At 71.4% G+C, this 230,021-nt stretch carries 201 protein-coding genes, 4 tRNA genes and 1 pseudogene (1 of these 206 running past the window's edge); 84 read left to right on the top strand and 122 right to left on the bottom strand.

The window, feature by feature from the left end; all coding sequences use genetic code 11:
- Window positions 1–204 (bottom strand): annotated as a pseudogene (locus GPA04_RS21180) (hypothetical protein); the annotation flags it as partial.
- A gap of 69 nt (window positions 205–273) precedes the next feature.
- Between GPA04_RS21180 and GPA04_RS05605 the strand changes: the two are divergent.
- Window positions 274–1,167: an HhH-GPD family protein gene (locus GPA04_RS05605; RefSeq protein WP_241680633.1), complete on the top strand. Its 894-nt coding sequence runs from the start codon at window positions 274–276 to the stop codon at window positions 1,165–1,167.
- Here GPA04_RS05605 and GPA04_RS05610 read toward each other — a convergent pair.
- Together GPA04_RS05610 and GPA04_RS05615 are read right to left on the bottom strand one after the other, a co-directional pair.
- Entirely contained in the window at window positions 1,130–2,371 is a 1,242-nt protein-coding gene (locus GPA04_RS05610; protein WP_156223110.1) for an MFS transporter, read from the bottom strand. The genes GPA04_RS05605 and GPA04_RS05610 overlap by 38 nt on opposite strands.
- On the bottom strand, window positions 2,368–2,982 hold the full coding sequence (locus tag GPA04_RS05615; RefSeq protein WP_156223111.1) for a winged helix-turn-helix domain-containing protein: 615 nt from the start codon (window positions 2,980–2,982) through the stop codon (window positions 2,368–2,370). Before GPA04_RS05615 ends, GPA04_RS05610 begins: the two co-directional genes overlap by 4 nt.
- Window positions 2,983–3,086: 104 nt before the next feature.
- Here GPA04_RS05615 and GPA04_RS05620 point away from each other — a divergent pair, with 104 nt between their 5' ends.
- On the top strand, window positions 3,087–3,584 hold the full coding sequence (locus tag GPA04_RS05620) for a hypothetical protein (protein WP_156223112.1): 498 nt from the start codon (window positions 3,087–3,089) through the stop codon (window positions 3,582–3,584).
- 84 nt (window positions 3,585–3,668) lie between these two features.
- On the opposite strand, the gene GPA04_RS05625 is transcribed toward GPA04_RS05620, so the two are convergent.
- Window positions 3,669–4,670 carry a sugar-binding transcriptional regulator gene (locus GPA04_RS05625; protein ID WP_241680634.1) on the bottom strand — a complete coding sequence of 334 codons (1,002 nt, stop codon included), beginning with the start codon at window positions 4,668–4,670 and terminating at the stop codon, window positions 3,669–3,671.
- Window positions 4,671–4,794: 124 nt separating this feature from the next.
- Here GPA04_RS05625 and GPA04_RS05630 point away from each other — a divergent pair, with 124 nt between their 5' ends.
- From GPA04_RS05630 to glpK, 3 genes are all read left to right on the top strand, one after another.
- Window positions 4,795–6,531, top strand: a complete 1,737-nt coding sequence (locus GPA04_RS05630; RefSeq protein WP_436277903.1) for a glycerol-3-phosphate dehydrogenase/oxidase — start codon at window positions 4,795–4,797, stop codon at window positions 6,529–6,531.
- A gap of 88 nt (window positions 6,532–6,619) precedes the next feature.
- Entirely contained in the window at window positions 6,620–7,354 is a 735-nt protein-coding gene (locus tag GPA04_RS05635; RefSeq protein ID WP_156223113.1) for an MIP/aquaporin family protein, read from the top strand.
- A gap of 107 nt (window positions 7,355–7,461) precedes the next feature.
- Complete coding sequence (gene glpK / locus GPA04_RS05640; protein ID WP_156223114.1) at window positions 7,462–8,982, top strand: glycerol kinase GlpK; 1,521 nt, start codon at window positions 7,462–7,464, stop codon at window positions 8,980–8,982.
- Window positions 8,983–9,086: 104 nt separating this feature from the next.
- On the opposite strand, the gene GPA04_RS21300 is transcribed toward glpK, so the two are convergent.
- Both GPA04_RS21300 and GPA04_RS05650 read right to left on the bottom strand, forming a co-directional pair.
- The gene (locus tag GPA04_RS21300; protein WP_156223115.1) at window positions 9,087–9,497 is read right to left on the bottom strand and encodes a TM2 domain-containing protein; all 411 of its coding nucleotides are present in this window, start codon (window positions 9,495–9,497) and stop codon (window positions 9,087–9,089) included.
- 279 nt (window positions 9,498–9,776) lie between these two features.
- On the bottom strand, window positions 9,777–11,123 hold the full coding sequence (locus GPA04_RS05650; RefSeq protein ID WP_156223116.1) for an alpha-hydroxy acid oxidase: 1,347 nt from the start codon (window positions 11,121–11,123) through the stop codon (window positions 9,777–9,779).
- Between the two features lie 208 nt (window positions 11,124–11,331).
- Here GPA04_RS05650 and GPA04_RS05655 point away from each other — a divergent pair, with 208 nt between their 5' ends.
- On the top strand, window positions 11,332–12,252 hold the full coding sequence (locus GPA04_RS05655; protein WP_156223117.1) for an AEC family transporter: 921 nt from the start codon (window positions 11,332–11,334) through the stop codon (window positions 12,250–12,252).
- A gap of 42 nt (window positions 12,253–12,294) precedes the next feature.
- Here GPA04_RS05655 and GPA04_RS05660 read toward each other — a convergent pair whose 3' ends face one another.
- The 5 genes from GPA04_RS05660 to GPA04_RS05680 all read right to left on the bottom strand — a co-directional run bounded on the left by GPA04_RS05660 (window position 12,295) and on the right by GPA04_RS05680 (window position 17,462).
- Entirely contained in the window at window positions 12,295–13,068 is a 774-nt protein-coding gene (locus GPA04_RS05660; protein ID WP_206674135.1) for a phosphotransferase enzyme family protein, read from the bottom strand.
- Complete coding sequence (locus GPA04_RS05665) at window positions 13,065–14,219, bottom strand: alpha/beta hydrolase family protein (protein WP_156223119.1); 1,155 nt, start codon at window positions 14,217–14,219, stop codon at window positions 13,065–13,067. The genes GPA04_RS05660 and GPA04_RS05665 overlap by 4 nt, the downstream gene beginning before the upstream one ends.
- A gap of 128 nt (window positions 14,220–14,347) precedes the next feature.
- Window positions 14,348–15,250, bottom strand: a complete 903-nt coding sequence (locus GPA04_RS05670; protein ID WP_156223120.1) for a carbohydrate ABC transporter permease — start codon at window positions 15,248–15,250, stop codon at window positions 14,348–14,350.
- Window positions 15,250–16,143, bottom strand: coding sequence for a carbohydrate ABC transporter permease (locus GPA04_RS05675; RefSeq protein ID WP_156223121.1), 894 nt, complete (start codon window positions 16,141–16,143; stop codon window positions 15,250–15,252). Before GPA04_RS05675 ends, GPA04_RS05670 begins: the two co-directional genes overlap by 1 nt.
- Window positions 16,140–17,462: an ABC transporter substrate-binding protein gene (locus tag GPA04_RS05680; RefSeq protein WP_156223122.1), complete on the bottom strand. Its 1,323-nt coding sequence runs from the start codon at window positions 17,460–17,462 to the stop codon at window positions 16,140–16,142. The genes GPA04_RS05675 and GPA04_RS05680 overlap by 4 nt, the downstream gene beginning before the upstream one ends.
- A 426-nt stretch (window positions 17,463–17,888) precedes the next feature.
- Between GPA04_RS05680 and GPA04_RS05685 the strand changes: the two genes are divergently transcribed.
- Window positions 17,889–19,775 carry a DUF6807 family protein gene (locus GPA04_RS05685; RefSeq protein ID WP_156223123.1) on the top strand — a complete coding sequence of 629 codons (1,887 nt, stop codon included), beginning with the start codon at window positions 17,889–17,891 and terminating at the stop codon, window positions 19,773–19,775.
- A gap of 50 nt (window positions 19,776–19,825) precedes the next feature.
- Here GPA04_RS05685 and GPA04_RS05690 read toward each other — a convergent pair whose 3' ends face one another.
- The 3 genes from GPA04_RS05690 to xylA are packed head-to-tail and all read right to left on the bottom strand — an operon-like array spanning window position 19,826 to window position 24,684.
- Window positions 19,826–22,054 (bottom strand): glycoside hydrolase family 95 protein, encoded by a 2,229-nt coding sequence (locus GPA04_RS05690; RefSeq protein ID WP_156223124.1) that lies wholly within the window; start codon window positions 22,052–22,054, stop codon window positions 19,826–19,828.
- Window positions 22,051–23,493 (bottom strand): xylulokinase, encoded by a 1,443-nt coding sequence (locus GPA04_RS05695; protein ID WP_156223125.1) that lies wholly within the window; start codon window positions 23,491–23,493, stop codon window positions 22,051–22,053. The genes GPA04_RS05690 and GPA04_RS05695 overlap by 4 nt, the downstream gene beginning before the upstream one ends.
- Before the next feature lie 9 nt (window positions 23,494–23,502).
- Window positions 23,503–24,684, bottom strand: a complete 1,182-nt coding sequence (gene xylA / locus GPA04_RS05700; RefSeq protein WP_156223126.1) for a xylose isomerase — start codon at window positions 24,682–24,684, stop codon at window positions 23,503–23,505.
- Window positions 24,685–24,884: 200 nt separating this feature from the next.
- Between xylA and GPA04_RS05705 the strand changes: the two genes are divergently transcribed.
- On the top strand, window positions 24,885–25,910 hold the full coding sequence (locus GPA04_RS05705; protein WP_156223127.1) for a LacI family DNA-binding transcriptional regulator: 1,026 nt from the start codon (window positions 24,885–24,887) through the stop codon (window positions 25,908–25,910).
- A 251-nt stretch (window positions 25,911–26,161) separates the two neighbouring features.
- Here the strand turns inward: GPA04_RS05705 and GPA04_RS05710 are convergent, their stop codons facing one another.
- From GPA04_RS05710 to GPA04_RS05730, 5 genes are all read right to left on the bottom strand, one after another.
- Window positions 26,162–26,881 carry a sirohydrochlorin chelatase gene (locus tag GPA04_RS05710; RefSeq protein WP_156223128.1) on the bottom strand — a complete coding sequence of 240 codons (720 nt, stop codon included), beginning with the start codon at window positions 26,879–26,881 and terminating at the stop codon, window positions 26,162–26,164.
- Complete coding sequence (locus GPA04_RS05715; RefSeq protein ID WP_156223495.1) at window positions 26,878–27,975, bottom strand: uroporphyrinogen-III synthase; 1,098 nt, start codon at window positions 27,973–27,975, stop codon at window positions 26,878–26,880. Before GPA04_RS05715 ends, GPA04_RS05710 begins: the two co-directional genes overlap by 4 nt.
- 208 nt (window positions 27,976–28,183) lie before the next feature.
- Entirely contained in the window at window positions 28,184–28,534 is a 351-nt protein-coding gene (nirD, locus tag GPA04_RS05720) for a nitrite reductase small subunit NirD (RefSeq protein ID WP_156223129.1), read from the bottom strand.
- A complete protein-coding gene (nirB, locus tag GPA04_RS05725) occupies window positions 28,531–31,065 on the bottom strand; it encodes a nitrite reductase large subunit NirB (RefSeq protein WP_241680661.1) in 2,535 nt (844 codons plus the stop codon). The genes nirD and nirB overlap by 4 nt, the downstream gene beginning before the upstream one ends.
- 34 nt (window positions 31,066–31,099) lie before the next feature.
- The gene (locus tag GPA04_RS05730; RefSeq protein WP_156223131.1) at window positions 31,100–31,960 is read right to left on the bottom strand and encodes a formate/nitrite transporter family protein; all 861 of its coding nucleotides are present in this window, start codon (window positions 31,958–31,960) and stop codon (window positions 31,100–31,102) included.
- Window positions 31,961–32,235: 275 nt separating this feature from the next.
- On the opposite strand from GPA04_RS05730, the gene GPA04_RS05735 reads away from it, so the two are divergent.
- The 3 genes from GPA04_RS05735 to GPA04_RS05745 are packed head-to-tail and all read left to right on the top strand — an operon-like array spanning window position 32,236 to window position 35,352.
- A complete protein-coding gene (locus tag GPA04_RS05735) occupies window positions 32,236–33,420 on the top strand; it encodes a type III polyketide synthase (RefSeq protein ID WP_156223132.1) in 1,185 nt (394 codons plus the stop codon).
- Window positions 33,421–33,470: 50 nt separating this feature from the next.
- Window positions 33,471–34,202 (top strand): class I SAM-dependent methyltransferase, encoded by a 732-nt coding sequence (locus GPA04_RS05740; protein ID WP_277754278.1) that lies wholly within the window; start codon window positions 33,471–33,473, stop codon window positions 34,200–34,202.
- Window positions 34,195–35,352 carry an FAD-dependent oxidoreductase gene (locus tag GPA04_RS05745; RefSeq protein ID WP_156223133.1) on the top strand — a complete coding sequence of 386 codons (1,158 nt, stop codon included), beginning with the start codon at window positions 34,195–34,197 and terminating at the stop codon, window positions 35,350–35,352. Before GPA04_RS05740 ends, GPA04_RS05745 begins: the two co-directional genes overlap by 8 nt.
- 15 nt (window positions 35,353–35,367) lie before the next feature.
- Here the strand turns inward: GPA04_RS05745 and GPA04_RS05750 are convergent, their stop codons facing one another.
- The gene (locus GPA04_RS05750; protein ID WP_156223134.1) at window positions 35,368–36,216 is read right to left on the bottom strand and encodes a UbiA family prenyltransferase; all 849 of its coding nucleotides are present in this window, start codon (window positions 36,214–36,216) and stop codon (window positions 35,368–35,370) included.
- A 32-nt stretch (window positions 36,217–36,248) separates the two neighbouring features.
- Complete coding sequence (locus GPA04_RS05755) at window positions 36,249–37,646, bottom strand: alpha-glucosidase/alpha-galactosidase (protein WP_156223135.1); 1,398 nt, start codon at window positions 37,644–37,646, stop codon at window positions 36,249–36,251.
- Between the two features lie 81 nt (window positions 37,647–37,727).
- Between GPA04_RS05755 and GPA04_RS05760 the strand changes: the two genes are divergently transcribed.
- From GPA04_RS05760 to GPA04_RS05780, 5 genes are all read left to right on the top strand, one after another.
- Window positions 37,728–38,564 carry a helix-turn-helix domain-containing protein gene (locus GPA04_RS05760; protein WP_156223136.1) on the top strand — a complete coding sequence of 279 codons (837 nt, stop codon included), beginning with the start codon at window positions 37,728–37,730 and terminating at the stop codon, window positions 38,562–38,564.
- Window positions 38,565–38,682: 118 nt separating this feature from the next.
- Window positions 38,683–39,846 (top strand): Gfo/Idh/MocA family protein, encoded by a 1,164-nt coding sequence (locus GPA04_RS05765; protein ID WP_156223137.1) that lies wholly within the window; start codon window positions 38,683–38,685, stop codon window positions 39,844–39,846.
- A complete protein-coding gene (locus GPA04_RS05770; RefSeq protein WP_156223138.1) occupies window positions 39,843–40,721 on the top strand; it encodes a sugar phosphate isomerase/epimerase family protein in 879 nt (292 codons plus the stop codon). The genes GPA04_RS05765 and GPA04_RS05770 overlap by 4 nt, the downstream gene beginning before the upstream one ends.
- Before the next feature lie 18 nt (window positions 40,722–40,739).
- On the top strand, window positions 40,740–41,309 hold the full coding sequence (locus GPA04_RS05775; protein ID WP_156223139.1) for a hypothetical protein: 570 nt from the start codon (window positions 40,740–40,742) through the stop codon (window positions 41,307–41,309).
- Entirely contained in the window at window positions 41,306–42,604 is a 1,299-nt protein-coding gene (locus tag GPA04_RS05780; RefSeq protein WP_156223140.1) for a hypothetical protein, read from the top strand. The genes GPA04_RS05775 and GPA04_RS05780 overlap by 4 nt, the downstream gene beginning before the upstream one ends.
- A 22-nt stretch (window positions 42,605–42,626) precedes the next feature.
- Here the strand turns inward: GPA04_RS05780 and GPA04_RS05785 are convergent, their stop codons facing one another.
- Window positions 42,627–43,538, bottom strand: a complete 912-nt coding sequence (locus GPA04_RS05785) for a DMT family transporter (protein ID WP_156223141.1) — start codon at window positions 43,536–43,538, stop codon at window positions 42,627–42,629.
- Window positions 43,539–43,665: 127 nt separating this feature from the next.
- Here GPA04_RS05785 and GPA04_RS05790 point away from each other — a divergent pair, with 127 nt between their 5' ends.
- Together GPA04_RS05790 and GPA04_RS05795 are read left to right on the top strand one after the other, a co-directional pair.
- Complete coding sequence (locus tag GPA04_RS05790) at window positions 43,666–44,982, top strand: outer membrane protein assembly factor BamB family protein (RefSeq protein WP_162458531.1); 1,317 nt, start codon at window positions 43,666–43,668, stop codon at window positions 44,980–44,982.
- A gap of 69 nt (window positions 44,983–45,051) precedes the next feature.
- Entirely contained in the window at window positions 45,052–46,329 is a 1,278-nt protein-coding gene (locus tag GPA04_RS05795) for a PQQ-binding-like beta-propeller repeat protein (RefSeq protein WP_156223143.1), read from the top strand.
- Window position 46,330: 1 nt separating this feature from the next.
- Here GPA04_RS05795 and GPA04_RS05800 read toward each other — a convergent pair whose 3' ends face one another.
- Together GPA04_RS05800 and GPA04_RS05805 are read right to left on the bottom strand one after the other, a co-directional pair.
- Window positions 46,331–48,472 carry an FAD-binding protein gene (locus tag GPA04_RS05800; protein WP_156223144.1) on the bottom strand — a complete coding sequence of 714 codons (2,142 nt, stop codon included), beginning with the start codon at window positions 48,470–48,472 and terminating at the stop codon, window positions 46,331–46,333.
- Window positions 48,473–48,545: 73 nt separating this feature from the next.
- Window positions 48,546–49,328, bottom strand: coding sequence for a 3-ketoacyl-ACP reductase (locus tag GPA04_RS05805; protein WP_156223145.1), 783 nt, complete (start codon window positions 49,326–49,328; stop codon window positions 48,546–48,548).
- 127 nt (window positions 49,329–49,455) lie between these two features.
- On the opposite strand from GPA04_RS05805, the gene GPA04_RS05810 reads away from it, so the two are divergent.
- A complete protein-coding gene (locus GPA04_RS05810; protein ID WP_156223146.1) occupies window positions 49,456–50,454 on the top strand; it encodes a LacI family DNA-binding transcriptional regulator in 999 nt (332 codons plus the stop codon).
- Between the two features lie 3 nt (window positions 50,455–50,457).
- On the opposite strand, the gene GPA04_RS05815 is transcribed toward GPA04_RS05810, so the two are convergent.
- The 6 genes from GPA04_RS05815 to GPA04_RS05840 form a co-directional block, all read right to left on the bottom strand.
- Complete coding sequence (locus tag GPA04_RS05815) at window positions 50,458–51,387, bottom strand: carbohydrate ABC transporter permease (protein ID WP_241680635.1); 930 nt, start codon at window positions 51,385–51,387, stop codon at window positions 50,458–50,460.
- Window positions 51,384–52,337 (bottom strand): carbohydrate ABC transporter permease, encoded by a 954-nt coding sequence (locus tag GPA04_RS05820; RefSeq protein WP_156223147.1) that lies wholly within the window; start codon window positions 52,335–52,337, stop codon window positions 51,384–51,386. Before GPA04_RS05820 ends, GPA04_RS05815 begins: the two co-directional genes overlap by 4 nt.
- A 70-nt stretch (window positions 52,338–52,407) precedes the next feature.
- Entirely contained in the window at window positions 52,408–53,790 is a 1,383-nt protein-coding gene (locus GPA04_RS05825) for an ABC transporter substrate-binding protein (protein ID WP_156223148.1), read from the bottom strand.
- Between the two features lie 77 nt (window positions 53,791–53,867).
- Window positions 53,868–55,124, bottom strand: coding sequence for an enolase C-terminal domain-like protein (locus GPA04_RS05830; protein WP_156223149.1), 1,257 nt, complete (start codon window positions 55,122–55,124; stop codon window positions 53,868–53,870).
- Complete coding sequence (locus GPA04_RS05835; RefSeq protein ID WP_156223150.1) at window positions 55,121–55,984, bottom strand: NAD-dependent epimerase/dehydratase family protein; 864 nt, start codon at window positions 55,982–55,984, stop codon at window positions 55,121–55,123. Before GPA04_RS05835 ends, GPA04_RS05830 begins: the two co-directional genes overlap by 4 nt.
- A 243-nt stretch (window positions 55,985–56,227) precedes the next feature.
- The gene (locus GPA04_RS05840; protein WP_156223151.1) at window positions 56,228–56,953 is read right to left on the bottom strand and encodes a GntR family transcriptional regulator; all 726 of its coding nucleotides are present in this window, start codon (window positions 56,951–56,953) and stop codon (window positions 56,228–56,230) included.
- A gap of 168 nt (window positions 56,954–57,121) precedes the next feature.
- Here GPA04_RS05840 and iolC point away from each other — a divergent pair, with 168 nt between their 5' ends.
- From iolC to GPA04_RS05895, 11 genes are all read left to right on the top strand, one after another.
- Window positions 57,122–58,093, top strand: a complete 972-nt coding sequence (gene iolC, locus GPA04_RS05845) for a 5-dehydro-2-deoxygluconokinase (RefSeq protein ID WP_156223152.1) — start codon at window positions 57,122–57,124, stop codon at window positions 58,091–58,093.
- A complete protein-coding gene (locus GPA04_RS05850; RefSeq protein WP_156223153.1) occupies window positions 58,090–58,965 on the top strand; it encodes a Cgl0159 family (beta/alpha)8-fold protein in 876 nt (291 codons plus the stop codon). The genes iolC and GPA04_RS05850 overlap by 4 nt, the downstream gene beginning before the upstream one ends.
- Before the next feature lie 164 nt (window positions 58,966–59,129).
- Window positions 59,130–60,029: a 5-deoxy-glucuronate isomerase gene (gene iolB / locus GPA04_RS05855; protein ID WP_241680636.1), complete on the top strand. Its 900-nt coding sequence runs from the start codon at window positions 59,130–59,132 to the stop codon at window positions 60,027–60,029.
- Window positions 60,026–61,939, top strand: coding sequence for a 3D-(3,5/4)-trihydroxycyclohexane-1,2-dione acylhydrolase (decyclizing) (iolD, locus tag GPA04_RS05860; RefSeq protein ID WP_156223154.1), 1,914 nt, complete (start codon window positions 60,026–60,028; stop codon window positions 61,937–61,939). Before iolB ends, iolD begins: the two co-directional genes overlap by 4 nt.
- On the top strand, window positions 61,936–63,465 hold the full coding sequence (locus tag GPA04_RS05865) for a CoA-acylating methylmalonate-semialdehyde dehydrogenase (protein ID WP_156223155.1): 1,530 nt from the start codon (window positions 61,936–61,938) through the stop codon (window positions 63,463–63,465). The genes iolD and GPA04_RS05865 overlap by 4 nt, the downstream gene beginning before the upstream one ends.
- Window positions 63,466–63,471: 6 nt before the next feature.
- Entirely contained in the window at window positions 63,472–64,473 is a 1,002-nt protein-coding gene (iolG, locus tag GPA04_RS05870) for an inositol 2-dehydrogenase (RefSeq protein ID WP_156223156.1), read from the top strand.
- Complete coding sequence (locus GPA04_RS05875) at window positions 64,470–65,324, top strand: TIM barrel protein (RefSeq protein WP_156223157.1); 855 nt, start codon at window positions 64,470–64,472, stop codon at window positions 65,322–65,324. Before iolG ends, GPA04_RS05875 begins: the two co-directional genes overlap by 4 nt.
- Window positions 65,325–65,435: 111 nt before the next feature.
- A complete protein-coding gene (locus tag GPA04_RS05880; protein WP_156223158.1) occupies window positions 65,436–66,353 on the top strand; it encodes an ABC transporter ATP-binding protein in 918 nt (305 codons plus the stop codon).
- Window position 66,354: 1 nt separating this feature from the next.
- Window positions 66,355–67,095 carry an ABC transporter permease gene (locus GPA04_RS05885; protein WP_156223159.1) on the top strand — a complete coding sequence of 247 codons (741 nt, stop codon included), beginning with the start codon at window positions 66,355–66,357 and terminating at the stop codon, window positions 67,093–67,095.
- A 58-nt stretch (window positions 67,096–67,153) separates the two neighbouring features.
- Entirely contained in the window at window positions 67,154–68,455 is a 1,302-nt protein-coding gene (locus GPA04_RS05890) for a sensor histidine kinase (protein WP_156223160.1), read from the top strand.
- The gene (locus GPA04_RS05895) at window positions 68,452–69,084 is read left to right on the top strand and encodes a response regulator (RefSeq protein ID WP_156223161.1); all 633 of its coding nucleotides are present in this window, start codon (window positions 68,452–68,454) and stop codon (window positions 69,082–69,084) included. The genes GPA04_RS05890 and GPA04_RS05895 overlap by 4 nt, the downstream gene beginning before the upstream one ends.
- A 30-nt stretch (window positions 69,085–69,114) precedes the next feature.
- On the opposite strand, the gene GPA04_RS05900 is transcribed toward GPA04_RS05895, so the two are convergent.
- The 4 genes from GPA04_RS05900 to GPA04_RS05915 all read right to left on the bottom strand — a co-directional run bounded on the left by GPA04_RS05900 (window position 69,115) and on the right by GPA04_RS05915 (window position 73,872).
- Window positions 69,115–70,740: a hypothetical protein gene (locus GPA04_RS05900; RefSeq protein WP_156223162.1), complete on the bottom strand. Its 1,626-nt coding sequence runs from the start codon at window positions 70,738–70,740 to the stop codon at window positions 69,115–69,117.
- 23 nt (window positions 70,741–70,763) lie between these two features.
- Entirely contained in the window at window positions 70,764–71,585 is an 822-nt protein-coding gene (locus GPA04_RS05905; protein WP_241680637.1) for a carbohydrate ABC transporter permease, read from the bottom strand.
- Window positions 71,582–72,511 (bottom strand): carbohydrate ABC transporter permease, encoded by a 930-nt coding sequence (locus tag GPA04_RS05910; protein ID WP_156223163.1) that lies wholly within the window; start codon window positions 72,509–72,511, stop codon window positions 71,582–71,584. The genes GPA04_RS05905 and GPA04_RS05910 overlap by 4 nt, the downstream gene beginning before the upstream one ends.
- A gap of 65 nt (window positions 72,512–72,576) precedes the next feature.
- Window positions 72,577–73,872 (bottom strand): ABC transporter substrate-binding protein, encoded by a 1,296-nt coding sequence (locus GPA04_RS05915; RefSeq protein WP_162458532.1) that lies wholly within the window; start codon window positions 73,870–73,872, stop codon window positions 72,577–72,579.
- Window positions 73,873–74,136: 264 nt separating this feature from the next.
- On the opposite strand from GPA04_RS05915, the gene GPA04_RS05920 reads away from it, so the two are divergent.
- From GPA04_RS05920 to GPA04_RS05930, 3 genes are all read left to right on the top strand, one after another.
- Entirely contained in the window at window positions 74,137–76,353 is a 2,217-nt protein-coding gene (locus GPA04_RS05920) for a glycoside hydrolase domain-containing protein (protein WP_156223165.1), read from the top strand.
- Window positions 76,350–77,636 carry a glycosyltransferase gene (locus GPA04_RS05925; protein WP_156223166.1) on the top strand — a complete coding sequence of 429 codons (1,287 nt, stop codon included), beginning with the start codon at window positions 76,350–76,352 and terminating at the stop codon, window positions 77,634–77,636. The genes GPA04_RS05920 and GPA04_RS05925 overlap by 4 nt, the downstream gene beginning before the upstream one ends.
- A 160-nt stretch (window positions 77,637–77,796) precedes the next feature.
- Window positions 77,797–78,243, top strand: coding sequence for a hypothetical protein (locus GPA04_RS05930; RefSeq protein ID WP_156223167.1), 447 nt, complete (start codon window positions 77,797–77,799; stop codon window positions 78,241–78,243).
- 16 nt (window positions 78,244–78,259) lie between these two features.
- Here GPA04_RS05930 and GPA04_RS05935 read toward each other — a convergent pair whose 3' ends face one another.
- Complete coding sequence (locus GPA04_RS05935; RefSeq protein WP_156223168.1) at window positions 78,260–78,607, bottom strand: L-rhamnose mutarotase; 348 nt, start codon at window positions 78,605–78,607, stop codon at window positions 78,260–78,262.
- A complete protein-coding gene (locus GPA04_RS05940) occupies window positions 78,604–79,935 on the bottom strand; it encodes a Gfo/Idh/MocA family protein (RefSeq protein ID WP_156223169.1) in 1,332 nt (443 codons plus the stop codon). The genes GPA04_RS05935 and GPA04_RS05940 overlap by 4 nt, the downstream gene beginning before the upstream one ends.
- Window positions 79,936–80,061: 126 nt before the next feature.
- Here GPA04_RS05940 and GPA04_RS05945 point away from each other — a divergent pair, with 126 nt between their 5' ends.
- A complete protein-coding gene (locus GPA04_RS05945) occupies window positions 80,062–80,595 on the top strand; it encodes a hypothetical protein (protein WP_156223170.1) in 534 nt (177 codons plus the stop codon).
- Here GPA04_RS05945 and GPA04_RS05950 read toward each other — a convergent pair.
- From GPA04_RS05950 to rhaI, 3 genes are all read right to left on the bottom strand, one after another.
- Window positions 80,592–82,100, bottom strand: coding sequence for a rhamnulokinase (locus tag GPA04_RS05950; protein ID WP_156223171.1), 1,509 nt, complete (start codon window positions 82,098–82,100; stop codon window positions 80,592–80,594). The genes GPA04_RS05945 and GPA04_RS05950 overlap by 4 nt on opposite strands.
- Window positions 82,101–82,104: 4 nt before the next feature.
- Window positions 82,105–84,141, bottom strand: coding sequence for a bifunctional aldolase/short-chain dehydrogenase (locus GPA04_RS05955; RefSeq protein ID WP_156223172.1), 2,037 nt, complete (start codon window positions 84,139–84,141; stop codon window positions 82,105–82,107).
- Window positions 84,142–84,207: 66 nt separating this feature from the next.
- Entirely contained in the window at window positions 84,208–85,380 is a 1,173-nt protein-coding gene (gene rhaI, locus GPA04_RS05960; RefSeq protein ID WP_156223173.1) for an L-rhamnose isomerase, read from the bottom strand.
- Between the two features lie 175 nt (window positions 85,381–85,555).
- On the opposite strand from rhaI, the gene GPA04_RS05965 reads away from it, so the two are divergent.
- Together GPA04_RS05965 and GPA04_RS05970 are read left to right on the top strand one after the other, a co-directional pair.
- Complete coding sequence (locus GPA04_RS05965) at window positions 85,556–86,608, top strand: LacI family DNA-binding transcriptional regulator (RefSeq protein ID WP_156223174.1); 1,053 nt, start codon at window positions 85,556–85,558, stop codon at window positions 86,606–86,608.
- 80 nt (window positions 86,609–86,688) lie between these two features.
- Window positions 86,689–87,726, top strand: coding sequence for a LacI family DNA-binding transcriptional regulator (locus GPA04_RS05970; RefSeq protein WP_156223175.1), 1,038 nt, complete (start codon window positions 86,689–86,691; stop codon window positions 87,724–87,726).
- 9 nt (window positions 87,727–87,735) lie between these two features.
- Here GPA04_RS05970 and GPA04_RS05975 read toward each other — a convergent pair whose 3' ends face one another.
- Window positions 87,736–89,064, bottom strand: a complete 1,329-nt coding sequence (locus GPA04_RS05975) for a multidrug effflux MFS transporter (protein ID WP_156223176.1) — start codon at window positions 89,062–89,064, stop codon at window positions 87,736–87,738.
- Between the two features lie 118 nt (window positions 89,065–89,182).
- Between GPA04_RS05975 and GPA04_RS05980 the strand changes: the two genes are divergently transcribed.
- Window positions 89,183–90,010 carry a pyruvate, water dikinase regulatory protein gene (locus tag GPA04_RS05980; RefSeq protein ID WP_156223177.1) on the top strand — a complete coding sequence of 276 codons (828 nt, stop codon included), beginning with the start codon at window positions 89,183–89,185 and terminating at the stop codon, window positions 90,008–90,010.
- 147 nt (window positions 90,011–90,157) lie between these two features.
- Window positions 90,158–92,797, top strand: a complete 2,640-nt coding sequence (gene ppdK / locus GPA04_RS05985; RefSeq protein ID WP_156223178.1) for a pyruvate, phosphate dikinase — start codon at window positions 90,158–90,160, stop codon at window positions 92,795–92,797.
- A gap of 1 nt (window position 92,798) precedes the next feature.
- On the opposite strand, the gene GPA04_RS05990 is transcribed toward ppdK, so the two are convergent.
- From GPA04_RS05990 to GPA04_RS06015, 6 genes are all read right to left on the bottom strand, one after another.
- Window positions 92,799–93,188: a DUF2185 domain-containing protein gene (locus GPA04_RS05990; RefSeq protein ID WP_156223179.1), complete on the bottom strand. Its 390-nt coding sequence runs from the start codon at window positions 93,186–93,188 to the stop codon at window positions 92,799–92,801.
- Window positions 93,188–93,736 carry a hypothetical protein gene (locus GPA04_RS05995; protein ID WP_156223180.1) on the bottom strand — a complete coding sequence of 183 codons (549 nt, stop codon included), beginning with the start codon at window positions 93,734–93,736 and terminating at the stop codon, window positions 93,188–93,190. The genes GPA04_RS05990 and GPA04_RS05995 overlap by 1 nt, the downstream gene beginning before the upstream one ends.
- A 64-nt stretch (window positions 93,737–93,800) precedes the next feature.
- Window positions 93,801–96,326 carry a GH-E family nuclease gene (locus tag GPA04_RS06000; protein ID WP_156223181.1) on the bottom strand — a complete coding sequence of 842 codons (2,526 nt, stop codon included), beginning with the start codon at window positions 96,324–96,326 and terminating at the stop codon, window positions 93,801–93,803.
- A complete protein-coding gene (locus GPA04_RS06005) occupies window positions 96,326–96,691 on the bottom strand; it encodes a DUF6507 family protein (protein ID WP_156223182.1) in 366 nt (121 codons plus the stop codon). The genes GPA04_RS06000 and GPA04_RS06005 overlap by 1 nt, the downstream gene beginning before the upstream one ends.
- A gap of 10 nt (window positions 96,692–96,701) precedes the next feature.
- Window positions 96,702–97,037, bottom strand: coding sequence for a hypothetical protein (locus GPA04_RS06010; RefSeq protein ID WP_156223183.1), 336 nt, complete (start codon window positions 97,035–97,037; stop codon window positions 96,702–96,704).
- Window positions 97,037–98,065, bottom strand: a complete 1,029-nt coding sequence (locus GPA04_RS06015) for a DUF6177 family protein (RefSeq protein ID WP_156223184.1) — start codon at window positions 98,063–98,065, stop codon at window positions 97,037–97,039. Before GPA04_RS06015 ends, GPA04_RS06010 begins: the two co-directional genes overlap by 1 nt.
- 150 nt (window positions 98,066–98,215) lie before the next feature.
- Between GPA04_RS06015 and GPA04_RS06020 the strand changes: the two genes are divergently transcribed.
- Window positions 98,216–98,878, top strand: coding sequence for a uridine kinase family protein (locus GPA04_RS06020; RefSeq protein ID WP_156223185.1), 663 nt, complete (start codon window positions 98,216–98,218; stop codon window positions 98,876–98,878).
- A 113-nt stretch (window positions 98,879–98,991) separates the two neighbouring features.
- On the opposite strand, the gene arfA is transcribed toward GPA04_RS06020, so the two are convergent.
- Genes arfA through GPA04_RS06040 form a run of 4 tightly spaced genes read right to left on the bottom strand, consistent with a single transcriptional unit; the run spans window position 98,992 to window position 103,478 of the window.
- Window positions 98,992–100,500: an arabinosylfuranosidase ArfA gene (gene arfA, locus GPA04_RS06025; RefSeq protein ID WP_156223186.1), complete on the bottom strand. Its 1,509-nt coding sequence runs from the start codon at window positions 100,498–100,500 to the stop codon at window positions 98,992–98,994.
- A 29-nt stretch (window positions 100,501–100,529) separates the two neighbouring features.
- Window positions 100,530–101,789: a glycoside hydrolase family 27 protein gene (locus GPA04_RS06030; protein ID WP_436277904.1), complete on the bottom strand. Its 1,260-nt coding sequence runs from the start codon at window positions 101,787–101,789 to the stop codon at window positions 100,530–100,532.
- Entirely contained in the window at window positions 101,786–102,790 is a 1,005-nt protein-coding gene (locus GPA04_RS06035; protein WP_156223187.1) for a zinc-dependent alcohol dehydrogenase, read from the bottom strand. Before GPA04_RS06035 ends, GPA04_RS06030 begins: the two co-directional genes overlap by 4 nt.
- A gap of 31 nt (window positions 102,791–102,821) precedes the next feature.
- The gene (locus tag GPA04_RS06040; protein WP_156223188.1) at window positions 102,822–103,478 is read right to left on the bottom strand and encodes a TetR family transcriptional regulator; all 657 of its coding nucleotides are present in this window, start codon (window positions 103,476–103,478) and stop codon (window positions 102,822–102,824) included.
- A gap of 179 nt (window positions 103,479–103,657) precedes the next feature.
- Here GPA04_RS06040 and GPA04_RS06045 point away from each other — a divergent pair, with 179 nt between their 5' ends.
- Complete coding sequence (locus tag GPA04_RS06045; protein WP_241680638.1) at window positions 103,658–106,459, top strand: alpha-L-rhamnosidase; 2,802 nt, start codon at window positions 103,658–103,660, stop codon at window positions 106,457–106,459.
- A gap of 12 nt (window positions 106,460–106,471) precedes the next feature.
- On the opposite strand, the gene GPA04_RS06050 is transcribed toward GPA04_RS06045, so the two are convergent.
- The 19 genes from GPA04_RS06050 to GPA04_RS06140 all read right to left on the bottom strand — a co-directional run bounded on the left by GPA04_RS06050 (window position 106,472) and on the right by GPA04_RS06140 (window position 126,833).
- The gene (locus tag GPA04_RS06050; protein ID WP_156223190.1) at window positions 106,472–107,419 is read right to left on the bottom strand and encodes a sugar-binding transcriptional regulator; all 948 of its coding nucleotides are present in this window, start codon (window positions 107,417–107,419) and stop codon (window positions 106,472–106,474) included.
- A gap of 119 nt (window positions 107,420–107,538) precedes the next feature.
- Complete coding sequence (locus tag GPA04_RS06055; protein ID WP_156223191.1) at window positions 107,539–108,018, bottom strand: hypothetical protein; 480 nt, start codon at window positions 108,016–108,018, stop codon at window positions 107,539–107,541.
- A gap of 553 nt (window positions 108,019–108,571) precedes the next feature.
- Window positions 108,572–109,408: a carbohydrate ABC transporter permease gene (locus GPA04_RS06060; RefSeq protein ID WP_156223192.1), complete on the bottom strand. Its 837-nt coding sequence runs from the start codon at window positions 109,406–109,408 to the stop codon at window positions 108,572–108,574.
- Window positions 109,405–110,307 (bottom strand): carbohydrate ABC transporter permease, encoded by a 903-nt coding sequence (locus GPA04_RS06065; RefSeq protein ID WP_156223193.1) that lies wholly within the window; start codon window positions 110,305–110,307, stop codon window positions 109,405–109,407. The genes GPA04_RS06060 and GPA04_RS06065 overlap by 4 nt, the downstream gene beginning before the upstream one ends.
- 81 nt (window positions 110,308–110,388) lie before the next feature.
- Window positions 110,389–111,699, bottom strand: coding sequence for an ABC transporter substrate-binding protein (locus tag GPA04_RS06070; RefSeq protein ID WP_156223194.1), 1,311 nt, complete (start codon window positions 111,697–111,699; stop codon window positions 110,389–110,391).
- A gap of 131 nt (window positions 111,700–111,830) precedes the next feature.
- Window positions 111,831–112,649, bottom strand: coding sequence for an SDR family NAD(P)-dependent oxidoreductase (locus tag GPA04_RS06075; protein WP_206674138.1), 819 nt, complete (start codon window positions 112,647–112,649; stop codon window positions 111,831–111,833).
- Complete coding sequence (locus GPA04_RS06080; protein WP_156223195.1) at window positions 112,646–113,635, bottom strand: sugar phosphate isomerase/epimerase family protein; 990 nt, start codon at window positions 113,633–113,635, stop codon at window positions 112,646–112,648. The genes GPA04_RS06075 and GPA04_RS06080 overlap by 4 nt, the downstream gene beginning before the upstream one ends.
- Complete coding sequence (locus tag GPA04_RS06085; protein WP_156223196.1) at window positions 113,635–115,101, bottom strand: FGGY-family carbohydrate kinase; 1,467 nt, start codon at window positions 115,099–115,101, stop codon at window positions 113,635–113,637. Before GPA04_RS06085 ends, GPA04_RS06080 begins: the two co-directional genes overlap by 1 nt.
- A complete protein-coding gene (locus GPA04_RS06090; RefSeq protein WP_156223197.1) occupies window positions 115,098–116,051 on the bottom strand; it encodes a transketolase family protein in 954 nt (317 codons plus the stop codon). Before GPA04_RS06090 ends, GPA04_RS06085 begins: the two co-directional genes overlap by 4 nt.
- Window positions 116,048–116,938, bottom strand: a complete 891-nt coding sequence (locus GPA04_RS06095) for a transketolase (RefSeq protein WP_156223198.1) — start codon at window positions 116,936–116,938, stop codon at window positions 116,048–116,050. Before GPA04_RS06095 ends, GPA04_RS06090 begins: the two co-directional genes overlap by 4 nt.
- Window positions 116,939–117,055: 117 nt before the next feature.
- Complete coding sequence (locus GPA04_RS06100; protein WP_156223199.1) at window positions 117,056–120,007, bottom strand: glycoside hydrolase family 2 TIM barrel-domain containing protein; 2,952 nt, start codon at window positions 120,005–120,007, stop codon at window positions 117,056–117,058.
- Between the two features lie 18 nt (window positions 120,008–120,025).
- Window positions 120,026–120,964, bottom strand: coding sequence for an aldo/keto reductase (locus tag GPA04_RS06105; RefSeq protein ID WP_156223200.1), 939 nt, complete (start codon window positions 120,962–120,964; stop codon window positions 120,026–120,028).
- Window positions 120,961–121,794 carry a carbohydrate ABC transporter permease gene (locus tag GPA04_RS06110; protein WP_156223201.1) on the bottom strand — a complete coding sequence of 278 codons (834 nt, stop codon included), beginning with the start codon at window positions 121,792–121,794 and terminating at the stop codon, window positions 120,961–120,963. The genes GPA04_RS06105 and GPA04_RS06110 overlap by 4 nt, the downstream gene beginning before the upstream one ends.
- Before the next feature lie 41 nt (window positions 121,795–121,835).
- Window positions 121,836–122,735, bottom strand: a complete 900-nt coding sequence (locus GPA04_RS06115) for a carbohydrate ABC transporter permease (RefSeq protein WP_156223202.1) — start codon at window positions 122,733–122,735, stop codon at window positions 121,836–121,838.
- 113 nt (window positions 122,736–122,848) lie between these two features.
- Window positions 122,849–124,189 carry an ABC transporter substrate-binding protein gene (locus GPA04_RS06120; protein WP_156223203.1) on the bottom strand — a complete coding sequence of 447 codons (1,341 nt, stop codon included), beginning with the start codon at window positions 124,187–124,189 and terminating at the stop codon, window positions 122,849–122,851.
- Between the two features lie 147 nt (window positions 124,190–124,336).
- On the bottom strand, window positions 124,337–125,320 hold the full coding sequence (locus GPA04_RS06125) for a nucleoside hydrolase (RefSeq protein ID WP_156223204.1): 984 nt from the start codon (window positions 125,318–125,320) through the stop codon (window positions 124,337–124,339).
- A 70-nt stretch (window positions 125,321–125,390) separates the two neighbouring features.
- Window positions 125,391–125,834, bottom strand: coding sequence for a hypothetical protein (locus tag GPA04_RS06130; protein ID WP_156223205.1), 444 nt, complete (start codon window positions 125,832–125,834; stop codon window positions 125,391–125,393).
- 284 nt (window positions 125,835–126,118) lie between these two features.
- Window positions 126,119–126,445 (bottom strand): hypothetical protein, encoded by a 327-nt coding sequence (locus tag GPA04_RS06135; protein WP_241680639.1) that lies wholly within the window; start codon window positions 126,443–126,445, stop codon window positions 126,119–126,121.
- A 34-nt stretch (window positions 126,446–126,479) separates the two neighbouring features.
- On the bottom strand, window positions 126,480–126,833 hold the full coding sequence (locus GPA04_RS06140) for a hypothetical protein (protein WP_206674139.1): 354 nt from the start codon (window positions 126,831–126,833) through the stop codon (window positions 126,480–126,482).
- 159 nt (window positions 126,834–126,992) lie between these two features.
- Here GPA04_RS06140 and GPA04_RS21190 point away from each other — a divergent pair, with 159 nt between their 5' ends.
- From GPA04_RS21190 to GPA04_RS06170, 6 genes are read left to right on the top strand one after another with little or no spacing between them, the layout of a single operon-like run.
- Window positions 126,993–127,835 (top strand): FHA domain-containing protein, encoded by an 843-nt coding sequence (locus tag GPA04_RS21190; RefSeq protein WP_206674140.1) that lies wholly within the window; start codon window positions 126,993–126,995, stop codon window positions 127,833–127,835.
- Window positions 127,835–128,341, top strand: coding sequence for a hypothetical protein (locus GPA04_RS06150; protein ID WP_156223206.1), 507 nt, complete (start codon window positions 127,835–127,837; stop codon window positions 128,339–128,341). Before GPA04_RS21190 ends, GPA04_RS06150 begins: the two co-directional genes overlap by 1 nt.
- Window positions 128,338–129,651 (top strand): EsaB/YukD family protein, encoded by a 1,314-nt coding sequence (locus tag GPA04_RS06155; protein WP_156223207.1) that lies wholly within the window; start codon window positions 128,338–128,340, stop codon window positions 129,649–129,651. Before GPA04_RS06150 ends, GPA04_RS06155 begins: the two co-directional genes overlap by 4 nt.
- Window positions 129,648–130,499 carry a P-loop NTPase family protein gene (locus tag GPA04_RS06160; RefSeq protein ID WP_156223208.1) on the top strand — a complete coding sequence of 284 codons (852 nt, stop codon included), beginning with the start codon at window positions 129,648–129,650 and terminating at the stop codon, window positions 130,497–130,499. The genes GPA04_RS06155 and GPA04_RS06160 overlap by 4 nt, the downstream gene beginning before the upstream one ends.
- Complete coding sequence (gene eccCa, locus GPA04_RS06165) at window positions 130,496–134,503, top strand: type VII secretion protein EccCa (protein WP_156223209.1); 4,008 nt, start codon at window positions 130,496–130,498, stop codon at window positions 134,501–134,503. The genes GPA04_RS06160 and eccCa overlap by 4 nt, the downstream gene beginning before the upstream one ends.
- The gene (locus tag GPA04_RS06170) at window positions 134,500–135,048 is read left to right on the top strand and encodes a hypothetical protein (RefSeq protein ID WP_156223210.1); all 549 of its coding nucleotides are present in this window, start codon (window positions 134,500–134,502) and stop codon (window positions 135,046–135,048) included. The genes eccCa and GPA04_RS06170 overlap by 4 nt, the downstream gene beginning before the upstream one ends.
- A 25-nt stretch (window positions 135,049–135,073) precedes the next feature.
- Here GPA04_RS06170 and GPA04_RS06175 read toward each other — a convergent pair whose 3' ends face one another.
- A complete protein-coding gene (locus tag GPA04_RS06175) occupies window positions 135,074–135,955 on the bottom strand; it encodes a sigma-70 family RNA polymerase sigma factor (protein ID WP_156223211.1) in 882 nt (293 codons plus the stop codon).
- Window positions 135,956–136,032: 77 nt separating this feature from the next.
- On the opposite strand from GPA04_RS06175, the gene GPA04_RS06180 reads away from it, so the two are divergent.
- Window positions 136,033–136,818: an SDR family oxidoreductase gene (locus GPA04_RS06180; RefSeq protein ID WP_156223212.1), complete on the top strand. Its 786-nt coding sequence runs from the start codon at window positions 136,033–136,035 to the stop codon at window positions 136,816–136,818.
- Window positions 136,819–136,845: 27 nt separating this feature from the next.
- Here the strand turns inward: GPA04_RS06180 and araA are convergent, their stop codons facing one another.
- The 4 genes from araA to GPA04_RS06200 all read right to left on the bottom strand — a co-directional run bounded on the left by araA (window position 136,846) and on the right by GPA04_RS06200 (window position 141,581).
- Window positions 136,846–138,366, bottom strand: a complete 1,521-nt coding sequence (gene araA, locus GPA04_RS06185; protein ID WP_156223213.1) for an L-arabinose isomerase — start codon at window positions 138,364–138,366, stop codon at window positions 136,846–136,848.
- On the bottom strand, window positions 138,363–139,115 hold the full coding sequence (locus tag GPA04_RS06190; RefSeq protein WP_156223214.1) for an L-ribulose-5-phosphate 4-epimerase: 753 nt from the start codon (window positions 139,113–139,115) through the stop codon (window positions 138,363–138,365). The genes araA and GPA04_RS06190 overlap by 4 nt, the downstream gene beginning before the upstream one ends.
- Entirely contained in the window at window positions 139,115–140,836 is a 1,722-nt protein-coding gene (araB, locus tag GPA04_RS06195) for a ribulokinase (RefSeq protein WP_156223215.1), read from the bottom strand. Before araB ends, GPA04_RS06190 begins: the two co-directional genes overlap by 1 nt.
- A 70-nt stretch (window positions 140,837–140,906) precedes the next feature.
- Window positions 140,907–141,581: a winged helix-turn-helix transcriptional regulator gene (locus GPA04_RS06200; protein WP_156223216.1), complete on the bottom strand. Its 675-nt coding sequence runs from the start codon at window positions 141,579–141,581 to the stop codon at window positions 140,907–140,909.
- A 144-nt stretch (window positions 141,582–141,725) separates the two neighbouring features.
- Between GPA04_RS06200 and GPA04_RS06205 the strand changes: the two genes are divergently transcribed.
- Both GPA04_RS06205 and GPA04_RS06210 read left to right on the top strand, forming a co-directional pair.
- On the top strand, window positions 141,726–142,562 hold the full coding sequence (locus GPA04_RS06205; RefSeq protein ID WP_156223217.1) for a class I SAM-dependent methyltransferase: 837 nt from the start codon (window positions 141,726–141,728) through the stop codon (window positions 142,560–142,562).
- A 53-nt stretch (window positions 142,563–142,615) separates the two neighbouring features.
- Entirely contained in the window at window positions 142,616–142,906 is a 291-nt protein-coding gene (locus GPA04_RS06210) for a DUF4287 domain-containing protein (RefSeq protein WP_156223218.1), read from the top strand.
- Here the strand turns inward: GPA04_RS06210 and GPA04_RS06215 are convergent.
- On the bottom strand, window positions 142,903–143,577 hold the full coding sequence (locus GPA04_RS06215) for a pyridoxamine 5'-phosphate oxidase family protein (RefSeq protein WP_156223219.1): 675 nt from the start codon (window positions 143,575–143,577) through the stop codon (window positions 142,903–142,905). The genes GPA04_RS06210 and GPA04_RS06215 overlap by 4 nt on opposite strands.
- Window positions 143,578–143,654: 77 nt before the next feature.
- Between GPA04_RS06215 and pdxR the strand changes: the two genes are divergently transcribed.
- Window positions 143,655–144,995 carry a MocR-like pyridoxine biosynthesis transcription factor PdxR gene (pdxR, locus tag GPA04_RS06220; RefSeq protein WP_156223220.1) on the top strand — a complete coding sequence of 447 codons (1,341 nt, stop codon included), beginning with the start codon at window positions 143,655–143,657 and terminating at the stop codon, window positions 144,993–144,995.
- Here the strand turns inward: pdxR and GPA04_RS06225 are convergent.
- From GPA04_RS06225 to GPA04_RS21195, 4 genes are all read right to left on the bottom strand, one after another.
- Window positions 144,982–145,506: a DinB family protein gene (locus GPA04_RS06225; RefSeq protein ID WP_156223221.1), complete on the bottom strand. Its 525-nt coding sequence runs from the start codon at window positions 145,504–145,506 to the stop codon at window positions 144,982–144,984. The genes pdxR and GPA04_RS06225 overlap by 14 nt on opposite strands.
- Window positions 145,503–146,531, bottom strand: a complete 1,029-nt coding sequence (locus GPA04_RS06230) for a LacI family DNA-binding transcriptional regulator (RefSeq protein ID WP_241680640.1) — start codon at window positions 146,529–146,531, stop codon at window positions 145,503–145,505. Before GPA04_RS06230 ends, GPA04_RS06225 begins: the two co-directional genes overlap by 4 nt.
- A gap of 84 nt (window positions 146,532–146,615) precedes the next feature.
- Window positions 146,616–148,286, bottom strand: coding sequence for an ATP-binding cassette domain-containing protein (locus GPA04_RS06235; protein WP_156223222.1), 1,671 nt, complete (start codon window positions 148,284–148,286; stop codon window positions 146,616–146,618).
- A 135-nt stretch (window positions 148,287–148,421) separates the two neighbouring features.
- On the bottom strand, window positions 148,422–149,048 hold the full coding sequence (locus GPA04_RS21195) for a TetR/AcrR family transcriptional regulator (protein WP_156223223.1): 627 nt from the start codon (window positions 149,046–149,048) through the stop codon (window positions 148,422–148,424).
- A 103-nt stretch (window positions 149,049–149,151) separates the two neighbouring features.
- Between GPA04_RS21195 and GPA04_RS06245 the strand changes: the two genes are divergently transcribed.
- Window positions 149,152–150,399: an FAD-dependent oxidoreductase gene (locus GPA04_RS06245; protein ID WP_156223224.1), complete on the top strand. Its 1,248-nt coding sequence runs from the start codon at window positions 149,152–149,154 to the stop codon at window positions 150,397–150,399.
- 117 nt (window positions 150,400–150,516) lie between these two features.
- Here GPA04_RS06245 and GPA04_RS06250 read toward each other — a convergent pair whose 3' ends face one another.
- A complete protein-coding gene (locus GPA04_RS06250; RefSeq protein ID WP_194238936.1) occupies window positions 150,517–152,052 on the bottom strand; it encodes a DEAD/DEAH box helicase in 1,536 nt (511 codons plus the stop codon).
- Between the two features lie 172 nt (window positions 152,053–152,224).
- Entirely contained in the window at window positions 152,225–153,643 is a 1,419-nt protein-coding gene (locus GPA04_RS06255; RefSeq protein ID WP_162458533.1) for an outer membrane protein assembly factor BamB family protein, read from the bottom strand.
- A 112-nt stretch (window positions 153,644–153,755) separates the two neighbouring features.
- Between GPA04_RS06255 and GPA04_RS06260 the strand changes: the two genes are divergently transcribed.
- From GPA04_RS06260 to GPA04_RS06275, 4 genes are all read left to right on the top strand, one after another.
- A complete protein-coding gene (locus GPA04_RS06260) occupies window positions 153,756–154,346 on the top strand; it encodes an SGNH/GDSL hydrolase family protein (RefSeq protein ID WP_156223227.1) in 591 nt (196 codons plus the stop codon).
- Between the two features lie 113 nt (window positions 154,347–154,459).
- The gene (locus GPA04_RS06265) at window positions 154,460–155,365 is read left to right on the top strand and encodes a MurR/RpiR family transcriptional regulator (protein WP_156223228.1); all 906 of its coding nucleotides are present in this window, start codon (window positions 154,460–154,462) and stop codon (window positions 155,363–155,365) included.
- 16 nt (window positions 155,366–155,381) lie between these two features.
- Window positions 155,382–157,259: a hypothetical protein gene (locus GPA04_RS06270; RefSeq protein ID WP_156223229.1), complete on the top strand. Its 1,878-nt coding sequence runs from the start codon at window positions 155,382–155,384 to the stop codon at window positions 157,257–157,259.
- A 1-nt stretch (window position 157,260) separates the two neighbouring features.
- Entirely contained in the window at window positions 157,261–158,691 is a 1,431-nt protein-coding gene (locus GPA04_RS06275; protein WP_156223230.1) for an L-fucose/L-arabinose isomerase family protein, read from the top strand.
- A 69-nt stretch (window positions 158,692–158,760) separates the two neighbouring features.
- On the opposite strand, the gene GPA04_RS06280 is transcribed toward GPA04_RS06275, so the two are convergent.
- From GPA04_RS06280 to GPA04_RS06290, 3 genes are all read right to left on the bottom strand, one after another.
- Window positions 158,761–161,334 (bottom strand): ATP-dependent Clp protease ATP-binding subunit, encoded by a 2,574-nt coding sequence (locus GPA04_RS06280; RefSeq protein ID WP_156223231.1) that lies wholly within the window; start codon window positions 161,332–161,334, stop codon window positions 158,761–158,763.
- Between the two features lie 146 nt (window positions 161,335–161,480).
- Window positions 161,481–162,008 carry an O-acetyl-ADP-ribose deacetylase gene (locus GPA04_RS06285; protein WP_156223232.1) on the bottom strand — a complete coding sequence of 176 codons (528 nt, stop codon included), beginning with the start codon at window positions 162,006–162,008 and terminating at the stop codon, window positions 161,481–161,483.
- Window positions 162,005–162,523, bottom strand: a complete 519-nt coding sequence (locus tag GPA04_RS06290; protein ID WP_156223233.1) for a gamma carbonic anhydrase family protein — start codon at window positions 162,521–162,523, stop codon at window positions 162,005–162,007. Before GPA04_RS06290 ends, GPA04_RS06285 begins: the two co-directional genes overlap by 4 nt.
- 73 nt (window positions 162,524–162,596) lie before the next feature.
- Between GPA04_RS06290 and GPA04_RS06295 the strand changes: the two genes are divergently transcribed.
- On the top strand, window positions 162,597–163,595 hold the full coding sequence (locus GPA04_RS06295; RefSeq protein ID WP_156223234.1) for a phosphotransferase enzyme family protein: 999 nt from the start codon (window positions 162,597–162,599) through the stop codon (window positions 163,593–163,595).
- 77 nt (window positions 163,596–163,672) lie between these two features.
- On the opposite strand, the gene dtd is transcribed toward GPA04_RS06295, so the two are convergent.
- From dtd to GPA04_RS06325, 7 genes are all read right to left on the bottom strand, one after another.
- Window positions 163,673–164,098 carry a D-aminoacyl-tRNA deacylase gene (dtd, locus tag GPA04_RS06300; protein WP_156223235.1) on the bottom strand — a complete coding sequence of 142 codons (426 nt, stop codon included), beginning with the start codon at window positions 164,096–164,098 and terminating at the stop codon, window positions 163,673–163,675.
- A complete protein-coding gene (locus GPA04_RS21200; RefSeq protein WP_206674141.1) occupies window positions 164,098–164,994 on the bottom strand; it encodes a nucleoside hydrolase in 897 nt (298 codons plus the stop codon). The genes dtd and GPA04_RS21200 overlap by 1 nt, the downstream gene beginning before the upstream one ends.
- Window positions 164,991–165,989: an asparaginase gene (locus GPA04_RS21205; RefSeq protein WP_241680641.1), complete on the bottom strand. Its 999-nt coding sequence runs from the start codon at window positions 165,987–165,989 to the stop codon at window positions 164,991–164,993. Before GPA04_RS21205 ends, GPA04_RS21200 begins: the two co-directional genes overlap by 4 nt.
- Window positions 165,986–166,315, bottom strand: coding sequence for a DUF2516 family protein (locus tag GPA04_RS06310; protein ID WP_156223236.1), 330 nt, complete (start codon window positions 166,313–166,315; stop codon window positions 165,986–165,988). The genes GPA04_RS21205 and GPA04_RS06310 overlap by 4 nt, the downstream gene beginning before the upstream one ends.
- Window positions 166,316–166,425: 110 nt before the next feature.
- A complete protein-coding gene (gene ygfZ, locus GPA04_RS06315) occupies window positions 166,426–167,520 on the bottom strand; it encodes a CAF17-like 4Fe-4S cluster assembly/insertion protein YgfZ (RefSeq protein ID WP_156223237.1) in 1,095 nt (364 codons plus the stop codon).
- A gap of 48 nt (window positions 167,521–167,568) precedes the next feature.
- Entirely contained in the window at window positions 167,569–168,159 is a 591-nt protein-coding gene (locus tag GPA04_RS06320) for a nitrobindin family protein (RefSeq protein ID WP_156223238.1), read from the bottom strand.
- A gap of 24 nt (window positions 168,160–168,183) precedes the next feature.
- Window positions 168,184–168,888 (bottom strand): hypothetical protein, encoded by a 705-nt coding sequence (locus GPA04_RS06325; protein ID WP_156223239.1) that lies wholly within the window; start codon window positions 168,886–168,888, stop codon window positions 168,184–168,186.
- Between the two features lie 180 nt (window positions 168,889–169,068).
- On the opposite strand from GPA04_RS06325, the gene GPA04_RS06330 reads away from it, so the two are divergent.
- The 6 genes from GPA04_RS06330 (at window position 169,069) to GPA04_RS06355 (ending at window position 173,927) form a co-directional block, all read left to right on the top strand.
- On the top strand, window positions 169,069–169,812 hold the full coding sequence (locus GPA04_RS06330; protein WP_162458534.1) for a winged helix-turn-helix transcriptional regulator: 744 nt from the start codon (window positions 169,069–169,071) through the stop codon (window positions 169,810–169,812).
- A 238-nt stretch (window positions 169,813–170,050) separates the two neighbouring features.
- The gene (locus GPA04_RS06335; protein WP_156223240.1) at window positions 170,051–170,689 is read left to right on the top strand and encodes a DUF47 domain-containing protein; all 639 of its coding nucleotides are present in this window, start codon (window positions 170,051–170,053) and stop codon (window positions 170,687–170,689) included.
- 6 nt (window positions 170,690–170,695) lie between these two features.
- Window positions 170,696–171,694 (top strand): inorganic phosphate transporter, encoded by a 999-nt coding sequence (locus GPA04_RS06340; RefSeq protein WP_156223241.1) that lies wholly within the window; start codon window positions 170,696–170,698, stop codon window positions 171,692–171,694.
- 126 nt (window positions 171,695–171,820) lie between these two features.
- Window positions 171,821–172,258 carry a septum formation family protein gene (locus GPA04_RS06345; protein ID WP_156223242.1) on the top strand — a complete coding sequence of 146 codons (438 nt, stop codon included), beginning with the start codon at window positions 171,821–171,823 and terminating at the stop codon, window positions 172,256–172,258.
- Between the two features lie 150 nt (window positions 172,259–172,408).
- Entirely contained in the window at window positions 172,409–173,020 is a 612-nt protein-coding gene (locus GPA04_RS06350; RefSeq protein ID WP_206674142.1) for a septum formation family protein, read from the top strand.
- Between the two features lie 112 nt (window positions 173,021–173,132).
- Complete coding sequence (locus GPA04_RS06355) at window positions 173,133–173,927, top strand: MerR family transcriptional regulator (protein ID WP_156223244.1); 795 nt, start codon at window positions 173,133–173,135, stop codon at window positions 173,925–173,927.
- A gap of 39 nt (window positions 173,928–173,966) precedes the next feature.
- On the opposite strand, the gene pstB is transcribed toward GPA04_RS06355, so the two are convergent.
- The 10 genes from pstB to GPA04_RS06405 all read right to left on the bottom strand — a co-directional run bounded on the left by pstB (window position 173,967) and on the right by GPA04_RS06405 (window position 184,693).
- On the bottom strand, window positions 173,967–174,746 hold the full coding sequence (gene pstB / locus GPA04_RS06360; RefSeq protein WP_156223245.1) for a phosphate ABC transporter ATP-binding protein PstB: 780 nt from the start codon (window positions 174,744–174,746) through the stop codon (window positions 173,967–173,969).
- A gap of 31 nt (window positions 174,747–174,777) precedes the next feature.
- Window positions 174,778–175,833, bottom strand: a complete 1,056-nt coding sequence (pstA, locus tag GPA04_RS06365) for a phosphate ABC transporter permease PstA (protein WP_156223246.1) — start codon at window positions 175,831–175,833, stop codon at window positions 174,778–174,780.
- The gene (gene pstC / locus GPA04_RS06370; protein WP_156223247.1) at window positions 175,833–176,795 is read right to left on the bottom strand and encodes a phosphate ABC transporter permease subunit PstC; all 963 of its coding nucleotides are present in this window, start codon (window positions 176,793–176,795) and stop codon (window positions 175,833–175,835) included. The genes pstA and pstC overlap by 1 nt, the downstream gene beginning before the upstream one ends.
- Window positions 176,796–176,879: 84 nt before the next feature.
- A complete protein-coding gene (locus GPA04_RS06375) occupies window positions 176,880–178,010 on the bottom strand; it encodes a phosphate ABC transporter substrate-binding protein PstS (RefSeq protein ID WP_366464383.1) in 1,131 nt (376 codons plus the stop codon).
- A gap of 235 nt (window positions 178,011–178,245) precedes the next feature.
- Window positions 178,246–179,211: an NUDIX hydrolase gene (locus GPA04_RS06380; RefSeq protein ID WP_156223248.1), complete on the bottom strand. Its 966-nt coding sequence runs from the start codon at window positions 179,209–179,211 to the stop codon at window positions 178,246–178,248.
- Between the two features lie 5 nt (window positions 179,212–179,216).
- Complete coding sequence (locus GPA04_RS06385; protein ID WP_156223249.1) at window positions 179,217–181,448, bottom strand: RNA degradosome polyphosphate kinase; 2,232 nt, start codon at window positions 181,446–181,448, stop codon at window positions 179,217–179,219.
- Window positions 181,449–181,512: 64 nt separating this feature from the next.
- A complete protein-coding gene (locus GPA04_RS06390) occupies window positions 181,513–181,917 on the bottom strand; it encodes a VOC family protein (RefSeq protein WP_156223250.1) in 405 nt (134 codons plus the stop codon).
- A gap of 27 nt (window positions 181,918–181,944) precedes the next feature.
- Window positions 181,945–182,799 (bottom strand): mycothiol synthase, encoded by an 855-nt coding sequence (gene mshD / locus GPA04_RS06395; protein WP_156223251.1) that lies wholly within the window; start codon window positions 182,797–182,799, stop codon window positions 181,945–181,947.
- Entirely contained in the window at window positions 182,799–183,401 is a 603-nt protein-coding gene (locus tag GPA04_RS06400) for a hypothetical protein (protein ID WP_156223509.1), read from the bottom strand. Before GPA04_RS06400 ends, mshD begins: the two co-directional genes overlap by 1 nt.
- A 104-nt stretch (window positions 183,402–183,505) precedes the next feature.
- Complete coding sequence (locus tag GPA04_RS06405; protein WP_156223252.1) at window positions 183,506–184,693, bottom strand: alanine racemase; 1,188 nt, start codon at window positions 184,691–184,693, stop codon at window positions 183,506–183,508.
- 62 nt (window positions 184,694–184,755) lie between these two features.
- Here GPA04_RS06405 and GPA04_RS06410 point away from each other — a divergent pair, with 62 nt between their 5' ends.
- Window positions 184,756–186,102: an outer membrane protein assembly factor BamB family protein gene (locus GPA04_RS06410; protein ID WP_156223253.1), complete on the top strand. Its 1,347-nt coding sequence runs from the start codon at window positions 184,756–184,758 to the stop codon at window positions 186,100–186,102.
- An 11-nt stretch (window positions 186,103–186,113) separates the two neighbouring features.
- Here GPA04_RS06410 and GPA04_RS06415 read toward each other — a convergent pair whose 3' ends face one another.
- Both GPA04_RS06415 and GPA04_RS06420 read right to left on the bottom strand, forming a co-directional pair.
- Window positions 186,114–187,343 (bottom strand): RNA polymerase sigma factor, encoded by a 1,230-nt coding sequence (locus GPA04_RS06415; RefSeq protein ID WP_156223254.1) that lies wholly within the window; start codon window positions 187,341–187,343, stop codon window positions 186,114–186,116.
- Between the two features lie 13 nt (window positions 187,344–187,356).
- Entirely contained in the window at window positions 187,357–187,788 is a 432-nt protein-coding gene (locus GPA04_RS06420; protein ID WP_156223255.1) for a YciI family protein, read from the bottom strand.
- A 125-nt stretch (window positions 187,789–187,913) separates the two neighbouring features.
- On the opposite strand from GPA04_RS06420, the gene GPA04_RS06425 reads away from it, so the two are divergent.
- The 4 genes from GPA04_RS06425 to GPA04_RS06440 all read left to right on the top strand — a co-directional run bounded on the left by GPA04_RS06425 (window position 187,914) and on the right by GPA04_RS06440 (window position 190,646).
- Window positions 187,914–189,227 (top strand): D-arabinono-1,4-lactone oxidase, encoded by a 1,314-nt coding sequence (locus GPA04_RS06425; protein ID WP_156223256.1) that lies wholly within the window; start codon window positions 187,914–187,916, stop codon window positions 189,225–189,227.
- A gap of 50 nt (window positions 189,228–189,277) precedes the next feature.
- Window positions 189,278–190,105 (top strand): transglutaminase-like domain-containing protein, encoded by an 828-nt coding sequence (locus tag GPA04_RS06430; protein WP_156223257.1) that lies wholly within the window; start codon window positions 189,278–189,280, stop codon window positions 190,103–190,105.
- 61 nt (window positions 190,106–190,166) lie between these two features.
- Window positions 190,167–190,239, top strand: a tRNA-Lys gene (locus GPA04_RS06435).
- Between the two features lie 113 nt (window positions 190,240–190,352).
- Window positions 190,353–190,646, top strand: coding sequence for a DUF1330 domain-containing protein (locus tag GPA04_RS06440; RefSeq protein ID WP_156223258.1), 294 nt, complete (start codon window positions 190,353–190,355; stop codon window positions 190,644–190,646).
- A 479-nt stretch (window positions 190,647–191,125) separates the two neighbouring features.
- On the opposite strand, the gene GPA04_RS06445 is transcribed toward GPA04_RS06440, so the two are convergent.
- Window positions 191,126–192,823, bottom strand: a complete 1,698-nt coding sequence (locus GPA04_RS06445) for a glycoside hydrolase family 13 protein (RefSeq protein WP_156223259.1) — start codon at window positions 192,821–192,823, stop codon at window positions 191,126–191,128.
- Between the two features lie 105 nt (window positions 192,824–192,928).
- Here GPA04_RS06445 and GPA04_RS06450 point away from each other — a divergent pair, with 105 nt between their 5' ends.
- On the top strand, window positions 192,929–193,768 hold the full coding sequence (locus tag GPA04_RS06450; protein ID WP_156223260.1) for a fumarylacetoacetate hydrolase family protein: 840 nt from the start codon (window positions 192,929–192,931) through the stop codon (window positions 193,766–193,768).
- A gap of 6 nt (window positions 193,769–193,774) precedes the next feature.
- Here the strand turns inward: GPA04_RS06450 and nagB are convergent, their stop codons facing one another.
- Complete coding sequence (gene nagB / locus GPA04_RS06455) at window positions 193,775–194,560, bottom strand: glucosamine-6-phosphate deaminase (protein ID WP_156223261.1); 786 nt, start codon at window positions 194,558–194,560, stop codon at window positions 193,775–193,777.
- Window positions 194,561–194,644: 84 nt separating this feature from the next.
- The gene (locus tag GPA04_RS06460; RefSeq protein WP_156223262.1) at window positions 194,645–194,935 is read right to left on the bottom strand and encodes a GlsB/YeaQ/YmgE family stress response membrane protein; all 291 of its coding nucleotides are present in this window, start codon (window positions 194,933–194,935) and stop codon (window positions 194,645–194,647) included.
- A 115-nt stretch (window positions 194,936–195,050) separates the two neighbouring features.
- Here GPA04_RS06460 and GPA04_RS06465 point away from each other — a divergent pair, with 115 nt between their 5' ends.
- On the top strand, window positions 195,051–195,527 hold the full coding sequence (locus GPA04_RS06465) for a GNAT family N-acetyltransferase (protein WP_156223263.1): 477 nt from the start codon (window positions 195,051–195,053) through the stop codon (window positions 195,525–195,527).
- A gap of 3 nt (window positions 195,528–195,530) precedes the next feature.
- On the opposite strand, the gene GPA04_RS06470 is transcribed toward GPA04_RS06465, so the two are convergent.
- The 6 genes from GPA04_RS06470 to GPA04_RS06495 form a co-directional block, all read right to left on the bottom strand.
- Window positions 195,531–196,448 carry an EamA family transporter gene (locus GPA04_RS06470; protein ID WP_241680643.1) on the bottom strand — a complete coding sequence of 306 codons (918 nt, stop codon included), beginning with the start codon at window positions 196,446–196,448 and terminating at the stop codon, window positions 195,531–195,533.
- Window positions 196,445–197,209 carry an endonuclease/exonuclease/phosphatase family protein gene (locus GPA04_RS06475; RefSeq protein WP_156223264.1) on the bottom strand — a complete coding sequence of 255 codons (765 nt, stop codon included), beginning with the start codon at window positions 197,207–197,209 and terminating at the stop codon, window positions 196,445–196,447. Before GPA04_RS06475 ends, GPA04_RS06470 begins: the two co-directional genes overlap by 4 nt.
- Entirely contained in the window at window positions 197,206–197,604 is a 399-nt protein-coding gene (gene msrB, locus GPA04_RS06480; protein ID WP_156223265.1) for a peptide-methionine (R)-S-oxide reductase MsrB, read from the bottom strand. The genes GPA04_RS06475 and msrB overlap by 4 nt, the downstream gene beginning before the upstream one ends.
- A gap of 68 nt (window positions 197,605–197,672) precedes the next feature.
- Window positions 197,673–198,512, bottom strand: coding sequence for an SDR family oxidoreductase (locus GPA04_RS06485; RefSeq protein WP_156223266.1), 840 nt, complete (start codon window positions 198,510–198,512; stop codon window positions 197,673–197,675).
- A gap of 87 nt (window positions 198,513–198,599) precedes the next feature.
- Entirely contained in the window at window positions 198,600–200,291 is a 1,692-nt protein-coding gene (locus GPA04_RS21485; RefSeq protein ID WP_156223267.1) for an MFS transporter, read from the bottom strand.
- 134 nt (window positions 200,292–200,425) lie between these two features.
- Window positions 200,426–200,776, bottom strand: coding sequence for a metallopeptidase family protein (locus GPA04_RS06495; RefSeq protein WP_156223511.1), 351 nt, complete (start codon window positions 200,774–200,776; stop codon window positions 200,426–200,428).
- A gap of 182 nt (window positions 200,777–200,958) precedes the next feature.
- On the opposite strand from GPA04_RS06495, the gene GPA04_RS06500 reads away from it, so the two are divergent.
- The 7 genes from GPA04_RS06500 to GPA04_RS06530 all read left to right on the top strand — a co-directional run bounded on the left by GPA04_RS06500 (window position 200,959) and on the right by GPA04_RS06530 (window position 209,744).
- Window positions 200,959–205,152: a DUF7507 domain-containing protein gene (locus tag GPA04_RS06500; RefSeq protein ID WP_156223268.1), complete on the top strand. Its 4,194-nt coding sequence runs from the start codon at window positions 200,959–200,961 to the stop codon at window positions 205,150–205,152.
- A 117-nt stretch (window positions 205,153–205,269) separates the two neighbouring features.
- Complete coding sequence (locus GPA04_RS06505; protein ID WP_156223269.1) at window positions 205,270–206,883, top strand: helix-turn-helix transcriptional regulator; 1,614 nt, start codon at window positions 205,270–205,272, stop codon at window positions 206,881–206,883.
- 141 nt (window positions 206,884–207,024) lie between these two features.
- A tRNA-Glu gene (locus tag GPA04_RS06510) sits at window positions 207,025–207,100 on the top strand.
- Between the two features lie 22 nt (window positions 207,101–207,122).
- Window positions 207,123–207,196 (top strand) — tRNA-Asp (locus tag GPA04_RS06515).
- A 49-nt stretch (window positions 207,197–207,245) separates the two neighbouring features.
- A tRNA-Phe gene (locus tag GPA04_RS06520) sits at window positions 207,246–207,321 on the top strand.
- Between the two features lie 283 nt (window positions 207,322–207,604).
- Window positions 207,605–208,249 (top strand): DUF5701 family protein, encoded by a 645-nt coding sequence (locus GPA04_RS06525; protein ID WP_156223270.1) that lies wholly within the window; start codon window positions 207,605–207,607, stop codon window positions 208,247–208,249.
- A 25-nt stretch (window positions 208,250–208,274) separates the two neighbouring features.
- Window positions 208,275–209,744: a UDP-N-acetylmuramoyl-L-alanyl-D-glutamate--2,6-diaminopimelate ligase gene (locus tag GPA04_RS06530; RefSeq protein WP_156223271.1), complete on the top strand. Its 1,470-nt coding sequence runs from the start codon at window positions 208,275–208,277 to the stop codon at window positions 209,742–209,744.
- A gap of 91 nt (window positions 209,745–209,835) precedes the next feature.
- On the opposite strand, the gene GPA04_RS06535 is transcribed toward GPA04_RS06530, so the two are convergent.
- The 4 genes from GPA04_RS06535 to GPA04_RS06550 all read right to left on the bottom strand — a co-directional run bounded on the left by GPA04_RS06535 (window position 209,836) and on the right by GPA04_RS06550 (window position 213,478).
- Window positions 209,836–210,291, bottom strand: coding sequence for a VOC family protein (locus tag GPA04_RS06535; protein ID WP_156223272.1), 456 nt, complete (start codon window positions 210,289–210,291; stop codon window positions 209,836–209,838).
- Between the two features lie 10 nt (window positions 210,292–210,301).
- Entirely contained in the window at window positions 210,302–210,793 is a 492-nt protein-coding gene (locus GPA04_RS06540) for a helix-turn-helix transcriptional regulator (protein ID WP_156223273.1), read from the bottom strand.
- Window positions 210,794–210,812: 19 nt separating this feature from the next.
- Window positions 210,813–212,345, bottom strand: coding sequence for a DUF4153 domain-containing protein (locus tag GPA04_RS06545; protein ID WP_156223274.1), 1,533 nt, complete (start codon window positions 212,343–212,345; stop codon window positions 210,813–210,815).
- A gap of 77 nt (window positions 212,346–212,422) precedes the next feature.
- Window positions 212,423–213,478, bottom strand: coding sequence for an acyltransferase (locus tag GPA04_RS06550; protein WP_156223275.1), 1,056 nt, complete (start codon window positions 213,476–213,478; stop codon window positions 212,423–212,425).
- A 183-nt stretch (window positions 213,479–213,661) separates the two neighbouring features.
- On the opposite strand from GPA04_RS06550, the gene GPA04_RS06555 reads away from it, so the two are divergent.
- The 6 genes from GPA04_RS06555 (at window position 213,662) to GPA04_RS06580 (ending at window position 217,933) form a co-directional block, all read left to right on the top strand.
- Window positions 213,662–214,954: an ABC transporter substrate-binding protein gene (locus tag GPA04_RS06555; protein WP_170299345.1), complete on the top strand. Its 1,293-nt coding sequence runs from the start codon at window positions 213,662–213,664 to the stop codon at window positions 214,952–214,954.
- Window positions 214,955–215,014: 60 nt separating this feature from the next.
- A complete protein-coding gene (locus GPA04_RS06560; protein WP_156223276.1) occupies window positions 215,015–215,917 on the top strand; it encodes a carbohydrate ABC transporter permease in 903 nt (300 codons plus the stop codon).
- A complete protein-coding gene (locus tag GPA04_RS06565; protein ID WP_156223277.1) occupies window positions 215,914–216,807 on the top strand; it encodes a carbohydrate ABC transporter permease in 894 nt (297 codons plus the stop codon). Before GPA04_RS06560 ends, GPA04_RS06565 begins: the two co-directional genes overlap by 4 nt.
- An 83-nt stretch (window positions 216,808–216,890) precedes the next feature.
- A complete protein-coding gene (locus tag GPA04_RS06570; protein ID WP_241680644.1) occupies window positions 216,891–217,292 on the top strand; it encodes a phage holin family protein in 402 nt (133 codons plus the stop codon).
- The gene (locus GPA04_RS06575; protein WP_156223278.1) at window positions 217,289–217,555 is read left to right on the top strand and encodes a DUF3618 domain-containing protein; all 267 of its coding nucleotides are present in this window, start codon (window positions 217,289–217,291) and stop codon (window positions 217,553–217,555) included. The genes GPA04_RS06570 and GPA04_RS06575 overlap by 4 nt, the downstream gene beginning before the upstream one ends.
- Before the next feature lie 195 nt (window positions 217,556–217,750).
- Window positions 217,751–217,933: a DUF3073 domain-containing protein gene (locus GPA04_RS06580; RefSeq protein WP_156223279.1), complete on the top strand. Its 183-nt coding sequence runs from the start codon at window positions 217,751–217,753 to the stop codon at window positions 217,931–217,933.
- A 29-nt stretch (window positions 217,934–217,962) separates the two neighbouring features.
- Here the strand turns inward: GPA04_RS06580 and purM are convergent, their stop codons facing one another.
- The 5 genes from purM to GPA04_RS06605 form a co-directional block, all read right to left on the bottom strand.
- Window positions 217,963–219,081 (bottom strand): phosphoribosylformylglycinamidine cyclo-ligase, encoded by a 1,119-nt coding sequence (gene purM, locus GPA04_RS06585; RefSeq protein ID WP_156223280.1) that lies wholly within the window; start codon window positions 219,079–219,081, stop codon window positions 217,963–217,965.
- 86 nt (window positions 219,082–219,167) lie between these two features.
- Complete coding sequence (purF, locus tag GPA04_RS06590; protein WP_156223281.1) at window positions 219,168–220,703, bottom strand: amidophosphoribosyltransferase; 1,536 nt, start codon at window positions 220,701–220,703, stop codon at window positions 219,168–219,170.
- Between the two features lie 89 nt (window positions 220,704–220,792).
- Window positions 220,793–222,262, bottom strand: coding sequence for an RNB domain-containing ribonuclease (locus GPA04_RS06595; RefSeq protein ID WP_156223282.1), 1,470 nt, complete (start codon window positions 222,260–222,262; stop codon window positions 220,793–220,795).
- A 7-nt stretch (window positions 222,263–222,269) separates the two neighbouring features.
- Window positions 222,270–222,701, bottom strand: a complete 432-nt coding sequence (locus GPA04_RS06600) for a hypothetical protein (protein ID WP_156223283.1) — start codon at window positions 222,699–222,701, stop codon at window positions 222,270–222,272.
- A 10-nt stretch (window positions 222,702–222,711) separates the two neighbouring features.
- Window positions 222,712–223,068, bottom strand: coding sequence for a sterol carrier family protein (locus GPA04_RS06605; protein ID WP_156223284.1), 357 nt, complete (start codon window positions 223,066–223,068; stop codon window positions 222,712–222,714).
- Between the two features lie 63 nt (window positions 223,069–223,131).
- Here GPA04_RS06605 and treS point away from each other — a divergent pair, with 63 nt between their 5' ends.
- Both treS and GPA04_RS06615 read left to right on the top strand, forming a co-directional pair.
- Window positions 223,132–224,871: a maltose alpha-D-glucosyltransferase gene (gene treS / locus GPA04_RS06610; protein ID WP_156223285.1), complete on the top strand. Its 1,740-nt coding sequence runs from the start codon at window positions 223,132–223,134 to the stop codon at window positions 224,869–224,871.
- Window positions 224,868–226,355: a maltokinase N-terminal cap-like domain-containing protein gene (locus GPA04_RS06615; protein ID WP_162458536.1), complete on the top strand. Its 1,488-nt coding sequence runs from the start codon at window positions 224,868–224,870 to the stop codon at window positions 226,353–226,355. The genes treS and GPA04_RS06615 overlap by 4 nt, the downstream gene beginning before the upstream one ends.
- A 412-nt stretch (window positions 226,356–226,767) precedes the next feature.
- Here GPA04_RS06615 and GPA04_RS06625 read toward each other — a convergent pair whose 3' ends face one another.
- Window positions 226,768–230,021: the 3' portion of an ExeM/NucH family extracellular endonuclease gene (locus GPA04_RS06625; protein ID WP_156223286.1), read on the bottom strand. The gene runs 1,705 nt beyond the window's last position; 3,254 of the gene's 4,959 nt are visible here — the last part of the coding sequence; the start codon falls outside the window, past its right edge; its stop codon occupies window positions 226,768–226,770.

A 230,021-nucleotide genomic window follows, 5' to 3' on the forward strand; every position in this document is an offset into this window, starting at 1 on the left:
CGTGCGAGCGCCGCTCCGGGCCGGCGTGCTGGTGCGGGCGCCCCGTGAGGGCGCGTCCGAGCGAGCACCGGGTCGGGCGGACGTGCCGTCGCGAGCGCCGGTCCGGGTGCGCGCCGCGGCGCCGGCCGGACGCGGGCCGGCGGACCTGTCGGCCTTCTTCGGGGAGGAGCCACCCCGGGCGGGCGGGGTCGCGGTGCTCCTCATGGCGGTGACGGTAACCCAGCTCGCGCCCCGAGCCCGGCAGACATTCCGCCGGCAGGCGAGACTGTGCAGGTGACGACGAGCAGCGAGCACCCGGAGCGGCTGTTGCCGCTCGTGCTCGACTGGTACGCCAGGCACCGGCGCGACCTCCCGTGGCGGGTCCCGGGCACCTCGGCGTGGGCGGTCCTGGTGTCGGAGGTGATGCTGCAGCAGACCCCGGTGGTGCGCGTGGAGCCCGCCTGGCGGGAGTGGATGCAGCGCTGGCCCGACCCTGCGGCGCTGGCCGCTGCGACGCCCGCCGAGGTGCTGCGGGCCTGGGACCGCCTCGGGTACCCGCGCCGGGCGCTACGGCTGCGCGACGCCGCGATCGCGATCCGTGACCGGCACGGCGGCACCGTCCCCCGCACCACCGCGGAGCTGCGCGCGCTCCCGGGCGTCGGCAGCTACACGGCCGCGGCGATCCGGTCGTTCGCCTACGGCGAGCGCGACGTGGTGCTCGACACCAACGTCCGACGCGTCCTCGCGCGGGCGCTCGACGGCGCCGCGCTGCCCGCTCCGTCGCTGACCCGCGCCGAGGAGCGCCGCGCCGAGGCCGTGGTGCCGGCGGACCCGGCCACCAGCGCCCGGTGGAACATCGGGCTGATGGAGCTGGGAGCCCTGGTCTGCACCGCGCGGGCGCCGCGGTGCGGTTCGTGCCCGCTGGCGCACACGTGCGCGTGGCGCCGTGCGGGCGCACCCGGCGACGTCCACGCGGCCCGACGGCGTACCCAGCCCTGGCAGGGCACCGACCGCCAGGCCAGGGGGCGCCTCATGGCGGCCCTGAGGGACGCCGTCGAGCCGCTCGCCGTGACCGAGCTGCCCGACTGGGGCGACGAGACCCAGCGGGACCGCGCGCTCGCGGGACTGGTCGCCGACGGGCTCGTCGAGGTCACGCCACAGGCTCGATACCGGCTGCCGGAGGGGTAGGCAGCGGGGCGCGGCCGAGCACGAACCCCGCGGCCATGGCGCCGAGCACCCCCAGCAGCGTCCCGACCAGCAGCAGCCGGTAGTCCAGGACGGCGACCAGCCCGGCGCCGACCAGGGTCAGCAGCGCCTGCGGTGCGTTGATGCTCATCATCGTGGCCGCAGCGGTGCGGCCCTGCATGCGCGGCGTCGTCACCTTCTGGCGCACGGTCACGAAGGCGACCACGGTCCAGGTGACGCCGAAGCCCAGCACCGCCATGCCGCCCGCGACCACGACCACGCTCGAGGTGAGCATCGTCGCCGTCCCGAGCGCCAGCAGGGCCAGCCCGATCGAGAACGTGCGGACCTCGCCGAGGCGGCCGATCGCCGTCGCCGACGACGCGCCGCCGAGCACGGCGCCGATGCCCTGCACGCTGACCAGCACACCGAGCGCCGAGGTCTGCAGGCCCAGACCCTGCTCGATCACCGGGAACGCCGCGACGTTGAGCAGTGCCGTCGCGCTGAACGCGATCGTCACGAGCAGCGTCAGCGGGCCCAGCACCGGGGTGGCGACCACGTGGCGGAAACCTGCCCAGACCTGCCGGGAGAAGGACTCCGTGCTCGGTTCGCTCGGCGACTCCGCGACCTTGACCGCGAGCAGCAGCACAGCGGTCAGGAGGAAGCAGGCGATCGTCAGCAGCACGACCGAGTGCGGACCCAGGGCCACGTACATGGCGGTCCCGATCAGCGGCGAGATCAGCCTGAGCGCCTGGTCGATCGTGGACAGCATGCCGTTGCCGGAGGCGAGGTCGGCGTCGGGGAGCATGTCGCGCAGCAGCGCCGACTGCGCCGCACCGGTGAGCACGCCGAGGGTGCCGTAGCCGAAGATCACGAGGTAGATCAGCCAGATCTGCTCCGGCCCCCGCACCAGCAGCATCGAGGCGACCACCACCGCGCCGATCAGGTTCCCCGTGACCATCAGCCGGCGCCGCGCGAACGTGTCGACGAGGTGCCCCATCAGCGGCCCGGTGAGGGTCGCGAGCCCGAGCGCGGCGAACACGATCGCCGCCGCGGCGTCCGAGCCGGAGAGATCCTTCACCCAGACGGCGACCGAGAGGTAGAGGGCGCTGTCACCCACGTTGGTCGCGAACCACGCGACCGAGAGCCGCCGGAAGGACCGGTGCCTCCAGGCCGCCGGTCGACGGCGGAGCGCTGCCGCGATGCTCATCGCTCGTCGCCTTCCTGGGCGGGCGGCTCGGGGTTCAGCACGGCGAACAGGTGGCTGCGCCGCGCCCCCGGGGGCCGCAGCGACGGGTCGGCGTCGCGTCCCCCGAACCACTCCGCGGCGACCGTCTGCAGGTGCTCGCTCAGCCGCGCGAGCTCGGCGGCGTCGGCCCAGAACACGCTGGAGGTGACCGTGCTCGCCTGCGCCCACTCCTCCTGCTCCTGCGGGTAGCCGGCGAGATAGGTGCGGATCCGCTCCGCCTGCCGCAGCACCTGCAGCCCGGCGAGCTCGGCGACCGCGCGCCGCGACCCGGGCGCCTCCGCTGCCTCGGAGCTGGGCCTGACGTCCAGGCCGCCGCGCACGGTCGAGCGCCACGGCCGTTCGCGACCACGCCGGGGGGCCGGCTCGATGAACCCGTACTTCGCGAGCGTGTGCAGGTGGAAGGAGCACGAGGCGACCGACTCGTCGACCGCGTCCGCACACTGCGTCGCGGTGGCGTCCTCGACGTTCTCGAGGTAGTCGAGCAGGGCCAGGCGGACCGGGTGCGCCAGCGCGCGGATCCTCTCGGGACTGCTGATCGAGGTCTGCGTGCGGCCGGGGTGCTCGGTGCTCATGCGCTCACGCTAGATCATCAAGAAATCTTTATCAAGTGTTATTGATCAAGAACTCTTGAGCGAGTCGATCGGCTGCGTGGCCACCAGGGCCTATCGTCATCGCTGTGGAGACCGTGCCCGCCGACGTGCTGATCGCACGCGCCGTCCGCGCCCACACGCGTGCGCTGGTGACGCTCGCCGCCGCGTGCGTCGTGCTGGCCGGCATCGGGACCGCGGCGCTCTCGCTCGCGGGCGAGGACCTCCGCACCCCTCCCATCACGGCCGGGCTGTCGGTGCTGGGGGTCGCCCAGGTGTGCGCGCTGGTCGCGGCCGGCATCGCCGGTCTTGGCCTGCTGCGCGTGCTGCGCGAGGTCGGCGAGCCCGGCAGCCACGACTCCGCGGCCGCCGTGCGCTCCCACGTGCCCGTCGACGCCATCCGCAGGACGGCGGCGCGGTTCGCGATCCTGATGCGCGTCATCGTCGGCGCCTGCGTGCTCGTCATCGCGGTCTGGGCCGTCGCCGACGCGGCCGGCATCATCGGCGCCGTCATCGGTGCCGTGGTGACGTTGCAGCTCGTCGTCGCGCTCGCGGTGCTGCGGGTCCACCTGCTCCGCTCGCTCTGACCGAGAGCACCGCCCTTCCCCGATTTCAACGCACTTTCGACGTGTCGAAAGTGCGTTGAAAGCGGGGAAAAGGGGCGGCGCCGGTCAGGAGGGGCGGGCGGTGGCCCGCTCCAGCAGGTTGCCGGCGGTCGTCTCGTCGAGGACGAGGTCGGTGGCCACCCGGGCGCGCAGCGCGCCGAGGAGTGCCGGCACCTTCCGGTCGCCGACCACGACGCACACGCGTCGCGCGATCCGGCGCAGCTCGCGCGGGGTCGGGCCGGTGGCTCGGCTGTTGATCTCGATGTCGCGGTAGCTGCCGTCCTCACGATGGAACACGGTGCAGACGTCACCGACGACGCCGTCGGCGGTCAACGCCGTCATCTCCTGGTCGGTGAGGTACCCGGCCGAGTAGACGTGCGAGGGGACCTCCGCCGTCAGGGCGCCGACGCCGAACAGGGCGATGTCGACCCGGCGCTGCATGTCCAGCACCCGCGAGACGCTGCGCTCGCGCCACATCAGCGTCTTGGTCTCGGGGTGGTCGAAGAAGGCCGGCACAGGGAAGTGCTGACTGGTGGCGTCGAAGTTCTCCGCGATCGCGCCGATCAGGTCGCTCGCGTAGGTGATGCCGCTGGCGTAGGTGTTGGCCGCCCCGTTGAGCTGGACCACGGTCGAGCCGGTCGTGGGCATGCGGCGCAGGTGGCCGGCGATCGCCGAGACCGTGGTCCCCCACGCCACCCCCAGCACCATCCGGGAGGTGAACCACTGCCCGAGCAGGTTCGCCGCCACGGCCGCCACCTGGTCCAGCCGCTGCAGCTCGGTGGATCGCGGCCGTACCGGAACCACGTGCGCACGGATGCCGAACGTGGCCGCCAGCCGGTGACCCAGGTTCTGCCCGCTCCGGCTGGTGGGCTGCTCGACGGCGATCCGCACCATCCCCACCTCACGTGCGTGGGCGATCATCCGCGACACGGTCGAGCGCGAGACCTGCAGGGTCGTGGCGATGACGTCCATCGTCTGGTTCTGCAGGTAGTACATCGTGGCGGCGCGGAAGGCGTCCTCGTCCTGCACGGTTTCACGGCCTCCCAGCGCGGTCTGCGGGTCCTGCACGTATGTGCAGGATGCTTGCGCGAATGTGCGCGACCCGCAAGTCTGTGACCCGTGCGGCGTCGCAGCCGCACCCGGGTCCCGTTCTCGGGACGTCGGTCAGACCTAGAAGGGAGCGGTGTCCATCGTGACAGCAACGGCCCTCACCGCGCAGACCCGCACCGAAGCCCTGGCAGCCATGAGCGATGACGCCGGGCTCGACGTCCTCGTCGTCGGTGGCGGCGTCACCGGCGCCGGCATCGCCCTGGATGCCGCCACCCGCGGCTTGCGGACCGGCATCGTCGAGGCGCAGGACTGGGCGAGCGGCACCTCCTCCCGCTCCAGCAAGCTCGTGCACGGCGGCCTGCGCTACCTGCAGATGCTCGACTTCCACCTGGTGCACGAGGCGCTCAACGAGCGCGACCTGCTGCTGTCCGAGCTCGCACCGCACCTGGTGCGCGCCGTGCCGTTCTTGTACCCGCTGGAGCACCGCGTCTGGCAGCGTTTCTACGTCGGGTCCGGGGTGGGCCTGTACGACGCGCTGGCCTCGCTGTCCTCCCGCCGTCGTGCGACCCCGTTCCACAAGCACCTCTCCCACACCCAGCTCCACAAGGTCTTCCCCGACCTGCGCTCCGACGCCGCGATCGGGGCGATCCAGTACTGGGACGCCCAGGTCGACGACGCCCGCCTGGTCGTCACCCTGGTCCGCACCGCCGCCGCCTACGGCGCGCTCGCCGCGTCCCGCACCCAGGTCGTCGAGCTCACCAAGCAGGGCGAGCAGGTCACCGGTGCCGTCGTCGTCGACCTCGAGACCGGTGAGCAGCGCACCATCAAGGCCACGACGGTCATCAACGCGACCGGGGTCTGGACCGAGAAGACCGAGGCCCTGGCCGGCACCGAGGGCGGCCTGCGCGTGCTGGCGAGCAAGGGCATCCACATCGTGGTCCCCCGCGAGCGCATCCGGGGCGAGCGAGGCCTGATCCTGCAGACCGAGAAGAGCGTCCTGTTCGTGATCCCGTGGTCGCGGTACTGGGTGATCGGCACCACCGACACCGCCTACACCGAGGACCCGGTGCACCCGGTCGCCACCGCCGAGGACATCGACTACGTGCTCGACCACGCCAACGCGGTCCTGCGCGACCCGCTCACGCGCGACGACGTGATCGGCACCTGGGCAGGGCTCCGCCCGCTGCTGCAGCCCGGCACCAAGGAGGGCACCTCCTCCGCCAAGGTCTCGCGCGAGCACACCACCGCCTCCCCCACCCCCGGGCTGGTGGTCATCGCCGGCGGCAAGCTCACGACCTACCGCGTGATGGCCAAGGACGCCGTGGACTTCGCCCTGGGCGAGCAGGCCAGGACGACGCCCTCGATCACCGACCGTGTGCCGCTGGCCGGCGCCGTCGGGTTCGCGACCGCCCGGCGCAAGGCGCGCGGCTGGGCCGACACCTATGGCTGGACCAAGCAGATCACCGACCACCTGCTGCACCGCTACGGCGGTCAGCTGCGCGACATCGTGGCGGCGATCGAGACCCAGCCCGACCTCGCGAAGCCTCTCGAGGGCGCCCCCGACTACCTCCGTGCCGAGATCGCGTTCGCGGCGACGCACGAGCAGGTGGTCCACCTCGAGGACGTGATGCTCCACCGCACCCGCCTCACCTACGAGCAGCGCGACGGCGGAGCCGCGGCTCTCGACGAGATCGTCGAGATCCTCACGCCGATCCTCGGGTGGGACGCCGAGCGGGCGGCGGCTGAGAAGCAGTCCTACCTCGACCGACGGGCGGCCGAGGAGGCCGCCGCACAGACCACCAGCGATGCCGAAGGCGCGCTGGCCAGGGCTCGGGCGCGCGACATCGTCCCGATGCGTCCCCTCGACGCGCCTACCTGAGCCCGGTGCCGCGCAGCGGCATGCTGTCGGTGTGGCGCATCGGGGCGCTCACACCCTTCACCCCCTCGATGACGAGAAAGAGAGTCTGATGGACATCATCATCCCGGAGGCAGTGGGCACGTTCCTGCTGATCCTCCTCGGCTGCGGCGTCGTCGCGAACGTCGTGCTGGCCGGCACCAAGGGCAACGGCGGGGGCTGGCTGCTCATCAACTTCGGATGGGGACTCGGCGTGTTCGCCGGTGTCTACGCCGCCGTCGACACCGGTGCTCACATCAACCCGGCCGTCACGTTCGGGCTGTGGGCCGCGGGCGGGGACCTCGCACCGGAGATCCCGGCCACCGTCTCGAACGTGCTGATGTACCTGGTCGGCCAGTTCATCGGTGCGATCCTGGGTGCGGTGTTCTGCTGGCTCGCCTACAAGCAGCACTTCGACGACGAGCCGGACCCCGCGAACAAGCTCGCGGTGTTCTCGACCGGCCCGGCGAAGCGCTCCTACGGCTGGAACACCGTCACCGAGGTGATCGCCACCTTCGTGCTGGTGTTCGTCGTGATCTCGTTCGCGGGAACCCCCAGTGAGCTCGGCCCGCTGGCCGTGGCGCTGCTGGTGGTCGGTATCGGCGCCAGCCTCGGTGGTCCCACCGGCTACGCGATCAACCCCGCACGTGACCTCGGACCGCGCATCGCGCACGCGATCCTGCCGATCAAGGGCAAGGGCTCCTCGGACTGGGGGTACTCCTGGGTCCCGGTGCTCGGTCCGGTCATCGGAGGCGTGCTGGCGGGGCTGCTCGCCGACCCGCTACTCAGCTTCCTGCCGCTGGACTGATCTCGCTACGGGGTGCCGTCGCTGATCTCGACGGCACCCCGCGCACCGCCCCGAACCACTGCGCCGTCATCTCGGCGCGCCACACGATGAAGTGAAGGGAACCCCTCATGGCTGACGAGAAGTTTGTCCTCGCGATCGACCAGGGCACCACCAGCACCCGCGCGATCGTCTTCAACCACTCCGGCGAGATCGTCGAGAGCGGCCAGCTCGAGCACGAGCAGATCTTCCCGAAGGCGGGCTGGGTCGAGCACGACCCGGTCGAGATCTGGCGCAACACGCGCGAGGTGGTCGCGCTGGCGCTGACCCGCGCCAACATCACCAAGGACAGCCTGGCCGCGGTGGGCATCACCAACCAGCGCGAGACCGCCGTCGTCTGGGACAAGAACACCGGCGAGCCCGTCTACAACGCGATCGTCTGGCAGGACACCCGCACCCAGAAGATCGTCGACGAGCTCGGCGGCGGTGACGGCGACAAGTACAAGGCGAAGGTCGGTCTCCCGCTCGCGACCTACTTCTCCGGCCCCAAGGTCAAGTGGATCCTCGACAACGTCGAGGGCGCGCGTGAGAAGGCCGAGGCCGGCGACCTCCTTTTCGGCAACACCGACACCTGGGTGCTCTGGAACCTCACCGGCGGCACCTCGGGCGGCGTCCACGTCACCGACGTGACCAACGCCAGCCGCACCATGCTGATGGACCTGTCGACGCTCGACTGGGACGCCGACATCGCCTCCGACATGGGCATCCCGCTCTCGATGCTGCCCGAGATCAGGTCCTCCTCCGAGGTCTACGGCGAGGGTCGGCCCAACGGCCACCTCGCCGGCATCCCGATCGCGGGGATCCTGGGAGACCAGCAGGCTGCGACCTTCGGGCAGGCGTGCTTCGAGGTCGGCATGGCCAAGAACACCTACGGCACCGGCAACTTCATGCTCATCAACACCGGCACCGAGCAGGTGCCGAGCGAGAACGGGCTGCTGACGACCGTCTGCTACAAGATCGGCGACCAGCCGGCCGTGTACGCGCTCGAGGGCTCGATCGCCGTCACCGGCTCGCTCGTGCAGTGGCTGCGCGACAACCTCGGCATCATCTCCTCCGCACCGGAGATCGAGGACCTCGCGAAGGGCGTCGAGGACAACGGCGGCGCCTACTTCGTGCCGGCGTTCTCGGGGCTGTTCGCCCCGCACTGGCGCTCCGACGCCCGCGGCGCCCTGGTCGGTCTGACCCGGTACGTCAACAAGGGCCACATCGCGCGGGCCGCGCTGGAGGCCACGGCCTTCCAGACCCGCGAGGTGCTCGATGCCATGAACGCGGACTCGGGTGTGGACCTGACCGAGCTCAAGGTCGACGGCGGCATGATCGCCAACGAGACGCTCATGCAGTTCCAGGCGGACATCCTGGGCGTGCCGGTGGTGCGTCCGAAGGTCGCGGAGACCACGGCGCTCGGTGCGGCCTACGCGGCCGGCATCGCCGTGGGGTTCTGGAACGGCGAGCAGGACGTCATCGACAACTGGGCCGAGGACAAGCGCTGGGAGCCCTCGATGGAGGACGCCGAGCGCGACAGGCTCTACCGCAACTGGAAGAAGGCCGTCACGAAGACCTTCGACTGGGTCGACGAGGACACCGAGGCCTGACGCCCTCGACGGCGTCGCTCACCACCCACGACACGCCCCCGTCGGCCATCGGCCGGCGGGGGCGTCTCGCCGTGTCGGCGCTGCTGCGACGGTAGCCGCGCCGGCTACTCCCAGCTGCGGACGCGGGCGCCCTGACCGTCGTGCGCGCTCCCCGCGACGATCACGATGAAGTCGATCAGCGGCCAGATGCCGAGCGTCGCCCAGCCCAGCAGCAGCTTGGCGACCCCCATCCCGATGTTGCCCAGGTAGAACCGGTCCACGCCGAGCCCGCCGAGGAAGAAGCTGAGCAACGAGGCGACCGTGCGGCTCTTGGCCGAGATGAGCTCACCTGGCGTGCCGTAGGGATACGGGCTCATCACGCCGTCCTGGACCGGCGAGTGGTACGGGCCGGAAGCGTAGGGCTGCCCGTAGGCCGGCGGGTGCTGGCTGGCCGCGTAGTGCTGCCCGTACGCCGGCGGCGGATACGACACCGGCGGCGGGTACGAGACCGGCGTCGGGCCGTAGCCGGGCGTCATGGGCTGCTGCTGAACCGGCGGCTGACCCGGGTACGGGGCGGTCTGCGGGATCCAGCCGAACGATCCGTCGTCATGCGTGGGTTGACCTGGTGCCGACATCGAGTACCCCGAGCTCTGTGCCGGAACCGCTCCGGTGGCGCGGGAGAGGTGACCTCTCCTTCAGGCCGCATGCTAGCCGAGCACCAGGCGCGCCTGCAGGGGATCCGAGGCGACCCCGTCCATGCCGATGTCGGCATCCGGTCCGGGGGTCGTCCGGAGAACTGGAGGAGCTTCGTGACCTCAGTCCGTGGTCGTCCCGGCTCGCTTGCGGCTGCCGGTCCGTGCAGGCCTGGTCGTCGCCCGGGCCGGCGCGGCGGCGTCGACGCTCGCCTCGGCCGCCGCGGCGGTCGCCGGGCTGATCTGCCGGGGCGCCAGCCGCACCAGCTGGGTGACGTGCTGCGGACCCAGCTCCTCGAGGCTGGCGACCCCGATGAGCCTCATCACGCGCTCGATCTCGCCCGTGATGATCTGGAGCATCCGCTCGACCCCGGGCTTGCCACCGGCCATGAGCCCGTACAGGTACGCGCGGCCGACCATCGTGAAGCGTGCGCCGAGGGCGACCGAGGCCACGACGTCGGCGCCGCTCATGATGCCGGTGTCCACGTGCACCTCGAGGTCCTTGCCGACCTCGCGGACGACCTCGGGCAGCAGCAGGAACGGCACCGGCGCGCGGTCGAGCTGACGCCCGCCGTGGTTGGAGAGCGTGATGCCGTCGACCCCGAGGTCGGCGAGCCTGCGGGCGTCCTCGACGCTCTGCACACCCTTGATCACGACCTTGCCGTCCCAGTGCGAGCGGATCTCGGCCAGGGCGTCGTAGTCGATGCTCGGGTCGAACATCGCGTCCAGGATGTCGGCGACCGACCCGTCGAACTTGGTGATCGAGGCGAACTCCAACGGCTCGGTGGTGAGGTAGTTGATCCACCACTCGGGCCGCGGCAGCGCGTCCAGGATCGTCATCGGCGTCAGCTGCGGCGGGAAGGACATGCCGTTGCGCTTGTCACGATGGCGGGCCCCCGCGACCGGGGTGTCGACCGTGATGAGGAGGGTGTCGTAGCCGGCCGCCTTGGCGCGCTCGACCAGATCGAGGGAGCGCTGCCGCTCCTTCATCATGTACAGCTGGAACCACAGCCGCCCGCGCGGGGCCGCCTTGCGGACCTCCTCGATCGAGGTGGTCCCGAGCGTGGAGAGCGTGAACGGGACGTCGAACTGCTGGGCGACCGCAGCACCGGCCCGCTCACCGGCGGCATGCATCAGCCGGGTGAAGCCGGTCGGTGCGATGCCCACCGGGTACGCCGACGGCTTGCCCAGGACGTCCCACGACGTCGAGACGTTCGTGACGTCGCGCAAGATGCTGGGGTGGAACTCGACGTCCTCGAAGGCCCGCCGCGCTCGCGCCAGCCCGACCTCGTTCTCAGCGGCACCGTCGGTGTAGTCGAACGGGCCCTTCGGGGTGCGGCGCTTGGCGATCCGCCGCAGGTCCCAGATCGTCTGGGCCTTGGCGAGCCGCGCACCAGCGAAGTCCAGGCTCGGGGCGCGGAAGTTGAGCTGCTCGCGCAGCACGGAGAGGTTCGGGAGTCGTCGTTCCATGGCCTGTTCTCGTGTGGTGGTCGACGGCGGCAGTGCAGTCTCGCCGACCTCAGCCTAGTTCCGAGGTTTTACCGATTCAATCCAGGAGACCGCGGAGGGCGCGAACGACGCCGCCGATCCCCTTCGTTGTGCATTCGTACCAGTATGTGGGCTTTCCATCCCGGCATGCGATACGGTCGGTGATCGTGACGTCCGGGGTGAGCCGCCGATGATCGCCGTCTTGACGTCCCTGGGCACGATGGCAGCCATCGTCGCCGTGGGATGGCTGCTCGGCCACCTCAAGGTCCTCGGCGACGGCGCGCAGCTGGTCATCGCCAAGCTCGTGTTCGTGGTCGCGACCCCGTCGCTGCTGTTCGCCACGATCGCCGAGTCCGACCTGCACCTGCTGCTCACCCGGACCGCGCTCGTCACCGTGGTGACGACGAGCGCGATGGCCGTGATCGCCGCGCTCGTGCTGCGCCTCGTGCTGCGCCGGGACGCCGGACAGACGACGATCGGCGCGCTCTCGGCCTCCTATCTCAACGCCGGCAACCTCGGGCTGCCGCTGTCGGTCTACATGCTCGGCAACCCGGTCGCGATCGTCCCGACGCTGCTGTTCCAGCTGCTGGTGCTGGCACCTGCGGCGTTCGTGGTGATGGAGTCGCGCGGCAGCGGCCGGGGTGGCCGAGCGGTGCTGATCGGGCTCGGTCGGTCGCTGCGCAACCCGATCATCATCGCGGCCCTGGCCGGGGTGGCGCTGGCGCTGCTGCCGGACGCCCCGACGTGGCTGCTCAACCCGTTCCACCTGGTCGGCGCCGCCGCGGCGCCGCTGGCCCTGATCATGCTCGGCATGACGTTGTCCGGGCCGCAGGCCAGCGGCAGCCGCGCCCCGGCCCCGGACCTCGCGCTCGCCGTGGTGCTGCGCACGATCGGCCACCCGGTCGCCGCATGGGCGCTGGGCACCTGGCTCGGCCTCGAGGGTGCGGCGCTGTTCGGCGTGGTGGCGATGGCTGCGCTGCCCACGGCGCAGAACGTCCTCGTCTACGCGATGCGCTACGGCAGTGGTCAGCCGATCGCCCGCGACTCCCAGCTGGTCACCACCGTGCTCGCGGTCCCGGTCCTGATCGTCGTGGCGCTGCTGTTCGGCTGAGCCGCGGAGACCCGCCGACCCTGCGGCGCCGGTCAGCACCGGTCAGCTCAGCATCCGCTCGAGGTTGCTCTCGAACCACGCGAGGTGCTCGACGGCCTCCCGGAGGAACCCGTCGGCCACCCAGGTGCGCTGCGGCTCGATCCCGCGCGCGGCAAGGTCGGCGACCTCCTCGCAGGTGCGCCGCTTGCGGGCCAGGATCGCGGCGGCGATCTCCGCGACGTCGATGTCCTTCTCGTAGCCGTAGCCGTCGAGGAAGACGCGCAGCCGTGCGCTGCGGTCGGGCACCTCGGTGAAGCCGTGCCAGCGCAGGCAGTCCTCGTCGCTGCGCAGCGGCAGCAGGTAGTCGAGCGCGTAGGCGATGTCGTCCATCGCGGGCCCGGGGCGCGCGAAGTCCCAGTCGAAGAGGCCGACCGCCAGCCCGTCGCGCCACGCCATGTTCCACGGACCGGGATCGCCGTGCAGCACGGTGAGCGACTCGCCCGCGACCCCCGGAAAGGCCCAGACCGCTCCCGGCGGCGGATCGAAGCTGCGGGCGGCATCGTGCATGCGCCGCAGCAGCGCGGCGGCGGACCGCAGGCCGCGGTCGGTCGCCTGCAGGGCCCACGCGTCCTTCCCGGCGACGCCCGCCACGAACCGGACGACCTCGACCCCCGTGGCGCCGCCGTCACCGGTGGCCGCCGGCTGGTACGAGAGCGGCTCGGGTACCTCGAGGCCCTGCCCGTGCAGGTGGCGCAGCAGTGCGTGCACGGTCGGTGTCCAGGCGTGGGCCGGGCGCCGCACGAGGTCGCCGTCGACCTCGACCCGGCGCTCGCTCACGCGCGCATCACCGTCTCGAGCCAGGCGAACGCCTCGGTCCGTATCTCACCGGCGAGGCAGTGGGGCAGATCGGCGAGGACGCCGCGGTAGGCGTCCGGAGCGCCGGCCTCGACGTAGAGCCGGCCGATGCGGTCGTGCGCGGCACGCATGCCCGCCTCGGAGAACAGCCTGTCCCGGAGGCCGTAGCCCACGAAGAGCGGCAGCGGCCGGGCGGAGGCCGCGATGTCCGGCCAGTCGGCCACGCGCCCGAGGCCGGGGTTGTTCATCATCCAGGTGTGGCTGTGCAGGTAGCCGTCGAGCAGGTGCTCGTAGGTCGACATCATCGAGGCGATCACGGCCGCCCGGAGCTGTCCCGGCGCCGCGAGCGCCGCAAGGGTCGCCGCTCGCGCCCCTCCCCCGGACATGCCGATGACGGCGACGCCACCCGGCGCCACGCCGCCGAGCCTGGTGAGGAGGTCCACGGCGATCAGGTCCTCCCGGCCGACGACACCACCCCACGACGTCCCCAGCACGCCCAAGGTCTTGGCCATCGCGTCCTCGTGCGCGGCGGCGTGCACGTCGTAGGTCCGGCTCTCGCTCAGCGCCTGCCCGTCGTGAGCCATCGCTGCCAGCTGCAGCGCCGCCACGCTCTCGCTGCGCCACGGCATGTCCTCCAGGGGCGCTCGACGCGAGCCCCAGCCGAACACGTCGTGCACGAGGACCGAGAAGCCGCGGCGGGCGAGATCATTGGCGTACGGCCGGCCGTCGTAGTACTCCTCGCGGCACGCCAGCACCTCGGGCGTGGGCCCGTCCGGTCCGTCGGCGATCTTCTCCTTGCCGACGTACTTCATCCCACCGTGGCAGTGCAGCGCCACGACGCCGGGAAGCGCACCGGTCGCGCCCGCGGGACGCAGCAGCCACCCCTGTGCGGGCGCCCCGAAGCCGACGTCCCAGGTGAGCTCGACGCCGTCGACGCCGTCAACCTGCCAGGTACGCCCGCGCTCGGGGGTCACCGGGGACCACGGCGGCGGGTTGAGGACGTCCCGGAACCGTGCGCGGACGGCAGCACCGTCGGCGTCCGCGGCCAGGACCGGGCCGGCTGACCGCAGCAGCGGCAGCAGACCTGAGATCGAGCCGAGGTCGGCGAGCACGGGTGGTGAGAGCTCCGGCACTGGTCATCGCTTTCGTCGGGGTTGCTGGTGGCGCAGCGAGGACAACCCTGCCACTCGACGGCGGCGACGTCGCGTCAGGTCGTCCGGGCCGCCGACGACCGGGGCCCAGCAGGCGGGTGGCGGACCGATCAGCCCTTGACGGCGCCCTGGGTGACGCCTTCCATCACCCAGCGCTGGGCGAGCAGGTAGGCGATGATCGCGGGCGCCATGGCCATCAGGTAGGACGCGAAGGCGATGTTGTAGTTGCTGCTGAACTGGCTCTGGAACAGGTTCTGCCGCACCGGAAGGGTCTGCATCGCCGGATCGGAGATGATGAGCGACGGCATCATGAAGTCGTTCCACGCGTAGAGGAACGCGAAGATGCCGACCGTCGCGCTCATCGGCGCCAGCAGCGGGAAGATCAGCTTCCAGAAGGTCTGCCAGGTCGTCGCCCCGTCGATCCGCGCGCTCTCCTCCAGCTCGATGGGGATCGAGCGCAGGAACGCGCTGAACAGCAGCACGCTGAAGCTCAGCTGGAACATGCTGGCGAGCAGGATGACGCCCAGCGGGTTGTCGAGCCCGAAGCGGCCGGTGAGCTGGATCTGCGGCAGCGCCACGACCGGGAACGGGATGAACATCGCACCGAGCAGGTAGAAGAACGCCCCCTTGAACAGCCGGTTGTCCCAGTTGCGGATGATGGCGTAGGACGCGAAGGCGGCCAGGAAGATCGTCAGCGCCACGGTCCCGGCGGTGACCAGCACGGAGACACCGAACCCGACTCCGGCGTCCGTCAGCTGCCAGGCGTCGATGAAGCCCTGGACGCTGATCGGCGAGGGCAGCGAGAACGCGTTGCCGTCGACCGACTGGGACGAGGTCTTGAAGGCCATCGCGATGGTGACGTACAGGGGCAGCAGCACGGTGACGGCGCAGAGGAGCAGGATGATCGTCGTCGGCCAGCTCACCCGCTCCAGCACCACTCTGGGTCGTCTGTTGCGGGAGCCCGCTCGGATGCCGGGTGTGGTGGGCGGAGCCTGGGCAGTGGTGGCGACCATCAGACGGAGTTCCTTCCGCGCGTCACGACGAGCTGGAGAACGGCGATGACGACCGCGACGACGAAGAACATCGTGGCGGTGGCCATCTGATAGGCGTAGTCGCCGGAGTTGAACCCGGAGATGATCGTCATCGCGATGCTGCGGGTCGCGGTGCCCGGCCCGCCGTTGGTGAGACCGACGATGACGTCGTAGGCGTTGAGGAAACCCTTGAACCCGAGAATGACGTTGATGAGGACGTAGCCGGCGACGAGCGGCAGCGTGATCCGGAGCAGCTGCTGCCGCCCGCTCGCGCCGTCGATCGCGGCGGCCTCGTAGACGTCACCCGGGATGGAGAGCAACCCCGCGATGTAGATCAGCAGCGCGCTGGGGATCGCCTGCCAGGCCGTCACGATCACGATCGCGATCCACGCCAGGTCCTCGCTCGCCAGCATGCTGGTCTGCAGCGCCTCGATCCCGAGCAGGCTGCCGAGCGCCGGCACCGAGTTCTGGAAGAGGAACTGGAAGACGTAGGCGATGATGATGCCGGACACGACCATCGGGATGACGAAGATGGCCCGCAGCCCGGTCTTGAACCGGATGCGTGCGACCAGCCCGACCGCGAGCAGCAGCGCGCACACGTTCACCACGACGACGGTGACGAGCGCGAACCCGAAGGTGAACAGGAAGCTCGAGGCGATCGCCGGATCACTGAACGCCGCGATGTAGTTCGTGAAGCCGCTGAACTGCCACTCACCGATGCCGATGGAGTCGGTGAAGCTGAAGAAGATGCCGATGATCCCCGGCACGGTGATGGCGAGCGTGAACAGGATGAGCGCGGGCAGCAGGAACGCGTAGTAGATCGGCTCGACCTTGCGGGCGCTGCGCGCGGTCGGCCTCGCGGTGGTGGCGGTCATCGCCCGTTCTCCTCGTTCTCGTTGGACGGGGCGGGCTGACGGAACGCCAGCCGTGCCCAGTCGGCGTCGAGCGTGGCCAGCTGGGTGGCGGGATCCGCTCCCAGGATGATCGCCTGCGCGTAGTTCTCGGTCGGGATCGAGCGCGGGATGAGGATGCCTGGCCCCTGGTAGACCTGACCGGCCTCGTAGTACTCGAGCATGCCCGCGACGCGTGGGTCGCTGGGCTGGGCGCCACCCTCCTGGGGGACGAACCCGAGCTGGGACTCGTTGTAGGCGGTGATGACCTCCGGTTGGAACAGGTACTCCAGGAAGTCCCGAGCCGACTCCTGGTGGTCCGAGCCCTCGGGGATCATGGCGGCGAGGTCGATGTTGACCCGGACCGCCAGGTCGGCAGGGTCCTCGGTCATCGGCAGCGGGAAGGTGCCGAGCTCGAGGTCGGGTGCCGTCAGCGCGAGCTCGCTGAAGGCCCACGGTCCCTGCAGGTACATGGCGCCCGCGCCGCTGGCGAAGTCGACATTTCCCCGGTCGTAGGTCCGGCTCGCCGCGTCGGCGTTCGTGTAGCTCTCCGCCAGCTCCACCATCTTCTCGACGGGTTCGAGGAACTGCTTCTGGAAGGCCACCTCGGAGTCCGGGCCCACCTCGGTGCCCTGTGCTGCGAGACGGTCGTAGAAGTCGATGACGTCCAGCGACCCGCCGATCGAGTAGTCGAACCAGCCCTGGTTGATGGTCCAGGCGTCGGCGAAGGTCGCGTAGAACGGGTCGATCCCGGCGGCCTTCAGGGTCTCGGCCACCTCGATGAGCTCGCTCCACGTCTGCGGGACCTCGAGGTCGTGCTCGGCGAAGATCTCCATGTTGTAGATGACGGAGGCGCCCATCACCGAGTAGGGCAGCGCCGGGGTACGCCCCTCGCAGACGCCGTACTGGTCGAGCAAGGGCTGCAGGTCGGTGCGCATCAGCGACGCCGCCTCGGTCTCGGAGAGATCGGAGAGCACGCAGCGCTGCACGAACCGGGCGATCTCGTAGTTGTAGTTGGCGAGCATGAGGTCGGGCGGGTTGCCACGGACGAAGCTCGCCGCGATCGCGTCGGGTCCCGAGGTGTCCATGATGACGCGGACGTCATCCTGCGAGGCGTTGTAGTCGGCGACGACCTGGGTCATGTACTCGATCGCCTCGCGCTTGCTGAAGGTGAACCGGATCTCCTCGGGTCCGCCGTCACCGCCTGCGCCGCAGGCACCCACGAGCACGAGTGCAGCAAGCGTGAGCGTCGCGGCGACCCGACGCCTCAGGCGGCGCGAGCGCGGCACGGGGATGGCGGCCATGGTCACTCCTTCGGGAGGGCACCATCCGACCGATCGCGGTCGTCGTCGACCGCAGCCGGTAGGTGCAGGGCAGATCCTTCGTTGGACGCTACTGTCGTGCGGTCGATCAGAGGAGTACGAGTACTCGACGAATCACGTGCACCGTAGCACCGCTCGAGCGGGTCGGATCCGTGGTGGGGCGGATCGGCGCGGTGCCGGCCATCGGCGGTGACCCCCGAGCGGATCGTGATCGCCGGGGCCGTGGCCGAGGGCATGGAGCCAGCGCTCGCGATCGCCCACCGCCCTGTGGCGTCACCGCTGTCGTCCCGTGCCCCGGCACGCCCGCGCCGATGCCGCTGTGGGAGGCTGTAACCGCTTGCATCGCGGCCGCCCGAGGGCCGTGCGTCCGCGACGTCGTCACCGATGCGCCCACGGCAGGGAGGGAACATGAACGGTCCGCGTCACGCGACCATCGGCGACGTCGCGAAGCTCGCGGGGGTCTCCGTCGCCACGGTCTCACGGGTGATGAACGCCCACCCCGCGGTCAAGCCCGAGACCCTCGAGCGCGTCCGTGACGCCGCGGCCCAGCTGGACTACGTGCCCAGCAGCGCCGCACGCAGCCTCTCGCTCGGACGGACCCACACGGTCGCCCTGCTGATGCCCGACCTGTCGAACCCGATGTTCCAGCAGGTGCTCCGCGGGGCGAACCGCGCGGCCGCTGCCGCCGGGTACCGGCTGCTCGTCAGCGACAGCGTCGAGGATCCCGAGGCGGAGGCGGACCTGGCGATCGAGGCGCGCCGCCGCTCGGACGCGCTCATCCTCTGCTCCCCCCGCATGTCGCCCCGCGACCTGCGCCGCGTGCTGTCCGCGACCGAGCCCGTCGTGCTGATCAACCGCGAGGCGGAGGCGGCGGGGGTGCCGTCGCTGGTGGCCGACTACGCCGAGGGGGTACGCATCCTGGTGCGGCGGCTGATGCGCCACGGCCACCGCTCGTTCGTGTACCTGTCAGGCCCGCCGCGCAGCATCCCGAACAGCGAGCGGGTGCAGGCGCTGCGCGTGCTCGCGCGTGAGCACGAGGAACTCACGCTCAGCGTGCTGCCCTGCGGCGGCGCGATCGAGGACGGCTACGCCGCGCTGGGTCCTGTGCTGGAGTCCGGGGCGACGGCGGTGCTCGCGTACAACGACGTCGTCGCCTTCGGCCTCCTCGGCAAGCTCAACGAGGCCGGCGTCGCCGTCCCCGGTGACATCTCGGTCGCGGGGTACGACGACATCCCGTTCTCGCGCTACGCCACCCCGCCGCTGACGACCATCTCGGTCCCCAAGGAGGAGCTCGGACGGCACGCCTGGGAGGAGGTCGAGCGGATGCTCGGCGGCGACCGGCGGGGCTCCACGCTCCGCTTCCCGCCGCGGCTCGTCGAGCGAGGCAGCACGGGTCCGGTGCCGCGTGAGCACATGCCGCCCGCGATCGCCGAGGTGGTCAACCCGGCGCTGGCCTGGCATCGCGACGACGACGACGTCGCGGCCGAGCTCAGTGTCGCCGGCGCGCTGCTCGCTCGCTACGAGCGCCGCCCGGTCATGCCCGACGTCTACTCCCCGCGCCCCTACCTGCACCCGCTCTACACCCTCGCCGGCGCCGTGCTCACCGACGCCGGCGCCCCGGTGCACCGCCATCAGCACGGCATCTCGGTGGCGTTCCCCGACGTGGACGGCATCACCTACTGGGGCGGTCGCACCTATCTCGAGGACAGCGGTCCGGCGCTGCTGGCCAACCACGGCACCCAGATGTCGACCGAGCTCGTCACCGCGGGTGCCGCCACCGACGAGCGGCTCGTCTGGCACGGTCCCGACGGCGCCCACCAGCTGAGCGAGCGACGCCGCATCTCGGCCTCGATCCGGGACGACCGCGCGGGGTGGGAGCTGTCGTGGCGCAGTGCGCTGACCGCCGACGACCGTGACGTGGTCATCGCCAGCCCGGCGGGGAGCGGTCGCCCCGACGCGCGGTACGGCGGCATCTTCTGGCGGTTCCCCACGGTGGAGGGCGTCACGATTCACACGGCCGACGGCGACGCGTCGGCGCACGGCGCTCGCTCACCCTGGGTGGCCCTCGTCCACCGCGACGAGACCAGGCCGTGGACGGTCGTGCTGCGCCAGGTCGGTGCCGCGCCGGTGCCGTGGCACGTCCGCACCGAGGGCTACCTCGCGCTGTGCCCGGCGATCGCCTGGGACGGCCCGGTGCGGATCGCTCGGGGCGAGACCTACGAGATCGGGCTCGACGCCGTCGTGCTCGACGACGCCCTGACCCTCGAGGAGATCGAGGGGATCGCGCCTGCCTGATGCCGAGCCGCTCGTGCCCTCCGGGTCACGCTGCGGGCAGCCGGACACCCTCAGGCGGTGAGCGGGATCTCGACGGCGGAGCCCGGGTCGAGAGCCACGGTCACGCTGGTCGTGCCGAACCTGATGGTCCGCTCCCCCGCGCGCTCGCCCGTGATGCTGGCCTGCGTGAGTCGACCGTCGGCCCAGGCCAGGTCGAGGGTGCAAGGGCCGGGCGTCCGGATGCCCCGGAGCCGCCCGTTGCGCCACGCGCCGGGGAGCGCCGGGAGCAGGTGGATCGTCTCGCCGTCGGTCTGCACGAGCATCTCGAGGATGGCGGCGGCGCCACCGAAGTTGCCGTCGATCTGGAACGGCGGGTGGGCGTCCAGCAGGTTCGGGTAGGTGCGCCGGGTGTCGAGGAGCAGGCGGAGCACCTGGTGGGCGTGGTCCCCGTCGCGCAGCCGCGCCCACAGCGCGATCCGCCACGCGGTGGCCCATCCGGTCGACTCGTCTCCCCGGTCCTGCAGGCTCACGCGCGCGGCAGCCGCCAGCGCCGGCGTGCCGTCCGGGCTGATCTGCCGGCTGGGGTAGAGGCCGTAGAGGTGGGACACGTGCCGGTGCTGCTGCTCGGGTGCCTGCGCGTCCCAGTCCTGCTGCCACTCCTGCAGCTGGCCGTGCGACCCGACCCGGTTCGGGGGCAACCGCTGCGCCGCGGCGCGGATCTCCTCCACCAGCGCGGGGTCGACCTCGAGGGTCTCCGCGGCCTCGGTGGTCGCCCCGAACAGGTCCCGCAGGATCTGGGCGTCCATGACCGGTCCGGCCACGAGCGAGGTGCCGTGGTGGTGCTCGTTCTCGGGCGAGATCGAGGGTGAGGTCACCAGCGCGCCGGTGGCCTCGTCGACCACCAGCGTGTCGAGGAAGAACTCGCAGGCCCCGCGCAGCAGCGGGTAGATCGAGGCGAGGTAGGCGGCGTCGGGTGCGTAGCGGTAGCGGTCCCACAGGTGCAGCGTCAGCCAGGCACCTCCGGTGGGCCACATGCCCCAGCGGGCGCCGTCGATCGGCGCTGTCGCGCGCCACAGGTCGGTGTTGTGGTGGCACACCCATCCGCGGGCGCCGTACATCTCGCGCGCGGTCCGCTCGCCGCTGACGGCGATCTCCCGCACCAGCCGGTCCAGCGGTTCGACCAGCTCGGGCAGCGCTGCCGGCTCGGCCGGCCAGTAGTTCATCTCGGTGTTGATGTTGACCGTGTACTTGCTGCCCCACGGCGGAGCGGTGTGCGGGTTCCAGATGCCCTGCAGGTTCGCGGGCTGGGTCCCCGGCCGGGACGAGCAGATCAGCAAGTAGCGGGCGTAGTCCAGGTACAGCGCGGCGAGCGCCGGGTCGTCCTCGGTCTCGTTCCTGCGCAACCGCTCGTCGGTCGGCAGGTCCGAATCGGGGCCGAGGTCCAGGTGCAGCCGGTCGAACAGCGCCCCGTGAGCGGCGGCGACATCGGCCGCGATCGCCTCGAAGCCCCGCCGCGCAGCCGTGGCCACCTGCTCGGCCGTGACGGCCGTCGGGTCACCGCTCAGATCGCCGGGACCCACGTAGCTGGTCGCGATCGCGATCAGCAGCGTGACCTCGTCGGCGCCCTCGATCACGAGCACCTCACCCGCGGCGCGCACGGCACCACCGGTGCTGACTGCGCGCACCCGGGCCGTGAACGTCAACGCTCCCGGCGTCTGCTCGTGCGGGTCGTTGCGGCCCGCGAGCACCAGCTCGCTGCCCTCCGCCACGGCTCGTGCGTCCGTCAGCGGGCACGCGAAGCTCAGCCGCGCCGACACCGCACCGGGCGCGGAGGCGGCCAGGTGAACGGCGATGACCTGGTCGCCGGGAGAGGCCACGACACGGCGTCGGTGCGTGACGCCGTCGGTCACCACCTCCGAGGAGGCCAGCGCGGTGGCGAGGTCGAGGGAGCGGCGGCTCTCGCCGTCGTCGGCCACACCGTCGAAGGCGATCACGAGGTCACCGAGCGTCGAGTACGCCGCCTGCTTGAGCGGCCGCGCCATCACGCCGCGGTCGGTGAGCTGGTCGGCCTCGAGGTAGCGGCCCTGCGCCAGCAGGTCCCGCACCCGCGGCAACGCCTCCGCGGCAGCGGGATTGATCGGGTCGTACGGGCCGCCCGACCAGAGCGTGTCCTCGTTCAGCTGCAGCCGCTCGGTCGCGGCGCCGCCGTAGACCATCGCACCGAGCCGGCCGTTGCCCACCGGCAACGCCTCGGTCCACTCCGATGCCGGTCGGTCGTAACGAAGGACGCGCTCGGTCATCGGGTCAGGAAGAGCTGCGACGCCTCGGCGTAGCGCTCGCGGAGCCCGACGGCGGGGTCCTCGACCTCGTACGTCTGCGTCGCGTCGATCTCCCAGACCGGGGCCTCGGCTTCGCCCGAGAGCACCCAGGCGGCCTGGCGGGCGACGCCGTCGGCGACGTACTCGCCCGGCTTCGGCACCACGACGGCCCTGCCGAAGACGCTCGGTGCGATCCGCCGAACCGCCTCCGACTGGGCCGCTCCGCCGATGAGGATGATCCGCTCGACCGCGACCCCCTGCGCCACGAGCGCATCCATCGCGAACGCCAGCGAGCACAGCACGCCCTCGACGGCGGCCCTCGCCAGGTTGGCCGGGGTCGTGTTGGCGAGCCGGACTCCGTGGAGCGAGCCCGTGGAGTCGGGCAGGTTGGGCGTGCGCTCGCCCTCGAGGTAGGGCACCAGCACGAGTCCCTCGGCGCCGGGCGGCGCCGAGAGCGCGAGGTCGGCGAGCTCGGTGTGGGAGACCCCGAGGAGCCGACCGACGGCGTCGAAGGTGCGCGAGCCGTTGATCGTGGCGAGCAGCGGCAGGTAGCGACCGGTCGCGTCGGAGAACCCGGCCACGAGACCGCTCACGTCGCGCGTCGGTGTGTCGGAGACCGCGGTGACCACGCCGGAGGTGCCGATCGAGACCATCACGTCACCCGGGCGGGCACCGAGGCCGAGGGCAGCGCCCGCGTTGTCACCCGTGCCGGGGCCGATCACCAGGTCGCCCAGGCCGGCCCGTGCCTGCTCGCCCGGCCCGATCACCGCGGGCAGCCCGACCCGGCGCCCGAAGCCGCGCTCGAGGAGGTCGAACCGGTAGCTGTCGCTCGCGCCGTCGAAGTAGCCCGTGCCCGAGGCGTCGGAACGGTCGGTCACCAGGCGCGCCAGGCCGTCGGCGCTGAACCCCTCGCTGACGGGCCCGTCGCCGGCGATCCGCCAGGTCAGCCAGTCGTGCGGGAGCGCGACCGCCTCGACGCGCTCGGCGTTGCTCGGCTCGTGCTCGGCGAGCCAGCGCAGCTTCGTGATCGTGAACGAGGCGACAGGGACGATCCCGACGGCGTCGGCCCACGCCTTCTCGCCCGAACCCGGTGTGCCGTCACCGAGCTCGGCGATCAGGTCGCGCGCAGCCTTCGCCGACCGGGTGTCGTTCCAGAGGAGTGCGTCACGGACCACGGCGCCCTCGCCGTCGAGCGCGACCATGCCGTGCTGCTGGCCGCCGACCGAGAGGGCTGCGACGTCGTCGAGCCCTCCCGCGGCGGCGCTGGCCTGCTGGAACGCGCTCCACCAGGCGTTCGGGTCGACCTCGGTGGCGTCGGGGTGCTTCGCCGAGCCGAAGCGCCGTAGCGCTCCGGTCTCGGCATCGCGGATGACGACCTTGCAGGACTGCGTCGAGGTGTCGACGCCGGCGACCAGAGGCATGAGACGTTCTTAGCCGATCAGGTGGTCGATGGCGAGCTGGTTGAGCTGCACGAAGTGGTACTCGCGCTCCCCGGCGGCGTCGGCGTCGAAGTCCTCGTGGGCGCTGCGGTCGGCCAGCAGGTCGGCGACGGACTCGCCCTCGGACAGCGTCGGCTCCGAGAGCTCGAGCACACCGCTGGCCGCGAAGGCCTCCTGCACCCGCGGGTCGGCGCGGTAGGCCTTGGCCTTCTCGGCGAGCAGCAGGTAGGTCTGCATGTTCGCGGCGGCGGACTCCCAGACGCCCTCGATGCCCTCGGTGCGGGAGGGCTTGTAGTCGAAGTGGCGCGGGCCGTCGTAGCGGGGGCCGCCGCCCGGGAAGCCGTTCTCGAGGAGGTCGACGGTGAAGAACGCCGAGAGCAGGTCGCCGTGACCGAACGCGAGGTCCTGGTCGAACTTGATCGAGCGCTGCCCGTTGAGGTCGATGTGGAAGAGCTTGTCGCTCCACAGCGCCTGGCCGATGCCGGTGGTGAAGTTCAGACCCGCCATCTGCTCGTGGCCGACCTCGGGGTTGAGGCCCACGATGTCGCCGTGCTCGAGCTGGGCGATGAAGCCCAGCGCGTGGCCGATGGTGGGCAGCAGGATGTCGCCGCGGGGCTCGTTCGGCTTGGGCTCCAGCGCGATCTTGAGCCCGTAGCCCTTCTCCTTGATGTAGGCGGCGGCGGTGTCGACGCCCTCGGCGTAGCGGTTGAGGGCGGCGTAGGTGTCCTTGACACCGTCGTACTCGGAGCCCTCGCGCCCGCCCCACATCACGAACGTGCTCGCGCCGAGCTGGGCGGCGAGGTCGATGTTGCGCAGCACCTTGCGGAGCGCGAACCGGCGCACGCCGCGGTCGTTGGAGGTGAAGCCGCCGTCCTTGAAGACCGGGTGGCTGAACAGGTTCGTCGTCACCATCTCGATCTCGAGGCCTGCCGCGTCGGTGGCGGCCTTGAAGTCGGTCCAGATCTTCTCGCGGGTGGCGTCGTCGGTGCCGAAGGGCACCACGTCGTCGTCGTGGAACGTCACGGCCCAGGCGCCGAGCTCGGCGAGCTTGGTGGCGTACTCGCGCGGGTCGAGGGCGGGGCGGGTGGCGGAACCGAACTGGTCGTTGGCGAGCCAGCCGACGGTCCACAGACCGAAGGAGAACTTGTCGTCAGGGGTGGGCTTGCGGACCATGGCGGGCTCCGTTGCTCGAGACCCAGACCGCGCTGCGAGGCCGATCGAGGACCACAGAGTCCTCAGATCCCTCGACGCGTGCGTGGGAGCGGGTTTGTTGTTGTTCACAACTTATCGGGATCGCCGGCCACGGTCAAGATCTCGACGACGGACCGACGGCGGTCCTGCCGCGCGAGCGGGAACGCGCTTACCCTGAGCGCATGCCAGGACCGGTGACACTGAGCGACGTCGCGCGCGAGGCCGAGGTCTCGCTCGCGACCGCGTCCCGTGCGATCAACGGCTCCGCGAACCGGACCGTGCGGCCCGAGCTGCGCGAGCGGGTGCTCGCGGCCGCCGAACGGCTGCACTACTCCCCCGACGCGAACGCGCAGGCGATGGCCCGGGGCCGCACCACCACGATCGGGCTGATCGTCCACGACATCGCCGACCCGTACTTCTCCTCGATCGCGGCAGGCGTCACGGCCGCGGCCGACCAGCTCGGGCTCGTCGTGACGCTGCTGACCACGCAGCACCAGCGGGGCCGTGAGCAGCAGTTCGTCGAGGTGCTGCAGAGCCAGCGCGCCCGCGCGATCCTCATCGCGGGCGGTCGCTACGACGACGCCGACGGCACGGAGTCCTTGTCCCAGGCTCTCGCCGGCTACATGGCCTCCGGCGGTGCGGTCGCCCTGATCGGCCAGCCGCTGCCGGACGTCAGCACGGTGGCGATCGGCAACACCAGCGGCGCGATCGAGCTGGCGCAGCGCATGCACGGGCTCGGCTACCGGCGCTTCGGCGTGCTCGCCGGCCCGGAGGGCCACATCACCGCGCGGGACCGACGCGACGGCTTCGTGCAGACCCTCGCCGACCTCGGCGCACCCGTGGCCCCGGGAGCGATCGTCGAGTGCGCCTTCACCCGCGACGGCGGCTACGAGGGCATGCGTGACCTGCTGAGCCGGGACCTCGCCGTCGACCTGGTGTTCGCCGTCAACGACGTGATGGCGGTCGGCGCCATGGCGGCCGCCCGCGACGCGGACCGCGAGGTCGGGGCCGACGTGGCGGTCGCCGGGTTCGACGACATCGTCACGCTCCGCGACGTCAACCCGGGGCTGACCACCGTGCGGCTCCCGCTCGACGAGCTCGGCGCCAAGGCGATCGAGCTCGCCCTGGCCGGTCCAGCTGCCGAGGCCACCGTCGTGGAGGTCGACGGCGAGGTCGTGGTCCGCGCGTCGACACCCCCTCGGGCCTGACCCCGGTCAGGGCGCATGCCTCGGGTGGCGTCGGTGGGACAGCGCCCACGTCGCCGCAGCGTGCCGCAGCGTCGGTGCGTGAGCGCCCACATTTCCGCAGCGGCGGTGGGACAGCGCCCACAGCGGGCCTCGGCGTGGGCGCTATCCCACCCCCGGTGCACCAGAGTGGGCGCTGTCCCACCGCCGCAGCACCCGTGTGGGGGCTGCCGCACCGACGCAGGGCGGGGGCCGCAAGAGGCGACCGGCGTGGGCTACGGAAGCCGGCTGATCGCCTCGGCGTAACGGTCGAGGACGATCTCGGCCAGACGCGGATCCGGACCGAGGGGCTGGGTGACGACGTCGGCCCCCACCTCTGCGAGCCGGTCGTAGAAGTAGCCCGGGGCGAGCAGGAACGCGACCACGACGACGCGGGACGCACCTTCCCGGGCGGTGGCGACGGCCTCGCCCACGGTCGGCTTCGCCATCGCACCGAACCCCACGGTGACCGGGCCCGGGTGCAGCGCACGGAGCCCGGCGATCACGTGCTCGACGTCACGCGCGGCCTCGGGGCGGCTCGAGCCTGCGGCGGCGACCACGACGGCGTCCTCCGGTCGCACGCCTGCGTCGCGCAGCCGTTCGGCGGCGATCTCCACCAGCCGGTCGTCGGGACCGAGCGGGGTCGCCGCGACCGCGCGTCCGGCGCCGTCGCCACGGTCGGCCACCGCCTCCGCCACGTCGACGTTCACGTGGAACCCGCCCGAGAGAAGCAAGGGCACCACGACCGCATCACGCGACGCTCCGCCGTCGGGCCTCACGACGTCGGTCACGACATCGGCGACGGCCGGCTCCTGCACGTCGACGAACGCCTCGCGCACCTCGAGGTCGGGGCGGACGGCGCGGACGCCGTCGAGGATGCCGCGGATCACGGCGCGTCCCTCGGGGTCGTTCGTGCCGTGCGAGCAGCCGATCAGCACAGCGGGGGTGGGGGTCATCGCTCGGCCAGCTCCAACCGGTAGCCACGTTTGACGACGGTCTTGACGACGTCGCGGCGCCCCATCGCCTCGCGGAGCCGCCCGATCGCGACCTCGGCGGCGTGCGGGGTGGCGGCGTCGCCCGGCAGCACGGTGAGGACGTCGTCGCGGGTGACGACCTCGCCGCGGCGCGCGGCGAGCAGTCGCAGCACCTCGAGGCCGCTGGGTGAGAGCGGCAACAGGTGCCCGTCCAGCACCGCCACGCGCGAGCGGATCTGCAACGGCCCGGCGACGGTGGTCAGCGCCAGGGTCTCGACGTGCTCGTAGTGCGCCACGAGCGTCCGCACGAGCGCGCCCAGCCGGCCACGCTCCGGGATCAGCGGGTGGACGCCGCGGCGCTCCAGCGGGCCCGCGGTGACCGGGCCGACGGCTGCCGCGACCATCGACCCGTCAGCGAACCTGGCGAGGATCGGCGTGGCCGCACCCTGCTCCTCGACGGCGGCCAACCACGCCTCGGCACCGGGTGCCGAGGTGAACACCACGGCATCGATCTCACCGTTCGCCGCGGCCTCCACCGAGTCCGCGAGCGCCTGCGGGTCCGGCGGCGGCCCCCACCGGTACACCAGCAGGCTCACCACCTGCGCGCCGGCCTCGGCGAGGACGACATCGAGACCGTCCGCGCCCGCGCCGTGCTGCTGGACGGCGATGCGCTGCCCAGCGACTCCTTCACGCAGCAGCAGATCGGCGATCTCCGCCGACGTCTCGGACTCGGCGACCCAGTCGGCGACCAGGCCGACCGCCTGGATCGCGCCCCGAGCCTTGGGGCCGCGGGCGATCAGCCGGGCGTCGGTGAGCACCGCCACCAGCTGGTCGGCGAGGCCGTGCGCATCGGCCGCCTCGAACCAGGAGCGGAACCCGATCCCGGTCGTGACGATCACGGTGTCCGGCGGGTGCCGCACCAGCTCGGCGGTCGCGGCGAGCAGGCGCTCGTCGTCGGCGTGCGGGATCATCGTCAGCGCGGGCGCGTGGCGGACGATCGCTCCCCGGCGCTCGAGCGCGGCCGCGAGCTCGTGCTTGCGCCGGTCGGCGGTGATCAGGACGGCGCAGCCGGCCATCACCTGGCCGAGCGCTGCCCGCCCCGCGCCGCCCTCGCCTGCGCTCACGCGAGCGCTGCCGCGGCGGCGTGCTCCGCGGCGGGCAGCATCGGGCTCGCCCCGGCGGTCAGCGCCTGGGTCACGATCCGGTCCAGCTGCGCGACGCCCATCGGGACGAGGGTAGCCGCGCGAACCCCGCGGCCGGCCAGGCCGATCCGCACGAGGGCGCTCACGAGACGGGTCCGCTGCGGACGTGCACGACGCCGTCGATCACCTCGACCGGCCAGGTCGCCAGATCCGGTGCGAGCCCTGGGCGGGGCGAGTAGCCGACGGCGTCGAGGCAGCGTCCCGTCGTCAGGTCGAAGACCTGCTTGTACATCGGCGACGCGACGGTCGGGACACCGCCACGGGTGCCGACGATGCCGCGGGACATCACGTTCGCGCCCGAGTAGGGGTCACGCTGCTGCACCGCCCGCACGGTGTCGTCGGGGAGCCGGAACAGCGCGATCTGGGTCTCGCCGAGCAGCCCGGCCGCGCCACGCTCGACCGCCAGGTCGGCGAGCCTGCAGATCGCGGTCATACGCGGACCTGTCCCGCGCGTTCGGCCTCGCTCGCCGGGCGCAGCTGGCCGCGCTCGCTGACGTAGGCGAGGTCGGGGTCGGGTGTGTCGGGAGCGTTGACGAACGAACCGAACCGGCGCAGCTTCTCCGGGTCCTCGAGCACCGCGCGCCACTCGTCCGCGTAGCTGCCCACGTGCGCGGCCATGGCGGCGTCCAGGTCGAACCCGATACCCAGTGAGTCCTCCATGACGACCTCGCGGATCGCCTCGATGCCGCCCTCGTGGTCCTCGACCCAAGCGGCCGTGCGCTGCAACCGGTCGGCGGTGCGCACGTAGTACATGAGGAACCGGTCGATGGTGCGGATCAGGGTGGCGTCGTCGAGGTCCTCGGCGAACAGCGTCGCGTGCCGTGGGTTGAACCCGCCGTTGCCGCCGACGTAGACGTTCCAGCCCTTCTCGGTGGCGATCACGCCGACGTCCTTGCTGCGGGCCTCGGCGCACTCGCGCGCGCACCCGGAGACGCCGAGCTTGATCTTGTGCGGCGAGCGCAGGCCGCGGTAGCGCAGCTCGAGCTCCACGGCCATGCCGACCGAGTCCTGCACGCCGTAGCGGCACCAGGTGGAACCCACGCACGACTTCACGGTGCGCAGCGACTTGCCGTACGCGTGCCCGGACTCCATGCCGTGCTCCACGAGCCGCTGCCAGATGAGCGGCAGCTGCTCGATGCGGGCGCCGAACATGTCGATCCGCTGACCGCCGGTGATCTTGGTGTAGAGCCCGAAGTCCTTGGCGACCTGCCCGATCACCAGCAGCTGGTCGGGCGTGATCTCGCCCCCGGGGATGCGTGGGACCACCGAGTACGTGCCGTCCTTCTGCATGTTGGCCAGCACGTGGTCGTTGGTGTCCTGCAGCGTCGCCTGCTCGCCGTCGAGGATGTGGCCGTTGCCGAGCGAGGCGAGGATCGAGGCGACGGTCGGCTTGCAGATGTCGCAGCCGCGGCCGGGGCCGGTCCCGAAGCGCGCGATGATCTCGCTGAACGTGTGCAGGTCCGCGACGCGCACGGCGTCGAAGAGCTGCGCACGGGAGACCTCGAAGTGCTCGCACAGCGCGTTGGAGACCTCGACGCCGGCCCGCTCGAGCTCGGTCGTGGTGATCTTCTTGACCAGCGGCAGGCAGGAGCCGCAGGTGGTGCCGGCGCGGGTGCAGGCCTTGACGCCGGCGAGGTCGGTGCAGCCGTGCTCGGTGACAGCGTCGCGGATCTCTCCTGCGCTGACGTTGTTGCACGAGCACACGGAGGCGGAGTCGGGGAGCTCGAGGCTCGGTGCCGCTCCGGATCCTTCGGGGAGCAGCAGCTGCCCGGGGTCGCCGGGCAGCTCGGCGCCCAGCATCGGGCGCAGCGAGGCGTACTGCGCGGCGTCGCCCACGAACACGCCGCCGAGCAGCGTGCGGGTGTCGTCGGAGACGACCAGCTTCTTGTAGACGCCGGCCACCGGGTCCGCGTACACGAGCTCCATCGAGCCGGGGGTGCTGGCGAACGGGTCGCCGAAGCTCGCGACGTCCACACCCTGCAGCTTGAGCTTGGTCGCGGTGTCGGCGCCCGGATAGGTCGCCTCACCGCCCAGGAGCCGGTCGACGACGACCTCGGCCATCGCGTATCCGGGCGCCACGAGGCCGACGCAGCCGTTGCCGCCGACGTTCGCGACCTCGCCGACGGCCCAGATGCGCGGGTCGGTGGTGCGGCAGCCGGCGTCGACGACGATGCCGCCACGCTCGCCGACGGGCAGCCCGGCGGCACGGGCCAGCTCGTCCCGGGGCCGCACGCCGGTGGCGATCACCACGACGTCGGCATCCAGGCGGCCGCCCTCGCCGAGATCGATCGAACCGACGTGGCCCGTGCGGCGCGAGGCGCGGATACGGGAGGTCAGCGCCTCGCAGCGGACCGCGATGCCCATGCCCTGCAGGATCCGCTTGAGCGCCTCGCCGCCACCGAGGTCGATCTGGGCGTTCATCAGGTGCGTCGTCGCCTGCAGCACGGTCGCCTGCGCGCCCAGCGCCTTCAACGCACCGGCGGCCTCCAGTCCGAGCAGACCGCCACCGATGACCGCACCACGCACCGGCCGCTGCCAGCCGTTCGCGCTCGGAGCCGATGCCCGCTTCTCCTCGACCCACCCGCGGAGCGCCGCCACGTCGTCAAGAGTGCGATAGACGAACACACCGGACAGGTCGGCGCCGGGGATCGGGGGCACCGCTGCGCTGGACCCGGTGGCCAGCACGAGCTCGTCGTAGCCGTGCACGCGGCCGAGCCGGTCGGTGACCGTGCGCGCCGCCCTGTCGATCTCGACCACGGCGGCATCACGCCGGAGCGTGACCAGCTCGTCGTCCCACAGCGCCGGGTCGCCGAGCGTGAGCTCCTCGGCGTCACGCGCGGAGAAGTAGCTCGTGAGTGCGACGCGGTCGTAGGGCTTGCTCGCCTCCTCGGCGAGCACGGTGACCTCCCAGATCCCGGTCTCGTCGCGGGCACGCAGCGCCTCGACGAGCCGCTGGGCGACCATGCCGCCGCCGACGACGACCAGCCGGCGAGCCACCTCAGACCCCCTCGGAGACGAGCGCCGGCTGCAGCCGGGGCTTGGGTGGCGGCGTCACGGCCGCGGTGCTGCGCTTGCGGCCGTAGGCGAGGAACAGCGGCGCCACGGTGAACACCAGGCCGCCGGCCAGGTTGCCGAGCACGGTGGGGATCTCGTTCCAGATCAGGTAGTCGGCGATCGTGAAGTCCCCGCCCAGCAGCAGGCCCGAGGGGAACAAGAACATGTTGACGATCGAGTGCTCGAAACCCATGAAGAAGAACAGCATGATCGGCATCCACATCACGAGGACCTTGCCGACGACGTCCTTGGCGACCATCGCCCCGATCACCCCGGTGGAGACCATCCAGTTGCACAGCATCGCGCGGACGAACAGCGTGAGCATGCCGGCACCCCCGTGCTCGGCGTAGCCGACCGTGCGCCCCTCTCCGATGTGGCCGATCGCCTGCCCCACCTCGTCGGGTGGGGTGTCGAACCCGTAGGTGACCACGATCGCCATCAGCACCGCCACGGTGAAGGCACCGAGGAAGTTGCCCACGAACACCAGACCCCAGTTGCGCAGCACCCCCCTCATCGTGATCCCTCGCGAGCGGTCCAGCCAGGCCATCGGGCCGAGCACCAGCACGCCGGTGAGCAGGTCGTAGCCGAGCAGGTACAGCAGCGAGAAGCCGACCGGGAACAGGATCGCGCCGAGCAGCGGCGATCCCGTCATCACGCTCACGGTGACCGCGAACGCGGCCGCGATGCAGAGCATCGCGCCACCCATCGCGGCCTTGACGAGCGTGTCGGTGACGCTCATCTTGATCTTCGCCTCACCGGCGTCGGCCATCGCGACGACGAGCTCAGCTGGCTTCACGTACGACATGGGTCTCTCCAGGTCGGGAGGCGGGTCGCCACCGGTGCTCCCCGGGCCGGGGCCGTTCTGTGGCGTGTCGACGACGCTAGAGAGCGCTCGTTTCACCCTCGTCACAGGAGAGGACGGCACTGTTACGTTTCGCGCTCACCGCGACGTGACCCGTTGTGAGAACCCGCCCAGGCGTGCCCGGACGCCGAGTCGGGACGGGGTCGGCGGCCGCTGTTGCGCCGCCGGCGGCGGTGGTTCCCGCCGTGCGGAGCGGAACCCGCAGATACAGTGGAAAAATGGCGATCAGCGTCAGGTCGATTGCGACCTCGGTCCCGCCGACCGTCATCAAGCAACCGGACATGCGCGACCTTCTGCTGGTCCAGCCGGGTCGCAGCCGGCTCGCCCGCCGCCTCATCGCGTCGGCCTTCGATGCCTCGGCCATCGACACCCGCCACACGGTTGTGGGTGACCTCGACCTCGGCGCGCCGCTCGAGGCGGATCCGGCTGCCGTGGTCGAGGGTCCGGTCTTCTGCGATCGCGCGCAGCGGCGCATCCTCTCCCCCACCACGGGGACGCGCAACGACCACTACGTCGCGCACGCGCCCGGCCTGTTCCTCGAGGCGGCCCGCGGGGCGCTCGCCGCCTCAGGCGGTCTGGGGACCGGTGACGTCACGCACGTCGTGACCGCATCCTGCACCGGCTTCTTCGCGCCCGGCCCGGACTACGTGCTCGTGCGGGACCTCGGACTGGCCGCCACCACGCGGCGCCTGCATGTGGGATTCATGGGTTGCTACGCGGCCTTCCCGGCGATCGCGGCCGCGCGGTCGATCTGCGCCGAGAACCCCGCCGCGGTGGTGCTGGTCGTGTGCGCCGAGCTGTGCTCGCTCCACCTCGAGGCGTCGGACGACCCGGACACCATCGTGGCCTCGGCGCTGTTCGCTGACGGCGCCGCCGCCGCCGTCGTCACCGGCCGACCCGCACCGGTGGGGCATCTCGTGCTCGATCTCGACGAGATGCGCACCACCCTGACCCCCGTCGGCGAGCAGGACATGGCGTGGACGATCGGTGACCACGGCTTCGAGATGGTGCTCTCGCGCTACGTGCCGTCGATCATCTCCGAGCACATCCGCGGTGCGCTCGACCCGCTGCTCACGACGGCGGGGACGGACTCGATCGGGGCCGGTGGTCGCATCGCACGCTGGGCCGTGCACCCGGGCGGCCGCTCTGTGCTCGACAAGGTCGAGGAGGCTCTCGGGCTCAGCGAGGCGCAGATGGAACCGTCCCGGTCGGTGCTGCGGGAGTACGGCAACATGTCGAGCGCGACCGTGCTGTTCGTCCTGCAGCGCTTGCTCGCGGCGGCCGGCGGGACGCCCGACGCGGCGCCCGAGCGCGTGTGCGCCATGGCTTTCGGACCCGGCCTCACGGTCGAGTCGGCGCTGCTGACGATGAGGCGGTCCGACGGCGCGCCGGCCGCCGCGTGAGTCGCAGATCGGCGCCCGCGTACGCCCGCACGACTCGCTCGAGCCACGGTTTGGAGCGCCGCGACGTCGCCGCGGTCGAGCTGATGGACGACCCGGAGTGCGACGCGGAAGGACTGCGGCGCACCTACCGCGCCTTCGTCGCCGTCAACCGTCTGGTGGCCGGATGGCGGGCCGTCTACGTCCGCCGCCTGCGGCCGCTGCTGTCACGCGAGGTCACCACGACGCTCCTCGACATCGGGTCCGGCGGTGGCGACGTCGCCCGTTCCCTCGCCCGCTGGGCCGCGCGCGACGGGCTGCTCCTGGAGATCACCGCGATCGACCCCGACCCGCGCGCCATCGGGTACGCCGAGAGCCTGCCCGCGACTGCTGGCGTCACGTTCCGGCGCGCGCTTAGCTCCGACCTCGTGCGTGAAGGAGCTGCCTTCGACGTCGTCGTGTCGAACCACGTCCTGCACCATCTGGATCCCGAGGATCTCGATGGTCTGCTGCACGACAGCGCCGCGCTGGCTCGGCGCCTCGTCGTGCACAGCGACATCGCGCGCGGGCGGCTGGCCTACGTCGGCTACTGGGTCGGCACCATCCCGCTCCACCGCCGCGGACGACCGCACGCGGCGTTCGTACGCGACGACGGCCTGCTCTCGATCCGGCGCAGCTACCGGCCCGACGAGCTCGCGGCCGTGCTGCCCGACGGCTGGCGCGTCGAGCGAGCGCCGTTCCGCGTGCTGGCCGTGCGTGAGCCGGCGTCGGTGTCGGGCGCGACCGAGCGCGACGCCGGTGCGTGACGTCCTCGTGGTCGGCGGCGGGACCGTCGGCCTCGCCCTCGCCGCCCGCCTGGCACGTTGTGGACTGGACGTCGCCGTGTGGGAGCGACGGCCCGCACCTGCTCCCGGCACGGGGCGTGCGGGACACTCCCGCGCGATCGGCATCCACGCTCCCGCGCTCGAGTCCCTCGAACCGGCGGTCGCCGACCAGATCGTCGCCGAGGCCGTCCAGGTGCGCCGCGGCATCGCCCGTACCCGCGAGCGCGTGCTGGGCGTCGTCCCCTTCGACGGCGTCTCGCGCCGGTTCCCCTACGTCGCGACGCTTCCGCAGGTGCGCACGCAGCAGATCCTTCGCGAGGACGTGGCAGCCCTGAACGGCGTCCACCTCACCCACGACCGCACGCTCACCGCTCTCGAGCAGAAGCCCGGCGGGGTCCAGGTGTGGGCCGAGGACGGGTCCTCGGAGACGGCGCGCTTCGTGGTGGCCGCCGACGGCGCTCGGAGCCGGGTGCGCGACCTGCTCGGCGTGACCGCGCCCGTCCGCACCTATCCCGACAGCTACGTCATGGGCGACCTGCTCGACAGCACCGACGCCGGCGCGCACGCCGTCATCCACCTCGAGCGCGCGGGCGTCGTGGAGTCCTTCCCGCTTCCCGGAGCCCTGCGGCGCTGGGTCGTCCGTACGGCGTCGCCCGTGGCCGAGCCGACCGCCGAGGGTCTCGCCGCACTGGTCACCGAGCGGACCGGAGTCCTCGTGGACCCGGCGACGACCAGCATGCTCAGCGCGTTCACGGTCCGACGGCGGCTCGCCTCACGCACCGTGGTGGGCGGCGTCGTCCTGCTCGGTGACGCCGCGCACGAGATCAGCCCCATCGGCGGCCAGGGCATGAATCTCGGATGGCTCGACGGCGCACGGCTGGCCCCGCTGCTTCTCGCCGCCGTTCGCGGCAGCGCGGACGAGGCCGCGACCGCCGCAGCACTCGACCGGTTCGACGCGGCACGCCGGCGGCGCGCTCGGTGGGCGGCACGGCAGGCCGAGCTCAACATGGGGCTCGGTCGCCCGGTCGCCGGGCTCGGTGCCGTGGTGCGGGACGGGTTGCTGACCGCCGCGCTCCGGAGCCCGGCCCGCCGCGCGTTGGCGTCGGTGTACGCCATGCGGCACCTCCGCTGAGACGCCGCCGAACGATCAGACCGTCATCGACGTGCCCGCCAGGACGAGGCTGGCAGCAACGACCAGTGACGCCACGATGATCAGACGGAAGAGCAGGCGGCCGGGCGGACGCGTCACGACAAGGACGATCCCCAGCGCGGCGATGGCCAGGCACAGGACCAGCGCGACGATCCCGAGCGGAGTGGGCGACGACGCCGTCCCTGACAGCACGGGTCCGAGCGTCACCAGCGTGGCCGCGACGGCGAGCGCGACGAACGCGACCACGCCGGCAGCCACCCGCCCCAGGCGATGGGGCAGTCCGTCGATGCCGGTGGAGGCGTCGTCGTCGAGGTCGGGCAGCACGTTGGTGAAGTGGATCGCGACGCCGAAGGCACCACCGACGCCCAGCGCCCACCACGTGGCGGCCGCCGGCGGCTGGCTCGCCAGTGTCACGACGGCGGGGAGCAGCCCGAAGCTGAGGACGAACGGGACGACCGAGGCCGCCGTCCTCTTGAGCACGGCGTTGTAGGCCCAGCCGGAGGCCACCAGGACGAGGTGCGCCACCGCGGATGGCCACCCCAGCACGAACGAGAGCGGGACGGTGAGCACAGCGAAGACCCAGGCGGCCGTGCGCACCGTGGTGACCGAGATGTCACCCCGGGCGACCGGCTTGTCGGTGCGGCGGACGGCGCGGTCCCGCGCGGCGTCCAGCCAGTCGTTGGAGAAGCCGATCGAGAGCTGACCGGCGAGGATCGCGATCCCCAGGGCCGCGACCCGCCACACCGGCAGGTCGATGCCGATGCCGAGGACGACCGCGAGAAGGGTGACCGTCGCGGTCGGCCCGGGGTGGCTGGCGAGCAGCAGCGAGCGGGTTCGGGCGAGCATCCGACCACGGTAGGCCTGGGCCGACCCGGCGCTCAGCGCTCCGAGGGTGCGACAGCGCCGAGGAGCTCGGGCGGCAGCAGCTCGGCGTGGGCCGCCAGCAGCTCGTCGGTCATCGCACGGATCTGCGGCAGCGTGCACATCGTCGCGGTGAGCGGGTCGAGCGCGACGGCATGGTGGACGTGCTCGACGTCGCCGGTCAGCGCGGCCCGGACGGCGAGCGTCTGCACGTTGACGTTGGTGCGGTTGAGGGCGGCGAGCTGGGGTGGCAGCTCCCCTTGGGCCGTGGGCTGCACACCGTTGGCGTCGACGAGGCACGGCACCTCGACGCAGGCCTCCGCCGGCAGGTTCGTGATCAGCGAGCCAGCGTTCGGCACGTTCCCGTGGACGACGCTGGGCACCCCCGTGACGATCGAGTTGACGATGGTGGCGCCGTACTCCACCGAAGGTGCCAGCTCACCCTGCAGGCGCTCGAGCTGATCGGTGAGGTCACCCGGGACGTCGTGCGCGGCACAGATCTCGTAGTAGTCCCACCGCTGCGGGATGTACTCCGAGACCAGCTCGGCGTTCTTGCGGAAGTAGGGCAGGTACTCGGAGGCGTGGTGGCTGGACTCGGTCTGGAAGTACCCGAAGGCGTTCATGATGTCCGTGCGGACCTGCTCGTTGCCGCCCTCGTACGTGCTGGCGTCGGCGGCAGCACCGGAGTGGTCGCCGTCATCGGCACGCAGCGACCCGGCACCGCGCCCGACCTGGTGCCGCGCCCGCATCTCGGCCCGCAGCCGGGGGTAGAGGTCCTCATCACCGTGACGGAGGTCGAGCACCCAGGCCTGGTGGTTGATCCCCGCGCACCGGTAGGTGACCTCCTCGTACGGCACCCCGAGCGTGCGCGCGAGCATCCGGGTGGTGCCCTGCACGCTGTGGCACAGCCCCACGGTGCGCAGGCCGAGCGCGTTGAGGTACGCCGTCGCCATCGCCATCGGGTTGGCGTAGTTGATGAACGTCGCCTCGGGGCACAGCTCCCGCGCATCGGCCGCGATGTCGCGGTACGCGGGGACCGATCGCAGGAACCTGAACACCCCACCCGGACCCACGGTGTCACCGACGGTCTGGTCGATGCCGTACCGACGCGGGATCTCGACGTCGTGACGGTAGGCAGCGACACCTCCGACCTGGAAGGTGATGATCACGACGTCGGCCCCGTCCAGCGCCTGGCGACGATCCGTCGTCGTCACCACGCGGGTGGGAAGCCCGTGATGGGCCACGAGGGCGCGCGCGGCCGAAGCGACGCCGTCGAGCCGGTCCGCATCGATGTCCATGAGCCTGATCTCGGCGCCCTGCAGCGCGGGAAAGCTGAGGAGGTCGCCGAAGAGCCGGAACGGGAAGACGAAGCCGCCGGCTCCGATGATGGCGATGGTGGGGGACGTCCGCGTCATGGTTCAACGCTAGGGACGGGCACCGGTGGAAACCTCCGGTCCTGATCGCGCTTCTTCCGGTTCTCTTGGTTGGATGGGCGCGTGGGCCCTCAGTCCCTGATGCCGGACGGCGTGATCACCGAGCACGCCGGGCTCTGGACGTGCCGTGGCGCCCCGCCGCCGATGCCCCACCAGCACCGGCACGACGACGTCGAGCTGAACGTCGTGCGCACGGGCGCGCTGCGGTACCTGTTCGGTGGTGCCGAGGTCGATGTCGGACCGGGTCAGCTCGCCCTGTTCTGGGGGACCACGCCGCACCAGCTTCAGCAGCCCGGCACCAGCGAGGACGGCGACGTGCTGTGGCTGCACATCCCGCTGACCACCGTGCTGTCATGGTCGCTGCCTCCTGCTCACCTCGCGGTGCTGCTGCAGCCTTGCCTGCTCGTGGTGGACGCCGCCGACCTCGACTACGACGCGGCCACCGCGGTCCACCGCTGGCACGGGGACATCGAGCGCGGTGACCACGAGCTGGCCTTCCTCGAGGTGCAGGCGCTGGTGCGACGCACGTTGCGGCAGGCAGCCCATGACGCGCCCGCACCGCACGCCCCCGAGCACATCGACGCCGCCATCCTCATGACCCGCCTGATCGCGGAGCGGTTCCGGGATCCACTGACGCCCGCACACATCGCCGCCGCCAGCCACCTCCACCCCAACCACGCCATGACGGTGTTCCGCCGCGTGATGGGCTGCACCATCGGTACCTACCTGACCCGGTGCCGGATCAGCGAGGCGCAACGGCTCCTCATCACCACCCGCCTCTCTACCGCCGAGATCGCCCACGCAGCCGGTTTCGGCTCGCAGAGCCAGTTCTACGCCCACTTCACCCGCAGCTGCAGCCGCTCGCCCGGCCGCTACCGAGCCGACACCGCCACAGGCTGACGACCAGCCCGAGGCGGAACGCACGACGCTGATCGCACACGAGCTCGTTGACACCGCCGAGGCCCTCGTTTAGGCTACGGAAAGCGCATTCCCAGGGCCACGACCTCCAGGAGACCCCATGACCACCCGCACGCTCCGCATCGGCATGAACGGCATCACCGGGCGGATGGGATATCGCCAGCACCTCGTCCGCTCGATCCTGCCGATCCAGGAGCAGGGCGGCGTCACGCTGGCTGACGGCAGCAAGGTGCAGGTCGAGCCGATCCTCATCGGCCGCCGCCCCGACGCCGTCGAGGAGATCGCCGAGCGCCACGGCATCGAGCGCTGGACCACCGATCTCGAGGGCACGATCGCGGACCCGGAGGTCGACATCATCTTCGACGCCTCGATGACGTCGCTGCGGGCCGCCACGCTCACGGCCGCCATGAAGGCGGGCAAGCACATCTTCACCGAGAAGCCCACCGCGGAGACCCTCGAGGAAGCCATCGAGCTGGCGCGGCTCCGCCAGCAGACCGGCGTGACCGCCGGCGTCGTGCACGACAAGCTCTACCTGCCCGGCCTGGTCAAGCTCCGCCGGCTGGTGGACGAGGGCTTCTTCGGCCGCATCCTCAGCCTGCGCGGTGAGTTCGGCTACTGGGTCTTCGAGGGCGACGTGCAGGCGGCCCAGCGACCGAGCTGGAACTACCGCAAGGAGGATGGCGGTGGCATGACCACCGACATGTTCTGCCACTGGAACTACGTGCTCGAGGGCATCCTCGGCAACGTCAAGAGCGTGGTCGCCAAGACCGTCACGCACATCCCCACCCGGTGGGACGAGAAGGGCGCGGAGTACCCCGCCACGGCCGACGACGCCGCGTACGGCATCTTCGAGGTGGAGGGTCCGAGCGGCGAGGAGATCGTCGCGCAGATCAACTCCTCCTGGGCCGTGCGGGTCTACCGGGACGAGCTGGTCGAGTTCCAGGTCGACGGGACACACGGCTCCGCCGTCGCCGGCTTGCGCAAGTGCGTCGCCCAGAACCGCGCCCACACGCCCAAGCCGGTGTGGAACCCCGACCTGCCGGTGACCGAGCCGTTCCGCGACCAGTGGCTCGAGGTCCCCGCGAACGCCGACCTCGACAACGGCTTCAAGCTCCAGTGGGAGGAGTTCATCCGCGACGTCGTGGCCGGTCGGGAGCACCGCTACGACCTGCTCTCGGCTGCCCGCGGCGTGCAGCTGGCCGAGGCCGGTCTCGCCTCCTCCGCCGAGGGGCGCCGGGTCGAGCTGGAGCCGATCTCTCTATGAGCACCGGTGTGAACCGGCTGTCTCTCAATACCGCGACCACCAAGTTCGTCACGCTCGAGGAAGCGGTCCGGGTCGCCGCCGAGGCCGGCCTGACGGCGGTCGGACCGTGGCGTGATCGCGTCGCCGAGGTGGGCGTTGAGAAAGCGGCAGCGCTCATCCGCGGCGCCGGGCTGAGCACCTCGAGCCTGTGCCGCGGAGGATTCCTCACCGCACCCGACGCCGAGGGCCAGCAGGCCGCCCTCGCCGACAACAAGGCCGCGATCGTCGAGGCCGCGACGCTCGGCACGAGCGAGCTCGTGCTCGTGGTCGGCGGGCTGCCCGCCAATCCCGAGCCCGGCGCCGCCGCCCTGCCCGACGGCGATCGCGACCTGGTCGCGGCCCGACAGCGCGTGGTCGACCGCCTGGGTGAGCTGGTGCCGTTCGCCGCCGAGCACGGTGTGCGCCTGGTGCTGGAGCCGCTGCACCCGATGTTCGCGGCCGACCGGGCCGTGCTGTCCACGCTGGGGCAGTGTCTCGACATCGCGGGCGCGTTCCCTCGGGAGAGCGTCGGCGTGCTGGTCGACACCTACCACGTGTGGTGGGACCCGGAGCTGGAGCAGCAGATCGCACGTGCCGGCCGGGAGGGTCGCCTCGCGCTCTACCAGGTCTGCGACTGGCTGCTGCCGCTCGCCGCCGACCCGCTGCTCTCACGCGGCTTCATGGGCGACGGCTACATCGACTTCCCCACGATCACCCGCTGGGTCACCGAGGCCGGCTACACCGGCGCGGTCGAGGTGGAGATCTTCAACCAGGAGATCTGGGAAGCGCCGGCCGAGCAGACGGTCGCGACGATGGTCGAGCGGTACGCGCGCCTGGTCGAGCCGCACCTGTCCTAGCGGCAACGAGGCGGCCGGGTGACAATGGCCGCGATGGTCGCCGTCGACGAGTTCGAGCTGGGCGTGGCACCGGTAGGTGCGCCGGCAGCGGCATCGCACAGCCGTGAACGGCACCGGGACCGCCCGGACGCGTGGGTCGCGCTGGCCGTCGCGGCTGTCGGGATCGGTGCGTTCGCCGCGCCGCCCACGCTGCCGCGGGCGAGCGCTGAGCTCCCGCAGTGGGGTGGGCTGGACGGCTTCACGTCCGTGATGGTCGACGACGACGTCGATGCCATCTCTCTCGCTCGGGAGGCCCTGGGCTTCTTCGCGTCCTTCGACGCCGAGGGCCGCCCGACCGGAACCGTGGTGGTGGTGCTCCGGCGTGGACCTGGCGCACCCGACGAGCTGGCACCGGGTCAGACGGGCGCCGTCCTGGACACCGCGACCGGCGATCTCGCCACGATGCTGCTCGACCCCGAGGTGTTCACGACGCTCGAGGCCGCCGCCTACCGCTCGGACTGGGTGTGCGAGCCCAGCGCCGATCACGCGATCTGCACCGCCCTCGCCGACCCCGAGATCACGGTCGTCGTCGACCCGGTGAGCCCATGACGAACCAGGCCGAGGAGTTCGTCCTCGCCGAGCACGTGCCCGGTGCTGCGCCGGCGCGTGCGAGCACGCCGCTGCCGGCGAGCAGACGGGCAACGACCTGGGCCGTGGTCGGCGTCGCGCTCGTGGTCGGCGGTGTGCTCACCTCACCAGGCCCGATCTACCCACCCCTGGAGGACGGCATCGCCTGGAACGTCCTCGACCTCGACCTGATGACCGAGCCGAGGGTCGCGTGGACGGCGGAGCTCTCAGCGGTCGAGGTGCTCGGTGCGGTCGACGGCACCGTGGTCATCGGGCTGGGCAGCGAGAGCCCCGCCGTCGACGAACCATGGCCCGATTCCACGACCGTCGGTCTCGATGCACGCACCGGCGCGGAGCTCTGGCGACTGACCGACGGGACCTGTGTGCTCGGCGCCGACGCTGTGACGTGCGTGCAGGACCAGGGTTCACCCGATGCACGCGTCACGAACCATGCGGCGGACGGTACCGCCACGCGTCCGGTGACGCACGCAGGTGCGGTCGTCGCCACCAGGCTCGACGGCGGCGGCCTGCTGGTCGTCGAAGGCGGCAGCACAGCCATCGCCGAGCTCGTGCGCATCGACGACTGGGGCGCTGAGATGTGGCGGTCGAGACTGAGGTACTCAGGCCTCGCGGACTCGGGCTACTTTGGTCTCGACGTGGTGGGCGGGTACGTCTCCGCCGCGAGCGGCTGGTTCGACCTCGAGACCGGCGAGGCGCGGGAGCTCCCCTACCTGGAGTCGGACGCGAACGACGCACTCCGAGAGACTCTCGAGGACGGTTCGACCCTGGTCACGCTCGCAGACGGCAGGGAGGTCCACGTGCCGCCGGGTGAGCTGCTCCTCGAGGTCGACGACGCCCTCGGCGGCCCTGTCTCGCTGCACTCGAGCTCGGACGGCGCCCTCGTGTCGACCTGGGATGGCGGCTCGGCCACGTTCACCCCTTCGGCGGACCTCGATTGTCTTCTCCTGGCCCGCCTGCAAGGCGCGCTCGTCGAGCAGTGCCTGCCCTCGAGCGGGATCGGCACACTCCGCATGCGCGCCATCGACCAGCTGACTACTGAGCATCTTTGGGAGCACACCGGGACGACCGGGTTCGGTTCCGTACCGGCGACGGCGGACACACTCGTGCTTTCTCTTGCAGGAAGCGTCCAGGGCGTCGATCCGCGCACCGGTGTGCCCCGCTGGTCGGTCCCTGTAGCGGGCGTGAATCCGAGGGTGACCGTAACCGACGACTACCTCATCGTCCTGACGCCGGAGGCCGTCATCCGTCTGGGCTGACCGTGTTCGGGGTCGGTTCGGTCTACCCCGTGGACCCAGGCGACCCCACAGCGCTCTCCGGCGGAACGAGGACGATGCGCTGCGGCCTAGTCACGAGGTAGCAGCCGGCGAGGACCAGCACCAGCCCGACGACCTTGACCACGGTGATCGGCTCCTGGAGCACGATCGCGCCCGCGATCATCGCGACGGCGGGGTTGACGTAGGTGATCGTGGTGGCGCGGACCGGGCCGAGCTCGGCCACCAGACCGAAGAGCATGAGGAACGCCGCCGCGGTGCAGACCACCGCGAGGATCACCACGGCGAGCAGCACCTGGCCGCTGGGCCACGCGCTCGGCAGCCCACCCGTGAGCAGGGTCAGCGGCAGGTAGACCAGCGCGGTGGCGCTCAGGGCGACCGCGATCACCGCGCGCGCCGGCAGGTCGGACAGGTACCGGCTGAGGATCACGGGCCCGATCGCGTAGCCGATGACCACCACGCCCACCTCGAGCACGGCACCCAGGTCGCTGCCGCCGACGTCGAGCCCGACGAGGGCGGCGACGCCCGCGATCCCGAGCGCGAGCCCGAGCCATCCTCGGACACCGAGCCGCTCGGCACGCCCCGTGAGGAACGCGATGGCGAGCCCGGCCAGCGGGACCGAGGCGATGAGCAGACCGGTCGTGGAGCTCGGCAGCACCTGCTCGGCACGGTTGAGGAACAGCCACGGGATCGCCACCTCGACGGCGGCGAAGGCGAGCACCGGTCGCCACCGGGCGAGTACCGGCGCGATCTCACGGCGCAGCAGGACCAAAGGCAGCAGCAGCACCGCCGCGAGCGCCGTGCGCACCAGCACGAGCGTGGCCGGGCTCAGCTCGGTCAGCGCGATCTTGATCAGCAGGTACGGGATGCCCCACGCGATGCCGAGCCCGATGAACAACAACGCTGCACGGCGGGTCACGGCGACATCTTGGCAGCAGCCACCGACTTACCGAGGCACCGCAGACCTGCTCAGGCACGACGCGTCGCCAACCACGCCCGATCGAGGCCTCCCCCGCGGCACGATGAGCACCAGAGGTGAGATGCCGATGGCCGACGTCGATGAGTTCGACCTCGCCGAGGAGCGCCGCGAGACCGATGCCAGGCCGGTGCAGCGGTCGCGGCACGGCCCCTGGTTCTGGACGGCGTGGGCCGTCGTGCTCGTGGTCGTGGGTGCCGGCGCCGCGCCCGATCGACCGCTCCCCCTCGGCGCGGGCACCGAGCAGACGCCCCGGTACGGAATCCTCGACGTCGACCTCACCGTGGCCCCGGCGGTGGCGTGGTCCGTCGGCCTCGACGCCGTGACCGCTGCCGGATGGCCGCCGCTGCAGCGCGTGGGTGACGTCGTCATCGCCGTGACCGACCCGGTCACCGGTTTCGACGTCGCGACCGGAGAGCCTCGCTGGCAGCTGGGCGCCCCGGCAGGCGTCTGCAGCATCACGACCCGGGTGGTCTGCACCACCCGGTCGGGCGCCGACGGCGTCGTCACCGTCCTCGATCCCGCGACCGGCGACACCGAGGTGCTCCGGATCCCGGGCGCCGTCCACGCGATCGCGCTCGACGGCGGGCTGGTGGTGGCGGCCGACGTCGACGGCGGTCATCTCATGGCGTTCGACGACGACGGCCAGATGCTCTGGGACACCCCGTTCGAGGGCGCGGCCGTGGACAGCGACGACGGCGGCGGCGGCAGGCTGCTGTCGGCCCTCGTGGACCACCTGCTGGTGGTCGGCGGAGGCATCACGTACGCCGTCGACACGCGCACCGGCGAGCTGCAGCCCGGGACCTGGGCGGTCTGGACCAGCGCGCTCGGCGTCGGGGTGGAGCTCGCAGGCGTGGAGGACCCGCGGCACTACTGGGTCAGCAGCGACGGTGAGGTGACGACGCGCGCCGAGGCGCTCCCGATGCAGGTCGACGACGGCGTCGGGGGTGACGTCCAGATCGACATGGTCGGCCCGCTGCTGCGGGCCACCGACGCGGAGGGACGCGAGCTCTGGACGCTGCCGGGTGAGGACGACGCCGACGACGACCGGCTCATCACGTTCGCGCTGGCCCGGCTGGCCGGCGTGGTGATGACCGCCGGCGTCGGCGACGACGTGACCGTCAGCGGCCACGACCAGCTCACCGGGGACGAGCTCTGGCGGCTCCCCGCGGGCTCCTGGCCGGACACGTTCGCGGGCGCAGGCACCACGCTGCTGCGGTTGAGCGCTGACGACGCCTTCGCCGCGCTCGACATCCGGACCGGGGACGAGCTGTGGCGTCACCGGTTGGGTGACGTGATCGCCGTCGTCGCCACGCCCGACGGCGCGACGGTGCTCACCGAGGACGCGCTCACGAGGCTGGTCTGGCCATGTCAGCCGTGCGGGTGAGGTGGAGGACGCCCGAGCCCCTGCGCGTTCGGGAGGTGCCCGTCGCCCTGGCGCGTGACAATGGCGACCATGGCCGCCGTCGACGAGTTCGATCTCGCTGAGGCGAGCGACGACGGCGAGCGTGCTGGCACGCCGTCGGGTCGTCCGAGGCGGGCGCGGCCGTGGCCGTGGGCGCTCGCCGCGCTGGCGCTCGTGGGCCTCGGCGCGGCCAACGCCGTGCCCACCCCGATCGTGCTCGGTCAGGGGCAGGGCGCCGAGATCGGGCTGCTCGATCTCGACATCGGCGAGGCCCCCACCGTGGTCTGGGAGACCGCGCTGCGCTATCCCGAGACCATCCTGGCCGACGGCGGACGGGCTGTCGTGGTCGACAACGACCCCAGACTGCAAGGAAGCGTGCTGGGGATCGACCTGGCGACCGGCACCGAGATCTGGCGCTTCCACGACGAAGCGCAGACCTGCAGCCGATACCTCCCGATCGTGTGCGTGGAAGACCCTGGCAGCACCGATGCCGTGGTGGTCACGATCGACACGGAGGACGGCGCCCGCCAGACGCGGTCGCACCCGGGCGCGATCGCCGCCGTGCTGGCCGGCGACGACCTGGCCGTCATCGAAGCCACCGATGTCGACATCGAGAACGTGGTGCTGGTCGAGCCGGACGGCACCGAACGCTGGAGGGTCGCCGCCGATGCTGCGGAGACGGCGTCTGACCCGGTGTACGCGCAGCTGCGTGTCAGCTCGACCTCCGTGCTGATCGACTTCTCGGCGATCGAGATCGACCTCGTGACGGGCGCCCAGGCACCGACCACCAGGTGGCCCCTGGGCGACGGTGTCGAGGTCGAGCTCGGGTCGGACAGCACGCCGATCGTCACGACCGCCGACGGACGGTTCGAGCTCGGCCCGGGCGAGGCGTGGCTCAGCATCGACGACGACCTCGGCGGTCCGATCGTGCTGACCCAAGCCGGCGACACGCTGCTCGCGGCGTCGCGGCGGATCGACGAGACCGAGCTGTGGCTGCGAACCGACGAGGAGTGCTACTTCAGCGCCAGGCTCGGCGGCACCGTCCTGGCCATGTGCTGGGGTCCTCAGAACGAGCGCGTGCTCGCCCTCGACAAGCTGACCGGCGGCACCCGCTGGGAGCTACCGGGCGCCATGGCGATCGGTGCGAGCCGTGAGGTGTTCCTGATGTCGGACCCCCGCGAGGGCAGGGTGCTCGCCGTCGACGCGGTCGACGGGTCGACGCTGTGGTCGCTGCCCGTACCGGTCGGCTCCTACGCCAGCGTCACCGAGCTCTCCGACGGAGTCCTGCTGACCACCGACACCGAGCTGATGCGGCTGCAGTGGGACTGAGTCAGTACACGTTCCCGTGCTCGCGGAAGTCGCGCCACACGTTCTCGAAGAAGTCGTCGTCAGCGGGGATCGGCCGCACCGGGCGCCAGCGGAACTCCGGGGTGCCTGCCGGGTCGACGCCCTCGGTGAGGTACGAGGCCTCCTGGATCTCGCCGTCGAGCGCTCCGCCGTCGAGGGTGAACCGGAACAGCTCCGGCAGCTCCAGCGGCTGCTCGGCGCGCTCGCCGTACCCGACCTGCGGCAGCTCGCCCGAGGGGTCGGTGTAGAGCACCGATCCCCGCGACCGACCGCCGTGCGCCACGTAGTCCCTCATCGCGCTCAGGTACACGTAGGACGTCACGAGGATGTCGCGCACCAGGAAGGTGCGGTTGATCGACCGTCGCGAGGTGCCGTCGGCGCTGATCAGCTCGCCGTAGGAGGCGAGCCAGGAGTGCACCTGCTCGAGCGCCTCGTCGATCGAGGCGGCGCTGCGCACCGGCCCGGCCTTCTCGCTCATCAGCGCCTGCACCTCACGCAGCAGGTCACCGGTGTTGTCCGGCGTACCCGCGGCCGCTCGCTCGGTCGCTCGCGCGACGAGGCCGACGGCGTCGCTCACCACGGGCTCGGCCGCCGCCACGAACGCGGGCTCACCGATCGGCGCGTCGGTGCGGGCGGCCGAGACGTACCGGGCCGCACGTGTGGCCCCCACCTGGCCCGAGTTCAGCGCTGCGCCGCCGGGTCGGTAGACGCCGTGCGCGCCCCCGGCCTCGCCGACCGGGAAGAACCCGGGCACGTTCGACTGCCACCACGCGTCGACCAGCAGGCCGCCGTTGTTGTGCTGGGCGCACACGTCGACCTCGAGCATCTCCTTCTCGAGGTCCACGTACGGGTTCTTGCCCAGGTAGAACTGATAGGCGGGCTCGTTCATGCGCCGCAACCGCTCGATCGGGGTGCCGAACAGCACGCCCGCACGCTCCAGGTACTCGAAGGCCTCGGGCGACAGCGCGCTCGGGTCGAAGGTCTCCTGCACGGGGTTCGACCGGAAGTCCAGGAAGACGCGGCGGCCCCGCACCACGGTCTCGCGGTAGACGAGGAGGTCGATCAGGCTGGACCCGTCACGAGCCTTCCTGATGTCGAACGGCCACTGGTAGCCCTTGAGGAACACCAGCGACACCAGCCGGCCGTAGTCCGGGATCGTCTCGGTGAGGAACTCGCGCTCGTCGTTGCCGTCCGCATCGGTGGAGACGAACCGCGGGATCACCTGCATGTAGGTGCCGGAGACGTTCCAGCGCGGCTTGATCGAGGCGAGGCCGAACTGCCACTCGGTGAGGTTCTTGCCGTGCACGCCGGCGCGGTAGGCCGCGCCGCTGGCGCCCCACTGCCCGTTGGGAAACACCCGTGTGGCGTAGATGCCGGCCGGGCCGCCGGTCGCGTACACGATGTTCGTGCACCGGAACAGCAGGTACGGGCTCTGCTCCGAGCCGGGCTTCACGTCGGTGCGGAACACCAGGAGGCCGGCGATCTGGCCGTCCTCGGCTCGCACGAGGTCCACGACGCGGCACTCGTCGTACACCGGCGTGCCGTTGCGCGCGACCTTCTTCTCGAGCTGGGCGACCATCGAGCGGGAGGTGTACGGCCCGACCGACGTGGCGCGGCGGCGCGGGTCGTGGTCGGTCTTGTAGCCGATGAACTCGCCGTACCGGTTCTGCGGGAACGGCACGCCGAGGTCGCACAGCCGCAGGAACCCGCGCGCGGACAGCGCCGCCTCGGCGAGCGCGTTGTCGCCGTCCATCGCACCGCCGGAGAACAGCGTCTGCGCCATCTCGTGGACCGAGTCGTCGTCACCGCCCGACAGGGTCAGCTTGTAATAGGTCTGCTTGTCGCTGCCGGCGTTGCGCGAGGAACCCGCGTTGATCTTGTCGGCGACCATGACCACGTCGGTCTGCCCGAACTCCCACAGCCGGTCGGCGGCGCAGTAGCCGGCGGACCCGGTGCCCACCACCACGGTGTTCGCGGCCACCACCGGGATCTCCTGGCCGGCGATCGTGAGCCGGGGCGCGGCGTCGGGGTCACCGAGGACCACCTGGTCCGCCTGCTCCAGGTGCGCGGGCTCCAGCCCGGGGTTGGCGTCGTTGTCGAGCGGTGCGGTCAACGGTGCGGTCATCGGTTCAGTCTCCTCGGGCTGTCGCCGAGATCGGTGATGGTGGCTCGGGCGGGCGCCGCGGCACGTGGCAGGGTCAGAGGGTGGGGATCTGCATGCCGCCGCCGACCGTGATGACGTCCCCGGTCGAGTAGGGCATCCGCTTGGCGGCGAGCTGCACGACGGCACCCGCCACGTCCGCCGGGGTGCCCCACCGCGGCATCGGGGCGAGCCCGCCGGCGAACAGCTCGTCGTACTTGGCCTGCACGCCGGCCGTCATGTCGGTCGCGATCACGCCCGGGCGCACCTCGTAGACGAGGATCCCCTCCGGTGCCAGGCGCACCGCCCACAGCTGGGTGGCCATGCCGACACCCGCCTTCGAGATGCAGTACTCGCCACGGTTGGTGCTGACCGCGGTCGCGGAGACCGAGGACACGTTGATGATCGTTCCGACGGGCTGGGCGGGCATGCCGTCGCTCTCGCCCCGCTGGGCGATCATGGCGTTCGCCACCCGCTGGGTCAGGAAGTAGGGACCGCGCAGGTTGATGCCGAGTACCCGGTCGAAGCTCTCGGCCTCGGCCTCGAGGATGTCGGCCCGCACGCTCGGCGCGACGCCGGCGTTGTTGACCAGCAGATCGATCCGGCCCCACCGCTCGAGCGCGGCGTCGACGTAGCGGGCGTGGTCGTCGAGCTCGGCGACCGAGCCACGGACGTAGATGACCTCACCCTTCTCGCGAAGAAGGGCGATCAGGTCGACCGGTTCCTCACGGGTCGCGAGGATGGCGACGGCGTACCCCTCGGCCAGCAGAGCCTCGGTGATGCCGAGGCCGATACCGCGGTTCCCTCCAGTGACGAGGGCGACGGGTCGTTCGCTGGGCACGGATGCTCCTTGGGGTGGCAGGACGGATCACGTCCAGTGTGCCCGACGGCGGCCGATCCGGCAAGCGCTTTCCGTCAGCGGTCCGTTGTCGTCCAGAGCCGCTGCCCGGGTCACTACGATCGAGACGATGCCGGACTCGAAGAAGGTCACGCTCAGCGACGTCGCCAAGGTCGCCGGGGTGTCGTTGTCGACCGCCTCGAAGGCGCTGAACGGCAGCGCTCGGATCTCCGAGGCCACTCGAGCGCGCATCGAAGAGGTCGCACGGCGCCTCGACTTCCAGCCCAACGCGCTAGCGCAGTCCTTCGCGCGCGGCCGATCCCAGACGATCGGCATCCTCACGCAGAACGCGATCGGGACGTGGTCGGCGCCGATCCTCGTCGGGGCAGCCTCCTACCTCGGGCGGCACGAGCACGCGACCCTGTTCTACGACGCGGCCTTCGACGCGGAGGTGCTCGAGGCGAGCATCCGCCGGCTCCGGGCACGGCGGATCGATGGGCTGCTGGTCATCGGCGACGGCCCGCACTACAACCTGCGGTCGGTGACCCACTCGTTCTCCGTTCCGGTCACCTACGTGTTCACCAGCACGGACGGCCCCGACGACGCGACGTTCGTGCCGGACGGCGTCATGGCGGGGCGGCTGGCCGCCCAGCACCTCCTGGAGATCGGTCGACGGCGAGTCGCGCACCTGACGGCGGCTGACGATATCGCTGCCACCGAGCGTCTCCAGGGCCTCACGGAGGGCTTGGCGGCAGCGGGACTGGCGCCGGTCGCCGTGCACGCGCAGCGGGACTGGTCAGAGGAGACGGGCGCAGCGACAGCCACCGCTCTGCTGCGGTCCGGTGTCGAGTTCGACGCGATCTTCTGCGGGAACGACCACGTTGCCCGGGGGGCCGAGAAGGTGCTCCTCGCCGCCGGGCTGCGGGTGCCCGATGATGTCGCCCTCGTGGGTGTCGACAACTGGGAAGGCACCATCGTCGGGCAGGGGACGCGCCACCTGACGACGATCGACCCGTTGCTCAGCCGCCTCGGAACAGCCGCGGCGAAAGATGTTCTCAGTGCCGATCACGTCGGCGGCAGGCAACCGCAGCCGTGCGTGCTGGTCATCGGCGAGACCACGGTCGGCTGAGCGCTACTCCTTCAGGGCTCCCGCACTGCCGGCCGCGCGGATGAACTGCCGCTGGAACGCCAAGAACACCAGTACGGGGACCAGCACGGAGATGAACATCGCCGCCATCAGCACCGCGAGGTCGGTGTTGTCGGCGATCCGCGGCAGCGCGACCGAGATGGGCTGCAGCTCAGGCTTGTTGAGCACGAGCAGCGGCCAGAGGAAGTCCTTGTAGGCCGCCACCATGGTCAGCAGGGACAGCACGCCGATGATGGGCCGCGCCATCGGCAGCACGATCTCGAGGAAGATCCGCACGGCTCCGGCGCCGTCGATCTTGGCGGCGTCGAACAGGTCGCGCGGGATCGTGGTCAGGAACCGCGACACGAGCAGGACGTTGAAGGCGCTGGCCGAGGCAGGCAGCCACACGGCCCAGAACGTGTTGAGAAGGTTGATGCCGAGCAACGGCACGTCGATCACAGTCAGGTACAGCGCGACCAGCGAGATCACACCCGGGATGAACAGCGTTGCCAGCACAGCAGCAGAGACCACGCGCGCGTAGGCGGGCCGCAGCACGGCGATGCCGTAGCCGCCGGTCGTCGCGACCAGCAGCCCGAAGAACCACGAGCCGAGGCACACGAGCAACGTGTTTCCGAGGTACCGGGCGAAGTCGACCTCCGCGAACGCCTGGACGATGTTGTCCCACTGGATGCCGCTGGGCCAGATCGCGAACGGCTGCGCCAGCGTCTCGGTGCTCGTGGAGGTCGCGGCCTTGAACAGCCACAGCAGCGGGCCGGCGCACGTGACCGCGAGGGCGATCAGTACGCCGGTCCCGATCACGCCCACGACCGCGCGGACGCCCGGCTGCCGACGGTCCATCATCGAGATGATGCTGCGTTCGGCCTCGTCCGCGGGCCGACGGCGGCGGGCGCGCGACGGGGCGCCGGCGGTGGTCATGAGGTGCTCCATCGTCGAGTGGCCCACATGTAGAGCGCCGACAGCAGGGACAGGGCCACGGCGAGCAGCAGCGACAGCGCGGTGGCGCGGCCGTAGTCGCCCGCCACGAATGCGTACCGGTAGATCAGCAGCAGGATCGTGAGACTGCCGTTCTCCGGCCCACCACCGGTCATGATGTAGGGCTCGGTGAAGGTCTGGAAGGTCCCGATCAGCTGGAGCAGCAGCATGATCAGCAGCACTCCACGCATCTGTGGCAGCGTCACGTGCCAGAACCGGCGAAGGATCCGGGCGCCGTCGATCTCCGCGGCCTCGTAGAGCTCGGTGCGGATCGTCATCAGGGTGGCGAGGTAGATGATGACCCCGGTGCCGAACCCCGCCCAGGTGGCGTACAGCACGAGCGAGGGGATGACGAGATCGGGGTCGTTCAGCCAGGCGAGCGGGCCGAGACCGACCCACCCGAGCATCGTGTTGAACAGGCCGTTCGCGCCCGGGTTGTAGAAGGCCTTCCACAGCAGCACCGCCACGACGGGCGGGATGATCACCGGCAGGTAGGCCAGCGCCGAAGCCACGCCGCGCGTCCGGCGCATCTCGGCGAGGAAGACCGCCGTCAGGATCGGGACCGGGAAGCCCACGACGAGGGCGAGCAACGAGAAGTACGTCGTGTTCCAGACCGCGATCCCCAGCAGCGGGTCGGCCAGCACGCGCTCGAAGTTCGCCAGCCCCACCCAGGTCGAGGTGATGAAGTTGGTCTGCTGCAGGCTCAACATCAAGCTGCGCAGGATCGGCCACCACGAGAAGTAGCCGAAGCTGAGCAGCAGCGGCAGGAAGAACAGCAGGGTCGTCAGCCCTCCGCGGCGCGCCCACGTGGCGGGGCTGCGGTGCCGCCGCCGGCGCGGCGGCGCGGTGAGGGGTTCGACGGCGGCCCGCACCGTCGTGTCTGTGACGGCCATCGTCACGTCCTCCTTCAGGTTGGGCGGCGGTGCGGTCCGCGACGCCGCGGACCGCACCACCGGCGTCGGCTCAGCCGAGCTCGAGCGCCGACTGGAACGAGTCCTGGGCTGTCTGCAGGAGCTGTTCGATGTCGGCGTCCTGCCTCGTCAGGACTCCTTGGACCACGGCGTCCAAGGTGTTGTAGAGCTCCTGAGCCTTGGCCGGAGGCTCAGGGACCAGGGTCACCTCTTCGACGGTCGAGAGGTAGAGGTCGTAGTTCTCACGAGGGACGTTGATGTACGGCTCCACCCATCCCAGCCACTGGTCGTAGACATCGCGGTCGACGACGGGCAGCGCAGGCTCCCCGACGGCCACGCCATCCGCTGCTGCCGCCTCAGCCTCGGAGACGGCGACCTCCTCGTCGGTGTACTTGAGGAAGTCCCGGAACTCGACCCACGCCACCGCCGCAGCCAGCTGCTCCGGCGTCGCCGTCGGGCTGAAGACCGCGAGGTTGCCACCGGAGAGGGTGCCCAGCCCGGCAGGCTGCTGCGGCAGCGGCGCCACCCCGAAGTGCTCAGGGTCCATCCCGTTCTTGACCACCATGTTGGTGTAGTTGTCAGCGCCCTGCACGAACATGCCGACCTGGCCGGATGCGAACAGCTGCACGGCGTCGTCGTAGTTGACGAGAAAGTTGCTGCCCATCGTCTCGTCCTCCCACCGCAGCTGCTGGTAGTAGTCCAGGACCTCGGTCGTGGCGTCGTTGACGATGGTCGCCTCGGTGGCGTCCTCGTTCTCCAGGGTGGAGCCGAAGGCGTAGGACATCGTGGTCAGCACCCAGCCACCGGTGTTGTCCAACGTCATGGTGAGGAAGCCCTGCGCCTCCGTCTGCTCGTCGATCGCCTGCGCCGCAGTGCGGACCTCGTCCCAGGTCTGCGGCGGCGCGTCGGGATCGAGGCCAGCCTGCTCGAAGAGGTCACGGTTGTACAGCAGACCCATCGTCCATGCGGAGGTCGGGATCGCATAGGTGCGATCCTCGGCCTGCGCCACGGCCAGCACCGACGGGTTCAGCCGGCTGAAGACCTCGCTGTCGGCCAGGTAGTCGGTCACGTCGGCGACCTGCCCGCGGGCGATCATCGACTGGATCTCGGTGAAGGGAGCAGAGATCACGGTCGGCATCGTTCCGCCTGCGATCAGCGCGTTCCACGTGTCGGCTGCCCACTCGGTCTCTTCAGGCTCGATCGTGATGTTGGGGTGCGCCTCGGTGAAGGCATCGAGCTTGCGCTCGAAGTCGGCTCGTAGCTCCGGGTTCTCCGTGGTGGGCATGTTGCCGACGGTGATCGTCACCGGCGCCTCGGTGTCCGCGTCGGACGCGTCACCGTCCGGTGCGCCGGCGCCTTGCGAGCACGCCGCCAGCGCGAACGCCGTGAACGTCGCCGCGAGCGCGAGCGCTGGGCGGCGTCTGATGTGTGTCATCACAGAACTCCTTCGTTCGTCCCGGCCGGGTCGGCCGGGTGGTCTGATCACTGGTGGGACAGGTGCACCCTCGGTTCTCAGGGTGCGATGAGGCCGCCGTCGATGCCCCGCACACCGGCGGCCCAGGCGTCGTGGCCCGATAGCTCGGCGGGGTACCTGGCCGCCGCTTCCTCGTCGATCGCGATGCCCCAGCCGGGTTCGTCATTCGGGTACCACCAGCCGTTGACGACCCGCGGGGTGCCGGGAAACACCTCGTGCACGGGCTCGGGGTAGACGTGGCACTCCTGGATCCCGAACGCCGCGCTGGTCACGTCGAGCGCGATGTTCGCCGCCGCCCCGATCGGTGAGGTGTCACCCGGTGAGTGCCACGCGGTGCGGACACCCACGAGCTCCGCCGCCGCGGCGAGCTTGCGCGCAGCGCTGAGGCCACCGATGGCGGAGATGTGGCAGCGGATCAGATCGACCCCGCCACCGAGCACCAGCCGGGTGGCGTCCGTCATCGACGTCGCCAGCTCGCCAACGGCGATCGGAACCGGCGAGGCGGCGCGCACCCCTGGCAGCTGATCCCACAGCTCGGGGGCCAGCACGTCCTCGAGGAAGAACAGGCGGTAGTCCTCGAGGCTGCGAGCCAGCGTGACCGCCTGCTTCGGCGAGAGTCGCGAGTGGACGTCGTGCAGCAGCTCGACCTGATCGCCCAGGCGCGCGCGGGCTGCGGCGAACAGCTCCGGTGTGCGCCGCAGGTACTCGCTCACCTGCCAGCCGTGCGGGTACGGCGCCCCCGCGTCGGTCATCCCTACCAGGCTCGGGGCGCCGTAGCTGCCACGCCCCAGCTGGGAGACCTGCAGCCGCACGTGCCGCCACCCCGCCTCGATGAACGCCTCCGCCTGGTCGAGGGTCTCCTCGACCGTGGCCCCGCCTGCGTGCGTGTAGGTGTCGGCCGCTGCGCGCACCTTCCCACCCAGCAGCTCATGGACCGGTAGCCCGGCGCGCTTGCCGAGGATGTCCCACAGCGCCTGGTCCACGCCTGAGATCGCGTTGTTGCCGACAGGCCCCTCGCGCCAGTACGCCGAGAACCGTGCCAGGCGTCCGAGATCCTCGATGTCACCCGGGTACCGCCCGACCAGCAGGCGCGCGAGGTGTTCCTCGATGACGGTGACCACGGCCTTCCAGCGCTGCGTGAAGGTCGCGCACCCGAGACCGTAGAGCCCGGGCTCGGAGGTGTCGATCCGGACCACCACGAGGGGGATGCCGCCGGGTGCCGTCACGATCGCGCGAACTCCCGTGATCCGCAGGTCCGATACCGCCTCCCACGGCTGGTCGAAGGTCTCGATCATCGGCTGACCTCCTCGGTCTGGATACCGTGCTGCGCCTCGAAGCCGAGCAGCTCGCGAGCACGGGTGGTGTCGATCAGAGCGTCGCGGCCGTGGGGCTCGCGCCGTCTCGGGACGGCGGGGGCGTAGGTCGCGAGCAGCTCGGCAGTGGGCTCGGGCCGGTAGGTGTCCGGCGCCGAGACGCCGACGACGACCGCGCCGCGCACCGGGGCGACCAGCGCCTTCATCACGACTCCGGCGGCATCGCGGAGGTCCAGGTAGGACCAGCCCTCGCGCGCGGCCTGCGGGTCCTCGACCTGCGCGTGCCGCCTCACCTCGTCGGCACGGCCGACGAACGGGAACCGGATCGCGACGATGTCCATGTCCCAGCGGCTCGCCGCCATCTCCGCGGTCAGCTCGTCGCTGCGCTTGGACAGCGAGTACCAGTCGTCGATCGCCGCCGGGATGTCCTCGTCGATCGGGTAGTAGGCGGGGCTGAGGCCGTGGTGGTTCATCGGCACCCCGAAGGCGTTGATGCTGCTGGCGATCACCGCGCGCCGGATGCCGCGCTGCCCGGCCTGCGCGAGCACGTTGAAGGTCGCGTCGGTGTTGGTGCGGTACACGGTGTAGGGGTCAGCGAGGCTCGGGTGCGGGATGGCCGCCAGGTGCACCACCGCAGAGACCCCCTCGAGCGCGGCAGCGACGGCAGCCTCGTCCTGCGCGTCGGCGGTCACGATCGCCGTCGCCGCGGACGGCCCGGTCCACTCGATCGAGAGCCCGACCACCTCGGACCCACGCGCGGTGAGCTCGTCGACGACGGCCCGACCGATCTTCCCGTCGGCACCGGTGACCAGCACCCGTGGCGGCAGCGCGCCCTCGACCATCAACCACGACTCCTCATCATCGGCGGAGCTCGGCGATATCCCTGTCCGCCGATCTGCGAAAGTGCTTTCGCAGTGACAGCGTGCACGCGTTGACAACAGTTGTCAAGATGTTGGGCGCGGCGGTGCGAAAGCGTGGGCACTCGCCCAGCGGTGCAACCGACGAGCAACATCACCCCACCACGGCCACGGGCTCGCGCGGCCACCTGCGGACGGAGTTCGGCGTCCGGCCGCGCCGGCCCGGAGTCAGCGCGAGAACAGGGTGGTCTCGAAGACGTACCGCGAGGCGCGGTAGATGTGGTGACCCACCTCGACGACGTGACCGGCGTCGTCGTACGCCACGCGGTCGGCGGTGAGCAGGGCGCTGCGCGGCGATTCCTCCAGCATCCGCGCCTCGGCAGCCGTCGCGGTGCGGGCGCCGATGCGCTGCTTCGCGACCGAGGGCTGGTAGCCGCGCTCGCGCAGGCACTCGTACAGCCCGGTGCGCTCGAGATCCTCCCGCGAGGGCGCGAGCATCTCCGGCAGGAGGTTGGTCAGCACGGCGATCGGCTCGTCGCCGGCGAGCCGCAGCCGCTTGATCGCGACGATGTCGACCCCGGCAGCGAGCTCGAGCTCCTCCGCCTCCTCGACGCTCGCCTGGCGCCGCTCCCAGTCGAGCATCCGGGTGGTGGGCAGCTGACCGCTGCCCTCGAGGTCGTCGTACAGGCTGGTGAGCCCGACCGGTCGGTGGATCTGTGCGGGCGAGACCTGGGTACCCACGCCCCGGCGCCGGACCAGCAGTCCGCGGTCGACGAGCGACTTCAGCGCCTGTCGAGCAGTCGGCCGGGAGATGCCGAGACGTTGCGCGAGCGCGATCTCGTTCTCCAGCGAGGACCCCGGTGCGAGCTGACCGTCCTGGATCGCCCGCTCGATGGCGGAGGCAAGCTGGTGGTAGAGCGGCACAGGGCTGGCTCGGTCCAGATCGAATCGCATCAATGCGGCCACGGATCCCCCAGAGGTCGGCACGGGTCTGACCACAGGCTAGCGTCACGAGTGGCGTTTGAAAGAATGTCCTGACAAACTGTTGCACCGGAGCGCCCTCACAGGGCAGGCTCGGTGTCACTGCCACCGCTGGCACGCAGACGGAAGAAGGAATCGCGCATGGCCCACCCGATCGCTGCTGCCGGCTTCGACGTGCTGACGATGGGACGCAGTGGCGTCGACCTGTACCCGCTGCAGATCGACGTCGGCCTCGAGGACGTCACCTCGTTCGGCAAGTTCCTGGGCGGGAGCCCCACGAACGTCGCGGTCGCGGCAGCACGGCACGGCCGGTCCGCGGCCGTGGTCACCGGGGTGGGTGACGACCCGTTCGGGATCTACGTCCGCCGCCAGATGCGCGAGCTCGGCGTCGACGACCGGTTCGTCGTGGTCGACCCGCAGCTGCACACCCCGATCACCTTCTGCGAGATCCACCCGCCGGACGACTTCCCGCTCTGGTTCTACCGCGAGCCCAGCGCGCCCGACCTCCAGATCACGGCCGAGCACCTGCAGGCCAACGCCGCGGACGTCAGCTCGGCGGCGCTGTTCTGGGTGACCGTGACCGGGCTGTCCGTCGAGCCGAGCCGGGCCGCCCACCACGCGGCGCTGCAGATCCGCGGCAAGCGCACCCACACCGTCCTCGACCTCGACTACCGGCCCACCCTGTGGGCGGACGAGGCCACGGCGCGCGCCGCCGTCGGCGAGGTGCTCGGCCAGGTGACCGTCGCCGTCGGGAACCGCGAGGAGTGCGCGATGGCGATCGGCGAGACCGAGCCCGAGCGGGCCGCCGCGGCGCTGCTGGACGCCGGGGTCGAGCTCGCCGTCGTCAAGATGGGGCCGCGCGGCGTCCTGGCCGCCACCGCGGAGGAGCAGGTGGTGGTCGAGGCGAGCACGGTCGAGGTCCTCAACGGCCTCGGCGCCGGTGACGGCTTCGGCGGCGCGCTGTGCCACGGCCTGCTCAGCGGCTGGGACCTGCACCGCACGATCTCCTTCGCGAGCGCGGCCGGCGCGATCGTCGCCTCCCGCCTCGAGTGCTCCACCGCGATGCCCACGACGGCGGAGGTCGAGCAGCTCCTGACGGGCAACCCGGTATGAGCACCTTCCTGACCCCCGCCGACGCGATCACCGAGATCCGGCGCGACAGGCCTGGACGGGTGGCCGAGGCCCTGCTCGAGCGTCCGCGCTTCCCCGGGTTCGCCGGCATCGACAAGCTGCTCGTGATCGCGGCCGACCACCCCGCGCGAGGAGCGCTCTCGGTGGGCGGTGACCCCCGGGCGATGGCTGACCGGCGCGACCTGCTCACGCGGATCCAGGTGGCGCTGGGGCGCCCCGGCGTCCACGGGTTCCTCGGGACCGCTGACCTCGTCGAGGAGCTGGCGCTGCTCGGCGCGCTCGACCACAAGCTCGTGCTGGGGTCGATGAACCGGGGCGGCATCGCCGGCGCCGAGTTCGAGCTCGACGACCGGTTCACCGGGTACGACGCCCGCGGCATCGCCGCGGCCGGGCTCGACGGCGGCAAGATGCTGCTCCGGATCGACCCCGAGGACCCGGCGAGCGTCGTCACGATGGAAGCCTGCGCACGCGCCGTCGACGACCTCGCCGAGCGCGGCCTGATCGCGCTGGTGGAACCGTTCTGGAGCACGCGGGTCGACGGCAAGGTCCGCAACGACCTGTCCACCGATGCGGTCATCCGCTCGATCACGATCGCGTCCGGCCTGGGGCGGACCTCCGCCTACACCTGGCTGAAGCTGCCCGCCGTGGCGGAGATGGATCGCGTGCTCGCCTCGACCACGATGCCGACGCTGCTGCTCGGCGGCGAGGTCGGACCGGGAGACCCGAGCGAGCAGCCGTGGCGCTCCGCCGTCGCCCTGCCCGCGGTCACCGGCCTCGCGGTCGGTCGCAGCCTGCTGTACCCGCCCGACGGCGACGTCGCGGCGGCGGTGGACGAGGCGGTGGGGCTGCTGTGAGCGCACCAGCGAGTGAGGACCGGAGCGAAGCGAGGACCGGACGGAGCGCACCAGCGAGTGAGGACCGGAGCGAAGCGAGGACCGGAGCGAGCGTCGGTGCGCGACCAAGGGCAGCGAGCGTCGGTGCGCGACCAGAGAGCCCTGTGAGCGCACCAGAGAGCCCGGTGAGCGCGCGACCAGAAGGCGCGAACGAGTACGTGATCAGGGCGGGGCGCGGCGAGGTCGTCACCGACATCACCCCGGAGCGCGCCGGGTGGGGCTACTCCGGTCTCGAGGTGCGGGTGCTCGACGGCGGAGCTCGCCATGTCTGGCACCTCACCGGGGACGAGGGTGGGCTGCTGCCGTTGCGCGGCGCGCTGTCCGCGCACGTGACCACCGCGGACGGTGAGGAGGTCGAGCTGGAGCTCGCCGGCCGTGAGGCCGTCTGGGACGGTCCGGTCGACTTCGCCTACCTGCCGCTGGGCAGCCGGGTGGAGGTGCAGGCGGGCGAGCGCGGCGCACGCGTGGCCCTGGCGCGCGCACGCGCGAGCAGCAGCCTGCCGGTGCAGGTGCTGCGGGCCGCCGACGTGCCGACGCTGCTGCGGGGCGCCGGCGCTTGCAGCCGGCAGGTGCACAACTACACGATCGGCAGCAGCATCCAGGTGGAGCGGCTGCTGGTGTGCGAGGTCTACACCCCGGGCGGCAACACCTCCGGGTACCCGCCGCACAAGCACGACACCCACAGCGACGTCGAGCGTGAGCTCGAGGAGATCTACTACTTCGAGGTGGCCGACACCGCCGGCGGGCCGGGGATGGCGTACCACCGCAACTACGGGACCCCCGACCGGCCGATCGACGTGCTGGCCGAGGTCCGCAGCGGCGACGTCGCGCTGGTGCCGCACGGCTACCACGGTCCCTCGATGACCCTGCCGGGCGTCGACCTGTACTACCTCAACGTGATGGCCGGACCGGCGACAGATGGCGAGTGGCTGATGGTCGACGACCCGGCCTGGGCCTGGTTGCGGGCGTCGTGGGAGGGCCAGCCGGTCGACCCGCGACTGCCCTTCGGAAGGAGCGATCGATGAGCACAGCAACCGTTCGACTGACGGTCGGTCAGGCGCTGGTGAGGTTCTTGGCGCACCAGTGGACCGAGCGCGACGGCGTACGCCAGCAGATGTTCGCGGGGTGCTTCGGGATCTTCGGGCACGGCAACGTCGCCGGGTTCGGCCAGGGGCTGCTGCAGTCCTTCACCGAGGCGCGCGAGGCTGGCGTGCCCGCCGGCGAGCGTGGCCCCGACGAGCTGCCCTACTACCTCGCACGCAACGAGCAGAGCATGGTGCACGCCGCCGTCGGGTTCGCGCGGGCCTCCATGCGCACCCGGATGATGGCCTGCACGGCCTCGATCGGTCCGGGCTCCACGAACATGCTGACCGGCGCTGCGCTCGCCACGATCGACCACATCCCGGTGCTGCTGCTGCCCTCGGACGTGTTCGCGAACCGCGTGCCAGACCCGGTGCTGCAGCAGCTCGAGCTGCCGACCGGGCCGGACGTCACCGTCAACGACGCGTTCCGCCCGCTCTCCCGGTACTTCGACCGCATCTGGCGGCCCGAGCAGCTGATCGCGAGCGCGCCGCAGGCCATGCGGGTGCTCACCGATCCCGCCGAGACCGGTGCCGTCACCCTGTGCCTGCCGCAGGACGTGCAGGCGCAGGCTCACGACTGGCCGGTGGAGTTCTTCGCCGACCGGGTCTGGCACATCGGCCGTGCGCTGCCGCAGCCCGACGCGCTCGAGCGAGCGGTCACGGCGATCCGCGCCGCGCGCCGGCCGCTGCTGGTCTCGGGTGGTGGCACCGTGTACTCGGGCGCGAGCGAGGCGCTGACGGCGTTCGCGGACGCCACCGGCATCCCGGTCGCCGACACGCAGGCGGGCAAGGGTGCGATCGCGTGGGACCACCCCGCGTCCGTGGGTGGCCTGGGGTCGACCGGCGCGAGCAGCGCCAACGCGCTCGCCGCCGAGGCCGACCTCGTCATCGGCGTCGGCACCCGCTACACCGACTTCACCACGGCCAGCCACACGGCGTTCGGCCCTGACGCCCGCTTCGTCAACGTCAACGTGTCCGCCTTCGACGCCGTCAAGCACGGTGCTGAGATGGTCGTCGCCGATGCCCGGGCCACGCTCGAGGCCCTCGTGCCCGCGCTGGTGGGCTACGCCGTCGACCCGTCGTACACCCGCGAGATCGCCGAGCTGCGAGGCCAGGCCCAGCGCGTGGTCGACGAGTGCTACGCCGTGGTGCACGAGCCGCTGCCCGCGCAGACGGCCGTGCTCGGCGTCCTCAACGAGGTCGTGACCGCGGACGACGTGCTGATCAACGCCGCCGGTTCCGCACCGGGTGACCTGCAACAGCTGTTCCGCGCCTCGGCGGCGGGCCAGTACCACCTCGAGTACGGCTACTCCTGCATGGGGTACGAGATCCCCGCCGCCATGGGCGTCAAGCTCGCGCGGCCGGAGGCCGAGGTCTACGCGCTCGTGGGTGACGGCGGCTACCAGATGGCCCCGCAGGAGCTCGCGACCCTGGTGTCGGAAGGCATCAAGGTGATCGTCGTGCTCGTGCAGAACCACGGGTTCGCCTCGATCGGGTCGCTGTCGGAGTCCCGCGGTTCCGAGCGGTTCGGCACCGCCTACCGCACCCGCAACCCCGCGACCGGGATGCTCGACGGCGGTGCGGACCCGGTCGACCTGGCCGCCAACGCTGCGAGCTTCGGGGCCGACGTGCTCACCCCGAGCGGGCTCGAGGAGCTCCGCGCCGCGCTCGGCAAGGCCCGGGCGTCCGACCGCACCACGGTCGTCGTCATCGAGACCGACCTCCAGGGCCCCAACCCTCCGGGGACCGCCTGGTGGGACGTGCCCGTCAGCGAGGTCTCCACCCTTCCCTCCACCCAGCGCGCGCGTAGCGACTACGAGCGCGACCGTTCGAACCAGAGGTACTACCTGTGACCACCACCGCCCCCGGCACCGCCACTGCGACCACGCTGGTGGGTCACTGGATCGACGGCGCCGGGGTGCCGGTCGACCAGACCCGCACCGCCCCGGTGTTCAACCCCGCGACCGGTGCCGAGATCGGCCGTGTCGCGCTGGCGAACCAGTCCGAGACCGCGGCCGCGGTCAGCTCGGCCGTTGCGGCGCAGCTCACGTGGGGTGCGCTCTCGATCGGCAAGCGCGCAGGCGTGCTGTTCCGGTTCCGTGAGCTGCTCGCCGCCCACGCCGACGAGCTCGCCGCCGTCATCAGCCGCGAGCACGGCAAGGTGTTCTCGGACGCGCGTGGCGAGGTGGCCCGCGGGCTCGAGGTCGTCGAGTACGCATGCGGCCTGCCGCAGCTGATGAAGGGTGAGCTGAGCGACGAGGCGGCCACGGGTATCGAGGTCTTCACCACCCGGGAGCCGCTCGGTGTGGTCGTGGGGATCACGCCCTTCAACTTCCCGGCGATGGTGCCGCTCTGGATGTCACCGGTGGCGATCGCCACGGGCAACGCCTTCATCCTGAAGCCGTCCGAGCGCGACCCTTCCGCGGCGAACGTGCTGGCGCGGCTCTGGCAGCAGGCTGGCCTTCCCGACGGCGTCTTCACGGTGCTGCACGGCGACAAGGACACGGTCACCGCCCTGCTCGAGCACCCTGACGTCGCCGCGGTCTCGTTCGTGGGCTCGACGCCGATCGCGCGGCACGTGCACGCCACCGCGACCGCTACCGGCAAGCGCGTGCAGGCCCTGGGCGGCGCCAAGAACCACGGTGTCATCCTCGCCGACGCCGATCTCGAGGACGCCGCCGACCACCTGACCGCAGCCGCTTTCGGCTCCGCGGGTGAGCGCTGCATGGCGCTCTCGGTGGCGGTCGTCACGGACGAGGTCGCGGACGAGCTGGTGTCGCTGCTCGCCGACCGTGCACGAGCCGTCAAGGTCGCCCCCGGCGACCAGCCCGACGCCGACATGGGACCGGTCATCACCGCGGCAGCGAAGGAACGCATCGAAGGGCTCATCAGCTCGGCCGAGCGGGAGGGCGCCGACCTCGTGGTCGACGGCCGCGGCCTGCAGGTCGAGGGTCACGAGGAGGGCTTCTTCGTGGGCCCGACGCTCATCGACAACGTCTCCCCCGAGCACCAGGTCTACCGAGAGGAGGTCTTCGGCCCGGTGCTGGACATCGTGCGCGTCTCCGGCCTGGACGAGGCGATCGAGCTCGTCAACGCCAACCCCTACGGCAACGGCACCGCGATCTTCACGGCCTCCGGCGCCGCCGCGCGCGAGTACCGGCGTCGCGTCAAGGTCGGCATGGTCGGTGTCAACGTGCCGATCCCGGTGCCGGTCGCGTGGCACTCCTTCGGCGGCTGGAAGGACTCGCTGTTCGGTGACAGCCCGATCTACGGCCCGGAGGGCGTCAACTTCTACACGCGTCCCAAGGTGACCACGCAGCGCTGGCCCGCCCGCGCGGTGGCGGCCTCGTTCCACTTCTCCGGCGACAGCGAGAAGTAGGGCGACATGACCGACCGTCTCAGGATCGCCGTCATCGGCGCCGGGCGCATCGGCGCCGTGCATGCACGGACGATCCGCCACCACCTCCGTGCCGACCTCGTGCTGGTCGCGGACGCGCACGCCGGCGCGGCCGCACGGCTCGCCGAGGACCTGGGAGCCGAGTCGACGGACGACGTCGACGCCGCGCTCACCAGCGACGCGGTGGACGCCGTCGTCGTGGCCTCCCCCACGCCCCTGCACGTCCCCCACACGCTCACCGCCGTCGGCGCCGGCAAGTCCGTGCTGATGGAGAAGCCGGTGGCGCTCGAGGTCGAGCAGGTCGATGCCTGCATCGCCGAGCTCGGTGACCGCGCGGGCCGCGTCATGGTGGGCTTCAACCGACGCTTCGACCCCAGCGTGTCCGAGGTCCACGCCCGCGTACGGGCCGGCGACATCGGTACGGTCGAGCAGGTGACGATCGTCAGCCGGGACCCGGCGCCGCCGCCGTCGGAGTACCTGAAGGTCTCGGGAGGGATCTTCAAGGACATGACGATCCACGATCTCGACATGGCGCGACACCTGATCGGTGACGTCCGGAGCGTGCACGCCGTGGGTCAGCACCTCGACCCCGAGGTGGACGACCTCTACGACGCCGCCACGGTCACGCTCACCGGCCGCTCCGGCGCCGTGGCGGTGATCGTCAACTCCCGCCACAGCGTGGCCGGCTACGACCAGCGCATCGAGGTTTTCGGCAGCGCCGGAGCCCTCGAGGTCACCAACCAGCGCTCGAGCTCGGTGCGGCTGCACAACGCCGACGGGACCGAGCAGTCCGGACCCTTCCTGCCGTTCTTCCTCGAGCGCTACCAGCGCGCCTACGCGGCCGAGCTCGACACGTTCGTCGAGGCCGCGGTCACGGGGGCGGCGCAGTCGCCCTCGATCGCCGACGGGCGCGCCGCGCTCGCACTCGCCGAGGCCGCCGGCAGCTCGGCTCGCACCGGAACCACGATCACGTTGGAGGACCCCTCATGAGAGTCGCTGGAGCACCGATCAGCTGGGGTGTGTGCGAGGTGCCGGGCTGGGGCCTGCAGCTCGAGCCCGACCGGGTGCTGCGCGAGATGCGCGAGGTCGGTCTGAGCGCCACCGAGTTCGGTCCGCAGGGGTGGCTGCCCGAGGCACCCACCGCCCGGGCCGGTGTGCTCGCCGAGGCCGGGCTGGCGGCCGTCGGCGCCTTCGTGCCGGTGCTGCTGCACGTGCCCGACCACGACCCGCTGCCCGGCCTGGACGCCGAGCTCGACGCGTTCGACGCCGCCGGGGGCGACGTCCTGGTGCTCGCCGCCGCCACCGGAAGCGACGGCTACGACGCCCGGCCCGAGCTGTCCGGCGAGGAGTGGGCGCTGCTGCTCGCGAACCTCGACCGCCTGGCCGATCACGCCCGCTCCCGTGGCATCACCCCCAGCCTGCACCCCCACGTGGGCACGCTCGTGGAGACCTCCGACGACGTGGCCCGCGTCCTGGACGGCGCCGCCGTGCCGCTGTGCCTGGACACCGGTCACCTGCTGATCGGTGGCACCGACCCGGCCGAGCTCGCGCGCCGGCACGCGGACCGCATCGGCCACGTCCACGCGAAGGACGTCCGCGCCGACCTGGCCGCCCGCGTCCAGTCCGGTGAGCTCACCTACACCGACGCCGTCCGCGCCGGGATGTACGTGCCGCTGGGCGACGGCGACGTCGACCTCGCCGCCATCGTCACGGCCCTCCGCGACGTCGGGTACGACGGCTGGTGGGTGCTCGAGCAGGACACTATCCTCAGCGGCGAGCCCGAGGGCGAAGGACCGGTCGCCGACGTGCGCCGCTCCCTCGCGCACCTCCGCAGCCTCTGACCCGAAGCTCCCCGATCCACCGATCGGTGGATGCCCGCCTCCTCCGCCCGTCGGCGGAGATCATCCGGACCTGTCGATCCGCCGCGCATCGCGCGGCGGCAGGCTCGGAGCATGACCATCATCGAAGTCGACCGACTCACCAAACGCTACGGCGACCAGACCGTCGTCGACGGGGTGAGCTTCGCCGTCGAGCAGGGCGAGATCTTCGGCATCCTCGGACCCAACGGGGCCGGCAAGACCACCACCGTGGAGTGCATCGAGGGGCTACGCACCCCCGACGCCGGGTCGATCAGGGTCGCCGGGCTGGACCCGCAGCAGCACGGAGCCGAGCTGAAGGAACTCCTCGGCGTGCAGCTGCAGTCCAGCGAGCTGCCGGCCAAGATCACGGTCGGCGAGGCGATGAAGCTGTACTCCTCCTACTATCGCGCCCCGGCCGGCTGGCGCGACCTCCTCGAGGAGCTGAACCTCACCGACAAGCTCGGCACACAGTTCCGCCGCCTCTCCGGCGGCCAGAAGCAGCGTCTGTCGATCGCGCTGGCGCTGGTGGGGAACCCCGAGGTTGCTGTGCTCGACGAGCTCACCACCGGGCTCGACCCGCAGGCGCGCCGGGACACCTGGGGGCTGATCGAACGGATCCGGGACCGGGGCGTCACCGTTCTCCTGGTCACCCACTTCATGGAGGAGGCCGAACGGCTCTGCGACCGGCTGGCCGTGATCGACCGCGGCCGGCTCGTCGCGCTCGACACCCCCGCCGGGCTCGTGGCGCGGGTGGCGGAGGGTCAGCGGATCCGGTTCCGACCCTCCGGTCCCTTCGACGTGGCCGTCCTGGAGCAGCTCGAGGAGGTCACCTCCGTGGAGCGGGCCGGTCCGCAGGTCGTGGTCACGGGCACCGGCAACCTGCTGCTCGCCGTCACCACCGAGCTGGCCCGGCACCAGGTGATCGCCGGCGACCTGCGCGTCGAGCAGGTCACGCTCGACGACGCCTTCGTCGCCCTGACCGGCCGCCGCCCCCTGACCGAAGGAGCCTGACATGACCGCTCTGCGCCTGCTCACCCTCACCGAGATCCGGCTGTTCCTGCGGGAGTGGATGAACTGGGCCTTCGTGATCGGCCTCCCGCCCCTGCTGCTGGTCATCCTCGGCGCCGTCCCCGATCTGCGGGAACCGGACCCGGGGCTCGGTGGCCTGCGAGCGATCGACGTGTACACGCCCATCCTGATCGCCATGGCGGTGTGCTTCATGGCGTTCACGTCGCTGCCCACGGTCATCGCGGACTACCGCGCCAAGGGGGTCCTGCGCCGGATGCGGACCACCCCGGTCCGACCGCAGGCCGTCCTCGGTGCCCACCTGGTGATGTCCTTGCTGATGGCGGTGCTCACACTGACGCTCCTGCTGGTGCTGAGCTCCGTCGTCTCGGGCGTGGCGCTGCCCGGCAACCCCGTCGGATACCTCGCTGCCTACCTGCTGATGGCCGCGTCGCTGTTCGCGCTCGGCCTGCTCGTCGCCGCCCTGGCACCGAGCGGCCAGGCCGCCAGCGGGATCGGGACCGTGCTGTTCTTCCCGGTGCTCTTCTTCGGCGGCCTGTGGGTGCCGCGCGAGGCGATGAACGACACGCTGCGGACCATCAGTGACTTCTCGCCGTTGGGTGCTGGCGTGCAGTCGTTGCAGGACGCCGGCGCCGGTGGCTGGCCTCAGCTCGTGCCGCTGCTCGTCCTGGTCGGATGGACGTTGGTGGCCGGTGGGCTGGCCGCCCGGTACTTTCGGTGGGAGTGACGGCTCCCACCGACGTCGGGGACGCGGCTCGCAGGCACCCGGAGCGGGAGGGATGACGATGGCCATGGAGGCTGAGCTGCGCCACGCGCTCGAGCGTGCCGAACGCCGCCGCAGCGTCGTCATGCGGGTGCTGCCGTACGTCCTGCTCGCGGTCAGCCTGGTGTTCACGCTGCTGCAGGCGCTCGTGGACCCCGGCGTCAACGTGGCCGCCGTCCTCGTGCTGACGGCCGCGGCTGCCGGGTGGGTCCACCTCTTCGGCCGGCACCCGGAGTGGCACCAGCGCCCGGCCCTGATGGGCGTCCAGGTGGCCGGCGTCGTCGCGCTGGCCGGAGGACTCGTCGCCGCCTCACCCTGGTACGGGTTCTTCGCCTTCATGGGCTACGTCTACGCCGAGATGCACCTGCGGCGGCGGTGGAAGTACGTGGGGGTGGTCGCCACCGCGGTGGTCACGTCGGCGGCATACCTCGGTGGCTATGCGGGGCTCTCGGCGGGGCAGGCATGGCTGGCCTGGCCGCCTGTCGCGGTGGTGGTGGCCGTGCTCGCCAGCGCGTTCATGCGCTTCGCCGAGCAGGAGGACAAGCGCAGCCTGTGGCAGCGACAGTCCCTGGACGAGCTGCACGCCGCCAACGTCCAGCTCGAGGAGGCCCTGCGGGACAACGCCGCGCTGCACGCCCAGCTGCTCGTCCAGGCCCGCGAGGCCGGCGTGCAGGACGAACGGCAGCGGATGGCCCGGGAGATCCACGACACGCTGGCTCAGGGGCTCGCCGGCATCCTCGCCCAGCTCCAGGCGGCCGAGCAGACCCTGCGAGTCGGCTCCCCGGAACGCCGGCAGGTCACCGCGGCGATCGTGCTGGCCCGCGAGGGCCTCACCGAGGCCCGACGGACCGTGCACGCCGTCGAGCCGCAGGTGCTGGCCGACTCCCGGTTGCCCGAGGCCATCCAGGGTGCGGTCGCCCGCTGGTCCGAGGAGCACGGCGTCGAGGGGGTGCTGACCACGACCGGGCATCCCCGGCCACTGCGCACGGACGTCGAGGTGACCCTGCTGCGCACGGCCCAGGAGGCGCTGGCCAACGTGGCCAAGCACGCGCGTGCCGGCCGCGTGGTGCTCACGCTCTCCTACATGGAGGACGTCGTCACCCTGGACGTGCTCGATGACGGCATCGGGTTCGAGGCCGCCGCGGTGCGCGGCCCTGGCGCGTCGCAGGGTCAGACGGCTCCGGCCGGCGGTTTCGGGCTGGCGGGCATGCGCCAACGGGTCCAGCGACTGGCGGGCAAGCTCGAGGTGGAGTCCGAGCCGGGCGGCGGCACCGCGATCTCGGCGACCGTGCCCGCGATCCCGGCTGCGGAGGAGGCGGCATGATCTCGGTGCTCATCGTCGACGACCACCCGGTGGTCAGGGACGGGTTGCGCAGCATGCTCAGCGCGGACGGCCGCTTCGAGGTGGTGGGCGAGGCCGGCGACGGGAAGCGAGCCGTGGCCGAGGCGGCCAGGCTTCGACCCGACGTCGTCCTCATGGACCTGCGGATGCCGGAGGGCGACGGCGTCACCGCCATCCGCGAGCTGTCCCGGCAGCAGGTCCCGGTGCGGGTGCTGGTGCTGACGACGTACGACACCGACCACGACGTGCTGCTGGCGATCGACGCCGGCGCGACCGGCTATCTGCTCAAGGACACGCCGCGCGAGGAGCTCTTCCGAGCGGTCGAGGCCGCCTCCCGCGGGGAGTCGGTGCTCTCCCCCTCCGTGACCTCCCGCCTGATGGGCCAGATGCGCCAGCCGCCGGCCGAGACGCCGTCACCACGGGAGCTGGACGTGCTGCGCCTCATCGCGGGCGGAGCGACCAACCGGGAGGTCGCGAAGCGGTTGTACATCAGCGAGACCACCGTCAAGACCCACCTGCTGCACGTCTACGCCAGGCTCGGTGTGCACGACCGCGCCGCCGCCGTGGCCGCCGCCTTCTCCCGTGGCTACCTGACGCCTCCCGGTCGGTGACCGGCCTGCCGGGACCCTGCGGGTGAGCCCTCAGGCGGGACGAAGGCGCAGGGTCCAGGCACCGGGCGTCGTACCGGTGAGGTACAGCCTGGGACCTGCGAGCGCGTCGGTGCCGCCGAGGAAGCTGAAGGTCTCGCCGGGGGCGTAGAACCCGGCTCCCTCGGGTTCGGGGTCGAGCGTCGTCTCGATGACGACGGCGTCGCTCCCGTGGCGTAGCTCCGCGCGGCTCCCGGTCATGCGGTAGGTGTCGGGGCCGGTCGCGACCACGCCGGTCAGGTCGCCCTCGCCCAGGGCGACCTCGAGCGACCAGCGGGTGTGCGCCCCGGTGGTCTCGACGCTCACCTCGAGACCGCGCCCCCCGGTGCGCACCGTGACGTCGGTGACCAGGGACACCGCGTCGTGGGGGCGCTCGTCGAAGGCCATCGAGGCCGTGAAGCGGCCGTCGTCCACGAGCGGGTACGCCCCGTCCGAGCGACGACGAGCCGCAGGCAGCGGCTGGTAGTAGCGAGCCGTGACGGTCTCACGGAGGTGAGCACCGCCGTCGTCGGTCACCTCCAGGCTCTCGGCCCGGAACGGGCCCAGGCCGAAGAACACGCGCGAGAGCCGCAGCGACCGCACCACGGCGTCGCCGGAGCGATAGCGCAGGAAGGTCGGGTTGCCGGCCAGCCCCGATCCGACGCGACCGACGTGCGGCACGTCGGAGCCGCCGTACACGACCGTGCGCGTGCGCCTGTGCGAGGCCACCAGCAGCCCGACGCCGGCGAGGTGGCGCACGGCCGGCTCCTGCGACCGGGCCTCGGCGACCGCGACCTCGACGTCGGCGCCCAGCTCGGGCTCGGCCGCGAGCTCCAGCAGCGCGATCGCCGCGAGCGCACCCGCGCGCGGCTCCGAGCGCGCGGCACCGGCAGCGCACGTGGTGCAACCCCGGACGGCGTACCGCCGCAGCTGGGTGTGGAACGCCTCGACCGGGATCGAGCCGCCCTGGTCCTGGCGTCGCGAGAACACGGTCTCGACGGCGCCGTCGGCGTCCGTCAGGTCGAGGATGGTGTGGAGGTTCCGGTGGACGATCTCCTCGAGGTCGTCGCGGCCCAGGACCTCCGCGAGCACCAGCAGGCACGGGTTGCTCACGAACGCCGCGTAGTTGGCGCTCCGCTCGGAGTAGATGCCATCGGCGTCGACGTCCACGCCCTCGGCGAGCCACTCCCGCGCGCGAGGCACCGCACGGTCGTCGAACGGCGCGAGCCGCACCAGCGCGGAGCTGATCTCCCACCGGTGATTCGGTGTGTGCACTCCCCCGACCACGAGCGCCGGCACGGCGGCGGCCGCGACCGCGCGCAACCTGGCCTCGAGCTCGCGTGCCTGTGGTGCACCGACCTCCGGCAGCAGATCGAGCGCGATGCCCACGTCGTTGAGCGTGAACGCGCTGTCGGGTGGCGAGTGCAGATTGCCGTCGGAGGAGAACAGCCCGTCCGGCCCCTGCAGGGCGGCGAGCCGATCCGCGAGCCCGACGGCGGTGCTCAGTCTGGTCCCGGAGCCCACCTGGGGTCGGACCGCCTCGAGCGCGACCGCCGTCGCCACGAGCCGCATCAGCGCGCGGTGACCCGGCGCAGGATCCTCGACCTCGGCGTCCCACCAGGCCTCGACGAGATCGGCCATCCGGTCGGTGAAGATCAGCGGGATCAGTCCTTCAGGCCGGAGTTGATGTCGGCGGACATGATCTGCCGCTGGAAGATGATGAACAGGATCACCATCGGGATCAACGAGATCACCGAGGCCGACAGCAGCACCGACCAGTCGATGTTGTCCGCGCCGACGATCGAGCGCAGGGCGATCTGCAACGTGTACTTGTTCGGGTCGTTCAGCACGATCAGCGGCCAGATGTAGTCGTTCCAGCGCCACTGGAAGGAGAAGATCGCGAGCACCACGGCGATCGGCTTCGCGATCGGCAGCATGATCTGGAAGAACGCCCGGAACTCGCCGACGCCATCGATGCGGGCCGCCTCGAGCAGCTCGTCCGGCACGGTCCGGAAGTACTGCCGGAACATGAAGATGCCGGTCGCGGTGATGATCGACGGGACGATGATGCCGGCCAGGCTGTTGTACAGGCCGAGGTCACGGATGATCGCGAACGTCGAGGGCATGATGACCTCGGTCGGGAGCATCGTGGTGATGAGGATGCACACGAAGAAGGCCTGCAGCCACCATGCCTTGTACTTGGCGAACGCGTACCCCGTCATCGCCGAGACCAGCACGGTGAACACCGTCGTGATCACCGCGACGGTGCCGGTGTTGGCGAAGTAGCGCCAGAAGTCGAACCGGGTCCAGGCCGTCTCGTAGCCGGAGGAGGTCCAGCTCTTCGGGAACAACGACAGCGGCAGGCTGAAGAGCTCGCTGCCGGGCTTGAAGGAGCTGAGCAGGAACCACAGCATCGGGAACGCGAACAGCGCCGCGAGCACGACCAGCAGCGCGGTCAGCCAGATGTTGACGCCACGGATCCTCACGAGAGGTCCTCTCTCCGGTCGAAGCGCATCTGGATGAGCGCGATGACGATGAGGATGACCATGAGCACCATCGACACGGCACTCGCGTAGCCGATCTGCGCTCGCTGGAACCCCGTCTGGTAGATGTACTGGACGATGAACATGTTCTCGGTGCCCGGCCCGCCGCCGTTGAGCGCCTGGACCATCGCGAACTCCTTCATCGCACCGAGGGTGCCGAGCAGGACCACCATGAAGGAGGTCGGCCGCAGCAGCGGCAGCGTGATCCGGAAGAACCGCTGCGAGGCCGAGGCGCCGTCGAGCTGGGCCGCCTCGAGGTAGGACTTCGGGATGTTCCGCAGTGCTGCGATGAACAGCAGCATGGTGAAGGCCGTCCCCGCCCAGGTGCCCGCGAGGATGACGACCCCGAGGGCGAGGTCGCCGTTGGTCTCCCACTGCTGGCGCGGCAGGTTGATCGAGGTCAGCACGAAGTTGATCAGGCCGAAGTTCTCGCCGAACATCCAGCGCCAGATGACACCGGTGACGATCGGCGAGATCAGCCACGGGACGAAGAAGATCACGCGACCGGCGCTGCGGAACCGGGTGGCGGCCGAGGTCAGCAGCAGGGCGATGCCCAGCGCGGCGACGTAGTGCACCGGGACCGCGAGCACGGTGTAGAGCACGGTGCGGACGATCGAGCGGTAGAACTGCTCGTCGCCGAAGAGCTTCTCGTAGTTGGCGAGCCCGATGAACTCCGGGTCACCCACTCCCGTGTACTCGGTCAGCGAGTAGTACATGCCGAGCGAACCGGGGCCGACGAAGAACACCGCGAACAGCACGAACGCCACCGAGATGAACAGCAGCGGCGCCACGGTCTGCCCCGGGCGGCGGATCCGCCGAGGTCGGGGTGCGGCCGCCGGAGCGGCGACCGCGGGTGAGTCCTGGACCATCTTCTTCCTCCTACCTATGCGCAGCGGTGCGCTCCGGGACGTCCCGGAGCGCACCGCTGCCGGTCTCAGCTGGCGGAGCCGCAGGCCACCGGCCACAGCTCACCCATACAAGTGATGCACTCGTCGATGCCGATCTCGTCGTTCAGGTACCGGATGACGTTGTCGCGCAGCGGGTCGCCGTCGACGCTCAGGCCGGCCACCTCGAACCCGAGCTCCATCTGCTTGATCTGGCTGACGATCGGGTCGGAACCCGCGATCTCGGCGTTGTACAGGTCGAACGCCACCTGCTGGTCGCCGTAGTCGACGGTCGCGCCCTCGACGGCGGGCAGGAAGCCCGAGGTCGTGGCGAGCTCGTCGTAGTTCTCCTTCGTGAACAGCCAGTTCACGAAGTCGTAGGCGGCCTGGTCCTGCCCGGTGCCCTCGAACACGACGATCGAGGCGGCGTTGCCGAACTGGATGGCGCGGGTGGGCTGGCGCGGCGTGGGCACGGCCACCCACTCGAAGTCGGCGATGTTGACCGCGAAGTCCGCGATCTGCCACGAGCCCGAGTAGTACGAGACGACGTCGCCGCTCTTGAACAGGGCGTTGCCGTCGGCTTCGCTCAGCCACACCGAGCGAGGCATGAAGCTGTCGTCGTTGAGCTCGTAGAAGTACTCGAGCGCGGTCTTGGTGGCATCGTTCGTGGTGAAGGTGCCGCTGTCGTCGGGCTGCCACAGCGTGGAGCCGAACTCGTAGAGGAACGACTTGAGGCGGTGCGAGCTGCGGTCCATCGCCATGCCGTAGGAGGCACCGGTGGCTTCCTGGACCTGCTTGACGGCGGCCACGTAGTCGTCCCAGGACCAGACGTCGCCCTCGGGGTCGGTCGGGAAGGCCACGCCGGCCTCGTCGAAGAGCGACTTGTTGAGGAAGAGCCCGACGCCGGTGACGTCGGTCGGCAGGGACATGACCTTGCCGTCCTCGTCCTTGGCCGACAGGTCTTCCATCACGTTGTTGGCCGTCATGATCTCGGCCAGGTCCATCGTGGCGTTCTGCCAGACCGGGTCGACGGCGCCCACGCGAGCGAGGGCGGGGAGGTCGTCGGCCTGCGCGGCGTTCTTGAGCCGTGTGGTGAGGTCCTCGTTGGCGACGTCGACGATCTCGATGTCGATCCCGGTCTCCTCCTTGTACTTCGCCGCCATCGCGGCGAAGCCACCGCCCTGGTTGGCGTCACCGGAGAGGAAGAACTGCAGGGTGCCGACCTCGGCGGGGTCGGTGGACCCACCGCCCGCGTCGTCGCTGCCGCAGGCGGCCGTGAGACCGATCACAGCGGCTCCGGAGAGTCCGCCGAGCAGGAGCTGACGGCGGCTGAAGGTAGAGCTCATAGGTGCCTCTTCTCTGAGACGCGGCCGACCGACGCGACGCGCGCTGGATGCCTGGAAGGCGGTTACCGCGTGAACGTTAACATCGGTCCGACACCGGGTCAACATTTGTCCTGACATTCGCACGTAACGTCTTTTCACGGGCAACTTTCGGCGTCCTCGACAGCCCTCATCCCGACCCGTGGAGAGCTCGTCGGAGCCTCGTGTTACTGGACCCGTGACGTCCCCGAAACGCTGCGGACACGCCCGCCGCCTAGCGTCCGAGACATGTTCACGGACGTCGACCCGTTCATCGGCACGGAGGTCACCGACCTCCCGCCGCGCAGCGGGCTCGCGGCGACCTGGTGGTGGCCCAAGCCCCAGGTCGGCAACACCCACCCGGGCGCCTGCTACCCGCTCGGCATGGTGTCGGCGTGCGCCTACTCGGGCGCCTACCCCACCGGGTACGGCCGCTACGGCCTCGCGACCGAGGGCGTGCCGCCGGAGATCCACGACCGCAAGGTGGCGTCCGGCTTCACCCACTTCCAGCAGTCCGGCACCGGCGCGATCCGCAAGTACTACAACTACGTCCGCGTGACGCCGATGGCGCTGCCGCTCGACGACCTCGGCACCACCTGGGAGATCACGGACGAGCACGCCGAGCCGGGGTACTACCGGGCGACGCTCGCCTCCGGCGTCACCGCCGAGATCAGCGTGGGTCCCAAGTCGGCCGTGCACCGGTACACGTTCGGTGCCCACCGCGACGCTCGGGTCGTCGTCGATCTCTCGCTCGGCGGCCTCGCCATCCCGAACGGGGCCACGGTCCCGCTGCGCGCGCACCTGCAGTCCCTCGGTCAGGGCACAGCTCAGGGTGAGATCGTCGTCGAGGGCGCGCCGCTGGCCGTCCACATCGAGTGCGACGCACCGGGCTGGCGGCAGATGCTCTGGTACGACCGCCGGCTGATGCCGGGCGGTTCACGCCTCGACTTCGACTCGATCCGCCCGACGACGTTGCGCGACTTCGGGATCATGTGGGCCGGCCCCACGCTGCCGGGCCAGGTCATCGAGCTCCGGCTCGGCTTCAGCCTCCGCGGCGTCGACCAGGCCAGGACGAACCTCGAGGCCGACCAGGCCTCGGGCACCGGGGGCTTCGAGCGCCGACGCGCAGCGACGGCGGCCACGTGGCGCAGCGAGCTCGACGCCATCGCGATCGACAGCCCCAGCGCGGCTCGCCGCACCGTGATGGCGACGTCGCTCTACCACTCGCTGATCAAGCCGTGCCTGGCGCCGGACGAGAGCCCGTTCTGGCCGGTCGACGGTCCGTTCGTGTTCGACCTCTGCACGATGTGGGACATCTACCGCACGCAGCTGCCGCTGCTGATCGCGCTGCAGCCGGAACGAGCGGTCGAGATCGCCAACGCGCTCCTGCACATCTGCGAGGAGGAGGGCAACTTCCCGATCGGGTACCGGATGGCCCGCGGTGCCGACCGGTTCAGCAGGCAGGCGAGCGCGCTCGCGCACACGTTCCTGGCCGACCTGTGCCACCTCGGCATCCCGGGGATCGACTGGGACTGGGCGCTCGTGCACATGCAGGCGGACCTGCGCCGCACCTACGGCGAGGACTACCTGCTCAACGGGCGGGCCGAGCCGATCACCCACACGCTCGACCTCGCGCTCGGCTACTGGTGCACGGCCTCGGTGGCGACCGCCGTCGGGGACCACGTGCTCGCCGAGGAGCTGCGCTCGCTCGCCGGCGCCTGGCGCAACGCCTTCGACCCGGGCACCGGGCTGCTGCTGGACTCGACCTTCTACGAGGGTGGGAAGTGGAACTACTCCTTCCGACTCCTCCACGACATGGCCGCGCGCATCGAGCTCGCCGGCGGACCCGTGGCCTTCACGCAGCTGCTCGACACCTTCTTCGGCTTCGGCAGTGCTCCGGTGACCCAGCCGGGCCTGCACCCGAGCAAGGACGAGATGGCTGCCGGGTACGCGCTCGAGGTGTTCGAAGGGCTCAACAACGAGCCAGACATGGACGCGCCGTGGGCCTATCACTACGTCGGCCGCCCGGACCGGACCGCCGAGGTGGTGCACGCCGCGCTGCACCAGACCTTCGGCACCGGTCCCGGCGGGCTGCCCGGCAACGACGACTCCGGCGGGCTGTCCTCCTGGTACGTGTGGGCGTCGCTGGGCCTGTTCCCGGTCGCCGGGCAGAGCCTCGTCATGGTGAACGCGCCCTCCTGGCGGTCGGCCCGGCTCGCCGTCGCGCACGGGACGCTCGAGATCGAGGCGATCGGGTTCCAGGAGGGTCCCGCGCCGCAGTACGTCCAGCAGGCGGCGCTCGACGGCGTCCCCCTGGACCGTGCGTGGCTCACCGGTGCCGAGCTCCACCGCGGCGGGCGGCTCGAGCTGACGCTCGGCGAGAAGCCGAGCTCCTGGGGCACGACCCGGCTCCCGCCGTCGGCCTCCACGGCTCTCGACCCGATGCGAACGGAGGTGCCGGCGTGACGACAGGGCGACTGGTGATCGTGGTCCGCGCCGATCCGGTGATCTGCGGCCACTCGGGTGAGGCGCGCAATCTCGCCGAGGCCGCGCTGCTGCGGGGCTTCGACGACGTCCGCATCGTGACATGGCCGATCGAGCGGCTGCAGGAGAGCGGGTTGCCGCTCAAGCCGCTCGACGAGATCTCCCCGTACAGCGAGGGCATCGTGGTCGAGCGGCCGGAGCCGGTGGGCGACTACAAGGTGCCGGACGGCCGGTACCTCGCGGGCATCGTCGGACGTCTGGTCGAGCTGTTCACCGACGGCGTGCCCACGCTGTGCCTGTCGCTGTACCTCAGCCCTCACACGGTGGCGGTCTCCGAGGCGCTGCGGATCGCCGAGGGCACCGGCCTGCCGGTGAACGTGCGGACCATCGCCGAGGCGGTCGGGTCGGACATCACGAACGTGGTGCGCTCCGCCGTCGCCGAGGGGCGGTTCGGGGCCGCTGCGCAGGTGCTCAGCGCCTATCTCTCCAGCGACGTGTGCGCGGCCGTCTCGCAGTACACGAAGACGATGATCGTGGAGTCGGCGGCCGAGCTCGACCTGCTGCACGGCACCGGCTACGCGCGCCGGTGCCGTGAGCGCGTCAGGGTCTCCTACCCGGCGATCGACACCGCCGCCTACACGAGCCTGTCGGTCGCCCGGCGTGACAGCGCCCTGGCCAGGCGTGGGTTGCGCGCGGGCGGCTACGTGCTGTTCCTGTCGCGGCTCGGGCGTGCGAAGGGTGTCGAGGACCTGATCGACGGCTACGGCCGCAGCCAGACCCGGCACCGGATCCCGCTGGTGATCTGCGGCAACGGGCCGGAGCGCGACGAGTTGCACGCCTGGGCCGAGCGCACCGGGGCCGCCGACCGCATCATGTTCCTGCACGACGTCTCCGACGCCGAGAAGCCGGCGCTGATGGCCGGGAGCCTGGCGTACGTGCTGCCCAGCAAGCCGAGGCCCGAGTTCACCGAGACGTTCGGCATCGCGCTGGTGGAGCAGATGCTCGCCGGCGGCGGCCCGGTGATCACCTGCGACACCGGCGGCATCAGGGAGGCGGTGGGCGACGCCGCGATCTTCGTCCCCCCGAGCGACCCCGGCGCCATCGCGGCCGCGCTGGACCGCGTGGTCATCGGCATGGACGCGCCCGAGCGGGCCGCGTGGTCGGCGCGCGCCCGGCAGCACGCGCTGCAGTTCGACCGGATGTCGATCTTCGACAACCTGCTCGTGCAGGTCGACGCGGTCACCCCGCTGCGCGCGGCGTCCTGACCGCCTCGCTCCGCTCCCCCGTCGCTACGAGCCTCCGCTTGCCTCGAGATCGGACCTGCGGGACGAGATCGGACTGCAGGGGGTCCGATCTCGCCCCGCAGGTCCGATGTCGTGGGCAGGTAGCTGGCCGCGCGGACATCTCCACCCCTACCTTGGGGCGATGAGGTGGGCGACGGCGGCCGGAGCTGGTGTGGTGGGCGCGCTCACCCTGTGCGCCGCGTGCTCGCAGGCACAGCGGCCCTCGCTTCCCTCCCCGCTGCCGACCGACGTCCCGTACGCCTATCACCTGCAGACCGAGTCGGGAGGGGATGGCGCCCTCCTCGAGGGGACGCTCGCACTGCAGGACGGCTGCCTTGTGGTGCTGCGTTCCTACGAAGGTCTTGACGACGACCTGCCGCCGGTCGTGCCGGTGCTCCCGATCGCCGTCACCACCTGGGACGGGACGACCCTGACCATCAACGGTGAGAGCGCCGCCGTCGGCGAGCTCATCTCGGTCGGCGGCGGTTATCGGCCGGAGACGGGGGACTGGTTCGTCCCGGACGGATGCCCGGCGCTCGACGAGTCTCCCGACGGCGCGAACTACTTCGGCGTCGGGATCTACGGCTGACTCGATCCCAACGCGATCAGGCGGTGGGCAGGCCCGCCGCCCGGAGCTGGTCCTCGAGGTGGAAGATCTCGGGGAGCAGCTGGAAGCCCTCGTCGGGGTTGCCGGGATCGACGAAGAACCGCTCCATGCTCGCCTGCCAGCGCGGGTTCACCTCGGTGCGGGTCATCGCCTCCTGGGCGGCGGCGTAGTCGTCGGACTCGAAGTGACCCACCAGCAAGCCGTCCTCCGACAGGTACAGCGAGTAGTTCCGCCACCCTGAGTCGCGCAGCGCCTCGAGCATCTCGGGCCAGACCGCGGCGTGCGCGGCGGTGTACTCCGCCAGTCGGTCCGGCCGGACCCGGTTGATGAAGCAGTAGCGGGTCACGCCGGCGCGCCCGCCTCGACCGAGCTCGCCGCCGGGTCGACGCCGAGGTCGAGGTCGGCGATGCGGACCGCCTGACCCGAGACGAGCGAGGCGTTGCCGGCGATCCCGACGCACACGGCGCGGACGCCGTCGAGCACCCCAGCCGCCTGACGCAACGGGTCGGGGCGGGTGCCGGGCTGGAAGACGTCCTGCAGCAGGAACGCGTCGCCACCACCGTGACCGCCGATGCCCTCGGGGATCTCGACCTCGCGCGCGGCCTCCCAGTGGCGCTGCACCAGCAGCCGCGCACCCTTGGGCCGGGTGGCCTCGGCCTGCTCGACCTCGTTGGCGCTGGGGTCCACGACGGCGCCCTTGGCCTCGACGAAGGACCGCTCGACCACCTCGAGCTCGGCGCGGCCCTCGGAGCCGTTGACGAACACCCGGTAGCCCTCCCACGGCGAGTGCGCCGTGAGGTTATAGGTCATGAACGGGCCGCCGGCGTAGTCGATCACCAGGCCCAGGTCGTCCTCGATCGTGATCCCCGGGCCGAAGACGTCCTGGTCACGGATGTAGCCGTCGTGCTTCTCGGCGTCGTAGTAGAGCTCCTTGAGCTTCTCATCGGCCGAGATGTCCAGCGACCACGGGTCGTCCGGGCGGCCCTCGGAACCACGCGCCGGCCGCTCCCCCGCACCGGCGGCACCGGCGCCGTCGGGGCCGTAGAACTTCAGGCCACCGGTCGCGTACACGCGGGTCGGGACGTCCTGGAGCCACCAGTTCACGAGGTCGAAGTGGTGGCTGGACTTGTGGATCAGCAGGCCACCGGAGCGGTCCTTGAGCCGGTGCCAGCGGCGGAAGTAGTCCGCGCCGTGGGCCGTGTCGAGCACCCACTCGAAGTGCACCGAGAGCACGCGGCCGATCTCACCTTCGGCGATGATCCGGCGCAGCTCGCTGTTGCGCGGCGAGTAGCGGTAGTTGAAGGTCATCACGAGCTCGCGGCCGGTCTCGCGCATCGCGTCGGTGATGAGGCGGCAGCCCGCCTCGGAGATCGTCAACGGCTTCTCGACGACGACGTCGGCACCCGCCCGCATCGCGCGCGCCACCACCTCGGCGTGCGCGTGGTCGGGAGTGGTGACGACCAGCCGGTCGACACGCTCCTCGACGATCATCTTCTCGAGGTCGGCCGGCGTGTACCGGGGAAGCTCGGCCGAGATCAGGTTGTCGTACCACGAGGCCCGCACCGGGTTCGGTTCGCACCAGGCGACCAGCTCTCCGGCCTCGGCGTGGTCACCGGTCAGCGCTCCGACGTACATCCCTGCGCGCGAGCCGGTACCGGCGACGGCGTACCTCATCCTGATCTGTCCTCTCGACTGCGAAAGCGTGCTGGCTCAGCGTGCCCCACCCGGCTCCGGAACCGCTACGCGTTGCCGGTAGTTGCGGATCCGTTACGGTGGCGGTGCCGAACATCGGGGGGCCGCATGACCGCTGACGAGCGCACCGCCGCGCGTGTCCACGAGCTCGAGCGGCGCACCGACGCGCTCGAGTCGCTGCTGCTGCGCGGATGGTGCTTCGTGGTCGCCGCGCTCCTGGTCGCCGGGCTGCTGGTGCCGTACGGGCACGAGGGTCTCGACGACGACCGCACCACCTGGTCGGTGCTCACCACCCCGTTCGTCGCCCTCAACGACGGGACCGACGGTCTCGAGGGCAGCGACCTCACGCTGGGGATCCTGTACCTCGGTGGGTTCGTCGGCCTGATCCTCGTGGCCCTCGGGCTGCTCGGCGGGCTGGTGATCATCGGCGGCAGGGCCGCCTGCACCCGCGCCCCGCGGGTGCTCCGCGTCCTGGTCGTCCTCGCAGTCGTCGGGTCCGTCGTGGTGCTGCTCCTGACCGGCATGATCGCGAACCTCGACCGGGGCGAGGGCGGCCCAGGTGGGCTCGTGCTGCTGGCCGGCGCGCTCGCCTTCGTCCCGCTGCTGACCGCACGCGGCCGATCCCTCTGGGCCGACCGCTAGCCGTGGACGCGTGCCTCGGCCTCGGCCCAGACACGCGGGTCGAGGTCGCTGGCCGGCCGATAGCTCACCAGCGTGACGCCCCGCGCGGCGACCTCCCGCAGCGCACCCAGGCCACCGCCGTCCGGGAGCGCACCGAGCGCGCGAGCCTGCACGAGCGCGTTCCCGAGCGCCGTCGACTCCTCCGGACCGGCGACCACCTCGAGCCCGGTCGCGTCCGCGGTCAGCTGCATCAGCAACGCGTTCCGCGACCCGCCGCCGACGACGTGGACGACGCCGACCTGCTGCTCGGAGAGCTCGGTGGCGTCCCGCACCGCGCGCCGATAGGCCACCGCGAGCGAGTCCAGGATGCAGCGCGTCACCTCGGCGGGCGTGGTCGGCACCGGCTGTCCACAGGCACGCGCATGGGCGGCGATCCGTGCGGGCATGTCACCGGGAGGCAGGAAGTCGGCGTGGTCGACATCGATCACGGTGCGCCGCTCGGGCACGTCGGCAGCATCCGCGAGCAGCTGCTGCAGCTCGACCGCCTCGCCCCGCTCCGCCCAGGTGCGCTGCGACTCCTGCAGCACCCACAGCCCCATGACGTTGCGCAGGTAGCGCACCGTGCCGTCGACGCCGAGCTCGTTGGTGAAGTTCTTCGCACGGCTCGCCTCGGTCCGGATCGGCTCGTCGAGCTCGACACCCACGAGCGACCACGTCCCGCACGAGATGTAGGCGAAGTCGGCCCGCTGCGCGGGCACGCCGACGACGGCGGAGGCCGTGTCGTGCGATCCCACCGCCACGACCGGGACCTCGCCCAGGCCGGTGCGCTCGGCCACCGCAGGCGTGAGGGTGCCGATCACGGTGCCGGGACGCACGACGTCGGGCAGCAGCTCGCGCGGGATGCCGAGGCGGTGCAGCAGCTGCGGCGACCAGTCACCGGCGGCGACGTCGAGCAGCGCCGTCGTGGAGGCGTTGGTCTGCTCGGCGACCCGCGCGCCGGTCAGCAGGTAGGCGAGGAGATCGGGCACGAGCAGCACCGTGCGCGCCCGGTCCCACAGCTGCCCCTGCTGCTCGGCGTCGAGCTGGTAGACCGTGTTGAACGGCAGGTGCTGCATGCCGCCGATCGCGTACAGCTCCTCCGGGGAGACCCGTTCGTGCACGCGCGGCACAGCGGCCTCGGTCCGGCCGTCCCGATAGGCGACCGGCTCGGCCAGGAGCGCTCCGTGCTCGTCGAGGAGGCCGTAGTCCACGGCCCAGGTGTCGATCCCGATCGAGGCCACCGGCCCCTGCTCCCCAGCCGCCGTCAACCCGTCGAGGATCGCCTCGAGGAGGCCGGTCAGGTCCCAGCGCAGCGTCCCCTCGGCATCCGGGGACGCGCCGTTGGGGAACCGGGCGACCTCGGTGAGCGAGAGCGCCGGACCCGCCGGCTCGGCGTCCACGACAGCGCGGATCACCCGACCGCTCGAGGCCCCCAGGTCGACGGCGACGAACGCACCGGGCCCGGTGTCGGCAGCACCTCCGGACATCGGATCAGCGCAGGAACGCGGCCGCGACACCGGAGTCGACCGGGATGTGCAGACCGGTGGTCTGCTCCAGGTCGCCACCCGCGATCGCGAACGCCGCCGCGGCCACGTGCTCGGGGAGCACCTCCTTCTTGAGGAGGGTGCGCCGGGCGTAGTAGGCGCCGAGCTCGGACTCCGGCACGCCGTAGACCGCCGCCCGCTTGGCGCCCCAGCCGCCGGAGAAGATCCCGGAGCCGCGCACCACGCCGTCGGGGTTGATGCCGTTGACGCGGATGCCGTGCTCGCCCAGCTCGGCCGCGAGCAGCCGCACCTGGTGCGCCTGGTCGGCCTTGGTGGCGGAGTAGGCGATGTTGTTCGGGCCGGCGAAGATCGAGTTCTTCGAGCTGATGTAGATGATGTCGCCACCGAGCTTGGCGGCGATCATCGCGCGTGCCGCCTCGCGCGAGACGAGGAAGCTGCCGCGCGCCATCACGTTGTGCTGCAGGTCCCAGTCGGCGACCTCGGTCTCGAGCAGCGGCTTGCTCACCGACAGCCCGGCGTTGTTGACCACGAGGTCCACACCGCCGAACGCGAGGTTCGCGGCGGCGAGCATCGCCTTCACGTCGGCCTCGCTGGTGACGTCGGCGCGCACCGCGATCGCCTTGTCGGGGCCGCCCAGCTCGGCTGCCACGGCGGCCGCGCTCTCCTCGTTGAGGTCGGCGACCACGACGCACGCGCCCTCGGCCGCGAACCGCTCGGCGATCGCCTTGCCGATCCCGGAACCGGCGCCGGTCACGAGCGCGATCCGGGAGGCGAGCGGCTTCGGCTTCGGCATCCGCTGCAGCTTCGCCTCCTCCAGCGCCCAGTACTCGATGCGGAACTTCTCGCTGTCCGAGATCGGGGCGTAGGTCGAGAGCCCCTCGGCGCCGCGCATCACGTTGATGGCGTTGATGTAGAACTCGCCGGCCACCCGGGCGGTCTGCTTGTCCTTGCCGTAGGAGAACATGCCGATGCCGGGGACGAGGACGATCAGCGGATCGGCTCCCCTCATGGCGGGGCTGTCCTTGGTGGCGTGTCGCTCGTAGTAGGCGGCGTAGTCGGCGCGGTAGGCCTGGTGCAGCTCCTCGACGCGGGCGACGACCTTCTCCCACGGTGCGTCCGGAGCGAGGTCCAGCACCATCGGCTTCACCTTGGTGCGCAGGAAGTGGTCGGGGCAGCTGGTGCCGAGCTCGGCCAGTCGCGCGAGGTTGCGGGAGGCGAGGAAGTCGAGGACGACCTTGTCGTCGGTGAAGCTGCCGACCATCGCCTTGTCGTGCGAGGCCACGCCGCGCAGCAGCGGCGCCAGCTCGGCGGCGCGCGCGAGCCGCTTGGCCCTGGTCAGCGGCTCGTACTTCTTCACGCGCGCGCCGAACGGGTTCTTCTTGCTGTTCGCCTTGATGTACTTCTCGGCGGTGCGGATCATCCAGAGCGAGTTCTTCTGCGCCTGCGCCGAGGTGTCACCCCACGCCGTGATGCCGTGTCCCCCGAGGATGCAGCCCACCGCCTGCGGGTTGGCCTCCTTGATGGCGGCGATGTCGAGCCCGAGCTGGAAGCCGGGCCGGCGCCACGGCACCCAGACGACCTTGTCCCCGAAGATCCGCGAGGTGAGCTCCTCGCCGTCGGCGGCGGTCGCGATCGCGATGCCCGAGTCGGGGTGCAGGTGGTCCACGTGCGCGGCGTCGACGAGCCCGTGCATCGCGGTGTCGATCGAGGGTGCGGCCCCGCCCTTGCCGTGCAGGCAGTAGTCGAACGCGGCGACCATCTCGTCCTCGCGCTCGACGCCGGGGTAGACGTCCACCAGCGCGCGCATCCGGTCGAGCCGGAGCACGGCCAGCCCCGACTCGGTCAGGGTGCCGAGGTCGCCGCCCGACCCCTTCACCCACAGCAGCTCCACGGGCTGGCCGGTCACCGGGTCGGTGTCGGTGCCCTTGGCGGAGGTGTTGCCCCCCGCGTAGTTGGTGTTGCGCGGATCGGCCCCGAGCGCGTTCGAGCGGGCGATCAGGTCGGCTGCTGCCTGGTTCGTCATCTGTCTTCCTGTGGCTGATCTGGGTAGGGAGGTCTGGCCTGGGCTGCCCGACGGCGAGGGGTCGCCTCAGGCTCCCCAGCTCGCCTGGGTGCCGCCGACGCGCTCCTCGCTGACCTTCTCGACGTAGCCGGAGGCGCGGAACGCGGCGATCGGGTCGCCGTCGAGCCCCTTGGCCTCGCGGACCTCGGCGAGCAGCGGGCGGACGTCGGTGTTGTAGGCGTCCATGAGCACAGCGTTGGCGCCGAGCACGTCACCCGAGCGCTGCGCCTCGGCGAGCGCGTCGCGGTCGACGAGCAGCGCCTTCGCGGTGGCCTCCTGCACGTTCATGACCGAACGGATCTGCCCCTGGATCTTCGCCTCGATGTTGTGGCACTGGTCGAGCATGAAGTTGACGCCCGAGTCGGGACGCAAGGCGTCCGAGATGACGATCTCGTTCATGATCCGGAACAGCTGGAACGGGTCGGCGGCGCCGACCATCAGGTCGTCGTCGGCGTAGAAGCGCGAGTTGAAGTCGAAGGCACCGAGGCGGCCGACGCGCAGCAGCTGCGCGACGATGAACTCGATGTTGGTGCCGGGTGCGTGGTGACCGGTGTCGAGCACCACGGTCGCCTGGTCGCCGAGCGCCATGCAGTGCACCAGCGAGGTGCCCCAGTCCGGGATGTCCGTGGTGTAGAAGTACGGCTCGAAGAACTTGTACTCCAGCAGCAACCGCATGTGCGGCTCGAGCGCCGCATAGATCTCCGCCAGGCTCTCGGCGAGGCGGTCCTGCCGCGAACGGATGTCGTCCTGGCCCGGGTAGTTGGTGCCGTCCGGCAGCCAGATCTTCAGGTCCGTGGAGCCGGTCGCGCGCATCACGTCGATGCAGTCGAGATGGTGCCGCACCGCCTTGGCGCGGATCGTGGGGTCGGCGTGCGTGAGCGAGCCGAGCTTGAAGTCCTCGTCCTGGAAGACGTTCGAGTTGATGGCGCCGATCTGGACACCGTGCGCACGCGCGTGCCGGGCGAGGTCGTCGAAGTCGTCGACGAGGTCCCACGGGATGTGCAGCGAGACGCGCGGCGCGGTGCCCGTATAGGTGTTGACCTGCGCGACGTCGGCGATCTTCTCGTACGGGTCGCGCGGGACGCCGGGGGTGCTGAACACCTTGAACCGGGTACCGGAGTTCCCGAACGCCCAGGAGGGCAGCTCGATCGTCTGGGCTGCGAGGGCGGACCGGACGTCGGCGTCCGACAGCGTGCTCATGAGATGGCTCCTTGGTCAGCGATTCAGCGTCGATGTTGAAACGTTTCAGGTGAAGACGACTCTATAAATCCAGCCTGGCACCTGTCAAGACGCGGCGCGGCCGATCGGAGCCGGCCCGCGCGGCTCGGCGCGGAGTCGGCCCTACGATGACGCCACACCAGCGACTGGAGAGATCATGCTCAGGGGCGCCCAGCCCGACGGCGACGACCTCGGGATCCCCCGGGGCAAGAAGCCCGCCATCAAGGACGTGGCTCGCCTCGCCGGGGTCGCCGTCGGCACCGTCTCGAACGTGCTCAACGACCGCCCGACCGTGACGCCGGACACCCGGGAACGCGTGCTCGCGGTCATCGAGAGGATCGGGTACGTCCCGAACGCCACCGCCCGGCGGCTGCGCAACGGCGAGGTCACGACGATCGGCGCGGTGGTCCTCGATCTCGCCAACCCCTTCTTCACCGAGATGGCCCGCGGCGTCGAGGACCGGCTCTCGCAGGACGGCTACACGCTGATGCTGTCGAGCTCCGACGAGGACGCCGGACGCGAGCGCCGCTACCTCGACCTGCTCCTGCAGCAGGGCGTCCGCGGGCTGCTCGTGACGCCGTCGGGCAACGACCTGTCCTACCTCGCCGAGATCCGCGAGCGCGGCACCGACGTCGTGCTGCTCGACTCCTTCTCGCGCGAGTTCGACTCGGTCTGGGTCGACGACGTGGCGGGCGGCGCGCTGGCCGCCGCTCACCTGCTCGACGGCGGCCGGACGCGACTCGCGCTCCTCAACGGACCGCACACCGTGCGTCAGTGCGAGGCGCGCTATCACGGCGTCGAGCGGGCGATCCTGACCCGGGAGCTCGACCTGGCCGGCGTGCTGACCGAGGTGGAGCTGCAGGCGCCGATGACGGCCGAGCTCGCCGGGATCGCCACCCACGCCCTCCTCGACGCCCCCGGCGGGCCGCCCGACGGCATCCTCTGCGTCAACGACATCGTCGCGCTCGGTGTGCTGCAGGCCCTGCACGCCCGCGGTGTCTCGGTGCCCGACGACGTCGCGGTGGTCGGCTACGACGACATCATGTTCTCGGCGATGCTCAGCACCCCGCTGACATCGGTCCGGCAACCGACGCGACAGCTCGGCTGGACCGCCGCCGACGTCCTGCTGCGCGGCGAGCCGGGCCGGTGCGCCCAGCACGTCGAGTTCACACCCGAGCTGATCGTGCGGGCCTCGAGCCAGCCGCGGTGAACCGGTGGCGGGCGAACGCGTTGAAACGATACACTGATCGCTTCCGGGCGCCGAGGCCCGCTGATGATGGGGGCCGCGCGATGTCGACCGAGACACCCGAGGCTGCACTGAGCGCTCGCGTGCGCCGCCCGAGCGTCACCGACGTCGCCCGGCTGGCGGGGGTGTCGGTCGGCACCGTCTCGAACGTGCTGAACCGGCCGGACCGGGTGGCCACCGCGACGCGGGACCGCGTGCTGGCCGCTATCGAGGACCTCGGGTTCGTGCGCAACGCCTCGGCCCGGCAGCTGCGCAGCGGCGAGATCACCACGATCGGAGCGGTCGTCCTCGACATCGCCAACCCGTTCTTCACCGAGATCGCCCGCGGCATCGAGGACCGCCTCGCCGAGGACGACCTCACCCTGATGCTCGCGAGCTCCGACGAGGACCCCGAGCGCGAGGCGCGCTACCTGCGGCTGTTCGCCGAGCACGGCGTCCGCGGCGTGCTGGCGACGCCCTCCCACGGCAGCATCGACGCCCTGCTCGCGCTGCGCGAGAAGGGGATCCCGGTCGTGCTGCTCGACCACACCTCGCCGGTCCCGGAGCTGGGCTCGGTCGCGGTCGACGACGTCAGCGGTGGTGGGCTCGCCATCTCGCACCTGCTCGATCTCGGCCACCAGCGGATCGGGTTCGTCAACGGCCCGCTCACGCTGCGGCAGTGCGTCGACCGCCGCGACGGCGCGGTGCAGGCCTTGATCGAGCGCGGTCTCGACCCGGCCGAGTCCCTGGTCGAGGTCAGCGTCGACAACCTCAACGCCGATGCCGGCGATGCGGCGACCCGGCGCCTGCTGGCCCGCGAGGACCGCCCCACGGCGATCTTCTGCGTCAACGACCTGACCGCGCTCGGCAGCCTGCGTGCGCTGCGCGAGGGCGGCGTCGCGGTGCCTGACGACATCGCCGTGGTGGGCTACGACGACGTCTCGTTCGCGTCGATGCTGTCGACGCCGCTGACCTCTGTGCGTCAGCCCACGCACACGCTCGGCTGGACCGCCGCCGACATCCTGCTGCGCACCGGGCTCGACGACGTCGAGCAGGTCACCTTCACACCCGAGCTGATCGTGCGGGGTTCGAGCGCGACCTGACCCAGCGGGTCAGGCTCCCTCCACCGCGAGGGCGGGAACGCCGTCGTCGACCGGCGCGTCCTGGACAGCCGAGTCGGGACGTGCCTCGCGCGCCCATCCCCGAGCCACGAGCAGCAGCAGTCCGGCGGCCACGAGGATGGTCCCGCTCATCACCGCCGCCATGGTGAGGGCGCTGACCTCGCCGAACAGCCCGGTCACCGGTGCGATCGCGGCACCCACGCCGAACTGCGAGGCGCCGAGGAGCGCGGCTGCGCTGCCCGCCTGGTGGGCGTTCCGTTCGAGCGCGATGGCCGGCACGGAGGGCATCACGAAGCCGGCGGTGCCGAGCACCAGCACCAGTGCGGCGACGAGGGGGCCGATGCCGGCGATCGTCCTGCCGACCGTCGCCGCCACGACCACGAGCACCAGCGACAGCACGACGCCGACGGGCACCACCACGGACAGGATCCGCTCGGGCGTCACCCTGCCCGCGAGCGCACCGTTGATCTGCGACCCGGCGGTCACAGCGATGGCACCCGCACCGAAGATGAGCGCGAACTGCTGCGCGGTCAGACCGAAACCCTCCTGGAACACGAAGGTCGATGTCGAGACATAGGTGAACATCGCGGCCATGTAGAACCCGGCCAGCAGTGCGAGAGCCACGAACGAGCGGTCCCGGAGCAAGGACCCGTACGAGGCGAGCGCAGGGCGGATACCGCCCGAGCGGCGGTACTGCGCGGGCAAGGACTCCTGCAAGAACAGGAGCACGAGGGCCAGCAGCGCAGCTCCGACCACCGCGAGCACGAAGAACATCGCGCGCCAGTCGCCGAAGCGCAGGATCTGCGCGCCCAGCGTCGGTGCCAGGATCGGCGCGACACCCACGATCAGCATGAGCCGGGCGATGACCTTGGCGACCCGCGGACCCGAGAACCGGTCCCGCACGATGGCCATCGACATCACCATGCCCGCAGCGGCCGCGAAGCCCTGGATCCCGCGCAGGGCGGCGAGCGCGGCGATCGAGGTGGTGAACGCGATCGCCAGCGACGTGGCCCCGTACAGGGCGAACGCCGCGACCAGTGGCCGGCGGCGCCCCAGCGCGTCCGAGAGCGAGCCGATGACGAGCTGACCGAGCGCCAGCCCGATCAGCGTGGTCGTCATCGTGAGCTGCACGCTCGCGCGGGAGGTGCCGAGGTCGATCGCGATCTCGGGGAACGCGGCCAGGTAGAGGTCGATCGTCAGCGGCCCCACGGCGGTGAGCGCCGACAGCAGCAGCACCAGACCGGCCGGGATCCGGCCGCTGAAGGAGGGCTGGACTCGAACGGGCGGGCCCGCAGACGCGGCAGGCTCAGAAGTTCCCATGGCGAGCGCAACGCGCGCCCGGTGCCGCCTCATTCCCGCCCGGGCCGGCGTCTCAGCCGGTGGGCAACCGCGGGGAGGTTCGATCGCGGGACGACGGGCAGGGTGGGAGGATCGCGCTGTGGCGGAGCGGCTCGAGATCCACGTCGTCGCAGACTCGACGGGCGACACGGCCGCGCGGGTCGCGCGCGCGGCGAGAGCGCAGTACGCCGATCGCGAGATCCGCATCGTGCGACACCCGCGGATCCTGTCGGAGGCGATGCTGCGGACGGCGATCGAGCCGCTCGCCGGCCGGTCCAGCACCGTCGTGGTGTTCTCGACCCTCGTCGACGAGCAGATGCGCTCGCTTCTCGCCCAGCTCTGCGCGGAGGGCCGCCTGGTGCACGCGGATCTCCTCGACCCCGCGGTCACGGCACTGCAGCAGGCGATCGGCGAGGCACCCTCACGCACGGTGACATCGGTCGGGGTCGGGGAGGACTACTTCAAGCGCATCCAGGCGATGGAGTTCGCCATCGCGAACGACGACGGCAAGCTCACCCATCCCCTGTCCGCCGCCGACATCGTGCTGGTCGGGGTCTCGCGGACCGGCAAGACGCCGCTCTCGATGTACCTGGGCTACCTCGGCTACAAGACGACGAACATCCCGCTCGTGCCCGGGCTGCCCGCTCCGCGTGCGCTGTTCGAGGTGGACCGGTGGAAGATCGTCGGGCTGACGATCGACCCGCAGCGGCTGCACGACATCCGGCGCCGGCGGGTGAGCACGCTGGGCATCACGCAGGGCAAGGACGGATACGCCGAGCTGGCGAAGATCTACGACGAGCTCGACGAGATCGCGGCGGTGCTCCGGCGGCTGGGATGCCCGGTCATCGACACCACGTCGGTCGCCCTGGAGGAGGCCGCGATCCGGGTCATCGAGGTGGTCGAGCAGCGGCGGGACGCGCTCGCCTGACCCGGGAGTGTGGGGTTCGTCACGGTGGATCGATTCGGCGCAGGCGGCCGACGACCGCGGAGCCCCCAGCCGCGCAGGGCACCGCTACTGTGCCCGCACGTGCCGGCACCGCGCCGGTGAGGATCGTGTCCCGACGGAGTGAGACCGATGACGCAGCAGCGCTACCTGTACGACCTCGCCGACGGAGACGCGTCGATGAAGGCCCTCCTCGGTGGGAAGGGCGCAGGCGTCGCTCAGATGCTGCGCCTGGGTGTCCCCGTCCCGGACGGGTTCACCGTCAGCACCGCAGCCTCGGTCGACACCACGGCGAACGACGGCGAGTGGCCGGCTGGGCTGTGGGAGGAGACTCTCGCAGCGCTCACCCGGCTGGAGGAGCGCACCGGGCGGGGTCTGGGCGACCCGGAGCGGCCGTTGCTCGTGTCGGTGCGTTCGGGTGCGGTGGTCTCGATGCCGGGGATGATGGACACGATCCTCAACCTCGGCATCAGCGATGCGACCGTCGAGGCGTTGGGGCGGGAGGCCGGAGATCCGCGGTTCGCGTGGGACTCCTACCGGCGGTTCCTGCAGATGTACGGCGAGGTCGTCGAGGGCGTGCCGGCGCACGCGTACGAGGATGCACTGACGGCGATGAAGCGCGACCGGGGCGCGGCGCAGGACACCGACCTGTCCACCGACGACCTGCGTGAGCTGGTCGAGGTCTTCAAGATCGTCAGCCGTACGCACATCGGCTCGGATCTGCCTGCCGACCCGCAGGAGGCGTTGCGCCGTGCGATCGACGCGGTCTTCCGGTCCTGGCTGAACCCGCGGGCGGGCGTGTACCGCCGCGCGAACGGCATCCCGGACGATCTCGGCACCGCGGTGAACGTCATGCAGATGGTGTTCGGCAACCGGGGCGAGACGTCCGCCACCGGCGTCTGCTTCACGCGCAACCCGGCGACCGGTGCGAAGGAGCTGTACGGCGAGTTCCTGCTGAACGCCCAGGGCGAGGACGTCGTCGCAGGGATCCGCACACCCCGACCGCTGGCCGAGATGGAGGCCGTGCTGCCGCAGGCCTACGCCCAGCTGCTCGAGGTCATGGGCACCTTGGAGTCGTACTACCGCGACATGCAGGACATCGAGTTCACGGTCGAGGACACCGTGCTCTACCTGCTCCAGACCCGGGCCGGCAAGCGCACCGCCGCCGCCGCGCTCAAGGTCGCGCGCGATCTCGTCGAGGAGGGGGTCCTCACCCGCGAGGAGGCGATCGGCCGGATCGAGCCCGCCCAGCTGGATCAGCTGCTGCACCCCGCGCTCGGCGACCACGGACAGACCCCGGCCACCCGCGGCCTGGCCGCCTCCCCCGGCGCTGCGGTGGGCGAGGTGGTGCTCGACTCCGACACCGCCGAACGTCGAGGCAAGGCAGGAGAGGCCGTCGTGCTGGTCCGGTGGGAGACCACCCCCGACGACATCGCCGGCACCCTGGTCGCTCAAGGCGTGCTGACGGCGCACGGCGGCATGACCAGCCACGCCGCCGTGGTGGCACGGGGCATGGGCAAGCCCTGCGTGGCCGGCGCCTCTGACATCAGCATCGACACCGACGCCAAGACCCTCAGGATCGGCGACGTCACGCTGGCCGAGGGTGACGTCATCACCCTCGACGGATCCACCGGCGAGGTGTTCGCCGGCGCCCTCGAGCTGGTGCCGCCGCAGATCAACGCCGACTTCGCCGCCGTCGTCGGCTGGGCCGACGAGGTGCGCCGCCTGGGGGTACGCGCCAACGCCGACAACGGCCCCGACGCCGCCAAGGCCCGCGAGTTCGGCGCCGAAGGCATCGGGCTGTGCCGCACCGAGCACATGTTCATGGAGCAGGACAGGTTGCCGGCTGTCAGGAAGATGATCCTGGCCGGCGACGACGCCGAACGCGCCACCGCGCTCGAGGAGATCCTGCCGATGCAGCAGGCCGACTTCGAGGCCATCCTCGAAGCGATGAGCGGGCTGCCGGTCACGATCCGGCTGCTCGACCCGCCGCTGCACGAGTTCCTCCCCAGCCTCGTGGACCAGGCCCTCGAGGTCCAGCGACTCGAGCTCACCGAGGGCACCCACCCCACCGACCTCCGGCACGCCCGCGCCCTGCTGGCCCAGATCAAGAAGCTCACCGAGCAGAACCCGATGCTCGGCACCCGCGGCGTCCGCCTTGCCCTGCTGCACCCCGAGATCCCCCAGATGCAGGTGCGAGCGATCGCCCGAGCAGCCTTCGCCGTCGCCGATCGAGGGAGTGACCCCCGGGTCGAGATCATGGTCCCGCTCGTGGCCTACGCCGAAGAGCTGCGCCGGATGCGGGCCATCATCGAGACCACCCTCGAGGACGAGTTCGATCGGGCCGGCCGCCGCCTCGAGATCCCCGTCGGCACCATGATCGAGCTCCCCCGGGCCGCCGTCGTCGCCGATCAGATCGCCGAGCACGCCGACTTCTTCTCCTTCGGCACCAACGACCTCACCCAGACCGGCGTCGGCATCTCCCGGGACGACGCCGAGGGCGCCTTCCTGTCGCACTACCTCGACAGCGACGTCGTGCCCGACAACCCCTTCTCCACCATCGATGTCGACGGCGTCGGCGGCCTCGTCGAGCTCGGCGCCGAGCGTGGGCGCTCCGCCAGGCCCGACCTCAAGCTCGGCGTCTGCGGCGAGCACGGCGGCGACCCCGCCTCGATCGCCGTCTTCGAGCGCCTCGGCCTCGACTACGTGTCCTGCTCCCCCTACCGCGTCCCGATCGCCCGGTTCGCCGCCGCGCAGGCCACGCTCGAGTAGGTCAGGCGCGGTCCTGCGGCGGGACGTACAGGTTCTCGGTGGGGATCGGCTGGCCGGAGGGCGTGTCGAAGATCCGGATGCCGTGCTCGTCCCGCACCACCTGCAGCTCCGACCCCACCGCCAGATCCCAGATCCCGATGAGGGCGGGCTCGATCGCGCAGACCTGGTTGAAGTCGGTGATCCTCCAGCTCGACGGATCCGACAGGTACTCGCTGGTGTCGATGTGGCTCATGATGCGCCAACCGTTGTCGGCCGGGCCTCGAGAGGGCTTGCGCTGCATCCACCGCACCTTGCCCGCGCCGCTGAGGACGTTGAGCGTCGCCAGGCACGCACCTGCTGCGGGGATGAACTCGGGATAGCGGGCCCGCGGGCCGCCCGGGGTCTCCGTCATCAGGCCGCTCCCCCGCTCGCCTCACGGTCGCGAACCATCTGCTGCAGGATCGGACGATTCCGTGGCGCGGCATCCATGATCCACTCGCGCACCGTGCGGGCGCTCGTCGCCCGGGCATCGAGGTCGAGATCGGCGCGTGCGAGGAACACCTCGTACAGCGGCACCGCCTCCTCGTCGGAGATCGAGGTGTTGTAGAGCATGGCCAGGGGTGCGCCGTACTTGGCGTCGGCCGCGTTGACATCGGCGCCGCCGTCCAGCAACCGCGACACCAGCGCGGCCTCGCCCGCGGGATCGTGTGCCCGCTGCCCGAGCAGCACGTGCAGCAGTGTCGTCCCGGTCGTGGTGACCACCGAGGCGTCAGCGCCGTCGTCGAGAAGGCGGTTCGCGATCGCGACCCGTGTCTGCGGATCACGGTTCGCGAGGGCACCGAACAGCGCCGTCTGGCCCGTGGAGGGCGACGAGTACCGCGGCGTCACCTCCGGGTCGTAGTCGGCGAGGAACGCCTCCAGCGAGGCTGCCCGCTTCGCGCCAAGGATCGGATCTGCCACGTGTGTCTCACTCGCTTCCGTCTCGGACGCCGTCGAACATCATCATGCTGCCACAGCGCCGAACTCACTCGTCCATGTGCGACTGGTTGCGTGCCGATCCCTCGGCGACGTAGTTCTCGTCGTTCACGTACTCCTCGAGGAAGATCTCCAGGTTCTCGACCGGGTCGTCGGAGAGCTCGTGGTTGAGGTAGCGCTGCCGGAGCTCGCTGTACTTGGAGCCAGGCACGTGACCCATGTCCCAGAGGCCCTGCCTCGGCTCACCCGGACGCCACGTGATCAGCTCCCACGAGCCGTCGACGTGCTGGATGTAGATCTGGTCGCGCCCCGGAGCGGGGAGCGGGTTGCCGTTCTCGTCGTTCAGCAGCCCGGCAGCGGCATCGTCGACCTGCGACTCGTGGGTGTTGTTGAAGACGTCCTCGACCTGACCGTCGGCGTACGGCGGGCGGTTGTTGGCGTACGGCATCAGGTCGCCGTTGGCGTCGTACCCGAAGCTGTTGGGCGCGCCGGTGTCTGGCATCCCCGAGGGGTATCCGTTGCCGTGCAGCTGCGCGACCCACTCCTGCGCCACCGGGTCCCAGCGCATCTCCCAGCCGCGGTTGCCGTTGACATCGGTGAGCCTCAGCGGCTCACCGGTGCGGGGATCGACGGGACGGCCGTTCTCGTCGACCGGAGCCCGGTCCAGCGCGTTCTGCACGTCCTTGTCCGTGTACGGCGGCACGTTGTCACCGCTGGATGGCACGGTGTCGGGCGCGTCGGCGTCGGGGTTGTAGCGCGTCTCCGGCGCACCTGGGCTCCGCTCCGTCCCAGGCTTCGGCTCCGCGGGGGCCTCCGGCTCAGCGGGCGTGTCAGGCCCGTCAGGGTTGGTCGGCCCGTTCGGCTCCTCCCCGTTCATGTCCGGGTTGGTCGGTCCGGCAGGTTCCTCGGGCGCCGCCGGTCCCTCCGGCTCGTCAGGGTTGGTCGGCCCCTCGGGCTCCTCGGGCCTGACCGGGGTGGTCGGGTCGTCGGGACGGGTCGGGGTGGTCGGGTCGTCGGGCCTGACCGGGGTGGTCGGGTCGTCGGGGCGGGTCGGTGTGGTCGGGTCGTCGGGCTGGGTCGGGCGCGTCGGCTCGACGGGGTCGTTCACGCGCGGAGGCGGGTTGTCGCCGCCGATCTCGGGCGTCCGTGGGCCGCCGTCGCCGTGCGGGCCGAAGATGTCGTTGGTGACCGGGGTGGTGTCCCGGACCGACGGGATCTCCGTGACCTCGTCGATCAGCCCGGCGGGGTTGAACCGGGTGGTGGACCCGGGGCCCACAGGCACATCGTCACCGAACCGGATGGCGTTGCGCAGGCCGGCGAGGAAGTGCGTGCCGCCCTTGACGGCGAAGGACCCGCCCGGCACCACGAAGTCACTGACGACGCCGGTGATCTTCGCGAGCCGCGACCCGAGGGAGCCGGTCTTGAGCGCGGCGCCCGCCTGACCCGCGCCAGGGATGAAGAAGGTTCCGACGTTGAGGAGCGACTCGGTCCCGGTGGACCAGCCGTCCTCCTTCCACTTGTGCCAGCCGTCGCCGCCATCCATGGCCGCCTGGAGGTCGTAGCCGACCAGGCTCGACCAGCCGCCCGCGGCGACCTCGAGGCGCTCGGTGTACCAGTCGCCGAACGCGTTGTCCGGGACATCGGTCCCGGTCGCGATCATGACGGCGTTCGGGATGGTGCCCACGACCATCACCACGGTCGAGCCGAGGAAGTTGCCCAGGCCGCCCCAGGCGTTCCCGGCGACGTCCCAGCCCCACTCGCCCGCCTCGGTGTCGTACCCGATGAGCGATGCAGCGCCGGAGTAGAGCCCGTACCCGAAGTTCGACACACCGTTGCCGACCGACTCGTGGCAGTTGCGGTCCTCCTCCCGTGCGGTGCCCCAGGGCATCGGCATCTCGGGGTTGGTGAACGCCTCGGCGGGGATCGCCTCGACCTCGGCGACGCACGCGTTGACGATCAGGCCGTTGATGCTGTTGGCGCAGGTGGTCACGGCGGTCGAGATGTCGGCCAGGATGCCGGCGTACTCCTCGAGCAGCTCCTTGTTGCGGTCGACCGAGTCCCCGTGCTCGTACCAGGGGACCTCCACCATCTCCTCGTTGCCGATGCCGATGGCGGCGAGCGCCGACTCCCCCGCGTCGAGGAGGTTCGCGTCCTTCGCCTCCGACTCCGGCACCATGACACCGTGCTGGACCTCGTTCCGGAACGCCCAGGCATCGGCCTCGCAGGACTCCAGCCTCGACTTCAGGCCGCTCAGCTCGCTCGCGTAGGTGTCGAGGTGCCCGGCGGCGCTGTGAAGCGCCTCCTTCAGGTCGGTCGCATCGGTGACCGCGGGGTCGATCAGCGTGTAGACCGATTCCTGCTCGGGTGCCTTGTAGTGAGCGGGGATACCTGACCAGGTGGTGTCGATCGCGGTGGTCTCGGTGAGCACCGTGCTGCCCATGGTGCGGATGTTGGTCGCGGACGTCTCGATCGCGCTGGTGTCCAGGTCGTGCGCTCGGCACGGGAAGTTCGCAGGGTTGATGAGCCCACCGTCGACTCCCTCGGCCGTGCAGACCGACATCGTCTCGTCGCCCATCAGCCCTGGTATCCGTTCTCGACGAAGTAGGTGAAGTCACCAGTGGCCGCCGACTCGATCGCCTTGGACTGGAACGTGGCCGCCATGTCCTCCTGGCCGTTGTTGTAGGCGATCGTCGCGTTGGCGACGCCGACGGTGGCCGCGTTGATCCGGTTGCTGATGTTCGTCAGCCGGATCGACTGGTCCTCGAGCAGGGCCTGGACCGCCGTCGGGACATCGACCGTGACACCTCCGCCCCAGGTGAGGCCCTCGAAGATGTCGGTGAACTTCTGGTCCTTCAGGGCCTTCCCGAGGTCGGTCGTGTCGGTGCTCACCGTGTTCAGGATCTGCTGCACGCCGCTCGGGTTGATGCTCCACTGGCTCATGTCGGTCTCCTCACACCCGTTCCTTGATGACCCCGCCGACGGCGGTCGCGATCGCTTCGGCGACCGCGCGGCCGGACCCGGTGTCTCCATAGGGAATGTTCAGCTCGGTCCACAGCGCAAAGCTCGCCGGTGGGTCGACGACGGCGGCCGCGGCCTCCCGCGGGTGGGACACCGGCCGCGAGGCATAGATCGTCAGCACCGGCCTGGCCTCGACGTCGACGAGCTGCCCGATGTCTCCCCCGCGATAGGTGACATAGGTCCCGTCGGGGTGGGCATCGGCGGCTGCCCGCACGACGCGTTCCGCGGTCACCTCGATGTCGGACAGAAGCACCAGCTCGGTAGCCATCACGCGGTCCTTCCGTCGAGCATCATCGTGCGACCGATCGCCTCGGGACCGAGATCCCGGGCGAACGCGATCATCTGGTCCCACATGCCACGGTCAGGTGCGCCGAAGCAGACGAGAAGACTCGGCGTGCGCTGCCGGCCGAGCACGGTCACGTCGTGGCGCCGGCGCAGCCAGTCGAGGTCGACCTCGAGGCCGTGCACGGCGGCAGGGCCGAGCAGCACGGCGAGCGGCGCCTCCGGGCGGCGGGCAGCCGCGCGCTGGGTGGCGCCCGCGTCGAGCTCGGCCACCGACACCAGCCCGATCGAGGGCAGGAACGCACCGTGCACATGGGTGAGCATCCGCCGCGCGCGTCCGACGAGCTCGGTCTTCGCGGGGGCGTACGGGCCGGCCGGCACACCACCCTTGACCAGCTCGTGCACCCCGCGCCGGGTGCGCCCGGCACTGATGGCGACGAACGAGCCGTCGGCAGCCCGGCCATGGACCACATCGGAGTCGGGCATGCTCCGGCGGATCACCTCGGTGAGCGCGCCGTCGTTCCAGTCCTCGGCCAGCGGCTCGACCGTTCCCCACACGTCCAGCCGGCTGCCGCCGAGGCTGCTGACGACCTGCTCGGCCAGCGCGCCCATGCTGAGCGAGCTGCTGACCCTGTGGTGGGCGTACACCTCGAACATGAGCGCCGCGATCGAGTCGGTCTGCGGCTGCCCGAAGCCTGGGAGCCGCCGCCGGTCCGCCACCGGTGGTGCCCACAGGTCGGCGAACGAGGTGATCTCCAGGCCGCTCAGACCGTCGTAGACGCCGCTGTCGTCACGCACGGCCCAGAACGCGCCGCAGCGGCCGAGCGCCAGGGTCGCGAGCGAGCTGATGCGAGCGTCGGGGCGCGTCAGCACGACCGGGCGCCGCCCCACCTCGACCGTCGTCGTCAGGAACGTCGACAACGCTTCGGTGAGCAGCACCGAGCGGCCGGAGGCGGCGTACAGGGCGTACTCCTGCGTCCACTCGTCGGCCACGGGGTTCACTGTCTCGATCATGACTGGCTCTCGGTTCGGGGCGAGGCTTCCCGCACGAGGCTATGTCCGGTCACGACTGCGGACAACGGGGAGTCCTCCCCACCCACGTGGCTCGATACCGACCTGGCCGGCTCTGTCGAGGGTTCGCGCGATCCCCCCGATAATGGTGCGGTGTCAGCCGATCCTCCCGCCGAGACCGACGCCCCCGGGCTCTTCGAGATCCCGGCTGGTTCGCGCAGGGTCGCCCACCGGATCGTCCTGCTCACCGGGCCATCCGGTTCCGGCAAGTCGTCGTTGAGCCGCCGGCTCGGTGTGCCGACGGTCGCGCTCGACGACTTCTACTTCGACATCGACCGCCCGGGCATGCCGCAGCGGTACGGCAGCGTGGACTGGGACAGCCCGGCCTCGTGGGATCACGCAGGTGCGCTGGCCGCGCTGCTCGACCTGTGCCGCGAGGGCGAGACCGAGCTACCGGTCTATGACATCCCGACCTCGCGCCGCACCGGTGAGACCCGGCTGGTGATCGACGGCGACGACCCGATCGTGGTCGCCGAGGGCATCTTCGCGGCCGAGCTCGTCGCGGACCTGCGTCGCGAGGACGTTCTCGCCGACGCGATCTGCCTGGTCCGGCCCCGCCTGAGCACGTTCTGGTTCCGCCTGCTCCGCGACTTCGGCGAGAGCCGCAAGCCACCGATCACGCTGCTGCGCCGCGGCAGCTCGCTGCTCCGGGCCGAGCCTGCCCTCGTCCGCGGCTGGGTGGCGAAGGGCTGCCGCCCGCTCTCCCCCGCGGCCGCGGAGGCGGCCATCGGCGCGCTCGCCTCCGGCCGCCCCTGACCCGCTTTCACCGCACTTTCGACCGTCGCCCGCTTTCACCGCACTTTCGACCGTCGCCCGATGTCACCGCACTTCTGACCGTGTCGGACGTGCGGTGACATCGCGCGGTGGCCTCAGCCGAGGCGCAGGACGCTCCAGGAGACCGGCGGAAGGGTCACGGTGAGGACGCCGTCGGCCACAGCAGCGGTGGCGTTCGCCACGGGCAGCACCGAGCTGTCGTCGTCAGCCGTGGCCGCCCAGGTGTGGTCGTCGTTGGTGTAGGTCAGCGCCTCGACCAGACCGAGCTCTCCCAACGCCGCGACCGACACCGTCAGCTCCAACGGACCCTCGGTGCTGCGGTTCACGGCGAACACCGACACCGCACCCGTCTCGGGGTCGCGCGTGGCGACGGCGTCGAGCGAGGTGACGTCGCCGAACTTCGCGGTGGGGTGCGTCGGCGAGTCGAGCGCCACCTGGAGCACGTCGCCCTGCGCGTGCTTCGCGGTGAGCGAGAACGGGTGGAACGTCGTCTGCTTCCACACCCGCCCGCCCGGCTCGGTCATGATCGGCGCGATCACGTTGACGAGCTGGGCCAGGCTCGCCGAGTGCACACGGTCGGTGTGGCGCAGCAGCGAGATCAGCAGCGAGCCCACCACCACGGCGTCGGCCACGTTGTACTTGTCCTCGAGGATGATGGGCGCGACCGGCCAGTCGTCACCCTTCGCGAGGTCGGTGGCCACGCGGTCCTGGTACCAGACGTTCCACTCGTCGAAGCTGATGTTGATGCGCTTGGAGTGCCGGCCCACGGCGCGCACGTAGTCCGCGGTCGCCACGACCGAGGAGATGAAGTGGTCCATGTCGACGGCGGAGGCGAGGAAGCTCGCCAGGTCGCCGTCCTTCTCCTGGTAGTAGGCGTGGGCGGAGATGTAGTCGATGTTCTCGTACGTCTCGGCCAGCACGGTCGCCTCCCAGGCGCCGAAGGTCGGCATGCTGGAGTTCGACGACCCGCACACCACGAGCTCGAGGCCGGGGTCGATCATCCGCATCGCGTTGGCGGTCTCCTTGGCGAGCCGCGCGTACTCCTCGGCCGTCTTGTGGCCGATCTGCCACGGGCCGTCCATCTCGTTGCCGAGGCACCACATGCCGATGCGGTAGGGCTCCTCGCGGCCGTGGGCGCGCCGCAGGTCGGCGAAGTGCGTGCCGCCGACGACGTTCGTGTACTCGAGGATGTCGAGCGCCTCCTGCACGCCGCGCGTGCCGAGGTTGACGGCCATCATCGGCTCGATGTCAGCCTTCTCGCACCAGCGCATGAACTCGTCGACCCCCACCGTGTTCGGGTCGGTCGAGTGCCAGGCGAGGTCGAGCCGGCGCGGCCGGTCCTCGACCGGACCGACGCCGTCCTCCCAGCGGTAGCCGGAGACGAAGTTGCCGCCCGGGTAGCGCACGGTGCCGACCCCCAGCTCCTTGACCAGGTCGATGACGTCCTGGCGGAAGCCGTCGGCGTCGGCGGTCGGGTGCTCGGGGTCGTGGATGCCGGTGTAGACGCACCGGCCCAGGTGCTCGACGAACGAGCCGAAGGTGCGGCGGCGGACCGGCCCGACGACGAAGGCCGGGTCGAGGGTGAGGCTGGCGGTGGATGTCACGGGGAGCTCCTGTCGGGCGGGTGGTGCGGTCAGGTGACCAGGCGCAGCAGCCGAACGCCGTGCGCCGGGATGGTCAGGTCGTTCACGGTGGCGGGTGTGCCGGTCCAGAGGTCGACGGCGGAGGCCGTCCGGATGTCCACGAGCGCCGGCAGGTCGATCACGGCGGGCGTCGTGCCGAGCCAGAAGGCGGCGACGTAGCGCGCCCCGGTCTCGGCGTCCTGGGCGGTCCAGATCCGGAGGTCGCCGTCACGCCGGATCTCGGCGCCGCCGGTCGAGCCGGAGAGGATCCGGAGCACGTCGGGGTTGGTGAGGAGGTCGAACGTGGCGTCGTCCGTCTCCGGCAGGTGGCCACCCATCATGAGCGGCGAGCGCCCGAGGACCCAGAGGCTCAGCAGCGTCCGCTGCTCGTCGGGCGTGAGCCGGGAGTCGCGGGGGTCACCGCGCTCGGCGCGGATGCCGATCCGCCCGAGCGGCAGCATGTCGGCGTCCGCCCAGCCGCCTGGCTGCTGCAGCGGCGCCCAGCGCGCGAGACGGTCGAACTGCTCGACGACGTCCTCCCAGCGGTCCCAGAGGTCGTCCGAGATCCGCCACATCGTGGCGTTCTGGCGCAGGTGGTCGAGGTGAGCCGGGTCGAGCCCGGTGCCGGGCGAGAGGCTGAGCTGGATGTCGCGGCCGCTGCGGCGGATCGCCTCGGCGTAGGCCGCGATCTCGCGCTCGTGGTACGGCGCCAGCATGTCGTCGGCCTTGATGAAGTCGACGCCCCAGCCCGCGAACGTGGCGAGCTGGGCGTCGTAGTACGCCTGCGCGCCGGGGTGGTCGTGGTTCAGCCCGTAGTTGTCGGGGTTCCAGGGACAGGTCGAGGACGTGTCCGCGATGTCGCGGGCGCTGAAGTCGGTACCCCTCACGGGAAGCTCCTGCTCGACCGCGATCTTGGGGATCCCGCGCATGATGTGGAGGCCGAACCTCAGCCCCAGGTCGTGCACACGGGCCGCGAGGGCCGTGAAGCCGGTGCCGTCGGCGGCTGAGGGGAAGCGGTTCGGCGCAGGCTGGTGGATGCCGAAGTCGTCGAGGAGCAGCGGCGCGTCGTCGTTGTAGCCGTGCGCGCGTGCGGTCGGGTCGTACCACTGGATGTCGACCACCACGGTGTCCCAGCCGAACGGCAGCAACCGCTCCGCCATCACCTCGGCGTTGGCGATCACCTCGGCCTCGGTGACGGTGGTGCCGAAGCAGTCCCAGGAGTTCCACCCCATCGGTGGTGTCGCGCTCACGTTCTCGGGTGGTGCGCTCACGCGAGCCCGATCACGGTCTTGAGCCCGGTGCGGGCCGTGGCGCGGGTGAAGGCACCGGCGACGTCGTCGAGCGGGGCGCGCTCGGTGACGACCGAGCGCACGTCGATCAGGCCCTGCTCGACCAGCCGGATCGAGCGCGGGTACATCTCCTTCATGCGGCGCACCATCGTGAAGGTCAGCCCCTTGCGGCGGGCGACGTGCGCCGGGAAGGAGGACCGTTCGTCGTCGGGGATCCCGGCGAGCACGACCCGCCCACCGGGTCGGACCGCGGTGACCGCGATGTCGATCGCGGTGTCGGTGCCGGCGATCTCCATGACGACGTCGGCGCCCAGGCCCCACTGCTTCCACGTCGCCGACTCCTGGGCCTCCTCGACGTCGAGCACGACGTCGGCGCCGTAGCGCGCCGCCGCTTCCCGGCGGTGCTCACGCGGCTCGACGGCGATGACCCGGCCCGCTCCTGCGGCCTTCGCGAGCTGGATGGCGAGCAGGCCGATCGGTCCGCACCCGACGACGGCGATCGTGTCGCCGACCCTGCTGTGCGCGAGGTCCCAGGCGTGCAGCGCCACCCCGAGCGGCTCGAGCATCGCCCCGTCGGCGCCCGTGAGCCCGTCGGGCAGCGGGTGCAGCAGGTGGGTGGGCCAGGCGATCAGCTCGGCCATGCCGCCGTCGAGGGTGCTGTGCCCGGCGAACTGGATGCGGACGCAGAGGTTGCGGTGCCCGGCCTCGCACATCTCGCACCGGCCGCACGGGATGGCGGGATCGACCGCGACAGGGACGCCGTCGAGATCGCCCGAGGCGCCGACGCCCGCGAACTCATGGCCGGGGATCGTGGGGCGGGTCAGCGTGGCGTCGCCGATGCCGCCCTCGCCGAACCAGTGCAGGTCGGACCCGCAGAGCCCGACGTCGGTCACCCGGACCAGGGTGTGACCCTCAGGCACCTCTGGTTCAGGGGCCTCCTCGACCCGGACGTCTCCGACACCGTGCAACATCGCCACGCGCATGCCTCGATGTTAGCGTTCACATCTGCTGCTGTCATCTCGATGGCGGCCCGATCGACCGGGTCAGGACCCCGACCGGCACGTCGAGGATGTGGCGCAGGTAGTCGAGGAGCTCGTCGGCCATGTCGAGGCTGTCCCGGTCGAGCAGCCACTGCACCTGGACCCCGTCCCAGAGGGCGATCATGCGCGCCGCGGCGTGCGCCGGGTCGACACCCTCGCGCAGCTTCCCGGTGGCCCGCGCCCGCTCGAGCGCACGCCGGATCTGCGCACGCAGCCGCGCGTACCGCGCGACGAAGAAGTCGTGGGCCGGGTGGTCCGGCGACGTCGCCTCGGCGGCCAGCACGCAGTAGAGCTCGACGACGCCGGGTTCCGTGGCGTTGAGACGCGCGAGCTCGAGCATGCCGCGCAGCGTCTCCATGCCGTCCTCGGCCTCGTGGTCGACGATCCGGTTCGCGCGCTCGTCGCGGTGCTCGAGAACCGCCTCGAGCAGGGCCATCTTGCTCGGGAAGTGGTGCAGCAGGCCGGCTTCGCTCATCTCGACGCGCGTCGCGATCTCACGGAGCGAACCGCTGCGGTAGCCGCACTGGGCGAACACCTCGAGCGCGGCGTCGAGGATCCGCTGCCGGACCTCCCGGCTCTTGCGATAGGGGCCGCGCGGCTGACCGGCGCCCCTGCCCGTTCGAGGCGTCACCGTTGCCGCCAGGCACACATCACCGGCTCATTGTGCCGGTTCGGTGCCGCCGACCGATTCCGATCCGGGGGACGTTTCTGACCGGGAGGACCGGCACGAATCCTTTCGATCGCCCCCTCGACAGCATCGGCCAGATGGGGTTGAATCGTTAAACACCCACGACCTCGAGGATGAGACCAGTGACTGCTGCGCCGCCCGTGCCCACGCCCACCATCGCCACGCTCAGCGCCGAGCTGCGCACCGACTCGCCGTTCGTCGCGACGCCGACGCCGCGGCTGTCCTGGACGGTCGCCACCGAGCAGGCGGGTTGGATCCAGACCTGGGCCGAGCTCCGCGCGGGCGAGCAGACCATCCGGCTGGAGGGTCGCGACAGCGTCCTGGTCGAGTGGCCGTTCCCGCCCCTTGGCCCCGGCGAGAGCGTCGAGGTGAGCGTCCGCGCCGGCTCGGCCGAGAACGCCGAGACCGGCTGGAGCGCGCCGCTGACGGTGCGTGCGGGCTTCCTCGGAGACGGCGGCTGGGTCGCCGAGCCCGTGCGCCTGGCGAGCCCGCCCGATCGCTCACGGCCTGCGCTGCTGCGCACCACGTTCGACGCCGCCGACGTGGTCAGCGCCACGCTGTACTGGACCGCCCTGGGCGTCGCCGAGATCCGGGTCAACGGCGAGCTGATCGACGGCGACGTGCTCTCCCCCGGCTGGTCGGCCTACCAGCACCGGCTGGTGCACGAGACCGTTGACGTGACCGCGTCGGTCCGCGCGGGCACCAACGCGATCGCCGCGGAGATCGGCGGCGGCTGGTACACCGAGCGCTGGGGCTTCCGGGAGAACGCGGCCGAGGTGTACGGCAGCCAGCCGGCGCTCGCGCTGCAGCTGCACGTGGTGCATGCCGACGGCACCACCACCGTGGTCACGACCGACGAGACCTGGCGCGGCCGCACCGGCCCGACCCTGGCGAGCAGCCTCTACCAGGGCGAGTCCTACGACGCTCGCGAGGCCGTGCCGGGATGGGACCAGCCCGACTTCGACGACTCGGCCTGGACCGCCGTCGAGAGGGCCGACGACGCGTTCCTCACCCCCGAGGCCCGGATCGCTCCGCCGATCCGGCGGACCGAGGAGATCGCCGTCGTCGAGGTCATCCGCACCCCGGCCGGGGCGACGGTGCTCGACTTCGGTCAGAACCTCGTGGGCCGGTTGCGCCTGACCGCCCGCGGCGCGGCCGGGACGACGATCACGCTCAAGCACGCCGAGGTGCTCGAGCACGGCGAGCTCGGCACCCGGCCGCTTCGTTCCGCCGCGGCGACCGACACCTGGACGCTCGCGGGGTCGGGTGAGGAGACCTGGGAGCCGCGGTTCACCTTCCACGGCTTCCGCTACGCCCAGATCGAGGGCTGGCCGGGCGAGCTCGACCCGAGCGACGTCGTCGCCGTCGTCCTCCACAACGACATGGACCGCACCGGAACCTTCAGCACGAGCCACCCGCTGCTGCAGCAGCTGCACGACAACGTCGTGTGGGGCATGCGCGGCAACTTCCTGGCCGTGCCGACCGACTGCCCCCAGCGTGACGAGCGGCTCGGCTGGACCGGCGACATCGAGGTGTTCGGCCCCACCGCCAGCTCGCTCTACGACGTGCGCGGGTTCCTCACCAGCTGGCTGCGCGACCTCGCCCTGGAGCAGGAAGCGGCCGACGGCGTGGTCCCGTTCGTGGTGCCCAACGTGCTGCAGCTCAGCGGCCGGGTCACGCCTGCGGCTGCGTGGAGCGACGCTGCCGCCATCGTCCCGTGGACCCTCTACGAGCGGTACGGCGACGTCGGGGTGCTGCGCGAGGCCTACCCCTCGATGCGCAGCTGGGTCGAGGTGCTGCTCGAGATCTCCGGCGGCACGGGGCTGTGGGAGGGCGGGTTCCAGTTCGGTGACTGGCTCGACCCGGCGGCTCCGCCCGATCGCCCCGCCGAGGCCACGACCTCGCCCGACGTCGTGGCCGGCGCCTACCTGGCGCTCTCGGCGCGGATCGTCGCCGACGCTGCCGCGCTCCTCGGTCACACCGAGGACGAGGCGACCTACCGCGCCGCCGCCGATCAGGCGCGCGAGGCGTGGTGCCGCGAGTACGTCACCCCGGCCGGCCGGATGATGTCCGACGGCCAGACCGCGTACGCGATGGCCATCGCGTTCGATCTCGTGACCGACGCCGAGATGCGGCAGCGACTCGGTGATCGGCTCGCGGACCTCGTCCGCGAGGACGGCTACCGGATCGGCACCGGCTTCGTCGGTACGCCGATCGTGTGCGACGCCCTCACGGTCACCGGCCACCTGGACGCCGCGACCCGCCTGCTCCTGCAGACCGAGAACCCCTCCTGGCTGTACCCGGTGACGATGGGGGCCACCACGATCTGGGAGCGCTGGGACTCGATGCTGCCCGACGGCACGATCAACCCGGGGCAGATGACGTCCTTCAACCACTACGCGCTCGGCGCCGTGGCGGACTGGATGCACCGGGTCGTGGCGGGGCTGGCGCCGGTCGAGCCGGGGTACCGGACGCTCCGGATCGGCAGCCGCCCGCTGGTCGGGATCGACGCGGCCGCGGCGTCGCTGGACACGCCCTACGGTCCCGCCCGCGTGAGCTGGGAGCGCGACGGCGACCGGGTCACCGTGAGCGCCCTGGTGCCGCCGAACACGACGGCGCAGGTCGACCTTCCGGGCGTGCAGCCCGGCGAGATCGGCTCGGGCGAGCACACCTGGGTGATCGCGGCGCCGGAGGCACCGGTTCCGGCGCGCCCGCTCACGGTGGACTCCCCGAGCGCCGCGATCATCGACGACCCCGAGGCCTACGCGCTGGTGGCCGAGACGATCGGGCGCATCACGCCGTCGAACCTCGACGCCTTCCACCGCACGCGGTGGAGCGAGCGTGCGACGCTGCGCGACCGGGTGCGCTACGCCTCCAACGAGCTGGTCGAGGAGCTGAACCGGGTGCTGGCGACGCTGACCTGATCGCCGCGCCGGTCAGGCGAGCAGCGCGCGGGCGGTGTTGGAGTCGGTGACGAGGACATCGATCCAGCCGCCGCGGGCTGCCGCACGGATCGCCTCGACCTTGCGCTCGCCACCGGCGACGCCGATCTTCCTCGGCACGGCACGCAGCGTCTCGGCGTCGATCCCGAGGACGCGGTGGTGCAGGTCGCTGTCGACGAGCCGACCCTCGGCGTCGAAGAAGTTGAGGCAGACGTCACCGACGGCGCCGAGCCCGGCGAGCTCGTCGAGATCCGGCTGCGGGAGCGCGTTGCCCGAGGAGACGAGCAGCGGCGACGGCTGCACGCTGCCGATGCCGACCAGCACGACGCTCAGATCGGACCAGGCCGCGACGACGTCGGCCACGTAGGGGTCCGCGAGCAGGGCGTCGCGCACCTGCTCGCTCGCGACGACTCCCGGCGCGGGGAAGTACATCGCCTCGCCGCCGGTGACCTGGGCGAGCCGGTCCGCCAGCCGGGTCGCCTGCACCTGCACCGATGCCGCGCCGACACCGCCGAGGATCTGCACCACGCGCTCGGCCCCGCGGCTGGGACGAGGCGCCATCGCCTCGACGACCGCGAGCAGCGACGCCGACCACGAGGACAGCCCGACCCGCTCGGTCGGCATCAGCGTGCTCTCGAGATACGCGGCGCCGGCCGCACCGATCGCGGCGAGCGAGGTGGGCTCGTCGGAGGTCGAGGAGCCGGCCACGACGACGTCGGTCAGTCCGAGCGCGGTGCGCACCTCTTCCTCGAGATCGGCGAACGAGCCCGGGGGCGCGACGACGACCGTCCGCACGATCCCCCGCGTGACCGCTTCCTTCAGCAGCCGCGAGACACGCGACTGCGAGACGTGCAACCGGTCCGCGATCTCGGGCTGGCGCAGCCCTTGCTCGTGGTACATCCGCGCGACCTTGACGAGCATCGACAACCGGTCCTCGGGCATGGGGCGAGACTATCGGGGCGGCGCGGGCAGAACGGACGTGAGAGGCCGCTCGCCGGCCGCGAGACCCCCCAGCCCACGAGATCGGACAGCGGAGGCTTGCTGCACCGCGCTGCCGGTCGTCAGCGGCCGGGTGGCCGATAGAGCGCAGGCACGGGTCGGTAGCCGTTGACGACCTCGCGCGCGATCTGCTGCGTGATCTTGGTGAACACCCAGCCCTCCTCGGCGATCTCGTCCCAGTACACCCGCACGACCGAGTCACCGGGGTCCGCGCGGTACTTGCCGGCGCCGTCGAACTCCACGTGCAGCCACATGCGGGTGCCGTTCCTGCGGAAACGCCATGCGACGTCGGTGAAGACAGGTCCGCGGCTTGTTCGGACCTCCTTCTGCAGGACGGGTATGGGCATCCCGCGACTGATCGCGATCCAGCGCACCACCGACTCCGGCGCCGACTCCGCCAGCGGGTCGGCTGCGGTGATGACGGCGCGCGCCTGAACGGCGCCACGGGACCGCGGCTCGATCCGAGCAAGGCGTGGAGCCCGCAGCTCGGCGGCGCGGGCCTCGACATCGGCGTGCGGTTCGGCACGCTGGGGTCGGACCACGGACCACGGACCGCATGCCGCTGTCCGCGATCACCAGGGCGTCACGCGGGTGGAGCGACCGCGCACAGTCCACGATGGTGCGTTCGAGACCGGTCACGCGGGACGGACCGACCTGCATGACGTCGGCGTCGTCGAGCGAGCACGCGCGGCGTCGGACGTCGCGCGGCAGCCCTGCTCGCGGGTTGGAGGGCTGGATCACCGTGGTGACGGAGGGGATGCGCCACACCGCGAAGTCGTGCGCCAGCGCCGCCGATTCCTCCGCCAGTGCGGCGTTCACCAGCTGTCGTTGTGCGGCCAGAGCGGTCGCCAGGGCTCGCTGGCGGTCCTGCTCCCACCGCTCTCCCACGGGCGACTCCGCGTACGCACCCCGCCGGACGCGGGTCCAGACACCCTCACGAAGCAGCTGATCGGCAACAGGACGGCTGACATCTCGACGCAGGTAGACCTCGGGAAGTCGCGCAGCCATGTGTCGATGGTGCCGGGATCGGGCCAGATCCCGCTGAGGCCCTGTGGACGACGGCCCGGCCGCCGACGAGATCGGACGGCGGGGTGCTCAGCCCTTCACGGCGCCGCTGGTCATGCCGGCCACGATCTGCCGGTTGAAGAAGATGTACATCACCAGGGGCGGGATCGTGATCAGCAGGATGTCGGTGAACAGCAGGTTCCACTGGTTCAGCGTCTGGCTCTGGAAGTTGTAGAGCGTCAGCTGCACGGTCGCGTTCTCGTCGCCGGGGAGGAAGTAGAGCGGACCGGTGAAGTCGTTGAACACGTTGACCGCCTGCACCACGACGACCGTGACCATGGCGGGTCGCAGCAGCGGTGCCACCACCCCGAAGAAGACCCGGAGCGGGCCGGCGCCGTCGATGGTGGCCGCCTCGTCGAGCTCCTTGGGGATCGTCGAGACGAAGGCACGGAACAGCAGGACGCAGAAGGACAGCCCGAAGGTCGCCTGGATGAAGATCATCCCGGGGATCGTCTTGAAGATCCCCAGCGCCTGCATGACCCAGATCGTCGGGACGACGGCGGGCGGCACGATCAGGCCCGCCAGCACCAGGAAGTTGACCGTGGGGTTCCAGCGCGAGCGCCGCCGCTGCAGCACGTACCCGACCATGGCGGCGAAGATGACCATGAGCGTGACGCTCAGCACCGTGATGACGGTGCTGTTGATGAACGCCCGCACCACCAGACCGTTCCGGATGGTCAGCACCTCGGTGATGTTCTCCCAGAGCGCCCACTCGGTCGGCAGCGAGAAGCCGAACAGCGAAGCCTCGGCGGGTGTCTTGCCCGCCATCAGGAAGATGAACGCGAACGGCACGATGAACACGATCACCGACAGCAGGATCGCGATCGTCCCGACGACGACGGAGCGGATCTTCGCCCTGCGCCTCATCGCTCCACCTCCCGCCGGTTGAGCAGGTACGAGACCGGGATGACGATCGCCGTCACGACGATGAAGAGCACGACGTTGCCGGCGGTCGAGAGGCCGTAGAAGCCGGCCTGGTACTGCTTGTAGATGACCGACGCGATCACGTCGCTGGTGAACCCGGGGCCGCCGCGGGTCGTCGCCCAGATCAGGTCGAACGAGCGCAGCCCGCCGATCAGCGAGAGCAGCACCACGGTGGCGGTCGCCGGCCGGACCAGCGGCAGCGTGATGTGCCGGAAGTTCTTCCAACCTCCTGCGCCGTCCACCTTGGCCGCCTCGTAGTACTCGGTGGGGATCGCGGCCAGACCCGCGATGTAGATCAGGGTGGCGATGCCGACGCCCTTCCAGACGTCGATCAGGGCCACCGAGAACAACGCCCACTGCGGGTCGGTGAGCCAGGCGGGCCCCGTGATCCCGAGCGTGGCGAGCGAGCTGTTGATCAGCCCGTCGAAGGGGTCCATCAGCACCTTGAAGGTGATGCCGACCCCGATCGCCGAGACGAGCACGGGGAAGAACACCACCGAGCGCAGGTAGCCACGCGCGATCAGCTGGCTCGTGAGCAGCAGCGCGAGGGCAAGTCCGAGCACCACCTTGAAGCCGGAGGTGACGAACCCGTAGATGAAGGTGTTGATGAACCCGGTGCGCAGCTGGGGCTCGCTGAAGAACGTGATGAAGTTCTGCATCCCCGTGAACTCCACGTCCTGCAGCGACCACCGCGTGAACGCGAAGTAGAACGACGCGAAGGTCGGGATCGCGAACAGCACGACGTACAGCAGCCCGGCGGGCAGGTAGAACCACGTGGGGTAGATGCTCCTGACGGAGCGTCGCTTCTTCGTGACACCGGGATCGATGACGGCCTGAGCCATCGCTCACCTACTTCCTGTTCGAGGGCGGTGGGGTGCCGACACCCGCCCCGCGCCGATGGTGGCGCGGGGCGGGTGCACGGATCACCAGCCGTCGAGACCGAGCTGCTGCGCCTGCTTGATGACGTCCTCGTCGTAGAGGGCCGCGCCCTCCTCAGCGGTCGAGATGCCGGAACCGACCTGGACCGTGATGTTCTCCAGGTTCGGGCCCTTGATCGGCGACACGAACTCCAGCGCCGGGTTGGCGAGCTCGTTGTCCACCCAGACCTGCAGGTCCTGCGTGGCCTGCGGGACATCCGCGGGAAGCTCGCACAGGCTGGTGGCGAACGGGCCGGCGGGGACGTTCAGCTCGACCTGCAGGCGGCAGCCCTCGGGCGAGTTCACGAACTCCACCAGCAGCTTGGCCGCCTCCAGCTCCTCACCCTCGGTCGTGCTGGGGATGTAGACGGCGTTGGGCAGCCAGATCGTGGCGCGGGTGTCGTCCTCCTCCTGTGCCGGGAGCGGGAAGAAGCCGACGTCACCGATGTTGTCCGGGTAGTTCTGCGAGATGGTGGAGACGCCACCGCTGAGGATCGGGTAGTGCGCACCCTCGCCCGTGGCGACCATCCGCAGACCGTCGTCGAAGAGCGCCGAGGCGAAGTCCTCGTTGAAGTAGCCGCCCTCGTACGCCTCCTGCTGGTTGAGGAAGCTCTGCAGCGCCGGCTGCTCGGCGTAGCGGCGCTCGTTGGCGGTGTACCCCTCGGCCCAGTCCGGGTCCTGCGCCGCGACGTTGCCGAAGTCGCCCAGCACGAACAGCTGGCTGGTCCAGGTGTCGCCGTAGGTCTGGATGATCGCGGTGTGCCCGGCGGCCTTGATCGCATCGTTGTTGGCCATGAAGTCGGCCCACGTCGTGGGGACCTCGAGGCCGAGCTCCTCGTACATCGGGATGTTGTAGAGGATGCCGCCTGCCTGCGACGTGCCGTTCGGTGCGCCGTAGAGGCCGTTCTCGGTGGACACGACCGGGATGAAGGGCTCGATGAGCGAGTCCGTCCACTCCTGGTCGCTCAGGTCCACCAGGTTCTGGTCGGGGTTGATCGCCTGCAGCAGCGAGCCGGTGTTGTAGGTGAACACATCCTCCATCTCGCCGGTGGCGAGCTTGGTCTTGACCAGGTTGTCGCCCTCGGTGCCGCCGGGCTGGGAGTTCATCGTGACCGTGATCTCGGGATGCTCCTCGTTGAAGGCCGCGATCAGGGCCTCGCCCCACGCCGGACCCGTGCCGCCCGTCTGCACCAGCAGCGTGATCTCGACGTTCTCGCCGTCACCGGAACCGCCGCCCCCGCCGGAGCACGCCGCCACTGCCGCCAGCGCGGTAGCAGCAAACCCCGCCGCAAGGACGCGTCGCTTGTGAACTGCCATTCCCTGACCTCCTCGTCATGGACCAAGCAGCACTCCATCGGCTGCCTTGAAACGTTCCAAACGTTAAGCGCGAACCGCTAGCCCCGTCAAGGTTTTCGCAGTCACGATCCCGTAACGCGGCGGGAGCCGCCTCAGCTCATGAACATGCCGCCGTCGACGTTGATCGCCTGCCCGGTGATGTAGCTGCCGGCGTCGGAGGCCAGGAACAGCAGCAGGTTGGCCACGTCGGACACCGCCGCGGGTCGCCGCAGCGGGATGTCGGCGATCCACTCGGCGATCAGCTCTCCGGGCTGGTAGTCGCCGAGCCGGCGGCCCCACTCGGCGTCGTTGTACTGCCACATCTCGGTCTCGACGATGCCGGGGCAGTAGCAGTTGACCCGGATCCCGTCCGGCGCCAGCTCCTTGGCGAGCGACTGCGACATCCCGATGACGCCCATCTTGGACGCCGCGTAGTGCGGCGTGTAGATGAAGCCCTGCCGCCCCTGCCCGGAGCTCGCGTTCAGGACGCTGCCACCACCGGCGGCACGCAGCAGCGGCACCGCCTCCCGGGTGGCGACGAACGCGGCCGTGGTGTTGACGGCGAGCACACGCGCGAAGTCGGCCGTGCTGAGCTCGTCGATCTCGGAGATCGTGATGATGCCCGCGTTGTTGACCAGCACGTCGAGCGCGCCCCAGCGCTCACGCACCCCCTCGAAGACGGCCGCCACCTGGGCGTCGTCGGTGAGATCGACGACGGCGGAGCTCACCTCGTGCCCCCGGCTCGCCATGTCCGTCGCGGCGGCGACCACGGCCTCGTCGCGGTCCAGCAGCAGCACGGCAGCACCGCTCGAGGCGAACGCCTCCGCGATCCCGAGCCCGATGCCGCGCGCCGCCCCCGTCACCACGACCCGCCGGCCGGTGAAGTGACCGGCGAAGATCGGGGACGCGACGACCGCGCTGCCGTCGGTCACGGCTGCGACTCGTAGCCCTTGAACAGCGCCCGCTGCACGAGCGCGAGCGCACCGAGGGCGTCGTGCTGCTCCTGAGCGGCGCGCACGCCTTCCACGTCGAGCTCGTCGAGGCCACGCTCGACGGCCTTGAGGAAGTCGATCGCGTGGTCGGCGGCCCTCACCGAGTCCTCCCGGAACGGGAACTGGTCGAGCTGCCAGACGCCCTCCCAGCCGTTCTTGCGCAGCGTGTAGAAGAACTCGAAGAGCTCGATCGGGTGCACGGTGCCGGCGACCATGTCGTCGTCCCAGCCCCGCATGTTGTCGTTGACGTCCATGCCGAACAGGCGCCCGTAGTCGATCGCGAGCTGGGCGGAGTCGGCGGGCGACTCGCCGCCGAACAGCGCGTGCCCGAAGTCGAGCAGGATGCCGACGTTCGGCAGGCCGATCTTCTCGATGCCGAGCAGCGTGCGGGACACCGAGTCGAAGCTCATGTGGACGCGCGGCTCGCGCGGCTTGTACTCGATGACGAACTTGAGGTCGGGGTTCTCCGACGCGAGCTGGCCCACGCCGTCGAGCGAGGCCTTCCAGAGTGCGCCGTGGTCCACCTGGAACGGGTAGTCCCAACCGTCCTGTCCGGGCCACAGCTTGACGTACTCGGCGCCGAAGTGCCGCACCACGTCGGCCGCCTCGGTGACCAGCTCGTGGGTGAGCCGACGCACACCCGGGTCGGGGTTGGTGAAGGACCCCTTCATGAAGGTGCGGGTGTAGATCTCGGGCGTGATGCCGATGGCGCTGAGCCCGGCACGCTCGAGCGCCTCGCCGACCTGCTCGTTGCTGAACTCCCCGCCCCAGAACGGGTAGTTGAGGTCGACGACCGACAGGTCGCGCACCTTGCCCGCGAGCTCGATGGCCTCGAGGATCGTCATCGGGTCGCCGTAGCCATCGGTGGCGTACCGGTCCACGTAGGTGGCGAAATGCCAGATGCCGGCTCCGTAGCGCTGTGCCATCACTGCTCTCCTTGGTGTCGTGCGTCTCGTGACGTGGTGCGAGCCAGCCCGACGGCGTGGTGCCAGGCCGCGCGGGCGGATCGGGTGTGCTCGGGGTCGCCCTGGGGTGTGAAGCGGGTGGTGCTCCGGTCGCGCGTGGGAGCCAGACCCGCCGAGACGGCGGCGAGCTCGGCCGCGCCCAGCACGGACAGCGCGGCGGTCTCGGGGCGCAGCACCTCGCGCTCGGAGACGTCCGCCTGGAGCTGCATCAGCGCGTCGTCGCGCGCCGGTGCGCCGTCGGCGTAGACCGAGCGCACCACGCCGGCCGCGTCAGCCGCGGCGAGCACGTCCTCCACCTGGTGGACGATCGACTCCATACCGGCGCGGGCGAGCGCTGCCGCATCGGTGCCCAGGTCGAAACCGTGCAGCACGGCGCGCGCGGAGCCGTCCCAGTAGGGAGCTCCCAGCCCGGCGACCGCGGGCACCAGCACGATCCCGTGGTCGGCGGGCGCGGTGCGGGCCAGCGCCGCGAGCTCGCCGACCTCGCGCCCGAGCAGCCGTGACAGCCAGGCCATGGTGGCGCCGGTGGCCAGGATGTTGCCCTCGACGGCGCGCTGCGGGGCCGCGCCGCCGAGCTGCCAGGCGATCGTGCCGACCAGGCCGGCGGGCACGTCGTCGGCCCCGCTCAGACCCATGACCGACGACCCGGTGCCGTAGGTGACCTTGACCGCGCCCGGCTCGCGCACACCGTGGCCGTACAGCGCGGCGTGGGAGTCGCCGAGGACGCCATGGAACCGCCAGCCGTGGAGGCCCTGCGCAGGCCGGCTGACCTCGTCGGACGCCGTCACCTGCGGCAGCACGGCCGCCGGGATGTCGAACAGCTCGAGGAGCTCGGGCGACCAGTCGCCGGTGCCGAGATCGAGCAGCTGCGTGCGCGAGGCGTTGCCGGTCTCGATGCGGTGCTCACCGGTGAGCGCGAACAGCAGCCAGGAGTCGACCGTGCCGACGGCGAGCTCGCCCCGCCGTGACCGACGGCGGTCCGGGTCGACCTGGTCGAGCAGCCAGGCGATCTTGACGGCGGAGAACATCGGGTCGAGCGGAAGCCCGGTGACCTCCCGGACCCGTGCGGCGTGCGGGGCCAAGCGGTCCACCAGCTCGACCGTGCGCCGGTCCTGCCAGCCGAGCATCGGGCCCACCGGCGTGCCGGTGCCACGGTCCCAGACCACGGCGGACTCGCGCTGGCTGCTCAGCCCGAGCGCGACGACCCGGTCCTCGAGCCCCTCGCTCGCCTCGAGCACGGCGGTGCGCACGCTGTCGAGGATCTCGACAGCGTCCTGCTCGACCCAGCCCGGCCGGGGATGATGCTGCCCGACCGCGACGCCGACCTCGCGCACGAGGTGCCCGGCACGGTCGACGCAGGCGACCTTGGTCGAGCTGGTGCCCTGGTCGATCGCGACGACCAGCGGACCGGCGTCAGCGCCGCTCATGCCCGCAGTGCCTCGTTCGCCACACGGACGATGTTCTCAGAGGTGAGGCCGAAGTGCTCGAGCAGCATGTCGTTGCTGCCGGTCGGGGCGAACTCGGTGAGCCCGAGCGGCACGACCCGCACGCCGAGGCCCTCGCGCGCGACCAGCTGTGCGACGGCGGCGCCGAGGCCGCCGGCGATGTTCGCCTCCTCGGCGACGATCACGGCGCGGGTGCCGCGGGCGGCGTCGAGGATCGTCGCCTGGTCGAGCGGCGCGATCCAGGCGGCGTTGAGCACACGGGCCGAGACGCCGTCGTCGGACAGGCGGCGCGCGGCCTCGAGAGCGCGCGAGACGAGCGTGCCGGTCGCCACGATCGCGACGTCGTCGCCGCCCCGGGCGACGTCGATGCGGCCGCGCACGAGGACCTCGCCCTCGGTCGTGACGTCGGGCACCTTGTGACGTCCGATCCGGATGTAGGTGGGGCGCGGCTCGGCGGCGAGCATCCGCAGCGCCTGCCGGGTCTGCCGCCGGTCGGCCGGGACCACGATGTCCAGACCGGGCAGCGCCCGCATCCAGGACAGGTCCTCGACCGAGTGGTGGGTCGGTCCGAGCTCGCCGTAGGCCATCCCCGGGCTCATGCCGCAGAGGATGACCGGGTGCTGGGAGTAGGCGACGTCGGCCTTGACCTGCTCGGTCGCGCGACCGGTCAGGAACGGGCCGGCCCCGCACACGAACGGGATCAGCCCGGCCGCAGCCAGGCCGGCGCCGACACCGACCATGTTCTGCTCGGCGATCCCGACGTTGATCAACCGGTCACCGAACTCCTCGCGGAACGCGCCGAGGTTGGAGGATCCGACCGAGTCGTTGCAGACGGCGACGATGCGCTCGTCGGCGCGGGCCAGCACAGCCAGCTCCTCGGCGAACGCGGTCCGGTTGTCGTACCCGGTCGCGGTGGGGGCATCGGTCCTCATGAGCCCTGCTCCCCCAGCTCGGCGAGCGCGGCGGTGACCTGCTCGGCCGTGGGCACCTTGTGGTGCCACTCGACGCGGTCCTCCATGAACGAGACCCCCTTGCCCTTGATCGTGTTGGCGACGACGGCGACCGGGCGGCCCGTCGTCGACGGCGCGAACGCGCCGAGCAGCTGGGTGACGTCGTGGCCATCGATCTCACGGACCTCGCAGCCGAACGCCGCCAGCCGCTCGGCGAGCGGGTCCAGGGCGTTGGTGTCCTCGGTGCGGGCACCCTGCTGCAGCCGGTTCCGGTCGACCACCAGGGTGAGGTTGCCGAGGCGGTAGTGGGCGGCCGACATGATCGCCTCCCAGTTCGAGCCCTCCTGCATCTCACCGTCTCCGGTGACCACGTACACGCGCCGGTCCAGACCCTGCAGCCGCAGCCCGAGGGCCTCACCGACCGCGACCGGCAGCCCGTGCCCGAGCGGACCGGTGTTGGTCTCCACACCGGGGACCTTGGTGCGGTTCGGGTGCCCGTTGAGGGCCGACATCGGCGCCATGAAGGTGGCGAGCTCGGAGGTCGGGAAGTACCCGCTGTGCGCGAGCACGGAGTACAGCGCGGCAGCGCAGTGGCCCTTGGACAGGATGAACCGGTCGCGGTCGCGCCGGGTCGGGTCGGCGGGGTCGATCTCCAGCACGCCGAGGTACAGCGTGGTGAGGATGTCCGTCACCGACAGGTCACCACCGATGTGGCCGGCCCGAGCGGCGTCGATGGTCCGCACCACGGACCGCCGCACGCCTTGCGCGGCGTCGTGGATGAGCCGCGCGCGCTCGCGCTCGTCGGCCGCGGCCACGGCGGCCCGCTGCTGCCGCCAGAGGGCGACCTGCTCCAGGTCTGTGCTCAACATCGAGACCCCCGCTCGTGCGTCACTCTGCGTCAGCATATCTATTCCATATCGACTCGTCTTGCACCATGGTAGCGCCTTCTCCCTGTCGAGCCGCTCTCGACGGCCTCTTCCGGCCTCTCAGCGCGGCTCGGTCACGGTCAGCACGACCGCGTACCGCGTGGGCTCGATCGGGATCTCGTAGCGGCCCGGCAGCGCCGGACCCACCGAGGAGCTGCCCAGCCCACGCACCGCGTGGTCGAGGTGCAGGTAGGTCGCGTCGCGCACCGGCACCTCGTACGGCTTGAGCGCGCGGTCGAGATCGTGGTTCGTGCATCGGCGCACCGAGACGTCGATCGGGGTCGCGGCGTCGACGCGCAGACCGGGCAGCCCCTCACCGGTCAGCTCGGCCCACCGCACCTGGTGGCGGTTGCCGTTCTCCTGCGGGAACGGGTACTCGGTGGCGAGCCCGGGCACCGGCAGCGACCACCGGCCGGCCAGCACCGCGGTCCGGCTGTCCACGTACGCCTCGCCGGGGCCGAGCCCGAACCACGTGAGCCGGCCGAGACCCGCCGGCAGCCGCAGCCGAACCCCCAGCCGAGGCAGCACGACGTCGTGGTGGCCGTACGGGGTGTCGTGCCAGGCCCCGGTCGGTGTCACGTCGACGGTCAGCCGCACCGACTCCTCCGACAGCGGCTCCCACGTGAATGCGGTCTCGAGCGCGAACGGCTGGGTCGCGGGCGCCGTCCGGCCGCGCACGGTGACCGCACCCGCGTCGACGTCGACGCCGTCCACCCGGTGCAGCATCCGGTCGAGCCCGACGGCGCGCCACACCTTCGTCGTGTTGTTGAGCGCGCCCTGGCCGTGGTCGTTCTCGGTGGGAGCACGCCAGACGTCCAGCTGGAGCTCATCGAGCGGCAGCCCACCGAGCGAGCGGACCGCTCCGGTGCCGGCGTCGAGCACGAGCGGTCCCGCCGTGATCGTGTCCTCGAGCCTGCGCACCTGCCCGACCCGTTCGCGGGTGCCCGCCACGCTCGGCGGTGCACCGCCGTCGAGCAGACCTTGGCCCCATGCGACCTGGTGACCCGCGGTGGCCCACGACTCGTCGTGGGACAGGCGCGCCGTGACCGTCAGCCACAGCTCGCCCTCGCCGTGGCCCGCCTCGGGCAGCGCGACCTCGACGCGGGCGCTCTCACCGGCCGCCAGCACGGGCACCGCGAGGTCGCCGGTGGCGAGCTCGGTGCCGTCGCGCTCCAGCCGCCAGCGGTACGCGAGGTTCGAGGTGTCCCGGATCTGGTAGCGGCTGGTGACCTCGACGACGGCGCCGCTCACCTCGATCCGCACCGGCTCGTTGACCTTGGCGTACTCGAGCAGACCGGGTGAGGGCGTGCGGTCGGCGAACAGCAGCCCGTCGTGGCAGTACCGCTGCCCGTTCGGCTGGTAGTCGATGTCACCGCCGTGGCGGACGTAGGTCTGGCCCGCCTCCGTGGTGGCGCGGTAGCCGTGGTCGATCCACTCCCACACGAACGCCCCGCAGAAGCGGTCGGAGCCCGCGAAGATCTCCTCGTAGTCGGCCAGCGAGCCCGGTCCGTTCCCCTGGGCGTGCGCGAACTCGCACAGCAGGAACGGCAGCGCCCGCCGCCGACGCTCGCCGTCGGCGTCCTCGGCCAGCACCTCCGGCGTCTCCTCCTCGCGCCTGCCGATCGCGGCGACGTCCTCGAGCGAGGGGTACATCACGCTGTAGAAGTCGCTGTTGTGATAGGTCCGGTCGCGCTCGTAGTGGATCGGCCGCGAGGGGTCGCGGTCGCGGATCCACGCCTCGATCGCGTCGAAGCCCGCACCGCCCTCGCTCTCGTTCGCGAGCGACCAGATGATGACGCTGGGGTGGTTCTTGTCGCGCTCGACCATGCGCGCCGTGCGCTCCAGCAGCGCCGGGGTCCAGGCGTCGTCGGCGGGCGGGTTGCCCTCCCAGCCGGCGTAGATGAAGCCGTGGGTCTCGATGTCGCCCTCCTCGACGACCCACAGCCCGTGGGTGTCGCACAGGGACAGGAAGTCGGGGTGCGGCGGGTAGTGCGCGGTGCGGACCGCGTTGATGTTGTGCTGCTTCATCAGCAGCACGTCGGCGAGCATGTCGTCGTAGGTGAGAGCGCGCCCTCGCTCCCAGTGCTGCTCGTGCCGGTTGACGCCGCGCATCCGGATCGGGGTCCCGTTGACCTGGAGGACGCCGTCGACGATCGCGACCGTGCGGAATCCGATCCGCTGCTCCGCCTCCTCCCCCGCCGCGCGGATCAGCAGGTCGTACAGCACGGGGCTCTCGGCGCTCCAGGGCGCCACACCCGCGATGCGGTGCTCGACGGCGGAGCTCAGGCCCTCGAGGCCGAGCGCCGGCAGGTCCAGGGTCGCCTCGAGCGCCGCGCCCGCGCGGTCGGTGACGTCGACACGCAGGATGCCCTCGCCGGTGTCGTGGTCGTAGCCCGCGTGGACATGGACGTCGTCGATCCCCCGACCCTCGACGAGCAGCACGTCCCGGAACAGCCCGGGCAGCCACCACATGTCCTGGTCCTCGAGGTAGCTGCCGGCGGACCACCGGTAGACACGCACGGCCAGGGTGTTGGTGCCCTCGCGCAGCAGCTCGCTCACGTCGAGCTCGGCGGGCAGTCGGCTGCCGGTCCACCACCCGACCTCGACGCCGTTGAGCCAGACCCGCGCCGCCGAGTCGGCGCCCTGGAACAGCAGGGTCGCGCCGTCACGGTGCCAGCCCACCGGGACCCCGAAGGTCCGGACGTAGTCACCTGTGGGGTTCTCGTCGGGCACCCGCGGCGGGTCGATCGGGAACGGGTACGCGGTGTTCGTGTACAGCGGGTCCCCGTAGCCCTGGAGCACCCAGTGGCCCGGGACCTCGATCTCGTCCCACTCCCCGACGGGGGTGGCGGTGCCGTCGCCGGGCAGCGGGCCTGTACCTGCTGCCGTCGGGCTCAGCCGGAACCGCCAGCTGCCGGACAGGCTGACCGTGCGGCGGCTGTACCGCACGCCCTGGCTGCGTGGTGTGCGGCAGCCCGAAGAAGGGACGGTGGTCTCGATCGCGTCGGTCATCAGCTGTTCTGGTCGGGTTCAGTCGGTCAGTGTCGAGGGCGGAGCGCCGAGGCCGGCGACGTCGTCCCACAGCTGCGCGGGCACGTCCTCGGCGAGGAGGCTGTCGAGCTCGGCGAGCCGCCGCAGGCTGCTGATGCCGACGACCGTGCTGCGCACCGCCGGGTTGCGCATCGAGAACCGCAGCGCGACCGCACCGGTGCTGACGCCGTGGTCGGCGCAGACCTGCCGCAGCCGCGCCACCCAGTCGAGCAGCTCCTGCGGAGCGTCGCGGTACCCGTACCTCGTCGTGTTGGTCGAGCCGTTGGCCAGCAGCCCGCCGCCGAAGGGCGCGGCGTTGAGCACCGTGAGCCCGCGCTCGGCGGCCTCCTGCATGAGGTCGCCGGCGGAGGAGTCCACGAGCGTGTACCGGTTGTGGCTGAGCAGCACGTCGAACACACCCGTGCGCACGTACCGGGCCAGGAGGTCGCTGGGGCCGGCTGCGACCCCGATCAGCTCGATGAGACCTTGGTCGCGCAGCTCGACGAGGCCCTGCACGGCGCCGTTCGCGCCGTCCATGGCTTGCTCGAAGGTCACCGTGTAGGGGTCGTGCAGCTGGTAGAGCGGCAGCCGTTCCAGGCCCAACCGGGTACGCGACTCCTCGAACGACCGCCAGACCCGGTCCCTGTCGAAGGCGCCGGACCCGAGGTCACGATCCGCCTTCGAGAGCACCTCCGTGCCCTCCGGCAGCCCGTCGAGCTCACGGATCGCCGCACCCAGCACGGCCTCGCTGCGCCCGCGTGCGTACATGTTCGAGGTGTCCACGAGCCGATGGGGGCTCGTCAGCATGCCGATCGCGAGCTCCACCTCGGTCCGCGTCGGCGCGAGGAGCGGATCGCCGTCGGGGCCGAGGTCGCCGAGCCCGGACGTGCCGATCGTGAGGGGCGAGCCGTGCCAACGGGCCGCTGCGTCCGCCGTCATCCCTTGATCGCCCCCGACGCCATGCCCCTCATGATCTGCTTGCTGAGCATCAGGAAGATCACCAGCGTGCCGAACACGTTGATGCAGATGGCAGCGAACAGGGGTCCGTAGTTGGTCGCTCCGTACTCGCCCGAGAAGTTCAGCAGACCCACCTGGATGGTGGCCAGGTCGGGGTTGGTCACGAAGGTCAGGGCGACCAGCAGGTCGTTCCAGATCGAGAAGAACTGCACGAGCCCGAGCGTGACGATCGCGTTGGTCACCATCGGGACGCCGACCGACACGAACGAGCGGAGCATGCTGGCGCCGTCGATCGTGGCCGCCTCGAAGATCTCGCGCGGCAGGGACCGGAAGTACGCCGCCATCATGAAGACCGTCAGCGGCAGCCCCATCGCCGTGTAGGTCAGGATGAAGGGCCAGTACGTCTCGGTCAGGCCGAGCTGGAAGTAGGAGATGAACAGCGGCACCAGCAGCATCTGGCCCGGCACCATGATGCCCGCGAGGAACAGCAGCAGCGTGGTGTTGCGACCCTTCCACACCATCACCTCGAGCGCGAACCCGGCAGCGACGCCGGTCAACAGCAGCAGGAACAGCGAGGGCAGCGTCGCGATCACCGAGTTGCGCACGTTCGTGGCGAAGTCGCCGGTGACCCAGGCCTCGATGTAGTTGCCCCACTGCCAGCTCTCCGGCAGATCGAAGATGCCACCGGTGAGGAACTCGTTCTGGGTCTTGAACGAACTGATCAGCAGCCAGACCATCGGCGCCGCCATCGTGAACAGCAGGAGGCCGGTGAGCACCCAGATGACGATCTGGCCGGGCGTCACGCGAGCCATGCGCGAACGTCGACGGCGGATCGTGCCGACCGTTGCAGCAGTCACTTCTTCGCACCTCCCGCGGCGGTCACGTCGCGGCGCGAGCTGCGGAACACGACGATCGTGATGAGGAACGCCACCACGGTCAGCGCGAGCGCCAGCGTGGACCCGTACCCGTACTCGTTGTAGGTGAAGGTGGTGCGGAACATGTAGAGCGTCAGCGGCGTGGTGTCGTTGCCCGGTCCGCCGTTCGTCAGGGCGATCACCGAGTCGAAGACCTTGAATGTCGAGTTGATCGCGAACACGATGGCCGAGAGCAGCACCGGCAGCGACAGCGGGATGATCATGTGTCGCACGAGCCGCAGCCCGTTGGCGCCGTCGATGCGTGCCGACTCGATGATCTCCTCGGGGATGTCGACCAGCCCGGCGAACAGCAGCACCGCGAAGAACCCCATCGACTTCCACACGTCCATGATCATGAAGACCCAGAACGCGGTCGTGGCGTCACCGAGCCAGTCGATGCTCTGCCCGCCGAAGAACTCGATCAGGGCGTTCACCGGCCCGGGCTGCGGGTTGATCGCGAACAGCCGCTTGAAGAGCTGGGCCACGGCCACGGTCGGCAGGATCACCGGGAAGAAGCAGATGGTGCGCACGATCACCGAGGAACGCTTGAGCGCGAACACGTACAGCAGCGCCAGCAGGTAGCCGGCGGTGACCTGCAGCACCGTGGCGACCGCCGCGTACTTGAAGGAGAAGGTCAACGACTCCCAGAAGTTGCTGTCCCCGACCAGCCGGGTGAAGTTCGCGAAGCCCGCCGGCGTGAAGCCGCGCAGCACGTTGCCGTCGAAGAACGTCAGACCGAGCGACCAGAAGATCGGGACGACCTTGATCAGGGTGTAGAACAGCAGCGCGGGTGCCAGCAGGATGACGATGGCTCTCTTGTCACCCAGGACGCTCTGCATGGCCCGGTCCTCCTCGTGGTCGCGACACCGCGCTCAGGGCGCGGTGGTGGTCATCGCCGTTGCGGCGCGGGTGCGCGGTGCGGGTGCCGGAGCACCCGCACCGCGTCGATGGATCAGCCGTCGGCGGCGATGGCCTCTTCGAGGACCGCGGCGTAGTCCTCGGGCGTGATCCCGCCGTCGAGCAGCGGCCCGGCGTTGGTGCCGGCGGCGTCGCCGAAGCGGGCGCCGAACGGAGCCTCGAACCAGATGACCGCACCGGTGGCGCTCTCCATCTGGGTCACGATCTCGCTGACCAGCTCAGGCGTCTCCACTTCGGTGTTCTGCACGAAACCGGAGATGGCGCCCTGGTTCTCCATGAGGCTGCTGCCGTAGTTCTCGGCGATGCAGACCAGCCAGTCGCCGACCTTGTCGTTGTACAGGTCGGCCGAGAGCGCCGTCACGGTACCGGTGTTGGCGGGGTAGTCCGAGATGCTGCCGGAGCCACCCTCGACCTCCGGGAACGGGAAGAAGCCGAAGCTGTCGGGGCCGAGCGGGTTCTGCGCCTCGTCGTAGACCGAGGACAGCGTCCAGGAGCCGTTGTACATCATGCCGACGTTGCCCGCGAAGAACTGCGACGTCACCGTGTCGATGTCACGCGAGGTCACGCCCTCGCCGAAGTAGCCGGCCTCGCCGAGCGAGGAGACCTCCTCGATGGCGGTCAGGTACTCGGGGTCGGAGAAGCTGGCGTTGCCGTCGACCACGTTCTGGAGGGCGTCGACGCCCTGCGAGCGAGCGAGGTAGGTGCTGAGGTAGCGCGTGATGGTCCAGCCCTGGGTGCCTGCGGCCGTGAGCGGCTGCACACCCGCCGTGTCCAGCGTGGCGGCCGCGGCCTTGAAGTCCTCCCACGTGGTCGGCACCTCGATGCCGTTCGCCTCGAAGAGGTCCTTGTTGTACCAGAAGCCCTCGACGTTGTACTGGAACGGGATCGAGACCATCGAGCCGTAGATCGTCTTGACCGTCTCCGCGGCTGCCGGCAGCACGTTGTCCATGATGCCGAGCTCGTCGAAGGTGGTCTCGAGGTCGAGCAGCGCGCCCGACTCGTACATGTCTCCGCCGACCTTGGACTCGGTGGTCGGCGAGATGAACATGACCGGCAGCGCTTCCTGGCTGGCCAGCAGCGGCACGCGGTTGTTGACCTCGGCCTGGGCGATGGACTCGATGCTGAGGGGCAGTGCGGCGTTGGCGTCGGCGCACGCGCCCTCGGAGAGGCGCGTGAGCTCCTCGCCGATCTGGGGGTTCTCGGTGATGGTCAGGAAGCTGAACTCGGTGGCGCCGCCGTCGGCGCTGTCGCCGCCGGTCGGGTCCGAGCCGCCACCATCGGCAGGGCCGCAGGCGGTGGCGATGAGGGCGAGCGCGGCGGCACCCGCGACGGCGGGTGCGAAGCGCCTGCGCATGAGGCGAGACGAGCGGGGCATGGGTCCTCCTTGACGGGCAACATTGAATCGTTGCAAGCCGGATCGTAGGCACCGCACGCCGCGGCGTCAAGTCTGCTCGCCACTGAATACCTATGCATCAACGGATCGTGGCGTCGCGGCGCGCCGGCGAGCCCGGCTCCTCAGGCGTCAGGAGGAGGCCGCGAAGGCGCGGATCTTGGCGAACATGTCCTCGAAGAGGTACCGGGTGTCGAAGGTCTCGACGACGTCGACCGTGCGACCTGCGAGGCCCAGCGCGAGCGCGCCGTCGTCGGTGAAGCGCGGAGCGGGTCGCCGGCGGATCACCCCGCCACCGGCGTTCAGGACGAGCCCGACGGCGGGTGAGTCGCCGAGCGAACGCCGCTCGATGGCCGACGGGTTCCAGCGGTCGTTCCACTCGATGAGCTGGCGGACCAGGTAGGCGCCGAGCTCGCCCGCCTCGCCGATCTTCTCCTGCAGCTCGTGATAGCCGACCGAGCACATCCGGTACGTGGACTCGGGCACCTGGATCACCCGCACACCGGAGCCCAGCACGACGTTGGCGGCCGCGATGTCGTTGGAGAGGTTGAACTCGATACCGGCATCACCGCCGGTCCGGCCGAGGACGCCGTCGTAGGGCGGCCCGCCGATCCAGATCACCGTGAGGTCGCGCTCCACGAGGCGCGGCTCGAGCAGGAGCGCCGAGGCGACGGTGCTGAGCGGCCCGAGGACGAGCACGCTGAGCGGGGCGTCCTCGGACATCGCCTCCTCGATGATCAGGCGGGCTCCCTCGCAGTCGATCGGCGTCGCCTCGTCGGGGATCCACGTCTCCGCGCCGTCCACGACCCGCGTGGTGGTGTCCCCCAGCAGAGCGAGGAGCCGGTCGATCTCGGCCCGGCTGTCCGCGAGGCTCGTGGTGCTGCGACGCAGACCGAAGTGGGCCGCCACGACGCCTCGCACGTCCAGCGTCGGCGACAGCAGGGCGTGCACGATCGCGAACTGGTCGTCGGCCTCGTTGGCGGCATCGGTGTCGAGGACGACGCGGTGCCGCGGCGGAGGCGCCGCGTTGGGCTGGTCCTGCACGGTCGGCGGGTTCAGGCTCGAGGTCTGCCGGGCCCGGTCGAGGGCGTCGAGGGCGTCACGGTGCGAGGTCATGCCAGCCAAGCGTAGACCTACCCACTACTGGGTCGATATGCGCGAAGCGCCGGCTGCGGCCGGCGGCGGTTCAGCCGCGGGCCGCCCTCCGCAGCGCGAACCAGGACCGGGAGGGGGCCAGGAACAGCAGCACCAGCGCACCGACCACGAGAGCTGCGTCGATCGCCACCAGCGCCAGGTCGGACGCCCGCAGCTCACCGAGGGCCACGACCAGCCGCACCAGGCCGTAGAGCACGACGGGCAGGAGCAGGTACCGCGCCCAGCCGTGCCCGCGCCACACGAGCACGGCGGCGACCACCTCGAGGATCGCGGGCAGCGACAGCAGTGCGCCCACGGCCAGCACGAGGGCGTCGACGCCTCCCGGTCCGGCGATCCCGGCCATGGCGCGGGGAAGCTCGACGAGCCACCACCCGATCGAGACCGCGAGGAGCGCTACGCCGGCGACGACCGTGGTGGGGCGCCGCGCGGCGGATGCCTCGGCGGGCGCGACGACGGTCGGATCGATGTCACTCATACCGCGTAACCGTAGGGCTGATGTGCGCTCGTGAAGTCCGGATGGACCCGGTTGCGACGGGGAGGACTGCCCTCACGGGGGCGCCGGCGCGCACGTGGTAGCGCCGCCGCACGCGCCCGGTGACGGCGCCGCCCGGCGCCTCCCGCACGTGCACGAAGGGCAGCCGCCGCGCGGTGCCGGTCTACCGGCCGGCGAGAGCAGAGCGGCGTCGTCGGATCCTCATCAGGATCTGACGACGCCGTCTCTCACGCAGCTCGGTGCGTGGCTTCGTGCCGTGCGTGCGGTCAGGCGCCCGGGATGTAGCTGGCCGCGGTCGACATGGCGCGGCGCGCGATGTCGTCGTTGTCGGCGAGCGAGGTCCGCAGGGCGGTGATGATGCCGCGGATCTCGGTACCGGCCATGTTCCACTGCTTCTCGACGCCGGCGTACTGGTCGGAGACGCCGTCGGCCTGGTAGGCAGCCATCGCCTGCTTCACGTCGCTGTCGCGGCGCGTCAGCGCCGTCTCGAGCAGCCCGGCGATGCGCTCGAAGTTCGCCTGAGCGGTCTCGGACGAGCTGATGTTGTAGTCGTTGCGGTCCATCTGGTTGCCGCCGCCATGAGCCATGTTCATGTTCGTGTCTCCCCTTGGTCAGGTCGGTGTGAGGTCAGGCCTGCGTGGCCGAGAAGCGCGAGGTGTCGGCAGCCTCGAAGCTGGCGGAACCCTCGGCGCTGGCGTGGACGGCCTCGCTGTCCTCGGCCGCGGTGGTGAACGTCTTGTGCTGGCCGGCGATCGAGCCGGTGATCGCGACGAGCGAGTTGTTCAGCATCGTCGAGATCTCGTCGGTGCGGGTCTTGAACCGGTTGAACGCCGCCTTGCCGGGACCGTTGAACGTGCCCTCCAGCGCCTCGGCGGCGGAGTACAGGTCGCGCACCAGCTGGCCGAGGTCTTCCGACTCGGTGACGGTCTTCTTGCCGAGGACCGACAGGACGTCGGATTCCATCGAGTACTTCATGTTCATGGTTTGTCCCTCCCAGGCACGATTTGCTCGTGTCGTCGAGCGTAGGTGAGATCGATAGGGCCTGCTAGGGCAGTCCTCCCCATCTGTGGGTAGCCGCGGCGTGGACGTCACCATCAGGCAGTAACGTCGGCACGACCCGCCGATATTGGAGCAGCTGCGTTGCACGCCTACCGTCAGCTCACCGAGCCGCCCGGCCCGAGCCGTGCCGTGCTCGCCGATCGGCGACCGCTGCCGCCCGAGGTGGTGTTCGCCGGCGCCCGGCCGGCCTCGCGCCTGTGGGTCGCGCTCGACGCCGCCGCGATCCTCGTGCTGGCCGGCGCCGGATACCTCGTGGGCGCGGCGACCGACGTCGCGCCGGCGCTGCTCGCCGCGCTCGGCGGCGGCCTCGTGCTGCTGCTGGTCGTGCTCGACCTGCTGCGCACGGGCCGCACGATCGGCCACCGCATCCTCGGGATGCGCACGGTCGATGGTGCGACCGGCCTGCCCGCACCGCTCGCCGGCCTCACCCGTACCCGCACCGTGGACATCCGGCAGGGCCACGACCCGGTGCGGATCCTGCCGCGTGCCGGTGAGATGGCGCCCAACCAGGGCGACCAGTGGCGGCTGACCGCCTCCCGGGCCCTCAACGCCCCCATCATCCTCACGCTCGACAACGGCATGGCGTTCAGCCTCGTCGGACCCACCGTGATCGGCCGCAACCCGTCGCAGCTCGAGGGGTCCTCGCACCTGCTGCAGCTCCCCGACCTCACCCGTACGGTGTCCAAGAGCCACGCGCTGCTCGAGCCCCAGGGCGGCATGCTCTGGGTCACGGACCTGGGGTCGATGAACGGCACCGCGGTCGCCGAGGACGGCGGCGACCTCGAGCCGCTGGCGCCCCACGTCCGCACCGTGGTCAGGCTCGGCGCGACGATCGAGTTCGGCGACCGCCTCGCCGGGGTCGGTGCGGCCAACCGCCCGCAGCCGACGGCCCCCGCGCAGGGAATGTCAGGAGACGAACGCTGATGCAGCAGGACAAGATCATCATCCAGACGACGAAGACGCACCGCGCGCGTCTGTCGTCGGCGCTGTCGTACGGCGCCCTGGGCCGGCGTCGCGCGGTCAACACCAACGTGAAGCGCCTGATCGGCTCGGTGGTGCTCGCCGCCGTCGCCGGGGTGGGATGCATCGGTTACGGGTTCGTCGTGGACCTGCTGCTGCGGCAGCGTGAGACCGCGGCGGTGGAAGCGTTCCAGCAGCAGATGGCCACGAACCCGCTCCCGGAGACCGAGACCCGTGTCCTCGACGAGGAGACCGGCTTCCTCGTCGACTCCGAGACCGGCGAGTGGATCGACCCGCAGACCGGATTCATCATCGACCCGGAGACGATGCTCTCCACCGACCCGGACGGCAACGTGATCGACCCGCGCCTCGACTGGTTCTACGACCCTGCCACCGGGTACTACACCGACCCCTCGAGCGGCGTCACGATCGACCCCGTCACGATGAAGCCTGTGAGGGATGAGCAGTGACCGACTACACGCGGGTCACCATCCAGGGCGAGGGCCGCAAGGCCGACCTGGTGCTGCCCGACGACGAGCCGATCGCCGCGGTGCTGCCCGAGGTGCTCTCGCTCCTGGACGAGACCACGGACCGCTCCTCGCGCCCGGTGGTGCTGATGACGACCGTGGGCGAGCAGCTCTCGCCCGCTCTGACGCTCGCCGAGCAGGACGTCGAGCACGGCTCGATCCTGCGGCTGGTCCGCGTCGACGAGGCACCGCCCCCGCCCGAGGTCGCCGATGTCACCGACCTCATGGGAGAGGCGGCCGAGACCCGCTCCGACGCCTGGCGCCCGGTCTGGGCCACCGCGGCCGCGGCCGCCGTGGCCGCCGTCGCAGGGTTCCTGGCAGGCCCGGCGGCACTGCTCGACGGATACACGCCGTCGCAGGTCGGGATCGGTCTGCTCGTCCTCCTGGTGCTGGCCACGGTCAGCGCTCGACGGCGGCGCACCGGTCCCGCTGTCGTGCTCACCGCCGCCGTGGTCGGGGGTTTGGGTGTCGTGACCGGGCTGGTGCTCGCGCAGGTCGGTCTCGATCACCCCGGCGCGACGATGCTGGTCTGGTTCGGGCTCACCGGGCTCGCGGTGGGCCTCGTCGCTGCGATCGGGTTCAAGGACGTCCCGCTCGCGCTCGGCGGTGGTGCGGCGCTGGTTCTCACCGGTGCCTGGATCCTCATGCACCAGGCGAGCATGCAGCCGCTGCACGTCGCGGCGTGGACGGCCGTCGTCGGGGTCGTGCTGCTGGGTCTGCTTCCCGGCATCGCGATGTCGGCGAGCGGGCTCACCGGCCTCGACGACCGGGTGGTCGAGGGGCAGCGAGTGTCGCGCCCCGCCGTCGAGCGAGCGGTCGACGCCACGCATCGCGGACTCACCTGGGCGACCGTCGCCGTCGTGCTGCCGACCTCGCTCGGCGCCTGGCTGCTGGCGAGCAGCGACGAGCCGGCGGCACAGGGCATCTGCGCCGCCGTCGGGCTGGTTCTGCTGCTGCGCACGCAGGTGCTGCCGCTCGCGCCGCAGCGGCTCGCGCTGCTCGCCGGCGGGGTGGTGCCGCTGGCGACCCTCGCGTTCACCGGGCTGATGTCACCCGGATCTGCCACGCTGGCCTCGTTCGCGCTGATCGTGGTGCTCGCCGTGGTCGTGGGGGTGCGCGCCTCCGAGAACACCCGGGCGCGGCTGCGTCGCTTCGCCGGTGTGCTGGAGATGATCGCCGTCATCGCGCTGGTGCCGCTGCTGATGTGGCTGCTCGGCATCTTCGCCGACCTGGTCTCGACGTTCACCTCATGAGGCGGGTACGGGGGCTGATCGCCGCAGCGCGGCCACGACGCATCGCCGAGCTCCAGGCGCTCGACGAGCAGGTCCGCCGACCGCTCGCGCTGTCGACCCGGGTGGGCTTCGTCGGCACGGCCGGAGGCGTCGGGTGCTCGAGCGTGGCGGGTCTGGCGGCCAGCGTCCTCGCACGGCGACGCACCGGGCGGGTGCTCGCGGTCAACGCCTCGGGCGGCGAGCGGTCGCTGCTCTGGCACGCCGGGCTGCTGAGCGAGGCGACCAGCACGATCGAGCAGGACAGCCGACGTGCCTCCGCCGGGACCGCCCGGGAGGCCCTCGACGGGCTGGTGGCCGCGCCGTCAGGCCTGCGCGGCATCGATCTCACCCGCCAGACCCAGACCGACGACAGCCGCTGGTGGGAGGCCGTCGCGCCGTCGAGCCGGTTCTTCGACTTCGTGGTCACCGACTGGGGTGCGCGCGATGTCGCCTCGCTCGGCCACGTCGTCGCCGCGAGCTCGTTGCTGGCGATCGTGATGACGCCGGACCGGGTCGCCATGCAGCACGCCGTCGACCTGGCTGCCGCGGCGTACGCGGCGAACCTGCCGGCGGTCGGGGTGCTGGTGCCGGCCCGCGGTCGCGCCGGCTGGGGCGTGGGCGAGGCCGTGCGGGCCTTCCCGATCCCGGTGCACCGCTTCCCGCGCGACCGCGCCCACGGCGCAGCGCGACCCGTGGCGAGCACCCGGTTGCTCGACAGCACGAACCTCGCGGCGATCCGGCTCGCCGCCGGGCTGGTCTCCGCGGCAGCCGCGCGGCGGTCCGATGCGGCCGCAGGCCGTCGACGTCCCGAGGAGAAGGTGAAGGCGTGAGCGTCAAGACCGTCCACCGACCCACCCGCGAGACGCTGCCGCTCGAGCGGCCGGAGGGCGACACCCTCGCCCCGCCGCCCGCGCTCGGCGACGACACCGGCGGGACGCCGCTGCAGATGCTGCTGCCCATCATGGGCGCCTGCACCTCGGTGGTGATGATGGTGGTGCTGCGCGGCATGAACAACCCGCTGTACCTGGCGATCGCGGCACTGGTGTTCGTCATCGCGATCGTCGGCGGCGTCGGCTTCGCTCTCAGCTCGCGCGGCCGCAACGCCAAGCAGGAGGCGCAGAAGCGCGAGCTCTACCTCGACTACCTCGAGCGGGTGCGGGGCGACTTCTCCGACCGCACCGAGGCGGTGCGGCTCGAGGCCAGCGTGCTGCACCCGCAGCCGAGCGCCCTGATGTCGATGATCCGCGACCCGAAGCGGCTGTGGGAGCGGCGCCGCAGGGACACCGACTTCCTCGAGGTGCGCGCCGGGCTCGGCACCGTGCCCTGGTTCGAGATCGGGGTGCCGAACCCGGAGTCGCCGGTGCAGCCGCACGACCCGATCCTGCTCGCCGAGGCCGAGCTGATCGCGGCGTCCTGCTCGCTCGTGGAGGCGATGCCGCTCTCCGTGGGGCTCCGCCAGGCCGGCGTGGTCGCGATCATCGGCGACCGCGAGTGCGGTGTGGCGCTGGCGCGCGCGATGCTGCTGCAGGTCGCGGCGCTGCACGCGCCCGACGACGTCGGCATCGCGCTGGCGTTCCCGCCCGAGAACGCCGCCGACTGGGCCGGCGCCGACCTGCTCCCCCACACCCAGGAGCCGTCGCTGTTCGACGGCCCCGTGCCCGCCCGCCGGGTCGCGTCGAGCCTCGAGGGTCTGGGGAAGGTGCTGGGCGAGACGTTCACCGACCGCGTGCAGGCGGCGAACAGCACCCGCCGGGCCGGCCCGCAACGCAACCAGCCGCCGCACCTGGTGATCGTCGCCGACGACCACGGGCACGTCGCCTCCGCGCTGCCGCTGGGCAGCAACGTGCCGCTGCGCGAGCTGGGCATCACGGTCATCCACCTGCTCGCCGACCGCCTCGACGAGCCCGGGGACGTCGACGTGCGGATCACGCTCGACGCACCCGCCGAGTCCGCCCGTGCCGACCGGGACGTGGCGCCCAGCGCCACGATGACCACGGCACCGGGCACCCGGAACGCCGTCGAGGTCACGATGCGACCGGACGCCGTCGACAGCCCCGAGTTCACCGCCACGGCGCGGGCCATGGCGGCGCTGCGCGTGACGCTGATCGCCTCGCGCGACGAGCAGGGGGACGCGACGCTGGAGGTGGAGGACCTGCTCGGCATCGCCGACCCCACCACCTTCGACCCCGAGGACCTGTGGCGGCCCCGGGCGCCCGCGGACTTCCTGCGCGTGCCGTTCGGCATCGACGACCTCGGCAACCCCGTGCTGCTGGACCTCAAGGAGAGCGCGCAGCTCGGCATGGGGCCGCACGGCATCTGCATCGGCGCCACCGGCTCCGGCAAGTCGGAGATGCTGCGCACGCTGATCCTCTCGCTCGCACTCAGCCACCCGCCCGAGGACCTGTCGATGATCCTCGTCGACTACAAGGGCGGCGCCGCCTTCGCACCCTTCGAGGGCCTCCCCCACCTCGCCGGGCTCATCGACAACCTCGCCGACGACCCGCAGCTGACCACACGCGCCCGGGCGTCGATCCAGGGCGAGGTCGTGCGGCGCCAGCAGCTGCTCAAGCAGGCCGGCTCGTCGCCGTCGATCACGCACTACCGCCAGCTGCGCGAGGAGAACCCCGACCTGCCGGTGCTGCCGCACCTGTTCGTGGTGATCGACGAGTTCGGTGAGCTGCTGACGGCGGAGCCGGAGTTCATCGACCTGTTCCTGCAGATCGGCCGGATCGGACGCTCGATCGGGGTGCACCTGCTGCTGTCCAGCCAGCGGATCGAGGGCGGCAAGCTCCGCGGGCTCGACACCTACCTGTCCTACCGGCTGGGTCTGCGCACGTTCTCGGAGTCGGAGTCGCAGGTCGTGCTCAACACCGGCGACGCGTTCCACCTGCCACCGCTGCCCGGGTACGGCTACCTCAAGGTCGACACCAGCGTGTACACACGGTTCCGCGCCGGGTACGTCTCCGGGCCGGTGGTGCGCGGGCGGACCACCCGTGAGGAGGAGGACGTGGCGCCGCAGCCGATGCTGCTGCCGCTCTACAACGGGATCAAGCGCGACCGGAACGACCAGCAAGGCCCCGCGCTCGCACCGCTGACCCGGCCCGACACCTCGCTCACGGTCGTCGAGGCGGCCGTGGAGCGCACGCGCGACGACGAGCGCGCGGTCCGGCCCGTCTGGCTGCCGCCGCTGCCGGAGCGCCTCGCGCTCGGCGCGGTGGTGGACCGCGCGACGGCGCGGGACACCGCGCTGACGATCGCGATGGGGCTGGTCGACGACCCCGAGCACCAGGCGCAGGACCCGTGGCTGCTCGACCTCACGCGGGCCGGTGGCCACGTCGCGATCATCGGGGCGCCGCAGACGGGACGCAGCACGTTGCTGCGCACCGTGGCCACCTCGCTCTCGCTCAGCTACACCCCGCGCGAGGTCGCCATCTACGGCATGGACCTCACCACCGGCGGGCTGCAGCGCATCGAGGGATTCCCGCACGTGGGTGGCGTGGCGACCCGTTCGCACCGGGACCGGCTGCGGCGCCTGCTCGAGGAGCTCGCCGGGATGCTCGCGATGCGCGAGGCCATCTTCCGGGACCGTTCGATCGACTCGATCGCGCAGCTGCGCTCGATGCACGCCGCCGGCCGGGTGCCCGAGCTGCCGGCGGCGGACATCGTGCTGCTGGTCGACGGCTACGGCTCCATCCGGCAGGACTTCGAAGAGCTCGAGGACCAGTTCGTCGACATCATGCTGCGCGCCTCGAGCTTCGGCATCCACCTCGTCCTCGGGCTGACCCGATGGAGCGAGCTGCGGATGGCCCACCAGGCGCTGTTCGGCACGCGCATCGAGCTGCGGCTCAACGAGCCCTCCGAGTCCAGCGTCGACCGCAAGCTCGCCGCGCTGCTGACGGCCGACCGCCCGGGCCGCGTGCTGCTCGACGACAAGAAGATGGCTCAGGTCGCGCTCCCGGTGCTGGACGTGGTCCCCGACGACGAGCTCGGCGAGGAGCTGGAGGAGCTGGCCAAGCGCACCGCGCAGTCCTGGAGCGGGCCCTCCGCCGCACCGATCCGGCTGCTCCCGCTCACGCTGTCGGCCGACGATCTTCCCGAGGCCTTCGAGGAGCCGGACGTGGTGCCGCTGGGCCTGCGTCAGGACACGATGGAGACGGCGGTCTGGGACTTCGCGGGCGAGGACCAGCACATGGTCGTGTTCGGCGACGCCAAGTGCGGCAAGTCCACGCTGCTGCGCACGATCGCGACCGGGCTGATGGAGCGCTTCACGCACGAGGAGCTCGCGATCGCCGTCATCGACCCGCGCGGGCGCGTGCCCGGCGTCATCAGCGACGAGTACCTGGCCGCGCACGCCTGCAACGCCTCGCAGGCACGCGGACTGTGCACCACGATCGCCAGCGAGCTCGAGAAGCGGCCCGGCCTCGATCCTGAGACGCGAGCCCGGTCGCCCCGGATCGTCCTGCTGATCGACGACTACGACATCGTGGGCGCCGGCGGCACCGACCCGCTCGCCCCGTTGCTGCCCCACCTGCCGAACGCCCGCGACCTCGACCTGCACCTGGTGCTCACCCGACCGGTCGCCGGCTCGGGGCGCGCCATGTACGAGATGTTCCTGCAGGTGCTCCGCGACACCGGCGGCTCGCTGCTGGTGATGTCGGGCGAGCGCAGCGAGGGCCAGGTCGCACCCCGCGTCTACCCCGAGCGGTTCCCGCCCGGGCGCGGCCGGTTCCTGCGCCGCGGTGAGCGACCGCACATCATCCAGATCGCCAACACTCCCGAGCCCACGCCCGAGGAGGCCGCGGCTGCAGCGGCCGGTGCCGGGGTGACGTCGTGAAGACCCTCGCGGTGGTCGGGACCGCCGGCGGGGTCGGCACCACCACGGTCGCCGCGCTGGCCTTCGCCGGCATGCGCCAGCACCCCCACGGCGGCCCGATGCTCTACGCACGCCCGAGCGCCCGCCTGATCGACCGGGTGGGCGACGACTCGGTGCCCGCCCTCAACGGCGACCTCGCGATCTGGGATGCCGGCGTCCACAGCCCCGAGAGCGCCGCGGCGCTGCTCGAGGCGGGCAGCTGCGTGCTCGCGGTCGCGGCACCGGCGACGCCGCTCGGCATCGCCGACGCCGCCCGGGTGCTCAGCACGGTCGCCGAGCTCGGCGAAGATGCGCTCTCGGGTGTCGCCGTGGTGCTCAGCCAGGTCGACGGCCGCGGTCGGCCCGTGCCCAGCCCGGCCATCCCCTCCCCGATGCTGGTGCGGATCCCCTACGACGCCACGCTCGCCGCCGCCGGTCCGGTGCCGCCGGTCGGGCGGCTCAGTGGGCGCGCCCGCACGGCCGCCGTCGCGTGGCAGCGCCGCGCCACCGCCCTCCTCGCCCCCTGAGCTCCGCAGCCGCTGCCCCCGCGGGTCACCGCGCTGGCTGGTCGCCGACGAGCTGCTGCACCCCGAGTGCGTCGAGGCGGTCCGGATCGGCGAGGACGTCGAGCCTGACGATGCGACCGTCCTCGATCGAGAAGGCCATGATCGACACGACCCGCTCCCCCATGACGGCCGCGACACCGGGCAGCCCGCCGATGAGGACGGGCGTCGAGTGGGCCGCGAGCCGACCCGACAGGACGGCCTGCTCGGCGATCGCGCGTGCGCCGTCGACGACCTGGGCGGTGGTGCCGTAGTCGGCGTGCAGCACGGCGCCGTCGTCGAGCAGCGCGAGGAGCGCCCCGAGGTCGCCCTCCTGGGCGGCCGCCAACCACGCCTCGACGATGTGCCTGCCGCGCTCGCGTCCGGGGCGTGCCGGTTCCTCGGCACCGCGCACCCGCCGGCGCCCGCGGGAGGCGAGCTGGCGGGCCGCCTCGGGTGAGCGGTCCAGCACGGTCGCGATCTCGTCGAACGGCCGATCGAAGACGTCGTGCAGCACGAACGCGATCCGCTCGGCAGGGCTCAGCGTCTCCAGCAGCACGAGCAGGGCGACGCTGACCTGGTCGCTCTGCGCCACCAGCTCGGCGGGGTCCTCGGCAGCGACCGGCTCGTCGCGCCACGGCTCCACCTGCCAGGAGTGCTCGCGCCTGCGCCGCGGCGCGCGCAGCAGGTCGAGGCTGACGCGGGACACCACGGTCGTCAGCCACGCCGAGAGGTTCTCGATCTCCTCGTTGGCTGAGCGATCCAGCCGCAGCCAGGTCTCGTGCAGCGCGTCGTCGGCATCGGCGGTCGAGCCGAGCAGCCCGGTCGCGATGGCGTGCAGCCGGGGCCGCTCGGTCTCGAACCGCCGGGCAAGGATTCTTCGATCGGTCATGTCACGTCTCCTCGATGTCGATCGTCAGGACCTCGACGCGGGACCGTCCCGTGTTGTGACATGAAGGACAGACAAACATGAACGCACCCATTCTCGTGACCGGCGGAACCGGGACGATCGGCAGCCGGGTGGTGCCGCTGCTGCGGAGCGCAGGCCAGGACGTGCGGGTCCTCTCCCGCCGGGGCGGTGACGACGCACCCGGCCTGACGCACGTCGAGGGCGACACCGTCGCCGGGCACGGCCTCGCCGAGGCGCTCGAGCACGTGGACGTCGTGCTGCACCTGGCGGGCGGCGCGAAGGGCGACGACACCGCAGCGACCAACCTCGCTGCTGCGGCCAGGCGCGCCGGGGTGAAGCACCTCCTGCTGATCTCCGTGGTCGGGGCCGACGCCATGCCGATCGGCTACTTCCGCGCGAAGGCCGCTGCTGAGCGCGCGATCGCGGAGTCGGACGTCCCGTGGACGGTGCTGCGCGCCGCGCAGCTGCACGAGTTCGTGCTCCCGGTCGTCCGGGGCATGGCCAAGCTCCCGCTGCTACCGATGCCCGGCGGTCTGCGCTTCGAGCCGGTGCACGTCGAGGAGGTGGCAGCCCGGCTCGCGGAGCTCGCGCTGGGCTCGCCCGCCGGTCGGGTCGCCGACATCGCCGGCCCGGAGGTGCTCGACGTCCGGCAGCTGGCCGATGCCTACGTCGCGGCGATGGGCAGGCGTCGCCGTCGCGGCGTGCCCGTCCGGATCCCGGGGGCAGTCGGGCGCGCCTACCGCGCCGGCGACAACCTGGCCGGCGCGCCCGTGCACCGGGGCGCGCGCGGCTGGTCGGACTTCCTGGCAGAGCTGGTGGCGCGCACGGCGGACGTGCTGCGGTGACGCCGGCCCGCCCGGCCCCAGGGTCGCCTACAGGCCCTGGGCCAGGCGGTAGTAGGCCGCGTTCCAGCGGAGCTGCTGGGCGAACCCGCGCACCGTGGTGTCGGAGTCGATGACGGCGAGCTCGACCTCGGCGATGTCGGCGAAGTCCTCCCAGACCTCGCGCCCGATCGCGGTGCTCAGGACCGAGTGGTGCGCACCGCCCGCGGTGAGCCATGCCGTCGCCGAGGTGGTGAAGTCGGGGCGGGGCACCCACACCGCACGCGCCACCGGCAGGTTGGGCAGCTCGGCGTCGGGCGGCACGATGTCGATGAGGTTCGCGGTGAGCCGGAACCGCTCACGCAGGTCGGACATGGCGACGACGATCCCCTCACCCGGGTCGGTGTCGAACACGAGCCGGACCGGGTCCTCGCGGTCGCCGATCCCCAGCGGATGGATCTCGACACGGGGGGTGGAGGTCGTGAGCGTGGGGCAGATCTCGAGCATGTGCGCGCCGAGGATCTTCTCCTTGCCGGGCGTCATCTCGTAGGTGTAGTCCTCCATCAGCGAGGCGCCGCCGGGCAGGCCGTGACCCATCACCTTGGCGGCTCTGACCACCAGCGCGGTCTTCCAGTCACCCTCGGCGCCGAAGCCGTAGCCATCGGCCATCAAGCGCTGCACGGCCAGGCCGGGAAGCTGCCGCAGCCCGCCCAGGTCCTCGAACGTCGTCGTGAAGGCGGTCGCGCCCACCTCCTCCAGGAAGGAGCGGAGCCCGATCTCCTGCGCCGCGGCGTAGCGGAGCGACTCGTGCCGCTCGCCGCCGGACCGCAGCTCGGGGACGACGTCGTAGAGCTCCTCGTACTCTGCGACCAGGGCGTCGATCTGCTCGGCAGGAGCGGCGTCGACCCGCTCGACGAGCTCGTTGACGCTCCAGGTGTTGACGGCGATCCCGAAGCGCACCTCGGCCTCGGTCTTGTCACCCTCGGTGACGGCGACGAAGCGCATGTTGTCGCCGAACCGCGCGAGGGTGGCGCCACGCAGCGACGCCCATCCCGCAGCGGCGCGAGACCACAGGCCGACCTGCCGCTGCACGTCCGGGTTGCTGGCGTGGCCCACGACGATCTTGCGCGGCACCGACATCCGGGCGGCGATGTAGCCGAACTCGCGGTCGCCGTGCGCGGCCTGGTTCAGGTTCATGAAGTCCATGTCGATGTCCGCCCAGGGCAGCTCGACGTTCGCCTGCGTGTGCAGGTGCAGCAGCGGTGTCGACAGCGCGTCCAGCCCGGTGATCCACATCTTCGCCGGGCTGAAGGTGTGCATCCACACGATGACGCCGATGCAGCTGTCGTCGGCGTTGGCCTCGAGCGCGGTGCGGCGGATCGACGCCGCATCCTTCAGGACCGGCTTCCAGACGACCTCCACCGGGATGTCGTCGCTGTCCTGCAGGTAGGCGGCCACGGCACGGGACTGCTCCGCCACCTGGGCGAGGGTCTCCTCGCCGTACAGGTCCTGACTTCCGGTGAGGAACCAGATCTGGCGGGTCTCGAAAGGGTCCTGCGAGGACGCGGTCACTGAGTCTTCTCCTGGTCGGTCGTGCCTTGGCCGTAGACGTTCTGGTAGCGGTCGAAGAGCGAGTCGATGTGGTGCTGCGCGATCGGCACCGGGTCGCCGAGCTGCCGGGCGATGTGCACGGTGCGAGCGACCTCTTCGCACATGACGGCGGCCTTGACGGCGTCGCGCGCGTCCTTGCCGATCGTGAACGGTCCGTGGTTCGCCATCAGCACGGCGCGGCTGCGAGAGCCCTGCAGCGTCTCCACGATGCCGCGGCCGATCGAGTCGTCACCGATGATCGCGAACGGGCCGATCGGGATCTCGCCGCCGTACTCGTCGGCCATCATCGTGAGCACGCACGGGATCGGCTCCTGCCGGGCCGCCCAGGCGGTCGCGTAGGTCGAGTGGGTGTGCACGACGCCACCGACCTCGGGCATGTGGGCGTAGACGTAGGCCGCGGCGGCCGTGTCCGAGCTCGGCTTGAGCGCATCGGGGGTGCCGTCGTCGATCTTGTTGCCGTCGAGCGTGCAGACCACCATCGCCTCGGGCGTGAGCTCGTCGTAGGAGACGCCGGACGGCTTGATCACGAAGAGCTCGGGCAGCCCGTCCCCGGGCCGGGAGCCGGGCACCCGCTCGCTGACGTTGCCGGCGGTCCACACCACCAGCTCGTACCGGGTCAGCTCGGCGTGCAGCGCGGCGACGCGCTCTCGGGTCGCCTGCACACGCTGCTGCAGCTCCTCGGGCAGCTCGGACAGCACGACGGCGGCCATCAGGCGATCTCCTCGGTCGGTGCGAGCTCGGGTGCCGACCCGCTGGTACCGGAGGCGTGGACCTCGCGTCGGATCGCCTTCAGTCGGTGCATGACGTCGTTGCCGCCGCGGCCGAAGTAGTCGTACAGCGTGCTGTACTCGGCGAACAGCCGGTCGTAGGCCTGCGCGGCCTCGGGGTTCGGCGTGTAGGCGGCCTCGACGCGCCCACCCATCACGGGGGCGGCGGCGCGCACGTCGTCGTAGTACCCCGCCGCCACCGCGGCGTGGATCGCCGAGCCCAGGGCGGGCCCCTGGTCGGAGACGATCGTCGACAGCGGCAGCCGCGTGATGTCGGAGTACATCTGCATGAGGAAGGTGTTCTTGAGCAGCCCGCCGGCCACGACCAGCTCGGTCACCGGCACCCCGGACTCCGCGTAGGCCTCGACGATCACGCGCGTGCCGAAAGCGGTCGACTCCAGCAGCGCGCGGTAGATGTCCTCGGGCCGGGTGGTGAGCGTCTGCCCGAGGATCAGTCCGGACAGCTCGTGGTCGACGAGCACCGAGCGGTTCCCGGAGTGCCAGTCGAGCGCGATCAGCCCGTGCGCGCCGATCTGCTGGGCGCTCGCGAGCTCCGTGAGGTACTCGTGCAGGTTCTGATCCTTCGCCGCGGCGGCCTCGGCGTACGCCCCCGGCACCCCGGTGGAGACGAACCAGGCGAAGATGTCGCCGACGCCGGACTGGCCGGCCTCGTAGCCGTAGCTGCCGGCGACGATCCCGCCGTTGACGACCCCGCACATGCCGGGGACCTCGGCGAGTACGTCGCTGCTGATCACGTGGCACGTCGAGGTGCCCATGATCAGGGTCATCTGGCCGTTCTCGACGGCGTTCGCGGCCGGGGCGGTGACGTGGGCGTCGACGTTGCCCACCGCGACCGCGATGCCCTCGGGCAGCCCGGTCCAGCCCGCCGCCTCGGCGGTGAGCTGCCCGGCGACCTCGCCGAGCTGGGCGACGGGGGCGCCGTCGAGCTTGCTGATGAACCCCGCGAAGTCGGGGTTAAGGGCCGTGAGGAAGTCCTCGCTGGGATAGGTGCCGTCCTGGTAGATGCCCTTGTAGCCGAGCGTGCAGGCGTTGCGCACGTAGGTGCCGGAGAGCTGCCAGACGATCCAGTCGGTGGCCTCGACCCAGTGCTCGGTGGCGTCGTAGATCTCGCGGTCCTCCTCGAGCACCTGCAGACCCTTGGCGAACTGCCACTCGCTGGAGATGAGGCCCCCGTAGCGGGGCAGCCAGGACTCGCCACGCTCGCGGGCGAGCTCGTTGATCCGGTCCGCCTGCCCCTGGGCCGCGTGGTGCTTCCAGAGCTTGACGTAGGCGTGCGGCCGGTCGGCGAGCTCGGGGAGCTCGCAGAGCGGTGTGCCGTCGGCTGTCGTCGGCACCATGGTGCAGGAGGTGACGTCCACGCCGATCCCGACGACGTCGGCCGGGTCCACCCCGGCGGCCTCGAGCGCGGCCGGGACCGCGGTCTGCAGCACCTCGACGTAGTCGGCCGGAACCTGCAGCGCCCACTCGGGCGGCAACGGCTCGTCGGCGTGCGCCGTCAGGGTGCGGTCCATCACGGCATGGCGGTACTCGTGCACCGCACTGCCCAGCTCGGCTCCATCCGCGACGCGCACCACGACAGCCCGCCCGGAGAGGGTGCCGTAGTCCACGCCGACGACGAGTGCTCGGTCGACGTCGACAGTCATACCCCGATGTTAGCGTTCACATCGGTTCGGCGCATCCACTTCCGCTGACGGCTCGTCGCAGCGACAGGCCTCACGCGGGGCGGGGAACCGACGCCAGCTCGGACTGCCCCAGCCAGCGTGGCAGCTCGCGGCGCACCAGGGAGGGGCCGTCGACGACGACCTCGCCCGAGCGCAGCGCCTCCGGCCACGACCGGTCACCGCGCCAGACCTGCACCAGCGAGCGCAGCCCGGTGCTGACACCGGCTGTGACCTCGAAGCCGGGATCGAAGTCGCAGATGTCGACCTCGCCGCCGTTGACCACGATCCACCACCGGGCGCTCGTGGGCGTCACGTCGGTGAACCGCAGAGCCAGCACCGTCCGCGCTCGCGGCCACTCCTGCACCGGCAGCTTGCGCTTCATGTCCCACATCAGCAGGTGCGGGTCGAGGTCCTCCTCGCCCAGCTCACCGATCCAGCGCAGCCCCCAGGTGCCCAGCGCCTCGACCACTCCCGCCAGCTCACGCCCGCTCTGACTGAGCACGTACGAGGACCGGCCGCCCTCGTCGCGGCGCTGGACCACGCCGACACGCTCGAGGCTGCGCAACCGTTTCGCGAGCAGCGCCGGCGACATCTTCGGCACACCGCGGCGCAGCTCGTTGAAGTGCGTGCTGCCGTAGAGCAGCTCACGGACCACGAGCAGCGTCCACCGCTCGTCGAGCACCTCCATGGCCTTCGCCACGGGGCAGAACTGACCGTACGTCGCCATGACCGGCCTCCTCGGCTCCATTGAAGACCTCCTACGGGCGCAGCACCAGTACAGATCGTGAACCGCCGCTGGTTCAGATTCGTCACTGGTGGCCACCCACGGGCGCGCGGATGCTGGCAGCACCCCCGACAATCAGGAGCCCTCATGAGCACCACCTCGACCCCGTCCACGTTCGACCTCAGGCCCGAGCTGAAGGACCGGCACCGCCGCATGTGGGCGCTCGGCGACTACGCCGCCGTCGCCGACCAGGTGATCCCGGCGCTCGGACGGGTCGTCGCCGACGCGACCGGCGCCTCCCCGGGTCACCGGGTGCTGGACGTCGCCGCCGGCTCGGGCAACGCCTCGCTGCCCGCGGCACGTGCCGGCGCGGACGTCGTCGCTCTGGACCTGACCCCGGAGCTGCTCACGATCGGCGAGCGGGCCGCCGCGGATGAGGGGCTCGCCATCACCTGGCGGCAGGGCGACGCCGAGTCGCTGCCGTTCCAGGACGCCGAGTTCGACGCCGTGATGTCGTGCGTCGGCGTGATGTTCGCGCCGGACCATCAGCGGTGCGCCGAGGAGATGCTGCGCGTGCTGCGCCCGGGCGGCACCCTCACCCTGGCCAGCTGGACGCCGGAGGGTTTCGTCGGGCAGATGTTCGCGGCGATGAAGCCGTACGTGCCCGCACCTCCCGCCGGCTTCCAGCCGCCCCCGCTGTGGGGCACGGAGGCCCACGTGCGCGGGTTGCTCGGCGACCGCGTCGAGGACGTCCACGCGACCCGTGCTCGCCTGCCTGTCGGCGCCTTCGCCGACGCCGGCCAGTTCCTCGACTTCTTCCGTGCCCGGTACGGCCCGACCGTCGCCGCCTATGCGGGCCTCGCGCAGACGCCGGACCGCGCCGCCGCGCTGGACGCCGACCTGCTCGCCCTGGCCCGCGACCACGACCTGGGAGGCGGCCGGATGGAGTGGGAGTACCTGCTCGTCACAGCGCGGCGCCGCTGACGCGGATGAGCCTCCTCTAGCCTGGTCTCCCCACGAGCTCGGAGGTTGATCGCATGTCGTTCCAGGCCTACCTCGACGCGGTCGAGAAGAAGATCGGGATGACGCCCCGCGAGCTGATCACGCTGGCCCACGAGCGCGGTTTCGACGCGTCCACCAAGGCCGGGCCGATCCTCGCCTGGCTCAAGGAGGACTACGACCTGGGCCGCGGCCACGGCATGGCGATCGTGCACGTCATCACCAAGGGTGACGTCATCTCCGACAAGCACGTCGGCAGCGGTGGCACGCACGCCGACCCCTCGAACCGCCTCTGGCTCGACGGGGCGGCGACCAACCCGAACCCCTAACGAGCGAGGTGCTGCACGCGGCGCCGGATGTCGCCGGGGACCGCGGCGGCCGCGTCGGGCGAGGTGCGCGGCTCCTCGGCGACCCGGCGTATCGGGATCACCCCGGCCCAGACGGCCGGATCGACGTCAGCAGGGTCGTCCACGGGGCCCTCCGCGCGCACCTTCATCGACGCCTCGCGCAGCGGCACGGCGAGGACCGCCGTGGCGGCGAGCTCCCTGCGGGTGCTCGCGCGCAGCGTCGCGGACCTGCCGGGGATCATGTGGTCGACCGTGAGGTCGAGCGCTCGCGCCCTCTCCTCGGGATCGGTCACCACCCTCGCCTCACCGATCACGACGGCGGAGCGGTAGTTCATCGAGTGGTGGAACCCTGAGCGGGCCGCCACCAGGCCGTCGACCTCGGTGACGGTGACGCACACGGTGCGCCCGTGCGCGCTGGTGAGCCAGCGCGCGGCGACGGACCCGTGGATGTAGAGGGTGCCGCCGTCGTCAGGTCCGGTCACGTCGGTCGCGAACGCGACCGGGAGCACGAGCGGGTGCTCACCGACGTCCACGCCCAGATGCGCGATCAGCGCCTCCTCCAGGAACTGGTGCAGCTCGTCGCGGTCGTCGCGGGCGCGCTTCTTCCCGCGCACGATCGTGGTGCGCGCCGTGGGCGAGAGCGTCGTGGTCATGGCACCAGGCTCTCCGCCCAGTGGCCTGCGTGCAACGGCCAATAGCCGTACAGTTGGACAGGCCACTGGGAGGTGACATGGGGACGTTGCCCATCGCGCTCGACCGGTCGTCCGGCACCCCGCTCAGCGCGCAGCTGAGCGCACAGATCCGCGACCGGATCCTCGAGGAGACGCTGCGCGAGGGCGACCGGCTGCCGAGCACCCGAGCGCTGTCGACCGAGCTGGGCACGGCGCGTTCGGTCGTCGAGCAGGCGTACTCGCAGCTGGTGGCAGAAGGCTGGCTGGTCGGGCGGCACGGCTCCGGCACGTTCGCCGCCTCCCCCGGGCTGCCGCGCTCGACCGCGCCGGCGCCCACGCGCCGGAGCGCGGCCCCAGCCCCTGTGCTGCTCGACGCCGGCACGCCCTTCATCGACCCTCGGCACGCGGCTGGCTGGCGCCGTGCGTGGCGCGAGGTCTCGACCGCGACACCGCCACGCGGCTACGACGACCCCCGCGGCATCCCCGAGCTGCGCCGCCTGCTCGCGGACCGCATCGCCCACACCCGAGGCCTGCGCTGCGACCCCGAGCAGGTCGTCGTCACCGGCGGCACCACGGACGGCCTGCGGCAGCTGCTGGGGGCGCTGCCACCGGGTGCGATCGGCGTCGAGGACCCGGGGTACCGCTCGGCGGTCGCCACCGCGCAGCTGGCGGGCCGCCGGGTCCGCGACCTGCCGGCGGCGGACCCCGGCGGCTGGGACCTCAGCGGGCTCGCCGCCGCGTACACCACACCCGCCCACCAGCACCCGCTCGGCCACGTGATGGCTGCCTCGCAGCGGCTCGACCTGCTCGAGCAGGCACGACGCTCGGGCACTCTGATCATCGAGGACGACTACGACTCGGAGTTCCGCTACGACGTCGCCCCGATCCCCGCGCTCGCCTCGCTCGCGCCGGAGCAGGTGGGCTACCTGGGCACCGCCGCGAAGTCGGTGGGGCCGAGCATGCGGGTCGGGTGGTTGGTTGCGCCTGCCGACCTGACCGACAGAGTCAACGCCCGGCGCCTCGCGACCCACGACGCCGTGCCGTGGCCCGTGCAGCGCGCGTTCGTCGCGCTGATCCGCGACGGCTACCTCGATCGCGTGATCCGCAGCGCCCGCCGCGTCTACGCCGAGCGGGCGCACCAGGTGAGCGAGATCCTCTCGCCGTACGCGACGCCGTCGACCCCCTGGCCGGCCGGGATGTACACGACCTGGTTGCTGCCGCACGAGGACGCGCTCCGCGCGCGCGACGCCGCGCTGGCCGCCGGGTATCGGGTGAACCTGCTGGCCGACTACTGCCGCTCGGCCGAGCTCACCGGGCTGCTGGTGGGCGTCGGGGGCGTCACCGACGCCCAGCTCGGCGAGGCCCTCGCCGCGCTGGTGGCCGGCCTCACTCGCCGGTGAGCCCGTCGATCGACTCGCGCAGCAGGTCCGCGTGCCCGGCGTGGCGGGCGTACTCCTCGATCATGTGGACCAGCACCCAGCGGACGTTCACCGAGGCCGGCGATCGGCGCTCGACGGTGTCGAGGCCGCCCTCGGCCAGCACCTCGCGCAGGTGCGTCCGGGACTGCTCGACGGCGGAGCGCCAGCGCTCCCGGACGGTCGCCTCGTCGAGGTGATCGGCGATGTGCCAGTCCCAGTCCGGGTCGGCGTCCCAGTCGACGGTGTCCCAGGGCGGCGCCGGCTCCAGACCGCGCAGGCGGTGACCGAACCAGAAGTCCTCGACGAAGGCCAGGTGGTGCAGCATGCCGCCGAGGCTGATGCTCGACGGCGGGTGCCTGCGGCGCAGCTCCTGCTCACCAAGCCCGTCGGTCTTCCAGGCCAGCGTCGCACGGAGGAACTCGAGAAACCCCACCAGCGTCTCGAGCTCGCCGCCCAGACCGCCCGGCTCGGGACGCCCCTGCTCGTCGGTCACCGTGCCGTGCGCGGCGCCGCGGTCGAGGCGCGCTCCACGATCTGCACCGGCAGCCGCCGCGGCAGCGCGGCACCGCCGGCGATCACCTCGACCAGCGCACCGAGCGCCGCGGCACCCAGCGCACGCAGGTCCTGCCGGACCGTGGTGAGCGGCGGGTAGAAGTTGGCCGCACCCTCGAGGTCGTCGAACCCGATCACGGAGACGTCCTCGGGGACCCGCACCCCGGCCTCGGCGAACGCGCGCAGCACCCCGAGCGCGGCGAGGTCGTTGCCGGCGAACACGGCGGTGGGCAGATCCTCCAGCAACGACCGACCCAGCTCGTAGCCGCGCTCGGAGCTCCAGTCGCCCGCGAGGTCCGGCCGCGGCGTCACGCCTGCCTCGGCGAGCGCCGCGTGCCAGCCCTCGATGCGGGCGGCCGCGTCGAACCAGTCGGTCGGGCCGCTGAGGTGCACGACGTCGGTGTGCCCCAGCCCGAGCAGGTGCTCGGCGGCCAGCCGGGCGCCCGCGCGCTGGTCGACGCTGATGGTGGGGACGCCGTCGGGAGGGTCCCAGGCCGAGACCACGAGCACCGGCACCTGGGCGCCCAGCGCCTGGGCGATCTCGGCGACGCCGAGGGTCGGCGCGATCGCCACCACGCCCTCGACCCCCTGCTCCACGAACGCGTCCGCGATCTCGCCGTGCAGATCGGGCTCCGGCTCCGGCGCGATCGCGACCGTCACGAAGTACCCGGCCGCGCGCGCAGCCTGCTCCAGCGCGCCGAGCGTGCCGGCCGGTCCCGAGCGGGAGGAGCCGCTGGCGACGATCCCGATCAGCCCCGAGCGCCGGGTCACCAGCGCCCGCGCGGACAGGTTGCGCCGGTACCCGAGCTGCTCGATGGCGGCGAGCACCCGCTCCCGCGTCGCGGGCCGCACCGAGGTGTGGTCGTTGAGCACGCGCGAGACGGTCTGGTGCGAGACGCCGGCCAGCCGCGCGACGTCGGTCATGCCGGGGCGGCGGCCGTTCGTGCCGTTCTGTTCGCTGCTCATCGCGACGAACACTAGCGAGGCACCAGGCCGAACGCGCGGGAGGTGTCGCTCCACGCTCGAGAACCGCACTACCGCGTTCGAGCGCTACGACGCCTGGTGCGCGCTCGCCGACAGCAGCACCACGTCACCGGTCCAGCGCTCGCGCAACCACCGGTCGTGCGAGGCGACGACGACGGCGCCGGGCCAGTCTCCCAGCCCCGCCATCAGCTCGTCGGCGAGCGCGAGCGAGATGTGGTTGGTCGGCTCGTCGAGCAGCAGCACGTCGGGCTGCTGCGTCACCAGCATCGCGAGCACCACCCGCCGCCGGGTGCCGACCGACAGCTCGCCGATCGGCCGGTCGAGGTCGCGCGGGGCGACCAGGCCGTGGCTCTCGACGGCGGAGCGGTCGCCCGGCGGCAGCTCGCTCCCCTCGGCGGCGGCGAGCAGCTGGCGTGGGGTGCGCCGGTCGTCGTCGAGGTCGAGGTCCTGCTCGAGGAGGCCGACGCGCGCACCACGTGCGGTGCCGACCTCGCCGTGCTCGGGGCGCAGGTCGCCCGCGAGCAGGTGCAGCAGCGTCGACTTGCCGGACCCGTTCGGTCCGGTCACGAGCAGCCGCGCTCCGGCGGCGATCTCGACGCTCGGCGCCCCGGCGGCGTCCATGTCGAGCCGCCCGGAAAGGGTCGCGTGGTGCGCCCAGGCGAGCAGTCCGCCGTCGCGGACGGGACCGCTGGGTGGCTCGAAGCGCAACGGCGGGCGGGGCTTGCGGACCTGGTCCCGTTCGAGCTGCTCGAGCCTGCCGGCGGCGTCGCGCACACGGCGCGAGACCGTCTGGTCGACGCGGCCGCCCTTGAAGTTGTAGATGAACTTGTCGTTGTCCCGCGGACCTCGGTTGGGGGCGATCTCGCGTGCGGTCACGGCGACGGCATGACGCAGCTCCCTGAGCTCGGTCTGCTCCCGCTCGTACTGCTGCTCCCAGCGGACCCGGTCGATCCGACGCTGCTCGAGGTAGTCGGAGTAGCGCCCGCCGTAGACCACGGGCGGCGGGGTGGGGCTCGACCCCGGGTCGAGATCGACGATCTCGGTCGCGACCTGCTCGAGGAAGGTGCGGTCGTGGCTGGCGAGAAGGACGGCGCCGTCGAGCGCGGCGAGCTCGGCGGCCAGGAAGTCGGCGGCGTCGTCGTCGAGGTGGTTGGTCGGCTCGTCCAGGAGCAGGGCGCGCGGGCGGCGCAGCAGCAGCGCCGCCAGGCCAAGCCGGGTGCGTTGCCCGCCCGACATCTGCCCGACGAGCCGGGTGGTGTCCTCGACGAGCAGATCGAGCCCGAGGCCGGCGAGGGTGCGCTGGGCTCGGGTGTCGGCGTCCCAGACCTCGGCGTGCTGCGCCGCCGCGAGCGCCGCGTCGTAGGCGCGGGCGGCGGCGGGGTCGTCGGCGTCGGCGAGGCGCGCCGCAGCCTCCTCGAGGTCGGACTCGAGCCGGCGCAGGTGCGCGAGGGCGTCCTCGACGACGGACGCCGCCGCGGTCGAGTCCGGGTACGGGAGCTCCTGGTCGAGCACACCCAGGTCGGGCGGCCGCCGCACGCTCCCGGAGTCGGGTGCGAGCGTGCCGGCGAGGACGCGCAGCAGGGTGGACTTCCCGACGCCGTTCTCCCCGACCAGTCCGGCCCTGTGGCCGGGGTCGACGGCGAGCGAGACATCGGTGAGCACGGCACGTCCGCCGAAGGAGACGGAGACGCCGTCGGCCCGGAGCACGGGCGAGAGAGCGGTGGAGGGGGATGACATACAGACCTGCCTTGGCGTCGAAGAGACGGGTTCGGGGCAGGTCAGATCCACACGAGAGCCAGCGTACGGGCTGGTCGCAGGAGCACGAAGACCTTTTCGCGCGACGGGTGAACCGGCAGGCCCTCGGGTCGCTGCTCAGGCGGCGTCGGTGGCGAGCATCCGCTGCACCAGGGCGAGCTGGGCGTCACCCCACGTCCGAAGATCCTCGGCGGGGGCCTGATCGAGCTGCGCGAGGCTCCACTCGTCGAGCGTCTTCAGGGTCGCCACGACGAGGCGCAGCTGCAGGTCGGCGGGGAGGTCGTCGCGGACGGCACCCGACGTGCGACCGTGGTCCAGCACCTCGCCGAGCCAGGTCTGGAGGTCGGCGAAGAAGGACTGCACGGCACCGCGTGGCTCGCTCGGAAGGCCGTCCAGGTAGACCAGCCGGCCCAGCGCGGCGAGCGAGGGATCGCTCGTGCTGACCTCGACCAGGTCGCGCAGCAGATCGCGAGCGGTCCTCCAGAAGTCGGCCGCGAACGCCTCGGGCGGCGGGACGGTCAACCGCTGCCCGACGTCCTCGCGGAGCGTGTCGACGACGAGGTCGAACAGCGCCTCCTTGGAGGGCACGAGGTGGTAGAAGGAGCTCTTGCTCATCCCGCAGGCGCGGACGATGCGGTTCAGCGACGCCTGCTCGTAGCCGCTGCGCGCGAACTCCTGCGCCGCCTCGCGCACCAGCAGGGCACGACGCTCGTCGGGGGTTCGCGTCGAGGCGGGCGGAGCCATGGCGGTGAGTGTAACCGTCTGTGGACCACCCGGTCCAACAGGTGTTACGGTGTTGTTGGACCACGCGGTCCAACAGGTCGGTCGACGTGGAGGAGACGCGCGCATGGCAGCACGAGCCCAGCCCCTCGAGACCCAGCTGGCGTCGGCGACCGGCGATCCGGTCCGGGTGCTGGTGGTCGGAGCCGGCGTGGCCGGGATGGCGGTCGCGCAGCTGCTGCGGCGGCAGGGATGGCATCCGGTCGTCGTCGACCGGGCGCGGGACGACCGCGCGGCCGGCTACATGCTGGCGCTGATGCCGATGGTCGACCCTCTCATCGACGATCTCGACGCCCGCGATCGGTATCTGGACGCGAGCGTCGAGCTCGGCCGCTACCGGTTCCGCTCGCACACCGGCCGCGAGATGCGCACAGACTCGATGGCCGGCGTCGTCGACCGATACGGGGACTACCGCGGCATCAGCCGCAGCAGTCTGCAGGACGTGCTGTGGGCGAACGGCGGCGACGTGACCTTCCAGACCACCGTGGCCGCGCTCGAGGAACGCCCCGAGGGCGTCCGGGTGACCCTGCGGAACGGTGAGGTCGAGAGCGACCACGAGTTCGATCTCGTGATCGTCGCCGACGGGATCCGCTCGACGACCCGCGATCTGGTCCCGGGCAGCGGGCCGCTCGACGTCGTGGACACCCGCTGGGGCGGATGGGTCGCCTGGGTCGATGCCGAGGATGACGACGAGCCCGATCTCGGTGACGAGATCTGGGGCGCGGGCTTCTTCCTCGGCACCTATCCGGTGCAGGGCCGCATCGGAGCGTTCCTCGGCGGTCCGGCCGAGGACCTGCAGTCCGGGCCACGGGAGTTCGTGCGAAAGGTGCGCGGCCGGCTCCGGACGACGAGCCCGCGCGTCGAGCGTGCGCTCGCCGCCGTCGCCGCCGAGCCCGACCCGTACTACTGGCCGCTCGACGACGTCCGCACCGCCCGCTGGACGACCGCACGCACCGTGCTGCTCGGGGACGCCGCCGCCGGCTTCCTCCCGACGGCCGGCATCGGCGCCGGCATGGCGATGGAGTCGGCGTGGGTGCTGGCACGCATGCTGGCGCACGCACCCGAGGTCGATCTCGCAGCGCTGCTCGCCGAGTACGAGCGCATCCAGAAGCCGCGCGTCGAGGCCGCGCAGAGCAACTCACGGGCGCTCGCCCGACTGATGTTCCGCCGCAGCCGCACGCTCGCGGTGGTCCGCGAGTGGGCGGCACGCGCTCTCAGCGTGACCGCGGCGCTCGGCCCGATCGTGCGCCTGCTCCAGGACCCGCCCGACCCCGAGCGGGCTGTCGCCGCGGCGCGGGTGCGTGCCGAGGGTTAGCGCACCTCTGCGTGCCGTCCCGGGCCATGCGACAAAGCCGTCGCCAGATCGCTCGGAACCCGCTGTTCTCGCGGGAATCGGCGATCTGACGACGGCTTTGTTGCAGCCGGGGCGGGGTCAGCCGCGGGGCATACCGCTGTCGCGGGTCGCCCGGCGCGGGCCGCGGCGGGGGCCGCCGCCCGAGGGCGCACCGGCGTTGTCGCTGCGCTGGGGGCGCGAACCACCCTGCGAGCCGGACGAGCCCTGCGAGGTCGAGGAGGACCACACCGGAGCGCTGCCACCCTGACCGCCGGAGCGAGCACCCTGACCGCCGGAACGGCCGCCTGCGCCGCCCGGACGCCCACCCTGGCCGCCACCACGGCGACGGTTGCGCCCGCCACCGGAGCCGCCGTGCGCGGTGTCGGCGGGCCGGTCGGCTCGCTGGCCACCGGCACGGCGCGGGCCGCGCGCGGCGGGCTCGCCGCGACCGGCGGGAGCGGCCTTCGCCGTCGGCGCCACCTTGGGTGCGACCGCACCGACGAGCGTGGAGAGCTGCTCGGCCGTCGGCTGGATCGGCGTCGCCGCGATCTTCGCCGCGCGGGCGAGGGAGCGCATGTCGCCCCGCTGCTCGGGCAGCACGATCGTGACGACGTCGCCACCGGCGCCCGCACGCGCGGTGCGACCGGAGCGGTGCAGGTAGGCCTTGTGCTCGGCCGGCGGGTCGACGTGCACCACGAGCTCGACGTCGTCGACGTGGATGCCGCGCGCCGCGATGTCGGTGGCCACGAGCACGCGGACCGCACCGGAGCTGAAGGCCTCGAGGTTGCGCTGACGGGCGTTCTGGGACAGGTTGCCGTGCAGGTCCACCGCCGGGATGCCCGCGGTGGTCAGTTGCTGGGCGAGTCGCTTCGCCTGGTGCTTGGTCCGCGTGAACAGCAGTCGCCGCCCGTTGCCGGAGGCGAGGTGCTCGACGACGTCGCGCTTCTCGTCCTTGCCGGCGACGTTGAACACGTGGTGGGTCATCGCGGCGACCGGCGAGGACGCCGAGTCGACCGAGTGGGTCACCGGGTCGGACAGGTAGCGCTTGACGAGCACGTCGACGCCGTTGTCCAGCGTGGCCGAGAACAGCATGCGCTGCCCGCCGCGGGGGGTCCGGTCGAGGATCCGCTTGACACCGGGGAGGAAGCCGAGGTCGGCCATGTGGTCGGCCTCGTCGAGGACGGTGATCTCGATCTCGTCCAGGCGCAGCGCGCCCTGGCCGAGGAGGTCCTCGAGGCGGCCGGGGCAGGCGATGACGACGTCGACGCCGGCCGCGAGCGCCTTGACCTGCGGGTTCTGGCCGACACCGCCGAAGATCACGGTGTGCTTCAGACCGGCCGACTCGGCGAGCGGCGCGAGGGTCTCGGCGATCTGCGAGGCGAGCTCACGGGTGGGAGCGAGGATCAGGGCGCGGGGCGTCTTCGCCTTGGGGCGACCGCCGTCGGCCAGCCGAGCGACCAGCGGGAGCGAGAACGCGAGCGTCTTGCCCGAGCCGGTGCGGCCGCGGCCGAGGACGTCGCGGCCGCGAAGGGTGTCCGGGAGCGTCGCCGTCTGGATGGGGAAGGGTTCGTCGATGCCACGCTTCGCGAGCGCGGTCACCAGGGATGCGGGCACGCCGAGCGCGCCGAAAGTCATGCTGGACACAGGGATGTGTTGCCTTCTGTCAGGGGGTTCACCGCAGTGCAGATGTCACTGGTGCGTCAGGACGTGATGTCCGCGCATTCGGAACCGCGATGCCGCGAGCAGAGCTGCTCGCTGCGTTCATCCTCTCACGCCACCGGCCCGGATCCGACCGACGTGAGCGAGGTCACTGCGCCAGCGGGATCACGATCTGCGTCATGCCCGAGCTGGTGAGCAGGTAGGAGTCGGCGAGCTGGGCGTCGCGCATCGCGGCCCGGTACTCGGTCCGCTCGCCCGTGATCGGGTCGACCAGATAGCTCACGAAGACCTCCTCGTCCTGCTCGTCCCGGATCAGCTGGTCGGTCATGAGCACCGACTCTCCCAGCACGACGGCGTCGCCCGGGATGAGCGAGGGACCCTCCTCCCACAGCCGGTCACCTGTGCCCATGTCGACGGCGAACGAGCTCGAGCCCTCGGGCAGCACGACCGCGCCGCCCACCTGCCAGGCACCCGCCTCGAACGGCAGCGCCGCGGGTGCGCTCCAGAGCTCGGCGCCCGCGGGGTCGACGAGCCGGTACCGCACCTCCTCGCGATCCCACGCGTCCCGATCGGCGATCTCCAGGATTAGCGCCCCGCTCTCGCCGTCGGGCAGGCCGAGGGTGGCGACCGCGACCACCCGTTGCTCCCCCTGCTGCTCGAGGCGCCACACCTCGTCCCCGCTCCCGGCGTCGAACCCGACCACCTGTGGGCCGGTCGGTGGGCTGCCGTAGCTGAAGATCTCGACGACGGTCTCGACGCTCGACGCCGAGGCGACGATCACCTCGCCGTCGGCGCTGAGCCCGGCCGCGCCGAAGGCGAGCGGCTGGCTCCAGACCACCCCACCGACCACCGGATCGAGCCGCACCAGCGCGTACGAGCTTCCCTCGCCGTCCTCGCCGGCCTCCCCCGACCGCAGCGCGACCGCGACGTCGCTGTCCCCCACGCCGGTCATGGCCGTGACCTCGCCGTCGAGGCGCACGCACGAGAGCTCCTCGCCCGTGCGGGGGTCGAAGGTGGTCAGGTCCGTGCGGCCGTCCTCACGCCCGGCGACCAGCATGAACCGGCCCTGGATGGTGCTGAAGCCGCTGCTGTCGTCCTCGATGCCCCACAGCGGCTCGCCGGTGAGGGCATCGGCACCGACCCAGACCCGCTCGGTGTAGCCATCACCCTGCAGCACCACGCCCTGATCCAGCGGGTACAGCGTCGGGTCGTACCGACCGGTCTCGCGGATGCCCCAGGACGTGAGCGACGGCTCCGCGAGCCCAGGCGGCAGCCCCATCAGCTCCTCCGGGTCGAAGCCCTGCTCCCTGGCCTCGGGTGTGCCCCAGGGCGGGATGCGCAGGTCGGCCAGCGCATCGCCGTCGACCTCGCTCCAGCCGTTGCCGCACGTCAGCCCGGTGGCGTCGATCACCCGGCTCACGAGTCCACCGGAGAGCTCGGCCACGCCGATCGCGGCCACCACGCCCACCACCGCCACGACGGCGACCCGGCGTCGCCGCCGGCCGGCACGGTGAGCCGCCTCCTGCTCGCGGTCCCGCGGCGTGATGCCCGTCGGCTCGTCGCTCACAGCCTGCTTCCCCCTTGGTGGTGTGGCCCCACGGTAGGGGACGTCTCGGCGACCGGTCGCCACCTGGACGGGCCGCTCCGCGCCACCCGCGCCCGTGCCAGAGTTGGCGACCATGACCATCGTGCTCACCGGTGACTCGATCACCGACGCCGGCCGTGACCGCTCCGACCTCGCGAGCTGGGGCTCCGGGTACGCCGCGCTGATCGGCGAGGCCCTCGTCGAGCAGCGCGTCATCAACACCGGGGTCGGCGGCAACCGGGTCGTCGACCTGCAGCGCCGCTGGGACGAGGACGTGCTGGCCCACCAGCCGACCGTGCTGTCGGTCATGATCGGCATCAACGACACCTGGCGCCGGTACGACCGCGACGACCCGACGTCGGCACAGGCGTACGCCACCGGCTATCGCGACCTCGTCATGCGCGCGCAGACGGCGGGGGTCGGGCGGATCATCCTCGTCGAGCCGTTCCTGCTGCCCGTCACCGACGAGCAGTGGGGCTGGCGCGAGGACCTCGACCCGAAGATCCAGGCGGTGCGCCGGCTCGCCGCCGACCTCGGCGCCGGCTACCTCGCCACCGACGGCCCGCTGGCCCAGCGCGCCGCAACGGTCGGTGCCGCCGCTCTCGCGTATGACGGCGTCCACCCCACCCCCGAGGGTCACCGCCTCCTCGCGGACCTCTGGCTCGCGGAGTACCGCGCGGGCTGACCTCGCAGCACCCTGCAGACGCCCGCGATGCTCGGCTCGGCTCGCCGCATCCCGTCTCTGACATTTCCTGTCACTCTTGACAGGTCGACGGCGGCTGACTGACACTTCCTGTCATGGCATCGGCGCCGTCACTGAGGTCCACGGGGATCCTCACCGACATCCGCAGGCTCCTCCCCGAGCTGCCGGCGTCGGTGCGCAAGGTCGCCGAGGTCGTGCTCGCGGACCCGCAGGCCGCCGTCGCCGGGACCTTGCAGGACCTGTCCGAGGCCAGCGGGTCCTCGCCCTCGGCGGTATCGCGACTGTGCCGACGGCTCGGCATCAACGGCTACCCCGCGCTGCGGGTGGCCGTGGCCGCCGACGCCGCCGGGGCCGGCTCCTCGCCGTGGGAGCTCGACATCTCCCGCACCATCTCCCCGACCGACCCGCTGGACGAGGTGGCACGCACGCTCGCCGCCGCGCAGACGCTCGCCGTGCGCGACACCCTCGCGGAGCTCGACCTCGACGCGGTGCGCCAGGTCGCCGAGGCCATCGCCACCGCCGGCCGGGTGCAGCTCTACGGCGTCAGCGGCTCGGCCGTGATGACGGCCGAGCTGGAGCTGCGGCTGCACCGCATCGGCATCCCCACCTGGTCCTTCACCGACGTGCACGAGGGTCTCGTGGGAGCGTGCCTGCTCGGGGCCACCGACGTCGCGATCGCGGTCTCCTACGCCGGGGAGACGATCGAGACCGTCGAGATGCTGCGCGCCGCGCGCGCCTCCGGTGCGGTGACGGTCGCCATCACCGGGTCCCGGACCGCACCGCTCGTCGAGCTCGCCGACCACGCGCTGTTCACCGTCTCCGACGCCACCACGTTCGGCGAGGGCCCGTTGGCCGCCCGGTTCGCCGAGCTCGCGGTGGTCGAGATGCTCTACCTCGCCGTCAGCCAGCTGACCTACGAGCGCGCCAGCAGGCTCCTCACCGTGACCGCCCGCGCGGTCAGCACCCATCAGATGCCGCACGACCGGCGACCCCGCCGCTGACAAGAAGGGTTCCACCATGACCTCGCACAGCCTGACCCGGAAGGGCTTCCTCCGCATGAGCGGCGCTCTCGGTGGCGCCCTCGCCGCCGTGGGATCACTCGGCGGCACCTCGGCGTTCGCGCGGGGACCCGTGGCCGCCGCTGCGGGGACCGGCGGGCCGCTGCTGCGCGGCGACGAGTTCCCGATCGGGGTGTTCTGGCCTCCGCCGCCGCTGCAGACCACCGTGGCGCGGTGGCAGGAGATGAAGGACGCCGGCTTCACCTACGTGCACACCAACAACTACCTCTACGCCGACCACCACATCCAGCGTCACGCCCTCGGCATCGCCGACGAGGTCGGGCTCAAGGTGCTGGTCGACGACGGCGACCTGCGCTGGTTGACGCACCAGTTCCGCGTCTCCGACGACGGCGGCACCTTCACGCTGACCCGAGCCGAGGCGGAGTCCAAGCTCCGCGAGATCATCGCGCGTTACTCACCGGTGCGCTACTGGCGCCTGCAGGACGGCCACCTGCTCGTCGACGGCGGCACCGGCAACGGCTCGATCGGCTGGGCGAAGGCGGGCGCGGAGTGGACCGACTACACGTTCGCCTTCACCACCGCCCCGCTGCCGACCGGAGCCGGCGGCTACGCCCAGGCGGGCTGGGCCTTCCGGGTGCAGGACGAGGGCAACGCCTACGTCTGGTTGATCAGCAACATCGGCTCCGCTGGCAAGCTGACGAAGGCCGTGTTCGTCGATGGCGCGCCCTCGGTGACCGAGGTGGCGTTGCCGTTCGCGATCGAGCCGGGCGTCGCCTACCAGGTGCAGACCGCCGTCGAGGGCTCGACGATCACGACGACGATCGACGGCCAGGTGGTCGACACCACCACGGACGCGACCTTCGCCTCCGGCAGCGTCGGGTTCCGCGAGGCGGGCACCGAGTCCGCCACCTTCGACGACGTCACGGTCACCGCTGCGGACGGCGGCGCGCTGCTCGCCGAGGACTTCTCCGGCGACCTGAGCGCGTGGCAGCTGCCGGGTGCCGGGACCGGGTACGAGAGCTTCGTCGGCCTGCACGTCTACGACGAACCCACCGGCGACAAGCTCCCCGAGCTGGCGATCGTGCTCGATCTCATCCGTGAGATCGACCCGGACTGCCTGCCGTACGTGAACCACTTCCCTGGCTTCGACTACGAGGCCGCTGTGGAGCACCTCGACCCCGAGGTGCTCTCGTTCGACCGCTACCCGATCCTGGCCGAGGGTGAGGACACCGGCTACTACCGGAACTGGGCCGACGTCCGCGAGGCCGCGCTGCCCGCCGGCATCCCCACGTGGGCCTACGTGCAGTCGGTGGGGTACACGGCGCACGCCGTCCCGACACTGGACGACCTGTACTGGCAGGTCAACATCAGCCTGGCCTTCGGCTGCAAGGGCATCCAGTACTTCACCTACTGGACCCCCGACCCGGCCCGGGGTGAGAACTTCACCGGCGGGATCCTCACGGTCGAGGGTGAGCGCACCCCGCTGTACGACCACACCACCGAGGTCAACACCAGCTACCTGACGCACATCGGCACGGAGCTGCTGCCGCTGACGTCGACGGCCGTGCAGGCCGCCAACCTCGATCCGGTGCCCGACGGCCTGACGCCCTTCGAGCCCGACGACGACCTGCTCGACGTCACCGGGAGCGCCGTGGTGCTCGGCCGGTTCACCGGGCCCGGTGCCGACCGGTACGCGCTGGTGGCCAACCACTCGCGCCACGAGCGCGCCGACGTCACGCTGCGGGCCAACGACGCGACCATCCACAAGGTCGCGACCTTCGAGCCCGCGACCCAGAGGTGGCGCAACCAGGGCCAGCGCTCCAAGCACAGGCTGGCGCCAGGACGCGCCGTGCTGGTGCGGTTCAGCCCGCGCTGACGTGGTCGACCAGCTCGCGGGCCTGCCCGTGCACGAACGCCGCCGACCCCGGATCGGCCTCGTCGCGGGCGGGCTCGGCACCTACTGGCCGCAGTTCCCCGACCTGCTGCCCCAGCTGCAGGAGTCGGCGCGACAGGTGTCGGAGCGGTTCCGCGACCTGGACGTCGAGGTCGTCGACGTCGGGTTCCTCTCGGACGCGCAGGACGGCGCCCGCGCCGCCGAGCGGCTGCGCACCGCCGACTGCGACCTGATCGTCCTGTTCGTCACGACCTACCTGACGTCCTCGATGGTGCTGCCGATCGCGCAGCGCTCGCACACGCCCGTGCTCGTGCTGGACCTGCAGCCGACCGAGCGGATGGACCACGCCACATTCACCACCGGTGACTGGCTCGCCTACTGCGGCCAGTGCTCGATCCCCGAGATCGGCAACGTCTTCCGCCGCGCCGGGATCCCGTTCCGCTCGGTGTCCGGCTGGCTCCACCAGCCGTCGGCGTGGGAGCGGATCTCCCGGTGGCTCGACGCGGCCCGGGTCCGCGCGGCGCTGCGGCACGCGCGGCACGGTCTGCTCGGCCACCTGTACCCGGGGATGCTCGACGTCTCCACCGACCTCACGCTGATCCCGACCACGTTCGGGTCCCACGTGGAGGTGCTGGAGATCGATGACCTGCGGGTCCGTGTCGAGCAGGTCTCCGACGCCGAGACCGCCGCCCGCATGGACCTCGCCCGCGAGATCTTCAGCCTCGACGACAGCGTGGTCGAGGAGGACTTCGCCTGGGGTGCGCGGGTGTCCGTGGGGCTGGACCGTCTGGTCGAGGATCTCGAGCTCGACACGCTCGCGTACTACCACCGGGGCCTGGACGGCGAGCAGCACGAGCGGCTCGGTGCGGGCATGATCCTGGGTGCCTCGTTGCTCACGGCCCGCGGCATCCCCGCCTCGGGCGAGTACGAGCTGCGCACGACCGTGGCCCAGCTGAGCACCCAGGTCCTCGGGGCCGGCGGGTCGTTCTGCGAGATCCAGGCGCTCGACTTCCTCGACGGCGTGGTCGAGATGGGCCACGACGGCCCGGCCCACCTGGCCGTCTCCAGCCGCCAGCCGTTGCTGCGAGGGCTGGGCGTGTTCCACGGCAAGCGGGGCTGGGGCGTCTCGGTGGAGTTCGACGTCCAGCACGGACCGGTCACGCTGCTGGGCCTGGGCCAGGACCGCGACGGCACGCTCGCGTTCGTCGCCTCCGAGGGGAACGTCGTGGCCGGCCCGCTGCTGGCGATCGGCAACACCACCTCACGGGTGGACTTCGGTCGCGACCCCGGCGAGTGGGTCGACGCGTGGTCGGCCACCGGGGTCGGGCACCACTGGTCGCTCTCGACCGGTCACCGCGCCGCGAGCTACAGCGCCGCCGCCGAGCTCCTGGGGATCCCGTTCCGGCAGGTCTGAGCACACAAGGCGAAGGGCCGCCGTCGAGATTCTCGACGGCGGCCCTCGGCCTTGTTCAGCGGCGGGACGTCAGGCGCCCTGCGCCTTCTCCGCGCCGGGTGAGGCCGGCAGCTCGGTGCTCTCGGTGTGGATCGCACCGACAGCCACCGGCTCGTCCTCGACGACCGGTGCGTCCTCGGTCAGCTCGGACCACGGCACACCCGTGAAGGTGAACTCACCGAGCAGACCCTCACCGTGCGCGTCCACGATGACCTTCTGGCCACCCTTCAGCTCGCCGTAGAGGATCTTCTCGGACAGCTGGTCCTCGATCTCCCGCTGGATCGCACGGCGCAGCGGACGTGCACCGAGGACCGGGTCGAACCCGCGCTCGGCCAGCAGCTCCTTGGCGGGCTCGGTGAGCTCGATGCCCATGTCGCGGTCTGCCAGACGCTGTGCGAGCTTCCCGATCATCAGGTCCACGATCGTGTGGATCTGCTCCATGCTCAGCTGGGGGAAGACGATGACGTCGTCGACACGGTTGAGGAACTCGGGCCGGAAGTGCTGCTTGAGCTCCTCGTTGACCTTGACCTTCATCCGGTCGTAGCTGTTCGACAGGTCGCCGCCGGCCTGGAAGCCGGTGAGCAGACCCTTGCTGATGTCCCTGGCGCCGAGGTTCGTCGTCATGATGATGACGGTGTTCTTGAAGTCCACGACCCGGCCCTGCGAGTCGGTGAGCTTCCCCTCCTCCAGGATCTGCAGCAGCGAGTTGAAGATGTCCGCGTGGGCCTTCTCCACCTCGTCGAACAGCACCACGGAGAACGGCCGGCGGCGCACCTTCTCGGTGAGCTGGCCACCCTCTTCGTAACCGACGTATCCAGGCGGCGAGCCGAACAGTCGCGACACCGTGTGCTTCTCGGCGTACTCGCTCATGTCGAGCTGGATCAGGGAGTCCTCGTCGCCGAACAGGAACTCGGCGAGCGCCCGGGCGAGCTCGGTCTTCCCGACGCCGGTGGGGCCGGCGAAGATGAAGGAACCACCCGGTCGGCGCGGGTCCTTCAGACCCGCACGCGTACGGCGGATCGCCTGGGACAGCGCCTTGACGGCCTCGTCCTGGCCGATGACGCGCTTGTGCAGCTCGTCCTCCATGCGGAGCAGCCGGCTGGACTCCTCCTCGGTGAGCTTGAAGACCGGGATGCCGGTGGACGCGGCGAGGACCTCAGCGATCAGCTCCTCGTCGACCTCGGCGACGTTGTCCATGTCGCCGTTGCGCCACGCCTTCTCCTTGTCGGCGCGCTCGCCGACCAGGCGCTTCTCCTCGTCGCGCAGCCGTGCGGCGCGCTCGAAGTCCTGGTCGTCGATCGCCGACTCCTTGCTGCGCTTGGCCTCGGCGATCTTGTCGTCGAGCTCGCGCAGCTCCGGCGGGGCGGTCATGCGGCGGATGCGCAGGCGCGCCCCGGCCTCGTCGATCAGGTCGATCGCCTTGTCCGGCAGGAACCGGTCGTTGACGTACCGGTCGGCGAGGTTGGCCGCCGCCACGATCGCCGCGTCGGTGATCGTGACGCGGTGGTGCGCCTCGTAGCGGTCGCGCAGACCCTTGAGGATCTCGATCGTGTGCGTCAGCGTGGGCTCGGCCACCTGGATCGGCTGGAACCGGCGCTCGAGCGCGGCGTCCTTCTCGATGTACTTGCGGTACTCGTCGAGCGTGGTCGCCCCGATGGTCTGGAGCTCACCACGGGCCAGCTTCGGCTTGAGGATGCTGGCCGCGTCGATCGCGCCCTCGGCGGCACCCGCACCGACGAGGGTGTGGATCTCGTCGATGAACAGGATGATGTCTCCGCGGGTGGAGATCTCCTTGAGCACCTTCTTGAGGCGCTCCTCGAAGTCACCGCGGTAGCGGGAACCCGCCACCAGCGCGCCGAGGTCGAGCGTGTAGAGCTGCTTGTCCTTGAGGGTCTCCGGGACGTCGCCGCGGGCGATGTCCTGGGCGAGGCCCTCGACGACGGCGGTCTTGCCGACGCCCGGCTCACCGATCAGCACGGGGTTGTTCTTGGTGCGGCGGCTCAGCACCTGCATCACGCGCTCGATCTCCTTGCTGCGCATGATGACCGGGTCGAGCTTGCCGTCGCGCGCAGCCTGGGTGAGGTTGCGCCCGAACTGGTCGAGCACGGCCGAGCCGGACGGGGTGCCCTCCTGCGGGCCACCGGCCGACACGCTCTCCTTGCCACCCTGGTGGCCGGAGATCAGCTGGATGACCTGCTGGCGGACCCGGTTGAGGTCGGCGCCGAGCTTGGTGAGCACCTGCGCGGCGACACCCTCGCCCTCGCGGATCAGCCCCAGCAAGATGTGCTCGGTGCCGATGTAGTTGTGGCCGAGCTGCAGCGCCTCGCGCAGGGACAGCTCCAGCACCTTCTTGGCGCGCGGCGTGAACGGGATGTGCCCGACCGGCGCCTGCTGGCCCTCACCGATGATGTCCTGCACCTGCTGACGCACGGCGTCCAGCGAGATGTTGAGGGACTCCATGGTCTTGGCGGCGATACCTTCGCCCTCGTGGATCAGCCCGAGCAGGATGTGCTCGGTGCCGATGTAGTTGTGGTTGAGCATCCGCGCTTCTTCTTGCGCGAGCACGACAACGCGCCGAGCACGGTCCGTGAACCTCTCAAACATCTGACGTCTCCCAACGACTGGGCCTTCGCGTAGCGGCTTTCGACAAGGCTAACCACCGCTACCCCCCAGGTCTGCCGCTGTTCGCCGCAGGCGGAGAGCCTGTCGGGACCGACCGGGCTCCCCCGCTCAGCGCCGCCGGCGGCGCCTCACGCCAGTGCGGCCTCGAACGCCGCGAGCGCGTCGGGCGAGAACAGCACGAACCGCACCAGCTCGACAGAACCAGACCGGTCGCCGTCGGACATCTCGCGAACGACTCCGACGGCGACCCTGGCCACCTCGGCGACGTCCCACCCGTAGACTCCGGCCGAGATCGCCGGGAACGCGACCGAGGTCGCGCCCAGCTCCGCGGCCACCCGCAGGCTCTCGGTGAAGCACGAGGCGAGCAGCGCGGGATCGGTCTGCCCGCGGTGCCGGTCCGGGCCGACGGTGTGGATCACCCACCGCGCGGCGAGCTCGCCGGCGCCGGTCGCGACCGCCTGCCCGGTCGGCAGCCCGTCAGGGAGCGATCCACGCCGAAGCGCCTCGCACTCGGCGAGCAGCGCCGGGCCGGCGGCCCGGTGGATGGCGCCGTCCACACCGCCGCCGCCCATGAGCGAGGAGTTCGCCGCGTTGACGATCGCGTCCACCTGCTCGGCGGTGATGTCGCCCTGGACCGCCTCGATCCGCACGCTCATCGGACCCGCGCCCCGCGGTGCCGTTGTGCCCGTGCCACGTAACCGGGGGCGCTGCGCGCGATGGCGGCCCGCTCCTCCTCGGTGGTCTCACGGCGGACCTTGCCCGGAACGCCCAGCACGAGCGAGTTCGGCGGGATCTCGACGCCCTCGGAGACCAGCGCACCGGCGCCGATCACCGAGCCGGACCCGACGACCGATCCGTTGAGCAGGGTCGCGCCCATGCCGATGAGCACGCCGTCGTGCACGGTCGCGCCGTGCACGATCGCGCCGTGGCCGATCGTCACGTCCGCCCCGATACGCACCGGGTGCCCCGGGTCGGTGTGCATGACGCAGTTGTCCTGCACGTTGGACCCGCGCCCGAGCACGATCTCGTCCTCGTCGCCCCGCAGCACGGCGCCGTACCAGACGCTCGCGCCCTCGGCCAGGTGCACCTGACCGATCACGGTGGCGGTCGGCGCGACCCAGGCGCCGTCGTCGATCTCTGGTCCCTCACGGTCCGGCAGCTCGATGATCATGACTCGATGATGGCCGGTGCCGGGCGTCTCCGTGCGCTGTTCCGCTCTCGGCGCGGGTCACTAGGGTCGGGACATGGGCAGCTATGCCGAGCTCGACGCCGAGACGCAGATCGCCCTGCTCCGGCCGGTCGCGGTCGAGGGTGCCCGCCTGCTGGGGCTGGAGGTGAGCGCGATCGCGCCCGTCCACCACGGCTACAACACGACGTTCCGGGTGCGCACGCCCGGGCAGGTCGACTACGCCGTTCGGGTGCTCACCAACTCCTTGAGCACGCCCGCGCACCTGCTGGCGCAGCACGCCTGGATGCACGCGCTGGCCCGGGACACCACCGTGGTCGTCCCGAACCCGGTGACGGGACCGGACGGGCTCAGCTACGCCGTCGTGGAGAACGAGGCGCTCGAGCGTCCGTTCACGGTGGCAGCGGCGTCGTGGCTGGCCGGTGACGACGTCGGTGAGCCCTCGCTCCAGCAGGCCCACGAGCTCGGCGTGACCATGGCGACCATGCACAACCACGCGCTGACGTGGTCGCCGCCGGAGGGCAGCTCGCTGCCAGTCTTCGACGAGCCGCTCTTCGGTGACGAGGACCGGCTCGCCTCCCTCATGGACGCCGAGCTGCCCGACGGCGGTCGTCGCGTTCTCGAGGTCGCGTTCGAGCGGGCGCGGATCGCCTTCGCGGAGGCGTTCCGGGCCCAGGTGCTGCCGATCCACGCCGACCTGCACGGCGGCAACCTCAAGTGGCACAACGACGAGCTGGCGGTCTTCGACTTCGACGACTCCGGCTTCGGCACCGCCGCGCTCGACCTCGCGATCAGCACGTTCTACCTGCGCGAGGCGTTCGAAGGTGCCGAGGCCGGGCTGCGGCAGGGCTACCAGGCGATGCGCGACCTGCCCCAGCTCGATCCCGACGCGTTCGAGGCGCTGGTCGCGAGCCGCCAGCTGCTGCTCGCGAACGCGCTGCTGACCACGAGCACCGCCTCGCTGCGCGCGGACTCCGAGGCCTACCTACTGATCTCGATCGAGCGGCTGCGACACTGGCTGGAGGTCGGGCGGTTCACCCGCACCCTCCCCACCTGACCGCTTTCAACACGATTCCGTCCACCACCCGGTTTCAACACGATTCCGTCCACCACCGGGTTTCAACGCGATTCCGATCAGGTCTCGAGGATGAGGGTCATCGGCCCGTCGTTGACCAGCTCGACCTCCATCATCGCCCCGAAGACCCCGGTCCCGACGGCGATGCCTCGCTCCCGGAGCAACGTCACCACCCGCTCGACGAGCGGCTCGGCGATCTCCCCGGGCGCTGCGCCGGACCAGGAGGGACGGCGCCCCTTGCGGGTGTCGCCGTAGAGCGTGAACTGCGAGACGACGAGCACCCCGGCGCCCTCGGTGTCCGAGACCGATCGCTCGTCGCGCAAGATCCTGAGCTCGGCGATCTTGCGGGCGATCGTCGCGGCGTCGTCGACCGAGTCCGTGGGCGCGACGCCGACGAGCGCCACCAGACCGGCCTCGATCTCGCCGGTGATCTCGCCGTCGACCCGGACCCTCGCGGACGAGACCCGCTGCACCACGGCGCGCATCAGCGCGGCCCCGGGCTCGCGGCGTCGATCGTCGCGAAGAAGTGCTCGAAGTAGCGGTCCTTGTCGACCGTGACCGCGACCTGGTGCGGCGCACCTGCCGGACCGGGCCGCCAGATGGTCGCGCCCGCCCGGTCGGGATCGTCCAGCTCGACCTCGACGACGCCCTCCTGGTAGCCGCACAGGCTCGGCTCGAAGATCGTGGCCGCGGCGAGCGGGTCGTGGAAGGTGATCTCCGGCGCCCCGTCGTCGAACCAGACCTCGGCGAACTCGAGCACGGGTTCGAGCAGGGGTGCCCGGAAGCGGCTGCGGACCTCGTCGGCGGCCAGGGTCGTCTGCAGCGTGACGTCCAGACCGATCGAGCGGTGCGACGGCGGGCGGGCGCGGTAGACCAGAGCGGTCGCGTGCGGATCGAGCAACGCGTTCCACTCGGCGACCGCGGCATCCTCGCCCGGCAGGAACCGCCCGCACATCAGCACGAGCGACTTCAGGAGCGACGGGATCTCGGGGTCAACGGCGAAGAGCAGCGCGATGTTGGTCAGCGGACCGATCGCGAGCAGCGTGACCTCGCCGGGGTTGGCGCGGATGGTCTGCCGCAGGAGCTCGACGGCGGCGCCCTGCTCGAAATCGGTCTCGTGCTCCCAGCGATCCAGCACGCCGGCCTGGCGCGCGTCGACCTGACGCTGCGGTACCAGCAACGGCGACTCCGCGCCGGGACGGATCGGCACGTCCGTCCCCGCCACCCGGCAGAGCGCGCTGGCCAGCCGGGCCCGCTCGAGCGGCTTGCCGCTGACCGTGGTGATGCCGAGCAGGTCGCAGTCCGGATGGGCCAGCAGGTAGGCGAGGCAGACGGCGTCGTCGATGTCCGAGCCGATGTCGGTGTCGAGCAGAACCTTCACGTGCCCGCCCCGTCGGCTCGGTGCGCTCCCGTCCCGAACGCGGGGATGACGGCGCCGACCGGCTCCCCATGACCCAGCACCGACACCCGCTCCCAGTCCCACGGGCCGCGTTCGCCGAGCAGTCGCAGCCCCTCGGCGAGCAGCAGCGGCACCGGGCGGGCGCTGCCGTCGGCGACCTTGGCCACGACCGCGCGGCCGCCCGGCAGCGCGGCCGCCAGCACACCTTCGGCGCCGCCCTTGCAGATCAGCCCGGGCACGTCGCGCATCGCCGCCGTGTCGGTCCGGCCTTCCCCCGCGACCAGCTCGGGACGCGCGCGCATCGCGTCGGCGACCCGACGTTCCAAGGTTCCCGGTTCGCCGTCGGCCAGGGCGCTGAAAGCGCGGGCGAGTCCGCGCAGCGTGCTCGCGAACAGCGGTGCCCCGCACCCGTCGACGGCGCTCTCCTGGGGGCGCACCCCGGTCAGCTCGGTCATGGTCTCGGCGATCATCCGCTGCAGCGGGTGCCGCGGCGACCGGTAGGTGCTCGGGTCCCAGCCGGCCGCCACGCACGTGGCGATCATCGCGGCGTGCTTGCCCGAGCAGTTCTGGGTGAGGGCGGCCGGGCCGCCACCGGCGCGGACGACGGCGGAGCGAGCCCCGCCGTCCACCGGCCAGTCGGGCGTGTTCTCGAGGACGTCCTCCGACAGCCCCACCGAGGCCAGCGTCGAGCGTGCGACGGCGACGTGCTGCGGTGTGCCGGCGTGCGAGCCACATGCCAGGGCGAGCTGGGCGCCGTCGAGGTTGGCCCCGGCGCGGAGCATCGCGAGCGCCTGCAGCGGCTTGAGGGACGAGCGCGCGAACATCGGGGCGTCGGGGTCGCCGATCCGCGCCTGCTCGGAGACGCTGTCCAGCACCAGCAGGTGACCGGTGTGCACCGACTCGGCGAGCCGGCCGCGCACGACCCACGCCAGCGGCTCGCCCGGCGGTGTGCGCAGCAGGTGCGGCGGGGGCTTCACCAGCGGTTCGAGCCGCCGCCGCGACCCGAGTACCGCTGCACGGCGGGCCGGACGTCAGCGAGGTAGATGCCGGCGGGGACCACGGCGAGGAGCACGAACAGCACCGGCAGCGGCGAGAACCCCAGCGGCGGCGGGATCCCCAGGAACCCGACCGCGACGGCGACGGCGAGCACCGCGACCCAGAAGGTCTTGGTGCGCTTGTCGGCCGCCTCGAAGCTGCGGACCGGCGTCCGCACGGCGTGCACGAGTGCCCACACCTCCAGCGCCACCCCCACGAGGGACAGGCCGAGGAACAGGTACAGCTGAATCGCGCCGATCACACCCACGCGAGCAGCCTAAGCCACGGGTTTCACCACGATTCCAGACGTGCACGGAATCGTGTTGAAAGCTGGAGGTGGACGGAATCGTGTTGAAAGCGGGGTACCGGGGTGGCGGGTCAGGGGCGGCGGCGCAGGGCGGAGCGGTCGATGGCGTCCGGGCGGCCGGTGCCGACGCCGTCGGCGCCCACGATCGTCTCCTGCGAGGCGGCCACTCCCCCGACCACGAGCTCGGCCGCGGGATCCAGCGAGCGCTTGAGCAGCGCCAGGCCGATCGGGCCCAGCTCGTGGTGCCGGGCGACCGAGGTCAGCGTGCCGACCTCACGGCCCGCGGCGAGCACCGGGGCACCCACGTCGGGGGTGGTGTGGTCGGAGCCGTCGAGGTGGAGGAAGGTGAGGCGGCGGGGCGGCTTGCCGAGGTTGAAGACGCGCGCGACGCTCTCCTGCCCGCGGTAGCAGCCCTTCGACAGGTGGACGGCGGTGCGGAGCCAGTCGAGCTCGTGAGGCAGCGCCCGGTCGTCGACCTCGCGTGCCAGCCGCGGCCGCCAGGCCGCCACGCGCAGCGCGTCCCAGGCCCACGCACCGGCGAGCCGGGCGCCGGCGCCGGTGGCGTCGTCGACGACCTCGACCAGCTGTTCGCGCGGCACCAGCCACAGCGCCGCGGACCGCTCGGACCCGGGGTGCTCGGAGGTGGTGCCGTACGCGCTCGACCCCTCGGCCACGGCGGGCCACGGGTCGAGCCAGCGCAGCGGCGCCCCGCCCTCACGCAGCCGCAGCGCCGGGCCGTCACCGTGGGTGCCGAGCACGGCCATCTCCTCCGCGCGCCGCACCTCGACCCGCAGCATGAAGCGCATCGAGTCAAGGAAGGCGACGAGTCCCGCGGCATGTCCGGACTCGGTGATCATCCAGAGGGTCTCGCCGTCGTCGAGCACAGCGGCGGCGTGCTCGACGTGACCGTGGGGGTCGAGCAGCAGCGTCTCGGTCGACTCGCCCGGCTCCAGGCCCGCGATCTTCTGGGTCGCCAGCGAGTGCAGCCACGTCAGCCGGTCCGGCCCGGTCACCGTGACCACCCCGAGGTGGGAGAGGTCGGTCAGCCCGACGCCGCGCACCAGCGCGCGCTGCTCGGCGACCGGTTCGCCGTAATGAGCGGCGACGCCCTCGTCGGGGCCGCCGGCGGGCACGGCGCCGGGGCGGTTCAGCAACGGTGAGCTCATACCGACCTCAAGTCCGACGACGTCGCTTCCATTCCATCGAGCGCACGGTCACGAGAGGCGCTGCAACCGCCCCGAGGCGTAGGACTGCAGCTCGTGGCCGAAGGCCGCCACGTCCCACGCCCAGAACAGCTCGCTCTGCACGAGCCCGTAGATCCGGCTCGCAGCGGTGACCTCCGCACCCATGTTGGTGCGCGCGACGACGTCGGTCGCGAGCTCGATGCGCGGGCCCTGTGCCCGCCCGAGGTAGACCGAGACGTAGCCGCTGGGGTCGGCGAGCAGCACCTCGACCTCGTTCTCCGGCGCCCCGGTGGAGCCACCCTCGCCGGTGAGCACGCTGATGTCGTTCGGCGGCTTGGGGGTCACGCGCCAGTAGCCGGACTCCGAGGACCAGACCTCGCCCTTGCGCAGCGAGTCCGCGTCCACACGCTGCTCGAGCGACTCCAGCTCGCCGTCGAGCAGCCAGCTGTTCGCCTGGTACTGCAGGTAGGGGCCGCCGTCGTGGTCGAAGCTCACCTCGGTCACGATGGCGCGTTTCGGGATGTCGGGATAGCCGAGGAAACCGGGGCCACGCCAGCTGCCGACGAGCCACGCCAACGGGTACACCTCGGGAGCGAGGCCTTCAGGGAACGAGAACGTCACGGCTCGAGCCTACGGCGGACCGGCTCAGACCACGAGGAGCACCCGCCCGAGCACGTAGACCGGGAGCCCGGCCACGGCGACCGCGAGCATCGCGGCCGCGAGCGCGGGGAACACCTGACCGGAGGCCGGGAACTGTCCGAAGAGCCGGTGCACGGTCGCGATCAGCACCCCTGCGGAGAGACCCACCAGCACCCCGGTGGTCATGCCCACGCTGATCAGCAGATAGCCGATCGCGAGCCCGACGACGGCGGTCAGGACGATCGTGACGATCGCCGAGTAGGGGGCCGGGATGGGCGCGGCCGTGATCGCCGCGGCGGCCGCGAGGGTCACGGACCCGGTCAGCACCAGGCCCACCTGAGCACCGCCCGTGCCCATGGCGAGCCAGCCGACCGCGCCGACGACGATCGCGCAGCCGGCGACCACCCCGGAGACCGACTCCACGAGACGTGGGCGACCGTCGCGACGCATGAGCTCGTGGACGAACGCGCCCAGCACCGAGCCCGCGAGAACCAGCGCAGCCCATGCCACGTCGTCGGTCAGCTCGACCAGGGTGACGGCGGCCGCCGAGGTGAGCAGCAGCACCACGGACGCGCCACGGCGGGCCGGCAGTCCCACCAGGCTCGGCCAGCCGATCGAGAACAGCGCGCAGATGCCCGCGACGGTCCCGACGAGCAGCGGCCGCTCCCCGAAGGCCGTGATGCCGATGCCCGCGGCAGCGGTGGCGGTCACGACCGCACGGAATGCGCCACCCCTGATCATGATGGCCACACCCCCTCAGCGACTCGGACAACTCGACGACGGCGCGCCCGCAGCGGTCGCGCAGGCGGTCGACCTGACGCTCACCGTACCGGCCGGAACCGGGGGCACCGCTCGCACCTCTAGACTTCTGCCACTGGCGAGAGGAATGGCGTGGCTGACCTGCTGATGCTGACATCGGAGCCAGGTGGGTCGGCGCACGTGCTCGGCGCGCTGGCTCTGCTGCCGCACCGCGTCCGCGTGGTGCCGCTCGAGCCGTCCGCGCTGCTCGAGGCGCCCGATGCCGACTGCGTGCTCGTGGACGGGCGCCGCGACCTGGCTCGAGCCCGTGCCACGTGTCAGCTGATGCGCACGACCGGCATCGAGGTGCCGCTGATGCTGATCATCACCGAGGGGGGGCTCTCGGTCGTCCGGATGGACTGGGGCTTTGACGACGTCGTGCTCGCCTCGGCCGGGCCTGCTGAGGTGGACGCGCGGCTGCGGCTGGTGGCCGACCGCGGTCGTCTCGCACCGGACGCCGACGACACCGAGGAGATCGACGCCGGCGAGCTCCACATCGACGCAGGCGGCTACACGGCCCGGTTGCGTGGCGAGCCGCTGGACCTCACGTACAAGGAGTTCGAGCTCCTCAAGTACCTCTCCCAGCACCCGGGGCGCGTGTTCACCCGCGCCCAGCTGCTGCAGGACGTGTGGGGGTACGACTACTTCGGTGGCACCCGCACCGTCGACGTGCATGTGCGGCGGCTGCGCGCCAAGCTCGGCCCCGAGCACGACTCGATGATCGGCACCGTGCGCAACGTGGGCTACCGCTTCGAGTCGCAGCGCGATCGCCGCGAGTCGCGCGCCGAGTCGCGCGGACCTGATGCGCTGCACGATGCCGGGCCGACCAGCGCCTGACGGCGCGAAGGCCGCTCGTAGCGGCTGATGTTGGAGCCCGGGGCCGGTGCGGCCCGGCATCGGCGTCGAGTGTAGGCGCTCACCCGCGCGCGTTCGGGTCCTTCTCGCCCGTGGTGAACACCACACGAGCAGAATGTGGCCGGGGACGGGCCGCGAGGTGACAGATGCCCCTCACGTGGTCGTCTCGTGCCCTAGCCTGGGCACCGGTCCGCGGCCCCTCACACACGGAGATCTCCCCATGCGCCTGCGTCTGACGCCGCGCGACACCACCTTCTTCGACCTGTTCTCGACGCTGGCCGCGCACCTGGTCACCGGCGCGGACCTGCTCGCTCAGATCGTCGGCGCCGAGCCGGCCGATCGATCGGTGCTGGCCGATCGGCTCCGTGACGCCGAGCACGACGCCGATGACGCGACGCACTCGATCATGCGTCGCCTCAACCAGACCTTCGTCACGCCCTTCGACCGTGACGACATCTACGTGCTCAGCTCGGCGCTGGACGACTGCATGGACTTCATGGAGGCTGCGGGCGCGATGATCGTGCTCTACGCCGTCGAGGGCCTGCCCGAGGGCGTGAACGACCAGGTCACCACGCTGCAGCGAGCGGCCGAGCTGACCGCGGACGCGATGCCGCGGCTGCGCTCGCTGGAGGGTCTCGAGGAGTACTGGATCGAGATCAACCGCCTCGAGAACGAGGGTGACCGCGCCTACCGCGGGCTGACCGCCCTGCTGTTCTCGGACCCGATCTATCAGGAGAGCCCGGCCGGCGTCGTCGAGATGCTCAAGCTCAAGGGCATCGTGGACTCGCTCGAGGACGCGGCCGACAGCTTCGAGCGTGTCGCCAACACGATCGAGACCATCTTCCTCAAGGAGTCCTGAGGAGCGGTGGACCTCACCTTCATCCTGGTCGTCCTCGTCGTCGTCATCGCCCTGACGTTCGACTACACGAACGGCTTCCACGACGCGGCCAACGCGATCGCCACGTCGGTCTCGACCCGTGCCCTGACGCCCCGAGCGGCGCTGCTGCTCGCAGCGGTGATGAACCTCATCGGCGCGCTGCTGGGCACCGGTGTCGCCGAGACGATCGGCAGCGGCATCATCGACGCGCCGACGGGACCGCACGGGCTCGTCGTCGTGCTCTCGGGGCTGGTCGGCGCGATCGTGTGGAACCTCATCACCTGGTGGCGGGGGTTGCCCTCCTCCTCCTCGCACGCGCTGATCGGCGGCCTGATGGGCGCCGGCATCGCGTCGCTGACCGACGTGCACTGGCCGGTGATCCTCGAGAAGGTCGTCATCCCGATGGTCGTGTCGCCGCTGGTGGGCTTCGGGCTCGCGTTCGCGCTGATGATCGCGGTGCTCTGGATCTTCAGGAACTCGGCGCCCGGTCGCACGTTCCGGCGGTTCCGGATCGCCCAAACGATCTCCGCGGGCGCGATGGCGCTGGGCCACGGGCTGCAGGACGCCCAGAAGACGATGGGTGTCATCGTGCTGGCGCTGGTCGTCGGCGGGTTCCAGAGCACCACCGACATCCCGCTGTGGGTCAAGCTCGCCGCGGCCCTGGCGATCTCCGCCGGCACCTACGCCGGCGGCTGGCGGATCATGCGCACGCTGGGACGCCGGGTCATCGAGCTCGACCCGGCGCGAGGCTTCGTCGCGGAGTCGGTCGCCGCGTCCGTGCTGTACACCACGGCCTTCGTGTTCCACGCCCCGGTCTCGACGACGCACACCATCACCTCGGCGATCATGGGCGTCGGCGCGACCAAGCGGCTCTCGGCCGTGCGGTGGGGCGTGGCCCGCAGCATCGCCGTCGCCTGGGTGCTGACGATCCCGGCCGCCGCCGGCGTGGCCGCCGGGCTGTACCTGGTGCTCTCGCTGTTCCTCTGAGCGCACGCCGGCACGGCGTCCGGGCCGGGATAGAGGTCCCCATCACGGACCGGGCTCCGGTCGCGGGGTTGCGCCTAGACTCATCGGCGTCCGGCACGCAGCCACCTTCTCAGGGAGTCCACGAACGTGAAGAACCGCCTCATCTCGACCACACTCGCCGCGCTGGCCGGGGTGGGACTCATCAGCTCGATCGCCGCCTGCGGGGGCGGCCAGGTCGCGAGCGCCGAGGTCGGTGAGTGCATCGTCACCTCGGAGCTCGGCGAGGAGATCACCGAGATCCCCACCGTCGACTGCGGCGAGGCGCACGACGCCCAGGTCGTCGGGAAGTTCGACCTCGACGACGGCGACTTCCCCGGTCTGGACGCGATCAAGGCCGCCGCCGACGAGGGTTGCGTGACCGAGTTCGAGAGCTTCATCGGCGCTGCCTACGATGAGTCCTCCCTCGAGGTCAGCTACATCCACCCGACCGAGGACACCTGGAACCAGGCGGACGACCGCGAGGTGCTGTGCTTCGCCGTCTCGGCCGAGGACGCCACCGAGTCCTGGGAGGGCTCGGGCATCTGACCCGACCCACGCACCGACGACGGCCCCGATCGCCCTGCTCAGCAGGATGGTCGGGGCCGTCCGACGTCCTGACGTCCCCCCGATCCCTCGGGTAGCGTGACAGTCCGGCCGAGCCGATGCGGCCGGTGTCGTGACGGGGAGGATGAGCCAGTGCGTGCGAGTCGAGCCAGCAGCGTCCCCGCCCTCGTGAGGATCGCCGTCGGAGCGGCGCTCGTCGCCTCGCTCGTCGCGTGCGGCGACGGCGGCGAGGACCCGACGCCGACGGTCAGCCCGTCCACGACGACCGGCACGAGCGAGGAACCCCGTGGCGACGGCGCCAGCGAGGTACCGACCTCCGAGGAGCCCACCGACGAGGCCACCAGCCCCGAACCGGACGCCACCGGCACCCCCGGCCTCGAGGACGTCCCGACCGCCGAGGTGGGTGCCTGCCTGAACGCCGTCGACCTCCTCGGTGGTGGCGGCGTCAGCGAGATCCCCACCGTCGACTGCACCGAGGAGCACGACGCCCAGGTGTTCGCGGTCATCGCGCTCCCGGACGGCGAGTACCCGGGCGACGACGCCCTGGCCACCCTGGTCCTCGACGAGTGCGGAGCGGCGTTCGAGGAGTTCGTCGGCGTGCCGCCCGCCGAGTCCACCCTCGAGCTCGACGGCCTCTCCCCCTCGCAGGACACCTGGGCCGTGGGTGACCGCGAGATCATCTGCCTCGCCTTCTACCCCGACCTGTCGACGACGACCGAGTCCTTCGAGGGCTCCGGGCTCTGAGCAGACCTCCGCGCGACCTCGTGCTGACGCACGTCTGATCTCCCGGCATCACCGGGTTGACTTTGACGCGACGTCAAGGTTCAGACTGGTCCCACCGAACCAGGAGGGACCGATGAGCAGCACCGAGACCACGCTCGAGACACCCGTCTCGACCGAGACGGAATGGTCGATGCACGAGATCACCCGGCTCACCGGAACGACCAGTCGCACGCTGCGTCACTACGACCAGATCGGGCTGCTGGAGCCGTCACGAATCGGGGCTAACGGCTACCGCTACTACGACGGCGAGAGCCTGCTCCGGCTGCAGCGCATCCTGCTGCTGCGCGAGCTGGGCCTCGGGCTGGGCACCATCGCCGCCGTGCTGAGAAGCGCGCAGGACGAGGTGGCCGCGCTACGGACCCACCTGGAGCTGCTCCATCAGGAGCGGGACCGGCTCGATCGACAGATCGCGTCGGTGCGGACCACGGTGATCAAGAAGGAAGGAGGTGAACAGATCATGGCAGAGGAGATGTTCGACGGGTTCGACCACACCCAGTACAAGGAGGAGGTCGAGCAGCGTTGGGGACGCGAGGCGTACGCCAAGAGCGACGCCTGGTGGCGCTCGCTCAGCGACCCCGAGAAGAAGGCGTTCCAGCAGCGTCAGCTCGAGATCGCCGGCGACTACGCCCGGGCCGCGGCTGAGGGGCTCGACCCCGGGGACGAGCAGGTACGGGCGATCAGCGCCCGCCACCACGCGTGGCTCGGTGACTCCGCGGGCGCGGTGTCACGCGGCTACTTCCTAGGACTGGCCGACATGTACGTCGCGGACGAGCGGTTCGCGGCGAGCTACGGCGGCGCCGAAGGAGCCACCTTCGTGCGTGACGCGATGCGCGCCTATGCGCAGGACGCCACCTTCAGCGGTGAGTAGCCGCTGACCCGGTCGGGGCTGCAGACCCGGCCAATCGGCTCACCCGAAGCGTCCGGAGATGTAGTCCTCGGTGGCCTTCTCCGACGGGCTCGAGAACATCACCGAGGTGTCGTCCATCTCGATCAGGTGACCCGGCTTGCCGGTCCCGGCGATGTTGAAGAACCCGGTGCGGTCCGACACGCGCGCCGCCTGCTGCATGTTGTGGGTGACGATGACGATCGTGTAGTCGTTCTTCAGCTCGTTCATCAGGTCCTCGATCGCCAGCGTGGAGATCGGGTCCAAGGCCGAGCACGGCTCGTCCATCAGCAGCACCTGCGGCTCGACCGCGATCGCGCGAGCGATGCACAGCCGCTGCTGCTGGCCGCCGGACAGCGACGACCCCGGGCGCTCGAGCCGGTCCTTGACCTCGTTCCAGAGGTTCGCGCCGACCAGCGCCTTCTCGATGGTCTCCTGCGCGAGCGCTCGCGGCATCCGCCGGTTGTTCAGTTTGACGCCCGCGAGCACGTTGTCCGCGATCGACATCGTGGGGAACGGGTTCGGGCGCTGGAAGACCATACCCACCTGACGGCGGACCTCGACCGGGTCCACGCCCTTGCCGTAGAGGTCCACGCCGTCCATGACGGCCTTGCCCTCTACCCGCGCGCCGGGGATCACCTCGTGCATGCGGTTGAGGGTGCGCAGGAAGGTGGACTTCCCGCAGCCGGAGGGGCCGATCAGGGCGGTCACCGACCTGGCTTCCATGGCCATGGTGACGCCCTCCACGGCGAGGAAGTCGCCGTAGTAGACGTTGAGATCGCTGACGTCGATGCGCTTGGACACGGTTGCTGGCTCCTGTGGGTGGAGGCCCGCCTCAGCGGACGCCCTTGGGGGAGAAGAACTTGCTCACCAGGCGGGCGACCAGGTTGAGCAGCATGACGATGATGATGAGGGTGAGCGCGGCCGCCCAGGCCCGGTCCACCGAGACGCCGCCCTGTGCGTACTGACGGAAGACGTACACCGGCAGGGTGGCGATCCTGCCGTCGAATGCATCGAAGTTCACGTTGTTGACCAGGCCGACCGTCACCAGGAGCGGGGCCGTCTCGCCGATCACGCGGGCGATCGAGATCATGATGCCCGTGGTGATGCCGGCGATCGCCGTCCGCAGCACGACCTTGACGATGGTCAGCCACTTCGGCACCCCGAGCGCGTAGGCCGCCTCGCGCAGCTCGTTCGGCACGAGTCGCAGCATCTCCTCGACGGAGCGCACCACCACCGGCGTCATGAGCAGCGCGAGTGCGACCCCGCCGATGAGTGCCGACTTGTACTGCGGCCCGACGAAGATGACGAAGACCGTGTAGGCGAACAGTCCGGCCACGATCGAGGGGATGCCGGTCATCACGTCCACGAGGACCGTGATGGCCCGCTTCAGCGGACCTGGCTGCGCGTACTCCACGAGGTAGACGGCGGTGAGGATCCCCAGCGGGATCGCGACGATCGCCGCGATGCCCGTCACGTAGACCGTGCCGATGATGGCGTGGTAGACGCCGCCCTCGGTCATCGCCCCGAAGATGCCGACCATGTCGTCGTTGAGGAACCGCCAACCGAATCGCAACGAGCCTCGGGTCGCGACGAGCGCCACGAGCGAGATCAACGGGATGGTGGCGATGAGAAACGCGCCGGTCACGAGCGTGGTGGCGAGACGGTCGCGCGCCCACCGCCCGCCCTCGACGGACGCGGAGATCGCCGTGATGGCGATCGCGTAGACGACGGCGCCGAACAGGATGGCGCCGGTCGGGGTCAGCTCCCCGCTCAGAAGCGAGAGCAGGACGCCGACGACGACCGAGCCGGCGAGCACGGCCCAGGGGACGAACGACGGCAGGCGTCGGGTGCGTCGGACGGGTCGGGGCGGAGTGGAGACGGCCGACATCAGTTCGCCCCGGAGAACTCGGCGCGGCGGGCGATGATCGCCCGTGCCGCGAGGTTGACGAAGAACGTGAGCAGGAACAGGAACAGGCCGGTCGCGATGAGCACGTCCACCCCGAGGCCGCTGGCCTCCGGTAGCTGACTGGCGATGTTCGCGGCGATCGACTGGTGCTGCCCTGGTTGGAGCACGAAGAAGTTGATGACGAACCCGGGTGACAGCACGAGCAGCACCGCCATCGTCTCGCCCAGCGCTCGCCCCATCCCCAGCATCGCGGCCGAGATGATGCCGGAGCGACCGAACGGCAGCACCGCCTGGCGGATCATCTCCCACCGGGTCGCGCCGAGAGCCAGCGAGGCCTCCTCGTGCAGGGTGGGCGTCTGGAGGAAGACCTCGCGGATCGTGGCCGTGATGATCGGCAGGATCATCACCGCCAGCACCAGACCGGCGGTGGCGAGGTTGCGCGCAGGCGCCTGGTAGTCCGAGAACGGCGGGAACCAGCCCATGTTCTCGCTCAGCCAGGCGAACACCGGCCCGACGAGCGGCATGAGGAACGCGACCCCCCAGAGCCCGAACACCACGGACGGGATCGCTGCCAGCAGGTCGACGAGATAGCCCAGCCCCTGCGCCAGCCGGCGGGGGGCGTAGTGCGAGATGAACAGCGCGATCCCGATGCTGAGCGGGACGGCGACGATCAGCGCGATCGCCGAGGACAGCACGGTTCCGAAGGCCAGCGGCAGCACGTAGCTGAGCAGATCGCGGCCCTGCATGAACCCGACGCCCTCGAGCTGTTCGCGGCTCGCGAGGATCGCCGGGAGCGACCGGTACAGCAGGAATCCCGCCACCAGCCCGAGAAGGACCACGATGACGATCCCCGATCCGAGCGAGAAGCCCTTGAAGATCGAGTTGCCCAGCCTGCCGGGGGCGGGCCCCCGCCGGATTGCGGGCTCATCGGTCACAGCTGCCATGCGCTCATCCTCCTCACCATCGGGTCATGACACCACGTGGGGCGGAGACCCGAAAGCCCCCGCCCCACGTGTGAAGGTCACAGGTCAGCCAGCGACCGTGATCTGCTCGATCGCGGCCATGACCCGCGTGCGCAGGTCGTCCGAGATCGGGGCCGAACCGGCGACCTCGGGGTCGGCAGCTCGGTCCTGGCCCTCAGGGCTCGCGATGTAGGAGAGGTAGGCGGCCACGTTCGCGGCGTCCTCCTCGTTGTCGTAGGTCGAGCATGCGATCAGGTACGAGATCAGCACGATCGGGTAGGTGCCCGCCTCGGTGGTGTCGCGCTCGAGCTCGATCGTCAGACGCAGGTCGGTCGCGTCCTCGGTGGCCGGGGAGGCGTCCACGATAGCGGCGGCGGCCTCCGGGGAGAACGGCACGAAGTCGTCACCGACGCCGATCGCGGCGGTGCCGAGCTCACCGGCGCGGGAGGCGTCGATGTAGCCGACGGCACCCTCAGCGCCGGAGACCACGTCGAACAGACCGGAGGTCTGCGCGCCGGACTGCGTGCCGGGGATGGGCCAGGTCTCGATCGGGCCATAGGTCCAGACATCGGGGGCGACCGCCGAGAGGTACTCGGTGAAGTTCTCCGTGGTGCCGGAGTCGTCCGAGCGGTTGACCGGGATGACGTCGATGGCGGGGAGCTCGACGTCCGGGTTCGCCTCGGCGATGGCCGGATCGTCCCAGCTGGTCACCGTGCCGGCGAACATGCCGGCGACGACCTCGGCGGGGAGGTTGATGTTCTCAACGTCGACATCGGGGAGGTTGTAGACGACCGCGATCGGCGAGATGTAGAGGGGGAGCTCGAGGGCCTCGCCACCGAAGCAGCGCTCGGTAGCCATGGTCAGCTCCTCCTCGTCGAGCGCCGCGTCGGAACCGGCGAAGACGACGGTGGAGTTGAGGAACTGCTCGCGCCCGGTGCCCGACCCGGTGGGGTCGTAGCTCACGTTAACGCCGGGCTGGAGCTCGGCGAAGCCGGCGAGCCAGCCGTTCTGCGCGGCCTCAACGGAGGAGGCACCAGAGCCCGCGATCGAGCCCGAGAGCGCAGGCTCGTCGGAACCGCCGGTCGTGCCGCCGGTGTCGCCACCGTCGGCGTTCTGGGGCCCGCACGCAGCGACCGTCAGCGCCAGGGCACCCATCGCGGCGACTGCCGCGAACGGGCGAATGCGTCCAAGCTTCACGTTCGTTCCTTCGTCTCGTCTGTGCCCGAGCCACTCGGGCAGCCCCGACGCTAGGGCCGGTCGGTGACCACACCCCCGTGCCGAGGTGAACGCCAGGTGAACGACCCGCGGTGAGGCAGGTGACCTTCGTCACGAGACCAGCCAGCCTGCCCCTGTCGGGCATGCGATCGGTGCGGGATGACCGGCACCGCGGGAGCCCGACGCGCGAGGTAACGATCGGGTGACGGTTCGGAACTCAGGTGCGGTGGAGCTCGGCAGCCACCACACGGGCCTTGTGCTTGCCGGGGGTAGCCAGATGGAGCACGAGCAGCTCACCGGTCTGCAGCCAGGGGTCCTCCTCCGGGAGGACCTCGCGCACCCGGTACACGCTCCGGTTGCCGACCGCGTCGAGCACGAGCGGCAACGTCGGCCGGTGCAGGCAGAGCACGGTGCCCGGTCGGCGCACCCGCAGGATCTCGCTGACGAGCCCGCGGGCGCCCTTGGGGTCGTCCTTGGCGTGCGTCTCGGTCAGCTGCGGTGCGCCGACCGTGGCCAGCCCGGTGGCCATCGAGTACGGCGCCACCGTGTCGTGGCAGCGCGCCCACGGCGAGGTGATGATCTCCTCCGCGCCGAATGCGGACAGCAGAGGCACCAGATCGGCGGCCTGGCGCCTGCCGAGCGTGGTGAGCGGGCGGCTCTCCTCGTCATCGGTCCACGTCGCGCGTGGACGGGCCTCGCCGTGGCGTGCGAGCTGCACCGCCCAGGTGTCGAGACGCCCTTCGTCGAGGTAGTCGAGCAGCGCGTTGAGCGGGGCGCGGTCCGACTTCCGCGTGAGCATCTTGAGCGCCCGCTTCGCCGGCACCCACCGCGCCTGGTCCACCTCGTTCTTCGAGGGCTTGATCGCGGGCCGGGCGGCGAGCGCGTGGACGTCCTCGCCCGCGGGGACGGTCGCGGCCCAGTAGTGGCAGACCTTCGTGGCACCGCTCGCGATCTCGTAGGTGACGCTGGGCAACGGGCGCCCGAGGACCACGTGCGTCCCGGTCTCCTCGGCCACCTCGCGTACCGCGCAGGCCGGCAGCGGCTCGCCCGGCTCCAGCTTGCCCTTGGGCCACGACCAGTCGTCGTAGCGCGGCCGGTGGATGATCAGCACCTCGACGGTCCGCTTGCGGACACGCCAGAGGACCGCACCGGCCGCGAGCACGACCTTGCGACGGCTCCCCACGCGGGCTACCTCCCGGACGCGGCGCTACGGCGGTGCGCCGACATCAGCAAGACTTGGAGATCGGCGAGGGGCTCGCCGTCGTCGTCGAGATGGACCCGACGCCAGACCTGACCCTCGTCGGGGTCGTCGACGAGGTGCCAGGACGCCGTCGTCGACGCCATCGAGGCGTCGATCAGACCCACGAGCTCGGCCACGTGATCGGGCTCGGTCACCCTGACGAGCACCTCGACCCGGCGGTCGAGGTTGCGGTGCATGAGGTCGGCGCTGCCGATGAAGACCTCGGGCTCACCTCCTGCCGCGAAGGCGAAGATGCGCGAGTGCTCGAGGAAGCGTCCCAGCAACGACCTGACCCGGATGTTCTCCGAGAGCCCTGGCACGCCCGCCTTGATGGCGCAGATGCCGCGGACCACGATGTCGACGGGCACACCGGCCTGCGAGGCCCGGTACAGCGCGTCGATCGTGGCCTCGTCGACGGCGGAGTTCATCTTCATCTTGATCCACGCCTCCTCGCCGGCGAGGTGGTTCGCGATCTCGCGCTCGATGCGGTCGATCAGCCCGGTCCGGATCGAGCGGGGCGCCACGAGGAGCCGGTGGAACTTCGACTTCGGCGCGTACCCGGAGAGCTGGTTGAACAGCCTGGTCAGGTCCTGGCCGACCTCGGGGTTGCAGGTCAGCACGCCGTGGTCCTCGTACAGCCGCGCGGTCTTGGGGTTGTAGTTGCCGGTGCCGATGTGGCAGTAGCGGCGCAACCCCTCGGTCTCCTGCCGCACGACCAGCGAGAGCTTGCAGTGGGTCTTGAGGCCCACGATGCCGTAGACCACGTGCACGCCCGCCTGCTCCAGCTTGCGCGCCCACTCGATGTTGGCCTGCTCGTCGAACCTGGCCTTGATCTCGACGATCGCGAGCACCTGCTTGCCGGCCTCGGCGGCGTCGATGAGCGCGTCGACGATCGGGGAGTCGCCGGAGGTGCGGTACAGCGTCTGCTTGATCGCGAGCACGTGCGGGTCCGCCGCAGCCTGCTCCAGGAACTGCTGCACGCTGGTGGAGAACGAGTCGTAGGGGTGGTGCAGCAGCACGTCACCGGCGCGGATCGCGGCGAAGATGTTGGTGGGGTTGGCGCTCTCGACCTCGGCCAGCGCCCGGTTGGTGGTGGGCACGAAGCGGGGGTAGGTCAGCTCGGCGCGGTCGAGATCGGCGATCACGTTGAGACCCGTGAGGTCGAGCGGCGGCGTCAGCTCGTACACGTCCTGCTCGCCGATCGAGAGCTCCCGGATCAGCATCTCGCGCAGCTTGGGCGTGAAGCCCTCGGCCAGCTCGAGCCGCACGGGCGGGCCGAACCGGCGCCGCAGCAGCTCCTTCTCCAGCGCCTTGAGGAGGTTCTCGGCGTCGTCCTCCTCCACCTCGAGGTCCTCGTTGCGGGTGACGCGGAACGCGTGGTGCTCGACCACGTCCATCCCCGGGAACAGGTAGTCGAGGAAGGAGGCGATCACGTCCTCGATCGGCACGAAGGAGGACTCGGACACCTCGGCTGCCGTGACGTCGTCGGGTGAGCGCGGCTTGCCGCGCGGGTCGACCGCGATGAACCGCGGCAGCAGCGGCGGCACCTTGACGCGCGCGAAGTGCTCCTTGCCGCTGCCGGGGTTGCGCACGATCACGGCGAGGTTGAGCGAGAGGCCGGAGATGTAGGGGAAGGGGTGCGCCGGGTCCACCGCGAGCGGGGTCAGCACCGGGAAGATCATCCGGCGGAAGTACTTGTGGAGCCGGTCCTTCTCGGAGTCCGAGAGCGCGTCGAAGTGCACGAGCGTGATGCCGTGGGCCTGCAGGGCGGGCTGCACGTCGTCGGTGAACACGCGTGCGTGCCGGGCGGTGAGCTCGTGAGCGGCGGTGCTGATCCGCTCCATCACCTGCCGGGGTGTGTACCCGGACGCGGCGGTCACCGCCATGCCGGTGGCGATGCGGCGCTTGAGCCCCGCGACGCGCACCATGAAGAACTCGTCCAGGTTCGAGGCGAAGATCGCGAGGAAGCGCACCCGTTCCAGCAGCGGCACGCGCGGATCCTCGGCGAGCTCGAGCACCCGTTCGTTGAAGCGCAGCCAGGAGAGCTCGCGATCGGCGAACCGGTCCTCGGGCAACGGTGTCAGCGCGAGCTCGGCGCGGCGGGCGTCGGCCGCATCAGCTCCCTCTGCTGCATCGACGTCGCTCGCATCCCCGGCGGTGGTGGCCTCGTCCACGGTCATGCGCCCATGGTGACACCTACCGGTGAACAGCGGGTTCCCAACCCGGCCCCCGCCGATCCGCTCGCTACATGTCGCGGGCCGAGAGCACGCAGAACTCGTTGCCCTCGGGGTCGGCCAGCACCGTCCAGCTCGCGCCGACCTCCTGGCCGACGTCCACCCGGGTCGCGCCGAGGCTCTCCAGCCGCGCGATCTCGGCGTCGCGGTCCTGGGTGGTGTGAGGCGCGAGGTCGAGGTGGAGCCTGTTCTTGCCGGTCTTGGGCTCGGGGACCTTGACGAACACCAGTCCGGGCGGGATCTTCTCCCAGTCCATCGCGCGCACGTCGTCCTCGCCCGTGACGTAGCCGGGGATGAGGACCACCTCGTCCTCGGCCTCGTAGATCACCTGCCAGTCGATCGCCTCGGCCCACCAGCGCGCGAGCCGGCTCGGGTCGTGGGTGTCGATGACGGTGCTGTACCAGCGCAGGGCCATGGGGTGTCTCCTCCCGACCCTGCCAACCTACGTCCGCGCGTACTGCACGTCAGCCCGCCGACGATGGAATCCCGCCTTCTGGTACGTCCGGATCGCGGGTGCGTTGTCGCCCTCGACGTAGAGCTCGATCTCGTCGACCTCGTGCTGGCCCAGCTCGGCGAACCTCTGCATCGCGACGGCGGTGAGGAGCCCTCCCAGGCCCCGCCCCTGGGCGGCGGGGTCGATGCCCAGCACGTAGATCTCGCCGGTCCGCTCGCTCACCTTGGTCCACATCGAACCCAGCAGCGCGCCGTCGACGGCGGAGCGCGCCACCCAGAAGCCGCGGGCGTCGAACCATGGCTCGGCGAGACGGGCGTCGAGGTCGGCCCGGCCGATCCGCCCCTGCTCGGGGTGGCTGGCGAAGGCGCGGGCGTTGACGGCGAGCCAGTCCTCGGCGTCGCGGTCGGCGTCGAACGTGGTGACGACGACGTCGCTCGGGATGGTCGGCGCGACGGCCGCCGTCGGGGGCGGTGACCTCATGAGCCAGAGCTCGCGGACGACCGCGAGGCCACGGCCGGTTGCCAGCGGGGCCGCGCCCGGATGGGGGCCGTGCGCCCAGACCTGCGCCGCGGGTGCGAGGGCGAGGACCTCGTCCAGCAGACGGGCGCCGAGACCGTGGCGGCGGTGCCCGGGGTGCACGGCCAGCTCGGCCGAGGTGCCGTCGAGCTGGGCGTACCCGAGCAGGGCGCCGCCGTCGTCGAGCACCGGCAGGTGGTGGACCTCGCGGTCCGGTGCGCCTGCGAGGTTGAGCAGCGTCTGCTCCGAGAAGGCCGCGACGCCGTCGGCCTCCTCCACGGCGGCCGCGAGCGCGCGGACCGCGTCCGCGTCGACCTGGGCGACCATCAGTCGAGCCGTTCGGCGCGCCACAGGCCGGCGGCCTGCTCGAGCTCGGCCGCGGTGTCCAGGAGGGCGCCGGCGTTGCGCGTGACGCGGGTGGCCGCGTGGTCGTCGACGTCGGCCATGCTGTCGGCGTCGACCGCCGACCCGGTGGCCAGCACGCGGCAGAACGCGCCGGCGCGCTCGAGCGCGACGTCGAGGTCGCCGCGGAACACGCCCGAGAGCACGGCGTCGGCGAGGGTGCGGATCTCCTCCGGCCCCGGGGCGTCGGCGACGCCGGCCACCGCGTCGGCCACCTCGGCCCGGGCCACCCCGAGCCGGTAGCGCTCGGCGATGGTGCGGGGGTCCCGCCGGGTCCACTCGCGCAGCAGGTAGAGCCGCCACAGCGCGCCGGGGAGGGTCCCGGGCGGGCTGTCCGCCCACAGCGCGGCCACGGTGTCGATCCCCTCGGTGTCGACCAGGCGCACGAGCCGGTCGACCAGCTCGGCGTCGTCGGAGGCCGCCCGCCCCCCGTGCACGATCGCGCCGGCCGTGGTGTGCGCGGCCTCGGACCGCAGCGCCGGGTCGACGTCCCCCACGATGGCCTCGGCCTGCTCGGGCGACAGCATCGCGGGCCTCCGGAACCGTCCGTCAGTCACCTGTCCCGCCCCTCCCCATCTCCGGTTTCAACACGATTCCGTCCACGCCCCGGTTTCACCACGATTCCGTGCACTCACCCGAACGTGCGCGACTCACCACGATACGTCGGCACGGTCTCCTCGATCCGACCGCCACGGACGAGGTGGACGACGTCGAACCGCTCCATCATCTCGCCGGCTTTCGCGTGCCGGAACCAGACCCGGTCACCGATCGCGGGCACCTCCGAGCGGTACCGCAGCGGCGTCTGGACCTCGCCGGCACCCTCCGTCGACAGGTACGCGCCCCCGCTGAGGGGCGCCGGGAGCCGGTCGGAGCCCGCCGGACCCGACGCGGGATAGCCGCCGCCGAACAGCGTGGCGATGTGCCTGGTCGGGTGCCGCACCACGTCGAGCCCGAAGTACGCCGCCGGCCGCGGCGTGAAGGCGCGGTAGTGGTCGAACAACGTCGGGCAGTAGAGCCCGCTGCCGGCGGTGACCTCGGTGACCGTGGGGTCGGCCACGGTCTCGGCGACCGAGCCGCTGCCGCCGCCGTTGACCAGCAGCGCGCGCCCCAGCTCGGCCTGCAGCGCACCGACGACCGCCGGCCGCCGTTGCGCCAGCTGTGCCATGCTCGCGCGCTTCATCGCCCGCACCACGGGTCCGCGCACACCCGCCTCGTTGACGCCCGCGACCTGGCCCTCGTAGAACATCACCCCTCGCACCCGCAGCCGCCCGGTCCGCTCGACCGCGCGAGCCAGGGCGACCGCGTCGGCGACGTCATGCACCGGGGAGCGCCGCGGCCCCACGTGCACCGGCCCGAACCGGAGCCCCGCGTCGACGTCGAGGCACACCTGCACCGGCGGCCCGTCCGGTGACCCGGCTCGCGTGATGGCGCGCTCCACGAGCGCGACCTGGGCGACGTCGTCGACCATCAGGGTGATCTGCTCGCGGGCGCGGGTATCGGACACCAGCGAGGAGAGGGCGCGCCGGTCGACGCTCGGGTATCCGAGCAGCACGTCCCGGACGCCCTGCTCCACGAGCCACAGCGCCTCGGCGAGCGAGAACGCCATCACGCCGGCGAACCCCGGGCTCGCCAGGGCCTTGTCGATCAGCGCCCGCACGCGCAACGACTTCGACGCCACCCGGACCGGCGTTCCCTGCGCCCGGGCGAGCAGGTCACGGGCATTGGCCTCGAAGCTCTCGAGATCGACGACGGCGACCGGGCCGGGAATCCCGGCCGTCGCCTCTTGCCATGGCGCCGCACTCGTCCTCACCCGCACCATCCTCGGTGATGAGCGTCGGTTCACTCGACTCATCTGGCCGAGGACTCCCCTAGGTTGACTGGATGGACCAGATGGTCTTGAGGGGGCGCACGGCCGACGAGGACGAGTTCGAGGTCGGCTCCGACCATCCCGCGCTCGAGGCCCCGCCCGCACGCAGACGCGGGCGGTGGCTCGGTACGACGCCCTGGGTGCTCGCGGCGGCAGCGCTCGTCGTGACCGGTGTGGCCGTGGCGCCGGACCAGGGGCTGCCGCTGGACGGCTATCCGTCGGGGACCGTCGGGATGCTCGCGGTGGATGCCACCGTGCCGCCGGAGGAGATGTGGCGCGCACCGATCGAGGAGTGGCGCGGCGGCCCCCAGTGGCTGAGCGTGGTCGGCGAGACCGTGGTGCTGCTCACCGGCGACCACGCGGAGGGGCTGTCGCTGACGACCGGCGAGGCACGCTGGCGGGTCCCTGTCGACATCCAGACCTGCACGGTGCGCGAGGCTGTCGCCTGCCTCGAGCAGCAAGGGCAACCCGGTGCCCGCGTCGTCAGGATCGACCCGACCACGGGCGACCAGCATCGGATCGACCTGCCCTACGCCGTCGAAGCCGTCGCGTTCGGCGACGATCTCCTGGCACTCACCGAGCGCGACGACGAGCTCGAGCTTCAGCGGGTCGACGCCGCCGGTCGTCCACGCTGGGTGAGCACGGCGGACCTCAGCGACGTGACCACCGCCGAGGACACGATCGAGTACGCCTCGTTCGCTGAGCTCGTCGTCCTCGGTGAGCAGGTGTATCTGTCGCTGGCCGTGGTCAGCTTCGTCGTCGACGTGGCGACCGGCGCGAACATCGAGCGTGCCGACGTGTCCGTGCACGACAGCGTCTATGGGTACATCCGCTACGACTCGGCGAGCTCGACCTCCACCCTGCTGGATGACGACGGGAACGTCCTTGTCGAGGACCTCCCGGTGGCTCCCGACGACGATCCCCACGGCGCGTACGAGGTGAGGTGGGACGGCCTGCACCTGAGCATCGCTTCCGACGGGGAGGCGATCTGGGAGTCGGAGGTCGAGCAGGACGACGTCGAGCTGCCGCTCGCTCGCGTCGACGGTGTGCTGGTGACCCGGACGAACCGCGAGTCCTCCGACCGGCTCGCGGCGAGGGATCTGGGCACCGGCGACGTGCTGTGGACGACGGCTGCCGACGCCGCCACCTCCGTGCTCGGCGCCGCGGGCAGCACGCTCCTCATGATGGGCTCGCACCATGCCTTGGCCGGCGTCGATGCCCACAGCGGCGAGGCCCTGTGGACCTATGGCGACACGTACCCGACCGGAGGGATGGTGTTTCAGCCGGACGGCGTCCTGCTGCTGCTGGACAACGAGGTCGTGCGACTCGCCTGGGACCGCGCCGGAACGGCTGTGTGGTGAGGAACGCGCGCTCAGAGACGGGCTGCCTTGGCCCTGAGCACCTCGGCCTCACGCTCGTTGGTCGCGAGCAGGGCAGCGGCACCGAGCTCGGTGCGTGCCTCCTCCGTGCGGCCGAGCCGCGACAGCAGCTCGCCCCGCACGCTGGGCAGCAAGGCGGAGTCCTTGAGCTTGCCGCCGTCGCGCACCCGGTCGACGAGCCGTAGCGCGACCTCGGGACCGGCTGCGGTCATCGAGACCGCGACCGCACGATTGAGGTCGACGATCGGGCTCGGCGCGATCCGTCCGAGCGCTTCGTAGATCAGCACGATCCGGTCCCAGTCCGTAGCCTCCACACTGCTGGCGATCGCGTGGCACTCGGCGATGGAGGCCTGCAGCGCGTAGCTGCCGCGGCCACGACCGATCTCGTCGACCCGCGCCAGTGCGGCTCGTCCGCGGCGGATCTGTGCATGGTCCCAGCGGCGGCGGTCCTGGTCGGCCAGCAGCACCGGGGTGCCGTCAGCGGCGACCCGGGCCGCGAACCGGGAGGCCTGCAGCTCCATCAGCGCCACCAGCCCGTGCGCCTCCGGCTCCTGCGGGAGCAACCGCGCCAGCACGCGCCCCAGCCGGAGCGCCTCGTTGGCCAGGTCGGGGCGCAGCCACCGGTCCCCCGCCGTCGCCGCGTAGCCCTCGGTGAACACGAGGTAGACGACGCCGAGCACGGCACCCAGCCGCTCGCCCCACTCCGCGGGCTCCGGCGAGGCGAACCGCACGTGCGACGCCGCGAGCGTGGCCTTGGCACGCACGATCCGCTGCTGCACGGTGGCGACCGGCACCAGCATCATGCGCGCGATCTCCTCGGTCGACAGGCCGCCCACCGCGCGCAGGGTCAGGCAGACCTGCGCCTGCCGCGACAGCACCGGGTGGCAGGCCATGAAGACCAGGCGCAGCACGTCGTCCTCGATCGGCTGCCACTCGTCCTCGGTGGTCTCGGCGAGGTCGTGCGCGATCGTGCGGTACTTCTCGTCCTGTCGCTCGCGCCGCCGCCAGGCGTCGATCGCCTTGCGCTTGGCCACGGCCGTGAGCCAGGCGCCCGCGTTGCGCGGGACGCCCGCCTCCGGCCACTGGGTCAGCGCATCGGCCACGGCCTCCTGAGCGAGGTCCTCCGCCATCCCGACGTCACCGGTCACGCGGACCAGGGTCGCCACCACCTGCGCACCCTCGATGCGCCAGACGGCGTCGACCGTGCGTCGGATGTCGGTCATGCTGGAGACCGCGTCAGCCCTCGGAGCGGGCGGCCTGCTGCTCACGCCACTCCGGCTCCTTCTGGACGAACTCGTTGTCGGCGTAGTCGGCGAAGTCGCTCTCGTCGGTCACCCGGCGCACCTCGAGCTTGCTCCCCGGACCCAGCGGGCACCGGCTCGCCCACTCGGCGGCCTCCTCCTTGCTGGCGACCTCGAGGATCCAGAAGCCGTTGAACAGCTCGTGGGTCTCGCCGTAGGGGCCATCGGTCACGATCGGGGTGTCGGCGTCGAAGTCGACGACGAAGCCCTCCTCGGCCTCCGCGAGGCCCTCACCGGCGAGCAGCACGCCCGCGTTCATCAGGGACTCGTTGTAGCGACCCATCGCGTTGATGATCTCCTCGAAGTCCATCTCCTTGGAGGCCTCGAGCGCCGCGTCGGTGGACCGCATGATCAGCATGTACTTCATGGTCGTACTCCTCGGTTTCGGGAGCGCCGTGTGCGCCCTCCTGCAAGACCGTCGAGCGGCACGAGCCCGGATCGACATGGGTGCGCCCACAATCTTGCCGCCTGCCGAGGGGGCAGGATCAGCACATGGTGTGGCAGAACTGGGCGAGGACGGCGAGCGCCGACCCGGAGGTCGTCGAGAGACCCGGGAACGACGCGGAGGTCGCCGCCGTGGTGCGGTGGGCGGCGGCACGCGGCAAGCGGGTGCGCGCGGTCGGTGCCGGGCACTCGTTCACCGACTGCGCCGCGACCGACGGCGTCCTGCTGAGCCTCGACGCGATCAACCGCGTGGAGCATGTCGGGGCCGCAGGCGCCGACGGCTCCCGTGAGGTCCGGGTGGGCGCCGGGATCCGGCTGCGCCGGCTGTGCTCCGAGCTCGCTGCGCGCGGGCTCGCGCTGGAGAACATGGGTGACATCGACCGGCAGTCGATCGCCGGGGCGATCTCCACCGGCACCCACGGCACCGGCGCGCGGCTGGGTGGCCTGGCCACCCAGGTCCGCGCCCTCCGACTGGTGACGGCGAACGGTGAGATCGTCGAGACCAGCCCCACCCGGCGGCCCGACCTCTTCGAGCTCGCCCGACTGGGGCTGGGGGTGGCCGGTGTGCTGACCGCCGTCACGCTCCGCGCGGTCCCGGCGTTCGAGCTCGAGGCTCACGAGGCGCCGATGCCGCTCGGCGAGGTGCTCGAGTCGTTGCTCGAGCCCGACGGCCTCGTCGACAGCCACGACCACGTCGAGCTCTACTGGTGGCCGCACACCGACGTGGCCCAGACGAAGGTGAACGACCGGCGCAGCAGCGGCGCGGGTCCGCTGCACCCGGTGCGGCGGCTCATCGACGACGAGGTGCTCTCGAACGGCGCGCTCGCGCTCACCACCGGGCTGTGCTCGGCGGTCGGTGCCCTGACGCCCGCCGTCAACAACGTCGCGGCGCGGGCGCTGACCGAGCGGCGGTACCGGGCGGCGAGCCACCGGGTGTTCACCTCGCCCCGACGGGTGCGGTTCCGCGAGATGGAGTACGCGCTCCCGCGGCAGGCCGTCGTCCCGGTGCTCGAGGAGATCCGGTCGTGGCTGGGCCGCAGCGGCGAGAACGTGCCGTTCCCGATCGAGGTCCGGTTCGCCGCGGCCGACGACGTCTGGCTCTCGACCGCGCACCGGCGCGAGACCGCCTACATCGCGGTCCACCAGACCCGGTGGCTGCCGTTCGCTCGGTACTTCCGCGCCGTGGAGGCGATGATGGCTGAGCACGCGGGCCGGCCGCACTGGGGCAAGCTGCACCGCCTCCGCGCCGACGACCTCCGCGCGCTCTACCCCAGGTTCGACGACGCGCTCACGACCAGGGACGCCGTCGACCCCGGTCGGGTGTTCGGGAACACGTACACCGAGCGGGTCTTCGGCGACTGAACCCTCGTGCCGAGGACCTATCCTCGTCGGAGCCGAACGAGGAGAGTCCGATGCGCCGCACCGTCAGTGCCGATGTCTCGTTCACCACGATCGCGGGGGCCACCCGCGTCGTGATGCAGATGGCGGTCGCGCGGGTGCCTGGGCTGGACATCGACGAGACGCTCACGGTCACGCTCGACGGCGAGCCGTTGACGCCCGTCGAGGTCCCGACGGCGCACGGCGGCTTGATGCACACGTTCGACTTCGCGCCCGAGACCCCGTGGGGCAAGAAGGTGCAGGTGCGGTACGCCGCGACCGTGACCTCCGACGCGAACCTGCCCACGAGCGCCCCGGACAACCCCGACGACCGCGATATCTACCTGCGGCCCAGCCGGTACGCCGAGTCCGACCGGATGCTGCCGGTGGCGCGGCGTGAGTTCGGGAAGACGACCGGGCTGGAGCTCGTCGACGCCGTGTCGGCCTTCGTGCACCAGCACCTGCGCTACGTCCCGGGGTCGAGCCGGTTCACCGACGGCTCGGTGGAGACGTTCCTGGCCGGAGCGGGCGTGTGCCGGGACTACGCGCACCTGACGGCCTCCCTGCTGCGCGGGCTGGACGTCCCCGCCCGGGTGGTCGCGGTGTACGCGCCGGGCCTCGCCCCGATGGACTTCCACGCGGTGACCGAGGCGTGGGTGTACGGCCGGTGGTACGTGGTGGACGGGACCCGGCTGGCGCCTCGACCCGCGCTGCTGCGGATCTCGACGGGCCGGGACGCCGCCGACACCGCGTTCCTGTCCAGCTACGGCTCCGGCATCCTCATGGGGCCGCAGTCCGTGATGGCCACGATCGACGGCGACCTGCCCACCGACGACCACACCGACGCCATCCAGATGGCCTGACGGCGGCGCTCGTCGCTCGCCCTAGACTGCCAACCGCGGCCCGAGCGAGCACTCGCGGCCCGGGCCTCTAGCTCAACTGGCAGAGCAGCGGACTTTTAATCCGTGGGTTGTGGGTTCGAGCCCCACGGGGCCCACGCATCGAGCCGTCGGCCCGGTGAGCGCGGCGCCGACAAGCCGCACTCCCCACCGGCGCTCGTCCGAGACCAATCGCTCAGTCCGATGTACTCGTCTCAGCACTGGAGGTTCCATGCCCAAGGGCTACTGGGTCAGCGTCTACCGCACCATCTCGAACCCTGAGAAGCTTGCCGCCTACAACGAGCTGGCCCGTCCGGCCGTCAAGGCCGGGGGCGGTCGGACCCTCGTCCGTGGCGGCCGCGTCGTGGCACATGATGCCGGGATCGCCGAGCGGACCGTCCTCGTCGAGTTCGACAGCTTCGAACAGGCCGTCGCGACGCATGAGAGTGCGGCCTACCAGAAGGCGCTGGCCGCCCTCTCGGGTGGCGTCGAGCGTGACTTCCGCATCGTCGAAGGTCTGGACTGACGGTCGACGAGACCGCGTCGGCGACGAGCACGGAAGCCGACCGCTCGCGTCCACACCAACTCGTTCACGCACCTCACGATCGCGCACGCCGCACGTCCGCTCATGTCGCGAGCACCCCGTCGCGCACGGGGCCAGGGCGCGGCTCCATACCGAGACCTCCTCCAGGAGCGCTTACAGGTCGCCTGCATGCCGGTCCGCGGGCGCGAAGACGCCGGTGACGGTCGCCTCGGTCGCATCGACATTCGTGTAGTTGAAGTCGGCGAAGGTGCTCAGCCCGACCTGGGTGGCGACGTCCCCCGTCTCGTCTCAGCGCGACCTGGACCCCCGGGATCGCCTATCACGGCCGGCGAGCGCGACGCCTGGATCTCCGAGGACATGCGCGCGTTCGTGCGCGGCTACAGGCCCTGACGGACCTGTCCGGGCTGCGGTCACGCGCCAGACGGGTGTCGCCCACGGTTGCGGCGGTCGGCCGCCGTGCTTCACAGGTAGACCGCGCGGAACTCCCAGGGCCGCAGCGGACCCGGCGCACCGCCGTCGGGGTAGTTGCCCAGCAGCAGGCGGCCGCCGTCGAGACCGGTGAAGGCATCGCCGTCGGGGATACCGAGCTCGTCGTCCGAGAAGTTCGCGAGGACGAGCAGGCGATCGCGCTCGTCCGCCCGCAGGAACGCCCACAGCTGCTTGTGGTCGGGCTCCAGCAGGGTGAAGGTTCCTGTCGTGAGCACGTCCTCGCTCTTGCGGAGGGCGATCAGCCGCTTGTAGAAGGACAGCACCGAGTCGGCGTCCTCGACCTGGTCGGCGACGTTCAGCCACAGGTGGTTCAGGTGGACGGGCAGCCACGGCTGCCCGGTGGTGAAGCCCGCGTGCGCCTCGCCGTCCCACTGCATCGGCGTGCGGGCGTTGTCGCGGCTCATCTTCGCCATCGTGCCGAGGATCAGCTCCGAGGGCAGACCGAGGGCGGTGGCGACCTCGTAGGCGCGCGCGGCCTCGATGTCGCGGTACTCCTCGATGCGCGCGAACGGGTAGTTCGTCATCCCGATCTCTTCGCCCTGGTACACGAACGGGGTGCCCCGGTGCATGTGCAGCACACCCGCGAGCAGAGTCGCCGACTCACGCCAGTACTGGCTGGTGTCGCCCCAGCGAGAGATCGCGCGCGGCTGGTCGTGGTTGTTGAAGTACAGCGAGTTCCAGCCCCGTTCGGCGAGCGCCACCTGCCACCGCGCCAGCGACGCCTTCAGGTCGCGCAGGTCCAACGGTTGCGGGTCGTACTTGCCGAGCTGGCCGTGGTCCACGTCGACGTGCTCGAACTGGAACACCATGTCGAGCTCGCGTCGCTCGGGGTCGGTGACCAGCACCGCCTGCTCGGGGGTCACCGCCAGCATCTCGCCGACCGTGAGGAAGGTGCGATCGGGGTAGCGGTCGAAGACCTCCCGACGCATCTCCGCCAGGTAGGTGTGCAGCCCGGGGTCGCCGACGACCATCTCGAGCTGGTTGCCGGCGGTCGGCCCGCCCGGCGCGTCCGGCAGCCCCTCGGGCTTGGAGATCAGGTTGATGACGTCCATGCGGAAGCCGTCGACGCCGCGGTCCAGCCACCACCGCATCATCGAGTAGATGGCCTCCCGCACCGCCGGCTCGCCCCAGTTGAGGTCGGGCTGCTTCGCCGCGAACGAGTGCAGGTAGTAGCTGCCGCCGGCATCCTGCTCCCAGGCCGACCCCAGGAACACCGAGGACCAGTTGTTCGGCGGCAGGGTCGCCCCCGGCCCGCCGTCCGGGTCCGGGCGCCCGGGCCGCCAGAAGTACCAGCTGCGCTTGGGGTTGGCCGGGTCGCGCGACGCCACGAACCACGGGTGCTCGTCCGAGGTGTGGTTGACGACGAGATCCATGACCAGCCGCATGCCACGTTCGTGCATGGCGGCGATCAGGGCGTCGAGGTCCTCGAGGGTGCCGAACACCGGGTCGATCGCCTGGTAGTCGGCGATGTCGTACCCGTTGTCGACGTGCGGCGAGACGTACACGGGTGAGAGCCACACCGCGTCGACACCGAGCGCGGCCAGGTGGTCGAGCCGCGACGTGATGCCGGGGATGTCGCCGATCCCGTCGCCGTCGGAGTCGGCGAAGCTGCGGGGGTAGACCTGGTAGACCACGGCTCGCCGCCACCACGGCTCGTCAGCGCTGCTCACGCCTCGAACGTACCCAACCTGCCCCGGCGCGTCCTACGATCCGGTCGCGATCCGCCGTCGAGCGCCGCCTGCGACATGCTGAGCACACCCTGACGGAAGGACATCATGGAACTCCTGCGACTGGGCGAGCTCGGCGAGGAGATCCCCGCCGTCCGCCACGACGGCGTCGTCCGCGACCTGCGCTCGCTCACCCACGACATCGACGGCGCCTTCCTGGAGGCCGACGGCGTCGCTCGCGTCCGGGATGCGATCGCGACCCTGCCCGTGCTCGAGGGAGCCGATGACCTGCGCGTCGGCGCCCCGATCGCCAGGCCGAGCGCGGTGCTGTGCATCGGGATGAACTACGAGGCGCACGCCGCGGAGTCCGGTGGCACCCCGCCGTCGGTCCCGATCCTGTTCTTCAAGCACCCCAACACGGTCGTCGGCCCGTACGACGACGTGCCGTTCCCCCCGGGCTCGACGAAGCTCGACTGGGAGGTCGAGCTGGGCGTCGTCATCGGCAAGCGCGCCAGCTACCTGGCCTCGCCCGAGCAGGCGTGGGACCACATCGCCGGGTTCGTCACGAGCCAGGACCTCTCCGAGCGCACCTGGCAGCTCGAGGACTCGGGCGGCCAGTGGAGCAAGGGCAAGTGCGGTCCGTCCTTCAACCCGCTCGGCCCCACCCTGGTGCCGGTCAGCGAGCTCGCCGACCCCAACGCGCTGCGGCTGTGGTCGACCGTGAACGGCGAGGCCCGTCAGGACTCCTCGACGGCGGACATGATCTTCGACGTCGCCACGATCGTGTGGCACCTGAGCCAGTACCTCACGCTCGACCCCGGCGACCTCATCAACACCGGTACGCCCGAGGGCGTCGCGCTGTCGGGCCGGTTCCCCTACCTGGCCGCGGGCGACGTCATCGAGATCGGCATCGAGGGGCTCGGCGAGCAGAAGCAGCGGGTGGTCTGACGGCGGTCAGAACCGCTGCCAGGCGGGCTTGCTCGCGTAGGTCTCGCGGTAGTAGTCCGAGAGAGCGAGGCGCGAGGCCGCGGCGGCGTCGATCAGCACCGTGACCTTCGGGTGGTGCTGCAGGATCGTCGCGGGCCACATCGCGGAGACCGCGCCCTCCACCAGGTGGTGGATCGCCTCGGACTTCGCGCGCCCGGTCGCGACCAGCAGCAGGTGTCGGGCTTCCATGATCGTGGCAAGGCCCTGCGTGAGGCAGTGCTGCGGCACCGCCTCGGGGTCGCCGCCGAAGAACCGCGCGTTGTCCACGCGGGTCTGCGCCGTCAGGGTCTTGATGCGGGTGCGTGAAGCCAGCGAGGACCCCGGCTCGTTGAAGGCGATGTGACCATCGGTGCCGATGCCGAGGATCTGCAGGTCCACACCGCCGGCCTGCACGATCGCGGCGTCGTAGGCGGCGCAGGCGGCGGCGATGTCCTCGGCGAGCCCGTCGGGCCCGTGCACCCGGCCCGGGTGGATGTCGATCCGATCGGTGAGCTCGGAGGCGATCACGTTGCGGTACCGCTGCGGATGATCGGCGGGAAGCCCGACGTACTCGTCGAGCGTGAACGCCGTCGCGCCCGCGAAGCTGACCGCCCCCGCCTCGTGACGGCGGACGAGCTCGTCGTAGATCGTCAGCGGTGACGACCCGGTCGCGAGCCCGAGCACGGCCTCGGGCTTGCGGTCGAGCAGATGGCAGAACGCGTCAGCGCCGATCGTGGCGATCTCGTCCGGACCGCTGGTGATGATGACCTCCACGGGGCCAGTCTGGCATCCCTGGCAACGACGCAGGACCCCCGGCGCCGTGCCGGAGGTCCTGCGGTGCGTGGGGAGAGCGGGTCGTTACCTGGCGGTGCCGCCTCGACCCTTGCCGCCGCTCATGCCGATGTAGATGCCGAGCACGATGACCGCCACGACGATCGAGATGAGCCAACGGATCCAGTCGATGCCGCCGGTGGACTCGACGCCGAGCAGGCCGGCGAGGAAGTAGCCGACGACCGCGCCGATGATGCCGATGATCACGGTCGCGACGATGCTGACCCGCTGTGGGCCGGGCTTGACCAAGCGAGCGAGGATCCCGATCACGGCACCGAAGATGATCGTTCCGATGATGCCGCCAACAGTGAACTCCATGGAACACCCCTTTCTGGACGGAGGCCCATCGCCTCGTTGTCAAACTCTGGCACAAGCGGGGTGGCGGAGGTGGGCGACTCGCTGCCTTCCGTTCTCTGGGCGGTACTGTCGAGCGATGCCGCAGACACCCGTCCCGCGCATCCTTGCGCCGCGTGCGGACCAGGCGGCCGAGCTCACCGAGCTGGCGCTGCGCTCCAAGGGGCACTGGGGCTATGACGCCGCCTTCCTCGCCGCCTGCCGAGCTGAGCTGACCTACACCGCCGCCGACTGCCGGTCCGGCGACATGGCGGTCGCCTACGTCGGGGAGGAGCTGGCCGGGCTCGTGCGGCTGACCGGTGCGGCGCCCGAGGGCGAGCTGCAGTCGTTGTTCGTCGACCCGCCCTGGATCGGCACGGGGGTCGGGGCAGCCTTGCTCGGGCACGCGTTGGACGAGGCTCGACGGCGGGGCATGAGTCGCGTCGTCCTCGACGCCGATCCCGGGGCTGAGCCGTTCTACGCCCGCTTCGGCGCGCGAAGGACCGGCGAGGTGCCCAGCGGTTCCATCCCGGGTCGGATGCTGCCCCGGATGGAGCTCACGCTGTCCTCGGTGTGAGGCTCAGGCGCCGTCCGGTCCCAGCGCGCGCCTGCGGGGTGCCAGCGCGACCGCCACGCTGATCGCGAGGAGGCCGGCGATCTCGCCGATCGTGGGCTGCTGCTGCAGCGCCAGCAACCCGACGACCGTGGCGGTGGCGGGCAGCAGCGCGTTGAGGAGGGCGAACGTCGCCGTGCCCAGCCGCACGATCGCGACCTGGTCCAGGATGTACGGGATCACCGACGACAGCACCCCCACACCCAGCACCGCCAGCCAGATGCTGCCGCCCGAGGTGAGCAACGGGCCCGCCCACGGCGCTGCCAGCGGGGCCAGCAGGACGACGGCGATCGACGTGCCCACGGCGAGCGAGGCCTGGCCGTCACGCACAGCCGCGATCCGGCCCGCGAGCACCATGTACCAGGCCCAGGTCGCTCCCGCCGCGACAGCGCACAGCAGCCCGAGGACCATGGGCGCGGTGCCGCCGACACCCGCCTCGTCCCAGCGCAGCCCGACCAGGCTGATCGCCGCCACGCCGGCCGCTGCGAGCGCCACCGCCACCCGCCCGCGTGCGCTCCGGCTCCCCCATGCCGCAACCAGCGCCGGGCCGGCGAACTCGATCGCCACCACGGCACCCAGCGGCAGGTAGTGGATCGCGATGTAGAACAGCATGTTCATGACGACCAGCACGACGCCGAAGAGTCCGGTCTGCCGCAGCGTCGCGCGGGTCCACGGCGTGCGCCAGGGCCGGATCAGCACCAGCAGGATCACGGCGCTCACGAGCGCGCGCGCCCAGGCGACCGTGTGCGGCGGCATCAGCGCGAACAGGCCGACGGCGAGCGCCGCCCCGCTGTACTGCGCGATCCCGGACGTCGCGAACAGGGCCGGCGCCGGCACCCGGGCGAGCGCGCGGCTCAGACCCCGCGCGGGTGGCTCGTCGCTCACGCCTCGGTCGGTCTCAGCGTCGCCAGCAGCCCGCGGTGGTCCGAGACGGGCAGCTCGACAGCCTCGACCCGGTCGATCGCGATCCCGCGCGCGAGCACGTGGTCGATCTGGCGGCGCGGGGCACGTGCCGGGAAGGTCAGCGCTCGCGGCAGCTGCCACCCAGGTGCCAGCGGGCGCAGTGCCCACGGGTCGAGGTCGAGGTCCCCGCACACCAGTGCCGGACCGGGCATCGTGGCCACCGACCGCAGCAGGTTCCGCAGCTGCACCGCGGCCACCGGGCCCAGCAGCGACAGGTGCGCGCACGTGACGCTCAGCTGCCCCTGCGGGGTCTGCAGCACGGCAGCGAGGGCGCCGCGCTGCTCGTCGTCACGCAGCTTCAGCTGCCCGCCGGCGAGCACCGGGTGCCGGACCGGCAGCCGCGGCAGCGGCTTCACGAACCAGGCGAGAACGGGCCAGCGCGAGGCGATGGCCAGTCCGTACGCCGCGCCGTCGGCCGTCCCCCACCGCGAGGGTGAGGACTTGCCCTTCCGGACGTCACCGGTGAGCGCAGCCGCGAACCGCACGTGGGGCAGCCCCAGCGCGTCCGCGACGACCCGTGCCTGGTCGACCCCGCCGCTGCGCGGCTGCCCGCGGTCGACCTCCTGCAGCGCGAGGACGTCGACCTCCAGCCCGGACACCGCGCCCGCCAGCTCCTCGGCGCTCGTGGCCGTGCCCTCGCGGGAGAGCCCGTGCTGGAGGTTGAGGGTGAGGACGCGGGTCATTCCTGCGGAGCGAACCGCAGCGACACCGAGTTGATGCAGAACCGGTCCCCGGTGGGGGTCTGCGGGGCGTCGTCGAACAGGTGCCCCAGGTGCGAGCCGCAGCGGGCGCAGCGGACCTCGGTCCGCACCATCCCGTGCGAGCGGTCCTCGACCAGCTCGACCGCGTCGCCCTCCTTCGGCTGGTAGAAGCTCGGCCAGCCGCAGTGGCTCTCGAACTTCGTGTCGCTGCGGAACAGCTCGGCGTCGCAGGCCCGGCAGGAGAAGATGCCGGTGCGGTGCTCCCCGAGCAGCTCGCCCGTGAACGGGCGCTCGGTGGCCGCCTCGCGGAGCACCGCGTACTCCATCGGGTCGAGCTCGGCGCGCCACTCGTCTTCGGTCTTGCTGACCTTGTCCATGCCGACCATTATCGCCCGTCCGCAGCGCGATGCCGGAGCGGGGCCGCGGCAGCCCGGGACGCCGCCGGTCAACGGAAGGCGTCCGCGTGCGCGGCCGCCCACTCGGTCACCTCGCGCGCCGGGCGTCCCGTCACCTGCTCGACGACGCCCGACGGCGTCCGGCCGATCTCGGGACCGCCGTCGCCGTAGATCCAGTGCGAGAAGGCGACGGTCTCGTCATCCATCCCCTGGGCGCGCCAGCGCGCCTCGGCCTCCTCGACGGTCAGCTCGACGAGCCCGATCTGGCTCCCGGTGGCGGCCCCGACGGCGTCGAGCTTGTCGCGGAGCGTGAGCGGGCGGGGTCCGGTGAGGACGAGCTCGGTGCCCTCGTACCCGCCGGCGGTGAGGGCGATCGCGGCCACGTCCCCGATGTCGGCCTCGTGGACCATGGCGCTCAGCCGGTCGACGTAGGGCTCCTCGACAGGCCCGGAGGCACGGATCTGCTCGGCCCAGTCGCCGATCATGTTCGCCATGAACTCGACCGGCTGCAGGATCGTCCAGCCGATCGCGTCCTGCTCGGCGATCGCCGCCTCCAGCGGGCCGGGATAGCCGTTCTGGAGCACGGTCACGCGGCGCACACCCGCGGTGCGCAGCTGGGCCAGCAGCGGTTCGACCTCGGTGAGCGCAGCCCCGCCGCCGCTGCCGCGAGGCGCGTCGAAGGCGATGAGGTGCACCGCCTCCACCCCCTGCAGGGCGGGCGCCAGCGTGGTCGGGTCGGTCAGGTCACCCCGCACCACCTCCACCTCGGCGGGCAGCGCCGCAGTGGCCGGCTCCCGCGACAGCGCGCGCACGGCGTGGCCGCGCTCGAGCAGCGCGCGCACCACCTCCCGCCCGACGGTCCCGGTGGCTCCGGTGACGAGAACCTGCATGGTCGACCTCCTGGTCTCGGGGATGTACCCCGACCCTAGGAAGCCTTCAGGACAGCTTCTGTCCTCGTTGAACGGCTTGCGCTGCGGTCAGCTGCTGACGGCGGCCGCGAGGTTGCCCAGCGAGGCCTCGAGCTGCTCCTGGGTCACGAGCGGGAAGCGGGTCGTCTTGAGGATCTCGGGGTCGGTGACCTTGCCCCAGTCGTAGGTGAGCGTGACCTCGGTGGCGTCGGGACCGGTCGGCTTCAGCTCCCAGACCCATTCCCACCCGGGCGGCTCGGTGCCCTCGGGCGCGGTCTGCCACGCGAGCAGGGCGTTCTTGTCGTAGCCGGTCACGTGGTTCTCCGTGCGGTAGTCGCCGCCCATGTGGTCGCCCGACATCTCCATCGTGAAGACGTCGCCGACCCCCTGCACGCGGTTCGTGCGGTCGCCGGAGCGCATGAAGCCCGAGCCGTCCACCTCGGGGTGCCGGCGGGGGTTGCTCAGGATGTCGAACAGGTCGCTGGCGGACGCGTCGATGGTGCGGGAGACGGTGATCCTGGTGTCGTCGCTCATCTCTCGATGGTGCCACGGACGCGGTCCGGGGGCGGCCGACATCCGGTCGTCGAGTGCTCGCCAGGCGGCGACAGCACCCAGTGCCGCCGCTGCGAGCGCGACGGCAGCCACCGCCGGCGCGACCGTGGAGCCGCTCGTCAGCAGCCCGACGGTCGCGAAGCCCACGAGCGCGGCACCCTCCTTCACCAGACCCGCCACCGAGGTCACCGTCGCCCGGGCGCGCCCCGAGATGCGGTGCTGCAGCTGCGCCTCGGTCGCGACCATCGCGTTGTTGGTGAGCCCGTAGCCGAGCGCCACGAGCGCGAAGCCCCAGGGGCCGGACGTCGTCGCTCCGGCGGCCAGCAGCACCCCCGCGGCCAGCACGAGGACCGCGAACGGCGCCCGGCGCCACGAGGCCGTCCACCCCACGGCCGCGGTGCCGAGGGCCTGCATCAGCGAGCACGCGGCGATGAGCCACGGGACGTGCGCGGTGCGCACACCCAGGTCGCTCGCCACCAGCGGGAAGAACTCGTCGACCGCCATCACCACCACGACCAGGAACAGCAGCAGCAGCGTGCGTCGGACCGGTCGGCTGCTGCTCGCCTCGCCCAGCCCGACGCCGAGGGTCGAGAGATAGCCTCGCAGCACGCCGCCGCGGCTCGGGTCGTCGTCGTCGTCGACCGCGTCGGCCGGTCGGCCCGGCGCCGTCGAGATCACCGGACGCGCCCGCGGCAACGCCAGCGCCGCCGGGACCCCCAGCAGGGCGAGCGCCACGCTCGTCCAGCCCACCAACGGGTAGCCGCCGGCCGCGTACAGCGGCGCGGCCGCGGCGATGGCCATGGCCATCACCCCCATCGCCACGCCCTGGGAGAGCCCCAGCAGCCGGGCGTAGGACGCCGCGCGTCCCTGGGTGCTCAGCTCGTCGAAGACCAGGGCCTCGAACGTCCCGGACTGCAGCGCCGAGCCCATGCTCCACACCACGAACCCGAGGGCGTATCCGAGGTACGTCGGCCACAGCATCCACGTCGCGAACGCTGCCGCCTGCAGCACGGCCCCCAGGGCCAGCAGCAGCCTCCGGTCGAGCAGGTCCGCCCACACCCCGGAGGGCACCTCGAGCACGAACGCCGTGGCCGACCAGATGATCAGCAGCGTGCTGACCTGCGGCGCAGACAACCCGCTGTCGGCGAACAGCAGCGTGTAGAGCGCATACAGCGGGAAGCAGTCCCGGGCGACGGCGAACGCGATCACCCGGGTCGTCAGCGAGGTGGTGAATCAAGGCTGGGCGGCAGGAAAACGCATGGTCCGACGATAACGGGTGTCGCTCACCGAGGCAGGGGCTCGCGGTGACCTGGTGCGCGCTCGCGCACCGCGCCGGTCGCTGCCTACGCCCACCCCAGCTCGTGCAGCCGGGCGTCGTCGATGCCGAAGTGGTGGGCGATCTCGTGGACCACCGTCACCGCGACCTCCTCGGCCACCTGGTCGACGTCCTCGCAGAAGCGCAGCGTGGGGTTGCGGAAGATCGTGATGCGGTCCGGGAGCGAGCCCGCGGCCCACCACTCGCCGCGCTCGGTCAGCGGCGTGCCCTCGTACAACCCGAGCAGGTCCGGGTCCTCCGCGTCCGGGGGCGGCTCGTCCTCGACCAGCACCACGACGTTGTCGATGTGCCTCGCCAGCTCCTCCGGGATGAGGTCGAGGCCGTCGGCGACAGCCTCCTCGAACGCCTCGGGCGACATCTCGATCACGGGCCCAGTCTCACACCCTGAGTCATCGGGGTGAGATCCCGGGTGAGATGCCCACGCGATCGTTGATCGCACGGTTCGTCGACCGATTCGCTTACGCCGACGCCGTCCCGCAGAGCCGCCACGGAGCGAGCCGACGGCGTCGCCAGATGGAGCAGATCGGGGAGGAACTATCCATGAGCAGCAGACGTGTGCGCTCCGCGCACGAGAAGGATCCCAGGCCATCGGTGCCACGTCGAGCGCCGCGAGGCAGCGGCGTCCTCGCGCGTGCGTTGCGAGGAGCCCTCGCGGTCGCGCTGGCGACCGTGGCGCTGACGGCGGCGGGCGCCGCCACGACCACCATGACGGCCAGCGCCGCACCGGGCGACCCCTTCGACCCGGCCGCGGCTGCGGTCTTCATCTCACAGGGCCGCAACGCCACGGTGCTCTACACCGGGGTGCAAGCCGGACCTGAGTTCTCCTACGTCGAGGAAGGCGCGGGTACCCATGACTACAACGGCATGGGCTACAACGCTCTCGACAACTACATCTACGCCATCAGCACCGAGATCAACCACCTCATCCGCATCGGCCAGGGCGGCATCACCGAGGACCTGGGTCCGATCGCCGGTCTGGACGGCATGCAGTTCAACCAAGGCACCTTCGGGGCCGGCGACGACGCCGGCACGTTCTTCGTCCGCAGCCAGAACGACACGAGCACGGTCTTCGCCGTCGACGTGACCACGGTCGAGGCCGCCGCGATCGTCGTCGACGAGGACCTCCCGAACTTCGCCGACCTCGTCTACCTGGACGGCTACCTCTGGGGTGTCGACGGCACCAGCCAGATCTGGCGGATCGACCTCGGGTCCGGCGCGGTCGCCAGCTGGCCGATCGCTGTGGAGCTCGCCTCGTTCGGTGGGCAGTGGCTGTACGGCAACGGCAACCTCGGTCTGGCGAACAACCGGACAGGTGAGATCACGCAGATCGAGGTGAGCAACGCGGGTGCCGACAACCCGACCTTCAGCATCATCACGACGTCGCAGGGGCCGGCATGGGACACCTCGACCGTCAACTACGACGCGACCAGCAACCTCGGCGCTGACGTCGATCTCAGCATCGAGAAGTCCGGCCCGTCCAGCTACATCCCTGGCAGCACCGTGACCTACTACTTCAATGTCACCAACCACAGCGACGTCGCCTCCAGCGGGTACTACTTCCAGGACCTGCTGCCGGCGTCGATGTCCAACCTGTCCAGCCCGAACGACGAGTGCTCGTTCGAGGGCAACCTCATGACCTGCGTCGACGGCAGGACCGCACCTGGTCAGTTCTTCACCTTCATGGTCACCGGGACGGTCACGGGCACCATCGAGACGCTCACCAACACGGCGACCGTCACCGGTAACGAGAACGACCCGAACCCCGACAACAACACCTCGACGGTCACCACGCCGGCGAACTACGCGCCGGGCGTCTCGGTGGTCAAGTCGGCCGCTCTTCCCGACGGCGAGCCCTTCGCCACCGGCGGCACGCTCGAGTACAGCTTCCTGGTGACCAACACCGGCAACACAGCGCTCACCGGCATCGTGGTCAACGAGGGCGACTTCACCGGCACCGGCGATCTCGGCGCGATCGAGTGCCCGACGACGACGCTCGCCCCGGGGGCCAGCACCACCTGCACGGCCGACTACACGCTCACCCAGGCCGATGTCGACGCCGAGCTGATCACGAACTCGGCGACCGTCACCGGCACGCCGCCCTTCAGCCCGCCGATCACCTCGACGCCGTCGACCTTCGACTACGAGGACGAGGCCGAGGACGGGCTGACCCTCACGAAGACCGCCCTCCCGGCCACCAGCGGCACCGTGGGCGAGGAGATCACCTACAGCTTCGACGTCACCAACACGGGCGGCTCCACGCTGACCGACGTCAGCATCGAGGAGGGTGCCTTCAGCGGCACGGGCGACCTGGGTGCCATCACGTGCCCCGACGCACCGCTCGCGCCGGGCACCACCATGACCTGCACGGCGCCCTACGTGCTCACGCAGGCCGACATCGATGCCGACGGCGTGACCAACACCGCTACGGCGACCGGGACCCCGCCGGGAGGCGGCACGATCGACTCGCCGCCGTCCTCGGTGACGGTGGAGACGCCGGACGCGCCCGCCATGACGCTGGTGAAGTCGGCGACGCCGACGACCGCCGGCACCGCCGGGACCGAGATCACCTACTCGTTCACGCTGTCGAACACCGGCAACGTGACGCTGACCGACGTGCACGTCGACGAGACCGAGTTCACCGGGACCGGCGACCTCTCCGCCGTGACCTGCTCGAGCACGGCCCTGGCTCCGGGCGCCTCGACGACCTGCACGGCGCTCTACACGCTGACCCAGGCCGACGTCGACAACGGCGGCGTGACCAACACCGCGACCGGTGGCGGCACGCCCCCGGGCGGCGGCGTCACGGACACCCCGCCCTCGACCGTCACGGTCGACTCGCCCGACGACCCCTCGCTCACGGTGGCCAAGTCGGCCTCCCCGGTGGGTGCGGCCGCGGGCAACCCTGTGACGTACTCGTTCCTGGTGACCAACACCGGCAACGTGACGATCGACGAGCTCGCTGTGGTCGAGGTGGACTTCTCGGGCACGGGTGACCTGTCTGCGATCAGCTGCCCCGCCACCACGCTGGCACCTGAGGCGACCACGACCTGTACGGCGACCTACACGCTGACCCAGGCCGACGTCGACAGCGGCTCGCTCGAGAACACGGCCGTCGCCACGGGCAACACCCCCTCCGGCGGCAGGTCCGACTCGCCGCCCTCGCAGGTGGAGGTGCCGCTGCCGCCGAACCCGTCGCTGAGCGTCGTGAAGACCGCGACCCCGGCCACGGTCGACCGCGCCGGCGAGGAGGTCACCTACAGCTTCCGGGTGATCAACACCGGCAACGTGACGATGAGCGGGATCACCGTTCAGGAGCAGGACTTCACCGGCACCGGTGACCTCTCCGAGATCCTCTGCCCGGTGACCACGCTGGCTCCGGCTGCGGAGACGACCTGCACCGCGACCTACGTGCTCACCCAGGAGGACGTCGACGCGCGTGGCGTCACCAACGTCGCCACCGCGGCCGGCACCCCGCCCGGCTCGGACACGCCGGTGGAGTCACCGCCCTCGGAGACCACCGTCGGGAGCGACCCGGCACCGGGGCTGAGCGTCGTCAAGACCGCGAGCCCGGCCTCGGCATCGGCGGTGGGTGACGTGATCACCTACGGCTTCCTGCTGACGAACACCGGCAACGTGACGCTGTCGGACGTGGCACCGGTGGAGGGCGAGTTCTCCGGGAGCGGTGAGCTGTCCGCGATCGAGTGCCCCGTCACGGTCCTCGCGCCGGGCGACGACGTCACGTGCACCGCGACGTACGAGCTCACGCAGGAGGACGTGGACGCCGGAGCCGTGACCAACGTGGCGACAGGCACCGGAACACCTCCGGGCGGCGGCACGCCGGTCGAGGCACCACCGTCCGAGATCGTCGTCGAGGTGCCGTCCGCGCCGGGGATCACCCTGGTCAAGACCTCGGACGTCGAGGAGATCACGAACGCCGGTGACCAGGTGCTCTACAGCTTCCTGGTGACCAACACCGGCAACGTGACGCTCACCGAGATCGTCGTCGACGACGGCGGGTTCACCGGCACAGGCGAGCTGGACGCGATCGAGTGCCCCGCCGTCGTGCTCACCCCGCAGGAGTCCATGACCTGCGAGGCGGCCTACGTCGCGACGCAGGCCGACGTCGACTCCGGGTTGCTCAGCAACACGGCGACCGTGACCGGCGCCTCGCCGGGGACCGAGGCACCGCCGGTGACCTCGCCGCCGTCGGAGGTGAACATCGAGGCACCGCACGCACCCGGGATCGGACTGGTCAAGACCTCGGACGCCGCGACGATCACGGCGGTGGGCCAGACCGTGACGTACAGCTTCCTGGTGACCAACACGGGCAACGTGACGCTGAGCTCGGTGGCCGTCACCGAGGGTGCGTTCACCGGTGCGGGCGACCTCTCGGAGGTCGCGTGCCCGGAGACGTCGCTGCTCCCCGGCGAGGAGATCGTCTGCACGGCGAGCTACACCGTGCAGGAGGCCGACCTGACCGGTGCGGCGCTGTCGAACACGGCGACCGCGAGCGCCGCACCCCCGGGCGACGGCACGGGTGGCGGTGACCCGATCACCTCGGACCCCTCGACCTCGGAGTCCGGTTCGGTGGTTCTCTCCGAGGACCTCCCGACGACTGGCGCTCAGATCGGGTGGGGTCTCGCCCTGGGTGCTCTGGTGCTGCTGCTGCTGGGTGGAGCCCTGGTGCTCGCCCGGCACAGCAGGCGTGGGGCGGACGAGGTGCTCCCCCACTGAGCCGCCTCGCACGGGGTCCCGCGCACGCCGTGTGCGTGCGCGGGGCCCTGTTCTGCGCAGATGCCCTAACCTCTCCTGGACACGGCCGACCCGAGAGCGGCCCGGTTCGGGGGAACCTTGGCTTCGCACGACGCACCTGGGACCGTGCTCGGGGCGCCCACGCCGCCCAGGCAGGCCGGCGGCGCGGAGGGCAACCCGGTCACCGCCCTGCGCGAGGCGCTCGCAGCCGAGCAGTGGTCCGTCGCCGCGCGCGTGATCGGCAGGTCCTGGGGCCTGCTGATCGAGGAGTTCCCCGCGGACCTGGACGCGGCGTTCCAGGCGCTCCCGCTGGAGTCGTTGCGCACGGCACGCGGGGTGGCGGCCATCCGAGAGATCTGGCTCGCCACCAGCATCGAGCCGCAGCACGTCGTCCCGGCGAGCGGGCCGACACCGGCGATGGAGTTCGCCGGGTCGCTCGCCGACGCCGACGCCCGCCACCCGGTGCTGGACGAGCTTGCGCTCGCGTGCGCCCAGATGGTCGCCGCACGGATGGGCGGGCGCCACGGAGAGGCGCTCGACCACGCCCGTCGCGTGGAGACGCTCAGCCACGTCGTCGAGACGACCGTCCCGGCGGCGCGGCGCGTGCGGCAGCCGCTCGCTCTGCTGCAGGCCGGCATCACCCGCGCTCTGGCCGGCGAGGTCTGCGGCGCGCTCCCGCTGCTGCAGAGCGCGTACGAGCGCGCGCCCTACGGACGCTCCGACTACGTGGCCAAGGGCGCCGCCGGGAACCTCGCGCTCTTCCACGCCGTCGAGGGCGATCTCGACATCGCACGGCGGTGGCTGGCCCGCCACGACGAGCTGCCGTCCAGCCCTTCCCCGCACACCAAGCGGGTGCTGTTCACCGGCGACCTCGCACGAGCGCTGATCGCGATCGAGACGTTGGACCGCGACGGAGCCGAGGCGGCGCTCGCACGGCTGGAGCCCGGGATCAACGCCGAGCAGAGCTGGGGACCGGTCGTCACGTTCCTGCACGCCCGCCACGGCGTGGTGTGGGGCGACCGGTACCGGGCGCTGTCGTGGCTGCAGCGTGACTCGACGCGCTACGCGGGCAGGCTCGGCCCCGTCAGCCTGATGGGCGCGCTGCTCGTGGCGGCCGAGGTCGATCTGCTGCTCTCCCTCGGTCGGGGCGACCAGGCGCTGGCGCGGCTCAACCGGGCCGAGTCCTGCCCGGTTCTCACGGCGGCCCGGGCGCGCCTGGAGCTGCTCGCCGGGCGCCCGGACGAAGCGGCGCGCCTCGCCGCCGAGGCTGCCGACATCACGCACAGCTCCCGGGTCCGGCTCGAGGGCCTCGTGGTGCAGGCCGCCGCGGAGCTGCGCAGCGGCGACGAGCACGACACCCGGGAGGCGTGGCGGCGCGTGCAGGAGGCGGCACGCTCCACCGGCGCCCGACTGCAGCTCGCCGCGCTGTCGTGCTCCGATCAGCAAGGTCTGCTCGCGCTCGGCGGCACGCCGACGCCCGCGCCGCTGGAGCGACCGATGTTCCCGCCCGCGATCGCCCTCGTGCGCCTGACGAACCAGGAGCTGCTGATGTTGCGCGGGCTGGCCTCGTTCCGGTCGCAGAAGGAGCTGGCCGACGCCATGTTCCTCTCGCTCAACACCGTGAAGACGCACCTGCGCGCGGCCTACCAGAAGCTCGGCGTGTCCAGCCGCGCCGAGGCTCTCACGGTGGCCGGAGGTGCAGGACTGCTGTGAACCGGGCGATCGCCGCTGTGCCCCTGTCCGTGCTGGCCAGCGCGTGGGATGTCCCACAGCGAGCCGGTTTGCTCCCGGGCCTGCCGCTCCCTTATGCTCGTCGAGGTTCTGGGGCGTCTGGAACGTGGGGGCGCCTGCTGGGCCCCCATCGTCTAGCGGCCTAGGACCCCGCCCTTTCACGGCGGTAGCACGGGTTCGAATCCCGTTGGGGGTACCAACTCGTGCAGTGAGCAGTACCTGGCCCCGTAGCTCAGTTGGTTAGAGCGCCGCCCTGTCACGGCGGAGGCCGCCGGTTCAAGTCCGGTCGGGGTCGCGGAACGGTATCGCCGGAAGGCCCACCAGTTTGACGGCGACGCCGCCACGGCTCTGTAGCTCAGTTGGTAGAGCGTTCGACTGAAAATCGAAAGGTCACCGGATCGACGCCGGTCGGAGCCACCACTCGCAGCCCTCGGGAGATCTCCCGGGGGCTGTTGTGCTTCTCCGCGGGAACTGTTGCCTCTCCGCGGGAGAGTCGCCCCTCCCTGGGCGGGCATTTTTCGACGCTGTTCCGCTCGGATCACCCGTGTGAACGTTCACCCGCGCGACGGGCGACGACTTCTGCCCGCGCCGCAGCGGAGCGGTGCCCACCCGGGGGCCGTGGCAGCGGGGTCAGCGGCCCGCGACCGGGAACTTCGCGGGCACGCCGACCGTTGAACCTCGGCCGATCGACAAGGGAGACCCGTTGCCCACCACCGCCGCTGCCACCGACCGCACCACCGTCGCCGAGCTCGAGCGCCAGCTCGAGAACCTCTTCCGCCTCGGCTACCCCGCCCTGATGAAGACGAGCGAGACCGACCTGCGCTCCGCCGTCGAGCGGCTGGCGGCCCGGCTCCCCGACCGGCCGAGCGCGGTCCGCCCCGAGGACCACGTCCCGTTCGTGATCGTGCCGGCCGCCGCGCCGCTGCGCCAGAGCGCGCTGCTGATGACCAAGGACGACCGCCCCGCGACCCTGATGATCGAGGACGAGCACCTCGGCCTGTACGCACCGATCGAGGCCGTGGACCTCCCGGACGCGCCGGTGTACCTGCTCACCGACATCGACACCGGGTCCGACCTCACGAACGTCACGCCCGAGACCGCCGTGACCACGATCCTCGGCCGCGGGCGCACGCCGCTCACGATCGCCGAGGGCATCGCGCTCGTCACGCAGCGGCCGGACATGCTCCGCAAGAACAAGTGCTTCTCGCTGCCGGCCTCCCGCCGCGGCAACCAGCAGGTGCCGGCGATCTGGATCTCCCAGCGCGCCCCGAAGCTGGGGTGGTGCTGGGACCGCAACCCGCACACCTGGCTGGGGTCGGCGTCGGCCGGTGAGCGCATCGCCGGGTAGCCGCCCGCGGTGGGACGATGAACCCATGCAGCTGCGCGACCTCTCCGACGCCGTGGGTGCCGCCCCCGGCGGGCGGCCCGCCGACCTCGACGTCAGCGCGGTCACGCACAACACGTCGTGGGTGACCCCAGGCGCGGCCTATGTCGCGATCCGGGGCGCCCGGGTCGACGGGCACGACTTCGTCGACGCCGCGATCGCCGCCGGCGCGGTCGTGGTGATCGGTGAGGGAGCGCCCGACGGCGTCACGTACCCGGTCCCGTACCTCACCGTGGTCTCGGCGCGCGCCGCGCTGGCCGACGCCGCGGCCGCCATCGCCGGCAACCCCAGCCGCGCGCTGCGGGTGGTCGGGGTGACGGGGACCGACGGCAAGACCACCACGAGCTGGCTGACCCGGCACCTGCTGCGCGCGGCGGGCCTGGCCACCGGGCTGCTCTCGACGGTGGGGTACGAGCTCGCCGACGGCGAGCTGCGCCACTTCCCCGCGCACTTCACCACGCCCGAGGCGCCCGAGGTGCAGCGCGTGCTCGGTGAGCTGGTGCGCACGGGCGCCCAGGCCGTGGTGGTGGAGGCCAGCAGCCACGCGCTCGCGATGGACCGGGTGCGGGCGGTGGACTGGGACGTCGCGGTGTGGACCCACCTCACGAGCGAGCACCTCGACTTTCACGGCAGCCTGGAGAACTACTTCGCCGACAAGGCCAAGCTGGTCGAGCGCGCGCCGTTCGCGGTCCTCAACGCCGACGACCCCTGGACCGCGCGGCTGCGCGGTCGGGCGAGTGCCGAGACGTTCTACTCCGCTGACGGCGGGGAGGCGGACTGGGTCGCCCACGACATCGCCGAGCTGCCGGACGGGCTGAGCTTCGCCGTCGAGAGCCCGCTCGGCAGCTTCGCCGCGGTGCTGCCGATGATCGGCCGGTTCAACGTGGCCAACGCGCTCGCCGCGATGGCGGCGGCGCACCGGCTCGGGGCGACGGCGGAGCAGCTGGTCGAGGGGCTGCGCACCTTCGCGGGCGTACCCGGCCGGATGGAGCTGGTGCCGGGTGATCCCGAGCGTGACCCGCGGGTCATCGTGGACTTCGCCCACACGCCCCCGAGCCTGGAGAAGGCGCTGACCACGGTGCGTGCGACGACCGAGCGGGAGCTCTGGGTCGTGATCGGGTCCGCCGGCGGGCCGCGCGACCCCTCGAAGCGGGCGCCGCTGGGCGAGGTCTCAGCACGGCTGGCCGACCACGCGGTCTTCACCGAGGAGGACCACCGCGACACCCCGCTCGCCGACATCCTCGCCGAGATGGAGCGCGGCGCCCGGGGACCCGGGACGACCACGAGCATCGGCGACCGGCGGGCGGCGATCCGCCACGCCGTCGGGCAGGCACGCCCCGGCGACACGGTGGTGCTGGCTGGCAAGGGCCCTGAGGACACGCTCGAGCGCGACACCGAGACCATCCCCTGGGACGAGGTCGACGAGGCCCGCCAGGCCCTCCGCCTCCGCCACCCCTGACCCGCTTTCACCGCACTTCCGACACCACGTCGATGTCAACGCACTTCCGGGCTGTTCGCCACGTGTCGGAAGTGCGGTGAAAGCGGGGACGTCAGGAGGCGGGGGACTCGATGTCGTCGCGGGTGATGGCGTCCGGGTCGAACGAGCGGGGCTCGACCATGACGATCCAGTTGCCGGAGTTGTCACGGATCAGGGCCTCGACGCCGTAGGGGCGGTCGGCCGGCTCCTGCAGGATCGTGACGCCCTGGGCTGCGAGCGCCTCGCAGGTGGCGCGGCAGTCGTCGACGTTCAGGCCGACGCCGGGCATGCCGCCGGAGTCGAGGGAGCGGCGGATCTGGTCCTGCAGCTCGTCGGTCAGGGGCGGTCCGGGAGTGGTCAGGTGCAGGTGCAGCTCGGGCTGGTTCGGGTGCACGACGGTGAGCCAGCGGAAGTCCTCCGCGAGCCGGATGTCGTCACCCACCCGAAAACCGAGGACGTCGGTGTAGAAGGCGAGCGAGGCGTCCTGGTCCTTCACCCACACGCTGACAAGGGAGACGTTCGTGATCATGGTGAGCACGCTACGGACGCCGGGGCTCGTCCCGCTTCTCCGCGCTTGCTGTGCCCGCTGTGCTCGCGGCGCCCGCTGAGCCCGCGTCGCCGGGCGCCCTCTCGACCAGTCCCCACATGAACACGTAGCAGCCCGGGATGCGCGGCGCACCCGTCGCGGCGTACCGCGCCTGGAACTCGCTCGGCGACTCCCCCACGATCTCGCGGAACCGCGAGCTGAAGGAGCCCAGGCTCGAGAACCCGACGGCGTGGCACACCTCGGTCACGGACAGGTTCGTCGCGCGCAACAGGTCTTGGGCACGCTCGATGCGGCGTTCCGAGACGTACGCACGCGGGCTCACGCCGTAGGTCGCGGTGAACAGCCGGTGGAAGTGGAACTTGCTGAGCCGTGCCACGGCCGCGAGCGCATCCAGGTCCAGCGGCTCGGCGAACCGGGCGTCCGCGTGGTCTCGCGCGGCGCGCAGGTGGACGAGCACGTCGCCGTGGGCCCGCGTGGTCGTCACCCGGACGACGCTAGCGCCGTCAGAAGCCTTGCGTGCACCGCGGGGCGATGGTGGCGTCGTCGAGCACCGCCGCCGCCTGCTCGCGGGCGAGGTTCCACTCCCACACCGACGTCGGCTGCGGGACGCCGCGCGCCTCGAGCAGGCACGAGCGCAACGGGTCCGCGAGACCGGCGATCGCGGGCACGGCGTCGGCGGAGAGCTGCTCGAGGTGCCAGACGTCCACCGGCACCTCCAGCAGCTGCGTGTTGTACCGGACCATCTGCGCGTCCGGGTTGAGCAGCGCCAGCGCGAGCACCGCGAGACCGGCCATCCTGACCACGGCGAGCGGCAGCCAGCGTGCGCGCCAGCGGATGCCGGCGGCGAGCACCAGCACCAACGTGGCCCCCATGACGATCTCGCCCACGGTCGCCAGCAGCCTCAGCTCGGTCAGCCCGTACGCCTGCACGTACAGCGCCATCCGGCTCAGCGCCGTCACGACCACGCCGAGCGCACCCGCGCAGAGCATGCCGAGCGCCGTTCTCGCGGCCATCCGGTCCTGGCGGTCCTCGCGGGGTGCGCGGCGCGCGAACCACGCCACGATCGCCAGGGTCAGCGCCGTCACCACCACCAGCTGACCGAACCCGGCTCGCGCGTACTCCGCGTAGCTCAGCCCGGCGGTCCGGCGGACGTAGCTCTCACCTCCGGACGCTGCCACCACCTGGGTCAGCAGGAACGCCAGCATCAGGGCGTCCAGCGCCAGCACCGGGACGTACCACTCGGCGCGCCGGCTCGCCGCGGCGCGGGGCAGCCTGACCCTGGCCCAGGTGGGCCGGCGAACCGCGAGGCTCGCGATCGCCAGCGCCACCGAGGTGGCCAGCACGCCCACCACGACCTGCCCGGGCAGCCGCATCAGGTCGAGCGAGGGCAGCAACGTCGCGAACACGGCGTCCGCACTGGCGAGCAGGGCCGCGAATACGACGAGGAGGATCAGCGTGACGACCGCCGTCCGCACCCAGCGCAGCACCTCGGACCGGCGCCCGGTGGCAGCGCGCGAGACTCCCGACGCCAGCCAGCGGGTGGCGCGCGCGGCGGCAGCGGGAAGGGTCGGTGTCGCGAGCACGATGCCGAGCGGGCTCCGGGCTCCGGTCGCCGCGACCGCAGTCAGTCCGAACGCGGCGAGCAGGCAGAGCGCCACCACCCACTCGGCGTCCCGGACCGCGGCCATCGCACCCAGCGCGACCGCCAGCGCAGCCGTGAGCAACCTGCTCCACTCCCGGGCTCGGACGAGCGCGGGGACCGACGGCGCCCACAGCAGCGGGACGGCGAGCGCGAGCCCCAGCCCGGGCCGGTGCCCGGCGACCAGCAAGGCCACAGCGACGCCCGCACCGAGCACGCCCCCGACGAGCGGGAGCGGGATGGGGCGCGTGTGTGCCGCAGCGAATCGCCGGATCGCCCGGCCCGCCGGTCCCGGTGGCGAGGGCTCCATGAGCTGCCGGGCCCGATGCGGCAAGGCTGGGTACGACGCCGCCGAGGACGCAGGGATCGGGGCCGGGCCGGAGGCGACGTCGCTCATGGACGCACGCTAGAACCGGGTCGCGGAAGGAGTGCGGGAGAGAGTCGGGAGCCCGCGTGCGGATCCCGTGGAGGACCTCAGAGCACGCGTCGCACCACCGGAACCCGCCGCAGCGGGAGGACGACGGCGAGGGTCGCCGCCACGACGACGAGCAGCCGCAGGAACAGCGTCGCCAGGTCGGGAGCGGGCTCGTTGCCCCCCAGCCATGCTGTCGCCTCGAGCACGGCGATGACGCTCATGTGGAAGCCGAAGATGCCCATGGTCGCGCCGCCCACCTCGTTCCCGATCGTCATCGCGGGTGGCCGCAGCAGGGAGCGCAGCGCCCCGTCCGGTGCGAGCAGGCCGTGCGCGAGCAGGAACACGCCGATCGAGTACAGCGCCATCCCGGCGCCGTAGTAGCTCACCGGCGCTGCCGAGTGCAGCCACAGCGGTGCGGCCTCGTTCTCCCACTGCCACGCGGCGAGCGCGCCGAGCGCCACGGTCGCCGCTCCGACCGCCACCAGCGCGCCGCCTCGCACGCGCACCTCCCGCAGGGCCCAGCCGAGCAGGTAGTACCCCAGGTACGGCACCCACCACAGCGCGGCGTTCTCGAGGTGCTCGCTCAGCAGCGAGGTGCCCGCCAGCAGCGCCGTGCCGAGCAGCGCCACGCCTCCGCACACGCCGGTACCGGTCCGACCCCAGCGCCGGATCAGCGGCATCAGGACCGGCGTCACCAGCGACAGCCCGAGCACGATCCAGAAGAAGTACAGCTGCGTGTACAGGTCACCGACCACGATGCGGCGCACGACGTCGGACGCCACCAGCTCCTCGCCCCGCAGCGCGCGAACCCCGACGTACCAGGCGTGCCAGAACACGATCGCCGGCACCAGCCGCAGCGCCCGCCGGCGCAGGAACTCCCTGCTGCCGCGGTACCGCGCCGGGTCCAGGTTCAGCGCGCCGCTGACCATCACGAACACCGGGACGGCGAAGTGGCTCCCGAAGTCCAGCAGCAGCGCCACGACACCCGTCGGGTGCGAACGGGCGTCGGGAGCAGCGGCGGTCGAGGCGGTGGTGTGCACCACCATCACGGCCACGATGGCGAGCGCGCGCAGCCAGCTCAGCCACGCGGTCGCCGAGACATCGGTACGGGGCACCGAGCAACGGTAACGAATCGATAACGATCGACGGCGACCGGCCGCCGTCGGGCGACCGCTTTCCTCCAGGTCACGACTTCGACACGATCCCGGCGAGGTCCACGACACGTCAGCGGCACGACGTGAGAGCGCGCACAATGTCGGGGGCCGGGCAGGCCCGGCGAAGTCGACGAAGGAGTCACGATGCGACGAATGACAGCCCTGGCGGTGGCCTCGGCCGCCGCGCTCGCGCTCGCTGCCTGCGGCAGCGGCAACAGCGGTGGTGGCGGCGGCGACGGTGGCGGCGGTGGGGGCGGGACCGAGAGCACCGACGTCGAGGTCTTCACCTGGTGGGCCGCCGGCTCGGAGCTGACCGGCCTGGAGGCGCTGGAAGGGGTCTTCGCCGAGCAGCACCCCGACTTCACGTTCGTCAACGGCGCGGTCGCCGGCGGCGCCGGTTCCGCCGCGAAGGATCTGCTGCAGACCCGCCTGCAGGCCAACGACCCGCCGGACACGTTCCAGGCGCACGCCGGCGCCGAGCTGCAGGACTACATCGACGCCGGTCAGATCGAGGACGTCTCGGGCCTGTACGAGGAGTTCGGCCTCACGGACGCGTTCCCGCAGGACCTCATCGACCTGCTGACGGTCGACGGTGCGATCTACTCGGTCCCCTCGAACATCCACCGCTCCAACGTGGTGTGGGCGAACCCGAGCGTGCTGGAGTCGGCCGGTCTCGACCCGAGCACCCCGCCGGCTGACATCGACGCCTGGATCGAGGACCTGCAGACCGTGCAGGACAGCGGCGTCCAGACCCCGCTCTCGGTCGCGGCCCCCTGGACCCAGGTGCACCTGCTCGAGACCGTGCTGATGGCCGACCTCGACCCCGAGACCTACATCGGCCTCTGGGACGGCAGCAGCGACTGGACCGGCCCCGAGGTCACCGCGGCGCTCGCCCACTTCGAGACGCTGCTCGGCTTCACGAACACCGACCGCGACGGGCTCGACTGGCCCGACGCCACCCAGATGGTCATGGACGGCACCGCCGCCTACAACGTGATGGGCGACTGGGCCGTGGCGGCCTTCGAAGAGGCCGGCATCGAGCGCGGCGAGGGCTTCGTCGAGTTCCCGGTGCCGGGCACCGACGGCAGCTTCGGGTTCCTCGCGGACTCGTTCACGCTCCCGGTCGGCGCACCCAACCCCGACGGCGCGACCGCCTGGCTGGAGACGGTCGGGTCCCTGGAGGGTCAGGTCGCGTTCAACCAGGCCAAGGGTTCGATCCCGGCGCGCACCGACGCCGACCCGGCCGAGTTCTCCGAGTACCAGCAGTCCGCGATCGACTCGTACGCCAACGACACGATCCTGCCCTCGCTGGCTCACGGCGCGGCGGCTCCGGTGGCCGTGCTCAACGCGATCACCGATGCCGTGAGCAAGTACACGGCGGGCGGGTCGGACATCGCGACCCTGCAGACCGAGCTGGCCGCGGCGGCCGGTTCCTGACACGCGACGCGCCCGGTGCCTCGAGTCCTCGGGGCACCGGGCGCCCGTGGCTGCTCTGACATGAGACGAGTCAAGTCCTGGGGCCCACCGCTGCTGCTGCTGGCGCCCTCGATCCTCGTGATCGCGGTGTTCGTGTACGGCCTGATCGCCGTCAACGTCAACACCTCGCTCACGGACAACCACACCGCGGCGCAGGCCAACGGGGTGGCACCGATCTCCTTCGTGGGGGTGCAGAACTATCTCGACCTGCTGGCCTCCCCCGCCTTCCAGCACTCGCTGAAGAACCTGGTGCTCTACACGGTCACGTTCCTCGTGGGCACCCTGCTCATCGGGTTCGTGTGGGCCTGGCTGCTGGAGCGGCCGATCCGCGGCGAAGGCATCTTCCGCTCGATCTACCTGTTCCCGATGGCGGTCTCCTTCGTGGCCTCCGGCGTCGTCTGGCGCTGGCTGCTGAACTCGAACCAGGGCGAGGCCGCGAGCGGTCTCAACCGGCTCTTCCAGATCGTGGGGCTGGACGTCCTGCAGAACCCGTGGTGGAACAACATCACCTGGGGCATCGCCGCGATCGCCCTCCCAGCGATCTGGCAGCTGTCCGGCTACGTGATGGCGCTGTTCCTGGCCGGGTTCCGGGGCATCCCGGACGAGCTGCGCGAGGCGGGCCGGATCGACGGCGCCTCGGAGTGGCAGGTGTACCGCCACGTGATCTTCCCCCAGCTCACGCCGGTGCTGCTGTCGGCGCTGATCATCATCGGCCACATGTCGCTCAAGTCCTTCGACCTGATCATGTCGATCTCGAGGCCCTCGAACTACCAGACCAAGGTGCCGGCGGTCGACATGTACGTGTTCAAGTCGAGCTATGACTTCGCGAGCTCGGCGGCAGTGGGAGCGATCCTGCTGATCATCGTCGCGGTGCTGATCGTTCCCTACCTCATCCACAACGCGCGCAAGGACTCGGGCCGATGACGGCGACCGCACCCGTGGCGCCCGCCGAGCTCGTGGCGGCGCGCGACCGACGACCCGCACCGCCCCGCTCCCGGTACTCGTGGCCCCGCACGTTGCGCTACCTGGCGCTCCTGGCCGGGCTGGTGATCGTGATGATCCCCGTCTACGTGCTGGTGGTCACGAGCTTCAAGACCGGTGGCGACGCGACGCCCTCGCAGGCCTGGTCCCTGCCCACCACCTGGACGGCGGACAACTGGGTGCTGGCGTGGGACGCGCTCTCCCCCGCGCTCGGGCGGTCCATGCAGATCGTGGTGCCCGCGGCGATCATCTCGGCCTTCCTGGGCTCGATGAACGGGTTCGTGCTCAGCCGCTGGGGCTTCCGCGGCGCCGATCTGGTGTTCACGCTGATCCTGTTCGGGATGTTCATCCCCTACCAGGCGGTGATGATCCCCCTCAACCAGCTGATGCTGAACCTCCAGGTGCCCTCGGGTGTGCCCACCCTGATCCTGCTGCACATCGTCTACGGCATCCCGATCACCACCCTGATCTTCCGCAACTACTACGCCTCGATCCCGCACGAGCTGATCGAGGCGGCACGCATGGACGGCGCCGGGATGCTGCGGACGTACGCCTCGGTGGTGCTGCCGATCTCGTTGCCGAGCTTCGTCGTCGTGCTGATCTGGCAGTTCACCTCGGCGTGGAACGACTTCCTGTTCGCGGTGTTCTTCTCGACGGCGAACACCGGCCCCGTCACGCTCGCGCTCAACAACCTCGCGAACGGCGCCCAGCTGCAGAACTACGGCGCGTCGATGGCCGGCGCGCTGCTGGCGTCGTTGCCCACGCTGGTCGTCTACATCATCCTCGGCAAGTACTTCGTCGGAGGCCTGATGTCCGGTTCGGTCAAGGGCTGACGGCATGCTGGGCGCGCCGGGGCGGTAGTGTCAGCAGCAGCCGGCGCCCGCACGAGGGTGCTGCAAGGAGAGGGGTGATCACGGTGACTCAGACGTCCCCACGCCCAGGAGGCGAACCGTCCCTGGGGCAGCTGATCGGCAAGATGACCGAGACGGTCTCTGCCCTGGTTCGCGACGAGATCCAGCTCGCCCAGGTCCAGCTCACCGAGAAGGCCAAGGCGCTCGGGACCGGAGGCGCGCTGTTCGCGGTCGCCGGCCTGTTCGGCCTGTTCGGGCTCGGCTGGCTCCTCCACGCGGCCTATCTGGGGCTGGCCGGCGTGCTGCCGGACTGGGCCGCCGCGCTGATCGTGGCCGGCTCGGTGCTGCTGATCGCGGCGATCGCCGCCCTCGTCGGCAAGAAGCTCATGGACAAGGCCCCCGCGCCCGAGACCAAAGAGAACATCCAGAAGGACATCGACGCGATCAAGGCGGGGGTCGGCTCATGAGCCAGCAGCCGCAGGCCAGCAAGCGCAGCGCCGAGGAGATCGAGGCGGATCTGCGCCGCGCGCGCGAGGAGCTGACGCGCACGGTCGACGAGATCTCCGACCGGCTCGACCCGAAGAAGCAGGCCCAGGCCGCCGCCGACAAGGGCCGCGCGTTCGTCGAGGACGTCAAGGCTGGTGAGCCCCGCGCCGTGCAGATCGCTGCAGGGGTCGGCGCAGCGGTCGCCGGCATCGTCGGACTGGCGCTCCTGCGTCGCAACCGCTGACCGCGTCGAGGAGATCTCGCCGGCCGACGGCGAATGTCTCGCCATGCGGTCCACTCACGTCCTGAGGGCGGACGCGTCAGCGCATGAGATCGCGCGCTGACGAGGTACCCTGGGATCACGACACATTGATCAGACCCGATCGCGCTACGTCCGCCGGACGATGTGTGGATCGGTCCAAGCGGAGGGGGTCACGCCATGGGGCGCGGCCGTCAGAAGGCCAAGCAGACCAAGGTCGCTCGGCAGCTCAAGTACTACAGCCCATCGACCGACCTCAGCGCTCTCGAGCGCGAGCTCGGCAATGGCTCGTCCGACCAGCCGTGGGAAGCCCCACCGGCTGAGGACGAGGACGACGACTGGCCGGAGGCTAGTGGCCGTTGAACTCCTGACGGAAGCTCAGGCTCGGTGAGTCACGCTCGCCGGTAGCTGCCTGAGAGGCGGACCGCTCCGCCGTCGACGCCCTTGGTGCCGGTGACGTAGTCACCGGTGCTGATGTCGCTGCCCGGAGCGGGCTCGTCCTCCACTCGGCCGAGCACCCACGGTGCCAGGCCGAGCTCGTCCGCGCGCGCGAGCGCCGCGTCGGCGCCATCGGCCCCGACCACGGCGACCATGCCCACGCCCAGGTTGAGGGTGTTCTCCAGGTCGGACCACGGCACCGCGCCGAGCTCGCGGATCAGGTCGAAGATCGGCGGGACCCCCCAGGAGCCGCGGTCGATCTCGGCGACCGCGCCGGCGGGCAGCACACGGGCCAGGTTGGCGGCGAGACCGCCGCCGGTGACGTGCGTGTAGGCGTGCACCTGGCTCGCCGGGTCCTGCGCGAGCGCGAGGCAGTCGGCGGCGTAGACCCGGGTGGGCTCGAGCAGCTCCTCGCCCAGCGTGCGGCCGAGCTCGGGGACGTGCCGGTCCAGCTGCCAGCCCGCGTGCGCGATCACCCGGCGCACCAGCGAGTAGCCGTTGGAGTGCAGGCCCGAGCTGGCCAGCCCGATCAGCACGTCCCCGCCTCGGACACGATCCGGACCGAGGACCTCGTCGGCCTCCACGACCCCGGTGCAGGCACCGGCGACGTCGTACTCGTCGACGCCGAGCAGCCCCGGGTGCTCCGCGGTCTCGCCGCCCACCAGGGGGACCCCGGCCAGCACGCAGGCCTCGGCGATGCCGCGCACGATCGCCGCGATCCGCTCGGGGACGACCTTGCCGCAGGCGATGTAGTCGGTCATCAGCAGCGGCCTGGCGCCCACGACGACGATGTCGTCGACGACCATGCCGACCAGGTCGTGGCCGATGGTGTCGTGGATGCCCATCGCCTGCGCGATCGCCACCTTGGTCCCGACGCCGTCGGTCGAGGTCGCCAGCAACGGCCGGCGCATGTCTCGCAGCGCGGAGGCGTCGACCATGCCGGCGAACCCGCCGAAGCCACCGAGGACGTCCTTGCCGTGCGTCGCGCGCACGGCGTCCTTCATCAGCTCGACGGCGTGATCGCCCGCCTTGGTGTCGACGCCGGAGTCGGCGTAGGTGATCGGCTCGGTCATGGCGGCAGGTCTGCCCATCTCGTCAGGTCCTCACCGAGCTGTGGCGCGCAGCGCGGCAGGAGAGGAAGGTCGTCGGGGTTCGAACCTCAGGGGTGCCGGAGCGAGCCGGACCCGCCCGCCGCGACCGTGAGGCTGGTGAGCCCGTCCTCCGGTGCGCCGAGCGGGAGCTCGTCCTGGTCGCGCAGCGCGAAGCTGTGCTCGGACACCGGGATCGGGTAGTCGCCGGTGAAGCACGCGCTGCAGAGCTTCGAGGACGGCTGCTCGGTGGCCTCGATCATGCCCTCGAGCGAGATGTAGCCGAGCGAGTCGGCGCCCAGCGAGGCACCGATGTCCTCGACCGAGAGCCCGTTGGCCACCAGCTCGGCGCGCGTGGCGAAGTCGATGCCGTAGAAGCACGGCCACTTGACCGGCGGCGAGGAGATCCGCACGTGCACCTCGGCGGCGCCGGCCTCGCGCAGCATCCGCACGAGCGCGCGCTGGGTGTTGCCGCGCACGATCGAGTCGTCGACGACGACGAGCCGCTTGCCCCGGATGACTTCCTTGAGCGGGTTCAGCTTGAGCCGGATACCGAGCTGCCGGATGGTCTGCGAGGGCTGGATGAACGTGCGGCCCACGTAGGCGTTCTTGGTCAGCCCCTGCCCGAACGGGATGCCCGACTCGGTGGCGTAGCCGATCGCGGCCGGGGTGCCGGACTCCGGGGTCGGGATCACCAGGTCCGCCTCGACGGGGTGCTCGCGCGCGAGCGCGCGACCCATCTCGACGCGGGCGGCGTTGACGCTGCGACCCGCGATCGTGGTGTCGGGCCGCGCGAGGTAGACGTACTCGAAGACGCAGCCCTTGGGCTCGGGCTCGGCGAACCGGCAGCTGCGCAGACCGTCGGCGTCGATCGAGATCAGCTCGCCCGGCTCGACCTCGCGCACGAACGCGGCACCGACGATGTCGAGCGCGGCGGTCTCGGACGCGACGACCCAGCCCCGCTCCAGCCGGCCCAGCACGAGCGGGCGGACCCCGTGCCGGTCACGGGCGGCGTAGAGCGTGTCCTCGGACATGAACGCGATCGAGAAGGCGCCGCGGACCCGTGGGAGCACCTCGAGGGCTGTCGCCTCCAGGGTGCGGTCGGGATCACCCGAGAGCAGCGCCGTCAGCACGAAGGTGTCGGTCGCGCAGCGGTCGACGAGGTCGTTCCGCTTCTTCGGCCCGTACCGCTCCTCGACCAGCCGCACCAGCTCGCCGGTGTTGGTGAGGTTGCCGTTGTGCGCGAGCGCGATCGTGCCGTCCGAGGTGGGACCGAGCGTGGGCTGGGCGTTCTCCCAGGTGGAGGCGCCGGTGGTCGAGTACCGCACGTGGCCCAGGGCGATGTGCCCGGTCAGCGAGGTCAGCGCCATGTCGTCGAAGACCTGCGAGACCAGCCCCATGTCCTTGTAGACCAGGATCTGCTCGCCGTTCGAGGTGGCGATGCCGGCGGACTCCTGGCCCCGGTGCTGGAGGGCGTAGAGGCCGAAGTAGGTGAGCTTCGAGACCTCTTCACCAGGTGCCCAGACCCCGAAGACCCCGCACTCGTCCTGCGGACCCTTGTCGTGGGGATCGACCTGGTGGGTCAGTCGTCCATCGCCGCGCGCCACACCCTCATCGTCCCACACCCCGCGCGCGGCGGGACCGCGACCTCATCGACCGGCCCGCCCCGCGTGCCGGACCGGGCTCGCGACGGCGGTCAGGGGTGACTGAACGCGACGGTGCGGGTGGTCGGGTCGGCCTCCGTGAGCGTGACGGCGGTGGCCTCGCCCAGCGGCAGCGCGGGTCCGAGCACGGTCGCCTGCACCGCGGGTTCGGCCACCACCACGGTGCCGCGCTGCTGGGTCGCGTCGCCCTTGGGCTCGTTCACCTCGACGACGACGCCGTCGAAGCTCTCCCCCACCCGGGAGGCGAGCACCAGCGCCTCGAGCAGGTTGACGCACTCCCGCTCGTAGCCGTTGGCCCGGTGGCCGGCGCTCGCCATCTGCTGGGGCAGCTGCTCGAGACCGGCGCGCACCCAGTCGGGCACGTCGGTCCCGGCGGTCGCGGCCAGGCAGATCTCCTGTCCGTACCGGTCGACCAACCGCCGCAGCGGCGCGGTGACGTGCGCGTACTCCGAGGCGATCGCCCCGTGCGGGGACGCCGGGGGCAGGTCGCCGTCGAACGTGAGGTAGCCGGCGCCGCGGAACAGCGTGGTCGCGGCGTCGAGGAACGCCGCGTGGGCGGGGACCGAGGCGTCCAGACGGCGGAGCATCGCTCCGTAGGCCTCGCCCTGCTCCCACGCCACGCCCAGGCCGCGGGCGGCGTGCCGCAGCCGCTTGACGTCGCGCGGGTCGGCCTCGGGCAGGGTCCGGAACACGCCCATCCGCTTGCGGCGCATCAGCCCCGCGGCCGCGATGCCGGTCAGCAGCGAGATCTGGGCGTTCCACTCCTCGACGTCGAGGGTGGCGCGGTAGCGGAGCTCGTAGTGGTCGCCCACCCGGACGACCTCCTGCTCGGGGATCCGCAGCGAGGCGCCCCCGCGCTCGATCTCGCGCTCCTGGCGCAGCGTGCCGATCTCGCGCAGCAGCTCGAGCATCGCCGGGACGGCGGCGTGGTCGCCGCCCTCGCCGCCCTCGTCGCCGTCGAGGGCCGCCTGCACCTGCTCGTAGGTCAGCTGGGCGCGGCTGCGCACCATGGCGCGGCGCACGCCTGCCTCGACGATCTCGCCGCTCGCGTCCAGCTCGATCCGCCACACGCAGGCAGGACGTGCCTGCTCGGGCAGCAGGCTGGCGGCGCCCTCGGCGAGCGCCGCGGGGTGCAGACCGATGCGGCCGTCGGGCCCGTAGAACGTCAGGCCACGCTCGTGCACCTCGGTGTCGAGCGCGCCGCCGGGGGTGATGAACGACGCCGGGTCGGCGATCGCGTACTGCACCAGGTAGCCCTCGCCCTGACGGGACAGGTACAGGGCCTGGTCCAGGTCCCTGGACCCGGGTGGGTCGACGGTGACGAGCTCGACGTCGGTGGCGTCGAGGTCGTGCCGGGGCGGTGCGGCCGCGGCGCGCTCGGCCTCCGCGAGCGCCTCGGCGGAGAACTCGCCGGGCACCTCCAGCTCGGTACGCAGCGCCGCGAGCGCGGGCTCGACGTCGGCGGCGGTGACGCGATCGAGAACGAAGCTGCGAGACGGCACCGCTACCTCACTTCTGTCGGCGTGACCGGCGGTCGAGGAGCAGCGCGAGGCCGCACATCAGCAGCGCACCGATCGGGACGAAGATCGCGCACATCAGCCAGAAGAAGCCCCACGTGTTCGACGCCCACGGGCCGCCCGCGAGGGCGATCGTGTCCGGGTGCGCGAGGCGGGTCTGCACGAACGCCGCCAGCATCCCCAGCAGCACACCGATGGTCACGAACCGGCCGAACCGGGGTGCGCGGCGCACCCGGGTGGGGTCGACGGCGATCTCGTTCGCCTCGCGCGGGTCCGCGGCCTCGCCCTGGCCCGGGTCGCCGTCGGGCTCACCCGCGGCAGGACGCTCGACCGGGTCACCCACGCCGGGGCCCTCGACCGGATCCGCCGGCACCGTGGCGGCCGTGTCCGGCTCGTCGCCCTCCGGTTGCTGCACCGTGCTCATTGCGGTGACGCTATCCCACGAGCGGGAGCAGGTCGGACAGGTCGGCGCGCAGCCCGGAGGCGCTGACATCACCGGCCGCGAGCGCGTCGGACCACACGAGCGCACCCGTGGCCAGCAGCAGCCAGGTCTGCATCGACATCTCGACGACGTTGGGTGGCGTGCCGCGGGTGTGCCGCGGCCCCTCGACCACCTGCACCACCCCGGCAGGCGGTACCCGTACCTCGACCGCGTGCCCGGGCGCTCGCTCGCCGAGCTCTTCCAGCAGATAGCGGACCGCCCGGATGGTGCTCGCACGGTCGGCCGTGCCCGCCTGCCACGAGACCAGAGCGGCCTCGCCCTGAGAACGCGAGATACGCCGTCGGGCCATGGCACGAATCTAAACCGAGCCGTTCCGGTTGCGTGCCTGCGTCGCAACGGCCAGTGTGGTCCGGTGACCGACGTCAGACCAGCGCAGCCGCCCGGCGACCTCCTCAACCCGAGCACCGACACCGAGTGGTTCAAGACCGCGGTGTTCTACGAGGTCCTCGTCCGTGCCTTCTACGACTCCGACGGCAACGGCACGGGCGACTTCCAGGGCCTCACCGAGAAGCTCGACTACCTCGCGTGGCTGGGGGTGGACTGCCTGTGGGTCCCCCCGTTCTTCAGCTCGCCGCTGCGCGACGGTGGCTACGACGTGGCCGACTACACCGAGATCCTCCCGGACATCGGCACGGTCGAGGACTTCCGGGCCTTCGTGGCGGCGGCGCACGCGCGCGGCATCCGCGTGATCATCGACTTCGTCATGAACCACACCTCCGACGCGCACCCCTGGTTCCAGGCCTCCCGCTCGGACCCGGACGGCGAGTACGGCGACTTCTACGTGTGGTCCGACACCGACGACCTGTACAGCGAGGCACGGGTGATCTTCGTCGACACCGAGCCCTCGAACTGGACCTGGGACCCGGTGCGCCAGCAGTACTTCTGGCACCGCTTCTTCTCCCACCAGCCGGATCTGAACTTCGACAACCCGGCCGTGCTCGAGGCGATGCTCGAGGCGATGGACTTCTGGCTCGCCATGGGCCTGGACGGCTTCCGGCTCGACGCCGTCCCGTACCTGTTCGAGCGCGAGGGCACCAACGGCGAGAACCTGCCCGAGACCCACGAGGCGCTCCGGAAGGTGCGCCGGTTCGTCGACGAGAAGTACCCGGGCACGGTGCTGCTGTGCGAGGCGAACCAGTGGCCCGCGGACGTGGTGGAGTACTTCGGCGGCACGCACGACGAGGAGGGCAACTGGGTCGGCGACGAGTGCCACATGGCGTTCCACTTCCCCGTGATGCCACGCCTGTTCATGTCGGTGCGGCGCGAGTCGCGGTACCCGATCTCGGAGATCATGGCGCAGACGCCGTCGATCCCCGACGGCTGCCAGTGGGGCATCTTCCTGCGCAACCACGACGAGCTGACCCTGGAGATGGTCGCCGACGAGGACCGCGACTACATGTGGGCCGAGTACGCGCAGGACCCGCGGATGAAGGCGAACATCGGCATCCGCCGCCGGCTCGCCCCGCTGCTCGACAACGACGACAACCGCATCGAGCTGTTCCACGCGATGCTGCTGTCGCTGCCCGGGTCGCCGGTGCTGTACTACGGCGACGAGATCGGGATGGGCGACAACATCTGGCTCGGTGACCGCGACGGCGTGCGCACCCCGATGCAGTGGACCGGTGACCGCAACGCCGGGTTCTCCCGCGTGACCCCGGGGCGGCTGCACCTGCCGGTGATCCAGGACCCGGTGTACGGGTACCAGAGCGTCAACGTCGAGGCGCAGACGGAGAACCCGTCCTCGCTGCTGCACTGGACCCGGCGGATGATCCACATCCGCAAGCGCCACCCCGCGTTCGGGCTCGGCTCGTTCATCGACCTCGGAGGGTCGAACCCCTCGATCCTGTCCTACGTGCGCGAGCACGCCGGGCCGGACGGGACGGACGACGTGATCCTCTGCGTCAACAACCTCTCGCGCTTCCCCCAGCCGGTCGAGCTGGACCTGCGGGCGTGGGAGGGTCGAGTACCTGTCGAGCTCGTCGGCGGTGTGCCGTTCCCCGCCATCGGAGAGCTGCCGTACCTGCTCACGCTGGGTTCGCACGGGTTCTACTGGTTCCGACTCACCACACCACCAGCCGAGGTCACGCCATGACGCCGCACCCGAGCCCGTTCCCGCACCCCAGCCCGCTGCCGCTCGACGCGCTGCCCGACCATCTCGCCGCCGCCCGCTGGTTCGGCGGCAAGGGGCGACCCTTCACGGTCAGCTCGGTGACGCGCGTCGCGGAGATCCCCACCGAGGGCGAGCCGCGGGTCGTCATCGACATCGTGGAGGTCAGCTACTCCGACGGCGCCGAGCCGGCCACCGAGCACTACCAGCTGCCGCTCTCGCTGTACGCGCACCCGCAGGAGCGGCTCAACCACGCGTTCATCAGCTGGTACGCCGACGACACCGTGGACGCCGCCGACGAGAACGAGTCCTGGCGGCACGCCTACGACGCCGTGCACGACCGGGAGGCCATGGCCGCCTGGTTGGCGGCGTTCGCCGCCGTCGAGCCCGACGGCGGAGCGAAGGTCACGGGCTCGGGCTCGACCGGTCTGGTGCTGCGTCGGGTACCCGGGCACGAGCTCGACCCCGAGGCGGTCTCCACACCGTTCTCGGGCGAGCAGTCGAACTCCTCGGTCATGTTCGGCGACGACTCCCTCATGAAGGTGTTCCGCAAGCTGACGCCGGGGGTCAATCCCGACATCGAGATCCACGACGTGCTGACCCGCGCCGGGTCGGAGCACGCCGCCGCGCTGTACGGGTGGGCCGAGCTGGCCACCGAGGACGGGTTGCTCCAGCTGGCGTTGCTGCAGCAGTTCCTCAAGACCGCGAGCGACGGCTTCGAGCTGGCGCTGGCCTCGGTGCGAAACCTGTTCGCCGAGGCGAGCGTGAACCTCGACGGCGAGCTGTCGGTCGCCGAGGCCGGGGGCGACTTCGCCGACGAGGCGCACCGCCTGGGCGAGGCGCTCGCGGAGGTGCACGCCACGATGGCCGAGCACTTCGGGAGCGAGCCGCTGCAGCCCGCCGATCTGGCGGCCCTCGGTGACCGGATGAGCGCACGCCTGGACGCGGCGGTGGGCGTGGTGCCCGTGCTCGCGGAGTACCGGGACCGGCTGCGTGCCACGTTCGCGGCCACCGCCGGGCTGACCGGGGTGACCAGGCAACGCGTGCACGGCGACCTGCACCTGGGTCAGACGTTGCGCACCGTGGTCGGGTGGAAGCTGGTGGACTTCGAGGGCGAGCCCGCCAAGCCGCTGTCCGAGCGGCGCGAGCCGGACTCACCCTGGCGCGACGTCGCCGGGATGCTTCGCTCGTTCGACTACGCCGCCCACGCCGTCGTGATGACGGCGGAGAGCGCCGACAGCAGCGACGACCCCGAGCTGCGCGAGGACCGTGCTCGTGCCTGGGCCGACCGCAACGGCCACGCCTTCCTGGCCGGCTACCTCGGCGACCGCGACCTGACACCGGACGAGGATGCGCTGCTGCGCGCCTACGTCGCCGACAAGGCTGTCTACGAAGCGGTCTACGAGGCCCGCAACCGCCCAGGCTGGCTAGCCATCCCCCTCACCGCCCTGGCCGACCTCGGTACCTGACCCCACCGCCACCTCGCTACCCCGAGCACATCGGCCCCACCGAGGGGGCCCCGGGCCGCCGTCCAGCTCACACCCCCACAGGGTGCGGCGACGCACGCCCTGAGCGGCGCGAAACTGAGAAGTCGGCCCTATCGCCAAGGTAGCCGACCTCGCAGCGGGGCGGGGGGGGGGGGGGGGGGGGTGGGGGGGGGGGGGGGGGGGGGGGGGGGGGGGGGGGGCGGGGCGGGGGGGGGGGGGGGGCGCCCCCCCCCCCCCCCCCCCCCCGCCCCGCAACCCAGCCCAGCCCCGCACGCTTCGCGCGCTTCGCGCGCTTCGCGCGCTCCCGCAGCACACCGCAAACGCGAGAAGAGGGCGGGTGGCCGCAGCCACCCGCCCTCATCTCCTCACCCCCTGCGAGTGACCGCCGTCAGGCTCACGGCCACGGCCACCACGGGAAGAGCAGCTTCAGCAGCCCCCACAGCCACTTGGCGAACTCCTCCCAGGGCTCCCACGGGTCGGGCGCCGGGTTGTCGGCGCCGATCGTGACCTCGAACGTCCCGGTGGCCGACACGTTGCCCGCCGAGTCGTGCGCGTTGTACTTGATCGTGTACGTGCCGTCCGGCAGCTCGACCGTGGCGGTGTGGGTGCCGCTGACGGCACCGTTCACCGGCGACTGCGTGCTGCGGACCAGCGTCCCGTCCTGGTAGACGTTGGCGACGATCCTGCTGAGCCCGTTCGCGTCGCTGGCATCCACCTGGATGGTCAGCGTCTCGAACGGTCCGGAGCTCGTCGGGGACACCAGCGTCGCGACCGGCCGCGTGGTGTCGATGACGACCTCGAAGGTCGACGTCCTCGACACGTTGCCCGCGAGGTCGTGCGCGTTGTACCTGATCGTGTACGTGCCGTCCGGCAGCTCGACCGTGGCGGTGTGGCTGGCGCTCAGAGCGCCGTCGACCCGGCTCTGGGTGCTCCGGACGAGCGCGCCGTTCTGGTAGATGTTCGCCACGATCCGGTTGAGTCCGACCTCGTCGGTCGCGTCCACCTGGATGCTCAGCGTCCGGAACGGGCCGGCGGTGGTGGGTGCCACCAGCGTCACCAGCGGGCGCGTGGTGTCGACCACGGCATCCTCGACGGTGACGGTGGTGGTGTAGACCACGCCGTTGACGTCGTCGCTCACCACGAGCTCGACCTCGCCGGTGATCCCGCTGGGGATCTCGGCCACCACCGACGCCCGCCCGACCTCGTCGGTCGTGCTGACGATCGAGGTATCGACCTGGAAGGTCCCCAGGTCGACGCCGTCGAGCGTGGCCGTCACCTCGGTGGGCTTGACCTCGTCACGGCTGAAGGCCAGCGACGAGAGGTCGAGCGCCAGCTCGTCACCGGCGGCGTAGGTGGCCGTCGGGTCGGAGACCCAGCTGACCCCGATCGCCCGCTGGACGACGTCCGGGGACGCGGAGCCGAACTCGGCCATGTAGTCCACCATCGCGACCAGGTCGCTCTGGCCCGAGTCCTGGGTGCCGGTGCCCTCGGCGAGAGTGCCGAAGTTGTCGCCACCGGAGGCCAGGAACGAGTTGACCACGACCGTGTACGGCTCGTCGGGGTCGATCGGCACGCCGTCCAGCGACATCCCGAGGATCCGCTCACCGGCCGCCGCGTCCGGGTCGTAGGTGTAGGTGAAGCCGGCCGAGACACCCAGTCGCAGGAACGGTCGCGAGGCTGTCGCCGGCTGCCACTGCTCCTCGAGGACCTGGGCCAGCTGGGCACCGGTGAGAACCGTGGTGACCAGGGTGTTGGCGAACGGCTGGACCACCGCTGCCTCACGGTAGGTGAGCACACCGTCGCCCTCGTTGGCGGACGCCACGTACGTCATGTCCGCACGGAGCCCGCCCGGGTTCATGAAGGCGATCTGCGCAGCCGGGTTGGTCCGCTGCGCCGCCCAGAGCTGGACGTCGGCGACGAAGTTCCCGAGGGTGGACTCGCCGCCCCGGTTCTCCGAACCGTCCTCCTGAAGCGCTCGGCCGAAGTCTGCGGTGATCTCACCGAGCGGCACCGCACCGAGCTCGTTCGCGACCTCGACGGCCGCATCGACGATCGCCTGCACCTCCGGGTCGCCCGCGCAGTAGGTCTCCCGCGGGATCGGCGGTGTCGCACGGCTGTCGCCCGGGACCGGGACCATGTCCACGTTCTCGGCCGTCGCTGCCGTGACCTCGCCGGTGGCGCGGTCGACGGTCAGCGCCAGGTTGCCCAGGCTCTCGCCGTACTGACCGGTCTGGGTCACCCACATGCCGTCCACGTCGTGCAGGTAGACCTGGTGGGTGTGTCCGGAGATGATCGCGTCGATGCTCGGGTCCGCTCCGGCGACCAGGTCGCCGTACGGCGTGCCGTCGGCGCTGTCCAGCTCTGTGCCGGGCGCGCCGTCGTGCACCAGCACCACGATCACATCGGCCTCGCCGTTGGCGTCGTCACCGTCGGAGAGCTGGGCGGCGTAGGTGTTGACCGCCTGACCCATGTCGCTGAACGTCAGACCCTCGATGCCCGCCGGTGACACCAGGGCCGGCATCTCCTCGGTGATGGCGCCGATGAAGCCGACGGCGATCCCGTCGACGTCGAGGATCGTGTACGGGTCGTACACCGGGTCACCGTTCGCGTCCACGATGTTCGCTGCCACGTACGGCCAGTCGGACTCCGGGATGACGCGTTCGTTCACGTCCTCCTGGCTCTGGTCGAACTCGTGGTTGCCGAACGCCGAGACGTCCAGGCCGATGTGGTTGAGCACGTCGAGCGTGGGCTGGTCGTTCTGGATGAACGAGGTGAACGTCGACGCCCCGATGTTGTCCCCGGCCGAGAGGAAGATCGTGTTCGGGTTGGCCTGCCGGTAGCTGTCGACGGTGCACGCCAGCACCGCAGCGCCCGCGGACTGGCCGTCCGCCTCGATCCGACCGTGGAAGTCGTTGATCGACAGGAGGTTGATGTCCACCGTGGGTGTGACCTCGTCCGGGACGTCGATCCCGACGAGGATCGGGTCGTGGTCCGAGGCCCGGAACGGTGTCCCCTCCTGGACGTGCGTGCTCGCGAAGTAGTTGTAGCGGGAGTACTCGGCCAGCACCGACTCGGCCGAGTTGATGCTCCACACGTCCACGCCGGAGACGCGGGCGCCGGCCGAGGCGTTGGCGAACACGTGGTCGAGGGAGCCGACCTTGCCGTCGAAGACGTAGGTGGTCTCCTGGGAGAAGGCGGTGTTGAGGTTCGTGTACCCGGCGGTCTCCAGCGCCACGAGCGGGTTCTCCGCACCGTAGGAGTTGAAGTCACCGAGCAGGAAGATGTCCTCGATGCCCGCCGCGTCGGCCACGTCCTCGGCGAACGCGGTCAGGGCCTGCGCCTGAGCCACCCGGTCGCCGTCGAAGCAGCCCTCCGGCAGGTCGCCGCAGTCACCGCCCTTGGACTTGAAGTGGTTCGTGACCGCGAGGAAGGAGTACTCGGTCCCGACGACCGTGAACGCCTGAGCCAGCGGCTCGCGGGCGTTGCTGAAGGCGCTCGAGCCGACCAGCACCACCGACTCCCCGGCCGGCGTCACGCTTGCCGGCTTGAAGATGAAGGCGTTCCGGATCACATCCTGCTCGGCCAGCTCGGGCAGCTGCGCCGGCGAGGCGGCGTAGTCCCAGGTGCCGGCACCGGCGTCGGCGTTGA

Origin of the sequence: Pseudactinotalea suaedae (assembly GCF_009733815.1) — a bacterium.
GTDB lineage: Bacteria > Actinomycetota > Actinomycetes > Actinomycetales > Beutenbergiaceae > Pseudactinotalea > Pseudactinotalea suaedae.

Bases quoted from the DNA above. Each gene is read 5' to 3' on its own strand.
- GPA04_RS06295 (WP_156223234.1), top strand. From the start codon at position 162,597: ATGGGCAGCTATGCCGAGCTCGACGCCGAGACGCAGATCGCCCTGCTC.
- GPA04_RS06215 (WP_156223219.1), bottom strand. From the start codon at position 143,577: ATGACCACGACGCTCTCGCCCACGGCGCGCACCACGATCGTGCGCGGG.
- GPA04_RS21300 (WP_156223115.1), bottom strand. From the start codon at position 9,497: ATGACGCCCGGCTACGGCCCGACGCCGGTCTCGTACCCGCCGCCGGTG.
- GPA04_RS05670 (WP_156223120.1), bottom strand. From the start codon at position 15,250: ATGGTCGCCACCACTGCCCAGGCTCCGCCCACCACACCCGGCATCCGA.
- GPA04_RS06500 (WP_156223268.1), top strand. From the start codon at position 200,959: ATGAGCAGCAGACGTGTGCGCTCCGCGCACGAGAAGGATCCCAGGCCA.
- GPA04_RS06385 (WP_156223249.1), bottom strand. From the start codon at position 181,448: ATGACCGTGGACGAGGCCACCACCGCCGGGGATGCGAGCGACGTCGAT.
- GPA04_RS06260 (WP_156223227.1), top strand. From the start codon at position 153,756: ATGACCATCGTGCTCACCGGTGACTCGATCACCGACGCCGGCCGTGAC.
- GPA04_RS06535 (WP_156223272.1), bottom strand. From the start codon at position 210,291: ATGATCACGAACGTCTCCCTTGTCAGCGTGTGGGTGAAGGACCAGGAC.
- GPA04_RS05675 (WP_156223121.1), bottom strand. From the start codon at position 16,143: ATGACCGCCACCACCGCGAGGCCGACCGCGCGCAGCGCCCGCAAGGTC.
- GPA04_RS06210 (WP_156223218.1), top strand. From the start codon at position 142,616: ATGTCGTTCCAGGCCTACCTCGACGCGGTCGAGAAGAAGATCGGGATG.
- araB (WP_156223215.1), bottom strand. From the start codon at position 140,836: ATGACTGTCGACGTCGACCGAGCACTCGTCGTCGGCGTGGACTACGGC.
- GPA04_RS05835 (WP_156223150.1), bottom strand. From the start codon at position 55,984: ATGGTCGAGGGCGCGCTGCCGCCACGGGTGCTGGTCACCGGTGCCGAC.
- GPA04_RS06175 (WP_156223211.1), bottom strand. From the start codon at position 135,955: ATGACCGATCGAAGAATCCTTGCCCGGCGGTTCGAGACCGAGCGGCCC.
- GPA04_RS06400 (WP_156223509.1), bottom strand. From the start codon at position 183,401: ATGCTGTCGCCCGAGCAGGCCGAGGCCATCGTGGGGGACGTCGACCCG.
- GPA04_RS05790 (WP_162458531.1), top strand. From the start codon at position 43,666: ATGGCCGACGTCGATGAGTTCGACCTCGCCGAGGAGCGCCGCGAGACC.
- GPA04_RS05885 (WP_156223159.1), top strand. From the start codon at position 66,355: ATGACCGCTCTGCGCCTGCTCACCCTCACCGAGATCCGGCTGTTCCTG.
- GPA04_RS05990 (WP_156223179.1), bottom strand. From the start codon at position 93,188: ATGACGGAGACCCCGGGCGGCCCGCGGGCCCGCTATCCCGAGTTCATC.
- GPA04_RS06140 (WP_206674139.1), bottom strand. From the start codon at position 126,833: ATGAACATGAAGTACTCGATGGAATCCGACGTCCTGTCGGTCCTCGGC.
- GPA04_RS05850 (WP_156223153.1), top strand. From the start codon at position 58,090: ATGAGCACCTTCCTGACCCCCGCCGACGCGATCACCGAGATCCGGCGC.
- GPA04_RS06090 (WP_156223197.1), bottom strand. From the start codon at position 116,051: ATGAGGACCGATGCCCCCACCGCGACCGGGTACGACAACCGGACCGCG.
- GPA04_RS06495 (WP_156223511.1), bottom strand. From the start codon at position 200,776: ATGTCGCCCGAGGCGTTCGAGGAGGCTGTCGCCGACGGCCTCGACCTC.
- GPA04_RS06000 (WP_156223181.1), bottom strand. From the start codon at position 96,326: ATGGGCGACGAGACGATGTCGGTCTGCACGGCCGAGGGAGTCGACGGT.
- GPA04_RS05840 (WP_156223151.1), bottom strand. From the start codon at position 56,953: ATGCGATTCGATCTGGACCGAGCCAGCCCTGTGCCGCTCTACCACCAG.
- GPA04_RS05915 (WP_162458532.1), bottom strand. From the start codon at position 73,872: ATGAGCTCTACCTTCAGCCGCCGTCAGCTCCTGCTCGGCGGACTCTCC.
- GPA04_RS06095 (WP_156223198.1), bottom strand. From the start codon at position 116,938: ATGTTGAGCACAGACCTGGAGCAGGTCGCCCTCTGGCGGCAGCAGCGG.
- GPA04_RS06085 (WP_156223196.1), bottom strand. From the start codon at position 115,101: ATGAGCGGCGCTGACGCCGGTCCGCTGGTCGTCGCGATCGACCAGGGC.
- GPA04_RS05820 (WP_156223147.1), bottom strand. From the start codon at position 52,337: ATGGCCGTCACAGACACGACGGTGCGGGCCGCCGTCGAACCCCTCACC.
- GPA04_RS06100 (WP_156223199.1), bottom strand. From the start codon at position 120,007: ATGACCGACGCGATCGAGACCACCGTCCCTTCTTCGGGCTGCCGCACA.
- GPA04_RS06405 (WP_156223252.1), bottom strand. From the start codon at position 184,693: ATGGTGCGGGTGAGGACGAGTGCGGCGCCATGGCAAGAGGCGACGGCC.
- pstC (WP_156223247.1), bottom strand. From the start codon at position 176,795: ATGGCAGCTGTGACCGATGAGCCCGCAATCCGGCGGGGGCCCGCCCCC.
- GPA04_RS05615 (WP_156223111.1), bottom strand. From the start codon at position 2,982: ATGAGCACCGAGCACCCCGGCCGCACGCAGACCTCGATCAGCAGTCCC.
- GPA04_RS06465 (WP_156223263.1), top strand. From the start codon at position 195,051: ATGCCGCAGACACCCGTCCCGCGCATCCTTGCGCCGCGTGCGGACCAG.
- GPA04_RS06450 (WP_156223260.1), top strand. From the start codon at position 192,929: ATGGAACTCCTGCGACTGGGCGAGCTCGGCGAGGAGATCCCCGCCGTC.
- GPA04_RS06280 (WP_156223231.1), bottom strand. From the start codon at position 161,334: ATGTTTGAGAGGTTCACGGACCGTGCTCGGCGCGTTGTCGTGCTCGCG.
- GPA04_RS05695 (WP_156223125.1), bottom strand. From the start codon at position 23,493: ATGCCTCTGGTCGCCGGCGTCGACACCTCGACGCAGTCCTGCAAGGTC.
- GPA04_RS05735 (WP_156223132.1), top strand. From the start codon at position 32,236: ATGGCGATCAGCGTCAGGTCGATTGCGACCTCGGTCCCGCCGACCGTC.
- GPA04_RS06105 (WP_156223200.1), bottom strand. From the start codon at position 120,964: ATGACGGCGGACGCAGCGGCCCGTTGGCACGGCTCGCCCCTCACGATC.
- GPA04_RS06605 (WP_156223284.1), bottom strand. From the start codon at position 223,068: ATGGCCCGACGGCGTATCTCGCGTTCTCAGGGCGAGGCCGCTCTGGTC.
- GPA04_RS06035 (WP_156223187.1), bottom strand. From the start codon at position 102,790: ATGCGCGTGGCGATGTTGCACGGTGTCGGAGACGTCCGGGTCGAGGAG.
- GPA04_RS06545 (WP_156223274.1), bottom strand. From the start codon at position 212,345: ATGAGCGACGTCGCCTCCGGCCCGGCCCCGATCCCTGCGTCCTCGGCG.
- GPA04_RS05970 (WP_156223175.1), top strand. From the start codon at position 86,689: ATGTCGACCGAGACACCCGAGGCTGCACTGAGCGCTCGCGTGCGCCGC.
- GPA04_RS05880 (WP_156223158.1), top strand. From the start codon at position 65,436: ATGACCATCATCGAAGTCGACCGACTCACCAAACGCTACGGCGACCAG.
- GPA04_RS05685 (WP_156223123.1), top strand. From the start codon at position 17,889: ATGAACGGTCCGCGTCACGCGACCATCGGCGACGTCGCGAAGCTCGCG.
- GPA04_RS06070 (WP_156223194.1), bottom strand. From the start codon at position 111,699: ATGGCAGTTCACAAGCGACGCGTCCTTGCGGCGGGGTTTGCTGCTACC.
- GPA04_RS05610 (WP_156223110.1), bottom strand. From the start codon at position 2,371: ATGAGCATCGCGGCAGCGCTCCGCCGTCGACCGGCGGCCTGGAGGCAC.
- GPA04_RS06190 (WP_156223214.1), bottom strand. From the start codon at position 139,115: ATGGCCGCCGTCGTGCTGTCCGAGCTGCCCGAGGAGCTGCAGCAGCGT.
- iolC (WP_156223152.1), top strand. From the start codon at position 57,122: ATGGCCCACCCGATCGCTGCTGCCGGCTTCGACGTGCTGACGATGGGA.
- GPA04_RS05890 (WP_156223160.1), top strand. From the start codon at position 67,154: ATGGCCATGGAGGCTGAGCTGCGCCACGCGCTCGAGCGTGCCGAACGC.
- GPA04_RS06120 (WP_156223203.1), bottom strand. From the start codon at position 124,189: ATGCCCCGCTCGTCTCGCCTCATGCGCAGGCGCTTCGCACCCGCCGTC.
- iolG (WP_156223156.1), top strand. From the start codon at position 63,472: ATGACCGACCGTCTCAGGATCGCCGTCATCGGCGCCGGGCGCATCGGC.
- GPA04_RS06335 (WP_156223240.1), top strand. From the start codon at position 170,051: ATGCGCCTGCGTCTGACGCCGCGCGACACCACCTTCTTCGACCTGTTC.
- GPA04_RS05975 (WP_156223176.1), bottom strand. From the start codon at position 89,064: ATGGGAACTTCTGAGCCTGCCGCGTCTGCGGGCCCGCCCGTTCGAGTC.
- GPA04_RS06575 (WP_156223278.1), top strand. From the start codon at position 217,289: ATGAGCCAGCAGCCGCAGGCCAGCAAGCGCAGCGCCGAGGAGATCGAG.
- GPA04_RS06180 (WP_156223212.1), top strand. From the start codon at position 136,033: ATGAACGCACCCATTCTCGTGACCGGCGGAACCGGGACGATCGGCAGC.
- GPA04_RS06250 (WP_194238936.1), bottom strand. From the start codon at position 152,052: ATGACTTTCGGCGCGCTCGGCGTGCCCGCATCCCTGGTGACCGCGCTC.
- GPA04_RS06135 (WP_241680639.1), bottom strand. From the start codon at position 126,445: ATGAACATGGCTCATGGCGGCGGCAACCAGATGGACCGCAACGACTAC.
- GPA04_RS05780 (WP_156223140.1), top strand. From the start codon at position 41,306: ATGACGAACCAGGCCGAGGAGTTCGTCCTCGCCGAGCACGTGCCCGGT.
- GPA04_RS06475 (WP_156223264.1), bottom strand. From the start codon at position 197,209: ATGACCCGCGTCCTCACCCTCAACCTCCAGCACGGGCTCTCCCGCGAG.
- GPA04_RS05755 (WP_156223135.1), bottom strand. From the start codon at position 37,646: ATGACGCGGACGTCCCCCACCATCGCCATCATCGGAGCCGGCGGCTTC.
- GPA04_RS06005 (WP_156223182.1), bottom strand. From the start codon at position 96,691: ATGAGCCAGTGGAGCATCAACCCGAGCGGCGTGCAGCAGATCCTGAAC.
- GPA04_RS06410 (WP_156223253.1), top strand. From the start codon at position 184,756: ATGGACCAGATGGTCTTGAGGGGGCGCACGGCCGACGAGGACGAGTTC.
- GPA04_RS06415 (WP_156223254.1), bottom strand. From the start codon at position 187,343: ATGACCGACATCCGACGCACGGTCGACGCCGTCTGGCGCATCGAGGGT.
- GPA04_RS05965 (WP_156223174.1), top strand. From the start codon at position 85,556: ATGCTCAGGGGCGCCCAGCCCGACGGCGACGACCTCGGGATCCCCCGG.
- GPA04_RS05795 (WP_156223143.1), top strand. From the start codon at position 45,052: ATGGCCGCCGTCGACGAGTTCGATCTCGCTGAGGCGAGCGACGACGGC.
- GPA04_RS06115 (WP_156223202.1), bottom strand. From the start codon at position 122,735: ATGCAGAGCGTCCTGGGTGACAAGAGAGCCATCGTCATCCTGCTGGCA.
- GPA04_RS05765 (WP_156223137.1), top strand. From the start codon at position 38,683: ATGACCACCCGCACGCTCCGCATCGGCATGAACGGCATCACCGGGCGG.
- GPA04_RS06230 (WP_241680640.1), bottom strand. From the start codon at position 146,531: ATGAGCAGCGAACAGAACGGCACGAACGGCCGCCGCCCCGGCATGACC.
- iolD (WP_156223154.1), top strand. From the start codon at position 60,026: ATGAGCACAGCAACCGTTCGACTGACGGTCGGTCAGGCGCTGGTGAGG.
- GPA04_RS06460 (WP_156223262.1), bottom strand. From the start codon at position 194,935: ATGGAGTTCACTGTTGGCGGCATCATCGGAACGATCATCTTCGGTGCC.
- GPA04_RS06150 (WP_156223206.1), top strand. From the start codon at position 127,835: ATGCAGCAGGACAAGATCATCATCCAGACGACGAAGACGCACCGCGCG.
- GPA04_RS06555 (WP_170299345.1), top strand. From the start codon at position 213,662: ATGCGACGAATGACAGCCCTGGCGGTGGCCTCGGCCGCCGCGCTCGCG.
- ppdK (WP_156223178.1), top strand. From the start codon at position 90,158: ATGACGCAGCAGCGCTACCTGTACGACCTCGCCGACGGAGACGCGTCG.
- GPA04_RS05920 (WP_156223165.1), top strand. From the start codon at position 74,137: ATGTTCACGGACGTCGACCCGTTCATCGGCACGGAGGTCACCGACCTC.
- nirD (WP_156223129.1), bottom strand. From the start codon at position 28,534: ATGACCGCGATCTGCAGGCTCGCCGACCTGGCGGTCGAGCGTGGCGCG.
- GPA04_RS06050 (WP_156223190.1), bottom strand. From the start codon at position 107,419: ATGCCCGAGGACCGGTTGTCGATGCTCGTCAAGGTCGCGCGGATGTAC.
- GPA04_RS06615 (WP_162458536.1), top strand. From the start codon at position 224,868: ATGACGCCGCACCCGAGCCCGTTCCCGCACCCCAGCCCGCTGCCGCTC.
- nirB (WP_241680661.1), bottom strand. From the start codon at position 31,065: ATGGTCGCCCAGCGGCTCGTCGAGGCGCTGCGTGCCCGCGACGAGACC.
- GPA04_RS06485 (WP_156223266.1), bottom strand. From the start codon at position 198,512: ATGCAGGTTCTCGTCACCGGAGCCACCGGGACCGTCGGGCGGGAGGTG.
- GPA04_RS06355 (WP_156223244.1), top strand. From the start codon at position 173,133: ATGAGCAGCACCGAGACCACGCTCGAGACACCCGTCTCGACCGAGACG.
- GPA04_RS05910 (WP_156223163.1), bottom strand. From the start codon at position 72,511: ATGGTCCAGGACTCACCCGCGGTCGCCGCTCCGGCGGCCGCACCCCGA.
- mshD (WP_156223251.1), bottom strand. From the start codon at position 182,799: ATGGTCGCCCAGGTCGACGCGGACGCGGTCCGCGCGCTCGCGGCCGCC.
- GPA04_RS05800 (WP_156223144.1), bottom strand. From the start codon at position 48,472: ATGACCGCACCGTTGACCGCACCGCTCGACAACGACGCCAACCCCGGG.
- GPA04_RS06530 (WP_156223271.1), top strand. From the start codon at position 208,275: ATGCAGCTGCGCGACCTCTCCGACGCCGTGGGTGCCGCCCCCGGCGGG.
- GPA04_RS05895 (WP_156223161.1), top strand. From the start codon at position 68,452: ATGATCTCGGTGCTCATCGTCGACGACCACCCGGTGGTCAGGGACGGG.
- GPA04_RS06390 (WP_156223250.1), bottom strand. From the start codon at position 181,917: ATGGCCCTGCGCTGGTACAGCACCGTCATCGACACCCACGACCCGAGC.
- GPA04_RS06270 (WP_156223229.1), top strand. From the start codon at position 155,382: ATGACCTCGCACAGCCTGACCCGGAAGGGCTTCCTCCGCATGAGCGGC.
- GPA04_RS06420 (WP_156223255.1), bottom strand. From the start codon at position 187,788: ATGAAGTACATGCTGATCATGCGGTCCACCGACGCGGCGCTCGAGGCC.
- GPA04_RS06200 (WP_156223216.1), bottom strand. From the start codon at position 141,581: ATGGCGACGTACGGTCAGTTCTGCCCCGTGGCGAAGGCCATGGAGGTG.
- GPA04_RS06160 (WP_156223208.1), top strand. From the start codon at position 129,648: ATGAGGCGGGTACGGGGGCTGATCGCCGCAGCGCGGCCACGACGCATC.
- GPA04_RS05825 (WP_156223148.1), bottom strand. From the start codon at position 53,790: ATGACACACATCAGACGCCGCCCAGCGCTCGCGCTCGCGGCGACGTTC.
- GPA04_RS21195 (WP_156223223.1), bottom strand. From the start codon at position 149,048: ATGGCTCCGCCCGCCTCGACGCGAACCCCCGACGAGCGTCGTGCCCTG.
- GPA04_RS06430 (WP_156223257.1), top strand. From the start codon at position 189,278: ATGCGCCGCACCGTCAGTGCCGATGTCTCGTTCACCACGATCGCGGGG.
- rhaI (WP_156223173.1), bottom strand. From the start codon at position 85,380: ATGAGCACGCTGTCGGACGCCGACGTCCGGTCCGCCCTCGCAGCCCAG.
- GPA04_RS06285 (WP_156223232.1), bottom strand. From the start codon at position 162,008: ATGAGCGTGCGGATCGAGGCGGTCCAGGGCGACATCACCGCCGAGCAG.
- GPA04_RS06080 (WP_156223195.1), bottom strand. From the start codon at position 113,635: ATGGCACAGCGCTACGGAGCCGGCATCTGGCATTTCGCCACCTACGTG.
- GPA04_RS06205 (WP_156223217.1), top strand. From the start codon at position 141,726: ATGAGCACCACCTCGACCCCGTCCACGTTCGACCTCAGGCCCGAGCTG.
- GPA04_RS05770 (WP_156223138.1), top strand. From the start codon at position 39,843: ATGAGCACCGGTGTGAACCGGCTGTCTCTCAATACCGCGACCACCAAG.
- GPA04_RS05710 (WP_156223128.1), bottom strand. From the start codon at position 26,881: ATGACCCCCACCCCCGCTGTGCTGATCGGCTGCTCGCACGGCACGAAC.
- GPA04_RS05715 (WP_156223495.1), bottom strand. From the start codon at position 27,975: ATGGCCGGCTGCGCCGTCCTGATCACCGCCGACCGGCGCAAGCACGAG.
- GPA04_RS05730 (WP_156223131.1), bottom strand. From the start codon at position 31,960: ATGTCGTACGTGAAGCCAGCTGAGCTCGTCGTCGCGATGGCCGACGCC.
- dtd (WP_156223235.1), bottom strand. From the start codon at position 164,098: ATGCGCGCCGTGGTGCAGCGGGTCTCGTCCGCGAGGGTCCGGGTCGAC.
- GPA04_RS05635 (WP_156223113.1), top strand. From the start codon at position 6,620: ATGGACATCATCATCCCGGAGGCAGTGGGCACGTTCCTGCTGATCCTC.
- pdxR (WP_156223220.1), top strand. From the start codon at position 143,655: ATGGGGACGTTGCCCATCGCGCTCGACCGGTCGTCCGGCACCCCGCTC.
- GPA04_RS06560 (WP_156223276.1), top strand. From the start codon at position 215,015: ATGAGACGAGTCAAGTCCTGGGGCCCACCGCTGCTGCTGCTGGCGCCC.
- GPA04_RS06565 (WP_156223277.1), top strand. From the start codon at position 215,914: ATGACGGCGACCGCACCCGTGGCGCCCGCCGAGCTCGTGGCGGCGCGC.
- xylA (WP_156223126.1), bottom strand. From the start codon at position 24,684: ATGGTCCGCAAGCCCACCCCTGACGACAAGTTCTCCTTCGGTCTGTGG.
- GPA04_RS06245 (WP_156223224.1), top strand. From the start codon at position 149,152: ATGGCAGCACGAGCCCAGCCCCTCGAGACCCAGCTGGCGTCGGCGACC.
- GPA04_RS05680 (WP_156223122.1), bottom strand. From the start codon at position 17,462: ATGGCCGCCATCCCCGTGCCGCGCTCGCGCCGCCTGAGGCGTCGGGTC.
- GPA04_RS05900 (WP_156223162.1), bottom strand. From the start codon at position 70,740: ATGGCCGATCTCGTCGAGGCCTGGTGGGACGCCGAGGTCGAGGATCCT.
- GPA04_RS06130 (WP_156223205.1), bottom strand. From the start codon at position 125,834: ATGAGTGACATCGATCCGACCGTCGTCGCGCCCGCCGAGGCATCCGCC.
- msrB (WP_156223265.1), bottom strand. From the start codon at position 197,604: ATGGACAAGGTCAGCAAGACCGAAGACGAGTGGCGCGCCGAGCTCGAC.
- glpK (WP_156223114.1), top strand. From the start codon at position 7,462: ATGGCTGACGAGAAGTTTGTCCTCGCGATCGACCAGGGCACCACCAGC.
- GPA04_RS05875 (WP_156223157.1), top strand. From the start codon at position 64,470: ATGAGAGTCGCTGGAGCACCGATCAGCTGGGGTGTGTGCGAGGTGCCG.
- GPA04_RS05940 (WP_156223169.1), bottom strand. From the start codon at position 79,935: ATGAGGTACGCCGTCGCCGGTACCGGCTCGCGCGCAGGGATGTACGTC.
- GPA04_RS05930 (WP_156223167.1), top strand. From the start codon at position 77,797: ATGAGGTGGGCGACGGCGGCCGGAGCTGGTGTGGTGGGCGCGCTCACC.
- GPA04_RS05650 (WP_156223116.1), bottom strand. From the start codon at position 11,123: ATGGAACGACGACTCCCGAACCTCTCCGTGCTGCGCGAGCAGCTCAAC.
- GPA04_RS06065 (WP_156223193.1), bottom strand. From the start codon at position 110,307: ATGGCTCAGGCCGTCATCGATCCCGGTGTCACGAAGAAGCGACGCTCC.
- ygfZ (WP_156223237.1), bottom strand. From the start codon at position 167,520: ATGAGCTCACCGTTGCTGAACCGCCCCGGCGCCGTGCCCGCCGGCGGC.
- GPA04_RS05705 (WP_156223127.1), top strand. From the start codon at position 24,885: ATGCCAGGACCGGTGACACTGAGCGACGTCGCGCGCGAGGCCGAGGTC.
- GPA04_RS05830 (WP_156223149.1), bottom strand. From the start codon at position 55,124: ATGATCGAGACCTTCGACCAGCCGTGGGAGGCGGTATCGGACCTGCGG.
- purM (WP_156223280.1), bottom strand. From the start codon at position 219,081: ATGACCGAGCCGATCACCTACGCCGACTCCGGCGTCGACACCAAGGCG.
- GPA04_RS05955 (WP_156223172.1), bottom strand. From the start codon at position 84,141: ATGACGAACCAGGCAGCAGCCGACCTGATCGCCCGCTCGAACGCGCTC.
- GPA04_RS06600 (WP_156223283.1), bottom strand. From the start codon at position 222,701: ATGAGCACGGTGCAGCAACCGGAGGGCGACGAGCCGGACACGGCCGCC.
- GPA04_RS06010 (WP_156223183.1), bottom strand. From the start codon at position 97,037: ATGGCTACCGAGCTGGTGCTTCTGTCCGACATCGAGGTGACCGCGGAA.
- GPA04_RS06125 (WP_156223204.1), bottom strand. From the start codon at position 125,320: ATGACCTCGCACCGTGACGCCCTCGACGCCCTCGACCGGGCCCGGCAG.
- GPA04_RS05750 (WP_156223134.1), bottom strand. From the start codon at position 36,216: ATGCTCGCCCGAACCCGCTCGCTGCTGCTCGCCAGCCACCCCGGGCCG.
- GPA04_RS06580 (WP_156223279.1), top strand. From the start codon at position 217,751: ATGGGGCGCGGCCGTCAGAAGGCCAAGCAGACCAAGGTCGCTCGGCAG.
- GPA04_RS06265 (WP_156223228.1), top strand. From the start codon at position 154,460: ATGGCATCGGCGCCGTCACTGAGGTCCACGGGGATCCTCACCGACATC.
- GPA04_RS05815 (WP_241680635.1), bottom strand. From the start codon at position 51,387: ATGACCACCGCCGGCGCCCCGTCGCGCGCCCGCCGCCGTCGGCCCGCG.
- pstA (WP_156223246.1), bottom strand. From the start codon at position 175,833: ATGTCGGCCGTCTCCACTCCGCCCCGACCCGTCCGACGCACCCGACGC.
- GPA04_RS06440 (WP_156223258.1), top strand. From the start codon at position 190,353: ATGCCCAAGGGCTACTGGGTCAGCGTCTACCGCACCATCTCGAACCCT.
- GPA04_RS06290 (WP_156223233.1), bottom strand. From the start codon at position 162,523: ATGATCATCGAGCTGCCGGACCGTGAGGGACCAGAGATCGACGACGGC.
- GPA04_RS06235 (WP_156223222.1), bottom strand. From the start codon at position 148,286: ATGTCATCCCCCTCCACCGCTCTCTCGCCCGTGCTCCGGGCCGACGGC.
- GPA04_RS05945 (WP_156223170.1), top strand. From the start codon at position 80,062: ATGACCGCTGACGAGCGCACCGCCGCGCGTGTCCACGAGCTCGAGCGG.
- GPA04_RS06060 (WP_156223192.1), bottom strand. From the start codon at position 109,408: ATGAGGCGCAGGGCGAAGATCCGCTCCGTCGTCGTCGGGACGATCGCG.
- GPA04_RS05950 (WP_156223171.1), bottom strand. From the start codon at position 82,100: ATGTCCGGAGGTGCTGCCGACACCGGGCCCGGTGCGTTCGTCGCCGTC.
- GPA04_RS06425 (WP_156223256.1), top strand. From the start codon at position 187,914: ATGGTGTGGCAGAACTGGGCGAGGACGGCGAGCGCCGACCCGGAGGTC.
- GPA04_RS05655 (WP_156223117.1), top strand. From the start codon at position 11,332: ATGATCGCCGTCTTGACGTCCCTGGGCACGATGGCAGCCATCGTCGCC.
- GPA04_RS05690 (WP_156223124.1), bottom strand. From the start codon at position 22,054: ATGACCGAGCGCGTCCTTCGTTACGACCGACCGGCATCGGAGTGGACC.
- GPA04_RS06110 (WP_156223201.1), bottom strand. From the start codon at position 121,794: ATGGCTCGCGTGACGCCCGGCCAGATCGTCATCTGGGTGCTCACCGGC.
- GPA04_RS05810 (WP_156223146.1), top strand. From the start codon at position 49,456: ATGCCGGACTCGAAGAAGGTCACGCTCAGCGACGTCGCCAAGGTCGCC.
- GPA04_RS06015 (WP_156223184.1), bottom strand. From the start codon at position 98,065: ATGATCGAGACAGTGAACCCCGTGGCCGACGAGTGGACGCAGGAGTAC.